The organism is Sphingorhabdus buctiana, from assembly GCF_042680825.1.
GTDB classification, from domain to species: Bacteria; Pseudomonadota; Alphaproteobacteria; order Sphingomonadales; family Sphingomonadaceae; genus Sphingorhabdus_B; species Sphingorhabdus_B buctiana.
In genome coordinates this window covers 1-223,636 of sequence record NZ_JBHUEL010000010.1, presented here as the reverse complement: position 1 = coordinate 223,636, position 223,636 = coordinate 1, and the positions used below count along the sequence as shown (strand labels likewise).

223 protein-coding genes, 3 tRNA genes and 4 pseudogenes (1 of these 230 cut by a window edge) are annotated in these 223,636 nt (G+C 59.4%); 112 read left to right on the top strand and 118 right to left on the bottom strand.

The annotated features are described in order from the left end of the window. The 8 genes from rplD to ACFSAG_RS11720 form a co-directional block, all read right to left on the bottom strand. A protein-coding gene (rplD, locus tag ACFSAG_RS11755; protein ID WP_374613373.1) for a 50S ribosomal protein L4 crosses the window boundary here: on the bottom strand, positions 1-623 show its 5' portion. 16 nt of this gene lie to the left of the window's left edge; 623 of the gene's 639 nt are visible here — the first part of the coding sequence; it begins with the start codon at positions 621-623; the stop codon falls past the left edge of the window. A 3-nt stretch (positions 624-626) separates the two neighbouring features. Next, the gene (gene rplC, locus ACFSAG_RS11750; RefSeq protein ID WP_381514976.1) at positions 627-1,448 is read right to left on the bottom strand and encodes a 50S ribosomal protein L3; all 822 of its coding nucleotides are present in this window, start codon (positions 1,446-1,448) and stop codon (positions 627-629) included. Positions 1,449-1,636: 188 nt separating this feature from the next. Continuing rightward, on the bottom strand, positions 1,637-1,948 hold the full coding sequence (gene rpsJ, locus ACFSAG_RS11745; RefSeq protein WP_374544043.1) for a 30S ribosomal protein S10: 312 nt from the start codon (positions 1,946-1,948) through the stop codon (positions 1,637-1,639). A gap of 145 nt (positions 1,949-2,093) precedes the next feature. After that, positions 2,094-3,284 (bottom strand): elongation factor Tu, encoded by a 1,191-nt coding sequence (gene tuf, locus ACFSAG_RS11740; protein WP_374613369.1) that lies wholly within the window; start codon positions 3,282-3,284, stop codon positions 2,094-2,096. Positions 3,285-3,372: 88 nt separating this feature from the next. Further along, positions 3,373-5,466 (bottom strand): elongation factor G, encoded by a 2,094-nt coding sequence (gene fusA, locus ACFSAG_RS11735; RefSeq protein ID WP_374613016.1) that lies wholly within the window; start codon positions 5,464-5,466, stop codon positions 3,373-3,375. A 110-nt stretch (positions 5,467-5,576) separates the two neighbouring features. Next, complete coding sequence (gene rpsG / locus ACFSAG_RS11730; RefSeq protein WP_374613018.1) at positions 5,577-6,047, bottom strand: 30S ribosomal protein S7; 471 nt, start codon at positions 6,045-6,047, stop codon at positions 5,577-5,579. A gap of 18 nt (positions 6,048-6,065) precedes the next feature. Then, a complete protein-coding gene (gene rpsL / locus ACFSAG_RS11725; RefSeq protein ID WP_115547700.1) occupies positions 6,066-6,437 on the bottom strand; it encodes a 30S ribosomal protein S12 in 372 nt (123 codons plus the stop codon). A gap of 216 nt (positions 6,438-6,653) precedes the next feature. Continuing rightward, positions 6,654-7,544 carry an alpha/beta hydrolase fold domain-containing protein gene (locus ACFSAG_RS11720; protein ID WP_381514969.1) on the bottom strand — a complete coding sequence of 297 codons (891 nt, stop codon included), beginning with the start codon at positions 7,542-7,544 and terminating at the stop codon, positions 6,654-6,656. Positions 7,545-7,664: 120 nt separating this feature from the next. Between ACFSAG_RS11720 and ACFSAG_RS11715 the strand changes: the two genes are divergently transcribed. Further along, a complete protein-coding gene (locus ACFSAG_RS11715) occupies positions 7,665-8,780 on the top strand; it encodes a DUF3667 domain-containing protein (RefSeq protein ID WP_381514966.1) in 1,116 nt (371 codons plus the stop codon). 4 nt (positions 8,781-8,784) lie between these two features. Further along, a complete protein-coding gene (locus ACFSAG_RS11710) occupies positions 8,785-10,422 on the top strand; it encodes an alkaline phosphatase D family protein (protein ID WP_381514964.1) in 1,638 nt (545 codons plus the stop codon). 6 nt (positions 10,423-10,428) lie between these two features. On the opposite strand, the gene ACFSAG_RS11705 is transcribed toward ACFSAG_RS11710, so the two are convergent. Next, on the bottom strand, positions 10,429-11,772 hold the full coding sequence (locus tag ACFSAG_RS11705; protein ID WP_381514961.1) for an alkaline phosphatase PhoX: 1,344 nt from the start codon (positions 11,770-11,772) through the stop codon (positions 10,429-10,431). An 84-nt stretch (positions 11,773-11,856) separates the two neighbouring features. Between ACFSAG_RS11705 and gltX the strand changes: the two genes are divergently transcribed. Together gltX and ung are read left to right on the top strand one after the other, a co-directional pair. After that, positions 11,857-13,368: a glutamate--tRNA ligase gene (gene gltX / locus ACFSAG_RS11700; protein ID WP_381514958.1), complete on the top strand. Its 1,512-nt coding sequence runs from the start codon at positions 11,857-11,859 to the stop codon at positions 13,366-13,368. Then, a complete protein-coding gene (gene ung, locus ACFSAG_RS11695) occupies positions 13,365-14,051 on the top strand; it encodes a uracil-DNA glycosylase (protein ID WP_381514955.1) in 687 nt (228 codons plus the stop codon). The genes gltX and ung overlap by 4 nt, the downstream gene beginning before the upstream one ends. Here ung and ACFSAG_RS11690 read toward each other — a convergent pair. The 3 genes from ACFSAG_RS11690 to ACFSAG_RS11680 form a co-directional block, all read right to left on the bottom strand. After that, on the bottom strand, positions 14,048-15,805 hold the full coding sequence (locus tag ACFSAG_RS11690) for an AMP-dependent synthetase/ligase (protein ID WP_381515327.1): 1,758 nt from the start codon (positions 15,803-15,805) through the stop codon (positions 14,048-14,050). The genes ung and ACFSAG_RS11690 overlap by 4 nt on opposite strands. A gap of 131 nt (positions 15,806-15,936) precedes the next feature. Further along, complete coding sequence (gene ggt / locus ACFSAG_RS11685; protein WP_381514952.1) at positions 15,937-17,685, bottom strand: gamma-glutamyltransferase; 1,749 nt, start codon at positions 17,683-17,685, stop codon at positions 15,937-15,939. Between the two features lie 40 nt (positions 17,686-17,725). Next, on the bottom strand, positions 17,726-18,763 hold the full coding sequence (locus tag ACFSAG_RS11680; protein ID WP_381515326.1) for a quinone-dependent dihydroorotate dehydrogenase: 1,038 nt from the start codon (positions 18,761-18,763) through the stop codon (positions 17,726-17,728). A gap of 268 nt (positions 18,764-19,031) precedes the next feature. Here ACFSAG_RS11680 and ACFSAG_RS11675 point away from each other — a divergent pair, with 268 nt between their 5' ends. Together ACFSAG_RS11675 and ACFSAG_RS11670 are read left to right on the top strand one after the other, a co-directional pair. Beyond that, complete coding sequence (locus ACFSAG_RS11675; protein WP_374613036.1) at positions 19,032-19,886, top strand: helix-turn-helix domain-containing protein; 855 nt, start codon at positions 19,032-19,034, stop codon at positions 19,884-19,886. 198 nt (positions 19,887-20,084) lie between these two features. Next, positions 20,085-20,159: transfer RNA gene (locus tag ACFSAG_RS11670), tRNA-Thr, on the top strand. A gap of 260 nt (positions 20,160-20,419) precedes the next feature. On the opposite strand, the gene ACFSAG_RS11665 is transcribed toward ACFSAG_RS11670, so the two are convergent. Next, positions 20,420-20,620: a hypothetical protein gene (locus ACFSAG_RS11665; protein WP_381514949.1), complete on the bottom strand. Its 201-nt coding sequence runs from the start codon at positions 20,618-20,620 to the stop codon at positions 20,420-20,422. 166 nt (positions 20,621-20,786) lie between these two features. On the opposite strand from ACFSAG_RS11665, the gene ACFSAG_RS11660 reads away from it, so the two are divergent. Beyond that, entirely contained in the window at positions 20,787-21,323 is a 537-nt protein-coding gene (locus tag ACFSAG_RS11660; RefSeq protein WP_381514946.1) for a hypothetical protein, read from the top strand. Between the two features lie 111 nt (positions 21,324-21,434). After that, a complete protein-coding gene (locus ACFSAG_RS11655; protein WP_381514943.1) occupies positions 21,435-22,601 on the top strand; it encodes an acyl-CoA dehydrogenase family protein in 1,167 nt (388 codons plus the stop codon). A gap of 21 nt (positions 22,602-22,622) precedes the next feature. Here the strand turns inward: ACFSAG_RS11655 and ACFSAG_RS11650 are convergent, their stop codons facing one another. Further along, on the bottom strand, positions 22,623-24,050 hold the full coding sequence (locus ACFSAG_RS11650) for an aldehyde dehydrogenase family protein (protein WP_381514940.1): 1,428 nt from the start codon (positions 24,048-24,050) through the stop codon (positions 22,623-22,625). Between the two features lie 394 nt (positions 24,051-24,444). Between ACFSAG_RS11650 and ACFSAG_RS11645 the strand changes: the two genes are divergently transcribed. The 3 genes from ACFSAG_RS11645 (at position 24,445) to ACFSAG_RS11635 (ending at position 27,950) form a co-directional block, all read left to right on the top strand. Further along, the gene (locus ACFSAG_RS11645; protein WP_381514937.1) at positions 24,445-26,256 is read left to right on the top strand and encodes a tetratricopeptide repeat protein; all 1,812 of its coding nucleotides are present in this window, start codon (positions 24,445-24,447) and stop codon (positions 26,254-26,256) included. 447 nt (positions 26,257-26,703) lie between these two features. Beyond that, positions 26,704-27,261 carry a hypothetical protein gene (locus ACFSAG_RS11640; protein ID WP_381514934.1) on the top strand — a complete coding sequence of 186 codons (558 nt, stop codon included), beginning with the start codon at positions 26,704-26,706 and terminating at the stop codon, positions 27,259-27,261. A gap of 5 nt (positions 27,262-27,266) precedes the next feature. Further along, positions 27,267-27,950, top strand: a complete 684-nt coding sequence (locus ACFSAG_RS11635; protein WP_381514931.1) for a PilZ domain-containing protein — start codon at positions 27,267-27,269, stop codon at positions 27,948-27,950. A gap of 12 nt (positions 27,951-27,962) precedes the next feature. On the opposite strand, the gene ACFSAG_RS11630 is transcribed toward ACFSAG_RS11635, so the two are convergent. Next, entirely contained in the window at positions 27,963-29,588 is a 1,626-nt protein-coding gene (locus ACFSAG_RS11630; RefSeq protein ID WP_381514929.1) for an AMP-binding protein, read from the bottom strand. Between the two features lie 141 nt (positions 29,589-29,729). On the opposite strand from ACFSAG_RS11630, the gene ACFSAG_RS11625 reads away from it, so the two are divergent. From ACFSAG_RS11625 to ACFSAG_RS11615, 3 genes are read left to right on the top strand one after another with little or no spacing between them, the layout of a single operon-like run. Continuing rightward, positions 29,730-30,731 carry a threonine aldolase family protein gene (locus ACFSAG_RS11625; RefSeq protein WP_381514926.1) on the top strand — a complete coding sequence of 334 codons (1,002 nt, stop codon included), beginning with the start codon at positions 29,730-29,732 and terminating at the stop codon, positions 30,729-30,731. Then, positions 30,728-31,651 (top strand): DMT family transporter, encoded by a 924-nt coding sequence (locus ACFSAG_RS11620; RefSeq protein ID WP_381514924.1) that lies wholly within the window; start codon positions 30,728-30,730, stop codon positions 31,649-31,651. The genes ACFSAG_RS11625 and ACFSAG_RS11620 overlap by 4 nt, the downstream gene beginning before the upstream one ends. Before the next feature lie 53 nt (positions 31,652-31,704). Further along, positions 31,705-33,294, top strand: coding sequence for a WS/DGAT/MGAT family O-acyltransferase (locus ACFSAG_RS11615; protein ID WP_381514921.1), 1,590 nt, complete (start codon positions 31,705-31,707; stop codon positions 33,292-33,294). Positions 33,295-33,341: 47 nt separating this feature from the next. Here ACFSAG_RS11615 and ACFSAG_RS11610 read toward each other — a convergent pair whose 3' ends face one another. Together ACFSAG_RS11610 and ACFSAG_RS11605 are read right to left on the bottom strand one after the other, a co-directional pair. Continuing rightward, positions 33,342-34,127 (bottom strand): esterase/lipase family protein, encoded by a 786-nt coding sequence (locus tag ACFSAG_RS11610; RefSeq protein ID WP_381514918.1) that lies wholly within the window; start codon positions 34,125-34,127, stop codon positions 33,342-33,344. A 76-nt stretch (positions 34,128-34,203) separates the two neighbouring features. Beyond that, entirely contained in the window at positions 34,204-35,028 is an 825-nt protein-coding gene (locus ACFSAG_RS11605) for an SDR family oxidoreductase (protein WP_381514916.1), read from the bottom strand. Positions 35,029-35,103: 75 nt separating this feature from the next. On the opposite strand from ACFSAG_RS11605, the gene pgeF reads away from it, so the two are divergent. The 3 genes from pgeF (at position 35,104) to ACFSAG_RS11590 (ending at position 38,651) form a co-directional block, all read left to right on the top strand. Next, positions 35,104-35,886 (top strand): peptidoglycan editing factor PgeF, encoded by a 783-nt coding sequence (gene pgeF, locus ACFSAG_RS11600; protein WP_381514914.1) that lies wholly within the window; start codon positions 35,104-35,106, stop codon positions 35,884-35,886. A gap of 1 nt (position 35,887) precedes the next feature. Continuing rightward, positions 35,888-37,291 carry an SLC13 family permease gene (locus ACFSAG_RS11595; protein ID WP_381514911.1) on the top strand — a complete coding sequence of 468 codons (1,404 nt, stop codon included), beginning with the start codon at positions 35,888-35,890 and terminating at the stop codon, positions 37,289-37,291. A 64-nt stretch (positions 37,292-37,355) separates the two neighbouring features. After that, a complete protein-coding gene (locus tag ACFSAG_RS11590) occupies positions 37,356-38,651 on the top strand; it encodes a cystathionine gamma-synthase family protein (protein WP_381514908.1) in 1,296 nt (431 codons plus the stop codon). A gap of 3 nt (positions 38,652-38,654) precedes the next feature. On the opposite strand, the gene ACFSAG_RS11585 is transcribed toward ACFSAG_RS11590, so the two are convergent. Continuing rightward, a complete protein-coding gene (locus tag ACFSAG_RS11585; RefSeq protein WP_374613084.1) occupies positions 38,655-39,359 on the bottom strand; it encodes an HAD family hydrolase in 705 nt (234 codons plus the stop codon). 80 nt (positions 39,360-39,439) lie between these two features. Here ACFSAG_RS11585 and ACFSAG_RS11580 point away from each other — a divergent pair, with 80 nt between their 5' ends. From ACFSAG_RS11580 to ACFSAG_RS11565, 4 genes are read left to right on the top strand one after another with little or no spacing between them, the layout of a single operon-like run. Beyond that, positions 39,440-40,549, top strand: coding sequence for an ABC transporter permease (locus ACFSAG_RS11580; RefSeq protein ID WP_381514906.1), 1,110 nt, complete (start codon positions 39,440-39,442; stop codon positions 40,547-40,549). Then, complete coding sequence (locus ACFSAG_RS11575) at positions 40,549-41,337, top strand: ABC transporter ATP-binding protein (protein ID WP_381514903.1); 789 nt, start codon at positions 40,549-40,551, stop codon at positions 41,335-41,337. The genes ACFSAG_RS11580 and ACFSAG_RS11575 overlap by 1 nt, the downstream gene beginning before the upstream one ends. Positions 41,338-41,388: 51 nt before the next feature. Beyond that, positions 41,389-42,363, top strand: coding sequence for an MlaD family protein (locus ACFSAG_RS11570; RefSeq protein ID WP_381514900.1), 975 nt, complete (start codon positions 41,389-41,391; stop codon positions 42,361-42,363). After that, the gene (locus ACFSAG_RS11565; protein WP_381514897.1) at positions 42,363-42,974 is read left to right on the top strand and encodes an ABC-type transport auxiliary lipoprotein family protein; all 612 of its coding nucleotides are present in this window, start codon (positions 42,363-42,365) and stop codon (positions 42,972-42,974) included. Before ACFSAG_RS11570 ends, ACFSAG_RS11565 begins: the two co-directional genes overlap by 1 nt. Here ACFSAG_RS11565 and ACFSAG_RS11560 read toward each other — a convergent pair whose 3' ends face one another. Both ACFSAG_RS11560 and lgt read right to left on the bottom strand, forming a co-directional pair. After that, positions 42,975-44,051, bottom strand: a complete 1,077-nt coding sequence (locus ACFSAG_RS11560; RefSeq protein ID WP_381514894.1) for a class I SAM-dependent methyltransferase — start codon at positions 44,049-44,051, stop codon at positions 42,975-42,977. Further along, positions 44,041-44,871, bottom strand: a complete 831-nt coding sequence (gene lgt, locus ACFSAG_RS11555; protein ID WP_381514891.1) for a prolipoprotein diacylglyceryl transferase — start codon at positions 44,869-44,871, stop codon at positions 44,041-44,043. The genes ACFSAG_RS11560 and lgt overlap by 11 nt, the downstream gene beginning before the upstream one ends. Before the next feature lie 115 nt (positions 44,872-44,986). Here lgt and ACFSAG_RS11550 point away from each other — a divergent pair, with 115 nt between their 5' ends. Further along, positions 44,987-46,693, top strand: coding sequence for a class I adenylate-forming enzyme family protein (locus ACFSAG_RS11550; RefSeq protein ID WP_374613097.1), 1,707 nt, complete (start codon positions 44,987-44,989; stop codon positions 46,691-46,693). 39 nt (positions 46,694-46,732) lie between these two features. Then, the gene (locus tag ACFSAG_RS11545; RefSeq protein ID WP_381514886.1) at positions 46,733-49,492 is read left to right on the top strand and encodes a [protein-PII] uridylyltransferase; all 2,760 of its coding nucleotides are present in this window, start codon (positions 46,733-46,735) and stop codon (positions 49,490-49,492) included. 99 nt (positions 49,493-49,591) lie between these two features. Here the strand turns inward: ACFSAG_RS11545 and ACFSAG_RS11540 are convergent, their stop codons facing one another. The 3 genes from ACFSAG_RS11540 to ACFSAG_RS11530 form a co-directional block, all read right to left on the bottom strand. Next, complete coding sequence (locus ACFSAG_RS11540; protein ID WP_381514883.1) at positions 49,592-50,719, bottom strand: OmpA family protein; 1,128 nt, start codon at positions 50,717-50,719, stop codon at positions 49,592-49,594. Between the two features lie 154 nt (positions 50,720-50,873). Then, a complete protein-coding gene (locus ACFSAG_RS11535) occupies positions 50,874-51,191 on the bottom strand; it encodes a GTA-gp10 family protein (protein WP_381514880.1) in 318 nt (105 codons plus the stop codon). Beyond that, positions 51,188-51,595: a phage tail tube protein gene (locus tag ACFSAG_RS11530; RefSeq protein WP_381514877.1), complete on the bottom strand. Its 408-nt coding sequence runs from the start codon at positions 51,593-51,595 to the stop codon at positions 51,188-51,190. Before ACFSAG_RS11530 ends, ACFSAG_RS11535 begins: the two co-directional genes overlap by 4 nt. A 49-nt stretch (positions 51,596-51,644) precedes the next feature. Between ACFSAG_RS11530 and ACFSAG_RS11525 the strand changes: the two genes are divergently transcribed. Continuing rightward, the gene (locus tag ACFSAG_RS11525; protein WP_374613116.1) at positions 51,645-51,911 is read left to right on the top strand and encodes a hypothetical protein; all 267 of its coding nucleotides are present in this window, start codon (positions 51,645-51,647) and stop codon (positions 51,909-51,911) included. Positions 51,912-51,913: 2 nt separating this feature from the next. Here the strand turns inward: ACFSAG_RS11525 and ACFSAG_RS11520 are convergent, their stop codons facing one another. Further along, entirely contained in the window at positions 51,914-52,207 is a 294-nt protein-coding gene (locus ACFSAG_RS11520; RefSeq protein ID WP_381515324.1) for a DUF3168 domain-containing protein, read from the bottom strand. 48 nt (positions 52,208-52,255) lie between these two features. Here ACFSAG_RS11520 and ACFSAG_RS11515 point away from each other — a divergent pair, with 48 nt between their 5' ends. Then, entirely contained in the window at positions 52,256-52,495 is a 240-nt protein-coding gene (locus ACFSAG_RS11515; RefSeq protein ID WP_381514872.1) for a hypothetical protein, read from the top strand. A gap of 7 nt (positions 52,496-52,502) precedes the next feature. Here the strand turns inward: ACFSAG_RS11515 and ACFSAG_RS11510 are convergent, their stop codons facing one another. The 5 genes from ACFSAG_RS11510 to ACFSAG_RS11490 all read right to left on the bottom strand — a co-directional run bounded on the left by ACFSAG_RS11510 (position 52,503) and on the right by ACFSAG_RS11490 (position 57,155). Further along, positions 52,503-52,640, bottom strand: a complete 138-nt coding sequence (locus ACFSAG_RS11510; RefSeq protein WP_381514870.1) for a hypothetical protein — start codon at positions 52,638-52,640, stop codon at positions 52,503-52,505. 143 nt (positions 52,641-52,783) lie between these two features. Beyond that, entirely contained in the window at positions 52,784-54,226 is a 1,443-nt protein-coding gene (gene mhpA / locus ACFSAG_RS11505) for a bifunctional 3-(3-hydroxy-phenyl)propionate/3-hydroxycinnamic acid hydroxylase MhpA (protein ID WP_381514867.1), read from the bottom strand. Between the two features lie 36 nt (positions 54,227-54,262). Continuing rightward, positions 54,263-55,294 (bottom strand): MBL fold metallo-hydrolase, encoded by a 1,032-nt coding sequence (locus ACFSAG_RS11500; RefSeq protein ID WP_381514864.1) that lies wholly within the window; start codon positions 55,292-55,294, stop codon positions 54,263-54,265. Between the two features lie 5 nt (positions 55,295-55,299). After that, positions 55,300-56,139: a fumarylacetoacetate hydrolase family protein gene (locus tag ACFSAG_RS11495; protein ID WP_381514862.1), complete on the bottom strand. Its 840-nt coding sequence runs from the start codon at positions 56,137-56,139 to the stop codon at positions 55,300-55,302. Further along, positions 56,136-57,155: a VOC family protein gene (locus ACFSAG_RS11490; RefSeq protein WP_381514860.1), complete on the bottom strand. Its 1,020-nt coding sequence runs from the start codon at positions 57,153-57,155 to the stop codon at positions 56,136-56,138. Before ACFSAG_RS11490 ends, ACFSAG_RS11495 begins: the two co-directional genes overlap by 4 nt. A gap of 79 nt (positions 57,156-57,234) precedes the next feature. On the opposite strand from ACFSAG_RS11490, the gene ACFSAG_RS11485 reads away from it, so the two are divergent. Further along, on the top strand, positions 57,235-57,867 hold the full coding sequence (locus ACFSAG_RS11485) for a TetR/AcrR family transcriptional regulator (protein WP_381514857.1): 633 nt from the start codon (positions 57,235-57,237) through the stop codon (positions 57,865-57,867). Here the strand turns inward: ACFSAG_RS11485 and ACFSAG_RS11480 are convergent. Continuing rightward, on the bottom strand, positions 57,864-58,502 hold the full coding sequence (locus ACFSAG_RS11480) for a glutathione S-transferase family protein (protein ID WP_381514854.1): 639 nt from the start codon (positions 58,500-58,502) through the stop codon (positions 57,864-57,866). The two genes, ACFSAG_RS11485 and ACFSAG_RS11480, sit on opposite strands and share 4 nt — an antisense overlap. Positions 58,503-58,641: 139 nt before the next feature. Between ACFSAG_RS11480 and ACFSAG_RS11475 the strand changes: the two genes are divergently transcribed. Together ACFSAG_RS11475 and ACFSAG_RS11470 are read left to right on the top strand one after the other, a co-directional pair. Next, a complete protein-coding gene (locus ACFSAG_RS11475) occupies positions 58,642-61,266 on the top strand; it encodes a DUF2339 domain-containing protein (RefSeq protein WP_381514852.1) in 2,625 nt (874 codons plus the stop codon). A gap of 39 nt (positions 61,267-61,305) precedes the next feature. Continuing rightward, positions 61,306-61,956 carry a YqaA family protein gene (locus ACFSAG_RS11470; RefSeq protein WP_381514849.1) on the top strand — a complete coding sequence of 217 codons (651 nt, stop codon included), beginning with the start codon at positions 61,306-61,308 and terminating at the stop codon, positions 61,954-61,956. On the opposite strand, the gene ACFSAG_RS11465 is transcribed toward ACFSAG_RS11470, so the two are convergent. Both ACFSAG_RS11465 and ACFSAG_RS11460 read right to left on the bottom strand, forming a co-directional pair. After that, positions 61,957-62,376 carry a VOC family protein gene (locus ACFSAG_RS11465; protein WP_374613156.1) on the bottom strand — a complete coding sequence of 140 codons (420 nt, stop codon included), beginning with the start codon at positions 62,374-62,376 and terminating at the stop codon, positions 61,957-61,959. It abuts the gene before it with no gap. Further along, positions 62,373-62,741, bottom strand: coding sequence for a hypothetical protein (locus ACFSAG_RS11460; protein ID WP_381514846.1), 369 nt, complete (start codon positions 62,739-62,741; stop codon positions 62,373-62,375). Before ACFSAG_RS11460 ends, ACFSAG_RS11465 begins: the two co-directional genes overlap by 4 nt. 88 nt (positions 62,742-62,829) lie before the next feature. On the opposite strand from ACFSAG_RS11460, the gene lnt reads away from it, so the two are divergent. Beyond that, entirely contained in the window at positions 62,830-64,449 is a 1,620-nt protein-coding gene (lnt, locus tag ACFSAG_RS11455; protein WP_381514844.1) for an apolipoprotein N-acyltransferase, read from the top strand. 63 nt (positions 64,450-64,512) lie between these two features. Continuing rightward, positions 64,513-65,730, top strand: coding sequence for a methionine adenosyltransferase (gene metK, locus ACFSAG_RS11450; protein ID WP_381514842.1), 1,218 nt, complete (start codon positions 64,513-64,515; stop codon positions 65,728-65,730). On the opposite strand, the gene ACFSAG_RS11445 is transcribed toward metK, so the two are convergent. Continuing rightward, positions 65,727-66,902 (bottom strand): GGDEF domain-containing protein, encoded by a 1,176-nt coding sequence (locus ACFSAG_RS11445; RefSeq protein WP_381514839.1) that lies wholly within the window; start codon positions 66,900-66,902, stop codon positions 65,727-65,729. The two genes, metK and ACFSAG_RS11445, sit on opposite strands and share 4 nt — an antisense overlap. A 121-nt stretch (positions 66,903-67,023) precedes the next feature. Here ACFSAG_RS11445 and trmB point away from each other — a divergent pair, with 121 nt between their 5' ends. After that, positions 67,024-67,737 (top strand): tRNA (guanine(46)-N(7))-methyltransferase TrmB, encoded by a 714-nt coding sequence (trmB, locus tag ACFSAG_RS11440; protein ID WP_381514836.1) that lies wholly within the window; start codon positions 67,024-67,026, stop codon positions 67,735-67,737. Between the two features lie 3 nt (positions 67,738-67,740). Here trmB and ACFSAG_RS11435 read toward each other — a convergent pair whose 3' ends face one another. Then, the gene (locus ACFSAG_RS11435) at positions 67,741-68,289 is read right to left on the bottom strand and encodes a hypothetical protein (protein ID WP_381514833.1); all 549 of its coding nucleotides are present in this window, start codon (positions 68,287-68,289) and stop codon (positions 67,741-67,743) included. Between the two features lie 174 nt (positions 68,290-68,463). Between ACFSAG_RS11435 and ACFSAG_RS11430 the strand changes: the two genes are divergently transcribed. Continuing rightward, a complete protein-coding gene (locus ACFSAG_RS11430; RefSeq protein ID WP_374613168.1) occupies positions 68,464-69,591 on the top strand; it encodes a sensor histidine kinase in 1,128 nt (375 codons plus the stop codon). After that, positions 69,588-70,340: a LytR/AlgR family response regulator transcription factor gene (locus ACFSAG_RS11425; protein ID WP_381514830.1), complete on the top strand. Its 753-nt coding sequence runs from the start codon at positions 69,588-69,590 to the stop codon at positions 70,338-70,340. The genes ACFSAG_RS11430 and ACFSAG_RS11425 overlap by 4 nt, the downstream gene beginning before the upstream one ends. 38 nt (positions 70,341-70,378) lie before the next feature. Here the strand turns inward: ACFSAG_RS11425 and ACFSAG_RS11420 are convergent, their stop codons facing one another. Continuing rightward, positions 70,379-70,699: a UrcA family protein gene (locus ACFSAG_RS11420; RefSeq protein ID WP_374613172.1), complete on the bottom strand. Its 321-nt coding sequence runs from the start codon at positions 70,697-70,699 to the stop codon at positions 70,379-70,381. Positions 70,700-70,973: 274 nt separating this feature from the next. Further along, a pseudogene (gene thiS / locus ACFSAG_RS11415) lies at positions 70,974-71,982 on the bottom strand (sulfur carrier protein ThiS). Between the two features lie 76 nt (positions 71,983-72,058). On the opposite strand from thiS, the gene aroQ reads away from it, so the two are divergent. The 10 genes from aroQ (at position 72,059) to ACFSAG_RS11365 (ending at position 81,844) form a co-directional block, all read left to right on the top strand. After that, the gene (gene aroQ / locus ACFSAG_RS11410; RefSeq protein WP_374613174.1) at positions 72,059-72,499 is read left to right on the top strand and encodes a type II 3-dehydroquinate dehydratase; all 441 of its coding nucleotides are present in this window, start codon (positions 72,059-72,061) and stop codon (positions 72,497-72,499) included. Between the two features lie 38 nt (positions 72,500-72,537). Then, positions 72,538-73,005, top strand: coding sequence for an acetyl-CoA carboxylase biotin carboxyl carrier protein (gene accB / locus ACFSAG_RS11405; protein WP_374613176.1), 468 nt, complete (start codon positions 72,538-72,540; stop codon positions 73,003-73,005). Between the two features lie 9 nt (positions 73,006-73,014). Next, positions 73,015-74,364, top strand: coding sequence for an acetyl-CoA carboxylase biotin carboxylase subunit (gene accC / locus ACFSAG_RS11400; protein WP_374613178.1), 1,350 nt, complete (start codon positions 73,015-73,017; stop codon positions 74,362-74,364). 138 nt (positions 74,365-74,502) lie between these two features. After that, positions 74,503-75,357, top strand: coding sequence for an RcnB family protein (locus tag ACFSAG_RS11395; RefSeq protein WP_381514826.1), 855 nt, complete (start codon positions 74,503-74,505; stop codon positions 75,355-75,357). Between the two features lie 112 nt (positions 75,358-75,469). Next, entirely contained in the window at positions 75,470-76,747 is a 1,278-nt protein-coding gene (locus tag ACFSAG_RS11390; protein ID WP_381514823.1) for a metal-dependent hydrolase family protein, read from the top strand. Between the two features lie 124 nt (positions 76,748-76,871). After that, a complete protein-coding gene (locus tag ACFSAG_RS11385) occupies positions 76,872-78,251 on the top strand; it encodes a TadE/TadG family type IV pilus assembly protein (protein ID WP_374613184.1) in 1,380 nt (459 codons plus the stop codon). Beyond that, positions 78,244-78,705 carry a TadE/TadG family type IV pilus assembly protein gene (locus ACFSAG_RS11380; protein ID WP_381514820.1) on the top strand — a complete coding sequence of 154 codons (462 nt, stop codon included), beginning with the start codon at positions 78,244-78,246 and terminating at the stop codon, positions 78,703-78,705. The genes ACFSAG_RS11385 and ACFSAG_RS11380 overlap by 8 nt, the downstream gene beginning before the upstream one ends. Positions 78,706-78,707: 2 nt before the next feature. Beyond that, entirely contained in the window at positions 78,708-79,145 is a 438-nt protein-coding gene (locus ACFSAG_RS11375; RefSeq protein WP_381514817.1) for a TadE/TadG family type IV pilus assembly protein, read from the top strand. A gap of 69 nt (positions 79,146-79,214) precedes the next feature. Next, on the top strand, positions 79,215-79,922 hold the full coding sequence (locus ACFSAG_RS11370) for a prolyl hydroxylase family protein (RefSeq protein WP_374613190.1): 708 nt from the start codon (positions 79,215-79,217) through the stop codon (positions 79,920-79,922). Between the two features lie 107 nt (positions 79,923-80,029). Continuing rightward, positions 80,030-81,844: a DUF885 domain-containing protein gene (locus ACFSAG_RS11365; protein ID WP_381514814.1), complete on the top strand. Its 1,815-nt coding sequence runs from the start codon at positions 80,030-80,032 to the stop codon at positions 81,842-81,844. Between the two features lie 27 nt (positions 81,845-81,871). Here the strand turns inward: ACFSAG_RS11365 and ACFSAG_RS11360 are convergent, their stop codons facing one another. Both ACFSAG_RS11360 and ACFSAG_RS11355 read right to left on the bottom strand, forming a co-directional pair. Then, positions 81,872-82,417 (bottom strand): winged helix DNA-binding protein, encoded by a 546-nt coding sequence (locus ACFSAG_RS11360; RefSeq protein ID WP_381514811.1) that lies wholly within the window; start codon positions 82,415-82,417, stop codon positions 81,872-81,874. Positions 82,418-82,650: 233 nt separating this feature from the next. After that, positions 82,651-84,252 carry a hypothetical protein gene (locus tag ACFSAG_RS11355; protein ID WP_381514809.1) on the bottom strand — a complete coding sequence of 534 codons (1,602 nt, stop codon included), beginning with the start codon at positions 84,250-84,252 and terminating at the stop codon, positions 82,651-82,653. 183 nt (positions 84,253-84,435) lie between these two features. Between ACFSAG_RS11355 and ACFSAG_RS11350 the strand changes: the two genes are divergently transcribed. Beyond that, entirely contained in the window at positions 84,436-85,494 is a 1,059-nt protein-coding gene (locus tag ACFSAG_RS11350) for a fatty acid desaturase family protein (protein WP_381514806.1), read from the top strand. Here ACFSAG_RS11350 and ACFSAG_RS11345 read toward each other — a convergent pair. Genes ACFSAG_RS11345 through ACFSAG_RS11330 form a run of 4 tightly spaced genes read right to left on the bottom strand, consistent with a single transcriptional unit; the run spans position 85,472 to position 89,063 of the window. After that, positions 85,472-86,452 carry a magnesium and cobalt transport protein CorA gene (locus ACFSAG_RS11345; protein ID WP_381514803.1) on the bottom strand — a complete coding sequence of 327 codons (981 nt, stop codon included), beginning with the start codon at positions 86,450-86,452 and terminating at the stop codon, positions 85,472-85,474. The genes ACFSAG_RS11350 and ACFSAG_RS11345 overlap by 23 nt on opposite strands. After that, on the bottom strand, positions 86,449-86,937 hold the full coding sequence (locus tag ACFSAG_RS11340) for a DUF3291 domain-containing protein (RefSeq protein WP_381514800.1): 489 nt from the start codon (positions 86,935-86,937) through the stop codon (positions 86,449-86,451). The genes ACFSAG_RS11345 and ACFSAG_RS11340 overlap by 4 nt, the downstream gene beginning before the upstream one ends. A 15-nt stretch (positions 86,938-86,952) precedes the next feature. Beyond that, positions 86,953-87,480, bottom strand: a complete 528-nt coding sequence (locus tag ACFSAG_RS11335) for a DUF1003 domain-containing protein (RefSeq protein ID WP_374613203.1) — start codon at positions 87,478-87,480, stop codon at positions 86,953-86,955. Further along, positions 87,477-89,063 (bottom strand): lysine--tRNA ligase, encoded by a 1,587-nt coding sequence (locus ACFSAG_RS11330; RefSeq protein ID WP_381514797.1) that lies wholly within the window; start codon positions 89,061-89,063, stop codon positions 87,477-87,479. Before ACFSAG_RS11330 ends, ACFSAG_RS11335 begins: the two co-directional genes overlap by 4 nt. A gap of 42 nt (positions 89,064-89,105) precedes the next feature. Between ACFSAG_RS11330 and ACFSAG_RS11325 the strand changes: the two genes are divergently transcribed. From ACFSAG_RS11325 to ACFSAG_RS11295, 7 genes are all read left to right on the top strand, one after another. Then, positions 89,106-91,841 (top strand): ATP-dependent DNA helicase, encoded by a 2,736-nt coding sequence (locus ACFSAG_RS11325; RefSeq protein WP_381514795.1) that lies wholly within the window; start codon positions 89,106-89,108, stop codon positions 91,839-91,841. Continuing rightward, positions 91,838-92,383, top strand: coding sequence for a SixA phosphatase family protein (locus ACFSAG_RS11320; RefSeq protein WP_381514792.1), 546 nt, complete (start codon positions 91,838-91,840; stop codon positions 92,381-92,383). Before ACFSAG_RS11325 ends, ACFSAG_RS11320 begins: the two co-directional genes overlap by 4 nt. Continuing rightward, complete coding sequence (locus ACFSAG_RS11315; RefSeq protein ID WP_381514790.1) at positions 92,380-92,904, top strand: GNAT family N-acetyltransferase; 525 nt, start codon at positions 92,380-92,382, stop codon at positions 92,902-92,904. The genes ACFSAG_RS11320 and ACFSAG_RS11315 overlap by 4 nt, the downstream gene beginning before the upstream one ends. Before the next feature lie 77 nt (positions 92,905-92,981). Then, positions 92,982-94,409 carry a circularly permuted type 2 ATP-grasp protein gene (locus ACFSAG_RS11310; protein WP_381514787.1) on the top strand — a complete coding sequence of 476 codons (1,428 nt, stop codon included), beginning with the start codon at positions 92,982-92,984 and terminating at the stop codon, positions 94,407-94,409. 5 nt (positions 94,410-94,414) lie between these two features. After that, the gene (locus ACFSAG_RS11305; protein WP_381514784.1) at positions 94,415-95,356 is read left to right on the top strand and encodes an alpha-E domain-containing protein; all 942 of its coding nucleotides are present in this window, start codon (positions 94,415-94,417) and stop codon (positions 95,354-95,356) included. Positions 95,357-95,360: 4 nt separating this feature from the next. Continuing rightward, positions 95,361-96,161: a transglutaminase family protein gene (locus ACFSAG_RS11300; protein WP_381514782.1), complete on the top strand. Its 801-nt coding sequence runs from the start codon at positions 95,361-95,363 to the stop codon at positions 96,159-96,161. 54 nt (positions 96,162-96,215) lie between these two features. After that, positions 96,216-96,932: a proteasome-type protease gene (locus ACFSAG_RS11295; RefSeq protein WP_381514779.1), complete on the top strand. Its 717-nt coding sequence runs from the start codon at positions 96,216-96,218 to the stop codon at positions 96,930-96,932. Position 96,933: 1 nt separating this feature from the next. Here the strand turns inward: ACFSAG_RS11295 and ACFSAG_RS11290 are convergent, their stop codons facing one another. The 5 genes from ACFSAG_RS11290 to rpmF all read right to left on the bottom strand — a co-directional run bounded on the left by ACFSAG_RS11290 (position 96,934) and on the right by rpmF (position 99,960). Then, on the bottom strand, positions 96,934-97,335 hold the full coding sequence (locus tag ACFSAG_RS11290; protein ID WP_381514776.1) for a MerR family transcriptional regulator: 402 nt from the start codon (positions 97,333-97,335) through the stop codon (positions 96,934-96,936). Positions 97,336-97,341: 6 nt separating this feature from the next. After that, positions 97,342-97,632: an integration host factor subunit alpha gene (locus ACFSAG_RS11285; protein ID WP_381514774.1), complete on the bottom strand. Its 291-nt coding sequence runs from the start codon at positions 97,630-97,632 to the stop codon at positions 97,342-97,344. Positions 97,633-97,738: 106 nt separating this feature from the next. Beyond that, positions 97,739-98,707 (bottom strand): beta-ketoacyl-ACP synthase III, encoded by a 969-nt coding sequence (locus tag ACFSAG_RS11280; RefSeq protein WP_381514771.1) that lies wholly within the window; start codon positions 98,705-98,707, stop codon positions 97,739-97,741. Next, positions 98,704-99,744 (bottom strand): phosphate acyltransferase PlsX, encoded by a 1,041-nt coding sequence (gene plsX, locus ACFSAG_RS11275; RefSeq protein WP_374613228.1) that lies wholly within the window; start codon positions 99,742-99,744, stop codon positions 98,704-98,706. The genes ACFSAG_RS11280 and plsX overlap by 4 nt, the downstream gene beginning before the upstream one ends. 39 nt (positions 99,745-99,783) lie before the next feature. Next, complete coding sequence (gene rpmF / locus ACFSAG_RS11270; RefSeq protein WP_374613230.1) at positions 99,784-99,960, bottom strand: 50S ribosomal protein L32; 177 nt, start codon at positions 99,958-99,960, stop codon at positions 99,784-99,786. A gap of 157 nt (positions 99,961-100,117) precedes the next feature. Between rpmF and ACFSAG_RS11265 the strand changes: the two genes are divergently transcribed. Continuing rightward, positions 100,118-100,558 (top strand): MAPEG family protein, encoded by a 441-nt coding sequence (locus ACFSAG_RS11265; protein ID WP_381514767.1) that lies wholly within the window; start codon positions 100,118-100,120, stop codon positions 100,556-100,558. Positions 100,559-100,596: 38 nt separating this feature from the next. Here ACFSAG_RS11265 and ACFSAG_RS11260 read toward each other — a convergent pair whose 3' ends face one another. From ACFSAG_RS11260 to ACFSAG_RS11245, 4 genes are read right to left on the bottom strand one after another with little or no spacing between them, the layout of a single operon-like run. Further along, positions 100,597-101,277, bottom strand: a complete 681-nt coding sequence (locus tag ACFSAG_RS11260) for an MBL fold metallo-hydrolase (protein WP_381514764.1) — start codon at positions 101,275-101,277, stop codon at positions 100,597-100,599. Between the two features lie 37 nt (positions 101,278-101,314). Next, the gene (locus ACFSAG_RS11255) at positions 101,315-101,698 is read right to left on the bottom strand and encodes a helix-turn-helix domain-containing protein (RefSeq protein WP_381514762.1); all 384 of its coding nucleotides are present in this window, start codon (positions 101,696-101,698) and stop codon (positions 101,315-101,317) included. Positions 101,699-101,706: 8 nt separating this feature from the next. Beyond that, positions 101,707-101,961, bottom strand: coding sequence for a type II toxin-antitoxin system RelE family toxin (locus ACFSAG_RS11250; protein WP_381514759.1), 255 nt, complete (start codon positions 101,959-101,961; stop codon positions 101,707-101,709). Between the two features lie 45 nt (positions 101,962-102,006). Next, a complete protein-coding gene (locus tag ACFSAG_RS11245) occupies positions 102,007-102,648 on the bottom strand; it encodes a S24 family peptidase (RefSeq protein WP_381514757.1) in 642 nt (213 codons plus the stop codon). 129 nt (positions 102,649-102,777) lie between these two features. Here ACFSAG_RS11245 and ACFSAG_RS11240 point away from each other — a divergent pair, with 129 nt between their 5' ends. Both ACFSAG_RS11240 and ACFSAG_RS11235 read left to right on the top strand, forming a co-directional pair. Continuing rightward, a complete protein-coding gene (locus tag ACFSAG_RS11240; protein WP_374613238.1) occupies positions 102,778-102,987 on the top strand; it encodes a hypothetical protein in 210 nt (69 codons plus the stop codon). Then, positions 102,984-103,283, top strand: a complete 300-nt coding sequence (locus tag ACFSAG_RS11235) for a hypothetical protein (protein WP_381514754.1) — start codon at positions 102,984-102,986, stop codon at positions 103,281-103,283. Before ACFSAG_RS11240 ends, ACFSAG_RS11235 begins: the two co-directional genes overlap by 4 nt. Before the next feature lie 2 nt (positions 103,284-103,285). On the opposite strand, the gene ACFSAG_RS11230 is transcribed toward ACFSAG_RS11235, so the two are convergent. Both ACFSAG_RS11230 and ACFSAG_RS11225 read right to left on the bottom strand, forming a co-directional pair. Beyond that, positions 103,286-104,272 (bottom strand): hypothetical protein, encoded by a 987-nt coding sequence (locus ACFSAG_RS11230; RefSeq protein ID WP_381514752.1) that lies wholly within the window; start codon positions 104,270-104,272, stop codon positions 103,286-103,288. Positions 104,273-104,329: 57 nt separating this feature from the next. Beyond that, positions 104,330-105,553 carry a TIGR04063 family PEP-CTERM/XrtA system glycosyltransferase gene (locus ACFSAG_RS11225; RefSeq protein WP_381515321.1) on the bottom strand — a complete coding sequence of 408 codons (1,224 nt, stop codon included), beginning with the start codon at positions 105,551-105,553 and terminating at the stop codon, positions 104,330-104,332. A 122-nt stretch (positions 105,554-105,675) separates the two neighbouring features. Between ACFSAG_RS11225 and ACFSAG_RS11220 the strand changes: the two genes are divergently transcribed. From ACFSAG_RS11220 to ACFSAG_RS11190, 7 genes are all read left to right on the top strand, one after another. Then, positions 105,676-105,849, top strand: a complete 174-nt coding sequence (locus tag ACFSAG_RS11220; RefSeq protein ID WP_381514749.1) for a hypothetical protein — start codon at positions 105,676-105,678, stop codon at positions 105,847-105,849. Next, positions 105,842-107,203, top strand: a complete 1,362-nt coding sequence (locus ACFSAG_RS11215) for a putative O-glycosylation ligase, exosortase A system-associated (RefSeq protein WP_381514747.1) — start codon at positions 105,842-105,844, stop codon at positions 107,201-107,203. Before ACFSAG_RS11220 ends, ACFSAG_RS11215 begins: the two co-directional genes overlap by 8 nt. 92 nt (positions 107,204-107,295) lie before the next feature. Next, a complete protein-coding gene (locus tag ACFSAG_RS11210) occupies positions 107,296-108,468 on the top strand; it encodes a mechanosensitive ion channel family protein (protein ID WP_381514744.1) in 1,173 nt (390 codons plus the stop codon). A 135-nt stretch (positions 108,469-108,603) separates the two neighbouring features. Beyond that, complete coding sequence (locus ACFSAG_RS11205; RefSeq protein WP_374613251.1) at positions 108,604-109,062, top strand: MaoC family dehydratase; 459 nt, start codon at positions 108,604-108,606, stop codon at positions 109,060-109,062. A 167-nt stretch (positions 109,063-109,229) separates the two neighbouring features. After that, a complete protein-coding gene (locus ACFSAG_RS11200) occupies positions 109,230-110,411 on the top strand; it encodes an acetyl-CoA C-acyltransferase (protein WP_374613253.1) in 1,182 nt (393 codons plus the stop codon). Then, positions 110,411-111,004, top strand: a complete 594-nt coding sequence (locus ACFSAG_RS11195) for a carboxymuconolactone decarboxylase family protein (protein ID WP_381514740.1) — start codon at positions 110,411-110,413, stop codon at positions 111,002-111,004. The genes ACFSAG_RS11200 and ACFSAG_RS11195 overlap by 1 nt, the downstream gene beginning before the upstream one ends. A 36-nt stretch (positions 111,005-111,040) precedes the next feature. Then, the gene (locus tag ACFSAG_RS11190; protein WP_374613257.1) at positions 111,041-111,334 is read left to right on the top strand and encodes a putative quinol monooxygenase; all 294 of its coding nucleotides are present in this window, start codon (positions 111,041-111,043) and stop codon (positions 111,332-111,334) included. Positions 111,335-111,356: 22 nt separating this feature from the next. On the opposite strand, the gene dgcA is transcribed toward ACFSAG_RS11190, so the two are convergent. Then, complete coding sequence (gene dgcA, locus ACFSAG_RS11185; protein WP_381514737.1) at positions 111,357-112,340, bottom strand: N-acetyl-D-Glu racemase DgcA; 984 nt, start codon at positions 112,338-112,340, stop codon at positions 111,357-111,359. A gap of 14 nt (positions 112,341-112,354) precedes the next feature. Between dgcA and ACFSAG_RS11180 the strand changes: the two genes are divergently transcribed. Then, complete coding sequence (locus tag ACFSAG_RS11180; RefSeq protein ID WP_381514734.1) at positions 112,355-112,732, top strand: YkvA family protein; 378 nt, start codon at positions 112,355-112,357, stop codon at positions 112,730-112,732. Between the two features lie 8 nt (positions 112,733-112,740). On the opposite strand, the gene ACFSAG_RS11175 is transcribed toward ACFSAG_RS11180, so the two are convergent. Continuing rightward, positions 112,741-113,976 (bottom strand): polyhydroxyalkanoate depolymerase, encoded by a 1,236-nt coding sequence (locus tag ACFSAG_RS11175; RefSeq protein WP_381514731.1) that lies wholly within the window; start codon positions 113,974-113,976, stop codon positions 112,741-112,743. A 151-nt stretch (positions 113,977-114,127) separates the two neighbouring features. Between ACFSAG_RS11175 and ACFSAG_RS11170 the strand changes: the two genes are divergently transcribed. Then, positions 114,128-115,927 (top strand): ABC transporter transmembrane domain-containing protein, encoded by a 1,800-nt coding sequence (locus ACFSAG_RS11170; RefSeq protein ID WP_381514728.1) that lies wholly within the window; start codon positions 114,128-114,130, stop codon positions 115,925-115,927. A 42-nt stretch (positions 115,928-115,969) separates the two neighbouring features. On the opposite strand, the gene ACFSAG_RS11165 is transcribed toward ACFSAG_RS11170, so the two are convergent. The 5 genes from ACFSAG_RS11165 to ACFSAG_RS11145 all read right to left on the bottom strand — a co-directional run bounded on the left by ACFSAG_RS11165 (position 115,970) and on the right by ACFSAG_RS11145 (position 119,347). Beyond that, entirely contained in the window at positions 115,970-116,575 is a 606-nt protein-coding gene (locus tag ACFSAG_RS11165) for a transposase (RefSeq protein ID WP_381514725.1), read from the bottom strand. A 145-nt stretch (positions 116,576-116,720) separates the two neighbouring features. Then, positions 116,721-117,176 carry an ExbD/TolR family protein gene (locus ACFSAG_RS11160; RefSeq protein WP_374613269.1) on the bottom strand — a complete coding sequence of 152 codons (456 nt, stop codon included), beginning with the start codon at positions 117,174-117,176 and terminating at the stop codon, positions 116,721-116,723. Between the two features lie 26 nt (positions 117,177-117,202). Then, positions 117,203-117,748, bottom strand: coding sequence for an ExbD/TolR family protein (locus ACFSAG_RS11155; RefSeq protein ID WP_374613271.1), 546 nt, complete (start codon positions 117,746-117,748; stop codon positions 117,203-117,205). A 96-nt stretch (positions 117,749-117,844) separates the two neighbouring features. Then, on the bottom strand, positions 117,845-118,609 hold the full coding sequence (locus tag ACFSAG_RS11150; protein ID WP_374613272.1) for a MotA/TolQ/ExbB proton channel family protein: 765 nt from the start codon (positions 118,607-118,609) through the stop codon (positions 117,845-117,847). 78 nt (positions 118,610-118,687) lie between these two features. Next, positions 118,688-119,347, bottom strand: coding sequence for an energy transducer TonB (locus ACFSAG_RS11145; RefSeq protein WP_374613274.1), 660 nt, complete (start codon positions 119,345-119,347; stop codon positions 118,688-118,690). Positions 119,348-119,674: 327 nt separating this feature from the next. Between ACFSAG_RS11145 and ACFSAG_RS11140 the strand changes: the two genes are divergently transcribed. Further along, the gene (locus ACFSAG_RS11140) at positions 119,675-120,478 is read left to right on the top strand and encodes a hypothetical protein (protein ID WP_381514721.1); all 804 of its coding nucleotides are present in this window, start codon (positions 119,675-119,677) and stop codon (positions 120,476-120,478) included. A gap of 3 nt (positions 120,479-120,481) precedes the next feature. Here ACFSAG_RS11140 and ACFSAG_RS11135 read toward each other — a convergent pair whose 3' ends face one another. Genes ACFSAG_RS11135 through gluQRS form a run of 3 tightly spaced genes read right to left on the bottom strand, consistent with a single transcriptional unit; the run spans position 120,482 to position 122,199 of the window. Beyond that, entirely contained in the window at positions 120,482-121,060 is a 579-nt protein-coding gene (locus ACFSAG_RS11135) for a cob(I)yrinic acid a,c-diamide adenosyltransferase (protein WP_381514718.1), read from the bottom strand. 9 nt (positions 121,061-121,069) lie between these two features. Then, the gene (locus ACFSAG_RS11130; protein ID WP_374613280.1) at positions 121,070-121,300 is read right to left on the bottom strand and encodes a hypothetical protein; all 231 of its coding nucleotides are present in this window, start codon (positions 121,298-121,300) and stop codon (positions 121,070-121,072) included. A 56-nt stretch (positions 121,301-121,356) separates the two neighbouring features. Next, positions 121,357-122,199 (bottom strand): tRNA glutamyl-Q(34) synthetase GluQRS, encoded by an 843-nt coding sequence (gene gluQRS, locus ACFSAG_RS11125; RefSeq protein WP_381514714.1) that lies wholly within the window; start codon positions 122,197-122,199, stop codon positions 121,357-121,359. Between the two features lie 175 nt (positions 122,200-122,374). Here gluQRS and ACFSAG_RS11120 point away from each other — a divergent pair, with 175 nt between their 5' ends. The 4 genes from ACFSAG_RS11120 (at position 122,375) to ACFSAG_RS11105 (ending at position 125,412) form a co-directional block, all read left to right on the top strand. After that, on the top strand, positions 122,375-122,959 hold the full coding sequence (locus tag ACFSAG_RS11120; protein WP_374613284.1) for an HNH endonuclease: 585 nt from the start codon (positions 122,375-122,377) through the stop codon (positions 122,957-122,959). A gap of 61 nt (positions 122,960-123,020) precedes the next feature. After that, entirely contained in the window at positions 123,021-123,746 is a 726-nt protein-coding gene (locus tag ACFSAG_RS11115; RefSeq protein ID WP_381514710.1) for an SDR family NAD(P)-dependent oxidoreductase, read from the top strand. Between the two features lies 1 nt (position 123,747). Further along, the gene (locus ACFSAG_RS11110; protein ID WP_381514708.1) at positions 123,748-125,253 is read left to right on the top strand and encodes an FAD-binding domain-containing protein; all 1,506 of its coding nucleotides are present in this window, start codon (positions 123,748-123,750) and stop codon (positions 125,251-125,253) included. A gap of 3 nt (positions 125,254-125,256) precedes the next feature. Further along, positions 125,257-125,412: a DUF2256 domain-containing protein gene (locus tag ACFSAG_RS11105; protein WP_381514705.1), complete on the top strand. Its 156-nt coding sequence runs from the start codon at positions 125,257-125,259 to the stop codon at positions 125,410-125,412. Here ACFSAG_RS11105 and ACFSAG_RS11100 read toward each other — a convergent pair. From ACFSAG_RS11100 to ACFSAG_RS11090, 3 genes are read right to left on the bottom strand one after another with little or no spacing between them, the layout of a single operon-like run. Next, positions 125,409-126,731 (bottom strand): ABC1 kinase family protein, encoded by a 1,323-nt coding sequence (locus ACFSAG_RS11100; protein WP_381514702.1) that lies wholly within the window; start codon positions 126,729-126,731, stop codon positions 125,409-125,411. The two genes, ACFSAG_RS11105 and ACFSAG_RS11100, sit on opposite strands and share 4 nt — an antisense overlap. Beyond that, positions 126,728-127,081: a thiol-disulfide oxidoreductase DCC family protein gene (locus tag ACFSAG_RS11095; RefSeq protein ID WP_381514700.1), complete on the bottom strand. Its 354-nt coding sequence runs from the start codon at positions 127,079-127,081 to the stop codon at positions 126,728-126,730. Before ACFSAG_RS11095 ends, ACFSAG_RS11100 begins: the two co-directional genes overlap by 4 nt. Continuing rightward, on the bottom strand, positions 127,081-128,610 hold the full coding sequence (locus ACFSAG_RS11090) for a cryptochrome/photolyase family protein (RefSeq protein WP_381514697.1): 1,530 nt from the start codon (positions 128,608-128,610) through the stop codon (positions 127,081-127,083). The genes ACFSAG_RS11095 and ACFSAG_RS11090 overlap by 1 nt, the downstream gene beginning before the upstream one ends. An 89-nt stretch (positions 128,611-128,699) precedes the next feature. Here ACFSAG_RS11090 and ACFSAG_RS11085 point away from each other — a divergent pair, with 89 nt between their 5' ends. Further along, positions 128,700-129,152, top strand: coding sequence for a DUF3429 domain-containing protein (locus tag ACFSAG_RS11085; protein WP_381514695.1), 453 nt, complete (start codon positions 128,700-128,702; stop codon positions 129,150-129,152). A gap of 2 nt (positions 129,153-129,154) precedes the next feature. Here ACFSAG_RS11085 and ACFSAG_RS11080 read toward each other — a convergent pair whose 3' ends face one another. Then, positions 129,155-129,697: a (2Fe-2S)-binding protein gene (locus tag ACFSAG_RS11080; RefSeq protein ID WP_374613300.1), complete on the bottom strand. Its 543-nt coding sequence runs from the start codon at positions 129,695-129,697 to the stop codon at positions 129,155-129,157. Between the two features lie 314 nt (positions 129,698-130,011). On the opposite strand from ACFSAG_RS11080, the gene ACFSAG_RS11075 reads away from it, so the two are divergent. The 6 genes from ACFSAG_RS11075 to ACFSAG_RS11050 all read left to right on the top strand — a co-directional run bounded on the left by ACFSAG_RS11075 (position 130,012) and on the right by ACFSAG_RS11050 (position 137,760). Next, on the top strand, positions 130,012-133,143 hold the full coding sequence (locus tag ACFSAG_RS11075) for a TonB-dependent receptor domain-containing protein (protein WP_381514692.1): 3,132 nt from the start codon (positions 130,012-130,014) through the stop codon (positions 133,141-133,143). Between the two features lie 84 nt (positions 133,144-133,227). Further along, entirely contained in the window at positions 133,228-134,013 is a 786-nt protein-coding gene (locus ACFSAG_RS11070) for a hypothetical protein (protein WP_381514690.1), read from the top strand. Between the two features lie 11 nt (positions 134,014-134,024). After that, entirely contained in the window at positions 134,025-135,626 is a 1,602-nt protein-coding gene (locus ACFSAG_RS11065) for a tetratricopeptide repeat-containing sulfotransferase family protein (RefSeq protein WP_381514688.1), read from the top strand. 209 nt (positions 135,627-135,835) lie between these two features. Beyond that, positions 135,836-136,042 (top strand): 30S ribosomal protein S21, encoded by a 207-nt coding sequence (gene rpsU, locus ACFSAG_RS11060; protein ID WP_374613308.1) that lies wholly within the window; start codon positions 135,836-135,838, stop codon positions 136,040-136,042. Positions 136,043-136,147: 105 nt separating this feature from the next. Beyond that, the gene (locus ACFSAG_RS11055; RefSeq protein WP_381514684.1) at positions 136,148-136,765 is read left to right on the top strand and encodes an FKBP-type peptidyl-prolyl cis-trans isomerase; all 618 of its coding nucleotides are present in this window, start codon (positions 136,148-136,150) and stop codon (positions 136,763-136,765) included. A 71-nt stretch (positions 136,766-136,836) separates the two neighbouring features. Next, the gene (locus ACFSAG_RS11050; protein WP_381514681.1) at positions 136,837-137,760 is read left to right on the top strand and encodes a hypothetical protein; all 924 of its coding nucleotides are present in this window, start codon (positions 136,837-136,839) and stop codon (positions 137,758-137,760) included. Here the strand turns inward: ACFSAG_RS11050 and ACFSAG_RS11045 are convergent. After that, entirely contained in the window at positions 137,757-138,650 is an 894-nt protein-coding gene (locus ACFSAG_RS11045) for an EamA family transporter (protein ID WP_381514678.1), read from the bottom strand. The two genes, ACFSAG_RS11050 and ACFSAG_RS11045, sit on opposite strands and share 4 nt — an antisense overlap. Positions 138,651-138,729: 79 nt before the next feature. Here ACFSAG_RS11045 and ACFSAG_RS11040 point away from each other — a divergent pair, with 79 nt between their 5' ends. Beyond that, positions 138,730-139,557 carry an SDR family NAD(P)-dependent oxidoreductase gene (locus ACFSAG_RS11040; protein WP_381514675.1) on the top strand — a complete coding sequence of 276 codons (828 nt, stop codon included), beginning with the start codon at positions 138,730-138,732 and terminating at the stop codon, positions 139,555-139,557. An 11-nt stretch (positions 139,558-139,568) separates the two neighbouring features. Here ACFSAG_RS11040 and ACFSAG_RS11035 read toward each other — a convergent pair whose 3' ends face one another. From ACFSAG_RS11035 to ACFSAG_RS11020, 4 genes are all read right to left on the bottom strand, one after another. After that, positions 139,569-141,089 (bottom strand): fumarate hydratase, encoded by a 1,521-nt coding sequence (locus ACFSAG_RS11035; RefSeq protein WP_381514672.1) that lies wholly within the window; start codon positions 141,087-141,089, stop codon positions 139,569-139,571. Positions 141,090-141,145: 56 nt separating this feature from the next. Further along, the gene (locus ACFSAG_RS11030; RefSeq protein WP_381514670.1) at positions 141,146-141,841 is read right to left on the bottom strand and encodes a DUF3142 domain-containing protein; all 696 of its coding nucleotides are present in this window, start codon (positions 141,839-141,841) and stop codon (positions 141,146-141,148) included. A 40-nt stretch (positions 141,842-141,881) separates the two neighbouring features. Beyond that, positions 141,882-144,029, bottom strand: a complete 2,148-nt coding sequence (locus ACFSAG_RS11025) for a PA5441 family protein (RefSeq protein WP_381514667.1) — start codon at positions 144,027-144,029, stop codon at positions 141,882-141,884. A 182-nt stretch (positions 144,030-144,211) separates the two neighbouring features. Further along, positions 144,212-145,108, bottom strand: coding sequence for an acyl-CoA thioesterase (locus tag ACFSAG_RS11020; RefSeq protein WP_381514664.1), 897 nt, complete (start codon positions 145,106-145,108; stop codon positions 144,212-144,214). Positions 145,109-145,729: 621 nt separating this feature from the next. On the opposite strand from ACFSAG_RS11020, the gene ACFSAG_RS11015 reads away from it, so the two are divergent. The 3 genes from ACFSAG_RS11015 to ACFSAG_RS11005 all read left to right on the top strand — a co-directional run bounded on the left by ACFSAG_RS11015 (position 145,730) and on the right by ACFSAG_RS11005 (position 149,980). Further along, the gene (locus tag ACFSAG_RS11015) at positions 145,730-147,697 is read left to right on the top strand and encodes a ribonucleoside-diphosphate reductase subunit alpha (RefSeq protein WP_381514662.1); all 1,968 of its coding nucleotides are present in this window, start codon (positions 145,730-145,732) and stop codon (positions 147,695-147,697) included. A 72-nt stretch (positions 147,698-147,769) separates the two neighbouring features. Beyond that, a complete protein-coding gene (locus ACFSAG_RS11010) occupies positions 147,770-148,825 on the top strand; it encodes a ribonucleotide-diphosphate reductase subunit beta (RefSeq protein ID WP_381514660.1) in 1,056 nt (351 codons plus the stop codon). A gap of 417 nt (positions 148,826-149,242) precedes the next feature. Continuing rightward, positions 149,243-149,980, top strand: a complete 738-nt coding sequence (locus ACFSAG_RS11005) for a hypothetical protein (RefSeq protein ID WP_381514657.1) — start codon at positions 149,243-149,245, stop codon at positions 149,978-149,980. Positions 149,981-150,181: 201 nt separating this feature from the next. Here ACFSAG_RS11005 and ACFSAG_RS11000 read toward each other — a convergent pair whose 3' ends face one another. Further along, positions 150,182-150,415 (bottom strand): HNH endonuclease, encoded by a 234-nt coding sequence (locus ACFSAG_RS11000; protein ID WP_381514654.1) that lies wholly within the window; start codon positions 150,413-150,415, stop codon positions 150,182-150,184. Positions 150,416-150,596: 181 nt separating this feature from the next. Here ACFSAG_RS11000 and ACFSAG_RS10995 point away from each other — a divergent pair, with 181 nt between their 5' ends. Both ACFSAG_RS10995 and ACFSAG_RS10990 read left to right on the top strand, forming a co-directional pair. Next, positions 150,597-150,761 (top strand): hypothetical protein, encoded by a 165-nt coding sequence (locus ACFSAG_RS10995; RefSeq protein WP_374613331.1) that lies wholly within the window; start codon positions 150,597-150,599, stop codon positions 150,759-150,761. Beyond that, positions 150,758-151,072 (top strand): DUF952 domain-containing protein, encoded by a 315-nt coding sequence (locus tag ACFSAG_RS10990; RefSeq protein WP_381514651.1) that lies wholly within the window; start codon positions 150,758-150,760, stop codon positions 151,070-151,072. Before ACFSAG_RS10995 ends, ACFSAG_RS10990 begins: the two co-directional genes overlap by 4 nt. A 28-nt stretch (positions 151,073-151,100) precedes the next feature. On the opposite strand, the gene ACFSAG_RS10985 is transcribed toward ACFSAG_RS10990, so the two are convergent. From ACFSAG_RS10985 to ACFSAG_RS10960, 6 genes are all read right to left on the bottom strand, one after another. Then, a complete protein-coding gene (locus tag ACFSAG_RS10985; protein WP_381514648.1) occupies positions 151,101-151,823 on the bottom strand; it encodes a hypothetical protein in 723 nt (240 codons plus the stop codon). A 231-nt stretch (positions 151,824-152,054) separates the two neighbouring features. Next, a complete protein-coding gene (locus ACFSAG_RS10980; protein WP_381515319.1) occupies positions 152,055-152,432 on the bottom strand; it encodes a thermonuclease family protein in 378 nt (125 codons plus the stop codon). Positions 152,433-152,813: 381 nt separating this feature from the next. Then, complete coding sequence (locus tag ACFSAG_RS10975; protein ID WP_381514645.1) at positions 152,814-153,536, bottom strand: NRDE family protein; 723 nt, start codon at positions 153,534-153,536, stop codon at positions 152,814-152,816. A 27-nt stretch (positions 153,537-153,563) separates the two neighbouring features. Continuing rightward, positions 153,564-154,169 carry an SOS response-associated peptidase family protein gene (locus ACFSAG_RS10970; RefSeq protein ID WP_381514642.1) on the bottom strand — a complete coding sequence of 202 codons (606 nt, stop codon included), beginning with the start codon at positions 154,167-154,169 and terminating at the stop codon, positions 153,564-153,566. A gap of 516 nt (positions 154,170-154,685) precedes the next feature. Beyond that, positions 154,686-155,006: a DUF1905 domain-containing protein gene (locus tag ACFSAG_RS10965; protein WP_381514639.1), complete on the bottom strand. Its 321-nt coding sequence runs from the start codon at positions 155,004-155,006 to the stop codon at positions 154,686-154,688. Next, on the bottom strand, positions 155,003-156,019 hold the full coding sequence (locus tag ACFSAG_RS10960) for a peptidylprolyl isomerase (protein ID WP_381514636.1): 1,017 nt from the start codon (positions 156,017-156,019) through the stop codon (positions 155,003-155,005). Before ACFSAG_RS10960 ends, ACFSAG_RS10965 begins: the two co-directional genes overlap by 4 nt. Positions 156,020-156,090: 71 nt before the next feature. On the opposite strand from ACFSAG_RS10960, the gene ACFSAG_RS10955 reads away from it, so the two are divergent. The 4 genes from ACFSAG_RS10955 (at position 156,091) to ACFSAG_RS10940 (ending at position 158,696) form a co-directional block, all read left to right on the top strand. Further along, positions 156,091-156,181: transfer RNA gene (locus tag ACFSAG_RS10955), tRNA-Ser, on the top strand. Positions 156,182-156,630: 449 nt separating this feature from the next. Then, positions 156,631-156,933: a DUF4258 domain-containing protein gene (locus ACFSAG_RS10950; RefSeq protein WP_204992704.1), complete on the top strand. Its 303-nt coding sequence runs from the start codon at positions 156,631-156,633 to the stop codon at positions 156,931-156,933. A 9-nt stretch (positions 156,934-156,942) separates the two neighbouring features. Continuing rightward, positions 156,943-157,380 carry a helix-turn-helix domain-containing protein gene (locus tag ACFSAG_RS10945; RefSeq protein ID WP_204992705.1) on the top strand — a complete coding sequence of 146 codons (438 nt, stop codon included), beginning with the start codon at positions 156,943-156,945 and terminating at the stop codon, positions 157,378-157,380. Positions 157,381-157,403: 23 nt separating this feature from the next. After that, positions 157,404-158,696, top strand: a complete 1,293-nt coding sequence (locus tag ACFSAG_RS10940) for a hypothetical protein (protein WP_204992706.1) — start codon at positions 157,404-157,406, stop codon at positions 158,694-158,696. Here the strand turns inward: ACFSAG_RS10940 and ACFSAG_RS10935 are convergent. From ACFSAG_RS10935 to ACFSAG_RS10895, 9 genes are all read right to left on the bottom strand, one after another. Beyond that, positions 158,693-158,887, bottom strand: a complete 195-nt coding sequence (locus tag ACFSAG_RS10935; protein ID WP_381514631.1) for an HGGxSTG domain-containing protein — start codon at positions 158,885-158,887, stop codon at positions 158,693-158,695. The two genes, ACFSAG_RS10940 and ACFSAG_RS10935, sit on opposite strands and share 4 nt — an antisense overlap. Continuing rightward, positions 158,796-159,674 carry a hypothetical protein gene (locus ACFSAG_RS10930; RefSeq protein WP_381514628.1) on the bottom strand — a complete coding sequence of 293 codons (879 nt, stop codon included), beginning with the start codon at positions 159,672-159,674 and terminating at the stop codon, positions 158,796-158,798. The genes ACFSAG_RS10935 and ACFSAG_RS10930 overlap by 92 nt, the downstream gene beginning before the upstream one ends. Positions 159,675-159,771: 97 nt before the next feature. Beyond that, positions 159,772-161,055, bottom strand: coding sequence for an AAA family ATPase (locus tag ACFSAG_RS10925; RefSeq protein ID WP_381514626.1), 1,284 nt, complete (start codon positions 161,053-161,055; stop codon positions 159,772-159,774). Between the two features lie 2 nt (positions 161,056-161,057). Further along, complete coding sequence (locus ACFSAG_RS10920; protein ID WP_204992709.1) at positions 161,058-161,978, bottom strand: toprim domain-containing protein; 921 nt, start codon at positions 161,976-161,978, stop codon at positions 161,058-161,060. Next, positions 161,975-162,286 carry a MarR family winged helix-turn-helix transcriptional regulator gene (locus tag ACFSAG_RS10915; RefSeq protein WP_204992710.1) on the bottom strand — a complete coding sequence of 104 codons (312 nt, stop codon included), beginning with the start codon at positions 162,284-162,286 and terminating at the stop codon, positions 161,975-161,977. The genes ACFSAG_RS10920 and ACFSAG_RS10915 overlap by 4 nt, the downstream gene beginning before the upstream one ends. Next, positions 162,279-162,479: a hypothetical protein gene (locus ACFSAG_RS10910; RefSeq protein WP_204992711.1), complete on the bottom strand. Its 201-nt coding sequence runs from the start codon at positions 162,477-162,479 to the stop codon at positions 162,279-162,281. The genes ACFSAG_RS10915 and ACFSAG_RS10910 overlap by 8 nt, the downstream gene beginning before the upstream one ends. Then, a complete protein-coding gene (locus tag ACFSAG_RS10905) occupies positions 162,472-162,660 on the bottom strand; it encodes a hypothetical protein (protein WP_381514622.1) in 189 nt (62 codons plus the stop codon). Before ACFSAG_RS10905 ends, ACFSAG_RS10910 begins: the two co-directional genes overlap by 8 nt. Positions 162,661-162,663: 3 nt before the next feature. Then, positions 162,664-162,852, bottom strand: coding sequence for a helix-turn-helix domain-containing protein (locus tag ACFSAG_RS10900; protein WP_204992712.1), 189 nt, complete (start codon positions 162,850-162,852; stop codon positions 162,664-162,666). A gap of 91 nt (positions 162,853-162,943) precedes the next feature. Further along, positions 162,944-164,593 carry a hypothetical protein gene (locus ACFSAG_RS10895; protein ID WP_205007787.1) on the bottom strand — a complete coding sequence of 550 codons (1,650 nt, stop codon included), beginning with the start codon at positions 164,591-164,593 and terminating at the stop codon, positions 162,944-162,946. Between the two features lie 904 nt (positions 164,594-165,497). On the opposite strand from ACFSAG_RS10895, the gene ACFSAG_RS10890 reads away from it, so the two are divergent. Further along, the gene (locus tag ACFSAG_RS10890; RefSeq protein WP_003168745.1) at positions 165,498-166,853 is read left to right on the top strand and encodes an IS1380-like element ISKpn23 family transposase; all 1,356 of its coding nucleotides are present in this window, start codon (positions 165,498-165,500) and stop codon (positions 166,851-166,853) included. A 388-nt stretch (positions 166,854-167,241) separates the two neighbouring features. Further along, positions 167,242-167,550: pseudogene (locus ACFSAG_RS10880) on the top strand (dihydropteroate synthase); the annotation flags it as partial. Positions 167,551-167,625: 75 nt separating this feature from the next. Here the strand turns inward: ACFSAG_RS10880 and ACFSAG_RS10875 are convergent. Next, positions 167,626-167,781, bottom strand: a pseudogene (locus ACFSAG_RS10875) (IS6 family transposase); the annotation flags it as partial. 346 nt (positions 167,782-168,127) lie between these two features. On the opposite strand from ACFSAG_RS10875, the gene ACFSAG_RS10870 reads away from it, so the two are divergent. Next, positions 168,128-168,955: a TauD/TfdA dioxygenase family protein gene (locus tag ACFSAG_RS10870; protein ID WP_204992714.1), complete on the top strand. Its 828-nt coding sequence runs from the start codon at positions 168,128-168,130 to the stop codon at positions 168,953-168,955. On the opposite strand, the gene ACFSAG_RS10865 is transcribed toward ACFSAG_RS10870, so the two are convergent. The 9 genes from ACFSAG_RS10865 to ACFSAG_RS10825 form a co-directional block, all read right to left on the bottom strand. Further along, a complete protein-coding gene (locus tag ACFSAG_RS10865; RefSeq protein ID WP_204992715.1) occupies positions 168,956-170,533 on the bottom strand; it encodes a S1C family serine protease in 1,578 nt (525 codons plus the stop codon). It abuts the gene before it with no gap. Continuing rightward, positions 170,500-171,204, bottom strand: a complete 705-nt coding sequence (locus tag ACFSAG_RS10860) for a lipoate--protein ligase family protein (protein WP_204992716.1) — start codon at positions 171,202-171,204, stop codon at positions 170,500-170,502. The genes ACFSAG_RS10865 and ACFSAG_RS10860 overlap by 34 nt, the downstream gene beginning before the upstream one ends. Continuing rightward, positions 171,170-171,394, bottom strand: coding sequence for a 2-oxo acid dehydrogenase subunit E2 (locus ACFSAG_RS10855; protein ID WP_381514616.1), 225 nt, complete (start codon positions 171,392-171,394; stop codon positions 171,170-171,172). The genes ACFSAG_RS10860 and ACFSAG_RS10855 overlap by 35 nt, the downstream gene beginning before the upstream one ends. An 83-nt stretch (positions 171,395-171,477) precedes the next feature. Beyond that, entirely contained in the window at positions 171,478-172,716 is a 1,239-nt protein-coding gene (locus ACFSAG_RS10850; protein WP_204992718.1) for a tyrosine-type recombinase/integrase, read from the bottom strand. Between the two features lie 621 nt (positions 172,717-173,337). Next, positions 173,338-175,329, bottom strand: a complete 1,992-nt coding sequence (locus ACFSAG_RS10845; RefSeq protein ID WP_381514612.1) for a hypothetical protein — start codon at positions 175,327-175,329, stop codon at positions 173,338-173,340. Positions 175,330-175,532: 203 nt separating this feature from the next. Continuing rightward, complete coding sequence (locus ACFSAG_RS10840) at positions 175,533-175,916, bottom strand: hypothetical protein (RefSeq protein WP_381514609.1); 384 nt, start codon at positions 175,914-175,916, stop codon at positions 175,533-175,535. Next, on the bottom strand, positions 175,913-177,208 hold the full coding sequence (locus ACFSAG_RS10835; RefSeq protein WP_381514606.1) for a recombinase family protein: 1,296 nt from the start codon (positions 177,206-177,208) through the stop codon (positions 175,913-175,915). The genes ACFSAG_RS10840 and ACFSAG_RS10835 overlap by 4 nt, the downstream gene beginning before the upstream one ends. After that, positions 177,205-177,657 carry a DUF2924 domain-containing protein gene (locus ACFSAG_RS10830; RefSeq protein ID WP_381514603.1) on the bottom strand — a complete coding sequence of 151 codons (453 nt, stop codon included), beginning with the start codon at positions 177,655-177,657 and terminating at the stop codon, positions 177,205-177,207. Before ACFSAG_RS10830 ends, ACFSAG_RS10835 begins: the two co-directional genes overlap by 4 nt. Then, positions 177,654-177,920, bottom strand: a complete 267-nt coding sequence (locus tag ACFSAG_RS10825; RefSeq protein WP_381514600.1) for a hypothetical protein — start codon at positions 177,918-177,920, stop codon at positions 177,654-177,656. Before ACFSAG_RS10825 ends, ACFSAG_RS10830 begins: the two co-directional genes overlap by 4 nt. A gap of 177 nt (positions 177,921-178,097) precedes the next feature. Here ACFSAG_RS10825 and ACFSAG_RS10820 point away from each other — a divergent pair, with 177 nt between their 5' ends. After that, positions 178,098-178,793, top strand: coding sequence for a hypothetical protein (locus ACFSAG_RS10820; protein ID WP_381514598.1), 696 nt, complete (start codon positions 178,098-178,100; stop codon positions 178,791-178,793). 195 nt (positions 178,794-178,988) lie between these two features. Here ACFSAG_RS10820 and ACFSAG_RS10815 read toward each other — a convergent pair whose 3' ends face one another. Then, positions 178,989-180,158, bottom strand: a complete 1,170-nt coding sequence (locus tag ACFSAG_RS10815; protein ID WP_381514595.1) for an ATP-binding protein — start codon at positions 180,156-180,158, stop codon at positions 178,989-178,991. A 288-nt stretch (positions 180,159-180,446) separates the two neighbouring features. Here ACFSAG_RS10815 and ACFSAG_RS10810 point away from each other — a divergent pair, with 288 nt between their 5' ends. Further along, positions 180,447-184,208: a bifunctional DNA primase/polymerase gene (locus tag ACFSAG_RS10810; RefSeq protein WP_381514593.1), complete on the top strand. Its 3,762-nt coding sequence runs from the start codon at positions 180,447-180,449 to the stop codon at positions 184,206-184,208. A 304-nt stretch (positions 184,209-184,512) separates the two neighbouring features. Here ACFSAG_RS10810 and ACFSAG_RS10805 read toward each other — a convergent pair whose 3' ends face one another. After that, positions 184,513-185,715 carry an IS256 family transposase gene (locus tag ACFSAG_RS10805; protein WP_381514591.1) on the bottom strand — a complete coding sequence of 401 codons (1,203 nt, stop codon included), beginning with the start codon at positions 185,713-185,715 and terminating at the stop codon, positions 184,513-184,515. 267 nt (positions 185,716-185,982) lie between these two features. On the opposite strand from ACFSAG_RS10805, the gene ACFSAG_RS10800 reads away from it, so the two are divergent. Further along, the gene (locus ACFSAG_RS10800; RefSeq protein ID WP_381515347.1) at positions 185,983-186,198 is read left to right on the top strand and encodes a hypothetical protein; all 216 of its coding nucleotides are present in this window, start codon (positions 185,983-185,985) and stop codon (positions 186,196-186,198) included. 32 nt (positions 186,199-186,230) lie between these two features. Here the strand turns inward: ACFSAG_RS10800 and ACFSAG_RS10795 are convergent. The 9 genes and pseudogenes from ACFSAG_RS10795 to ACFSAG_RS10755 form a co-directional block, all read right to left on the bottom strand. Next, positions 186,231-186,383, bottom strand: a pseudogene (locus tag ACFSAG_RS10795) (NAD(P)-binding protein); the annotation flags it as partial. Further along, positions 186,380-187,993, bottom strand: a complete 1,614-nt coding sequence (locus tag ACFSAG_RS10790) for an acyl-CoA synthetase (RefSeq protein ID WP_169495430.1) — start codon at positions 187,991-187,993, stop codon at positions 186,380-186,382. The pseudogene ACFSAG_RS10795 and the gene ACFSAG_RS10790, both read right to left, overlap by 4 nt. Before the next feature lie 21 nt (positions 187,994-188,014). After that, positions 188,015-189,109, bottom strand: coding sequence for an acyl-CoA dehydrogenase family protein (locus ACFSAG_RS10785; protein ID WP_169495429.1), 1,095 nt, complete (start codon positions 189,107-189,109; stop codon positions 188,015-188,017). Then, positions 189,109-190,332, bottom strand: a complete 1,224-nt coding sequence (locus ACFSAG_RS10780; RefSeq protein ID WP_169495428.1) for an acyl-CoA dehydrogenase family protein — start codon at positions 190,330-190,332, stop codon at positions 189,109-189,111. Before ACFSAG_RS10780 ends, ACFSAG_RS10785 begins: the two co-directional genes overlap by 1 nt. 14 nt (positions 190,333-190,346) lie before the next feature. Next, on the bottom strand, positions 190,347-190,796 hold the full coding sequence (locus ACFSAG_RS10775; RefSeq protein WP_206379278.1) for a Zn-ribbon domain-containing OB-fold protein: 450 nt from the start codon (positions 190,794-190,796) through the stop codon (positions 190,347-190,349). Further along, entirely contained in the window at positions 190,796-191,968 is a 1,173-nt protein-coding gene (locus ACFSAG_RS10770; RefSeq protein WP_169495427.1) for a thiolase C-terminal domain-containing protein, read from the bottom strand. Before ACFSAG_RS10770 ends, ACFSAG_RS10775 begins: the two co-directional genes overlap by 1 nt. Beyond that, complete coding sequence (locus ACFSAG_RS10765) at positions 191,965-192,762, bottom strand: ubiquinone biosynthesis protein COQ4 (RefSeq protein WP_240960231.1); 798 nt, start codon at positions 192,760-192,762, stop codon at positions 191,965-191,967. The genes ACFSAG_RS10770 and ACFSAG_RS10765 overlap by 4 nt, the downstream gene beginning before the upstream one ends. A 15-nt stretch (positions 192,763-192,777) precedes the next feature. Further along, positions 192,778-193,917: an NAD(P)H-dependent flavin oxidoreductase gene (locus tag ACFSAG_RS10760; RefSeq protein WP_169495426.1), complete on the bottom strand. Its 1,140-nt coding sequence runs from the start codon at positions 193,915-193,917 to the stop codon at positions 192,778-192,780. 22 nt (positions 193,918-193,939) lie between these two features. After that, the gene (locus ACFSAG_RS10755; RefSeq protein WP_206069778.1) at positions 193,940-194,707 is read right to left on the bottom strand and encodes a FadR/GntR family transcriptional regulator; all 768 of its coding nucleotides are present in this window, start codon (positions 194,705-194,707) and stop codon (positions 193,940-193,942) included. Positions 194,708-194,917: 210 nt separating this feature from the next. On the opposite strand from ACFSAG_RS10755, the gene ACFSAG_RS10750 reads away from it, so the two are divergent. From ACFSAG_RS10750 to ACFSAG_RS10735, 4 genes are read left to right on the top strand one after another with little or no spacing between them, the layout of a single operon-like run. Then, positions 194,918-196,183 (top strand): cytochrome P450, encoded by a 1,266-nt coding sequence (locus tag ACFSAG_RS10750; protein ID WP_169495424.1) that lies wholly within the window; start codon positions 194,918-194,920, stop codon positions 196,181-196,183. A 33-nt stretch (positions 196,184-196,216) separates the two neighbouring features. Continuing rightward, complete coding sequence (locus tag ACFSAG_RS10745) at positions 196,217-196,543, top strand: 2Fe-2S iron-sulfur cluster-binding protein (RefSeq protein WP_100868275.1); 327 nt, start codon at positions 196,217-196,219, stop codon at positions 196,541-196,543. Between the two features lie 10 nt (positions 196,544-196,553). Beyond that, on the top strand, positions 196,554-197,411 hold the full coding sequence (locus ACFSAG_RS10740; protein ID WP_169495423.1) for an alpha/beta fold hydrolase: 858 nt from the start codon (positions 196,554-196,556) through the stop codon (positions 197,409-197,411). Next, the gene (locus tag ACFSAG_RS10735; protein WP_169495422.1) at positions 197,408-197,800 is read left to right on the top strand and encodes a PaaI family thioesterase; all 393 of its coding nucleotides are present in this window, start codon (positions 197,408-197,410) and stop codon (positions 197,798-197,800) included. The genes ACFSAG_RS10740 and ACFSAG_RS10735 overlap by 4 nt, the downstream gene beginning before the upstream one ends. Positions 197,801-197,828: 28 nt before the next feature. Here ACFSAG_RS10735 and ACFSAG_RS10730 read toward each other — a convergent pair whose 3' ends face one another. The 3 genes from ACFSAG_RS10730 to ACFSAG_RS10720 all read right to left on the bottom strand — a co-directional run bounded on the left by ACFSAG_RS10730 (position 197,829) and on the right by ACFSAG_RS10720 (position 200,581). Further along, the gene (locus ACFSAG_RS10730; RefSeq protein WP_381514580.1) at positions 197,829-199,823 is read right to left on the bottom strand and encodes a copper resistance system multicopper oxidase; all 1,995 of its coding nucleotides are present in this window, start codon (positions 199,821-199,823) and stop codon (positions 197,829-197,831) included. 95 nt (positions 199,824-199,918) lie between these two features. Further along, positions 199,919-200,155 (bottom strand): hypothetical protein, encoded by a 237-nt coding sequence (locus tag ACFSAG_RS10725; protein ID WP_123155243.1) that lies wholly within the window; start codon positions 200,153-200,155, stop codon positions 199,919-199,921. A 30-nt stretch (positions 200,156-200,185) separates the two neighbouring features. Further along, positions 200,186-200,581 (bottom strand): hypothetical protein, encoded by a 396-nt coding sequence (locus ACFSAG_RS10720; protein ID WP_381514576.1) that lies wholly within the window; start codon positions 200,579-200,581, stop codon positions 200,186-200,188. Between the two features lie 122 nt (positions 200,582-200,703). Between ACFSAG_RS10720 and ACFSAG_RS10715 the strand changes: the two genes are divergently transcribed. Together ACFSAG_RS10715 and cueR are read left to right on the top strand one after the other, a co-directional pair. After that, positions 200,704-203,067 (top strand): heavy metal translocating P-type ATPase, encoded by a 2,364-nt coding sequence (locus tag ACFSAG_RS10715; RefSeq protein ID WP_381514573.1) that lies wholly within the window; start codon positions 200,704-200,706, stop codon positions 203,065-203,067. After that, on the top strand, positions 203,064-203,450 hold the full coding sequence (gene cueR, locus ACFSAG_RS10710) for a Cu(I)-responsive transcriptional regulator (protein ID WP_069310776.1): 387 nt from the start codon (positions 203,064-203,066) through the stop codon (positions 203,448-203,450). The genes ACFSAG_RS10715 and cueR overlap by 4 nt, the downstream gene beginning before the upstream one ends. Before the next feature lie 490 nt (positions 203,451-203,940). On the opposite strand, the gene ACFSAG_RS10705 is transcribed toward cueR, so the two are convergent. From ACFSAG_RS10705 to ACFSAG_RS10695, 3 genes are read right to left on the bottom strand one after another with little or no spacing between them, the layout of a single operon-like run. Then, positions 203,941-204,279, bottom strand: a complete 339-nt coding sequence (locus ACFSAG_RS10705; RefSeq protein WP_069310774.1) for a YnfA family protein — start codon at positions 204,277-204,279, stop codon at positions 203,941-203,943. Continuing rightward, positions 204,276-204,626, bottom strand: coding sequence for a DUF3147 family protein (locus tag ACFSAG_RS10700; protein WP_069310773.1), 351 nt, complete (start codon positions 204,624-204,626; stop codon positions 204,276-204,278). The genes ACFSAG_RS10705 and ACFSAG_RS10700 overlap by 4 nt, the downstream gene beginning before the upstream one ends. Continuing rightward, positions 204,623-205,036, bottom strand: a complete 414-nt coding sequence (locus tag ACFSAG_RS10695; RefSeq protein ID WP_069310772.1) for a MerR family transcriptional regulator — start codon at positions 205,034-205,036, stop codon at positions 204,623-204,625. Before ACFSAG_RS10695 ends, ACFSAG_RS10700 begins: the two co-directional genes overlap by 4 nt. Before the next feature lie 69 nt (positions 205,037-205,105). On the opposite strand from ACFSAG_RS10695, the gene ACFSAG_RS10690 reads away from it, so the two are divergent. The 6 genes from ACFSAG_RS10690 to ACFSAG_RS10665 all read left to right on the top strand — a co-directional run bounded on the left by ACFSAG_RS10690 (position 205,106) and on the right by ACFSAG_RS10665 (position 212,169). Continuing rightward, positions 205,106-205,738: a cation efflux transmembrane domain-containing protein gene (locus ACFSAG_RS10690; RefSeq protein WP_069310771.1), complete on the top strand. Its 633-nt coding sequence runs from the start codon at positions 205,106-205,108 to the stop codon at positions 205,736-205,738. Next, positions 205,735-206,085 carry a DUF3703 domain-containing protein gene (locus ACFSAG_RS10685; RefSeq protein WP_069310770.1) on the top strand — a complete coding sequence of 117 codons (351 nt, stop codon included), beginning with the start codon at positions 205,735-205,737 and terminating at the stop codon, positions 206,083-206,085. The genes ACFSAG_RS10690 and ACFSAG_RS10685 overlap by 4 nt, the downstream gene beginning before the upstream one ends. A gap of 40 nt (positions 206,086-206,125) precedes the next feature. Continuing rightward, the gene (locus ACFSAG_RS10680; RefSeq protein ID WP_241940745.1) at positions 206,126-206,467 is read left to right on the top strand and encodes a hypothetical protein; all 342 of its coding nucleotides are present in this window, start codon (positions 206,126-206,128) and stop codon (positions 206,465-206,467) included. 64 nt (positions 206,468-206,531) lie between these two features. Continuing rightward, entirely contained in the window at positions 206,532-207,767 is a 1,236-nt protein-coding gene (locus tag ACFSAG_RS10675) for a TolC family protein (protein WP_069310769.1), read from the top strand. Next, positions 207,764-209,002, top strand: coding sequence for an efflux RND transporter periplasmic adaptor subunit (locus tag ACFSAG_RS10670; protein ID WP_069310768.1), 1,239 nt, complete (start codon positions 207,764-207,766; stop codon positions 209,000-209,002). The genes ACFSAG_RS10675 and ACFSAG_RS10670 overlap by 4 nt, the downstream gene beginning before the upstream one ends. A 17-nt stretch (positions 209,003-209,019) precedes the next feature. After that, the gene (locus ACFSAG_RS10665) at positions 209,020-212,169 is read left to right on the top strand and encodes an efflux RND transporter permease subunit (RefSeq protein WP_069310767.1); all 3,150 of its coding nucleotides are present in this window, start codon (positions 209,020-209,022) and stop codon (positions 212,167-212,169) included. A gap of 336 nt (positions 212,170-212,505) precedes the next feature. On the opposite strand, the gene ACFSAG_RS10660 is transcribed toward ACFSAG_RS10665, so the two are convergent. Beyond that, positions 212,506-213,150: a TetR/AcrR family transcriptional regulator gene (locus tag ACFSAG_RS10660; protein ID WP_381514562.1), complete on the bottom strand. Its 645-nt coding sequence runs from the start codon at positions 213,148-213,150 to the stop codon at positions 212,506-212,508. Between the two features lie 80 nt (positions 213,151-213,230). Here ACFSAG_RS10660 and ACFSAG_RS10655 point away from each other — a divergent pair, with 80 nt between their 5' ends. The 9 genes from ACFSAG_RS10655 (at position 213,231) to ACFSAG_RS10615 (ending at position 222,658) form a co-directional block, all read left to right on the top strand. Then, on the top strand, positions 213,231-214,259 hold the full coding sequence (locus tag ACFSAG_RS10655) for a phosphotransferase family protein (RefSeq protein ID WP_381514559.1): 1,029 nt from the start codon (positions 213,231-213,233) through the stop codon (positions 214,257-214,259). Between the two features lie 11 nt (positions 214,260-214,270). Then, complete coding sequence (locus ACFSAG_RS10650) at positions 214,271-215,008, top strand: SDR family NAD(P)-dependent oxidoreductase (protein ID WP_381514556.1); 738 nt, start codon at positions 214,271-214,273, stop codon at positions 215,006-215,008. A gap of 13 nt (positions 215,009-215,021) precedes the next feature. Next, on the top strand, positions 215,022-216,248 hold the full coding sequence (locus ACFSAG_RS10645) for an acyl-CoA dehydrogenase family protein (protein ID WP_381514553.1): 1,227 nt from the start codon (positions 215,022-215,024) through the stop codon (positions 216,246-216,248). 10 nt (positions 216,249-216,258) lie between these two features. Then, complete coding sequence (locus ACFSAG_RS10640) at positions 216,259-217,038, top strand: SDR family NAD(P)-dependent oxidoreductase (RefSeq protein WP_381514549.1); 780 nt, start codon at positions 216,259-216,261, stop codon at positions 217,036-217,038. Between the two features lie 20 nt (positions 217,039-217,058). Further along, entirely contained in the window at positions 217,059-218,606 is a 1,548-nt protein-coding gene (locus ACFSAG_RS10635; RefSeq protein WP_381514546.1) for an acyl-CoA synthetase, read from the top strand. Then, complete coding sequence (locus ACFSAG_RS10630; RefSeq protein ID WP_381514543.1) at positions 218,603-219,646, top strand: amidohydrolase family protein; 1,044 nt, start codon at positions 218,603-218,605, stop codon at positions 219,644-219,646. Before ACFSAG_RS10635 ends, ACFSAG_RS10630 begins: the two co-directional genes overlap by 4 nt. Continuing rightward, a complete protein-coding gene (locus ACFSAG_RS10625; protein WP_381514540.1) occupies positions 219,643-220,680 on the top strand; it encodes an alcohol dehydrogenase family protein in 1,038 nt (345 codons plus the stop codon). The genes ACFSAG_RS10630 and ACFSAG_RS10625 overlap by 4 nt, the downstream gene beginning before the upstream one ends. A 47-nt stretch (positions 220,681-220,727) precedes the next feature. Beyond that, a complete protein-coding gene (gene recJ / locus ACFSAG_RS10620) occupies positions 220,728-222,491 on the top strand; it encodes a single-stranded-DNA-specific exonuclease RecJ (protein ID WP_381514537.1) in 1,764 nt (587 codons plus the stop codon). Positions 222,492-222,583: 92 nt separating this feature from the next. Next, positions 222,584-222,658: transfer RNA gene (locus ACFSAG_RS10615), tRNA-Glu, on the top strand. A 68-nt stretch (positions 222,659-222,726) separates the two neighbouring features. Here the strand turns inward: ACFSAG_RS10615 and ACFSAG_RS10610 are convergent. Next, positions 222,727-223,392, bottom strand: a complete 666-nt coding sequence (locus ACFSAG_RS10610; RefSeq protein ID WP_374613358.1) for a response regulator — start codon at positions 223,390-223,392, stop codon at positions 222,727-222,729. Then, a partial coding sequence (locus ACFSAG_RS10605; protein WP_381514534.1) for a hypothetical protein occupies positions 223,377-223,636 on the bottom strand: 260 nt, incomplete at its 5' end. The genes ACFSAG_RS10610 and ACFSAG_RS10605, both read right to left, overlap by 16 nt.

Genomic DNA, 223,636 nt, shown 5'->3' with positions numbered 1-223,636 from the left:
GCCTCCAGCTTTTCAACCGCGGCGCGGGTTAGGACCAGCGTTTCGTGCTTCAGAATGTCGTAGACGTTGGCGCCCACAGCGGGGAGCACATTGACGCCGACGAGATTTGCCGAAGCCTTGCGGAAATTGTCATTCACACCGCCAGCAACATCGGCACCGTCGATGACGAGGGCGGTCTTGCCAAAGCCGAGCTTGCTGAGCTGGCCAGCGAGCGCCTTGGTCTTGCCTTCCTTCATCTCGAGGTCTTCGAGGACGATGAGCGAGCCGGCCTTGGCCTTGCTCGACAACGCCATCTTCAGGCCGAGAGCGCGGATCTTCTTGTTGAGCGACGGGTTGAAGTCGCGCAGGCGGGCACCGTGAGCCTTACCACCACCGATGAAGATCGGCGCAGCGCGGTCGCCATGACGAGCCGTACCACCGCCCTTTTGGCGGCCGAACTTCTTGCCGGTGCGGGCAACGTCCGAACGCTCGCGGGTCGGACGAGCCGTGCCGCGTGCTTTTTCGCGCTGCCAGGTGACGACACGGTGCAGGATGTCTGCACGCGGTTCGAGACCGAAGACTTCGTCGTTCAGGTCGATATCGCCCTTTGCCTTGGCGTCGAGGGTTTGAACCTTGAGTTTCATGGCTTAGCCCTCCTTCTGCTCTTCGCCTGCTTCAGCGGCGGGAGCCTCTGCAACAGGGGTTTCGGCAGCAGCTTCAACAGCCGGGGTTTCAACCGCTTCAGTTGCTTCAACTGCGACGATTTCTTCTTCCACGACCGGAGCTTCATTGTCGTTGCGGATTGCACCCGGGAACGGAGCACCTTCCGGCGACGGAACCTTGACGGCGTCACGAACGAGCAACCAGCCATTCTTCGAACCAGGGACCGAGCCCTTGACGAAGATCAGGCCGCGCGTTGCATCGGTGCGGACGATTTCAAGATTTTGCTGCGTGCGCTGACGGTCACCCATGTGACCAGCCATCTTCTTGTTCTTAAAGACCTTGCCCGGATCCTGGCGGTTACCAGTCGAACCATGGGCACGGTGGGTGATCGATACACCGTGGGTGGCGCGCATACCGCCGAAGCCCCAACGCTTCATTGCGCCGGCAAAGCCCTTACCCTGGGTGTGACCGGTGATGTCCACCAGCTGGCCAGCCACGAAATGGTCTGCAGAGATTGCAGCGCCAACCGGAAGCAGGCCGTCTTCGTTATCAACGCGGAATTCAGCGACGCGAGCCTTGGGCTCGACCTGTGCCTTGGCGAATTCGCCACGTTGCGGTTTGTTTACATTTTTCGCCTTGCGGGCGCCGGCACCGAGGCGGACAGCAAAATAGCCATCCTTCTCTTCGCGGCGAGCACCGACCACCTGGCAGCCTTCGAGCGCCAGAACGGTAACGGGAATGTGGCGGCCATCTTCAGCGAAGAGGCGCATCATGCCCATCTTTTTAGCGATCACGCCAGTACGCATGACCTTAGTCTCCTACAGAGGCCGAACGGACCCATTCCGCCCGGCATGCCAGCCCAAATTTTTGATGCATCGCCCCGTCCGGGCTGAACCCTTCCCGAAGGAAGGAAGACGGGGGACGCAGCCACGCCAGATTGGCGTGCGGTATCCCGATGTCCTGCAACCCGCCCCTGAAGGCAGGTCGCCTAAGCTCAAGCGAGCTTGATCTGAACGTCTACACCAGCAGCAAGGTCTAGCTTCATCAGAGCGTCGACGGTCTGCGGAGTGGGCTGCACGATGTCGAGCAGCCGCTTGTAAGTGCGCACCTCAAACTGCTCGCGCGACTTCTTGTCGATGTGCGGGCCACGGTTGACGGTGAACTTTTCGATACGGGTAGGCAGGGGGATCGGGCCACGGATGAGCGCGCCGGTGCGGCGTGCGGTGTCTGCGATATCGCCAGTCGCCTGATCGAGGACGCGATGGTCAAAAGCTTTCAGACGGATGCGAATATTCTGCGTTTCCATGGGTTTTCCCAATTCCTGTATCTACCAATATCAAAGAGCGAAAACAGCCTGCCCAACCCCCAAATGGAAGCCGGGACGGCTGTTCGTGAATTTCAATAAACCGCCCCGCCCGAATCAGTGACTCGGGCGGGATGCGCGGCCTATATTACTTAGTGATCTTGCTGACAACCCCCGAACCGACGGTGCGGCCGCCTTCGCGAATTGCGAAGCGGAGACCTTCGTCCATGGCGATCGGTGCGATCAGCTTGACCGAGAGAGCGATGTTGTCGCCCGGCATCACCATTTCGGTGCCCTCGGGAAGAATGACTTCGCCGGTGACGTCGGTGGTGCGGAAGTAGAACTGCGGACGATAGTTCGCAAAGAACGGGGTGTGACGGCCACCTTCATCCTTCGACAGAACGTAAACTTCTGCCGAGAATTCGGTGTGCGGCGTAACCGAACCGGGCTTCGCGAGAACCTGGCCGCGCTCAACTTCATCACGGCCAACGCCGCGGATCAGCGCACCAACGTTGTCGCCAGCTTCACCCTGGTCGAGCAGCTTGCGGAACATTTCAACGCCGGTAACGGTGGTCTTCTTGGTGTCCTTGATGCCGACGATTTCGACTTCTTCACCAACCTTGATGATACCGGTTTCGATACGGCCGGTAACAACGGTACCACGACCCGAGATCGAGAACACGTCCTCAACCGGCATCAGGAACGGCTTGTCGGTCGGACGCGGCGGCTGCGGAATGGCGGTGTCAACTGCGTCCATCAGTGCGATGATCGAGTTCTTGCCGATTTCGTCGTCGCGGCCTTCGAGAGCGGCAAGAGCCGAACCCGGAACGACGGGGATGCTGTCGCCGTCGAAGCCATAGCTCGAGAGCAGTTCGCGGATTTCGAGTTCAACGAGCTCAAGGATTTCCGGATCGTCGACCTGGTCAACCTTGTTCATGTAAACGACGAGCGCGGGAACGCCGACCTGACGAGCAAGCAGGATGTGCTCGCGGGTCTGCGGCATCGGGCCGTCAGCAGCGTTCACAACGAGGATCGCGCCGTCCATCTGGGCAGCACCAGTGATCATGTTCTTCACATAGTCAGCGTGGCCCGGGCAATCGACGTGTGCATAGTGACGCGAAGCGGTTTCATACTCGACGTGAGCGGTCGAGATGGTGATGCCACGCTCGCGCTCTTCCGGAGCCTTGTCGATGTTTGCGAAGTCAACAGCTTCACCGCCGTTGATTTCAGCCATGATCTTGGTGATCGCTGCGGTCAGCGTGGTCTTGCCGTGGTCGACGTGACCGATGGTGCCGATATTGCAGTGCGGTTTCGTCCGCTCAAACTTAGCTTTTGCCATTTTTCAAACCTTCTGTTTCGATTTGGATATTGATCAGTTGGGACGACGCCTGCTGAATCAGGCGCCGCCCTTAGTCCCTAATTGCCGGTCAAGCAAGCTTCTCTTTGACTTCCGCTGCGACGTTCGCCGGAACTTCGTCATAATGCGAGAAGTGCATCGAGTAGTTGGCACGTCCCTGCGTGAACGAGCGGAGCTGGTTCACATAGCCGAACATGTTGGCCAGCGGCACCATGGCTTCGACGACCTGTGCGTTTCCGCGGGTGTCGGTGCCCTGGATCATGCCACGACGCGAGTTCATGTCGCCGATGACGTCGCCCAGATATTCTTCGGGGGTGACGACTTCGACCTTCATGATCGGTTCGAGGAGCTTGATACCTGCCTTTTGCGCGGCTTCGCGCATACCGGCACGACCTGCGATTTCGAACGCCAGCGCCGACGAGTCGACGTCGTGATACGCACCGTCATAGAGTTCGATTTCAAAGTCGATGATCGGGAAGCCGATGAGCGAGCCGCTTTCGGCGGTTTCGCGCATGCCCTTTTCAACGGCAGGGATATATTCCTTCGGAATGTTACCGCCCTTGATCGAGTCGATGAAGGTGATGCCTGAGCCGCGTTCACCCGGAGTGATCTTGAACTTGATACGACCAAACTGACCCGAACCACCCGACTGTTTCTTGTGGGTGTAGTCGATGTCGACCGGACGGGCGATATATTCGCGATAGGCAACCTGCGGCGCACCGACATTGGCCTCTACCTTGAATTCGCGGCGCATACGATCGACGATGATGTCGAGGTGAAGCTCGCCCATGCCCTTGATGATCGTCTGGCCCGATTCATGATCGGTCGAGACGCGGAACGAGGGATCCTCAGCCGACAGGCGATTGAGCGCGATGCCCATCTTTTCCTGGTCCGCCTTGGTCTTGGGTTCAACCGACAGCTCGATAACCGGCTCGGGGAATTCCATACGCTCGAGGATGATCGGCTGGCGTTCCGAGCACAGCGTGTCACCGGTGGTGGTTTCCTTGAGGCCGGCAAGCGCCACGATGTCGCCTGCATAGGCTTCATCAATGTCTTCACGGCTGTTGGCATGCATCAAAAGCATGCGGCCAACCTTTTCCTTCTTGCCCTTCACCGAGTTCAGGTAGCTGCCCTTGTTGAGCGTGCCCGAATAGATGCGTGCGAAGGTGAGCGAGCCCACGAACGGGTCGTTCATGATCTTGAATGCCAGCGCTGCGAACGGCGCATCGTCTGCAGTCTTGCGGCTGTCGGCTTCTTCGGTGTCGGGGTTGATACCCTGAACGTCAGGAATGTCGAGCGGCGAAGGCAGGTAATCGACAACGGCGTCGAGAAGCGGCTGCACGCCCTTGTTCTTGAACGCCGAACCGCACAGGACGGGAACGAACGACTGGTTCAGCGTGCCCTTGCGGATCAGCGCCTTCAGCGTCGCAACGTCAGGCTCATTGCCTTCCAGATAGGCTTCCATCGCGGCATCGTCCTGCTCGACGGCAAGCTCGATCAGCTTTTCGCGATATTCGGCAGCCTTGTCAGCCAGATCTGCGGGTATTTCGACATATTCGAATTCCGCGCCGAGGCTTTCATCCTTCCAGATGATGCCGCGGTTGTGGACGAGGTCGACCAGACCCTTAAAATCGGCTTCCGCGCCGATGGGGAGGTACAATACCGCCGGCTTTGCACCCAGGCGATCGATGATCGTCTGCACGCAATAATAGAAGTTCGCACCGGTACGGTCGAGCTTGTTGATGAAGCACATACGGGGAACGCCATATTTGTCAGCCTGGCGCCACACGGTTTCCGACTGCGGCTCAACGCCGGCAACGCCGTCAAATGCAGCAACCGCACCGTCAAGGACGCGCAGCGAACGTTCGACTTCAATGGTGAAGTCAACGTGGCCCGGCGTGTCGATGATGTTCAGGCGATGCTCGGGGCCCTTGCCCTCTTCAGCCTTCCACAAGCAGGTGGTTGCTGCCGAGGTGATGGTGATCCCACGCTCCTGCTCCTGCTCCATCCAGTCCATGGTCGCGGCGCCGTCATGGACTTCGCCGATCTTGTAGGACTTGCCGGTGTAGTAAAGGATACGCTCGGTAGTCGTGGTCTTACCGGCATCGATGTGCGCCATGATGCCGAAATTGCGATATTTATCCAACGGATGGCTGCGTGCCATGGTCTTCACTCCAGTGAGAGGGCCCGTATGACCCTATAGTTGCGGGGGCCGGTCAGGAACCGGCCCCCTATATTCGCTTTATGACGCTATCGTTGCTTGGCCGAAGCCGATTACCAGCGATAGTGTGCGAAGGCGCGGTTCGCTTCCGCCATGCGGTGCGTGTCTTCGCGCTTCTTAACGGCGTTGCCACGGTTGTTGGCAGCGTCGAGCAATTCGCCCGACAAACGAGCCGCCATGGTGGTTTCGCTGCGATTGCGCGCAGCCGAAATCAGCCAACGGATGGCAAGAGCCTGCGCACGCTCGGGGCGGACTTCGCAAGGAACCTGATAAGTCGCACCACCAACGCGGCGGCTGCGGACTTCGATGCCCGGCTTCACATTGTTCAGCGCGTCATGGAAGAGCTGGACAGGGTCCTTCTTCGCACGGCTCTCGACGGTTTCGAGTGCGCCATAAACGATACGCTCTGCGACGGACTTTTTGCCGTCAAGCATCAGGTTGTTCATGAATTTGGAAAGAACGATATCACCGAACTTGGGATCGGGAAGGATAACGCGCTTTTCGGGACGACGACGACGTGACATTTCTCTGTTCTCCCGATCTTACTTAGGACGCTTTGCGCCGTACTTCGAACGCGACTGCTTGCGATCCTTGACGCCCTGGGTGTCGAGAACGCCGCGCAGGACGTGGTAACGAACACCGGGAAGGTCGCGAACACGGCCACCGCGGATAAGCACAACGCTGTGCTCCTGCAGGTTGTGGCCTTCGCCCGGGATGTAGGAAATGACTTCGCGCTGGTTGGTCAGACGGATCTTGGCAACCTTACGAAGCGCCGAGTTCGGCTTTTTCGGAGTCGTGGTATAAACACGGGTGCAGACACCGCGCTTTTGCGGGTTCTGATCCATTGCAGGGACCTTTGACTTGGCCTTCTGCGGGGTGCGGCCCTTACGGACCAGCTGGTTAATAGTCGGCATATCTTCACCTTAAAAAGACAAGCGGTTACTCCATATACACAAGCCGTTTTTGCGACGGAGGCTCAGCCTTTGATCCGCCCGGCCTGATACATGATGTTCAGCCTATGTAGATTTTCCCTGAAGCGTTGCGGGAATCGCAGTCCACCCCAAGGAAGGCGCGCCCTTAGCGGCAATGCATTTTTAGGTCAAGCGTGAAGCAAACCGCAGCGGCGTTGCTCAATCGCCATAATGCGCTGCAATGAAATTCGCCATCCGGGCCTGAGCCGTCCGGCTTTCCCGCAAGAAGAAGATCGGCCAGTCGTGCATCATCACTGCCTCTTCGATATACTCGATCGCAGGCAGCTTTTCTTTCAAGCGGCGTGCATCGGGAAGCAAGATGTCGTCCCCGCCACCGAAAGAAAGGATCGGCGGCAAACCATCCCAGTTTCCAAACAACGGGCTGACCCTTGGATCATCGAGCGGCAAATCTCTCGCATAGAGCCGCCCTGCTGCACGCGCGCCGTTAATCGTCAGCACGCAATCGCGCGGTTCGATTGCAGGCTGGTCAGGATGCGAAACCGATATGTCGAGCCATGGACAGATCAGGATCAGCGCCTTGGGAAGGATGCGGCCTTCATCGCGGGCCTGCTGCACAACCGCAGCGCAAAGCCCACCGCCGGCCGAATCGCCCCCCATGATGAAAGGACCTGCGCGGTCGGGCGTGAACTCGCGGTAAAAGTTCATGGCCCATGCAACAGCGTCTTTCGCTGACGCCTCGGGCGCAAGTGGATAGAGTGGCGCTGTGGTGACGATACCATGTTTATCGGCCATATGCGCCAGAAACTGCCAGTGGATATCGACCGCTGGGTATACATAGCCACCGCCATGCCAGTAGAGCAGCTGGCCTGTGGCTTTCCCATTCTTGGGAGCAAATCGGATGATTTTTCGCCCCTGGAATTCGCTTTCCCGAATGTCGACCCGTTTGCGCAACTTTGCACCCGGATATTGCTGCTCCGTCCGGCTCTGTTCGATGTTGTTGAGGAAATCGGGTCCATCCGAATAGCGTTTGCGCAACGAACCCGTCATCCGGAACAGCGACGCAATCAAACGCGCGGTCAAACTTGGCATGGCAACTCCCCCTTCCCCGATGCAGTTTAAACTGCCCAAAAGCGTGCAAAAGGCAAGCCCGCAATATTTGTACTGACAGGCTGGCTTTGCAGTGGACAGTTGCAGTGATAGAACATTCATATGTCAGGGGAATTGGACGCAGCCGGAACGGCAATCGAGGGGGCCTTGCTTGGTGCGGCGGTGGAACCAGCGCATGGGAATGCGCAGCCAGTGGGCGCGACAAACTGCCTGAATTGCGGTTCGGTTTTGAACGGTCAGTTTTGCTCCGCCTGCGGTCAAAAAGCGCATGTACACCGGACCTTATCAGCGATCTGGCACGACATCCTCCACTCGGTGCTGCATTTCGATGGCAAGATGTGGCGCACGCTTCCGATGCTGCTCTTCAAACCAGGTGAGCTAACGCGCCGCTATGTCCATGGAGAGCGCGCAAAATTCGTTTCGCCGATGGCGCTGTTCCTGTTTTCGATCTTCCTGATGTTCGCCGTGTTCAGCTTTACGGGTGGCCCCTTTTCGAACGCTGAAGGCAGCGTTCCAGACGCCGTGCAGCGCGATTTCAATTCAGAAGCAGCGAAACTCGACAAAGAAATTCGTGAAACCGAAGCAAAGCTGGCCGACGTCAAGATTCCGCCAGCAGCCAAACTGGGGTTGCAGGCAAAATTGAACGATTTGAAGTCGGATCGAAACGGAATAGCCTTCGCCCAAACCGGCAAGCCACTTTATCCCGACAACAACATTCGCAACAGCACCCCATCCGGTGCGAAGGTTTCGGTAATCGAAGGATCGGTCACGGGGATAGACTGGTTGGACAATGCTGTTCGCAAGGGCGGTGAAAAGATGGTCGCAAACCCAAGCCTCGCTTTCTACAAGCTGCAATCCAATGGATATAAATTCGCCTGGCTGCTGATCCCGCTGTCATTGCCTTTTGTGTGGCTGGCGACGTTGGGCGTACGTGGTCATCCATTTTACGACCACGCGGTGTTCACCACTTATTCGATTTCGTTCATGTGCCTGCTGTTCCTGATTTTCGCGATTTTGGGCAAGCTTGGTGTGTCCGAGAACGCTTTGGGGCTTGCATTCGTCCTGATACCGCCGCTGCACCTCTATAAACAGTTGCGCCACGCCTATTCGTTGACACGACCGGGGGCGCTGATCCGTTTAATTATCCTGTCATTCTTCATCTGGATGGTGCTGATATTGTTCGCTTCGATTCTGCTCTTCCTTGGTATGTTGGGATAACCGAATGACTGCTCCGATCGACCGCCGCCTTTTGCTCAAAACTGGCGCCTTCGGGCTGGGCGCGCTCAGCTTGCCTGGCGGCGCCATGGCGGCAATGCAGGCGGCGCTCACCAAGGGTTTCAGCCATGGCGTAGCTAGCGGTGAGCCCTCGCAAAATTCGATCCTATTGTGGACGCGTTTTGTGTCCGACCTTGCCGAAACCAGATTGAAGGCAGAAATCAGCGAAACCGCCACTTTCCGGAAAATCGTCGCGGGGGCAGAAGCCGTCGCTACGCCGGATCGCGACTATACTGCCAAAACCATCCTGCGCGGCCTGAAGCCGGGGCGCGCATACTATTACCGCTTCGTCGCGCCCGATGGCAGCATATCCCCCATCGGGCGCACACGAACGTTGCCGACCAAAGGTATCAAGCGGTACCGGATGGCAGTCTTCTCTTGCTCGAACATGCCTTTTGGCTGGTTCAACGCCTATGCGCATGCAGCCCAAACCGGCGACTTCGACATCGCTCTGCATTTGGGCGACTATATCTACGAATATCAGCGCGGCGATTACCCATCCGTAAAGGATGCGATAGCCGGACGTTTGATCGAGCCGGCCAATGAAATTGTAAGCCTGGCCGATTATCGTCTGCGCTACGCCAGCTATCGCGCTGACCCGGATTTGCAGGCGATCCACGCGCGCGCGCCGATGCTATGCATGTGGGATGACCATGAATTTGCCAATGATGCCTATGCAAATGGCGCACAAAATCATCAGGCCGATGAAGGCGATTGGCAGACGCGCAAAGCCGCGGCTGAGAAAGCTTGGCGCGAATGGATGCCCGTGCGCGATATCGACGATGGCAAGCGGTGGAGCAACTATCGCATCGGCGACCTCGCTGAAATCTTCATGACCGAAAGCCGCATCGGCGCACGATCCAAACCTGCCGAGTTGCAGATCCTCAGGGGCGTCGACGAAGCGGGCACATTGGCCGCAATCAAGGCGTTCACCCAAGGTGATTGGCAGTCGGCAGACCGCACTATGCTGGGCACAAGCCAGGAAGATTGGTTGAGCCGAGGATTCCAAAGCAGCAAGGCCAAGTGGAATATCTGGGCACAACAAACAATCATGGGCACGATCCTGCAGCCCGACGAGACAGTCAACTGGCTGGCGCCCGATGCTCCAGATTTTGCCAAAGCGCGCGTGCGACGCGGGGCGATGGCGGCGAAGGCAGGAATCCCGGCCAATCTCGATGCGTGGGACGGTTATCCGGCGGCACGTGCACGCTCGCTATCGGCTGCGCAGAATTCCAACGCCGATCTGGTCGTATTGACAGGCGACAGCCACAATGCCTGGGCTTTCGATTTGCAGCACGATGGCAAGGCCGCAGGCGTGGAACTGGCGGGCCAAAGCGTCAGTTCACCCGGCTTCGAAGCCTATTTCACAGGCGCGCCGCCAACGACCGTCGCCAAGGGCGTAGTCGAGCGCAACAACGGTCTGAAGTGGATGGATAGCAGCCGCCGAGGTTACATGCTGGTCGAACTGACTGCCGAACGCGCCACGAGTGAATGGCGCTTTGTCGAAACGGTGAAGGATCGCAAACCAAACCTCGCCGGCTTGCACCGGATGACGGCCCAGCACGGGACGCGGAAACTGGCTTAAGCCAGCTTAGCTGGCCTTCACCCGCCTCCACGGCCCCGTAATCGCCAGCGTCATCGTCGGCCACATCAGGTTGACGAACAGCGTCGATCCGTCGGGCGCAAAACAGGCGCCGGCAAATTCGGTCTGCACCCGGCTCTTGGCAAAGGTGTAGGCCTTGCCGGCGGGGGTGATACCGCGCAGGTGGTTGTCGGTGATATCGGTATATTGGTCTTCGCAGACCATCAGATGCCCCGTCGGCATCACGCATAGATTGTCACCATAGTTGTAAGCACCGCCATCGGTCGACTCATAGAACAGGTCAAGCTTGTCTGCTGCGCCCGCAACACCCGGCCGCAAGCGGAAAATCTGGCCAAATTTGGCCGCACCTCCATCAGTGCAGGTGAAGTAAAGCTCGCCATTGCCCCACCAGATACCCTCACCGCGCGCAAACAATGTGGCCCCCCTCGCCGCGCCGCGCTTTCGCAGATCATCTTCAGGCGCCTCCGGGTTGTCGAGCGGGATCCAGCGTGCAGAATAGGACTTGTCCCGAACAACCGTTGCTTCGCTCCAGTTCCGGCTATCGCCGATGCCATCGAGCACCAACGCCTCGAGCTTGCCTCCCTTGGCAAGCTCTCCCTTGGCATTGGGCAGGAAACGATAGAGCAGGCTGTCGTCGCGGTCTTCGGTCAGATAGGCAATGCCGGTCCGCGGATCGATACATGCCGCTTCATGATTGAAACGGCCCATCGCTTTGAGCGGCACTGGATTGACCAAGCCCATATGGCCCGATGGCACTTCGAAAATATAGCCATGATCCTTGCCTACGGTATCGCCGGCGCGGGTCACATTTTCCTCACAGGTGAGCCAGCTGCCCCATGGCGTAATCCCGCCTGCACAGTTGCGAAGCGTTCCAGAGAGGCTGAGCCACTGTTTCTCCACGCGCTGCGATTTTAGGTCATAAATCAGCGTCGTGGTTCCGCCCGGAAGCGGCATCCCATCCTTGCCGCGATCATAGGCGGCAAAATCATCAGCCACCTTGCCCGGAAATGGCCCGAAGCGACCATCGCGGATATTGAGTTCATGGTTACGAACCAGCGCGACCTTGCCCTTGCCTGCCGCAAACGCACCCATGCCATCGCCCGCGCTGGGGACAAGGAAACCATCATCCATGATGTTCCCGAAACGAGAGATCACGCGGTAGGAGAAGCCTTTGGGTAGATCGATCAAATTATTCGGATCGCGCACAAGCGCGCCATATCCGGGAACTTCGCTGCGGGCCTGTGGCGGTATCTGGCTATAGGCACGCGCCGCTATCCCGGCAAAAGCAATGCTTCCCAAACCGAAGTTAAACTGGCGGCGGCTGATTTGCATTCTGAGTCCTCTTGTCCTTTGCAATGATGTGCCGATGAACCGCAAAGATGACAAGATGGTTGCAGCTTGGTAGAGGCCCGCCGCATGACTGAAATCACCAAGCCCGTCCGCACCCGCGTAGCCCCCTCGCCCACCGGCGACCCGCATGTTGGCACCGCTTATATCGCGCTGATCAACTATTGCTTTGCCAAGAAGCATGGTGGGCAGTTCCTGCTGCGTATCGAGGACACTGATCAGGTGCGTTCGACGCGCGAATCCGAAGAAAAGATTCTCGATTCGCTCCGCTGGCTGGGCCTCAGCTGGGATGAAGGCCCCGATGTCGGCGGTCCACACGGCCCCTATCGCCAGTCGGAGCGCAGTGCGATCTATACCGAGCATTGCAACCGGCTGCTCAACGATGGCCACGCCTTCAAATGCTATTGCACGCCCGAAGAGCTGGCGAGCATGCGCGCGCAGCAGATGGCGGCAAAGCAGCCGCCGAAATATGATGGGCGCTGCGCAAAACTGACCCAAGCCGAATGCGCCGAGCGCGACGCCAAAGGCATGAGCCATGTCGTGCGCATGATGGTGCCCAATGAGGGCGTTTGCGTTGTGCAGGATACGCTGCGCGGGCCGATCGAGTTCGAATATTCGGTCGTCGACATGCAGGTGCTGATGAAGTCGGACGGCTTGCCGACCTATCACCTCGCCAATGTTGTGGACGATCACCTGATGGGCATCACCCATGTGATGCGCGGCGAGGAGTGGATTTCGTCGGCGCCCAAGCATCTGTTGCTGTATCAATATTTCGGCTGGGAGCCGCCGGTGCTCACGCACCTGCCATTGTTGCGCAATGCCGACCGGTCCAAGTTGTCAAAGCGCAAGAACCCGACGAGCATCCTATATTATCAACGCGCCGGATATCTGCCTGCGGCGATGCAAAATTTCCTCGGCCTGTTTATCAAGAGCGCGAGTGAAGAGGATGAAAAGACCTCTCTGCCGGAACTGATCGACGGGTTTGACGTCGCCAATATCTCGCTGGGCGGGCCAGTGTTCGACACCTCGAAATTGGACTGGCTCAACGGACGCTACATGCGTGAAGAGCTGACCACCGAACAATTCCTCGGCGAAGTGCGCAAATGGGCGCTCAATGACTCCTATCTGACGCCGATCGCAGAAATGGCGCAAAGCCGCATCGTGAAGTTGGGCGATCTGGGTGCGCTTGTAGCGCCCTTCTTCATGAACCGCATCGAAAGCCTGACGGCCGAAAAACTCCGCGACGGGGTGAAGATCGAACCCGACCAGCAACGTGCGGCCTATACGCTTGCCCTGCAACAGTTTGACGCGATGATCGAGTGGAACAAGGATGGCGTCGATGCCGCGCTGCGCAAGACAGCCGCTGCGCTTGAGATCAAACTGAAGGACATGATCCGCGCCTTCTACCTTGCCGTATTGGGCGCTCCACAGGGCGTTCCTTTGTTCGACGCAATCACCCATCTTGGCCGCGACATATTGCGCGAACGCCTGCGCCACGCGATGGAATTATTGGGTCCTGCCAGCAAAAAGGAAACCGAAGCTTGGACTGCAGCATTGGCCAAGGCTGAAGCAGCCGAATGACGGACAATATCGCCCTCCACCAAAGCTGGAAGGCGCCATTGCTGCCCGAATTTGAAGCCGATTACATGGCGCAATTGCGCGCCTTCCTTATCGCGGAAAAGGCATCGGGAAAGCATATTTTTCCGAAGGGCGGAGAATGGTTCCGGGCCATGGACCTGACGCCGCTCGACAAGGTGCGCGTCGTGATCCTGGGGCAGGATCCTTATCATGGCCCGGGACAAGCGCATGGGCTGTGCTTTAGCGTCAAACCCGGCGTCCGTCCGCCGCCGAGCCTGGTCAACATCTACAAGGAACTGCAGTCGGACTTAGGCATCGAACGGCCGCGCCATGGCTTCCTTGAACATTGGGCCAATCAGGGTGTGCTGTTGCTCAACAGCGTGCTCACGGTTGAAATGGCGAAAGCCGCGTCACACCAGGGCAAGGGGTGGGAACGCTTTACCGATGCGGTCATCCGGCTGGTGAATGCAAAGGACGATCCGGTCGTCTTCCTGCTTTGGGGCGCTTATGCGCAAAAGAAGGCGGCGTTTGTCGACACGTCCAAGCATCTGGTGCTCAAGGCTGCGCACCCCTCGCCTTTGTCCGCGCATAATGGCTTCCTTGGTTGCCGGCACTTTTCAAAGTGCAACGCCTTCCTTGAAAGCAAGGGTTTGGCGCCCATCGACTGGGCGCTCCCTGCGCTTTAGGCTTTATACATCCCGTCGAGGCGATCCTTGTAGCGATCACGGATCATGTGGCGGCGGATCTTCATGCTAGGCGTCATTTCGCCATTTTCGATCGTGAAGGGTTCATCGGCAAATTCGAACTGGCGGACCTTTTCGATCACCGACAGATCCTTGTTCACCCGATCGACAGCGGCGCGAACCGCTGCGCGAAATTGCGGATTATCCTGCAACTCGGCAAAGTCATATTTCATGCCTTGCTCGCGTGCCCAATCGAGCGCCCATTCGGGATCGGGGACAACCAGACCGACAATGTAAGGCCGCTTGTCGCCAGAAACCATCGCCTGTAGAATTTCGGGCTGCAGCGTCAGCATTCCCTCCACCTTTTGCGGTGCGACATTGTCGCCCTTGTCGTTGACGATGATGTCCTTCTTCCGGTCGGTAATCTTGATCCGGCCCTTTTCATCGAGATGCCCGATATCACCGGTGTGCAGCCAGCCGTCCTTGATCACGCGATCGGTTTCAGCTTCATTGCGCCAATAACCGAGCATGACGAGTTCGCCGCGCACAAGGATTTCGCCATCTTCCGCAATCTTGACCTCAACACCTTTCAGCGGCGGGCCGACTGTGTCCATCTTGAGGCCGATTTGCGGGCGGTTACAACTGACCACCGGGCCGCTTTCGGTCTGCCCATAGCCTTGCAGCAAAGTGATTCCGAGCGACTGGAAGAAGATACCGATATCGGGATTGAGCGGCGCACCGCCTGATACCATCGCCTTCATACGGCCACCAAAGCGGGCACGGATTTTCGGCAGCAGGGTCCGCGAAAGCAGCAGCTTCATCGGTGCATCGCGGAACCGCCCCTTGCCGCCATAGTCGCGCTCACCAATGCTCAGCGCCTTGTCGAGCAGGTAGGTCGGGAACTTGCCCTGCTTTTCGACATTCTTGATCATGCGCTGGCGCAGCACCTCAAACAGACGAGGCACGACGACCATGATCGTAGGCTGGGTTTCCTCGATATTGCTCGCGAGCTTCTCCAGCCCCTCCGAATAGTAAATCTCGGCACCCACGCCGATAGGCAGGAACTGCCCACCCGAATGCTCATAAGCGTGGCTCAATGGTAGGAAGGAGAGGAAGCGCTCATTATCGAGGCCGAAATCCTCACGCAGCACTTCGGCAGCACCGTCGACATTGCAGATAATCGATCCATGATGCAGCATCACGCCGCGTGGTGCGCCGCCGGTTCCGCTGGTGTAAATGATGCAGGCCAGTTCGTTCCTGCCGACCTTCGCCATTTCTTCCTTCAGCGCTGCGACATCGGCATCGGTGCCTTGCACCAGGTCGGCCCAATCATGGTGCTTCTGCTGGCCGCGCTGGCTTACTTTCAGCGGCTCCATGCCGATGACAAATTCGCATTCGGATGAACGGACCACGGCAGGCATCAATTGCTGCGCCAGCTTTGCAGTCGACACGATCACTGCGCGCGACTGGCTGTTGTCGAGTATGTGCTGGTGGTCGCGTTCGGTATTGGTGACATAAGTGGGCACGGTGACGCAACCTGCCGCCATGATACCAAGATCGGCGATGCACCATTCGGGCCGGTTTTCGGAAACCAGCATCACCCGGTCGCCTTTCTTCAAGCCCATGGCTTTCAGCGCTTTGGCCAATCCGGCCACGCGGCGCGCGGTTTCGGCCCAGCTGATGGTGCGCCACTCGTCGCCATGCTTATACCCCAGAAATGGCCGGTCGCCGCGCAGTTCCGCACGCGACAGGAACATGCTCACCAGGTTCGGAATCGATTCAAAATCGTTGAAGTTATCGTCCACCAATACTCTCCCGGGGGCGGCCCGTTTTCGGACTCGCTCTATACCAAACGCTAGCTTTCCGGTGCGGGCTAGGCAAGTTTGCTTCAGCCCACGCTGGCAGCTGGCGCTCCATCCTTGATTTGATTGCCGTCAATTACCGTCTGCTTACCCTTTTTGTCGACAGCGACTACATTGCCCTCGCTGCGCGGATCGGCTGCACCCGTCCATTGCCCATCGATAAGCTGCAAGCCATTTACCTTAGACCCTAGATCCTCAGGCTTCACAGGTTGGCCGAAATTGGCCAGTTGCTGTGCCATGGTGGCGAGTGTGGTATTCTCCTCAACCAGCAAAGCACCGCCGCCAAAATAGATATTCGGAAGCGCAATCGCTTCCTTGAGCGGGAGGCCGAAATCAAGCACGCCAACAAGCGTCTTGGTCACGTGCATGATGATGCGCTTACCACCGGCCGATCCGAGCGCGAGCACAGGCTTTCCTTCGCGGTTGAACACAATGGTTGGCGCCATGGATGACAAGGGGCGTTTCCCGCCTTCAACGCGGTTGGCAACCGGCGCGCCGTCTTTTTCCGGTGCGAAAGTGAAATCAGTGAGTTCGTTGTTGAGGAAGAAGCCCCCGGCAATCAATTGGCTGCCGAACGGTCCCTCAATGGTCGAGGTCATATTGGCGATGCTTCCCTTGGCGTCGACCGCGGAAAAGTGGGTGGTTCCTGCAACTTCGCCCGAAATCGCAGCAGTTCGCGGCATCGCCCCCGGGGGATTACCCGCCGGATAGTCTGCCCGCGCCTTTGATGGATCAATCAGGGCAGAGCGTTCGGCCAGATAGGCTTTGTCGATCAGTCCGGTGACCGGAACCTGCACAAAGGATGCATCGCCGAGATATTTTTCGCGATCGGCATAAGCGAGTTGCATCGCCTGACCGATCAGGAACCAAGACTTAGGATCATCCTTGCCGAGCGCCTTCATGTCGAAACGCTCGAGCGTTCCGAGAATCTGGATCACGGTGGTCGCGCCCGAGGATGGCGGTGCCATGCCGCAGATGACATACACGCGATAGGGCGCGCAAACGGCATTTTGTTCGACCGCTTTATAGGCGGCCAGATCGGCCAGCGTCATGTCGCCGGGGGCAACAACGCTTTTATTGACGGTATCGACGATGCTGTTTGCAATCGCACCCGTGTAAAAGGCATCGGGCCCTTTCTTGGCGATCAACCGCAAGGTCTTGGCAAGTTCGGGATTGCGCAGGGTCATCCCGGCCTTTGCGGGCTTTCCATCCACCCAGTAGATCGAACGTGCGGTTTCAAACTGCGGCCACAGGCGCTGGATCATCGCCAGTCGCGACTCCAGCGTGCGGTTGACGACAAAACCCTTGTCGGCAAGGCGAATGGCGGGCTTGAAAATCTCCGCCCATTTGAGCTTGCCCCATTTACGATGCGCCTCTGCCATCAGGCGGATATTGCCGGGAACACCCACAGATTTCCCGCCCGGAAACGCCTGCAGGAACGGAATGGGCTTGCCATTTGCATCGGTGAAACGCTGGGGCGTCGCAGCCGCAGGCGCGGTTTCGCGGCCATTGATCGTGCTGATTTTCCCGCCTTCGGCATCATAATGGACGAGGAAGCCGCCACCGCCGATACCGCTGGACTGCGGTTCAACGACTGTGAGTGCCAGCATCATCGCCATTGTCGCATCGGCAGCCGAGCCACCTTTCGCCAAAATCTCGGCCCCCGCAGCGGTAGCGCGAGGATCGGCCGAACTGGCAATGGCTTGGCTCCGCGCAGTGGCGGGCGACGATGCAACGGCAAAAAGGGCGACAGCAAAGAGGATCAATTTTCTCATCGTTAATCTCCGTAATCCCCGCACGCTGCTTGGCAAGGCATCAATCGACATCAACCCCGACTGCTTCGGAAATGTTGGCGAATCCATCCCGGCGTAGCAACTCGATCAAACCCTTGTTGATCCGTCGCGCCAGATATGGGCCTTCGTAAACGAGTGCGCTGTATAGCTGTACCAGCGACGCCCCGGCACGGATGCGGGCATAGGCATCTTCGGCTGAAGCAATGCCCCCCACCCCGATCAAACCGATGCGTCCACCGGTGGCCTTGCGAAAATCGGTCAGGCGCTGCTGTGCCAGCGATTTCAAGGGCGCGCCGGAGAGCCCACCGGCTTCGGTGGCATGCGATGATTGCAGCGGGGGTCGGGTGATAGTCGTATTGCTGATGATTAGAGCATCGATGCCACGTTCGATGGCAACGGCGGCAATATCATCTATGTCTGCGGGCTCCAGATCCGGAGCAACTTTCAGAAACAGCGGCGGACCGTCAGGTGCCACTGCCCGAACCCGCAGCAGCAAATCATCAAGTGCCGACTTATCCTGAAGCGCGCGCAAACCTGGTGTGTTGGGGGAGCTGATATTGACGGTCACATAATCCGCCAATGGCGCCAGACGGGCCATCGCTTTTTCATAATCGGCGATACGATCTTCGCTGTCCTTGTTGGCTCCTATGTTGATTCCAAGCGGCCCGACGCGATGCTGGCGCGCTATGGCTCCGATCCGGCTCGCAGCAGCCTCCATCCCTTCATTGTTGAAGCCCATGCGATTGATGACGGCACGATCTTCCACCAGCCGGAACAGCCGGGGCCGGGGGTTGCCGGCTTGCGGTAATGGTGTGACGGTGCCGATTTCAACAAAGCCGAAGCCGATGCCATAGGCTTTGGCGAAAATCTCGGCATTCTTGTCATAACCTGGCGCCAGCCCGACTGGCGAAGGAAAATGCAAACCTGCGAAATTGACGCTTAATTCCGGCGGGGATCGGCGGGCGGAACTTATGGGCAAAAGGCGCAACGCAGCGAGCGACAAACCATGTGCCGACTCGGCGTCGAAGGCGAACAGCAGCGGACGGGCCAAATTGTACATCACCGAGTCACTATGGCAGCCGCCGATGTAAACTTGCAATCGTTATAACGTCTTGTTTTGGCGCAGTTGGTCCAAAGCTTGGCCGAAAATGTCAAAAGTAACGTCATGTTATGACGATTCCATGCAAGAAAATGTCACCAAATTGGTGCATACCTCCCCTGCGACCCGAAGGGCTCGACGTCGTGAGACAAGAGTTCTTTACCTTTTAAGGCCTGCCTTCGGCAGGCCTTTTTTTTGCCCGCCATTGGTATATCATCCGGTCAGGACCATGACTGCGCAAATGATAGACCTTGCTTATGAGGCACCAGACAAGGCTCTGCAGCCATTGGTGTCGTCATTCTATCGCTTCGATTATCGGGGGGAAGCGCTCAACGAAGTCGAGCGCGCCGACCGCGCACAATTTCGGGTCACATTGAGCGGCGATGGATGGTACCGTTTTGGCGATAACGAAATCCCCTCTTATCCTGTCACCATAATCGGACCGACCACCAAACCGTTCCAATCGCTCTCCAAGGGGCCGATATGCGTTTTCGGTTGGGGAATGCTGCCCGCAGGCTGGGCTGCGTTGATGGGAGCAGAGGCCGGAAACTGGATCGACAGGGCGTTCGATGCGAGGCAGATTTTCGGGGATTCGGTGATCGAGCTTAAAAACCAACTGATAGCTGCAGGCAGCGCTGAAGAGCAGTTTCGTATTGGCAACAGGGCGGCGACGGAAATCTATCGCAAGATGCAAGGCGCGCCGTTTGAATTCACCGCGATGGTGGATCGGTGGTTGGTCGAAAACAATGACCCCGATATTGATACTCTAATTGCCGAGTCAGGCCTTTCGGTGCGCCAGTTGGAGCGGATAACCAAGCGCTACTATGGCATGCCGCCCAAGAAACTTGCGCGCAAATATCGTGCGCTCCGCGCTGCCAGCCGGATCGCACATGGAGACAGCCTTGACGATACTGAACTGGGCCTTGCCTTTTACGACCAATCGCATCTGACCCGCGAGATCAAACAATTCACCGGGCTCACCCCTGGCGAACTTCGCACGGGCAAATCCAAACTGACACAGGCAACAATGGCTGGCCGCAGCACCCTCGACGGTAAAGTCAGTCCGTTGATTTCGGGGAGTTAGAATCAGCGGGTTTCGATACCCGGGCATCGCTGTTTTGCGCTTTTCGGCGGCGCAGATTCGCTCGCAAAGCTTCTGCCAAACGTTCCTCGCGCGACTTGTTTCCTGCCTTTTCCATAAAATGCCGATGCCAAAGGACTGTATTGGGTGCAAGCGGCTTGACAAGCGATGCTCCGCTAAGCATAGGGCCGCCTTCCCGGCGCTGCTGTAGCTCAGTGGTAGAGCACTCCCTTGGTAAGGGAGAGGTCGGTGGTTCAATCCCACTCAGCAGCACCACTAATTTCTCCTGACATCGTGAACTTCGGACCACCGCGCGGAACTACGGATTTTACCTCGTAATGTCCGTGACTTGAACGCGATCCGTTTTGACGTCTGGAACCCAGAGACCCCATCCACACCGACAATCTCCGGAATTCTCGGCTTTTGTCTCTGGGGGCCAAAAACGCGATCCCAAATCTGTTGCAGGCGGCCTGGTGGAAAAGGCTTCGGTTCAAACCGAGATATTGTACAAAAAAAGACCCCGGATTGCTCGGAGGTCATGTTTGATGCGTGGTTTCAGGTTGTTTTTCGACCGGCGCGTTTGCAGCCAATTGTGCGACAGTCACGTTCACGCCATCCAATCCATCGATTGCCAACTGGAACCCGATCAACGGTTTAGCGCAGGAAACCGGCTTCACGATCCGGGTAACGCCAGTCGCAGCCAGCACGCGTTCTGCTCGTCTGATATTCCTCGACACGGATACGAACACTCTGCCGCTAAAAATCCAAGATAGCGGCCCCCGATACGACATTATCAATACCGCAACCGGAGAAACATTGTCATTCCCCCGAAGCGCGCTGGTAACCTCCTCCACGGTACAAACGCTCCAATTCCCAAAAGCGCGCACACCTGCCAATCTTTCGTTGCGGTTACGACTGCAGGCTAACCAGAATCCGGTCGAGGATTATGAAGGCGGCAGGACCTATTCGGAAACGCTGCGCTATGCAGTCCAGTGCTTCAAGACAAATGGCGATACCAACGGCATAGACCAGGATGTCATTTCAACCCTTACCCTGACTTATACGACACCCCGTTTGGCGCAGTTCAATACGGCGGGGCCGGTCAATCTTGATTTTCGGAACTTCACCGCGACCAGCCAAACCGCCAGAATCAACATGCGCAGCACAAGCCGGATCGCCATGTCGGCTGTAACTTCCAATGGTGGGCGCATGGTCCGTCGAGGAAGCAATGCATCAGCATCCGAAAATGCTGTCATTCCCTATTCCATAATTTTCAACGGCCGACAGCTTGTTCCTGGCCAGCGACTCAATGGGCTGGAGCGCGCCGGGATCGCCGGTGCCAACCTGCCGCTTGTCCTGCAATTGGATGGCATCCCGAGCGGCAAGCTGGCCGGAAGCTATACCGACACCATTATCTTGACCATCGAACCCGAGCCTTGAGTTCTGCTGAAGGACTGTTGCAGTTATCAACAGTCCGATCGTTTTTCCAAACACGCCATTTGACAGAGACCGGAAAGCTGCTTCAAACGTGTGGTTGCTGGAGGAAATGCGATGTCGAACAATCTGGAACAGTTGGATGCGTTTCGTGACGAAGTGCGGCAGTTTTTCAGCACCAGCTATCCCAAATCCGTTTTGGACAAGATCGCCAGCGGACAGCGGCTGGAAAAGTCCGATCAAATCCTCTCGCAACAGGCGCTGAATGCAAAGGGCTGGCTGGGAGTTGGCTGGCCTAAGGAGGATGGCGGTACCGGATGGAGCCCGGCCCAGCGCTATATCTTTGATCAAGAACTAGACCTTGCCGGCGCCGCGCCAATCATTCCGATGTCGGTGATCTACATCGGCCCGATATTGTGTGCATTCGGTACCGAGCAGCAGAAAAAGCACTGGCTTTGGGGCATCCTCGAATCCCGCGATTTCTGGGCACAAGGATATTCTGAACCCGAATCCGGGTCCGACCTTGCCAGCCTGCGATTGTCGGCCGTGCGCGATGGCGATGACTATGTGATCAACGGCACCAAGATTTGGACGTCGGGTGCGCATTGGGCGAACTGGATTTTCTGCCTCACCCGAACGTCACGGGAGGCGCGGAAACAGGACGGCATTTCGATGATCTGCGTACCGATGGACGTCCCGGGCGTTACCGTCCACCCGATTCCGCTGATCGATGGTTCCGCCGAACTGAACCGGGTGGAATTCGACAATGTCCGTGTTCCCGCACATTACCGGATCGGCGATGAAGGGCGCGGTTGGTATTATGCCAATGTGCTGCTCAAGAATGAGCGGCTTTCCTATGCGCATATCGGCGCCAAGCGCCGCGATATAGCGCGGCTGAAAACACGGCTCTCAACCTGGCCCCAAAATGCCGAGAAAGCTGCGCTCACCCAGAGGCTGGCGACAATCGAAGCGCGGCTCGATGTTGTCGAAGCCGCTATCCTGCGCGTGCTTGGCAGCGATATGGAGATGGCGACTGCGGCATTCCTGAAAATTGCCTGCACCGAATGCGCGCAGGCGATCACCGCGCTGGCTGTCGATATTGCGGGGCCCGACCGGGCGGCCATGCTCGATCGCACACAAGCCGGCTGGGCAGATGCCGCACCGCTGGTTCCGCCAGCCAGTGTGATCGCGCCGCAATCCTATTTCTTTGAACGGGCGCAGACCATTTACGGCGGATCGACCGAGGTTCAGAAAAACATTATTTGGCGGGCGATCAGCGGTTGATCGCCCCAGCCACCAACTAAGTTATGCCGTAGCCCGCTTCTTGCGAACCAGCGTTTGGGCGTTGGTATATTCAAGCAAGCCCTCTTCACCACCTTCAACGCCGAGACCGGATTGCTTCAATCCGCCAAAGGCTGCAGTTGGAGACAGGTGCTGCACCTCATTCACCCAAACCGTGCCGCTCTGGATGCGCTTCGCAATTTCGAATGCCTTATCCTCATCATTGCCCCAAATTGAACCGCCCAGACCATATTCGGTCGCGTTGGCGCGGGCGATGACATCGTCATAATCATCGAATTTCAGCAATGGCAGCACCGGCCCGAACTGCTCTTCCTGGACGATGCGGCTGTCTTCGGGGGGATTATCCAGGATGGTGACCGGGATGAAATAACCCGGAACGTCGGATTTCTCCCCGCCCATCAGGAAAGTATAGCCCTTTTCCTTCGCGTCACGGATCAGGTCGAGCACACGCTCATATTGCGGGCGATTGTTGATCGGACCCAGCCGGGTGCCCTGTTCTGATCCGTCACCGATTTTGACGGTCTTGGCATATGCAACAATGGCATCGCGCAGCGGCTCATAAATATCCTTGTGAACATACATTCGCTTGGTCGCGATGCAGATTTGCCCGTTATTGCCAAAGGCCGCCCAGAACAGTTGTTCCGCAACCTTTTCGACATCGACATCGGGCATAACGATCGCCGGATCATTACCGCCCAGTTCAAGCGTAACACGCTTCAATGTCGAAGAGGCTGATTGCATCACCTTTTTACCAGTCGCGGTCGAACCGGTGAAGCTGACCTTGTCGATGCCCGGGTGCGATGTCATCCACGGACCGAGATTGTCCCCACCGGAAATGATGTTGAGAACGCCGGCGGGCAAAATGTCCTTGATGATTTCCCCCAGCTTCAGGGTGGTCAACGGCGTAAAGGGCGACGGCTTCAACACCATTGTATTGCCTGCCAACAAGCCGGGCCCGATTTTGAATGCCGCTAGGATCATCGGGAAATTCCAAGGTGCAATGGCACCCACCACACCTATCGGCACACGGCGCGTTTCGCTGTAACGCTCATCACTATCTTCATTCACAACGACCGGCAGGTCGAGTGAGGATGCCCCCATCAGCCAGAACGCCGCGCCGCCAACATCAGCTTCCGCATCGGCATGCGGCTTTCCCTGCTCCGAAGTCAAAAGCCTTTTGAGCGGGTCGATATTGGCAAGGATCGCCTGCGCCATCGCATTCAGATATTCGCGGCGCTTTTCGATCGGCAGCGCCGACCACGCCGGAAATGCTTCGCGTGCAGCGGCAACAGCACGGTCCAGATCTTCAGGTGTTGCGTCGGGTGCTTGTGCGATGACCTGTTCGTTTGCAGGATTAACCACGTCGAAGGACGCCGACCCCGTTTCGAGTTTGCCGCCGATCAGCATGCGAAAATCTGTATCGAACTTCATATTTCTCTCCCGTTCCTCGATTTCTCTTCAACTTGAACGTCTGGCCGAGCATGTCAAACCGGAATTATAGCGGCCTCGTACAAGGGCTCAGACTATATCGCAGCGCAGGCGCGGGAACGCCCAAGTCCGATTAAATCGATTGCGACCATAAAAAGATGGTTAGCGCGTGAAAATGCGGTGGGATGCAGTTGTGGAATTGTAAAAGGCTTGTAAAATTGAGTAGTGGTTCGGCGATCAATCCCGATTGCGAGTTATCCTATGTCGTATGCAGCCTAGACTGCACGCGACCATGTTCGCTTTCGATGGGGAAGGAAGCGGAGAGAGGATGATCGGTTTGCCACCAAACGGGGGCGAAACGGATTAACCTTCGAAGTATCTTTTCCGTGAGGCCAGATTGAACGACGACCAGCCAGAAAACAGCTCGCCCAATCCGGTCGAACGACCCGGGCTAGAATCAGCGATGCGGGGTGAGCTCTATCACATCCTGCGCGATCGCAGTTTCCTGAAATCTCCTACCTTGTCCAAGCTTCTGGCCTATCTGGTTTTTGAAACGATCAACGGCAATGGCGAAAAGCTGAAGAGCTATACCGTCGCCGTTGATTGCCTGGGCAAGAGCCCCGATTTTGATGCGAAATCGGACAGTTACCCTCGTGTCCAGACTATGCGGCTGCGAAAACTGCTCGAAGCCTTTTATTCAAAGAACCTGCCTTCGGATGGGCTGTGCCTATATATGGTCGCAGGGAGTTACAAGGTTCGCGTGGGCCCACCCGAAACGGCCTATCCCGAATTGTTCCGTCCGCTATCCACCAATCGCCCAACGCCATATCCAGTCATGGACGACGCGTCGGGGGAACCCGAACCAACACCGAAACCTGCTGAACCATTTGACGACGCTGAACCCAAAGTCGGGATAGAAATTGCCTCAATCCTCGCATTTTCTTTCGCAATTACGATGGTCGTCGCCGCCGCTTATTATTGGCTGAGCGGAATGTACCATTCGGACGTTGCCAGGGCCCAGCCGCCCAGGACAGCCGTTGCTCCCACCATTCTGGTCAACGCCATTCAATCATCGGATGACGCGGAAACCGTCGCTGCTGCCGATGACGTGTTCGCCGAACTGGTCGACGGCCTGAGACGTTCATGGGCCGTACGCATACACTTGCAGCAGGAAAAGGCGGATCAAGCCAGCCAGAAGGCCAAAGCGGATTATCAACTGCAGGCGAGGCTCGGCAAATTGCGGGAGGGCCGTCAACCGCTTTATCTGCGGTTGACCGAAACACGCTCATCTGAACTTGTTTGGTCATCAACCGCATGGCTGGAACCGGAAAAGGATGCACCGGCAAATTTAGGACCGAGCATCGCGCAACTGGCAAGCCCATTCGGGATCATTGCCAAGCGAGAAGCAGAGCGGACTGTGGACGACCATCAATATGGTTACGCCTGCCTGATGCGCTATGTCACTTATCTAAGGACCCAGGATCTCGCTATGAGGCCAGCACTTGATACGTGCCTGAAATCCTCGATTGACGATTCCCGATTGGATGCGGTGCGTCTGGCTATTCGAAGATTTTACTTGATTGAAACATCCACCCCGGAAAACAGGGCTGCCCGTTTCAGACAAGCCCAGGCCCTATCGTCGCGAGCGGTCGCGAATGAGCCCAAAGAAGCTTACACCCATTTTGCTGAAGCCCGCCTCCATTATGTAATGGGTCGATGCGAAGCCGGCAACGCGCACACGACCCACGCGGTTGAAGCCAATCCGTATGATCCGGTGCTGTTGGCGATCCTGGGTAATTTCGCATCGGAATGTGGAATGCCCGGTGCCGAATTACTGATCGATCAGGCTTTTGATCAGAGGACACCTGGCGAAACATTTTCACGGCTAACCCTTATCCTCGCAAGCATAAGGCGAAACGATCAGGAACGGCTGATTGCTCTATCCTCTTCCCCGGCAGACGGAATCAGTTTCAGCCCTGCTTACTATCATCTGTGCGAGGCTTTGATTGCTGCATCTCAAGGCAATACCGAGCGTGCAAAACCCCATTGGAACTCCCTCGCCAAAATCGTGGGAAGCCGTCCTGATGACCCCGAAGAAGTCTTGAATCATATCGTTGTTTCGCAGCAGATCCGCTCACGCATAATATCGTTCCTCGTGGCGCAAAAAGTGCTGGTTCAACCCAGTCAAACAGCTCAAAACCCCATGTAACACCCTTAACACCCGTTAACTTCTGTTACTGCGATATACTATATATAGTATTAAAACTGCCTGTAATGCATATATGTAGTATTTATATGCATGAGACGGTGTCAAACTGATAATCTGTCTAATTTCCTGCGAATGTAACGTCATGGAAGCGACCTGTCTCGTGGCTAAGCTTGTGCTGGTCCAGAGCTTGGCCCTGATGAGCAGTCCCGTTTCCTTATCTGCGCCGGCGCTACGCCCACACACATCAGCGCCGGCGCAGAGCACATTTTCCCAACCAGCAGCGGCGCAAGTCGAAATAGTTGATGCCACCTCAGACGTTGAACGCGAGGTGCAGGCAAAGCCGAATTCCCAAAACCCGCAAAGCCGGAACGCACCAAAATCCAAACGTCGGATCGTGTCAGACGGTGGAGCAAGCAAAAGTCAGGAATACTGGATCGTCGATTATCAATGAGCATTTTTACCAAAGCCACATTGCCGCAAGGGGCATATGTTGTCGCGCTGATCGGCGCGATGGGAGGCTTTGATAGCGTTGCCGCAGCTCAACTGCTCGCACCCAGCATCGATATATCCAGCCGAATCATTTCTGACGGCATCAGCGCATCCAACCCAAAGGCCATTCCGGACGCTGTCTTGGAATATGAAATGCGCGTTTCCAATATACCCAGCGACCTTGCCGAACAGCGCGGTCCGGTAATAGCAAACCCCGTTCCCGATGAATTGAGCCTCTTCGTCGGAGATATTGGCATGGGCAGCGGGCCCTTCGCCTATGAGCCTGCAAATGGCGGTAGCGGCTTCGACTGCAAATTTGAGTCGCTTTCCAACCCGGCAGATTGCGTCGAATTCTCAGATAATGGCGGAGCGAGTTTTGATTACAGTCCGACGCCTGATCGCGAAGGCTTTGATCCGAACATCACCCATGTTCGCTTTCGCCTAAAACCTGACATTCAGCCAGATCGACCCCAGACATCAAGCTTTATCCTGCGCTACCGGATGAGAATGGAGTAATGAAGATGCGCGAAATTCTGTCTCGCACTTTCGGTGGATTCCAGAAGAACAGCAGTCGCAAGCTTTCAAAGGCGACTGGCGAACAAACAAACTCGGAAACCACGATCGATGAAAAGAGTGCGGAAGATTATCGCACGTCGCCCCGCGATCGCACGATATTCAGAGCCGCAAGACTTTCCAGCCGCATCCACGATGTCGAAGGTCTTGCCATCGTTCGCAATATTTCGGAGGACGGAATGCAAGTCGAAACCAAATTGGGTTTCGAAAATGGCGAGCATGTCGCCGTATCGCTCGCCGATGGAGACCGGATCGAAGGCGAGGTCGTCTGGCAGGATGGCAACTCGTTCGGCATCAAATTTTTCGACTGGGTGTCAGTGGAGCAGGCGCTGAACCGCGGCTCGGAGACACCCCATGGCTTCAAGCCCCGCGCGCCCAGGATCGTCCTCGATCTGCCTGTCACCCTTCGGGTGGGCGGCTACCTCGCCGATGCACGGATCTGCGACCTTTCTCAGCGCGGAGCGAAGCTGAAGTTCGACCGCTTCCTTCCGATCGATACGCGCGTGCAAATAAGCTATGATGCACTGCGTCCGATTTCTGGCAGCGTCAAATGGCAAGCCAGCGACTCAATCGGCGTCGAGTTCCATCGCACTTTGAGCATCGAGGAACTGTCGAGCTGGACCGGTCGCTGACTTGAAATCCCGTCACGGCTGATTGATGGCGAAAGCCTCGGTCACCATGCGGCGTACTTCGGCATAATCCATCTTGCCGTTGGGTGCGCGCGGAACCTTTTCCACGCACAACAAATGGCGCGGGGCTTTATAGTGGGCCAGCTCACCGCGTACATGATCGACCAGTTCCATAGGATCAGCGGACATTCCTGGCTTTAGCGATGCCACCGCCGCTACGCGTTCGCCAAAACGCGGGTCGGGCATTCCGCACACCGCAGCATCGACGACCGCAGGGTGGCGCTTCAGCGCTTCCTCTACCTCTTCGGGGAAGACCTTTTCGCCACCAGTGTTGATGCATTGCGAACCGCGCCCGAGCAGCGTAAGCGAGCCGTCTGCATTCACCAGCGCCCAGTCGCCGGGCATCGACCACCGGCGACCTTCGATCTCGATGAATGTCGCCGCTGATTTCACCGGATCCTTGTAATAGCCGACCGGGATGAAGCCGCCGACCGCGACGCGACCCCTGATTTCGGATCCTGGTTCAACACGCCGGCCCTCTTCATCGAAAACGGCGCAATCTTCGCCCAAGGCAAATTGGGCCGTGTGAACCGTGTCGGCAGAGGTCATGACCGAAGATCCCAACCCCAACGCCTCGGACGAGCTGAAAGCATCCATCAATGCTGCCTGCGGCATATGACGCAGCAAGCCGCGCTTGTTTTCTTCATTCCACATCGCGCCCGATGAGGTGAAAAACAGCATAGATTGCAGGTTCCAGCGACCGGGCTCCGCATCCAGCGCATCGAGCAGCGGTTGGGCAAAAGGCTGGCCGACAATGATCATCCATGTTGCTTGCCACTTTTCAGCCAGGTCGAGTGTTTCAATCGCGTTGAAATGGTCAGGCCGGTTCAGCAGCACGGTTCCGCCGACGGAAAGCGCTGCAAAGGCAGAGAGCAATCCGGTGCCGTGCATCAACGGCGGCGCAATCAGCATGCGAACGGGAATGGGCATCGCCTTGGCCCTATCCCCGGCCTCTTCGGGACCTTTCATGGGTTCAAGACCGAGCAGCGGGTTTGCCCCATAGCCGCCTTTGCCGATCAGGTCTCCCTGCTGCCACATCACGGCCTTGGGCATCCCGGTCGTTCCGCCCGTGTAGATGAACATCAGGTCTTCGCTGCGGCGCGGACCATTACCCGTGGGTGCGTTTTCACAGGGGCGAATATCGGCATAGGAAACCGCCCAGCCGGGCAAGGGAAAACCGGGCCGCTCGATGGCTATCCAGCGTTTGACACCCGGCAAGCGGGAACGGATTGCATCGATCCGTTCCGCATAGACGGTTTCAAAGATGACCGCTTCGGCGTCGCCATTCTCGAATAGATAGAGCAATTCATCATTACCATAGCGGTAGTTCACGTTGAACGGCACCAGGCTGGCCTTGAACGCCGCATAGGTGCCGACAAGATATTCTGGGCAGTTGCGGGCATATAATGCAACTTTGGCCTGTCGGCCCAATCCAGACTGCACCAAATATTCCGCAAGGCCGTTGGCTGCTTCGTCGAATTCGCGCCATGACATGACATTGTCTTGCTGCACGATGGCAGGCTTGTCTGCGACCGCCTTGGCCACAGATTCCCACTGCGTTGCATATGTCCATTCGGTCATTTCGACACCGTCCTCCTCGTGATTCTCTCTCCGTGTAACAATGCCATCCTGTTCGAGAGTCGGACGGCTTGCAACAATTTGTCGAACCACGGCTTTTCGTGCGTCTTGACGTGCAGCCGGTTTTCGCCTTGTGCATCGTGCATGCGCTTCTTTTCCGACAACGCCGCTCCGGTTCACCCGAAAGTCTTGCAAGCCATTGCCGACGCCAATGTCGTCGATACCGCTTATGACGGCGATCAGTGGAGCCAGAAGCTCGACGCCGCTTTTTCGGAACTGTTCGAACGCGAGGTCGCCGTGCTTTGGGTGTCGACCGGTACTGCCGCCAATTGCCTGGGGCTGGCCTCAATGGTGCAACCGCATCAGGGCATCGTCTGCCACCGCGAAGCGCATATCGAGGTCGACGAGTGTGGCGCGCCGGGTTTCTACACCGGTGGTGCAAAGCTGATGCACCTTGAGGGCGAAGGCGCCAAAATCACGCCCGAAGCGGTAGAAGAATTGCTCGGCACGATCCGTCCGGATGTGCACCAGGTGCAAGCTGCAGCAGTTTCGATCACCAATGCAACCGAATATGGACTTGTTTACCGCCCAAACGAGGTAGCCGCCTTGGGCGAGCTTTGCAAAAGCAGGAAATTGGGTCTGCACATGGATGGTGCCCGTTTCGCCAATGCAATGGCCACCCTGGGATGCAAACCGGCGGATGTGACCTGGCGTGCTGGCGTTGACGTATTGAGTTTCGGCTTTGCCAAAAATGGCGGGATGAATGCCGAGGCGTTGGTCTATTTCGACCCCGAAATGGCCGATGCCGCCCGATACCGCCGGAAACGGGCCGGGCACCTGCTTTCGAAGGGGCGGTTCCTGGCGGCACAGCTGCTGGCGTTCCTCGAGGACGAGCTGTGGCTGGAAAATGGAAGGGCAGCAAATGCAGCGGCCAGCATAATCGCAGGGGCCGCTCAAGGCCGGCTTTTGCACCCGGTCGAAGCCAATGAGATATTCATCAGATTAACGGCGGCAGAAGCCGCCCAGTTGCGCGCCCAAGGATTTGACTTTTACGACTGGGGTGAAGGAGCTGCACGTCTGGTGACCAGTTGGCAGCATGAAGACGTCCATGTCCGCCCCCTCGCCGATGCCATAGCTGCACTGTGAATCGCGCCGATCCACCCACTCAGGCTTCGGATCAGAGCCTTTTGAACCCGCGCGTGGCGATCCCGTTCTTGGTGGTATCGCTTATCTGGGGTTCGACATGGCTGGTCATTCGCGACCAATTGGGAACTGTGCCTGCGAGTTGGTCAGTCTGTTACCGCTTTGCGGTCGCTGCCGTTGGCATGTTCCTGCTGTCTGCCATTACACGACAGTCGCTTCGGATTGACGCCAATGGCCTGAAATGGACGGTCCTGCTTGGGCTGATGCAATTCACGCTCAACTTCAACTTTGTCTATGCGGCCGAGCACCATATCACCTCCGGCCTTGTCGCGGTCATCTTCGCCTTGCTGATCGTACCCAACGCCTTGCTCGGCAAATGGTGGCTGGGGCGCGACTTCAGCCGCAATTTCATTATCGGTTCGCTGATTGCGAGCGCAGGTGTCGCACTGCTGATGGTGCAGGAATACAAGGCCGCTCCCGTGGGAGGACAAGAGGTAATCGTGGGAACCGCGCTCACCCTCATTGCCGTGCTCTGTGCATCGGTTTCGAATGTGATGCAGGTTGCACCCTCGGTAGGTCGCTTTCCAACGACGGCCATCCTTGCCTGGTCAATGCTTTGGGGCGCACTTTTCAATGCGGCATGGTCATTCATCAACCATGGCCCGCCAATCATCGAAATGCGCGCGGGCTATCTGGGCGGCGTCCTTTATCTCGGCATCATCGGTTCAGTCGTCACCTTCCCGCTCTATTTTGACCTGATACGCAAGATCGGCCCCGGCAAGGCGGCCTATACAAGCGTGCTGATACCCGTTGTTGCAATGCTGCTGTCAACGCTTTTCGAAGGCTATGCCTGGACCGCGCTGGCCGCTGGCGGGGCGATTCTCGCGTCAGTCGGCCTCGTTGTCGCGATGCGCACGCGTTAGACTCGCCAACCGCTCGCTTCCACGTTAATCTCCTCTACGGAGAGGAGAAATTCATGGAGCAGCTTAGTGGGCAGGATGCCAGTTTCGTCTATCTCGACACCCCAAATACGCCGATGCATATCGGCTCGGTCGGGATCTATGACCCGTCGACCGCACCCGGGGGGTTCGTAAGGTTCAAGGACATATTGGCGCACATAGAAAGCCGCTTGGACAAGGCACGCAGCTTTCGCCAGAAACTTGTCCGCGTTCCATTCGATCTCGACCATCCCTATTGGATCGACGATCCCAATTTCGACCTCGAATTTCACGTCCGCCACATTGCCCTGCCCCAGCCCGGCGACTGGCGGCAGTTGTGTATCCAGGTGGCGAGGCTGCACGCGCGCGGGCTCGATCTTTCAAAGCCGTTATGGGAGTTCAACATTGTCGAAGGCCTCGACAATATAGAAGGGCTACCCAAAGGTTGCTTCGCGCTGGTCGCCAAGGTGCACCATGCGGCGATTGACGGCATGTCAGGCGTCGAACTTTCCGCCGCGGTCCATGATATAGAGCCGGTGCCGGTCGACCGGACGAAGAAAGCAAAATGGAAGGGCGAAAACGAGCCCGCAGTTACCGAAATGCTGATGCGAACATGGCTGAATTCGGTAACCCAGCCCGTGAAGTTTGCCAAAACGCTGGCGCAGACTGTGCCAGGTGCAGCCCGGCTTATTCGCGAAGTCGCAGGGGGTGATGTATCGCTGAAAGGCGCGCGCATGGCGCCGCAAACTTTGCTCAACGGCAAGGTTGGGCCGCACCGCGTATGGGATGGCGTCGTATTCCAGCTTTCCGACATCCGGGCGATCAAGGATCGGATCGAAGGTGCGACCGTCAACGACGTGGTTTTGACGATCATCGGCGGCGGCCTGCGCAAATATCTGCTGTCGCGGAAGAATTTGCCGAAAGAGAGCCTGCAAGTCATGGCCCCCATTTCGGTGCGAGCCGAAGGCGAAAAGGAGGCGCTGGGCAACCTTGTTTCGGCGATGCTGGTCCAGATCGGTACCCAGATCGAAGACCCAATGGAACGGCTCGCCTGGGTGCGCAAAGAAGCCGTAAATTCCAAGGCGATGACCAACGCCGTAGGTGCACGCACCCTCACCGACTATAGCCAGTTCATCCCGTCGGGCCTCGCCGGGTTGGGCGCGCGGCTTTACACCAGGCTGGGCGTTTCAAACCTGCACTCGCCGGTGTTCAACTGCGTTGCCACCAATGTCCCCGGCCCGCGCGTGCCGCTCTATTTTGCCGGGGCAAAGATGGTGCGAATGATGGGTACCGGCCCTGTTTTTGATGGCATGGGCCTGATCAATACAATCTACAGCTATGGCCCCGAAATCGCGATTTCCTTTACCAGCGATCGAGACATGATTCCTGATCCCGCCAATTACGCGGCGGCGCTGCGCGAATCCTTTGACGAATTGCTGCGAGCGATGCCCAAGGCAGAGGTGAAGGCGAAAGAAGCTGCTCCAGTCAAGGCCAAGCCGGCAACAAAAGCGAAGGCAGTGAGCGCGAAACCCGCGGCTGCCAAGCCAGTCAAAAAAGCCGCTGGCCCGAAAGCAAAAGTGCCAAAAGCGAAGACACCAGCGAAGCCCAAGGGCAAAGCCAAAAAATGAGGGACCCCGGCAATGCCGGGACCCCCTTCAAATTCCACAATAGGTTATCAGTGGCCGCTGGACGGATAAAGCAGGCTGCGAATGCCGCCACGCTCAAACGGTTTCCATTGGCCCTCTTCCTGAGCCAAGCGATCCGCAATCGCCCAAAGCACGGTCGGGTTGACGCCCAAGCCGCAATGGCTGCCTTTCACTTCGATATTGTCGGTATGCGGCGCCTTTGGTTCACGGCTGTTCTGCCATGCAACAATACCATCTTGCTGCGAGTAGATTGCGGTCGAAGGTACGGGTGGAACATCATGGCTTTCGGCCAATTGCGCCTGCACATCGGGGTCATCAATCTTGTGACCCGTAAGCATCTGGTAAGCCCGCCACGCATTGGTCGATTTGGGGCTGCCAACAATGGGTGAACCCAATGAAATCACCTGCCGCACCATATCCGGGCGACGCCGCGATAATTGACGCGCAAGCGTTCCGCCAAGCGACCAGCCGACAAGGCTGACTTTGCGACCGGTTTCGGCATGGATCTGCTCCAGCCGCGCGATCAAATGCTCGCCATTATGTCCGATGGCCTTGGGGCCAAGATTGCGGCCAAGTTCCCAATGAAATGCGTTGTAGCCCAGTTTGTCGAGATAGGTTTGCAGCGGCTTCATCGAAAATTCGGTGGCCATGAAACCGGGGAGCAAGAGCACCGGATGGCCATCGCCTTTGGGCGCTTGCATCAGAAGCGGGCTGGCCCAGGTCATCGAACCGAACTCGGCCATGGCACGGGGAAACTCGGTCAGCGCGAGAAACAGCGAGGGACGCGACACGTCTTCAATAGCGGCAGTTGCCAAAAGCATTCTCCTGCGAACTTTATGCCGGTTCTGCGCCGGATTTATCGCAGGAGGCTGACCTAAGCGGGAGTCGCCGTCAATCCGCTTTTTCACCTAAGCTGTGTAACAATGCGGTAAGCCCTTGTTTATAATCAGGATAGTCGGGCTTCCATCCGAGCAGTCGCTGTGCCTTGAGGTTAGAAACCCGGCGGTTTTCCGCATAAAATGCCGCCGCCATGGGTGAAAGCTGCGCCTCTTCAAGCGTTTGCAGCAACGGGGGCTGCATCCCCAACAGGGTGCAAGCAAACTCTATAACGTTATTCTGGCTGCAGGGCAGATTGTCGGCCAAATTGTAGATGCCGCTTGGCCCGGCAAAGCTGGCAACTATGCCCGACACAATATCGTCGACATGGACGCGGCTGAAGACCTGGTCTGGAATATCGATACGATGCGCTTTTCCTTCGCGCACCCTGTCCAGCGCGGAACGCCCTGGGCCATAGATGCCAGGCAAGCGAAACACTGACACATCATCACGGAGCTTTTGCCATTCGAGATCCGCCGCGGCGCGTGCGCTACGCCGACCACCACCAATTGGCGCGGTTTCGTCGACCCAGGCACCGCCCGTATCGCCATAGACACCGGTGGAGGAGAGATAACCGATCCACTTGGCAGGCGCAGCTTGCAGCGCGCTGCCATAACGTTCCAGCACCGGATCGCCACCTTCGCGCGCGGGCGGGACCGAAGAGAGTATATGGGTGGCATTTGACATGGCGGCCATCACACGCTCATCATCGTCGAAGCGAAACGCGCCCATGACTGCGCTGCGGCTTGTGCCCACCACTTCCCAACCGAGCTTGCGCAAATGTTGCGCCAAGCGGCTGGCTGTATAACCCATTCCAAAGATCAGCATCTTTCCCGTCATGCCCCGTCTCTCCAATCTTGCAGTGCCAGCGTCAAGCATGTTGCCAAGCACAAGGGGCAATGCGAAGAGAGCGCCATGGAGAGCCCAAGCCAAGACCCGGTCGAAATCGTGCGCAGCCGCCTGCTGGCAGGGGTGCCGCACGGCTTTTTCGGTCGCAAGGGCGGCGTATCCGATGGTATCCATGCTGGCCTAAATGTGGGGCTAGGGTCTGACGATGACCGCGAAGCTGTTCTGGAGAACCGCCGACGAGCTGTGACGGCGGTTATGCCTGGGGCTGAGCTGGCAACCGTCCATCAGGTCCATTCCCCCGATGTTGTCACCGTGAACGAGGTTTTACCAATCGATGCGCGTCCGCACGCCGATGCGATGGTGACCGACCGGCCGGGCATCTTGCTCGGCATCCTGACCGCAGATTGCGTTCCGGTGCTGTTTGCCGATTTGCAAGCTGGAGTGGTTGGGGCCGCGCATGCCGGATGGAAAGGCGCGATCACCGGCGTCACCGACAATACGCTCAATGCGATGGAGGCTTTGGGGGCTGATCGCGCGCGTATCGTCTGCGCCGTTGGTCCATGCATCGCGCAGAAAAGCTATGAAGTCGACGACGGCTTTTACCGACGCTTCGTTCAGGAAGCGGACGAGAATGAGCGTTTCTTTGCCGACGGCAAACCCGGCCATTGGCAGTTTGATATCGAAGGCTATGTCGCCGCGCGGCTGGCCGAGGCCGGGGTGACCAAAGTCGAATGCTTCGGCGAAGACACCTATTCGCAGCCCGATCGCTTTTTCAGCTATCGGCGTAGCTGCCATCGCAGCGAACCCGGCTATGGGCGCGAAATTTCTCTGATCGGATTGCGGGGCTGATGTGAAAGCAAAAACCGGGGGACTTTGGGGCGGGATTGCTGTTTTCCTATTGATGCTGCTGGTCGGACCGCCCGCATCTATGGCGGCACCTGCATGGCATGTCGCCGCGTTGACGGTTCTGATGGCCATTTGGTGGATGACAGAGGCTTTCCCGCTAACCGTCACCGCATTATTGCCTTTCCTGGCCCTACCGCTGATGGGGATCCTGAGCGCGGGCGATGTCGCCAAGGAATATTATTCGCCGATCCTGTTCCTGATACTTGGCGGCGCATTCATCGCGCTGACAGTTGAACGCACTGGGATGCATCGGCGCATCGCGCTCTGGATACTGGGCTTTGCCGGCCAAAGCCGGTTCGGCCTCCTTCTCGCCTTCATGGCAGCAACCGCTTTCATCTCGATGTGGATTTCCAATACTTCGACGTCGCTAATCATGATGCCCATCGCTTTGGCTGTGTTGGGTGCCGGCGGCGTAAGGGAAGAAGACACTAACGGCATGGCGGGTGCATTGGTACTCGGTGTTGCCTTTGCAGCTTCGCTGGGCGGGCTAGGCACATTGGTGGGTTCGCCGACCAATCCGATTGCGGTTGGCCTGATCGAAAAGCAGGTCGGCATGGATATCAGCTTCGCCGATTGGTCTTCGTTCGGTATCCCGATCCTGCTCGTCGCGGTGCCGATGGCTGCGCTTATTCTCGCCAAGGTCCAGAAAATCGAAGCGACCGAATTCGATCCGAAAGCGGCGCGCGCAGCTATAGGCAAGCAGGGTGATTGGACCACAGCGGAAAAGCGGCTTTTGCCGGTGATCCTGTTGGCGATAGCGCTTTGGCTAGCACAGCCACAGCTCGAATCCATCCTACCGAAAGGTTCGGTCACGGACGGCTCGATTGCGATTGCCTGCTCGCTACTGCTGTTCCTCCTTCCCGATGGCAGCGGCCGTCCGTTGCTTGTCTGGAAAGAGGCAGACCGCGCGCCTTGGGGCGTGATCATGATGTTCGGGGGTGGCTTGGCGCTCGCCGCCGGGATCAGCGAATCCGGGCTGGCCGATTGGCTGGGCGAAGCGTTGAAACCGCTCGCGGGCGTGCATCCATTGATCATAGCAGCGGCGGTCACGGCGCTCGTTATCCTGATTACAGAATTTGCCAGCAACGTTGCTACTGCAAGCGGGGTGATGCCCGTGGTTGCAGGGCTGGTTGCGGCAACAGGGTCCGATCCCTGGCTGCTTGCAATGTGTGCATCGGTCGCGGCGAGCTGGGGCTTCATGATGCCTTCGGGAACCGGTCCGAATGCCATTGCATGGGCCACCGGCCATGTCGCGCTGCCAAGGATGTTGAGGGCTGGCTTGCTGATCGACCTTTTTGGCGTGCCGTTGATCGTGGGTGTGGTCTGGTTCGTCGCAACCTTCCATTGAAGGCGCGCAATTTAGTTTCAAATGAAACAAATATTGCTAAGGTCGGCATCAAGGAGATTGATGCATGACCGAACCACGCCGCAAGGGTAAATCACCGATCAAGAAAATCGGCGGTCGCACCCTCAAACCTTCGACATTGATGATGGGGCATGGCTTCGACCCAGTGCTATCCGAAGGCGCGCTCAAGCCACCTATCTTCCTGACATCAACCTTTGCATTTGAAAACGCGGCCGCGGGCAAGCGCTTCTTCGAACATATTACTGGCAAACGCAAAGGGCCCGCAGACGGCCTCGTCTACTCACGTTTCAACGGACCCAATCAGGAAATCCTGGAAGACCGCCTCGCGGTATGGGACGGCGCCGATGATGCGCTGGTGTTTTCCAGCGGCATGTCCGCGATTGCTACGTTGTTGCTTGCGCTGGTCAGCCAGAATGACGTGATCGTGCATTCGGGTCCGCTCTATGCGGCGACCGAGTCCTTGATCGCGCGTATCCTCTCGCGCTTTGGCGTTTCTTTTGTCGATTTTCCCGCTGGAGCCAATCGCAAACAACTCGATAAGATTCTTGTCGAGGCGCAAAAACTGGCCAAGAAAAAGGGTGGGAAGGTCGCGCTGGTCTATCTCGAAAGCCCTGCCAACCCGACCAACGCCCTAGTCGATGTAGAGGCGGTCCGCGCTGCACGCGATGCCGCTTTCCCGGGTGAGCAAAAGCCGGCTATTGCCATCGACAACACCTTCCTCGGCCCGCTCTGGCAGCAACCGATCAAGCAGGGCGCAGAACTGGTTGTTTACAGCCTCACCAAATATGCAGGCGGGCATTCGGACTTAGTGGCAGGCGGCGTCTGCGGTAGCCAAGCACTGATCGATACCATCCGTCCGATGCGCAACACCATCGGCACAATCTGCGATCCCAACACTGCATGGATGTTGCTCCGCAGCCTCGAAACACTCGAACTGCGGATGACGCGCGCGGGGGAAAATGCGGCAAAGGTCTGCGCTTTCCTGAAAACGCATCCAAAGGTTGTCGGCCTTGGCTATCTGGGAATGATCGACGATCCTGCGCAGCAGGATATCTACAACCGCCATTGTAGCGGCGCCGGCTCGACCTTCTCGGTCTTTATCAAGGGCGGCGAGAAGGAGAGCTTTCGCTTCCTTGACGCACTCAAGATCGCAAAGCTGGCGGTCAGCCTGGGCGGAACCGAGACCCTCGCCAGCCATCCGGCCGCGATGACCCACCTGTCAGTTCCTGAGGAACGCAAAAAGGCATTGGGCATCACCAACAACCTGGTGCGCATCTCGATCGGCATAGAGGACCCGGATGATCTGATTGCCGATTTCAAACAGGCACTCGACCAGGTTTGATAATCAGGTAGCGGGGTCGCCGTCGCGCCAATCGAGGATCTGCCATCCCTTATCCCGCGCCAGCCGTTCTAGCGGCGGGTGTGGGTTGGTGGCAAAGGCTTCGTCGGCAAATGAGAGCAAGGGAGCATCGGACACATGGTCTGAATAGGCGCGGATATGGCATTGATTCCGTTCCAGGCCTACTTCCGCCATCCATGCTTTCACTCGGTCGAGCTTGGCTTCATCATAGCAGTTATGGCCATCGATCCGCGCGAGGACATGGCCGCTATCATCGGTGGCGAGTTCGGTTGCGATGACATCGTCAAACCCCAGCTTGGCGGCAATCGCTTCGACATATAAGCGGTACGATGCAGTCGCGATCACGTGGCGATATCCGTCCGACTTTTCCGCATCGATCCGCCATTTCGCCTCTTGATAGACATTCTTGCCAAGCACCAGGTCGGCATGGCGTTCAAGATGGCGCGCAAATTGGATGCGGGGAACCTTGCGACCAATCAACAGGCTCTGCGAAAACTGCTTCAACTGGCTCCGGCTCCAGATTTTCAGCGCATAGAGCATCAATCCCAGTGGCAAGACAGGAAGCATCAGCAGCCGCCATGGTGACTTGTTCCAAGCCATATGCATCAGGAAGCCATTATATGTGGCCCTGCGTGTAACTGTCTTGTCCATGTCATAGATCGCGATGCGGATCTTGTTTTCCCTGTCCATGCCCCCAGCATAAGGCGCGTTCCAAATTTGCAAAGCCTTCACCCTTGTTATGCGTGCACGAATGCGCCTATCATCGGGTAATGGCGCAACCTGCTGACTTTACCGAAGAGCAATTGCCCGATGGGGGGACAGCGCTGCGCTTCTCCGGTGCGCTCGCTATAGCCAGACTGGGCGATTTGGACGAACGACTACGCGCGGTTTCGGCAAATGTGACACAGGTCGATATTTCACAAATCGATCATATCGACACCATCGGTGCATGGCTGGTCCACCGGACCGCGCGCGATCATGGGGCCGAAATCACGGGTGCGGATTCGGATGCGCAGAGATTGATCGCGGCAATCGAAGGTGCCGATGATGTTGCAACAGCGCCTGCGAAGGGTTCTCCCGCACTGTTCGTGCTCCATGAACTAGGTGCAGCGGTCATCAGCACTGCCCGGACCTTTGTGGAGTTTATCGCTTTCATCGGCCAATGCGTAAAAGGCGCACTCAACCTGATCCTGCATCCGGGGCGTTTGCGATTCCACGCGATTGTGCAGCATTTCGATACTGTCGGCGTGCGCGCATTGGGCATTATCGGCCTGATGAGTTTCCTGATCGGTATCGTGATTGCGCAGCAAGGCGCGGTGCAGCTCCGTCAGTTCGGCGCTGAAGTTTGGACGGTGAACCTTATCGGCCGCCTTACCATGCGCGAACTCGGCGTGTTGATGACCGCCATCATGGTCGCAGGCCGATCGGGCTCGGCCTTTGCCGCGCAGATCGGCACGATGAAGATAACCGAGGAAGTCGATGCGATGCGCACAATTGGTGTCGTGCCAGTTGAAGCGCTTGTCCTGCCGCGGATCATCGCGACAGTGATCATGATGCCGCTGCTCGGGCTTTATGCATCACTTGTGGCTATAATCGGTGGAGGGCTGTTCTGCTGGCTCACACTCGACATTCCGCCCGCCACTTTTGTACAGCGTATTCGCGAAGTGACGCCCTTGACCGACTTTTATGTCGGCATGGTCAAGGCCCCGGTCTTTGGCGCAATCATTGCGCTGGCGGGTTGTTTCCAAGGTATGCGCGTGCATGGCAACTCGGAAGAGGTTGGTCGCAAGACAACTGCTGCCGTTGTTCAGGCAATCTTTCTCGTCATTGTGCTCGATGCCTTCTTCGCGGTGTTCTTCACCGAAATCGGGTGGGACTGATGGCGGAACAAGAATCCGTTATCTCGGTTCGTGGCCTGCGCACCGCTTTTGGAGCACAGGTCATTCACGACAATCTCGATCTTGATGTTCGCAAGGGCGAGATTTTGGGTGTTGTCGGTGGATCGGGCACGGGCAAGTCTGTGCTGATGCGGGCAATCATCGGCTTGCAAGAGCCCGAGGCTGGCGAAGTCAGCGTTTTCGGCACGCCGATGCGCGGCAGGGAAGAGGATGAAGCGTTTGAAGTCCGACGCCGTTGGGGCGTGATGTTCCAGGGCGGTGCGCTGTTCTCGACGCTGACCGTTGCGGAAAATGTCCAGGTGCCGCTGCGCGAATTCTATCCGCAGATCGACAACCAGTTACTAGATGAAATCGCCCGGTTCAAAATACATCTGAGCGGACTTCCGCCAGAGGCTGCGTATAAATATCCGTCAGAATTGTCGGGAGGGATGAAGAAGCGCGCAGGCCTCGCCCGTGCACTCGCCATGGATCCGGAATTGCTGTTCCTTGACGAGCCGACTGCGGGGCTTGATCCGATCGGTGCGTCGATGTTCGATGAGCTTACCCGCAATCTGCAGGAAACATTGGGCTTGACCGTATTCCTGATCACCCACGATCTGGATACGCTTTATGCCATCTGCGATCGGGTCGCCGTGATTGCAGACAAAAAGGTTATCGCAGTAGGCAAGATCGACGAATTGCTGGCGACCGACCACCCATGGATACATGACTATTTCACTGGCCCGCGTGGTCGTGCCGCACGGTTGGGCCACGAAAGACAGAATGGGTAAAATGGGAATGGGCATGGACAACCAACGCCGGGAAGGGCCATAAGGCACGTAATGGAAACCAAATCGCATTATGTCCTGGTTGGTGCCGTCACGCTTGCACTGCTTGCCATTGTGGCGGGTTTCACCGTCTGGCTCGCGCGGATCGGCGATGGCGCGAAATCGGAATATGATATCTTTTTCCAGCAATCGGTGAACGGAATTGCCAAGGGCTCCGGCGTCACTTTCGCAGGTGTACCCGTAGGCCAAGTGCAGGATATCAAATTGTGGCGTCCCGATCCGGATTTCGTTCGTGTGCGTATCGCCATCGATTCCGACACAGCAATCTTGCAAGGCACTACGGCAACCATCAGCGGGGTCGGCTTTACGGGCGTTTCCGAGATCCAGCTTGATGGCGCCATCAAAGGCGCGCCTCCGATCAGCTGCCCCGAACAGAATCCTAAAAGCCTGTGCCCCGCAGGCCGCCCTGTAATCCCAACCAAGCCCGGCGCACTTGGCGAAATCCTGAACAATGCACCGTTGCTGGTCGAACGTCTTTCGACACTGACCGAACGGTTGAACATCGTCCTTTCCGACAAGAACCAGCAATCGATCGAGCAAATCCTCAACAATGTGGAAAGCCTGTCCGGTTCTCTGGCAACGCAAGCCCCCGATCTGCGCGCTGCCATCCAGGAATCGCGCGTCGCGCTGAACAAGGTTGGAAATGCTGCAGAACAATTGTCCGGCCTGACGGCAAGCGCGAACACATTGCTCGATGCCGAGGGCCGACCGATGATGGCCGAACTGCGCAAGACTTTGCGTTCTGCAAATGGCAGCCTTGCCGCGCTGGAGACATCGCTCAACAATGCCAATCCCGCGCTGGAAACGTTGAATTCGCAAACGTTGCCCGAGGTGAACCAACTTGCCCGGGATTTGCGGAGGCTTTCAGCATCGCTGCAGTCGGTAACCGAGCGTCTCGACCAGCAGGGCATTGGCGGAATTGTTACCGCACCAAAATTACCCGATTACGAACCGGGCAGGAGCAAATGATGTCGAAATTTGTTTCGATCCGCGCTGCGAAATCGATCGCACTAACTGTTGTTGCAGCGGCTGCGCTTTCGGGCTGCGTCAGCTTTGGCAGCAAGGCGCCCGCGTCGCTTCTGACCCTGTCTGCAGACGCAAGTGTCGCGACTGGTGCTAGCAAAAGCGGATTGGCGAAAGATGCGTTGGTAGTCCTGACCCCGGAAGTGCCGCGCAAGCTCGATACCAATCGCGTGCCAGTGCAAATCGATGCCGGGAATATCGCCTATCTCAAAGACAGTGTCTGGACCGACAAGCCAGCCATCCTCGTCCAGCAATTGCTGGCCGAGACAGTAGCGGCGAAGAACGGCACATTGATACTCAACGAAGTCGAAACTGCGGGCAAGGCAGAGCGCTATCTGTCCGGTCAGTTGGTTGAATTCGGCGTCGATGAAGCCAGCATGGAAGCGGTCGCCATTTTCGACGCCGTCCACATCCGCAAGGGTGGGTCAATCGAGAAGCGCCGCTTCGAAGCGCGCGAAGCTATGGGGGAAATAAAGCCCCGTCCGGCGGGTGAAGCGCTCAACAGCGCAGCGAATAAAGTGGCCAGCGACGTCGCGGCCTGGCTGGCTGCTCTCTAATCAGCCCAGGCTTTGGCTGGCTCCAAAGCCTTCGGGTTCCGGCCACTCTTCGCTCGAAATACCCAGAATCTTAAAAAGGCTGCCCATGCCAGCGGGCTCAACCAAGCGTTCGCGTGCCGCCAGGATCTGCTCGGCTTTTTCCGGTTGGTTCGTGCAGAGAGACTGAGCTCTCGCATCAATTCCGAGAGCCTTGAGCCATTCGCCCTGCTCCACCGGGCCGTTCACACGAAGGTGACGCATACGGGCGAGATTGGCGAGCTCCACGAAATTGACATGTGCGGTCAAATCATGGTGCCCCGGATTTTCAAACGGATCGGCAAACTGGTGCGCACGGACAGCCTGTAGTGTGCTGCCAATGCCGGGCATGGTATATCCATAATCCGCGATCAGCATTGCTCCACCTTGAGAAGAGATACGTCCAGCGAGTTCATACATGATGGCACTTGCCGCCGGGCAGGTTTCGTAAATGCTCGGACTTGGGGCATTGCGGAATTCTGGCGGGACCAGTTCGTCCATCGGATGCATTCCGGGCGTCGCCATGAACTTCATGCCTTGATTGCGCACGACCACACGTTCGCGCCAGCCGGCATGGGTCGAAACCATCTGCCTTACGGGCAAGGCATCGAAAAATTCGTTGGCAACGATCAGCAAGTGGACATCGTCAGGCAGATCATCGACCGTCGATGAAAATTGTGCGCCGGGGACAGCATTCGACTGTAACTGCCGCAAAGCTTCGCTGGTTTCGACGAAATGCGCATGTGGCGCGAAACCGAATTGGCGCATTGAACGCAGCGCATCAGCGGCCAGAGTGCCCCTGCCCGGCCCCAATTCCACATAAACGCAGTTGTCAGGTCGCCCGGCGCGGATCCACATATCGGTGAGCCAAAGTCCGATGAGTTCTCCGAACATCTGGCTGATTTCGGGCGCGGTTATGAAGTCTCCTCTGGTACCGAGCGGATCACCTTTGCCATAATAAGCCTCGTTCGCAGCGCGCATAAAGTCTGCGACGCTGATCGGTCCTGTTTGCTCGATCTGCTTGGCGAGCAAGGCCGCCAGATTGGTTGGATCAGGCGACACTGCCCGCACCGGCGACAGGTTCGACCCGCTGGCGACGACCCTTTGCCGTCAGTACCAGGAACAAACCAATCAACAGCATCGGAACAGTCAGCCATTGCCCCATGCTCAGTCCGGTCTGTTCGACAACATGCTGCAGATGCGCATCGGGCTCTCGGACAAATTCAATCATGAACCGCGCCGCTCCGTAGATCAGCGCTGCCATGCCGAAAAGGAAGCCGGGCTTGTACCGGGCATCCGTCTTGAAAAAGAGCGGCCACAAAATGGCTGCCATCAGCAAACCCTCAGCCCCGGCTTCGTACAATTGGCTGGGATGGCGGGGCAGATCGCCGCCATTGGGGAATATCATGCCCCATTTGACATCGGTGACACGCCCCCACAATTCGCTGTTCGCGAAATTGGCGAGGCGGACAAGGAACAGCCCAAAAGGAACGCAACAGGCAATGTAATCGCAAACGCGCAGGAACGAGAGATTATATCGACGCGCGAGCAACCAGATGGCGAAAATCGTACCAAGAGTGCCACCATGCAGCGACATTCCGCCTTCCCACAGCTTGAATATCTCAAGGGGGGTTGCGAGCATCCCTGGCTGGTAAAACAGGATATAACCGATGCGCCCACCCAAGATGATGCCAAGAGTTGCGTATAAAATCATGTCGTCAGCATGCTCGCGCGACATTGGCGAACCGGGCTTGCGGATCAACTTGGTGAGCCACCAGTAACCGAGCAATATCCCGAACAAGTATCCGAGCGAATACCATCTCAATTCGAATATTCCGAGATCGAGAGCCACAGGGCCAATGCCCAAATCGGTGAATTTCATATACTCACTGGCAGCGGCGGCCGCGGTTGCAATGTACAATTTGCATCCCCTTTTGGATTTGCGGCACTATATAGCCAAAAGGGAAACATAAAAAAGAACAAAGGAGAGATTCGCCATGCCGACGGTTTTGGACCAGGCAATTGAAAGCACCGTTGCACGTTTGATGGCCGATGATGGCCCATTGGCTGTCAACTATGTCGAAAAATATGGCGTCCAGATCCCTGCAATTGCGAAAGCACCCGGCAATCTGCGAGATTATTTCGCGTTTTTCTGCGCCATGAATGCTGAGAAGGAATTCCTGATCGATGGTGACCAACGGCTTACTTTTGCCGAATGCCACAGCGCCGCCCGCGCACTGGCGGGCGGTCTTGTAGAAGGCCATGGCCTCAAATCTGGAGAGCGTGTCGGCATCGCAGCCCGCAATTCGGCGAACTGGATCATCGCCTATATGGCCATATTGATGGCAGGCGGTGTTGCCACCCTGCTGAATGGCTGGTGGCAAGGCGGTGAGCTGGCAGACGGCATCCGAATGGTTGATTGCCGCTTCGTGCTCGCCGATGCGCAGCGCGCTGCTCGTTTGCAAGGCGAGGACATTGGCGGCGCGGAATTGATCCTATTCGATCATGATGTCGCCCCGTTGGAGGGGTTGAAGGCGCTGCTAGCCAAGGGCGGTGGCACCGAAACCGAACTGCCCGCGATTGACCCGCTCGATGCTGCAACCATACTTTACACCTCCGGCTCAACAGGCCAGTCAAAAGGCGCATGGTCGGACCATCGCGGGGTTGTCCAAGGCACAATGAGCTATGTCGGACAGACCCTGGTCTTCTTCGAAATTCTCGCCTCGACTGGCGAAGCTCCAACAATGCAACCGGCAACTCTGCTCAACGTTCCACTATTCCACGTCACCGCGGCGGTGCCTGTCCTTTTACAGAGCTTCGCTATTGGTCGAAAGCTGGTGCTCATGCCCAAATGGGATGCCGAGCATGCCATGCAGTTGATCGAGAAGGAGAAGATCACCTACTTCGTTGGCGTGCCGCTGATGAGCATCGAAATTGCAACCCACCCCAATCGCCTCAAATATGATCTGACATCGTGCACCGCATTTGCTGCGGGTGGCGCTCCCCGCCCGGTCGAACATGTCAAACGCATCAAGCAGGAAATGGAATGGGGTTTCCCGCTCCTCGGTTACGGATTAACCGAAACCAATGGTGTGGGCTGCGGCAATTTTACCGAGAATTATCTCGCCAAACCATCGAGCACCGGCCCGGCGACCAAGCCGCTAGTTGATCTCGCAATCCTTGATGATGACGGCAACAAAATGCCGCAAGGTGAACGCGGCGAAGTCTGCATCCGCTCGATCGCCAATTTCAATGGCTATTGGAACAATGATGAAGCCACCAAAGCCGCATTCACCGATGATGGCTATTTCCGTACAGGTGATATCGGCTATCTGGATGAAGACGGTTATCTTTTTATCGTCGATCGCAAAAAAGACATCATCATTCGCGGCGGCGAGAATATCAGCTGCCCCGAAGTCGAAGCTGCTGCCTATGAACATAATGCGATAGCCGAATTGTCGGTCTTCGGAATTGCCGATGATCGTTATGGTGAGGTGCCCGGCCTTGTATATTACACCAAGGAGGGAACGGAACTTTCACCCGATGAGCTCAAATCCTTCCTTCAGGCGAAGCTGGCTCCGTTCAAGGTTCCCGTCCACTTTTGGCGTGTCCCCGAACCATTGCCCCGCCTCGGCACCCAGAAAATCGACCGGGTAACGTTGCGGCGGGAATATAACGCAAAGGTGAAAGCGCTCGAAGAATAAGCCTTTCTCCCATGCGGAGCATATTCTAAGTGCTGTATCATGAACGGGACGTCTCCCAACAGAAGTCGGCAGCGCGACATCATCGACCGTGCAAAGTTGGCAGAGGAAATCTCTGCCCTTTGCGCGGATCTGGATGGGGCAAAATTGCGTGCCGAAGTCCTGTCGCTGCTCCAGGCGGCTTTGCGCGATGGCAAGGCAGAAATTTCCAGGCGCCTCTTGGATCAGCCGTCGCATGGTAGAAGTTGCGCCAAGGATCAGGCCTTCCTGATCGACCAGATCATCCGGCTGGCCTACGACTTCGTTACCAATTCGATGTTCTCCGTGGCCAACAGGTCGTCTGCCGAAAAGCTCGCGATTGTTGCAGTGGGCGGATATGGGCGAGGCGAGATGGCGCCGTATAGCGACGTCGATATCGCATTCATCACCCCCTACAAGCGGACCGGATGGACCGAGCAAGTGGTGGAGGCGATGCTCTACCTGCTTTGGGATCTCGGCTTGAAGGTCGGACAATCGAGCCGCTCGATCGACGAAACCATCCGGATGGCGCTCGAAGACCTGACTATCCGGACTGCCCTGTTAGAAGGCCGCTTCGTTTGGGGTGACCGGGAGGTTTATGAGGAAACCTCCGTACGTTTCTGGAGCGAAGTCGCGGCTAAAACGGGACCCGATTTCGTTGCCCAGAAAATGGCAGAGCGCGATGATCGCCACAAACGCATGGGCGACAGCCGTTATGTTGTGGAACCCAACATAAAAGATGGCAAAGGCGGTCTTCGCGATTTGCACACGCTCTATTGGATCGGCAAATATGTGCATCGCGTGCGCTCGCCGGCCGCGTTGGTCGATGTTGGGCTACTAACGCAAGAAGAATATCGCAACTTCGAAAAGGCTGAAAATTTCCTGTGGGCCGTGCGCTGCCACATGCACGACCTTGCCGGTCGCGCCGAAGATCGTTTGACTTTTGACCTACAACGCGATGTCGCTGAGCGCATGCGATTTGCCGCCCGCCCGGGTAAGTCGGCCGTCGAGCGGTTCATGCAGCTCTATTTCCTGAATGCCAAAACGGTTGGTGATCTGACCGGGCTATTCTTAGCTCATCTAGATGAAGCCCATGCAAAAAAGGGACGCCGTTTCCTCCCAAGCTTTTCAAGGAAACCGAGGAAACTGCACGGCTTTGTCTTGGATCGCGGAAGGTTGGCGCTGCCAAACGACGAATTTTTCCGCGAAGATCCGGTGCGGTTGATAGAGCTGTTCCAGCTAGCTGATCTTTATGCGCTTGAAATCCATCCGTTGGCGATGCGTGCGGCACGCCGCGATGCGCGGTTGATCGATAACAAAGTCAGGTTGGACCCGCGGGCGAACGAACTGTTTCTCGAAATGCTTTGTTCGGCCCGCAATCCCGAATCGGTGTTGCGGTGGATGAATGAAGCCACGGTCTTCGGCAGGTTCATCCCCGACTTTGGGCGCGTTGTCGCGCAAATGCAGTTCGACATGTACCACCACTACACAGTGGACGAGCATTCGATCCGCGCCATTGGCCTGCTTGCAGAAATCGAACGCGGCGACCATCGCGAAGACCACCCGCTATCATCGGCAATTGTGAAGCAGATTCTAAGCCGCAGGGTGCTTTACGTCGCCGTTCTGCTGCACGATATCGCAAAGGGACGCGGCGGTGATCATAGCGTTTTGGGGGCTGAGGTTGCCTTCAAACTGTGCCCCAGGCTTGGATTATCAGAGGCCGAAACAGAAACCGTTGCCTGGTTGGTGCGGCACCACCTACTGATGTCGGCTACTGCTTTCAAACGCGACTTGGCAGACTTCAAAACCATCCTCGATTTTGCGCAGGTCGTCACCTCCATCGAGCGATTGCGATTGCTGCTGGTGCTGACCGTGGTCGATATAAGGGCGGTCGGACCGGGCGTATGGAACAGTTGGAAGAGGCAGCTTCTATCCGATCTTTTTGAAGCGGCAGAAGAGGTTTTGCGGCTCGGCCATAAACAGAGGGGGCGCGAAGAACGCATCGCGAGCAAGAAAACTGCCGCTCAAAGCGAGCTTGCCCTGCCAGCCGAGAAATTCCAGCGATTGGCAAAGCGGATGCCCGAATCCTATTGGATTGCGGAACCCGATGACATCATCATTCGCAATCTGCGGTTGCTCATGGACAATGCGCAGGAAGCACTGGCAATTGACGCCTGTTATTATCCGGATCGCGGCGCCACTTTGATTACCGTGCTGGCTGCTGACCATCCGGGTCTCTTCTATCGCATCGCCGGCGCAATCCATTTGGCTGGCGGTAACATTATCGATGCGCGTATCCACACAAGCACCGATGGCTTGGCGGTAGACAATTTCCTGGTTCAGGATCCATGGGGACGGCCATTCCAGGAAGCGGACCAGATTCAGAGGCTCAAGCAGTCCATTGGTGACGCGCTCGCCAATCGCAGCAAACTCTCGCCCAGGCTCATGGCAAAGCCCGTTGCGCTTCGACGTGCGGATGCCTTCCGCATTGCTCCTTCGGTGTTGATCGACAACAAGGCTTCGAACAGATTCACGGTCGTCGAAGTCAGTGCGGCAGACCGTCCTGCGCTGCTGAACAATTTGGCGCTGGCCTTATTCCAATCCAAAGTGACGTTGCACAGTGCGCATATCGCCACTTACGGTGAGCGCGCAGTCGACACTTTCTACGTCACCGACTTGTTTGGTGGCAAAATCGAAAACAAGTCACGGCTGAAAGCGCTGGAAGCACGGATGCTCGAAGCAGCATCCGGTATGACACAGGAAAATGTTCAAGCCGTAGCTTGAGGATGCAGTCTCAACGGCCATAACAAACCCGAGAAAACGCAAAGAAAAAGGGCCGACTGTTAAGCCGGCCCCCATTCTGTTTCGCAATCGCGAAAGTGATTACATGCCCGAACCCGGACCGTAAGTCACTTCAACGCGACGGTTTTGCGCTTCGCGAACACCGTCGGCGGTCTGCACCAGCGGAGCAGTTTCACCGAATGCTTCGGTGCTGATCACGCCGCCCGGAACACCCTTCGACTCGAGATACGAGCGAACGGTTGCGTTACGACGCTGCGACAGGCCAACGTTGTAGCTTGCTGCACCCGACTTGTCGGCGTGGCCGGCAAGCATGACGCGAGCGTTGCCGCAATTTGCATACTGAGCAACCGCGTTATCGAGGGTCGAAGCAGCGTCAGGACGCAAGTTCGACTTATCCCAATCGAAGAACACGATGTACGGACCAGTGTTGCAAACCGGAGCCGGCGGCGGCGGCGGCGGTGGCGGCGGCGGCGGCGGCGGCGGTGCTACGACCGGCGGCGGCGGCGGCGGAGCGACGGGCTCGGGCTCAGGCTCACCACCGAAGTTGTATACCAGGCTACCCATCAGCGAGTGCGAACGGAAGCGGGTGCTTACGTCACGACCAAGGCGATCCACCAGATCAACGCCAGGAGCGTTGAAGAAGCGGTACTTCAGGCCAACATCCCAGCTGTCGCTGAGCGGAGCACGAATGCCAGCAATTGCCTGCCATGCGAAACCGGTGTCGGAATCGTCAAGCCAAGCGGGTGCAGCAAAGATGTTCTTAACGTCAACGCGAGCAACACCAACGCCGCCGCCGACAAAGCCCTGCAGACCATCATCTTCGCCGAAATCGAGAACACCGTTGAGCATGAAGCTGAGGGCATTCGCACCGCCAGCAGTGTCATAGCTGCCAGCCGACTGCAACGCAGTTCCTGCACCGCTCGGCATCAACGCTGCAGAGCTCGAGGTACCGGTGACGTCTGCATTACGATAGGAAGTTTCGGCTTCGAGACGGAAGCCGCCGAAATCGTAACCTACAACTGCACCGAAATCATAACCGGTGTCGGTATCCAGCGAAGCTTCAAGCGGAACAGGTCCGACATCAGCTTTCAAATCTTCAACAATCATGGCACCGCCGTCGACTCCGACATACCACTGGCCATCACGGGCCATCGACGGTGTTGCCAGAGCAGTGGAAGCGAGTGCCAAACCAATGGCCAACTTACGCATCAACTTTCCCCTTTTCTATCTTAGGAATGAAAAATTGGTGTAAAAGGTCTAACCCCTATCGTGCTGTGTTGCAAGCTTACTTTGCCCGCAAACTGTTGCCAAAATGTCGCCTTTCATCGTTATTGCGGAAAAAAAGGGCAAAGGTTTACAGCGATTAACCGCGAACTTGTCGAACCGGGTCGGATGTTATTGGCCGCCCAGCATTAACAGCTTCTGAAAATTGCCCGCGGTCATACGGTATCGCCCCCTCGACCCTGCAATGCCAGAACAGCGCAACCATTTCGGATAGGCGCAGCTGCCCCGCAGCCGCCCGTTCAACAAGCGCGAATAGCGGCCCAATCTCTTCTTCTGCTGCAACCAATGCTGCAAATTCTGCTGCAACCAATGCTGCAAAGGTCGGGCGCAGCAAAATATCGGTTTCGCCGACGCGCAAGCTTGCTTCGCCGCGCACGGAATTGGCAGGTCCGGTCATAAAGCCGCCACCCCACCTGAGCTTTCAAGCGCAAGTGTGTAGCTGCGCTCACCATTGAAATCGCCGGCATAGTCGAGCCGCGCGACGAGGAATTTCCCACGCAGCCGCTCACCGCTTTCAAAACTCAGTTCATAGTCGTCGAGCACGCCGGAAAGCGCATTATTCTTGATACGGGTCTCGGCGACTGAACCCGTGAACACCCCGGCACCCGAAACCGAAACCGATCGCACACCTGCACCCGACAGCAGTTCACGCCAGGCACCCGAACCTTTGTTGGTGATTACCACTGCATCACCATTGATGCTGAGCTGCGTCGTGCGCAAGCCGGCGACGGTCGCATAAACCGGCGGCAAACCGCCATCGCCTACCTTCAGCAAGAAGGCACTTCCCTTTTCTGCGGGCATCGATACTGTCTCCTCATAGGACGACTCAATCTGGGGAGAGGAAGTCGCCATGTTGGTAGGATTGCTGCTCGCAAGCAGCTTGATTGCTGCACCTGCTGGGGTGCAACAAAATGCAAAAGCTGCGGACGCTTGTCCGTCAGCGGAAATCATGATGGGTGCGCACAAAACGACACCTGCAGAGCCGCATCGCACCGCACCCGAAGCGCTGCTGCCCACGCCGCAACCGGAAAGTCGCGGTCCGGCAGTGCTCTTGCCTGATTGCAAACCCGAACCGCCCAAGAGGCGCAAACGCAAGAGCGACTATCCGATGGTTTGACCTCAAATGGTCGAGAGCAATCGGAACCTATAATCGATCACGCCTGCCCACGCTCCTGCAGGATTGCGCGCAACAAAAGTGCGAAGGAAAACGCAACTGGCAATGCGCCAGCCAGGCAGATCGCGGGGCAATGCCTCCACCGCATCTTCGATATGCCCCATCAACTGGTGCAGCCTGGTTGCCCGCTCTCCATCATCCCATAGCGTAAGCCCAATCCGGATTTCTCGACCTTGCGCAGTCTTGGTGCTCCAGTCGGTGACCGAACCATCGCCGATCGAAATATATGGAAATGCAATACGTGGTGGACGCGTTCATAGATTGATGCCACCGCAAGTACCAGCCAGTTGCGCACCGGCGAAGTGTATCTGATGACTGGCGAGGCGCGGTTGACCGTCGGTACAGCCATCATCGCCCACGAACCTGTCGCCAGGCAAAGCGAGACTGGACGCGACGATGCCTGGACATGGCATAAACTGCCTGCCGATGTCGCGAACAGCACGGTGACTCTTGCTGCCGCAACGGGGCTGTCTTTCAAAGCAGCAGCCAACATATCCTATCTGCTCCACCTTGATGGCTCGCTATAGGCTGCAGCTACGACGACAGGCGCGTCACTCGCAGTTGATATGTCAGACCAAGATCCGACGGATCCAATGCCGCAAACCAATTGCACAATGCAGCTTGGTCAAGCTGCGCGATCCGCTGCGCCTCTCTGCCCGGCGTCGCAGCCATCGCCAGCTCCCTTCGCGCAAACGAAGGGGCCGGAAGCAGCTTCCGCCGCCCCGGCCCCGAATCACATTTTCCCAATATCGCAATATGTGCCTTATTGGCGTTACGATGTCAAGTTTAATTATCCTATTTGGTTATTTTTGACTCTAGTATCTGGTTTGGTCATCCCAGGCGGATCGCAATTCAGCCACGTCACCCGTCCCAAAAACATGGCGGTCCGGGCGCACCAGCACAGCCTCGACACCGCTTTTGTCCATCCATCTTTCCAGCGGCTTCCTAAACGGTGCCAGTTTCGCCGAGGCAAGTTCGCTACGCGCTATCAACCATTGACCGATACCCATTTGCTCATCGAGCCGATTGCCTTCGTTATCGATTAATTGCGGGAAATAGCTTCCGGCCGCGGCGCTGCCTTCGAGGATCGCCCCCGTGGAAATCGGCGGATAGGCTGGCGGACCATCGGGCAGCTTGCCAAGCTTGCGTGCCAGCTTGAACTTCATGTCGCGCAGGAAGGCACCCCATTTGCTGGTTATGCAGACAGTCTTGCCCATCATGATCGCCATTTCAATCGTCGCGCGGACATTGGGTTCACGCTCCGGCTGGTAACTGTCGAGCAGTGCGTCGGGCGCTTCGCCTTTCACCACTGCGGCCAGTTTCCACGCTAGGTTGGCGGCGTCGCGTAGGCCCGAACACATGCCTTGCCCGGCGAAAGGCGGGGTCTGATGCGCGGCATCCCCGGCCAGTAATACGCGGCCTTTGCGCCATTGCGCGGCGATACGCGCGCGAAAGGTGTAAACCGCCTTTCGTTCCATCCGCACCGCACCTTTTACATTCCATGGCTCAAGCAGCCTTTCGATAAAGGCATCTTCGCTGACCTGTTCTGCCGTCTCGCCAGGTTTGATCATGAATTCCCAGCGATGTCGCCCCTCTCCCATCAATACACAAGTGGTCGGACGTTCCGGATTGCAGATTTGCAGATTCTCGCTCGGCAGCCGGGAATAATCATCGACGAGCACATCGACCACCAGCCAGGGCTCTTCGAAATTCAGGTCATCGAAAGCGATCGCTGAAGCCTCTCGTACGGGCGAACGCGCGCCATCGGCGCCGACCAAGTAGCGCGCACGAATGGTTTTGCTGCCATCTGGTGTTGCGACCTGTGCCAAAACGCCATCTGCATCGGCGGCAAAGGATTTCACTTCCCACCTGCTGTGGAGTTCAGCGGTGTTGAATGTCGCGAGCGAGCGCCGAAGCGCATCTTCGACCGAGGGTTGGTGGATCATGTTTGCCAGCGGCCAGCCGCCCGGGCCGACCTGCTCCGATCCCTCAAAACGCATCAGGATTTCGCCCTTGGCGTTGAGGAAATCATAGCGCGAAGCACGCCTGCTGCTCGCCATCACTTCGTCGGCAACGCCAGCCTCTTGCAGGATGCGCATGCATTCATGATCGATATGCGCGGCGCGCGGTAGTGGATAGATGTCCGCCTCTTTCTCGGCGACGATCACCTTCACCCCGCGCCGCGCAAGAAGCACCGCCAGCGTGACGCCGGTCGGGCCACCGCCCGCGATCAGCACATCGCAATCAAAATCCGTCATCCGAACCCTCCCCCGGATTAGCGAGCCAATTTGCGATCAAAGCACCAGGATCATCCCGTCCTGCGCAACTGTCAGCTTGCCCTTAAACTGTTGCCCCATCCCCTCAGTGTACATCTGCCGGACCACGAAACTGTCGGGATAGGGTATGAGGTGCGTGAGCAGCAGGTGCTTCACCCCGGCCTCCTGCGCCTGCTGGGCGAGCGCCATATTGTCGGCATGGTAGGGGATGGTGCGTTCGGCCACGGTTGCCTCAAAATCCATTCCCAATTTCCTCATCTGCGGGATCGCGCGGCGCACCATGTGCGCGGCATAGGATTCATGGATAGCCAGATTGGCATCGCGCATCGCATCCATGTTCACCGGACTGACTTCGGTATCGCCACTGATGAAGACCTTTTTGCCCTTATATTTGAGGACATAGCCCAAAGCGGGTTTCACCGGATCATGCGCAACGAGCGTTGCATCAATCGTCACGCCATCCTTGTCAAACACCCGCACCGCGCGCTGACCCTCGGCAAAGGCGATTTCGAGCGGCACGCCAAAGGCGACAGCGCGGTTCTTGGCCAGATGCGGCATATTGGCGCTGCGATAACCTTCATCGAGAGCATAGGCTTGGGCGAAGCCATCGAGCACTTGCTTCATTCCGACCGGACCCTGCACTTCCAGCGGTGTTTTTCGGCCCCAAATCCAGCCGGCATTGATCAGCGTGGCAAGGTCATTGAAATGATCCGAATGGAAATGGGTGATGAACACGCGTTCGAGCTGGTTCACCGGTATCTTGGAATGCGCGAGCGAGCGAACTGCGCCGTCACCAACGTCAAAGAGGAACATCTTGCCACCCGCGGACACCAGCGTGCAGGCCTGTGCCTTGGCCGAGCTGACTTCGGGCGAACCGGTACCGCAGATCAGCACGCGGACATGCTCTTTGTCTTCAAGGAAGCTGCGGTCAGGCTTTTGCTGCAACCTGCCTTGGATCGCCTGGTCAACCAGTGCATCACGATTGATCCACGCCAGCACCAACGCGCCGACTGTTAGCGCCAGGACAGCGTAAATGATTTTGCGGATCATCGGGCTTAGCTTTCCGCGACCATCTTGGCTTCGATGTGGCCAAGGCGATCAATTTCGCAGCGCACGACATCGCCTGCCTTCAGGAACTGGCGCGGGTCCATGGCCGCGCCCACGCCGCCCGGCGTGCCGGTGAACAGGCAATCGCCCGGCTCGAGCGTCATCCCGACCGAGAGATGCTCAACCTGCTGCCAGATATTGAACACGAGGTGCTTGCTGTTCGAATCCTGCCGCTTCTCGCCATTGACGAAACAGCGCAGCCCCAGATCGTGCGGATCACCAACCTCATCGGCGGTGACAATCCAGGGGCCCATCGGCGCATGGGTGTCGAAACTTTTGCCGAGCGACCATTGCGGTCCGGCATGCTGCCACATCCGCTCAGTCACATCATTGCCAACGCAATAGCCAAAGATTGCGGAAGGGGCGTCCTCCACACCCAGATGCTTGCCGCCCTTGCCGATCACCGCAACCAGTTCGACCTCATAATCATTGGTCATCGTGCCGGTGGCGATTTCGATATCGTCATAAGGCGCATTGACGCTGGTCTGGGCCTTGGTGAACCAAACCTGCCGCTGCGGTGTTTCCATCTTCGATTCCTCGATATGGTCGGCATAGTTGAGGCCAATCGCGAAAATCTTGCCGGGACGTTGCACCGGCGCCTCCAGTTTCACCGATGCCAGCGGTACGCCGCCGCCGGCAGCCGCCTTGGCTTCGAGCGTTGGCTTCAACTTGTCCCAATCGCGGATGAGGTCGATCATCGTGCCTTCGACGCCGCTGTCGATGATGGCATCGCCAACGACAATGCCGGTGCGGGTTTGGCCATTGGCCGTATAGGTTGCGAGTTTCATGCGGGATTTCCTTTGGGCTGGCGGCTGAACAGCCGCTTGATGCGAATGTTGAGGGCGGTGAAAAAGGTGACAAGCCCCGGCGGGGGTGGCATCTTGCCGGCAAACATCGGGTGCGGGCTGCCCCATTGCACGGCTAAAAGTGCGCTCATCGGCTGCTTCTGCGGCGGATCGTCTGCCGTAAACAGGTCGCCATCGGTCCAATGCTCAAGTTCGTTTCCGAACGGATCCTTCCAGTAATCGAACACCTGGCTGCCCATGATGTGGCGACCCACACCCCATGCGGCCTCGCGCTTTTTGGATTTGAGGTGCTGGTGGCCGAGCATCAGGTCATCGAGATTGGCGACCTCAAACGCGGCGTGGAGCAGCCCGAGCGGCCCGGGCAATTGGGCAAGGAAAAGGGTGTGATGATCGGCCGGCTTGTCACCGCGATCACAGCGCATAAACGCCCCCAGCGGCACATCCTTTGCTGCCTCGACTTCATCCGAGGTCAGGAAACCGAAACGATCCTTGTACCATTTTTCCGAAACGCGAAAATCGCGTACCTTCAGCACAGCATGGCCGATGCGGCGGACATGCGCAGGCGCTGCGTCGAGCCGCACGGTCGATCGGAAGCGCGGTTTGGACGCGACAGTGTTGCGCGGCGGATCGGCGATAGGCAGCGAGGCTTCGCTTTTCGACTGGCCCGCAACGACTTCGACGCCATAGCCATCGGGATCAGTCAGGCGGATAATCTTTCCACCACCCGGCTCCTTCAGATCCTCGACTGCCACACCTTCGGCCGCCGCCAGCTTTTCCAGATCGGCAACCGTTTCGGCACGAAAACCGACTGCAAGGAATTTGGCATCGCCTGGCTCGGTCACATGGACGAAGGGCCGACCATCGCTGCCCTTACCGTAAAGCCGCCCACCCTGTTCAAATGTGTGCATCCCGAAATCTTCAAGGAATGACTTCATCGCACCAAGGTCCGGCGCTGCAAAGCGCACATGCGCAATGTCTTCGATCTTGATGACCGGCATCGCCTCTCCTCCTCGATTCGTTATTGACTATTTGGTCAAATAGATTGTATTTGACTATCTAGTCAAGTATGAATCGGAAATGGCCAGCAAAGCATCTTCATCACCCGCCAATCCTTCGCCCCGCGCCGCGCGCACCCGTGCGGCCTTGATTGCGGCAGGGTTTGAATTGCTCGTCGAACGCCCGATCGATGCCATCCCCATCGACGATGTTGTCGCCAAGGCAGGCGTCGCGAAGGGCAGCTTTTTCAATCACTTCGCAGACAAGCAGGATTTCGCCAATGCGATCGCAACCGAGGTGCGGCTAGAGGTGGAGGCGCTAATCACAAAGGCTAACGATGGCGTTGCCAATCCAGTGGAACGCATCGCAGGCGGCATGCGCGTTGCCGCCGAATTTGCGATGGCGCAGCCGAAAAGGAGTGCGGTGCTGTTGCGCTCGCAAGGCTCATCAACCGCACGCGCCCATCCGCTGAACCGCGGTGTAGTCGGCGATTTCGAGGCCGCATGCCAACAAGGGCTGCTTCGTCCCGAAGCACAGCAGAGCGGCGTGCTCTATTGGCTGGGGCTGTGCCAGGCGATCATGACCAATATCGTGGAGCGCCGGCCATCGCGCGACGATGCCAACCGGCGGCTGGCCGAAATGCTTGTGCTGGGCCTGACCGGCCTCGGTATCGATGCAGCCGAGGCCACCAGGCTGGCGCGTCTCAAAGCTTAATCAAGGCCCAGCATCTTGCGTTCGCGCGCGATGCCCGGCGCAAAGCTTGGGCGACCGAGGATGCTTGAAAGATAACCGGTCAGCTTAGGATATTTCGTTGAATCGGGCGCAACACCGCAGTGCCCTGCGTTAACGAACGGGCTGACCACGGCGATATCGGCCAACGTCAACCGATCAGCGACGAGGAACCCTGAAGCAGGGATGATGCTTTCGAGATAGTCGTAAACCGGCACCATCTCCGTCTCGCCTTGCTTGGCCGCTTCCTCATCACCGAGTTTACCAAGGAATTTGGGGGAAACGACGCGGTTGAAGAAAATCTTGCCGCCGGCGGCGGTGACGATCGTATCAGCAAACTCATCAAACCATACGACGCGGGCACGGTCTACAGGGTCTGCCGGAATCAAGGCAGGCTCGGGATATTTGGCATCCAGATAGGTGACAATCGCGCTCGAATCCGAAATCTTGAAATCGCCATCGCTGAAACCCGGCATTTTGCGGAACGGGCTGCAAGCGAGGAAATCGGGGTTGGGATCACCAAGGCCGACGGCGACCTTTTCGAGTTCCAGCCCCTTTTCAGCGGCAAATGCCGCGACCTTGCGCACAAAGGGAGATAGCGGGGCGCCGTAGAGAATCATGTCAGACATCCTTTTGGTTGTTTTTGTAACCACCGATAACTGCCACACCAGTTGCAGATTGCAACCGATAAATAGACAGCTTTGAATAATGGATGGAAGCAGCTAAGCCTTTGATCGCGAACCACCACGGGGGGATGCAATGGAAGGCCTGTTACTGCTGATTGCCTTGGTCCTCGCGGTCTGGTTGCTCAATCTCAACGGCCGCATCAAGATCCTTGAGGAACGCATCAGCACCCTTGTAGACAGGATGAATGCAGGTGCAGCACCACCGGTGGCAGCGCAGCGAGACAGGGCGAAAACGCCGATCGAGACCTCCACCCCGCATACCGCAAAGGCCTATGCCAGCCGCAAAACGGCAAGGATAACGGCGGATGTACCTAACTCAGAGCCGAACCCCGTCATCGAGCCGCCAGCGCCAGCAGCGCAAGCCGGCGATGCGCCGGAAAAGCCCTCGCGGAGCTGGAGTTTCGAGGAACTGGTCGGCGGCAAACTTCCGATATGGGTTGGCGGAATATCGCTGGTCTTCGCTGGCTTCTTCCTCGTCCGCTATACAATAGAGGCAGGCTTGCTCGGGCCCGGCACGCGGTCAGTACTGGCCACGCTGTTCGCTTTGCTTCTCATCGCCGGAAGCCAATGGGGTGGCCGACTACCCAAGATCGGCGAATCCTTCAGTGCTGACCCGCGCATCGCCCAATCGCTGGCAGGTGCAGGCGTCGCCATCCTCTATGGCACGCTGTACATGGCGGCAGAGATTTACGGACTGATCGGACTTCCCGTCACCTTCACGCTATTGATCGCAACGACAATCCTCGCCTTCGCGCTGGCATTGCGCCACGGCCCGCCAACTGCGCTCATGGGTCTGGTCGGCGGTTTTGCAGCACCATGGGTCGCCGGGCTCGGGGCGAATAATGTACCTGCGCTGCTGCTCTATCTCGGCGTTTTCCTTGCCGGGCTGTATGGCCTTGCACTGTGGCGGCGCTGGCTGTGGCTGTTGCTGCTGGCCAGTGGCGGCGGGGCAATCTGGACAATCGGGCTGATCGCCACGGCAGAGAGTGCGCTGCCCCTGATAGGGTTGTTCGTAATCGTTGCAGGTTCCGCCGCAGTGCTGGTGGGTGACAGGTTTGCGAACAGCGATCCACGGCTGGAAGCCATGGCGCGCTATGCACCAATGGGGCTGGCGTTGGTGCAGCTTGCCATGTTGCTGCCCCGGCTGGAATTCAGCTGGATTGGCTGGGCCTTTTACGGTGCGCTGTCGGCTGGTGCCATTGCACTTGCCTTGCGCGACGAACGCCACCTGCCCAACCTGTTTGGCGCGCTGCTTGTCTGCCTGATGCCGCTCGCTGCCGGATGGGAGGGAAGCGCCCCGCACGGGATGATGGCAGGCGCCTCGATTGGTATTGGCCTGTTATTTGCGATCCCTGCTCATGCGCGTGCGTTTGAGGATCGTGCTGGCCGCGCCTATTGGGCGATGCTGGCGTTGATGGCGCAGGCCATTCCTTTTGTGGCTGCCTTTTCGGTCGCCAAGGCCGATTTCTCCGACCTCGGATGGGGCATCACGTCGGCACTGCTGGTGCTGCCGGCAGGCTTCATCGCATGGCGTTGGCGGCAGGCTGCATCGCGTATCGACCAGGTCACCCAGGTCGCTAGCGCCGCGCTTGCGGCAGCGTTTGCCTGGCTGGCGCTGACCCATATCCTGCCCAATGATTATTTTGCGAGCGTTACCCTCGCGGTCGCCGCTGCGTTGGCAGCTTGGGCGACCCGCACCAGCGGCGAAGGAATGCAAAAACTGGCGGCAGTCCCAGCCGGATTTGGAATTTTTGCGCTGCTGGTGGGTTCCTGGCAATTTCTCGACGCCTTGTTCGAGGCATTGGGGGGTGACCAGTTGATGCTCTCAGAACTGCCAGATCTTGGCGATGCCGCAAAACTCACTTTGCTGCCTGCAGGATTGGCGTTGGCAACCGGGCTGCTTCCGCACTTCGCGCTTGGCCGCATCATGCGCAAAGCCTTGGCCGTTGCAGGCGGGGCGGGGCTGCTGGCCTTCGTCTGGCTCATCGCAAAGCAAATCGCGCATATCGACAGCCCTTCGCAATTTATCACGCTTGGACTTGCAGAGCGTGTGGTGATGACACAGGCGCTATTCCTCACGGGATGGCTGGCATTGCGGCAGGCAGGCGACAGCGCGAGCCTTTATGCAAAGGCAGGCCTTGCTGCCACCGCGCTGGCGCTGCTGCGTCTTGTCTGGTTCGATCTGGGCGTGTTCAATCCGCTCTATGTTCCGCAGGCGCTTGGCCCTGCACCCATCGCCAATCTCGGCACCGTACACCTCGGACTTGCCGCATTCTGGCTGTGGCAACTGGCCCGCAATCCGATCGTCAAAAACGCTTATCCGCACTTGCCGAAAACAGCCGAAATCGGCAGCCTCATTTTGATGGCATTGGCGGCGCTCGTGACGGTGCGCCAGTTGGTGCAAGGCAATTTGATTTCAGGCGCGACCATCGATGTCGGAGAGAATTACCTCTATTCCGCGGCCTTGCTTGCACTGGCCATCATCTGGCTGGTCGTCGGGATCAGAGGCGGGCTGTCGATCCTCCGCCTTGCCGGATTGGCCCTGCTCACTTTGGTGACTTTGAAGGTCTTCCTCATCGACGCGTCAGCGCTGGAGGGTGTGCTCCGCATACTTTCCTTCATGGGGCTGGGGATCGCATTGATCGGCATCGGCTGGGCCTATGGCCGGGTGATGCGTGCTGGCGCTGCGCGCGAATAAGGCTTGCCCGGAAAAGGAAAGCGCCTAGAGCCAACCGCCATGTTGCAACGCCCTTACGAATGGATGATGGAAAAGGCGGCGCACGCGCATGCTGAGCGCTGGCTGTTCTTCTTTTCCTTTATCGAATCGAGCTTCTTTCCGATCCCGCCGCATCCATTGCTCGGCCTGATGTGCCTTGCACGGCCTGACAGGGCGATACGCTATGGCGCTGTTTGCACCATCGCCTCGGTGCTGGGCGGGCTGTTTGGTTACGCCATCGGCTATTTTGCTTATGAAACGATTGGCGTCTCGCTGCTTCAGGCCTTGGGCCTGTGGGACACCTTCCCCGCCGCAGCTTGCTATTTGCGCGAATTCGGCGCGGAGATCATCCTGATCAAGGGCGCAACACCGATCCCGTTCAAGCTGCTGACGCTGACGGCTGGTTTCATTCAGATGCCGCTGTTTGATTTCATCTGGTCCAGCGTGCTTAGCCGCGCCTTCCAGTTCATGTTGGTCGGCATGTTATTCTGGAAATTCGGTGCACCGATCAAGGCGTTCATCGACAAATATCTCGCCTGGGTAAGCGCAGGGTTCATCATCATTGTCGTTGGCGGTTTTGTCGCCTTTTCGATGCTCGCTGGCGGTGGGTCCAAAGCCAGCGACAAATGCTCGGGCGTTACCACGATGGAGCAGGTTTTCGAGCGGACTTGATCAGGTAGCAAATAGCTGGCTGTCGTCGGCGAACGCCTTGAACTCCAGAGCGTTGCCGCTTGGATCGGTGAAAAACATCGTCGCCTGCTCACCCACCTGCCCCTTGAAACGAACATAGGGTTCGATGCCGAATTTCACGCCAGCATCCTTCAGCCGTTGGGCAAGTTGCTCCCATTGCGGCATGGTAAGGACGATCCCGAAATGCGGCACGGGCACGTCATGGCCATCGACTGCGTTGTGGATCGGGCGCGGCGTCATCGCAGGATCAAGATGCGCGACGATCTGGTGGCCATAAAGATCGAAATCTATCCAGTGATCCGATGACCGCCCTTCGCGGCACCCCATGAACGCGCCATAAAATTCACGCGCTGCGGCCAGATCATGGACAGGAAATGCAAGGTGGAAAGGTCTTAAGCTCATTTGCTCGGTACCGGTTTGGGCAATGGAGTGGATGCCGCATCGGCAGCGGCAAGTTCGCCATACATGATCGCTTGGCATCGCGCGATACGGTCGTTTCTTACTTCGGCAGGTTCCTGCAACGCTGACTGGGCCTTGGCCGCTTCGGTCATCGCTAGTGCCACCACTTCCCGAGGTTGACCGGTCATATCCATCACGCGCTGGCCGACAATGCCCGACCGACGTTTTCCCGGTTGCGCCAGATCGGGCCGTTCGCCGACAGCGAGCGCGATCGTTGCAACACAACCAATATCGCGCATCTGCTCTTCGCTGATCGGGATCGGCGGATTGGGCGTGGCCATCAGCAACAGGGTTGGAAACATCAGCATGGCGACCTGCTAGCACCAGCAGGGTGAACAGCAAGCAACAACTTTGCGCGATTGCAATTCCCCGCTTGGAACGCCATGTCGGCACGCAATGGCAAAATTGATGGCGAAGATCGAGCAACATCGCGGGCTTATGCTGCTCGTGACAGGCAGCGTGTCTGCAACCGGCTTCGCGCCGCTCAACCTTTGGCCGCTGACGCTTATCAGCCTCGCGTTGCTGATGCACCTTGTCGCCAAAGCCGAAAGCGGCAAGCGCGCATTCCTGCTTGGCTGGATATTCGGCGTCGGCCATTTCTGCATCGGCAACAACTGGATTGCGACTGCATTCACCTTTCAAACCGCGATGCCCGCTTGGCTCGGCTGGATCGCGGTGTTCTTGCTGGCACTCTATCTTGCCGTCTATCCCGCGCTCGCCTGCTGGAGCGCATGGCGTCTGGCCAAAGCTGTTGGCTCCAAAGGTGTCACACTACCCTTCATCTTTGCTTTCGCTGGGTGCTGGATCGTTGCCGAATGGCTGCGCAGCTGGGTGTTTACCGGATTTGCCTGGAACCCGATTTCTGCGGCTTTCCCGGCGCAAATGCTTGAACCGCCGTTGATCCGTCTGGTTGGCACTTATGGTGCTTCGGGCATCATGGTCGCGGTTGCGGGTCTGGCGCTTTTGCTTCTGTCCAGCCTGATGAAATCCGGCACCGATTGGCGTACAACATTCGCTCCAAAACTGGCTTTGCTGGCACTGGCAGTCGTGTTGCTCACGTCCGGCTGGATCGGCTCGACGTCCTCCGTCCCGGCGAAGACCACGATGCTCACCATCGTCCAGCCAAACATCAGCCAGATCGACAAATATGCCCCCGGTTATGAGGCGGTGAACTTCTCCCGCCTTGCCCAGCACAGCCAGCCGGAAAATGCCGCACCGCGTTTGGTCCTATGGCCAGAAGCGGCGATCCCCTGGCGGCTGGAGGATGGCTATCCGGCGCGCGCCTATCAATTCCAACCGGGGGAAAGCGCCGAAGGAACGCGGCTTTTGCTCGCCAGGCTGATGAACCGGGGCGATGTGCTGTTGACCGGGGTGGACCGGCTGGAGTTCGATCAGAACCGTCAGCTCGTCGGGGCGCGCAACAGCGTGACGGCGATGGATGGTGCAGGAAAACTGCTCGCCCATTACGACAAGGCGCACCTTGTGCCCTATGGCGAATATCTCGCGCTGCGCTGGCTGCTCGAACCGCTGGGCGCGACGCGGCTGGTGCCGGGAACGATCGATTTCTGGCCTGGGCCGGGGCCGCGCACCCTTACCTTGCCCTTTGATGGGCGGCGCATCAAAGTCGGCATGCAGATTTGCTATGAGATGATTTTTTCAGGTCAGGTGACCGATCGCGCCAACCGCCCCGATTTCATCTTCAACCCCTCCAACGATGCCTGGTTTGGCAGCTGGGGCCCACCACAGCACCTTGCACAGGCAAGGCTTCGCGCGATTGAGGAGGGCTTGCCGGTCGTCCGTTCCACGCCGACGGGGATCAGCGCCGTCATCGATGCCGATGGCCGGATTGTAAAATATCTGCCGCTTGGAAAGGCTGGACGGATCGATGCGACATTGCCTGAAGCCCGTGAACCGACGCTTTTTGCGCGATTTAGCAATGCCCTGCCGCTCGGCCTTGCTGCCTTGTTCTTCGCTTTTGCATTGATGTCGCTTGCCCGACGCAGGACTTCCCGCTAAAGCCGCCAGCAGTATATAAAGATTTCTTTATACGCAGACACAGCAACACTAACTGGGAAAACCATGCGTAACTCATTCCTTTTCACATCCGAATCCGTTTCCGAAGGCCATCCGGACAAAGTCGCCGACCAAATCAGCGACACCATTGTCGACCTGTTCCTTTCCAAAGACCCCGAAGCGCGCATCGCGTGCGAAACGCTGACCACCACGCAGCTGGTGGTGCTCGCGGGCGAAATCCGCTGCAAAGGCGTCTATGAAAATGGCGCTTGGGTGAAGGGCGCGAAGGAAGAAATCGAAGCCGCCGTGCGCAACACGGTCAAGGAAATCGGCTATGAGCAGGATGGTTTCCACTGGCAGAGCTTCCGCTTTGAAAACAACCTGCACGGCCAGTCGGCCCACATCGCACAGGGCGTAGACGCCGGCGAAAATAAGGATGAAGGTGCGGGCGACCAGGGCATCATGTTTGGCTACGCGTCAGACGAAACCCCGGATTTGATGCCGGCAACGCTTGATTACAGCCACAAAATTCTCGAGCGCATGGCCGCCGACCGCAAATCGGGCAAGGCACCTTTCCTTGAGCCCGATGCCAAGAGCCAGGTCACGCTGCGCTACGCCAATGAGCGCCCGGTCGAAGCAACCGCGATCGTCGTTTCGACCCAGCATGCGCCGGGCTATTACTGGCACAATGGCGAAGGCGACGAGGCAAAATATGCCGAACTGCGCGATTATGTGAAGGGCGTGATTGCCGACGTGCTTCCTGCTGAACTGCTCACCGCCAATACCGTCTACCACATCAACCCGACCGGCCGTTTTGAAATCGGCGGCCCCGATGGCGATGCAGGCCTTACCGGCCGCAAGATCATCGTAGACACCTATGGCGGCGCAAGCCCGCATGGCGGCGGCGCATTCAGCGGCAAGGACCCGACCAAGGTCGACCGCTCGGCTGCCTATATCACCCGCTATCTCGCGAAGAATATCGTTGCCTCGGGCCTCGCGCGCCGCTGCACCATCCAGCTCAGCTATGCCATTGGCGTCGCCGAGCCGCTGTCGGTTTATGTCGACCTGCACGGCACGGGGACGGTCGAGGAAGGCAAGCTCGAAGCTTTGCTGCCGCAGCTTGTCCGCCTGACGCCCAAGGGCATCCGCACCCATCTGGGCCTCAACAAGCCGATCTACAAGAAAACCGCAGCTTATGGCCATTTTGGCCGCCAAGCTGATGGCGATGCATTCCCGTGGGAACGCACTGACCTGGTCGACAAGCTGAAGGCTGCGTTCGCCTAATTCAGCACGGACACGGCCAATTGGCCGTTGGTATAAGAGGAGCGGGCGCTGACAACTCTGTTGCGCCCGCTTTCTTTTGCCCTGTACAGGGCCATATCGGCGCGGCGGATCGCGTCATTTATCTCTTCGTCAGTTTCGATCATTGCCGCACCGATGCTCGCGGTGAATTGCAACGAGTCATAGGGCCTGTCCAGCCGGGTCGCGGCGATGGCTGATCGCAGCAGTTCTGCCATTTGCAGAACGGCTTTGGTATCGTTGGGCCGAAGCAGGACAACAAACTCCTCCCCGCCCAAACGGGCGACCTCGCCAAATCCCTTGCAGCAATTGAGCACCGTTTGCGACGTCGCAACCAGCACTCCATCGCCGACACCATGTCCATGCAGATCGTTGATCTGTTTGAAATGATCGAGGTCGATCATCAACACCGCGCCAAATCGACGATGGCTCGATTGCTTTTCAAGCAGCGCTTCAAATCCGCGGCGATTTGCAACTCCGGTCAGCGCATCCACCGTCGATGCCGTATAGTGCCGTGCGACAAGATCAGTGGTAATCGCCATCATGAGCAGGAAAGCCAGGCTCAAGGCAAAAATCGCCGAGGTGAAGTAGAAAATCATCATATATTGCGACCATTGGCTGGTCCGCGCATATTCCTGCGACTGGTCGAGCGTGAAATAAAAGGCAAAGCGAACGACATAGCAAAGCCAGCACATGGCAATGACAAAGGCCGTGATATTATCCAACCGGCTGGAGCGGTGGCGAAAGAAGCGCGGCACCGCCAATGAAAGAATCGCTATCGCAACGATCGAAGCATTGGGCACGCGGATCGCGACGTTGTCCACGATAAAAGTCGCGGCAAAATTGATGGTCAGGCCGACCGACAACAACCACGCAATGGGGCGCCGTGGAGTGCGATCGCCATGCCGCACCAAAAACGCATCCGCCGTGTAGACCAGCACCAACCAGTGCAGCGGAACCGCCAGCGTGAAGAACCAGCTGGGGAAATAGTCGCGTTGGGTATCGAGGATGATCGCCAGCATACCCATGCCAAAGGCCGCGGTTCCCAGCCGCGCCGAGGCAGATCCACCCTCTGATCTGGCAAGCGCCATAAATACGGCGGTAAAAACGCCGTACATTACAGGGAGGACCCAGAAAAAGATCTTGTCGGTGATCACTCCGCCGCATTTAGCCGGCAACCGCTAACTCCGACGTAACTGCAATGGTGTAAATTCGGTAAAATGCAAAATGCACGGCACGGGGTTGCACTCCCCCGAGTTTTCGCTAATCGCGCCCGCCATGACTGCGCACAAAGCCGGAGATCCAACAACACTTGGCCGCCTGTATGGGCGGTCAAAGGGGAAGAAGCTGCGTGCAGGCCAGCAGGATTTGCTCGACAATCTGCTGCCGCAAATCGCGGTGCCGACCGAAGGGCCAGTCACCGCCGAACTCCTGTTCGGTTATGATCGCCCGCTGCATTTCGAAATCGGTTTCGGCGGTGGCGAGCATATGGCCTACCGCGCAGACATGCTGCCCGATCACGGTTTCATAGGCTGCGAACCCTTTGAAAATGGCGTCGCGCAAGCGCTGACCCATGTCGACAATTATAACGGCATGGGGCCGCTCGCCAATGTCCGCATCCATATGGGCGACGCGCTCGAAGTACTGGCGCGGATCCCGGACGGATCGCTCAGCTTTGTCTATCTGTTGCACCCTGATCCATGGCCAAAGGCGCGCCATGCCAAACGCCGCATGATGAATGACGGGCCGGTCAACATGATCGCTGCGAAACTCAAACCCGGTGGCGAATTCCGCTTTGGCACCGACCATGCCATCTATTTGCGGCATGCCTTGATGGTGATGCAAAAACATCGCCACCAGTTTGATTGGCTATGCAACAGCCCAAAGGATTTCCTTGTCCGGCCCGGCGGGTGGCCCGAAACGCGCTATGAGGCCAAGGCCCGCAATGTGTACGGGCACGAAGTCTGGTATTTCCGTTATCGCCGCAAATAGTCGTTAGCGCGCAACGGTCGCGTCGACCTTTTCCACCCATTCGGGGAAGAAACGTGGGGCCCGTTTCGACCAACCCGGCGCGGTTGCAACCGCCTCGCTGATCGACTGCAACAGCAGTTTGCGTTTTTCAGGCTGCAGGTGCGGCATCGAAGCTGCTGCGCAGAAAGCTGCGGGGAACCAAGGGCGTGCCTCTGCCCCGACAAGGCGTTCATACAGGAAACGGTAAGCGCCAAAGCCATCAATGCGTCCCTGCCCCAGATCAAAGGCGGAAACGATCACCAAGGCAGCCATGAAAGGTTCGGCATCCTCGATTGAACTGCTGTCGGGGATCAATGCCCGGATTTCAGGCAGCCTCTCGTAAAAACGATATTGCGCCTGGATGCCAGCAGCCTCGACGACATCGCGCGACCACAGCTCAACCGCATCCTTGCGATCAAAGGCGACGTCGAGCGAGCGGCGGATATAGCGCTGCGTTGCTGCGGTGAAGCTGGCAAACTCCTTGATCTCTGCCAAGGTCAACATGCCCGGTGCCGAAGTGTTACCTGTAGTCATAATTCAGGCCCCCTTTTCGTCTTTCCCGCATTTTGTGCCATAAATATGGTTACTGGGGCGTTAACGCTTTCATCACATAGCCATCGCACAAGGCTTCGATCAATCCGGATGTAAATTCGACAAGCGGCAGGCTATGGGGAAGATATAGAACAGCAAAGGGAATATGTGGGGGACATGAACCTTTCGATCTCAAACAAGCGACCGCTGATGGGCCACCAGATGGTTTTCCTGACCATTGTCGGCTTTTGGGTGTTCCACGCCCTGATTGTGTCGCTGCGCGCGGCTGTGCTCGAATTCCCCTCGCAAGGCGAATTGGCCACACGTCGCATCCTGGTCACGATCATCGGAATCGCGCTGACCTGGATGCTTTACCTGATCCTGCGCTTGTTTGATCGTAAGCCGCTCGGCGTCCGTGTAGCAACCGCATTCATCGCCGCTGCCCCCTGCGCGTTCGTAATCGCATGGGCGAACTATTATGTGTTCAATGTCTATGATCCGGTCAGTGTCTTTTCCGACCAGGAATTGGGCCGAAAGTTCATGGATATCCAGGCAGAACTCGGGCTGACTGCGTGGCAGGAAGTCGCAGAGATTGCGGTCAGCCGCTATTTCTTCCTCATCGCCTGGGCATCGCTCTATCTCGCGCTGGGATATGCGCGCGATGTCAGCGAAGCTGAACGGACAGCATCGCGTTATGCGCAGGCGGCGCAAGATGCAGAGCTGCGTTCGCTCCGTTATCAGGTCAATCCGCACTTCCTGTTCAACACGCTCAATTCGCTCTCCAGCCTCGTCATCAAGGGGGACAAGGTGAAGGCAGAGGAGATGATCCAGAATCTCTCAACCTTTTACCGTACCAGCCTCTCAAGCGATCCATTGGAAGAAGTGACGCTGGACGAAGAGGTCGAGTTGCAGAAACAATATCTGGGTATCGAAATGGTTCGCTTCCCCGAACGCCTGCGCACCCAGTTCGATATCCCGCAGGCGCTGGCGGATGAGCGTGTGCCGGCCCTCATCCTGCAACCGCTTGTCGAAAACGCTATTAAATATGGCGTCTCCCGCACCACCCGGCCCGTCACCATCGCAATCAAGGCATCAGCAAATGATGGCTGGATGACGATATCGGTCGAGGACGATGGGGAGGATTCCTCGACAACCGAACATGGCAATGGCATCGGCCTTGCCAATGTCCGCGATCGGCTGGAGGCGCGCTATGGCGACCAGGCGAGCCTCGCCAATGGGCGCAAGCCTGAAGGCGGCTTCCGCGCGGCGATCACAATTCCCATAACCCCCAAGGATCCGGAATGACTGGATTGCGAACCATAATCGTCGATGATGAACCCCTTGCGGTTGAGCGCCTGCAGATATTGTGCGCCTCAGAACCTGATGTCGATCTGGTCGGGACCGCTGGTGACGGTGCTGCTGCCTTGCGGCTGGCGCAAACGCTAACGCCTGATCTTATGCTGCTCGACATCGGGATGCCCAAGATGGATGGCATCAGCGTCGCGCGCGCCATCGCCCTGATGGAACGCAAGCCGGCAATCATCTTCGTCACCGCTTATGACAATTTCGCTGTCGAGGCCTTTGACCTTGATGTCGTCGATTACATGCTCAAACCGGTATCGGCAGACCGGCTTGGCAGGGCGATCGCGCGCGCCAAGCAGCAAAAGGAAAGTCCGGCGGATGACGAACCGATCGACGGCGCGCAAGATGATGCGACAGGCGATTTTGCCAGCGAGTTCTGGGTTTCGCACCGTTCGGAACTGATACGGATCGCCGCGCTGGACATTGAACGCATCGAAGCCGAGCGCGATTATATGCGCTTACATACAGGCGGCCGCAGCTATCTGCTGCACCAGACAATCTCGACGCTCGAACAACGGCTCGATCCGACGCGTTTCCAGCGCATTCACCGCAGCCATATTGTTCGGCGAGATTTGATCACCGGGCTGCGTCATGAAGGCGGCGGAGTTTGGCATGCCTTGTTGGCGAATGGAGATTCGATGCGGATCGGCCGCAAATATCTGGCAGACGTCAAAAAACTGGCGGGGAAATAGCTTCCCCGCCCGGTTTGGTTTTCGATTTTTGCGGTCTTTCAGTCTAGCGCGACCTTGACCGTGCCGCCATGGCGGGCGATCGTTTTCTCTGCCTTGCTCATCGCCGCTGCTTTTGCGCGGGCTTCACATTGCACCTGATCAAGGCGTTCGAACGAAGTGCGGGCTTGCGGGAAGGCGCAAACATTGCGGACAGCGCGTATCACACGCGACTTGAATATCGACTGGCCGGCTTCGGTTGAAAGATCGAGGTCGTCATACTGGACCTTCTGGTGACGATCTGCAGCCGAAACGGGTGCGGCAGCGAGTGTGGCGGAGACAGCGGCAGCTGCCATCAACGAACGGAACATGCTTTTTGCCATATCTAGGCTCCTTGGGTCTGTTCGGGCCTCTATTCGTTCGGGCCCTTTGGGAGAGGGGGTGCAGGTCGGTTAAATCAGAACTGGGGAGCACTGGAACCGACCTGCCCCTTTGATATGGAACAGGAATCGAAAGCCTGCAGCACCGCTTCGACGGGTGGGCTTGATCGTTTTACAAGACGACAAATGACATGACGAACAGCAGGTTGGCCCCGACGAACGTCTATTCGACGTCGTTCAACGTCGATGAACGACTACAAATGTAGTTAGCGATAGCTTAGATCAGGCCGGCGAGCGGGCTCGAAGGGTCGGCATACATCCGGCGGCCCATGCGCCCGGCGAGATAGGAATGGCGACCCGATTCGACCGCCAGTTTCATCGCATGCGCCATCCGGACCGGATCCTTGGCCTCGGCGATTGCCGTGTTCATCAGCACGCCATCACAGCCCAGTTCCATTGCGACCGCAGCATCCGAAGCTGTGCCAACACCCGCGTCGACCAGCACCGGCACTTTTGCGCCCTCGACGATCAGGCGGATGGTGACGCGGTTCTGGATGCCCAGGCCCGAGCCGATCGGCGCGCCCAACGGCATCACCGCTACTGCGCCCGCATCCTCGAGCTGCTTGGCAGCGATTGGATCGTCAACGCAATAGACCATAGGAAGGAAACCTTCCTTGGCCAGTATCTCGGTCGCGCGCAGCGTTTCGCGCATATCGGGATAGAGCGTCTTCGCTTCGCCCAGCACCTCAAGCTTGACGAGATCCCAACCGCCCGCCTCGCGCGCCAGCCGCAAGGTGCGGATCGCATCCTCGGCGGTGAAGCAGCCGGCGGTGTTCGGCAGATAGGTGTATTTCCTTGGATCGATATAGTCGGTGAGCATCGGCGCATTGGGATCCGACACATTCACCCGGCGCACAGCAACGGTGATGATCTCCGCCCCCGATGCGACGAGCGCGGCGGCGTTCTGTTCGAAATCCTTATATTTGCCGGTGCCGACAATCAGACGTGAGGTGAAGGTTCGACCGGCGACGGTCCAGCTATCGGTGGTGCTCATGCGGCTGCCCTTAGCCGCCACCGACAAAGTGGACAATCTCCAACTGGTCCCCATCTGCCAGCATCACATCCGCCAGCGTCGAGCGAGGGACAATCTCCAGATTGCGTTCTACTGCCACCTTTTTGGGATCGAGGCCGATTTCGCGGACAAGGTCAGCCACTGACATACCGCCGCCAATCCGGCGCGGTTCCCCGTTGAGCATGATCGCTATCTGGTCAGTGGCAATGGTCATTTCGTCTCGCTTTTTGCTTGCAGCGCATATAGGGAGCAACGGCATTTCAAGGCAAGCATCTGAGCGGAAGAATATCTTGTCCGATACACCGGTAATCTACGTCCTCAACGGCCCCAACCTCAACCTGCTCGGCACGCGGGAGCCGGAGATCTACGGCACCGATACGCTCGATGACATTGCCGGACGGCTCGACGATCAAGCCCGCACGTTGGGTTTCGAGATCGATTTTCGCCAGTCAAACCATGAAGGCCATCTGATCGATTGGCTGCACGAGGCGCAGGCTGAAGGCGCGAAAGCGGTGTTGTTGAACGCTGGCGCCTACACCCACACCTCGATCGCGCTCCACGATGCGATAAAATCGATCAAAGTGCCGGTGATAGAGGTGCATCTTTCCGACCCGAAAAAGCGTGAGGAATTCCGTCATATCAGCTATGTTGGCATGGCTGCGCACAGCTGTATCGCCGGGCATGGAGCAAAATCATACGAACTGGCGCTGGACGTAGCGGCGCGTCTCTGACAATAGCGGCCAGTAACAGGGTCTAACGGAGTAAGAATATGAACGGCAAAACCGGCGGAATGCAGGTCGATACCAAACTGGTGCGCGAACTGGCCGAGTTGCTGAATGACACCGGCCTCAGCGAAATCGAGGTTGAAGATGGCGACCGCAAGATCAAGGTCTGCCGGAACATCCAAGCCGTGGCTGCGCCCGTTGCGGTTGCTGCACCCGCCGCGCCTGTCGCGCCCGCCGCGCCGGTTCCCTCTGCCGAGGCGGCACCGGCTGCTGCACCCGCCAATGCGGTGAAATCACCGATGGTCGGCACTGCCTATCTGACCCCCGAACCCGGCGCTGCCCCCTTTGTCAGCGTGGGTGACAAGGTCTCTGCCGGCGACACCCTGCTTATCGTTGAGGCGATGAAGGTGATGAACCCGATCACTGCACCCAATGGCGGCACCGTGAAGTCGATCTTTGTCGAAAGCGGCCAACCGGTCGAGTTTGACCAGCCGCTGATGGTCATCGAGTAAGCGCAGACCATGGGCATCGAGAAAATCCTGATCGCCAATCGCGGCGAAATCGCCTTGCGCATCCACCGCGCTGCGCATGAAATGGGCATCAAGACGGTCGCCGTCCACTCGACCGCAGACGCCGATGCCATGCATGTCCGCTTGGCTGACGAGGCGATCTGCATCGGTCCGCCCGCCGCAAAGGACAGCTATCTCAATATCCCCGCAATCATTTCGGCGGCAGAAATCAGCCACGCAGATGCGATCCACCCAGGCTATGGCTTTCTCTCGGAAAACGCGCAGTTCGCGGAAATCGTAGAGAGCCACGGCATCGCCTTCATTGGCCCCAAACCCGAGCATATCCGCACGATGGGCGACAAGGTGATGGCGAAAAAGACCGCCGGCGATCTTGGCCTGCCTTTGGTGCCCGGTTCGGATGGTGCGGTTTCGGAAATTACCGAAGCCAAGAAAATTGCAGAAGCCGTCGGCTATCCCGTGATCATCAAGGCTGCCTCTGGCGGCGGCGGTCGCGGGATGAAGGTGTGCAACAGCCCCGACGACCTTGAAACGCTGATGCAGCAGGCTGGCAGCGAGGCCAAAGCTGCCTTTGGCGATGCGACCGTTTATATCGAGAAATATCTCGGCAACCCGCGCCACATCGAATTCCAGATTTTCGGCGATGGCGAAGGCAATGCCATCCATCTGGGCGAACGTGACTGTTCGCTGCAGCGCCGCCACCAGAAGGTGCTCGAAGAAGCGCCCTCACCCGTCATCTCTGCCGACGAGCGTGCGCGCATGGGCGGCATCGTTGCCAAGGCGATGGCCGATATGGGCTATCGCGGTGCCGGCACGATCGAGTTCCTGTGGGAAAATGGTGAATTCTATTTCATCGAAATGAACACCCGCATCCAGGTCGAACATCCGGTGACCGAGATGATCACCGGCTTTGACCTTGTCCGCGAACAGATTCGTGTCGCAGAGGGTCGCGGGCTATCCGTGACACAAGACATGCTCGAATTCCGCGGCCATGCGATCGAATGCCGCATCAATGCGGAAGATCCGCGCAGCTTCATCCCCTCGCCCGGCGAAATCAAATATTACCACGCCGCCGGCGGGATGCATGTCCGCGTCGATAGCGGCATGTACACCGGCTATCGCGTGCCGCCTTATTATGACAGCATGATCGCCAAGCTGATTGTCTATGGCCGGACCCGCGAAAGCTGCATGATGCGGATGCGCCGCGCGCTTGAGGAAATGGTGATCGACGGTGTGAAGACCAACATCCCGCTGCACCAGGACCTGTTGCGTGATCCCGATGTGATCAATGGTGATTACACCATCAAATGGCTCGAAGATTGGCTCGCCAAACAGGAAGGCTGAGAAGCTGATGGCCGAGTTTGTTCATCTAACTCGAACCTTTCCTGAACATTACAGCCTCATTCAGCCTGCTGACAGCCCGAATCGAGCATAAAGGTCTCGTCGGAGCGGTATTGTGCCGTTCTGCATCGAGGACCGATGATGAAAAAGTTTCTCTTGGCCGGAATGGCATCCACCATCGCCTTCATCCCAGCAGCCCATGCTGCGCCTGCAGCGCCTGCAGCGCCTGACTTCTCGATCGAGTCTGCGGCCGATTACAAACGCGGCGAGGGCCGTCGGGGTGATCGCGTACGCGGCCAGGGCCAAGTCAGCCAAGACGATGGACAGGGCGAACGCGCATGGCGCGGCCAGCGCCAGGCTCAAGACGCTCCGCGCAATGAACGTCGCGCCGAGCGCCGGGGTGGTTGGAACCAGCAGCAAGGCCAAGCTCAAGGAACCGTCCAGGGCCAAACCCAAGGCCGAACCTGGAATCGCGGCGAGGAACGGCGCGATCGTGATGACGATTACCGCCGTCGCCGTGATGGTGACTGGAATCGTGGAGGCGATTGGAACCGCGACGGCAACCGCGATGATGATCGCCGTTGGAACGGTCGCAGCGATAATGACCGGCGTTATGATGGCCGCTGGGAAGGTCGTCGCGACGATGATCGCCGCTACAGCGACAATCGCCGTTATGACAGCCGCGAACGCTGGAACCGCGATTGGCGAAGCGACCGTCGCTACGACTGGCGCGGACACCGTGAGCGCTATCGCAGCTATTACCGTCCGGGACGCTATTATGCGCCCTATCGCGACTATCGCTATCGCCGGTTCAGCATCGGCATCCACATCGGCTCGCCCTTTTATTCGAACCGCTATTGGATCGCCGACCCCTGGTATTACCGCTTGCCGCCGGCATACGGCCCCTATCGCTGGGTACGCTATTATGACGACGTGCTGCTGGTCGATATCCGCAACGGCTATGTCGTCGACGTAATTCACAACTTCTTCTGGTAATCCTGATCCCCCAGAAGTTGATGAGCCCGGGGTTCCTTCCTCCCCGGGCTCTTTTTTCTTGATGTAAAGCCATGGGATGGCGCATGCTCCCGGCAACAAACGGGAGGAACAGATGATCCGCAAATACATGCTCGCCGGCATTGCCGGTATCGCCCTTGCCAGCGCCGCATCGGCCGAAACCTATGTCATCAAGGCCGGCAACCTGATCGCGGATCCGGCACAAGGATCCATCGGCCCGGCGACGATCACCGTCACCGATAGCAAGATCGTCTCGGTCGAAAAGGGCCACACCCAAGGCGATGTCCCGCAGGGCACTACCGTCATCGACCTGTCCGGCAAGACGGTGCTGCCCGGCCTCATAGACTTGCATGTGCACCTGACCAGCGATCCGGGCGGTGATTACCGCACCGAAGCGGTAGATACTGACGAATGGGCGACAATCGTCGGCGTCAAAAATGCCGCGCTGACCGTCAATGCCGGCTTCACCACTGTGCGCGAGGCGGGCTCCGCCCAGAACACTGGCTATGCCCTGCGCCGTGGTACGGCAGAGGGCACGATCTGGGGTCCACGCGTCGTGGCTGCCGGTCCGGCTCTATCCATTGTTGGCGGCCATGCAGACGTCACCGGTTTCCGCCCCGAGGTGCTCGTCGCGCTCGATGGCGGCTATACCTGTACAGGCACGGTCGAATGCGCCGAAAAGGTGCGCAAGGCATCAAAATTGGGTGCCGATGTCATCAAGATCACTGCAACCGGCGGCGTGCTGTCACAGCAGGGGCGCGGGCTGGAGGCGCATTTCAACAATGATGAGCTGAAATCCATCGCCGACACCGCGCATTCGCTTGGCCTCAAAGTCATGGCGCATGCCCATGGCGCGCGCGGGATCGAGGCAGCATCGGCTGCCGGTATCGACACCATCGATCATGCAACCTTCGCCGACGAGGCTGCGCTCAAGGTGATGAAGGCAAAGGGCACGGTGCTGGTGCCGACGCTGATGGCGCTTGAAGGAGTGCGGGCGCGAATCGGAAAAGGCATCTACACCCCGACGGTCGAGGTGAAGGCACGCCAAGCACTCGAAGCCGCGGGGCGGCAGGTGCAGCGTTCCAAGGCAATGGGTGTTACCGTAGCGTTCGGAACCGATGCCGGCGTTTTCGAACATGGGCGCAATGCGGGTGAGTTTGTTCTCATGGTTCAGAACGGCCTGACCCCCACCGAAGCGGTGGCGAGTGCCACCACTATTGCCGCCAAGACATTGGGTCTCGACAATGAAATCGGGCGGATCGCACCTGGCTATGCCGCTGATTTGATTGCAGTTAACGGCAACCCGCTGCAAGATGTACGCACGCTTGAACAGGTTGAGTGGGTGATGGCCCGCGGACGTTTACGAAAATAGTTATAGAACTAAAGTTCTTATCAAAATCAATCATTTGACGTTAATTTACATTTACCAGTTCTGTAGCATGCCGGGTTAACCCTGCTTGGTTAACTCTGCTCAGGCAACAGTTGGGTAAATAGCCATGAACAGGACTTTCAAACGACTTCGCGCGTTCGGATCGAAACTGCGCAAAGATGTAAGCGGTAACACGATGATCATGGTCGCGCTGGGCATGCCAATGCTCGTCGGCGGCACCGGTCTCGCAGTTGATACGGCTCAGTGGTATCTCTGGCAGCGCGAACTGCAATATGCGGTTGACCAAGCCGCGATGTCGGGGGCTTACTCGCTCAGCAAGGCTGATAACCCAGCCACCGGAGAGTGGGATGCCCGGGCTCGGGCAGAGCTTCAGAACAACAAGGACATTGTCGATTTTGAAACCGATGTCGATGTCCGCGTAGTCGATTATGCCGACCAAACGGATAACAGCGTCATTGTCGATGTCGTCGCCGAGCGCACCTTGCCCTTCACCAGCATGCTGACATCGCGTGGCGCGCGCATCCGGGTCAGCGCGCAAGCCAGCTTCACCGAAGCGGCAACCTACACCAGCTGCCTTGTCGCAACCGACGAGGATGAAGAAGGCGCCATCACCATCGGCGGCAGCGCCACCGTGCAAATGAACTGCGGCATTGCAGCGCTGTCGGACAGCGAAGAGGCAATCCAGATCCAAGGCAGCGGCGGGGCCGGCGGCGATGATGAAGCCAATATCTCGGTCGGTCTCGTGCTCGCAGCAGGTGGCATCGATGATTGGTTCCGTGAAAACACCGATGACACCGTGATTGAAAACCTTTCCGGCCTTTCAGATCCGTTCGCCGAAATCGAACCACCCGACAATCCGACCACGCGCGACTATCGCTGCACGACAAGCACGACCACGACGACCGTGACGCGCTTGAAGGGCAAGAAGCTGGTCCAGGAAACGGTCGAAGTGTCGACGACGCAGGCAAGCCTGCTGCCAGGCACCTATCGCGAAATCGATACGCAATGCGACACGACGCTCGCCCCGGGTATTTATGTGATCGACGGCGGCAAGTTGAAGATCAACGCCCAGCATGATTTCACCGGAAACGGCGTTATGTTTGTGCTCAAGAACGGCGCGTATATCGAAATCAACGGCGGGGCGAATGTGTCGCTGACCGCACCCACCGTGGCGCAACTGGAATCCGCTGGCGTCTTCGATCCGCGGCTGGCTGGCATGCTGGTGTTCGAAGATCGCACGTCTGAAGGTAGCACGCGGAACAAGTTGAACGGCAATGCTGAGACCATCCTCAACGGGAAGATCTATCTGAGCAAGAGCCATATGCAGATCAATGGTTCGGCGCGCGTGACCAGCCAGTGCCTGATGATTGTATCCAACACGATGGAAATCACTGGCAACGCCAATCTTGGCAATCTGTGCCCAAACAACCAGGAAATCACCGATGCCGTCGGAACACAGCGCCACCGGGTGTATCTGGTTGCCTGACATGCGGACGCCCTGGTTGAAACTGAAACGCGATGAACGCGGTGCTGTGTTGATCGAGACCGCGATCATCGCGCCCGTCCTGTTGGTCATGAGCATAGGCGCCTATGACGTCAGCCGCGGCGTTGCGCGTCAGACCGAGTTGCAGGAAGTGACGGCCGAGTTTGCAGCCATTGCCATGGCACGCGAAAGCGTGGGTCAGACCGAAATCGAGCAGATGAAGGAAATCGCCGTCGCTTCAGCACGGGTAGATGAAAACGCCATTGAAATCGTAGAGAATGTGAAATGCGGCATCGCCCCCGATGTCTATGATGCCAGCTATCTTTGCCCTGGCAGCGAGGAACAATCGCGCCTGCTAACCATCACGATCGAAGCAACCTATGTACCGACCTGGACCAACTTTGGCGTGGGCCGGCCGATTAACTTAAGCGTAACCCGTTCGGTGCAGATACAATGATCATGCGCAACCTGCTTCGCCAAATCCGCAAATCCGAAACCGGGGCCAGCGCTGTCGAGTTTGCGCTGGCTGCGCCGATCGCGCTAATCTTGATGGTCGGCGTAATCCAAGTCGGTATCGCAATGCAGGGTTACAACGCAATTCGTGGCATGGTCGGCGACCTCGCCCGGCACACGGTGGTTCGCTATTCGACGGGTGTCGACCTTGCGGACGACCAGATCGAGGCGGATGCGATGGCACGCGCAACTGCTGCGCCCTATCTGCTCAACGCCGACAATCTCGTCATCGATGTGCAGAGCGCGGAAAGCAGCGGCATCGGCGGCGTGAAGCAGATTGATGTCACGGTCAGCTATGCTGTCCGCTCGATCATCCCGGGGCTCGACGCCGACCAGTTCCCGATGACATTGGAAAAGTCGATCTACGTCGTCGACGAGACCTAATCCCGCTCTCGAAAATGCAGCCGTTTACATGGTAAGCCTATGGCGAATCATCGCCGATGGAGCCTACCCTTGTCCGCCGAAGCCGAAGCACCGACAAAGTTCGATCCCAACAATGATCCCGCCAAACTGGCAAAGATTGGCGCATTTGTGACGAAGCGCCTAGATTCCAACCCGCTGGTCCAGAAAATCGACGTGCCGGAATTGCAGGCCTATGTTTACCAAGGCTTTCTCGGAAAGCGCGATTGCGACATCCTGATCAAGAAAATCGATGCCGAAGCCGTGCCTTCGACACTGTACAAAGGGACGGAGCAGGCCGGTTTTCGCACCAGCTATAGCTGCCACCTCAACCGGTGGGATGCCGATGTCGCTCGGATCGAGGCGCGGATGAGCGATACGCTGGGCATCGACAATAACTTCGCCGAAACGATGCAAGGCCAGCGTTACCAGGTCGGTCAGGAATTCAAGTCGCACCATGATTTCTTCCACCCAAGCCAGAGCTATTGGGAACAGGAAGGACCCCGCGGCGGTCAACGCAGCTGGACCGCGATGATATTCCTCAACGAACCCGAAGAAGGCGGCGCAACGGAATTCCCGCATATCGGCATCGGAATTCGGCCGCAGGCCGGCACGATGCTGATTTGGAACAATATGAAGCCCGATGGCACGCTCAACTATAAATCGCTGCACACCGGAACCCCGGTGAAGCAAGGCGTCAAGCACATCATCACCAAATGGTACCGCCAGAACAACTGGCTCGAACTCAATACGGCAAGCTGAAGATCAACGCGTTTGCGGTTGTTGGTCAGCCGTCTGTCGAATACTGTTTGAAGATGCGGGGCACAGCCGCTTGGTGCACGCCATCATAATTTGGAGAGTAGATTCTCATGAAGAAACAGATTTTTAGCGCCCTTCTCGCCACCACCCTGCTGGCCACCCCCGCAATGGCGCTTGCAGAAACGCAGAGCGCGACCGTCAAGGTTGTCGAGCAAAGCGAGAACCAGAAACTATTCGCGCTCTTCGCGCAGGATGATGAGGAAAACCTCAAGCGCAATCCCCTGAACGCGCTTTTCCGCGGCGACATGCGCTATGCTGACCGGCTGGGCGATTATATCAGCGACGCCTATTTCGAAGGCGAACGCAAGGCGGCAGAAACCAATTTGGAAAGGCTCAAAACGATTGACCGGGCAAAGCTCGATGCGACCGGCCAGATTGCTTATGATGTTTTCAAGCAAGGCCAGTTTGATACGCTGAAAGGCCTTTCAAAGGAAATCATGGACCTGACCGTGGTTCGCCCGGTGAACCACTTTGCGGGCTTCCACACATTCTACCCGACCTTTGCGAGTGGCCAAGGTGCGGCACCGTTCAAGACCGTTGCCGATTATGAAAACAACCTGAAACGCCACAAGGAATTCATAACCCTGATGGATGCATCGATCGGTCGTTTTCGTGAAGGTATGGCGAGCGGTGTGTTCGAAACCAAGCTGACCATCACCAATGTCATTGACCAGCTCAACACCCAGCTTGCCCAAAAGACCGAAGAATCGCCTTATTACGGCCCGGTCACCAAATTCCCTTCAGATTTCAGCGATGCAGACAAGGCGCGCCTGACCGCGGCGTACAAGGATGTGGTCGAAAACGGTCTCTATCCCGCAAACCAGCGCCTGCGCGATTTCCTGCGTGATGAATATCTGCCGCTTGCGCGCGAAGGGGTTGGCCTGATGCACATGAAGGGCGGGGACACGCTCTACCAATATATGGTCGAGCAGACGACGACCCTGCCGCTAAAGGCCGCCGACATCCACCAGCTTGGCCTGTCCGAAGTTGACCGGATCAAGAAGGGGATGGAGGAAATCAAGAATGAGGTCGGCTTCAAAGGCAGCCTGCAGGATTTCTTTGAACATCTGCGCACCGACCCGAAGTTCAAAAAGGAAAGCCGCGAGGCGCTGACGCAGGGCTATTACGATATCGGCAAAAAGGTCGATGCGGTGATCTCGACCCAGTTCAAATATCTTCCCAAGGCGCCGCTCGAAATCAAGCCTTATGAGGAATTCCGCGAGAAGTATGAAGCTGGTGGCAGCTATCAGCAGGGAACGCCCGACGGATCACGCCCCGGCACCTTTTACTTCAACGCCTATGACCTCCCGAGCCGCACCACGCCCGGCATGACCACGCTCTACCTGCACGAAGGCGCGCCTGGGCACCATTTCCAGATCAGCATCGCGCAGGAAAATGAGAAGCTGCCTGCCTTCATGCGCTTTGGCGGCAACACTGCCTATGTCGAGGGCTGGGCGCTTTATGCCGAAACGCTGGGTTATGACATGGGCTTGTTCAAGGATCCCTATCAGCGCTTTGGTACCTTGTCGGATGAAATGCTGCGCGCAATGCGCCTCGTCGTCGACACCGGTTTGCACAGCAAGGGTTGGACCCGCGACCAGGCAATCGAATATATGCTCGCGAACAGCGATATGGGCCGCACTGATGCAACCGCAGAAGTTGAACGCTATATCGCGATCCCGAGCCAGGCCCTGGCGTACAAGATCGGTGCGATGACGATCCAGCGTCTCAAAGCCAAGGCACAAAAGGAACTGGGCGCGAAATTCGACGTGCGCGAATTCCACAACCAGGTGCTCAACACCGGCGCATTGCCATTGGCGGTGCTGGAAACCAAAATCGACAGCTGGATCGCCTCACAAAAGTGAGCGCGAAGTAGCGACGTGCCCTCATGTTCATTCTGAGGGCGCGTCGTCTCCGTCCAAGCTCTGGAAATAGCGCGCCATTGCGGCGAAGGCATCGTCGGTAAGCTCGACAAAGACCCTGCGGCCATCCGCGGGGTCTTCTTTTCGCTCGATCAGCTTCTTGTCGGCAAGGACCGACAGCCAGCGCAAAGCCGTCGTCATCGGCACGCCCGATGCAAGGCACAGCGACGTTATCGAAACGCGCTTTCGTTCGGCCTTGGCTGCCGCAAGATCGAGCAGCATGTCCCAAGCCGGATCGGCGAACAGATTGGCTGGAAAATGCTTGTGGCGATCCTGCCGCCTGCGGATCACGCGTCGCACCATTGCGGGATCGATCTGTTGCCGGCCAATAAAAGGTTGCGGCAAGCGAGGTACGGCCTGCACAGGTGCGACATCATCTGTGACGAATTTGCGCAACAGTGTTGCAAGCTGTTCAATCTGCTGTGATTGCCGGCTGAAATCGCGGCGCAGATAAATCATCTCGCGCGACAGCGACAGCAACGGGTCTTCCGTTGGAAGTGTGGATTCAAACGCCAATTTCTTTGCCTCTTTTCATGGCCGGGCTGCAATGCCGCGCCGGCTATGGAATCGAGCGACGGCTTTCGTCGCGGTACCCGGCTCTAAAATCAGTCCGATTTGGAGGATCAAAGCGTGCAACGGTGAAGTCGAGGTGAAATGGCTTTATTACAGTCATTTGCGGGGAATACGTCGACCGGTACGTAACGGTTACAAATCGCTTTGCCGCAAAATTTGCTCCAATCGGGAAAAGTTCACTCGCCGAAAATCCAACGCGTCAAACGCGCATCGAGCCGATTGTGACGGATGAAATCATTGTCCCGTTGGTCGCCTCCCGGGAAGCTCTTGGATGCGGAAGCCAGCATAAGATCTGCCCTGCGGTCGTCGCCATTAAGCCGGGCAGCGGCGGCCTTCACATAAAGCGACAGCACACCATCCCCGCTATAAAGTTCGGCAAATCGCTTGGCGCGGTCAGCATCGTCATTCCGGATCGCGTCGATCGCCAACCCGCCCCAATACCATGTCGGTGGATCGGGATTGAGCTGCAACGCTTCGTCAAAATAGGTTCGGGCGTCATCCGAATTTCCGGCAAGCGCATTTTGCCAGCCGGCATCGGCGAGAATCTCCGAACTGTTCGGGCTTAATCGTTGCGCCGTTGCCATCGATTGGCGCGCCTTTTGATCCTGCCCGAGATAGAATTGCGCGATCGCCAGATATTGATGCGCGGTTGCACTGAACGGGTTGGTGGCAACCCCCTTTTCGGCAGCCTTCAGTGCGCGCATTGCGCCGGAACCGCCGGCTTGGCGGTTGAAGCCATAACGATGTTCGTCGCCATAAATCCATGACAGCATCGACCAGGCACTCGAATAATTCGGGTTATCGCGCGTCGCCTTTTCAAGGCATTTGCGGATTTTCAGATGGTCCTTTTCGGCTTTCTGCCGCTTATAATCATAAGCGGCCAGTATGCAGGCATAGTTAGCAAACGAGACGCCTTTGCTTTCGGCAATCAAGGCCTTCGACGCCTGCTGGATAACGCCATCGGGCTGCCCCAATGTCGATCCGACCTTAAGGGCTATTTCGGATTGCGATTGCAGGACATCACCCGCATTCGAATAAGCGAAACTGTCCATATTCGACCAGAGCACGGTCCCCTTGCGGACCGAGACCAGTTCGCTCGACACCTTTATGGTTCCATCAGCAGTGGCCACACTGCCGCTAAGCAGATAGTCGGCGCCATGCCAGTTCGAAATCTTCTGCCCGCCGCCGCCTTCGCCGGCGACCGTTTCATATCCCAATATCTCGATATTGGGATATTGCGAGAGCAAGGCGATCAGATCGTGCTGCAATCCCTTGGCGATCAACCGGGTATCGCTGCTGCCATCGATTACATTGAACTGTGCAACGAAAAGACGCGGCTCCATCCGTTCGGGGCGCGGCAGCAGGCGATCGTAGAAAACGGCCCCGCCTATTCCGACTAGCACGAGCAGAAGCAATGCGACCAAGCCATAATGTTTTCGCCGTCCGACGCGCCAAAATCCAGCTACGGCGGCTAACGGGCCTGGGGCGGAATGCGCCGATTCCACCATGTTGATGACCGGAACATAGCTGCCTTTCGGAAATTCAAACCGCACCCGGTCGTTCCGGCCCTCATCGCTGGCATAATATTCCGCCAACAGGCGACGCAACCGCCCCATCTGGACGCGTACAATCGAATCCGTGCCTGCGTCAAAATCCTCTCCGCGGTCAAAAACATCGACCCCGATCGAATATCCTTTCAGCCGGTCTGATCGCCCTTCAAGATATTCACCCACCAGATGTTCGAGCAAGCGGCTGCTGGTCGGCGAAGCCTTGAACATCTCCGCCCCAAGCACTTTTGCAAGCTGGTATCGAATTTCGCCCGAATGTTGTTCCACTACGCCCTCTGGAATGGCGTTGGATTATCACAAAGCGGCGCGTTGTCCAAAGCTATCGGGTCTGCGGGCCAAGCGCCGCGACGTAGCGGATTTGGCAATGCCCGGCCTTGGGTATATACTGCCGCCATGCCTGCCGTGAAAGCCGCCAACCCGCGCACGATCTTTGCCCCAGAGGATTGGGCTGCGATTACCCATGTATCGCCCTGGCTCGGCATCTGGCAGATTGTCCACGCATGGCTGGTCGTCGCCTTTGCTGCCTTCGGTGCGGCATGGGCGTGGGAGCAAAGCTGGCTGGCCGGGATTGTGGCAACGCCGATCGCACTGGCGCTGCTTGGCGGGCGACAATTGGGGCTGGCGATCCTGATGCACGATGGCGCGCACGGTTTGTTGCACCCAAACCGCCAGCTCAACAACTGGCTGGGCCAGTGGCCGTCCGGTGCGGCAACAGGCAGTGACCTGCACGCCTATCGCGCCTATCACCTGACGCATCACAAATTTACCCAACAACCCGAAGACCCGGATCTTTCACTGTCCAAGCCCTTCCCCACCTCGCGCGCCAGCCTGTGGCGCAAGGCGGTGCGTGACCTTACGGGGCAAACATTCTTCAAGCAGCGCAGCCATCAATTTGCAGCGGCCTTGCGCGGATTGCAGGCGATGCTGCGCGGCGAGGCAGGCAGTGCAGAGGACAAACGCGATACCAGCGCGGGTCGTGCGCTGAACCTGCAAAGCCGTAGCGGTATCAACGCACCCGTCGCCAATGTCGAAGGCGCCAAGACCACTACACGCACCGTCGGGCGCTTCCTGTTCGTGCAAGCGATTCTGCTCACAATCTCGCTCGCCTTTTGGGGCTGGCTGCCATTCCTGCTCTGGCTAGTTGCGCTGGCAACAACCTTCCAGCTTTTCCTGCGCATCCGCAATATCGCCGAACATGCCTGCACCACGACGGGCAGCGAGGATCCGTTCAGCCATGCGCGCACAACCTATGCTGGCTTTATCGAGCGCGCGACGGTCGCGCCCTATTGGGTGAACTTCCATAGCGAGCACCACCTGTTCATGGGCGTGCCCTGCTATAGCCTGCCACGCGCCCACGCATTGCTCGGCAAGGGTGGCTATCATGCCAAGATGACGATCGAGCCGAATTACTGGTCGGTCTTGCGCCGGGTTACAACCAGCCCAGCCGTTTGAAGCGGATGAACAAAGCGGTGCAGATTGAAAGCATCGCGCCCACAACGATGAAATAGCCATAGCGGCTTTCCAGTTCGGGAATGAACCTGAAGTTCATCCCGTAAATCCCGGCAATCGCGGTCGGTACCGCAAGGATTGCCGCCCAGGCGGCGAGTTGGCGAGTAATCACCCCCTGCCGTTGCTGTTCAAGCAGGCCGCTGGTTTCGATCACCGAAGTGAGTGTATCGCGCAGCCCTGCGACGCGGTAGTTCACCCGGCGCACATGATCGGCGAGATCGCGGAAGTAGGGATCAATCTCGCTATCAAGCTGCGGCAGGTCGATATTGACGAAACGGTTGGCCAGATCCTCGGTCGGGCCAAGGATGCGCTGTAGCCGGAACAGGTCACGACGCAAGGTGAATAGCCGCGAAGTTTGCGCCCGGTCGAGGAAGGATTCGAGCGCCCTGTCCTCCATCGCCAGCACCTGTTCTTCGACAAGATCGATAACCTCGAAATAGCCATCGACGATGAAGTCGAGAATGGCGTGGAGGACATAATCGGGCCCCTGCTTTAACAGCCAAGGCGTTGCCTCCAACTGTTGCCTGATGGGTGCGTGCCCCCTGTTCGATCCATGGCGGACGGTGATGATGAATTGCCGCCCGACGAAAATCGCGGTGTTGCCATATTCGATCCGCGCCGACCCATCCTGTCCAACCAAGTGGATAGTCCGAGCGACGACGAACAGGTTTTCGCCATAGCTCTCCATCTTGGGCAGGTGACGCGGGTCGAGCGCATCCTCAACCGCAAGCTCATGCAGACCGAAATGCTGCTGGATTGCCTGGATCGTGGCGGCATCAGGTTCGTGCAACCCGATCCAGATGAAGTCGTTCTTCTGTTCAAGAGTCGGGATCGGCTTTGCCAGATCGACATCGGTCAGCAACCGCCCGTCGCGATAGATGCGGGCGGCAACGACGCTCATGCGCATTCATCCAGTATCGGGCTTGCGGGTGTGCCATCGGGCGCGGCGAAATTCTGGCGAAAGGTAAAGGCTTCGGCGGTCGGGCCCTTCAAACTGAGCAACTGCAACCGAGCCATGCCCTCGGCGACGGTCGGCACATGGCCCACCGGGACCCACCAAAGCGCCTGGTACAGATCCATCTGCTCCAGCCATTCGCGGCGGCGTCGCATGATCGCCAGATGATCAGGGTTGCGATAGACGAAGGCTGCCAACGCCTCGATGTCGGTCCAGACCGACATGTTCACGGCGAGGCGTGGGTCGTCGGGTATGGCATCGATGCTGATCGCATCATTGCCCTCACCCACCAGTCGCCAGATGAAACCCGGCGCGCCATCGGCCTGCGCATTCACATGGTCGAGCGCGTCCATGAAGCCTGCATTGTCGGGATGGTCTTTCGGCTTCACAAACCGGGCGATGTTGATCTGTGCGATGTGAAAACCAGTCATAGCTAATCCCATAGATCAGGCTTTGCCGCCGCCTTCCTGGCGCTTCAGCAACTTGTTCAAATCCTGCTGCAAGTCGTTCATCTTTTCGTGCAGGCGGATGATTTCAAGTTCGGCGCGCAGATTGACTTCATAATCATGCGCTGCTGCCTGACGATCCTTTTCCGCCTGCCGGTTCTGGCTCATCATGATGATCGGCGCCTGGATCGCCGCCAGCGTCGACAGCATCAGATTGAGGAAGATGAATGGATAGGGATCAAAGGTGATCCCCAACGATTCAAGGAAACGGCTGTTGAGCAGCATCCAGCCGAACAGCACGACCGCAAAACCGATGATGAAGCCCCAACTGCCGCCTACGGCAGCGACATGGTCGGCCAGCCGCTGGCCTAAGGTCGCTTCTTCGCCATGCGACACGCCCAGATCGCGGCTGGTGATTTCGCGGCGATGGATGCTTTCCAGCACCCGCCGTTCGGCTATCGACAGGCTGTCCGCCGTCTTGCCGAGAAGTTCGACCGCCAATTCGTCGATCGAACTGCCGTTAATCATGCTAGCGCCTCAGCGATCAGTTTGCGGGTGTTGGCGATGCCATAAAGCGCGATGAAGCTACCCATGCGCGGTCCGGCACTGGAGCCGAGCAGCGTTTCATAGAGCGCCTTGAACCAGTCACGCAGATTTTCGAACCCGCCGGTCTTCCCGATTTCATAGACGATATTCTGGATATCCTCGGCAGGCGCATCGGCCGGAAGCGGCGCGAGTTCTGCGTCGAGCCGCTTGAGCGCTTCAATCTCGATACCCTCTGCCTTGCGCCGTTGCAGCGTCGGCGCGACATGGTCGCGGTTATAGGCAAGCGCGAGGTTGATGAGGTTCGCCAGTTCCGGATGTGTCGCAGCGGTCGCATCGGGCACATAATTGCCAAGATAACCCCATACCTGCGGCGCGGTTGCGTGCGGCCCCATCACACCGGCAAGGTTGAGCAGCAGCCCGAAGGTTACCGGGGGCACATCCGCAGGCACGTTTGAGCCTCCGGGGCCATTGTGAATATGGTGCACCGGATTGCCGAGCTTCTTCTCGATTTCCTGCCCAGCATAAGACCCGCGGAACTGGAAATATTCGTCCACCGCGCGTGGGATCACGCCCAGATGCAGCTGCTTCGCGCTCTTGGGTTCGCGATAGGCGTAAAAGGCAAGGCTTTCCTCGGTGCCGTAAGACAGCCATTCCTCGAGGCTCAGGCCATTGCCCTTCGACTTCGAAATCTTCTCGCCCTTTTCGTCGAGGAACATTTCGTAGATCAGCCCCTCGGGCTTGCGCCCGCCAAGCACCTGCGCAATCTTGCCCGACTGGATGCCGCTGTCGGTCAAATCCTTGCCGTACATTTCATAGTCGACGCCGAGCGCGACCCAGCGCATTGCCCAATCGACCTTCCATTGCAGCTTTGCCTGCCCGCCAAGGATCGACTGGGTGATCGTCTCGCCCTCATCCTCGAACGAAACCAATCCAGCCTCTGCATCGACCACCGTAACCGGCACCTGCAACACGATGCCCGACTTGGGGCTGACCGGCAGTACCGGCGAATAGGTCGCCGCGCGTTCGGCGCGCAACGTTGGCAGCATGATATCCATGATGCCCTGATAGTTGCGCAGCACGCCCTTCAGCGCCTCGTCAAACTGGCCGCCTTCGTACATCGTCGTCGAGGAGACGAACTCATATTCGAAGCCGAAGCGATCGAGGAATTCGCGCAGCATTGCATTGTTGTGATGCGCAAAACTCTCATATTTCCCGAACGGGTCGGGAATGCGCGTCAGCGGCTTGCCCAAATGTTCGGCGAGCATCGCCTGGTTGGGCACATTGTCGGGCACCTTGCGCAGGCCATCCATGTCATCGGAGAAAGCAACCAGCCGGGTCGGCATGTCGGCCATTTCCTCAAGCGCGCGGCGGACCATGGTGGTGCGCAGCACTTCGTTGAAGGTGCCGATATGCGGCAGGCCCGATGGGCCATAGCCAGTTTCGAACAGGACGGGCGCACCGCCGGGCTTGCCCTGCGGAAAGCGTTTGAGCACGCGCCGCGCCTCTTCATAAGGCCATGCCTTGCTCGCCAAGGCTGCCGTGCGAAGGGCGGGATCGACGCTCATTCCTGTTTCCTTTACGTTCCAAACTTGCCATGTATGGCGGATATGGCCTCTCCCCTAGCCTTTCCTGCGCTGCATGCAAGCCATGCTGGCATCTGGATCGCTTCACCCGATGGCGAAACGCGCCGGATCGGCAAGGCCGAGGCGGTGGCGAAAGCGGCCGAAACGCCGATGATCCTGCTGAATGCGCCACTGGTCGCGCAGCGGCTGGGCTATGCCGAATTGTCAGGGCCGGACCTGCTCGAACTGTTCGCTTTTGTGCACCCCGCCCGCTTTGCGGTGCCTACGGCAAAGGGGCTGGCCAGCGTGCTCGGGCTGGAAGCGGCGGTCCATGATGAATCCATCCCCCGCTTCCTGCAGGCGGCGGCCGCGAAACTGATCGCCACCCTCACCGACCCAAATTGGCCCGAACGTGAAGGGGCGTGGGATGCGGCGCAGGCACTGACCCGGCTCCGCTGGCCATGGGCGCGGGTGGTCGCGGACCAGTTGCCCAAGCCGCAGGTCAAGGAACGCTGGCTGTTTTCAAAGCTGCCCGAATGGGAAGAGGCTCCGCCACGCACCCCGCCCCGCTCGGTCCAGCTCGATCGCGCCGCAGTCGATGCGCAACTCGCGAGGCTGACGGGTAGCGAGGCCGAAGTCCGCGAAGGCCAGCGCGCCTTTGCCGAAACCGCCGCGCATATTTTCGATCCCCGCCGCCGAAAAGGCGAACCCAATATGCTGCTGGCCGAGGCAGGCACGGGTATCGGCAAGACGCTGGGCTATCTCGCCCCCGCCTCGCTCTGGGCACAAGAGGCCGACGGCGCGGTTTGGATTTCAACCTATACCAAGGCGCTGCAACGCCAGTTGGTGGGCGAGGCACGGCGCGTTTTCCCCGATGATACGACGTTCCGGCAAAAGGTTGTCGTGCGCAAGGGGCGCGAAAATTACTTGTGCCTTTTGAACCTTGAAGATGCGCTGCAAGGCGGCTTTGCGGGGCGGGCGGCGATCCTCGCACATCTGGTCGCGCGTTGGGCGGCCTTCACTGCCGATGGCGACATGATTGGCGGCGACCTGCCGGGCTGGCTCACCACTTTGTTTCGCCGCAATGGCACCACCGCGCTGACCGACCGGCGCGGCGAATGCATCTATGCAGGTTGCCCGCATTACCGCAAATGCTTCATCGAGCGCGCCAGCCGCTCCTCGGCACAGGCCGACATCGTCATCGCCAACCATGCGCTGATGATGGTCAACGCGGCGCGCGGGCGCGAGGAAGCGAGCCGCCCAACGCGCATCATCTTTGACGAGGGCCACCATCTTTTCGACGCCGCCGATTCGACCTTCGCCGCCGCGCTGACCGGTGCGGAAATGATCGAGATACGCCGATGGGTCATCGGCCCCGAAGGCAAGGCGCGCGGGCGCAGGCGCGGGTTGTCGGCCCGCCTTGCGGACGTCGCCAGCTATGATGAGGAAGGCGGGCTCGCTATCGACGCCGCGCGCGAGGCAGCAGAGGCGCTGCCCGGTGACGGCTGGCTCGGCCGCGTCAATGAAGGCGTGCCATCGGGGCCCGCCGAACGAATGCTCGCTGCGGTGCGCGCCACCGTCTATGCCCGCGACGAAGGACAAGCTGAAAGCGGCTATGGCCTTGAAACCGAATATGCCAATCTCGACGCACCGCTGATTGAGGCGATTGCCGACCTGATGAAGGCGCTCGAGGCACTCGTCAAACCGCTGATGGTGCTGGGCCAGCGGTTGGAGGCATTGGTTGAGGAGGCGCCCGACTGGCTCGACAGCGCAGCTCGCGCCCGTATCGAAGGCGCGATGGCGAGCCTCAGTTGGCGGGTCGATACGCTGCGCGGCTGGATCGCCCTGCTGGGACGCGGCGGAGGCCCCGCCGATCCGGACTTTGTCGACTGGCTGGCGGTCGATCGCGGAGAGGGTCGCGAATATGATATGGGAATCCACCGCCATTGGCTCGATCCCACCCGCCCGGTTTCCAGCGTCGTCTTAAAACCCGCCCATGGCATTTTGACGACCTCGGCCACGCTGCGCAGCGGCGGCGATTGGGATACGGCGGCGGCGCGCACCGGCGCCGCGCATCTCGACCATGAAGTCGAGCATTTCTCGGCGCCCAGCCCGTTTGACTATGCACGACAGGCCGAGGTGCTGATCGTCACCGATATCCAGCGCGGTGACTTGCCCGCGCTCGCCGGGGCCTATGCCGCTTTAATCGGCGCTTCGCAGGGCGGTGCTCTAGGGCTGTTCACCGCGATCCGCCGCCTGCGCAGCGTCCATGCCCGGATTGCCGACCGTTTGGCGCGTGATGGCCTCCCGCTCTATGCCCAGCATGTCGATCCGATGGATACCGGCACGTTGGTCGATATCTTCCGCGATGATCCGCACGCCAGCCTGCTCGGCACCGATGCCTTGCGCGACGGGGTCGATGTGCCCGGCCATTCGCTGCGCCTTGTCATCATGGAACAAGTACCTTGGCCACGGCCCGACATATTGCACAAAGCGCGAAGGCTTGCCGTAGGCGGGATGGATTATGACGACCGCATCATCCGCTCGCGCCTCGCGCAGGCCTTTGGCCGCTTGATCCGCAAGGCCGATGATCATGGCCACTTCGTCTTGCTTTCTTCGGCGACGCCGTCGCGGTTGCTGACCGCTTTCCCGCCCGGAACGCCGATCCACCGCGTCACTCTCGATGAAGCGGTGCGGCGGATCAAATCCGGTCTTTCCCCTGCAACAAATTTCGGGCAGGGGTCCGCGCTAGAGATTGAGGACGAGGATATCCCCTTTTGACCAAGACGCTTTACCTGCTGCGCCACGCCAAATCGGGATGGGACGATCCGGTCGCACGCGATTTTGATAGGCCGCTTAACAAAAAGGGTGAAAAGGCCGCGCGCACTATCGGGCAATGGATGGCTTCGAACGGCGTTGCATTTGAACATGTTATCGCAAGCCCTGCGGTGCGGGTGATCGACACGCTCGACAGTCTTTGGTCAGGCTATGGTCGCAAGCTGGAGCCGACTTGGGATCGGCGCATCTACCTCGCCTCGTCGGCTACCCTGCTCGACGTGCTGCGCGAAGTCAGCGACGAGCATGATAGCGTGATGATGGTGGGCCACAATCCGGGGATGGAAGATGTCGTTTTCGACCTGGTCCCCGATGATGGCAGTTCGCCGCTGCGTGAGGAAGTCGAGGTCAAATATCCGACCGCCGCTCTCGCGCAGTTGGAAATCGACATCGACAGTTGGGGGGATATCGGAAAGCCGGTTGCGCATTTGAAGCGCTTCATCCGCCCACGCGACCTCGACCCCGAATTGGGCCCTGACGCCGAATGACTCCGATCCATTGGCGTGCCGCAAAGCCGGGGGATGAAGATGCGCTGTCGCTGCTGGGGCAGGCAACCTTCCTTGCCACTTTTGCGTTCGACCATCCCGGCCCCGCACTGATCCGGTTCCTGAAGGACCTGCACAGCCCGGAATTTTACGCGGCCAAACTAGCTGACCCGCAAATCGACATCGTCATCGGCGAAACCCCGCTGGGCGCACCCGTCGGCTATGCCCTGCTCTGCCCACCCGAACATCCGGATTTCCAGCGCGAAGGTGATTGGGAACTCAAACGAATCTACCTGCTTGGCCCCTGGCAGGGCGGTGGCAATGGCGCAGCGTTGATGCAGCAAGCACTGGACGTGGCGCACAAAAGACAAGCACGGCGTTTGTTGCTGGCGGTTTACGAGAACAATGATCGCGCCGTTGCCTTCTATAAAAAGCACGGTTTCTCTAAGATTGGCGACACCATATTCATGGTCGACGATATCGAATTCAGCGATATGCTTTTTGCTCGCGATATGAACAGCTAAGGCCCTATCTGCCCATAAATTGTGCAACCGCGAAAAGCGCTTGTGCACTGCCTAAAATTTTGACAGCCTGCGGACTCATGGACCAGCCCGCACCGGCTTTTGACGAAATGCTGCGCCCCGATGGCGGTGCGCGCAGGGCCTATTCAGACTATGCTGCATGGTTTGAAGGCCAGCAGCTTGCAGCCCTGCGCAAAAAGGCAGATGAGGCCGATGCGGTGTTTCGCCGCACCGGAATCACCTTCAACGTCTATGGCGCTAACGAGGCTGAAGAGCGGCTGATTCCCTTCGACATTGTGCCCCGCATCATCGGCGCAAAGGAATGGTCGCGGCTCTCGCGCGGTATCGAACAGCGGGTGCGCGCGATCAACGCCTTCCTCCACGACATCTATCATCGGCAGGAAATCATCCGCGCCGGCCGTGTGCCCGAGGCTTTGATTGCCAAAAACAGCGCTTTCCTGCCTGCAATGATCGGCTTCACTCCGCCGGGCCGGGTCTACACCCACATCGTCGGCATCGATCTTGTCCGCACCAGCGAGGACGAATTCTACGTGCTTGAGGACAATGCCCGCACACCATCGGGCGTGTCCTACATGCTCGAAAACCGCGAGACGATGATGAACATGTTCCCCGAACTGTTCAGCGCAATCCGCGTGCGCGAAGTCGGCAGCTATCCCAAGAATTTGCGCCGCTCGCTGGAGGCCTGCGCACCGCAGGGATGCGACGGGAGGCCGGTGGTCGCGGTGCTGACGCCGGGCATTTATAACAGCGCCTATTTCGAGCATGCCTTCCTTGCCGACCAGATGGGGGCAGAACTGGTCGAAGGGCATGACCTGAGGATCGTTGACGGCCGCGTCGCCATGCGGACCACGCAGGGCTACAAACCAATCGACGTCCTCTACCGGCGCGTCGACGATGATTTCCTCGATCCGATGAGTTTCCGCCCGGAATCGCAATTGGGCGTCCCCGGGATCATGGACCTTTACCGTGCAGGCAAGATCACCATCGCCAATGCACCGGGCACTGGCATCGCCGATGACAAGGCGATCTACAGCTACATGCCTGAAATCGTCGAATTCTACACCGGCGAGAAGCCGCTGCTCGCCAATGTGCCGACATGGCGCTGCGCCGAGCCCGAGGCGCTCAAATATGTGCTCGACAATCTGAAGGAGCTCGTCGTCAAGGAGGTGCACGGCTCGGGCGGCTATGGAATGCTGGTTGGCCCCGCCGCGAGCAAGGATGAGATTGAGGCATTTGCCAAGAAACTGAAGGCGCGGCCCGGCAATTATATCGCGCAGCCGACATTGGCGCTTTCAACCGTTCCGGTGCTGACCAAGGCAGGCCTTGCCCCGCGCCATGTCGACCTGCGGCCCTTCGTCCTTGTCTCGCCCAATGGCATCGAAATCACCCCCGGCGGGCTGACCCGCGTTGCGCTCAAAAAAGGCTCGCTGGTCGTGAACTCAAGCCAGGGCGGTGGCACCAAGGACAGCTGGGTGCTGGAGGACTGACGGCGATGTTGGGGCGCACCGCAGGGGGGATATTCTGGATGTTCCGCTATCTCGAGCGGTGCGAGAATATGGCGCGCCTGCTGGAGGCTGGCCATCGCATGGCGCTGACTCGTAGCACCGGTTCGGATGAGGAATGGCGATCGGTCATCACCACCGCTGGCCTGCAAGCCGACTATGAAAGCCGGTTTGAGGATTATGCTGCTGCGCAGGTCGTGAACTACCTGCTGCGCGACAAAGCCAATTCGTCCGCCATTTTGTCGATGCTGGAAACCGCCCGCCACAATGCCCGCATGACACGGACCGCACTGACCCGTGAAGTGTGGGAGGCAACCAACATCTTCTGGATGCGACTGAAAGAAGCGCTGGCAAGGCCGGTACGCGAAACCGACCTTCCCGGCATAATCTCCATGATCCGCCAGCAATCGGCGCAGGTGCGCGGGGCACTGCACGGGTCAATGCTGCGGATCGATGTCTATAATTTCGCCCGTCTGGGTACCTTCCTCGAACGGGCAGACAGCACAGCCCGTATCCTAGACGTCAAATATTATGTCCTGTTGCCCTCGCTCTCTTTCGTTGGCTCCTCGCTCGACAATGTGCAGTGGGAAACGATCCTGCGCTCGGTATCGGCCGAGCACGCCTTCCGCTGGCTAAACGCCGCAGACACGCGGCCAGTGGGGGTTGCCGAATTCCTGATCCTCGACGAACGCTTCCCGCGCTCGCTCGCCTTTTGTTACCAGAAACTGTTCGGCAATCTGTGCTATCTCGAACGAGACTATGGTGCGCGGATGCCCGCACACGACCTCGCACAGGAAATCCATGACGGGCTGCAAAACCGCTCAATCGATGCCATTTTCGAAAGCGGGCTGCACGAATTCCTCACCGACTTCATGACCTGCAACGCACGACTCGCTGCGCAGATCGAGCGTGATTACCGCTTTTACGGATAGGTCGATGCTGCTGAAAATCCACCATCGCACCCATTATCATTATGAGCATCCCGTACCTTACGGGCTGCAGCGGTTGCGCATGATCCCCAAGGAAAATGCTGCGCAAAAAATCCTGAACTGGAAGACCGATATAGAGGGCGGCAAGGTTCAGGCCGACTATATCGATTATCACAACAACCATATCCTGCTCGTCAGCATCAATGAGGGCGTGAGTGACATCACCGTCGAATGCAGCGGCGAGGTTGAAACTTTCGATACCGCAGGCGTGATCGGCAAGCATGGCGGGCATGTGCCGCTCTGGTACTTCCTGCGTCCCACCAAGCTGACCGAGCCCAGTCGGGAAATCCAGGCACTCGCGAAATCGGTGCAAGGCGAAAATCTGGACCAACTGGCGATATTGCATGGCCTGTCATCGAAGATTCTTGCAACCGTCCGCTACGATATCGGCCATACCGATGCCGCGACCACGGCCGATGCGGCGCTAGCCGCAGGCCATGGCGTGTGCCAGGATCATGCCCATATCTTCATCGCTGCCGCCCGCTCGCTCGGCATTCCGGCCCGCTATGTCAGCGGCTACCTCATGCTCACCGACAGGGTGGAGCAGGAAGCCAGCCACGCTTGGGCCGAAGCCCATGTCGAAGGGCTGGGCTGGGTCGGCTTTGACGTGTCAAACGGCATCAGCCCCGATTTACGCTATGTCCGCGTCGCAACTGGCGCCGATTATGCCGAAGCCGCGCCTGTATCGGGCATTTCCTATGGCGGCGGTGAGCAGAGCATGGTTGTCAGCCTTGCCGTCGAGCAGTAACGCGAGCGCAAACAATATATCGGGGGCAAGAATAGAGTGACCTATTGCGTGGGGATGAAGCTGGATACGGGGCTGGTGTTCATGTCGGACACGCGCACCAATTCGGGCGTCGACAATATCTCGACCTTTCGCAAAATGCACAGCTTCGAAAAGCCGGGTGAGCGCCACATCACCATATTGTCCGCCGGCAACCTCGCCACCACCCAATCGGTCATCAGCCTACTGGCGGAACGCACAAAGGCACCCGAAGACCGCAATCCATCGATCCTCGCGGCGGCATCGATGTTTCAGGTTGCACAGATTATCGGTGATCTGCTGCGCGAAACCATCCGCACGCGCGAGCAGACCGGCCTGAATGCAGAGACCACCTTCAACGCGACACTGATCGTCGGCGGCCAGATCAAGGGCATGGAACCGCGCCTGTTCATGATCTATCCCGAGGGGAACTTCATCGAGGCATCGGAAGACACGCCCTTTTTCCAGATCGGCGAAACCAAATATGGCCGCCCGATCCTGGTGCGCGGTTTCCAGTCAGACATGAGCTTTGAAAGCGCGGTGAAGCTGCTGATGGTGTCGTTCGATTCGACCATGGCCGCCAATCTTTCGGTCGCGCTGCCTTTGGACATGCTGCTGCTGCCCAAGGATCGATTCGAGCCTTTGCAAAAGCGGCGGATTACCGAGGATGATCCCTATTTCAGCACGATATCGAGCAAATGGTCCGATGCGCTGCGCACCGCATTCCATTCGCTTCCCGATTATGTGATCGACTAGATCAGGCTGTTTCGAGCGCGCTGGCAAGCTTGTCGCGGATCGCGCGTAATTCAGGCACCAGTTTTGATGGCGGCGGCGATGCAAACAGATCGCCAATGGGTGCAGGCGGTGCGACGGGTGCCGCCTCTACAACCGGTGCCGCTTCGGAAACTGGCTGCACCTTCCCGCCCTTGGCCAGGAAGCTGCGCGCCCCGCGAATAGTATAGCCCTGATTGGTCAGCAAATCCTGGATCTGGTCGAGCAACGCAACATCCGACGGGCGGTAAAGCCGCCGCCCGCCTGCCCGCTTCAGCGGCTTGAGCATCGGGAACTGCTCTTCCCAATAACGCAGGATATGCGTTTTCACGCCCAGCCGGTCGGCCATTTCACCAATGGTCAGAAATGCCTCAGGAGCCTTTTCCATGCCCGCTTACTTGACCTTCTGGCGCAGGCCCTGGCTGGCACGGAAGGTAAGCACGCGGCGCGGCGTAATCGGCACTTCGACGCCCGTTTTCGGGTTGCGGCCGATGCGTTGCGCCTTGTCGCGCAGCACGAAAGTGCCAAAACCGGAAATCTTCACATTCTCCCCAGCGACCAGCGCATCGAGGATATGATCGAGCAAGGATTCGATGATCGCAGACGCGTCAGCCCTCGAAAGCCCGACATGCCGGTTGATCGCTTCTGCGATATCCGCGCGTGTCAAAGTACCTGCATCTGCCATGGATTACCTCCTTAGTGCATACGACCCTTTTTTGATTCCCAAGGAACATATAGCAATTTCAGAAGGATGTAAAATAGCGGACGAATTTTTACCGTCCGAAAACGGATCACATCCGGACGATCGACGCGCCCCAGGTAAATCCACCACCCATCGCCTCGAGAACGACGATATCGCCCTTCTTGATCCGGCCGTCGCGCACCGCGCCATCCAGCGCCAACGGCACCGATGCGGCAGAGGTATTGGCATGCTCGGCAACGGTCAGCACCACGCGTTCGGCGGGCAGGCCGAGCTTCTTCACGGTGGCATCGATGATGCGGGCATTGGCCTGGTGCGGAACGACCCAATCGATGTCCGCAGCATCCAGATCGGCCTGCTCGAGTACTTCGTGCATCACGCTGGCAAGGTTGGTGACGGCATGACGGAAAACTTCACGCCCCTGCATCCGCAGCTTGCCGACCGTTCCGGTGGTCGAAGGCCCGCCATCGACATAGAGCAGCTCATTATGCTTGCCGTCGGCGTGGAGCTGCGTCGCGAGGACACCACTGTCGCCGGTTTCGCCTGAAAGCACGACCGCACCGGCGCCATCACCGAACAGCACGCAGGTGCCGCGATCTTCCCAATCGAGAAGGCGGGTCATCGTCTCGGCACCGATCACCAGCGCGTTCTTCGCCGAACCTGCGCGGATCATGCTTTCCGCGACCGAAAAGGCATAAAGGAAGCCCGAGCATACAGCCGCGACGTCAAACGCGACCCCGCCATGGTGGCCAAGGATATGCTGCACCTTGGTGGCAGCAGCTGGAAAGGTCTGGTCGGGCGTGCAAGTGGCAACGATGATGAGGTCGATGTCCTTCTCGGTCATCCCTGCCGAATCAAGCGCGTTGCGGGCAGCTTCTGCACCCAAAGTTGCAGTGGTCTCATCGGGCCCGGCAATATGGCGGAACTTGATGCCGGTGCGCTCGGTAATCCATTCATCGGATGTATCAACCTGCGCTGCCAGTTCATCATTGGAAACCCGGCGCTTAGGCAGGGCAGAACCCGTCCCCTTGATAACGGCACGAAGCGCGGTTCCGCTCATTCCTCAATGACTTCCTTGCCTGCGATCTGTTCCAGATCCTGCGCGATGCGCGTGGTAATATCGTCCTCGACCAGCCGGGCCGCGACTTTAACCGCGTTGGCGACGCCTTCGATGCTGGCGCTGCCATGGCTTTTGACAACAACGCCATTGAGACCAAGGAAGACCGCGCCATTATGATTGTTCGGATCGAGATGGTGCTTCAAAAGCTCGGTCGCGGGGCGCGAGACGAGGAAGCCGAACTTGGAGCGGATCGAGCTGGTAAAGGCGCGGCGCAACAGATCGGTCACGAACCGCGCAGCACCCTCGATCGATTTGAGCGCGATATTGCCCGAAAAGCCATCGCAAACGACAACATCGCATTCGCCACGGTTGATCTTGTCAGCCTCGATAAAGCCTTGGAAGGCCATGTGCAGCTCGGGGCTTTCGCGCAGATGCTGCGCGGCAAAACGCAGGCTGTCGGTGCCTTTGAGCTCTTCGGTGCCGATGTTGAGCAGGCGCACACGCGGCTTTTCGAAATTGTAGAGGATGCGCGAATAGGCCGCGCCCATGACCGCAAATTGCACAAGGTTGCGGGCATCGCATTCGGTGTTTGCGCCAAGATCGAGCATCACGACATCGGTATCGGTGAGCGTCGGCAGCAAGGCGGCAAGCGCCGGCCGATCTATCCCCGGCATGGTGCGCAACGCGAGCTTTGCCATTGCCATCAGCGCGCCGGTATTTCCGGCGCTGACAGCTGCGGCGGCTTCGCCCGCCTTTACTGCGTTGATTGCCAGCCCCATCGAGCTGCCACGCGACTTGCGCAACGCCTGGCTCGGCTTGTCATCGCCGGTGACAACTTCGGTGGTGTGGAGGATTTCGGACGCTGCGCGCAGATTCGGGTGGTTTTCGAGTGCAGCCTTGATCTGCACTTCATCACCAACCAACAGGAATTTGAATCTTTCGTGCCGGTGACGCGCCAAAGCGGCGCCCGCGATCATCACGCGAACGCCTTCATCACCGCCCATCGCATCTATGGCGATACGCGGTGAAGTGGTCACGATATCATCCCTCCAATGAGAAGAGCGATTGTCCGGAAATTAGGCGACAGCGAGGATTTCGCGGCCGTTATAGTGGCCGCAAGCAGTGCACACATGGTGCGGGCGCTTCAGTTCGCCGCAGTTCGAGCATTCCTGAAAGGCTTCAGCCTTCAGCGAATCATGGCTACGACGCATGCCGCGTTTGGACGGCGTGGTTTTTCTCTTGGGGACAGCCATCTCGGCACCTGTTCCATTTCAAAAAAATCTAATGTTTCTACGGCTTTAAAGCGAAAAGGCGACGCTGGCAAGCAAGGCCGGAAGCGGCGTCTAAACACCCAAAGCTGCGGATGAGGGGCGGCTAATACCGATTTTTCCGTGCTTTGCAAGTTCGCAGATGGCTGATAGCACCGCTTTCCAACAACGGGAGGACAATATCATGCTTTCATTACCGATTACCTTGACGATTGCAGCGGGTGCCGCGCTGGTGAACATCTGGCTGATGATCCGCTGCGGGCAAGCGCGCACCAAGGGCGGCGTCTCGATCGGCGATGGCGGCGACGAGTTCCTGATCCGCCGCATGCGCGCGCACGCCAATTTCGTCGAAAGTGCACCCTTCGTGCTGGTGCTGATTGCGGCGCTCGAAGCAACCCAGGGCTCGCCCACCTGGCTGTGGTATGTCGGCATCATCTACATCTTCGGCCGCCTCGCACATGGCCTCGGCATGGACGGCGGCACCTTCGCCAAAGGCCGGATGGTCGGCACGCTGATCACTCTGCTGACGCTGCTTGGGCTTGCAGGTTATGCGCTGTGGAGCGTCTATTCGAAACTGGGCTAAGCCCCAATCTCCCCTCCCGCCTGCGGGAGGGGGCATTTTCAGCTCAGCGCATAATCCGAGACATAGGCGTTGACCTTGCGTTCATAGCCGAACTGGCTGGTCGGGCCGTGGCCCGGAATGAAGGTCACATCGTCGCCGAGCGGCCATAATTTCTTGGTGATCGAATCGATCAGTTCCTGATGGTTGCCGCGCGGGAAATCGGTGCGGCCGATTGAGCCCTGGAACAACACATCACCGACAATCGCAAGGCGGCTGGGGCCGTGGTAGAAAATGACATGCCCCGGCGTATGACCCGGGCAGTGAATCACATCGAGCACAAGATTGCCGACGGTGACGGTATCGCCGTCTTTCAGCCAACGATCAGGCTCAAAAGTCTTGGCGTCCATCCCCCAGCGCTTGCCATCATCGTCAAGCTGCGCGATCCAGAAACGGTCCTCCTCGTGCGGGCCTTCGATAGTCAAGCCCAGTTCCTGCGCCAGCATGCCCGTCTGCCCGCAATGGTCGAGATGGCCGTGGGTAACGAGCAGCTTTTCGAGCTCAACCCCGGTTTTCGCCACAGCATCCTTCAGCTTGTGCAGATCACCCCCCGGATCGACCAGCGCCGCCTTGTTGGTTTCCGTGCACCAAAGCAGCGTGCAATTCTGCTGCAGCGGAGTGACGGGGATTATGACCGCCTTCAAAGGCGGTTGGGCGTTCATGTTCGAGGTGACGTTGCTCATGCGCGATATGTGGCTCCAACCACAGCGAAGCGCAAGTTCAGTCTTCGTCGTCCAACGTCCAGAGAGGAGCATCGAGCGCTTTCGCCAATGCCTTGCGTAACTTTGGCGTGCCATAACGCGCGCCAGACTCAATCTGGCTGAGGGCAGACTGGGTACAGCCAGCAGTCTTCGCTAGCGTTATCTGCGACATTCCGCGAAACTTCCGCCAGGCCGCGATCGGGGAATGACCGTCCAGGATTAGTTCCAAAACTTTCCCTGGCATTGTTCCTTCGCCTGCAGACAGCCTTGCAACCTGCACACGTGCGGCCAGCATATCTTGGCTCTCTTCGGCCAGAGTTTGAAGACGCTCGAAATCAGCAGCAGGTAGCACGACCATTTCGGTGCCGTCAGGAGCGACAAATTTTTGCGGTACGTATCCCATTTGCAACCTCAATCATAAACACTGCCGCGTGCTGCGATCCGAATGACGAGAAGGACAACAAAATCCTCTGTAAATATAACCCGCCAATCACCTACGCGCATCCGTTTGAAACCATCACCGCCCTTCATCGTGACGACGTTGTTCGCCAATGAAGCAGGATCTTGAGCATATTGTTCCACCTTATTGCAGATTCGACGTGAGGTGGAGTTATCCATCCGCCTCAGCGCCTTAACCGCATCACGGCTATACTCTACCCGCCTCATTCAAATAACCAATATAACATATTGTTATTTTTGTCCATTGAAATATCACAACCTGCGTCCCACCCAGACCACGCGGCCGACCACCTGCACTTCGGCTGGGTCGCGGTCGGGCCAGGATGGATAGGCGGGATTATCCGACAGCACTGACAACCGCCCGCCAGGCGCGGGCGCAAGCCGCTTCACCATCAACACTCCATCGATGCGGATGACATGGATGCCATCGCGTAGCGGCTTTAGCGCCGCGCCTTTGTCGACCATGATATCGTCGCCATCGTTCAGCGTCGGTTGCATCGAATCGCCTTCGACGCGGATCAGCGACACATTGCGTGGCTCAACACCCAACTTGCGCAGCCATTGTTCGTCAAAGCCGACCTTGCCGGCCAGCGCCTCTCCATCGGCGAGCGCACCCGCACCCGCCGATGCACCAACCGCCAGCTTGGGCACCAGTTTCAGGTTGTCACTTTTGCCCCCTACTTCTTCGGGCGCGCCAAGCAGCTGCGGATCAACGCCATAATAACGCGCGAGGATCGAACGCTCACGTTCGGGCAGGTTCTTGGGGGAACCGCGCTTGATAAATTGCTGGATATAGGCGGGGTTGCGCCCGACGAGCCGCGACAGCGCGGAATAATCGTCACCATGCGACTGGATCAGCCGTTCAAGTTCGGCGCGCGGATCGCTGCTCATCATTCACCTACATTAGCAATAGGATTTTTCCTAGACAAGTAGGATTTTTCCTATCACCAATGTTCTTACATTGTTCTCATTGATTCGTCGATGGAACAGTTCCCGAAGGGTGGTGCCAAGGAAAGGACAGCAATGCACATCAATCGAAAGATCGAACAGTTCCTGCGCTTGCACAATATGGCCCCAACCACTTTTGGACGGCGGGTAGCGCGCGATCCGCGACTCGTGCTCGATATGCGCAACGGCCGCTGCCTGCGACCGGCGATGGTGTTAAAGGCGGAAGCGTTCATGGCGGCTTATGAACGCGATCTCGAGCTGCTCAACTTGCGGGAAGCGGCATGAGCGGATCGCGCACCAGCCTGGAGGCCGCGTTGCTGGCGCTGCTGCCCGATGCCCGCCTAACCGGATGCAAGCGCAGCGCCTGGCACAGCGCGACATTTTCCGGCGAGCGGGTGGTCGCAAGGCTCGAACTACACGGGCCTGAGCGCGATTCGGCGGCTGAAGCGTTCACCAAGGCATTGCCTGAAACCGAGTTCCAACTCCGCAGGCAGTTCGTTGCCGACATATCGGTGAGTGCGCAGCGCGCCTTGCCGGGCGCGATTGCCCTGACGGTTGAGGCATTGCTACTCGACGAATGACCTTAGCGGGTGCGCGCGTTCATCCGGTGGAGCGTTTCCAACGCGGAACGCAACGCAGCATCCAGTTCTTCCGATTCGGGACGCGGCGGCACATCGGCAGGTGCTTCCTCCGCTTCCACAGCACGCAGCGGCGCGGGATCGATTGCCACCGGCTCGATTTCTGCCGCTGGCGAGATATCAGGGCGGATTGGCTGGACATTGGAGGGCAATTCACTTGCCAGCTTTTCGATAAAGGCCAATTGGGCATCGCGTTCGGCGAGCGCGGTTTCAAAACGGCGGACCATTTCGTCGAGTGAATTCGCATCGCCCTGGGGCGCTGCGACGGGTTCCTCCGCAGTCTCTTCCGCGGGCTGGACTAGCTCGACCGCTTCAACCTCTTCAGCCTCCACCCATTCTGCCTCGACTTCGATCGTTGCCTCTTCATCCCCCATTTCAACCGCCTCGACCTCGGTCGGCTCCGCGAAATTGGCTTCTGCCTCGGCAATGTCGCGTTGGGCGGAGAAAGGACGACGCGGCGGGGCATCAGGATGGGCATCGCCGGCGCGCAGCTTGGGCAGGTCAGCAAGGTCGTTGATGCCATCGCCATTGCGGCGGGCGGCAACAAAAGCGGCAAACCAGGCCTTCACACGCGCAAGCAGCGAAACGCGTGGAGCCTCTTCTTCGAAACTGTCCTCATTATCGCCGAAAACCTCGGGATTGGTCCAGAGCGGCTCGTCATGCGAAATTGCTGCTAGGTCGGAATGTCCCGTACGGCGCAGCAACAGCGCTGCGAGGATGAGAAGCGTCAAAGCGCCAAAACCATAGGAAATCAGCGCGCGTGCGGTATCGCCAAGCGGAGCGGCGGTTGCGGGAATCATTTCCGAAACCCCGGTCGAACCTGTCAGCGTTTCCCAGATGCCGGTGGGCACGAACATCGCGACAATGGCGGCGGCTGCGCCGCCCCCCGTCGCTATCGCAACGGCCCGTGTCTGGTCATCGAATTTCAGCATCGCTTGCATAGATACCCTGTTTTTTCAACGGGCTCGCATCGCGACCGGGCCGCGACCTTACCCTTTATTAGCACGGCCTATCAGGAAATGGTAAACAGGATCGTAACGCATTATGTTCTTCTGCCAGTTGCGTTCGCGCTCGACAAAGGCGCGCGCATGGGCCTTGCGATCGGGCCACATCGCCTTGGCGGCGAACAATTCATCAATGGCTTCAGCCGCACCTGCGGGATTATCGGCGGGGAATATGGCGCCGGTCACGCCATCTTCTATCAGTTCGCGATGGCCGCCGACATCTGAAGCTGCAACCAGCCGCCCCTGCGCCATCGCCTCCAACGGCTTGAGCGGAGTGACAAGCTCGGTCAGCCGCATGCGTTTGCGCGGATAGGCGAGCACATCGATCAGGCTGTAATAGCGTTCAACCACTTCATGCGGAATGCGCCCGATAAAGTGGATGCGTGCAGCAACCGGGGAAGCGTCGGCCTGTGCGCGCAAGGCCTTTTCCATCGGCCCACCGCCGACGAGCAGCAGGTGCGCATCCTTTGCCGCGTCGCGCAAATGCGCCATTGCTGCAATCAGGTCATCAATGCCCTCATAATCGTAAAAGCTGCCGATATAGCCAATCACATCCTTGCCGCTCAGCCCCAGCTCCTCGGCCAGCGCAGCGTCGCGCGGCGGCGGGTTGCCGAACAATTCCATGTCGACGCCATTGGGCGAGACGAAGATCTTGCCTGCATCAAAACCGCGCGCAACCAGATCGGATCGCAGGCCTTCGCAAATCACCGCGACTTTGTCTGCCCGGGCGACGACATGATTCTCAAGCGCACGGGTGAAGCGGTATTTGAGCGAACCTTCATGGCCAGTGCCATTGCCGACCGCCGCATCCTCCCAAAAGGCGCGGATTTCATAGACGAGCGGCAAACCCAGCCGTGCCGCAGCCCTTGCCGCAGCCAATCCGTTCAGCGCTGGTGAGTGCGCGTGGATGAGGTCGAACGGCCAATCGCGATGGATTTCGACAATGCGCTTCTCCAGCGCGCGAATCTCGCGCCATTCGCGCACGCCCGATGGGCCAGAAACCTGCAGGGGGGTGCGATAAAACAACAATCCTTCGGCCTCTTCTTCGAGCCCTGCTGGTTCCATTCCGTGCTGGTATTGCCGCACCCCGGTCAACCCGCGCACATCCCATCCGGCACCGAGTTGCGATTTCAGGATCGCGCGCGTGCGAAAGGTATAGCCGCTGTGCAACGGCAGGCTGTGGTCTAGAATATGCAGTATGCGGCCCATCACCCGCCCATAGGCGCAGAATATTTAACGCCGCGTCAACCCAAACAAGCTAATGCTTTTCCTGATTTTTCATTTTCACGCGATGCCTTGGCATCGACAGGGCTGGCAGGGACCAACGCCGGATGATCGACAATCTATCGATATTGCTGAGCCACGGCCTGCTGCTGCTCGCCTTCTGGTTGCTCACCCGGCGCGACGACCTCGATAGCGAACCCCCACCGCCACCCGATGCGGAACCACAGGGTTTCGCCGTCCGTCGTCCTCGCGCATCAAAGGAACAACCCGGCGATGCGTGACCTGTTCTTTGTCGGCTATCTGGGCCTGCTGATGCTGATGGCGTTCAAGCGCCCGTTCCTGTTCACGTTGGTCTATGCCTATATCGATATCGTCGCGCCGCAGCGGCTGAGCTATTTCCTGCTCAATTCGATACCGCTGTCGCTGATCCTGTTTGCGCTGGCAGTGCTTGGCTTCCTGATAAGCGATGACAAGCGCGACGTGCGGGTATCGCCGCGCTGGGCGCTGTTGATCGTGCTTCTGGCCTATTGCGGCTATTCGACCACGGTCGCACTCGAACCAGTGGCCGCGCAGGAAAAATGGAGCTGGGTGTGGAAGGCACTGGTCTTTGCCGCCTTCTTGCCGCTGCTGCTCAAGACGCGGCTGCGGATCGAGGCGCTGGCGCTGACCCTTGTCCTTTGTGCGTCGGCGCTGATCGTCACCGGCGGCATCAAAACCGCGTTGGGTGGCGGCGGCTATGGCTCGCTCGTCCTTCTTATCGACGATAATTCAGGGCTGTACGAGGGCAGCATCATCAGCTGCGTTGCCATCGCAATCATCCCGCTGATTGTCTGGCTGGCGCAGCATGGAACGATTTTCAAACCCGACTGGAAGGTAAAGACCTACGCCGCCGCACTGACCTTTGCCGCATTGCTGATCCCGGTCGGCACGCAGGCACGCACCGGCCTTGTGTGCATCGCTGTGCTGGCGCTGCTCGCCATACGCCAGACGAAGCGGCGCTTCCTCTACCTCACCGGTGCCGCCTTGGTCGGGCTGGCAGCCATCCCCTTCCTCCCCTCAGCCTTTTCCGACCGGATGGAAACGATCAAGGATTACAAGGCAGATGAATCCGCTGCCACGCGCGTTGCCGTTTGGAAATGGACGTGGGAATTTGTGCAGGAACATCCCTTTGGCGGCGGCTTTGATGCCTATCGCATCAACAAGATCCGCTATGACTTGCCGGTCGTCGATGAAAACGGGTTCGATACCGGCGCAGTAGACCGCAAGGAAATCGTCGACCAGGGCCGCGCTTATCACAGCAGCTATTTTGAAATGTTGGGCGAACAAGGCTTTCCCGGCCTGATCATCTGGCTCCTGATCCATGTAGGCGGGGTCTGGCGTATGGAAATGCTCGCCCGCATGTACAAGAAGCGCAACCGGCCCGATGAGGGCTGGGTCGCACCACTCGCCACCGCGCTTCAAAATGCGCAGATCATCTACCTTGTCGGCTCGCTGTTTGTCGGCATCGCATTCCAGCCCTTTGTCTATATGCTGATCGCGATGCAGCTTGGGCTCGACACCTATCTGGCCCGCAGGCGCAACGAGGCCGCGTGGACACCGATCAGGAAGCAACGGATGCGGACCCGGGAAGCCTGAGCGATATCGCTCCCCTCCCGCTTGCGGGAGGGGATGTTCTGGCCGGACCTGAATGGCTTGCTGCGATGGAGCGCGCAGACTAGAACAGCGGCATGACCGCACCTGTTCCGAAAATCCCGTCCGACCCGATTGCAGCCATCAACGAACGACTGACCTATTATTCGGATGTGGTGACCGAATGGGTGCGCGGCAATATTGCCGAACTGGCCGTGGCCGCTGCGGCTGCGGTGCTGGTTTACCTGCTGCTGAGCTGGCTCAAGCGGCGTGCCGCCAAGATTGCCCGCGAACGCGAAGATCATGCGGCGATGGCGTCGATCATTGCCCGGACCATAGCCCGGACAGGCAAATTCTTCCGCGTGATGGCCGCAATCGAACTGGTCAACGGCTATGCCAATGCACCCGCCCCCTTGGCCCGCACCATCGATGTGCTTTTCACCATTGCTGTCGTGCTGCAGGCGGCGGTCTGGCTGCGTGAAATCATCCTTGGCCTTATCGAACGGCGCGCGAGCGACAGCGGCGGCGAACATGAAACGCTGCAAAGCGCGATGGTGCTCATCCGCCTGCTGGTCAGCTTTGCGGTCTTTGCGATTGCCGCGATTGTCATCCTCGACAATCTGGGCGTTAATGTAACCGGCCTGATTGCCGGTTTGGGCGTCGGCGGCATTGCCATCGGTCTTGCCGCGCAGGGCATATTCTCTGACCTGTTCGCAGCGATATCGATCATCTTCGACCGCCCGTTCAAACGCGGCGACACCATCACCTATGATACCACAACTGCGCGGGTGGAGCGCATCGGGATGAAGAGCACGCGGCTGCGCGCGCTGACGGGCGAGGAGAAAATCATCTCCAATTCGAAGCTGCTCGAAAAGGAAATCACCAACAACACGCTATCGGTCTATCGCCGCGTGGTCTTCCTTATCAGCCTTGTTTACCACACGCCCACCGAAACCGCAGCGCGCGTGCCCGATATCCTGCGCGAGATCGTCGAAAGGGAAGGCGCGGAATTCATCCGTGGTGGCTTCCACAGCTTCGCGCCCAGTTCGCTCGATTTCCAGCTCGTCTTTGACGTGCAGAGCGAGGATGTGGACGAAATGTTCACCGCGCGCCATGCCATTGGCCTCGGCATTGCAAAGCGTTTTGCCGAAGAGGGAATCGAATTCGCTTACCCGACGCAGACGACCTACACCGCAGCGCCCGATGGCACGTTCGTCATGCCCTATGCAGAACCGCAAAAAGCGGCACCTGCACCCCGAAAAAAGGCGTGATTCGCGCCCATTGTCGGGCCTGAAGGCGAAGTGACGTAGGGTCAGCGCCGGGAAAAGGCTGCGCTCTTGTCAACCGCCCCGGAAAGGCGCAAAACCGCGCCCGATTTGATAACCACGCACAAAAAGGAGCAGGACATGAGCGGAGTTACACCTGCCGAACTCGCAGGCCGGGTCGGCGAAGTCATCGGCAGTTCGGATTGGATGCTGATCGACCAGGAAATGGTCAACAAGTTCGCCGATGCGACTGGTGACCACCAGTTCATCCACATCAACGAGGAAATGGCCAAGATGACGCCGTTCGGCGGCACCATCGCACATGGCTTCCTCTCGCTCTCGCTGCTCCCGGTGCTGATGGCGAAATCGACCTGCCCGCGCATCGAAGGCGTGAAGATGGGCGTCAACTATGGCGGCAACAAGACCCGTTTCCTCGCCCCCGTCCGCGTTGGCAAGCGCGTGCGCGGCCATTTCAAGCTGCTCGAGCTCGCTGAAAAGCGCCCGGGCCAGTGGCAGCAGACGATCGAATATACTCTCGAAATCGAAGGTGAGGACAAGCCTGCCCTGATGGCAGAATGGATCACCCAATTTTTCGTTTAAGCTGAACCGTACCTCTCCCGCTCGCGGGAGAGGAGCGAGACTTGTGAGCATAGCGAACTAGTCGCAGCGGTGAGGGACCTCACCAACTTCGCCTAGGGAGCAAGCTCCCAAGGCTACATATCCTCTCCCGCAAGCGGGAGAGGGATTTTATCGAAAGGAATTCTCCCATGCGTGACGCAGTAATCGTTTCAACCGCCCGCACCCCGCTGACCAAGGCAGCGCGCGGCGCATTCAACAACACCACCGGCGCGACGCTCGGTGCCTTTTCGATCAAGGCCGCTGTCGAGCGTGCCGGTCTCGAAGGCGGCGAAATCGATGACGTCGTGATGGGCACCGCAGCCCAGCAGGGTTCGACCGGCGGCAACGTCGCACGCCTTGCAGCCCTGCGTGCTGGCCTTCCGGTAACCGTACCCGCGATGACGATCGACCGTCAGTGCTCATCGGGCCTGATGACCATTGCGACCGCTGCCAAGCAGATCCTGGTCGACAATATGGACATCTGCGTCGCCGGCGGCGTCGAAAGCATTTCCAAGGTGGTCGGCAGCGGCAAGATGTTTGTCGAGCCCGACCGCGAACTGCTCGAAATGCACCCGCATATCTACATGCCGATGATCGGCACCGCTGAAGTTGTTGCCAAGCGCTACAATATCAGCCGCGAATATCAGGACGAATATTCGCTCCAGTCGCAGCAGCGCACCGCCGCTGCCCAGGCAGCCGGCAAGTTCAGCGACGAAATCATCTCGTGCACCGCAACAATGGCGATTGTCGACAAGGAGACCAAGGAAGTCTCTTACAAGGAAGTCACCGCTGATCGCGATGATTGCAACCGCCCCGACACCACGCTCGAAGGGCTTGCCAGCCTGAAGCCTGTCATGGGCGAAGGCCACACCATCACCGCCGGTAACGCCAGCCAGCTTTCGGATGGTTCGTCGGCATGCGTCCTGATGGAAGCCAAGGTTGCCGAAAAGCGCGGCCTGACCCCGCTCGGCCGCTATGTCGGCATGGCTGTCGCAGGTACCGAACCCGACGAAATGGGCATCGGCCCGGTCTTCGCAATCCCCAAGCTGCTCGAACGCTTCAACCTGAAGATGGACGATATCGGCCTGTGGGAACTGAACGAAGCCTTTGCCGTGCAGGTGCTTTACTGCCGTGACAAGCTGGGCATTCCTGACGAGCTGCTCAACGTCAATGGCGGCTCGATCTCGATTGGCCACCCCTTCGGCATGACCGGCGCACGCTGCACCGGCCACGCTTTGATCGAAGGCAAGCGCCGCGGTGCGAAATATGCCGTGGTCACCATGTGCATCGGCGGCGGCCAGGGCGCTGCCGGCCTGTTCGAAGTCTTCTGATGCGGCTGTCGGCGCCTCGCGTTCCGCCCGTTGATCTGGATCAGATCGACGACGAACAACGCGAGGCGCTGGCGGTTTTTACGGGCATCCAGCGGGATGTGACCAAGTCCGAAGGGGCAGTGCTCAACATCTTCCGCACTTTGGTGCACGCGCCCAAGGGGCTGACCGCCTTCCTTGCATGGGGCGGTTATATTCTGTCACGCCGCAACAGCCTTTCGGAACGCGACCGTGAATTGGTGATCCTGCGCGTCGGCTATAACTGCAAATCAGGCTATGAGTTCACCCAGCACACCCGCATCGGTCTCGACGCGGGGCTGACCGAAGCCGAAATCGAGGCAATCAAGGCCGGGCCCGATGATCCGTCATGGAGTGATGCCGACCGCGCCATGCTGCGCGCGACCGACGACCTCACCAGCGATTTCCATGTCAGCGATGCCAGTTGGTCCGCTTTGTCCTTCCTTAGCGACAAGCAGAAGATGGACCTTGTGATGACCGTTGGCCAATACACGCAGGTTTCGATGATGCTGAACAGTTTTGGCGTGCAGCTCGACGCGGGCCAAGAACTTGATCCGGCGCTCGACCGCCGGAACTGAAACCCGAATTTTCCAAAACAACAGAGAGGAATGATTATGGCAGGTATTGGAGTAGTCGCAACGCTGACCGTTGCCGAAGGCAAGAACGCTGAATTTGAAGCAATCTTCACCGAACTGGCTGCGCAGGTCCGCGCCAATGAGCCCGGCAACCTGTTCTACACGCTCACCCGCTCGCGCGCCAATGGCCAAGTCTATCGCGTGCTCGAAGCCTATGTCGACCAAGCCGCGCTCGATGCGCATGGCAAGACCGACTATTTCCGCGCTGCCGGCCCCAAGCTTGGCCCCTGCCTCGCAGGCGCGCCCGAAGTCGAATATCTCGACGCGGTCTGATCCGTAACATGATCCTGCCGGTTCAGCCCGGCAGGATCATACCCTTCTCAAATCGGAACCCTTCCTCGCGATCCTCGGCGAGCAATATAGGGCCATCGAGATCGACCCACTGTGCGCCCTGCGCAACCAAAAATGCGGGGGCGATGCCAAGGCTGGTTGATAGCATACAGCCGACCATCAACTTCAACCCGCGCGCTTCGGCTTCTTGCGCGAGCGCCAGTGCCTCGGTCAACCCGCCGGTCTTGTCGAGCTTGATGTTGATGCCATCGAAATAGCGCGCGCATATTTCCAGCTCTGCCCGTGACTGGCAGCTTTCATCGGCAAGGAAGGGCACGGGCGAATTGATGCCCGCCAGCATCGCCTCCTGCCCCGCCGGGACCGGCTGCTCGATCATCTCAACACCCAGCGCGGCCAGCACCCTTGCCTCGGCCTCGATATCCAGTTCACCCCAGCTTTCATTGGCATCGACGATAAGCCGCACTTCAGGCGCCCCTCGCCTCACGGCGGCGACCCGTTCGCGATCCCCCTCGCCCGTCAGTTTCAGTTTGAGCAGGCCAAAGCCGCGCGCTGCCGCCTTGGCCGCATCACTTTCCATCACGGAGGGTTCGCCCAGCGAAATGGTAAAGGCGGTTTGCAATGGCGCTGGCGCAGCCTTCAATCCGGCAACCCGCCAGAGCGGAAGGCCTGCCGCCTTCGCCTCCAAATCCCACAGCGCGCAGTCGAGCGCGTTGCGCGCGACGCCAGGAGGCAGCAGCGACTGGATGGCGTCGCGGGCGGTGCGTACATCCATTTCCGCCAATTGCTCCATCACCGCTTCGATCTGTGCGAGCCCGCTTTCAGCACTCTCGCCATGGTAATAGATCGCCGTACCCTCACCCAGCCCGACCTGGCTGCCATCGCTTGCCGCGGCGACCAGAACATCGACATGGGTTTTGGCCCCACGCGATATGATGAACTGCCCTGCGACCGGCCAGCGTTCGATGGTGGCGGAAATGCGTAACCCCATTTAAGGGACATGGCATGGAATTCCTTCGCGCAATAGCCCATAATATCCGGGTGCAGGGGCATGCCACCTGGCTGTGCGCGCGCGACCCCGAATTGGACTGGCCGCTGCGGATATTTGCCCTGGCGATTGCCGCTTATGCGCTCTCGCCGATCGATCTGATCCCCGATTTCATCCCTGTGCTGGGCATGCTCGACGATGCGATCCTGTTGCCGCTCGCGGTATGGCTTTTCCGCAAGGCAGTGCCCGATGCCATTTTCGAACGTAACCTGCGTGTGGCCGAAGCCGCAGCCACGCGCCCCGTCAGCCGGGGTGGTGCAGTCGCGATAGCGATTATCTGGCTGTTGCTCGCTCTATGGCTGGCAAAGCTGCTGGGCCTGATCGACCTCGGCTAACCCCACGCTCAATTGTGCGCGAGGATCCAGTCTTCGACGATCGGGGCAATTTTCTCACGCCATTTGCTGCCGTTGAAGATGCCATAATGGCCGACTTCGGGGGCCATATGGTATTTCTTCATCGCCTCGGGCAGGCCGGTTGAGATTTTGAGCGCCGCCTTGGTCTGGCCGATACCGCTGATATCGTCGCGCTCGCCCTCGATCGCCAGCAGCGCGATATCCTCTATCGCGCCCGGATCGACAAGGTGGCCGCGATAGTTGAATTCGCCCTTGGGCAGCAGGTGCCGCTGGAACACGGTGTCGACCGTCTGCAGGTAGAATTCTGCGGTCATGTCGCACACTGCGCGATATTCGTCGTAAAATTCCTTGTGCTTCTCTGCGCTTTCGCCGTCGCCTTCGACCAGGTTGGTGAACATCGACCAGTGGCTGATCATATGGTTGCCTAGGTTCATCGACATGAAGCCGGTGAGCTGCAACCAGCCCGGATAAACGCGGCGGCCCGCGCCTTTGTAATAAGGCGGCACGGTGGCGATCACATTATGGACGAACCAGTCATGCGGGCGGCGGGTGGCATGGTCGTTGACCGCGGTCGGTGCCTCGCGCGTGTCGATCGGCCCGCCCATCATGGTCAGCGTACGCGGGCGCAGCGGGTGCTTGTTCGCGCTCATGATTGCAGCAGCCGCATAGGCCGGAACCGAGGGCTGGCACACCGCAAGCATGTGCGCCCCGCGACCGCCCGCATCGGGGCCGATGAATTCAAGCCATTCGACCAGATAATCGATATAGCTTTCAAGGTCGAAACCGCCGCCAGTCAGCGGCACGTCGCGCGCGTCTTTCCAGTCAGTGATATAGACATCATGCGTCGGCAGCATCCGTTCGACGGTGCCGCGCAGCAGCGTGGCGAAGTGACCTGACATCGGCGCACAGATCAGCAGCCGGGGCTTTCCCTCGCTGCCTTCATAAGTGAAACGCTTGAGCTGGCCAAAGGGCTTGCGCGCGACATTATGCTCGTCGACCGGCAAATGCTTGCCATCGACCTCAACCACATCGATGCCGAATTTGGGTTTGCCGCGCGGCATCACGGAATGCGCGAAGACATCAAGCGCCGATGCGGTAATCGAGGTCAACCCGCCATAGTTGAACGGCGCTGCGGTGAAATTGTTCAGGAAATCAGCCTGCTTTTGCGCAAGCCATCCGGCACTCGCCAGAAAGCCGCGCTGAATATCATAACCGGTGTAAAGCATGTTCGCGTTCCCGAATGTCCTTATCGCCGGAATGGCCGGCCCCTGTTTCAACGGCAGACATAAGCATTTATTGTGCATTGCACCATAGAAAAAGCACGGGCGCAAATTCTCGGCGATTGTGGGGCCTCGCGGTGACTGCTAGGCGTTCGGCATGACTGACACGGCCATCGAGCAAACGGCATCGCCATCGGCTGCGACTCCCCCCGACAAACCGGGGAACAAACGCCTTTCCAATCTGGGCATCATCTGGCGGCACGCGGCGCGCTATCCGCGGCAGATACTCTATGCGGGGCTCGCACTGCTGGTCGCGGCGCTGTCGACGCTCGCCATCCCGATGGGTTCCAAATATGTGATCGACAACGGCTTTGCCCAAAATGGCGGCGACGTCGCGCCCTATTTCGAAGCACTGCTAGCCATTGTCGTCATCCTTGGCATTGCCACAGCTTTTCGTTTCTATTTCGTCAGCTGGCTGGGCGAACGGGTGGTCGCCGACATCCGCATCGCGGTGCAGGACAATCTGCTGCGGCTTGCTCCGCGCTTCTTCGAAGAGAACCGGCCAGCGGAAATCGCCAGCCGCATGACATCGGATACCGCGATCATCGAACAGGTGGTGGGCACCACCGTGTCGGTTGCCTTGCGCAACATCGTGATTGGTGTTGGCGGTATCGCCCTCCTATTCAGCATGGCGCCAAAGCTGACCGCCATCCTGCTGGTCGGCATCCCCCTCGTGGTCTTTCCCATCGTCTATATGGGCCGCCGCCTCGAAAAGGCGTCGCGCAGCAGCCAGGATCGGGTCGCTGACATCGGCACCATCACATCAGAATCTTTGGGCGCGCTCAAGATCGTGCAGGCCTTTGGGCAGGAAAATCGTGAGCAGCAACGCTTTGCCGATGCCGTTGAAAACACCTTCACCGCCGCAAAGAAGCGCATCCGCATCCGCGCATTGATGACCGCGATTGTTATCGCGCTGATCTTTGGCGCGATTACCATGCTGGTTTGGGAAGGCGCGGAGCAGGTCGCGGCAGGCAATATCACCAGCGGCACGATCATGGCGCTCGTCCTTTATGGCGGGTTGGTCGCAGGGGCGTTCGGCGCTCTATCTGAGGTCTATGGCGATCTGGTGCGCGCGGCGGGTGCCTCTGCGCGGCTGGCGGAGCTGATGCAGGAAGTGCCGGAAATCGCCGCCCCCGCCAATCCGGTCGCCATGCCTGCGCCGCGTGGCCAGATCGAATTCCAGAATGTCAAATTCCGCTATCCAACCCGCCCGGAAGTCGCTGCGCTCGATGATTTCAGCCTGAAAATCGTGCCCGGTGAAACCGTTGCCGTGGTCGGCCCCTCGGGCGCAGGCAAATCGACTTTGTTCCAGTTGGCGCAGCGGTTTTACGATCCCGAGGCTGGGACCGTCCGTATCGACGGCGTCGCCCTTACCAGCGCTGATCCGGCGGAGTTCCGGCAGCGCATGGCGCTTGTGCCGCAGGATACGGTGTTGTTCGCTGCCTCCGCGCGCGACAATCTGCGTTATGGCAATTGGCTGGCCGACGACGCAGCGATCTGGGCGGCAGCGGAGCAGGCCAATGCAGGCAATTTTCTGCGCGAACTTCCGCAAGGGCTCGACACCTATCTCGGCGAAGGTGGGGCGCGGCTCTCGGGTGGCCAGCGGCAACGTATCGCCATCGCCCGCGCCTTGCTGCGCGATGCCCCGATCCTTTTGCTCGACGAGGCGACCAGCGCACTCGACGCAGAAAGCGAGAAGCTGGTCCAGGATGCGCTTGAGCATTTGATGGAAGGCCGCACCACGATCGTCATCGCCCACCGCCTGGCAACCGTGCGCAAGGCTGACCGCATCATCGTGATGGATGAAGGCCGGATTGTCGAAGAGGGCACGCACGACGCCTTGAGCAAGGCTGGCGGCCTCTATGCACGGCTGGCAAGTTTGCAGTTTGATGCCTGAGATGAGTGCGCGTGAAAGGGACTGTCCCCTTGGGGACTGTCCCTAAAGCGGTACACTCTCGGGTTGTCCGGCGATTTGGCCTAATGGTCGCCCTGTCCGTATTGCCGATTCTATGACGGCACCAGCATCAAGCCCGTCTATTAACATCGCTTTCCAGTTATCAACATGCTGGCCGAGCGCGTGCCAATCCGTCAATCCATCATTCCGCTTTTCGAGATGGGCACGCGCGCTTGACCAAGGCCAATCTTCGGCCCTTTCCACAATCGCGGCGGCGACCGGATTGTTCTCGATGTAGCGCGCTGCAAACATCATGTGCCGGTCATCCATAGGATAGCTGGAAAATCGTCCCTGAAACAGGTGACCGGTTAGTTTCTCACGCTTGTTAATGCGCTGGGCGTAAGCCGTATGCGTTGCCGTCATCGGCGCACGCAGGCCGTCCGCATTTTGTGGCACCAACATCAGATGCACATGGTTGTCCATCAGACACCATGCAAGGCAGCGCGTTTGAACCCGGTGCAAGGCCGCTGCAAGAATGCGCAGATATGCGTTTCGATCTTCATCGCAGAAGAATAGTTTCTGCTGACGGTTTCCACGTTGCGTAACATGATGCGCACCCCCGGGAATCACGATGCGAGCAGCTCTTGGCATGCACAAATGATAGCGGAGCAGTAGCAAATCCGCAAGGTATGTCCCTCTAGGGACAGTCCCTAAGGGGACAGTCCCTTTTTAACATCGTTTCAGACAAAAAAGGGCGGCACCATGGCCGCCCTTTCGTGTCGATTGCCTGATCGGATCAGTTGCCGGGTACGGCAGACTTTCCGAAGACGCGATATTGTTCGTTGCCGACAAAACCGAACTTCGTGATGCCCGAACGCTTCACAACCGCGAGCGACTGGTCGACGATGTCATACCGAGCCGTTGGTGCGGGCTGGAACTGCAGTTCGGGTTCCGGGCTCATCGATTTGGTCTGAACGAGATACTGCTCGATCTGGTCCAGCGTAGACGGCGTACCGTTCCACTGGATTTCACCATTCGGCAGGATCACGATCTTGTTGACCACCGGATCGATCAATACTTCCGGCGGCGGCTGGTTCGGATCCTGCACGGGCAGGTCGATATTAACAGCGTGCGATACCGGCGGGATGGTGATCATCAGCATGATGAGGAGAACGAGCATGACGTCGATCAACGGCGTCGTGTTCATTTCCATCATCGGCTGGCCATCATCCTTGCCACCACTCATTGCCATGATTTTTGCTCCTTAACGGGTTCGGCTCAATTGGCCGAATCGAGCGGCGGGAAAGGCGACGAAATGAAGCCGACACGGGCAAAGCCCGCCATCTGCATCGAATAGATCGCGCCACCGATGCAACGGTAAGGCGTGTTCACGTCACCACGGATATGGGCTTCGGGAAGCATGTCCGGGGTAATCGCGCCAGCCGCAGCCGCCGCTTCGCCACCCAGGGCATCGAATTCGCGCTTCAGATGCTTCGCTGCGCGATCAACCAGTTCGGTTGAATCGACAGGGGTGACATTCCAGTAAATCCGGCATTCACCACCCGTAAACGCACCTTGATAGGCATCCGTGCCCGGTTCGTTGCCACTCGGATCGGTCGTGGTGACCGACAGCAGCACATTCTCACGCTTCGCCTTGGTAGGTTCGAACTGAACCACCGGAAGCTCCATCTTGACCGTCTGGATGGCCACAGGAATGGCGATCAGGAAGACGATCAGAAGCACCAGCATGACGTCCACAAGCGGCGTCGTGTTGATGTCTGACATTGGCGTGTCTTCGCCGCCGCCTCCAGTACTCATTGCCATTTGCTATTCCTCTCTGACTGCTAGCCACCTGCCCAAATGGGCGAGGGGCATATGAACAGATGAAGGGCCGCCGCAAAGGCGGCCCAAAACCCGTTCTTACTTTTTGGCAGCGGCCGGAGCAGCAGCAGGCTTGGCAGCCGGAGCAGCCTTGACTGCGGGCTTCACCTTGCCGTCCGAAGTGATGTAGCCAAGCACGTCATTCGAGAAAGCCGACATGCTGCGGGCGATCGACTTGTTGCGCGCCTGGAGCCAGTTGTAGGCAAGCACGGCGGGAACCGCGACGAACAGACCGATTGCGGTCATGATCAGTGCTTCACCAACCGGACCAGCGATCTTGCCGATGTCGGCCTGACCAGCGATACCGATCTTGATGAGCGCCGAGTAGATGCCGATAACGGTACCGAGCAGACCAACGAACGGAGCGGTAGCGCCCACGGTCGCGAGGAACGCCAGACCACCAGCGAGCTTGCTGTTGATCGACTCTTCCGAACGGGTCATCGCGCCGTGCAGCCAGTCATGTGCTTCAACCGGATCGGTCAGCAGGCCATGCTGCTTCTGAGCCGAGATGCCGTCGTCGACGAGCTGGCGGAACGCGCTGTTCTTTTCGAGCTTGGCAGCACCTTCTTCAAGGCTGTTTGCGCGCCAGAAATTAGCCTGAACTTCCTTGGCTTGCTTCAGAACCTTCTGCTGCTCGATCAGCTTCGTGAACATGATGTAGAACGAGAAAACCGACATGATCACCATGACGCTGAAGATTGCCCAGCTGATGGGGCCGCCTTCGTTGAGCGCGGGGATGAGGCCGAATTTTTGTGCGGCAGCGGCTTCATTGCCAGCAGCTGCAGTGAGAATTGCAATCGACATTGGTACTTCCTCTCAAATTCAAAAATCTAAGGTCATAAAATGCCCGGCGTCAGAACTCCCCCTGCGCCGGGCCAGAAATCATTTCGGTATCTGCCAGCGGACGCGGCTCGACCAGCTTCCCGAAGTCGGTTGGCCATTGGCATCAAGTGCCGGGTCGAAACGTGCGCGACGCTGGATGTTCTTGCAGGTTGCATCGTCAAGGTCGGCATGGCCGCTGGACGAGGTGATGGTGCAAGATTGGACACGACCATCAGGGCCAACCGTAACTCGGAAGCCGGTGGTGCCTTCGCGTTCCTGTTGCAGAGCACGCGACGGATAGTCGTTGGTATTAGCCCAGTTGCCGGGATTACCCTTTGGAATCGGGTTCGGGCGCTTTGCGACCGGCGGCGGCGGCGGCGCGGGTGGCGCAGGCGGCGCAGCAGTCGGGACAATCGGCGCTGCCGGAGGCGGCGTATCGACGGTCCGAACGGTCGGCGGAGGCGTTACCGTGGTTACGAGCGGCGGCGGTGAGACGACGGGCGGCTCGATCTGCTTTTCCGGCTCTGGCGGCGGTTCTTCCTCTTCAGGCGGTTCTTCTTCCTTCACGTCAACGACATTCAGCTTCGCCTTGACTTGTTGCACCGCCTCATAAGCAAGACCGGTTACAAGCGCATAGCCAAGGAAAGCGTGAAGGAGCGCGACGATGACGATCGAGACTAGGCGGCTCGAACTCATTCCATCTTGATCAGCATATGCCATGCGGAAACGACTCTCCTACTTTCCCCAAAAGGCGCGAACCGCTCGGCAAGCGTTACTCAAACTAAGTAGCCACCCAACTGGTCAGCGCTATTGAAATTTTTTTTAATCGGCTGATTCCGGCTCGTCTTAGCGATGCCCCTAAGGACAGGCAACACGGATTCTGCGATTCATTGGCAATTCATCACACTTGCCGCAATCAATCGCAGTGAATAGGGATGCCTTGACGTCGCTGACGTCAAGAAATTCGAGAGGAATCCTGCGTTGTCCATGCATTTTACCATCCGTCCCGTAGCGTTATGCGCTCTCACCCTGGTACAACCCCAATTGATGGCACAGGTTCCCCCAACGGCGGGCTTTGCCCTCCCCGCGCAAGGTTCGAGCTATGCCGACATTGCCGATCTGGTGGTGAACTCCCCCCTGATTCTTGACGCGCAGATACGTAAAGTTACGAAACTGCCCGAAACACAGGCGGTCGGTGTGCCCGCCAATATCCAGCGTGTGGTGATCGATGCGGATGTAAATTCGCTGATCCGTGGAAGTGATGGCTTTGCCGCCAAGGCCCGCTTTCTTCTCGATGTGCCAAAGGACGCAAAGGGCAAAATCCCCAAGCTGCAAAAGCGCCGCTATTTCCTGCTGGGCAGCAAGGTGGCGGGCAACCCGGGGATGTTGAAACTGTCGCGCCCCGACGCATTGGTGGAATGGAGCCCGGAAAATGACGCAACGTTGCGCGCGGTCACCAAGGAAGCCGTGCAGATTGATGCCGCGCAGGCGGTGAGCGGTATATCGGGTGCTTTCCACACGCAGGGCACGGTGATCGGCGAAGGCGAAACGCAAATCTTCCTGCGCACCGCTGGCGGCCAGCCCATCTCGATTTCGGTGCTCAGCCGCCCCGGGCAGGCGAAACGCTGGGCGGTATCAACCGGCGACGTAATCGACGAATCTGCAGTCGCTCCTGCGCGCAACACTTTGCTCTGGTATCGCCTCGCATGCAGCCTGCCGCGCGCGCTCGACCAGCGGCTGGTCGAAAGCGGCGAGCCGCGCGACATAGCCAATGCGCAGGCAGATTACCGTTTCGTGCTGGATTCGCTGGGGCCATGCGGGCGCAACCGCCCGGCACCCCGTATGCGTTAGCCGTCAGCGCGAGGCGCCCGGCACCCACAATATGTCGCCACCTGCATCCTTGTTCACCAGACGGCACAGGACAAACAGATAGTCCGACAGGCGGTTGAGATAGGTCGTCGCAAGCGGGTTGATTGCCTCATGCGCAGCGGCAGACACCAGGGCGCGTTCGGCACGGCGGCTGATGGCGCGGGCAAGATGCAGCGCCGCGCCTGCTTCGCTGCCGCCCGGCAGGATGAAGCTGGTGAGCGGGTCAAGCTGTTCGTTAGCGGCATCGATCGCGCCTTCGAGCCAGTCAACCTGCGACTGGACGATCCGCAGTGTCATTTCGCCGGGCTCGAAATCCTCACCCGGCGTGGCGATATCCGCGCCCAGATCAAACAGGTCATTCTGGATCCGGCGCAGCCCGGCAACATGCGCCGCACCGCCGCCGCGTTCGAGCGCGGCAATCGCGATACCCAATGCGCTGTTGGCTTCATCCACCTCGCCAATGGCATGCATCCGTGCGTCGGCCTTTGACCGGCGCGAACCATCGACCAGGCCTGTGGTGCCATTGTCACCCGTGCGGGTGTAGATCTTGTTCAGTTTGACCATCGACCGATGTTATTTCGCGAACGCACCACCGATGACGATGATCGCGACGATGGCGACAGCGATTGCCTGCCACTTCACACGAGCAAACATCATCTCATTCTGACGCGCCAGCGAACGCGGCACGCCATGTTCGTCAACATCGTTGGGATCCATATTGGCAAAGGCATGAAGGCCGCGAACGACAGCGAAGACCACCATTCCCATCACCAGCACCAAGGCAATAATCAGCAAGACGCCCATAGAAAATTCCTCATCATGATGGCGCAGCCCAATAGCCGCGCCGCTTTACCCGCCCTCTAGGACGTCGAAACGCCAATTCCAAGCGGAAGCTTGCCTTGCCGCAACTCTCCGACAAGTTCGATACCGGATATGCCCTTGGCCCGGATTTCCGAAAGGGGCTGGGACAACCGCGATTTGGCAAGTTTGTTCCCATCTTCGTCGAGCAGCAGCGGATGGTGCCAATAGGTTGGCTCAGGCAAATCCAGCAGTATCTGCAACAAGCGATGGATCGCGGTGTAGGCAAACAGGTCCATCCCGCGCACCACATGGCTGATGCCGTCAGCCGCATCATCCAACGTTGCCGCCAAATGATAGCTTGCCGGCGCGTCCTTGCGCCACAACACCACGTCGCCAAACAGCGCCGGGTCGGCGATTTGCGGGCCGGCGACGAGGTCGGTCCAACCGAACGGGCCGGTTAGGGACAATGCCCGCTCCATATCAAGCCGCCAGCAATAATCACCCTCGCCCTCTGTCTTGCCGCGGCAGGTGCCGGGATAGACAGGCCCGTCGGGACCATGGCGCACCGGCTTGTGCTTTAACGCTTCGGCGATGTCGCTGCGCGTGCACCAACAGCGATAGACCAGTCCCCTCGCCTGCAGCAGGTCCAAGGCTTCTTTATAGCGCGCGACGCGCTGCGACTGGAAAATGACCGGGCCATCATGCTTGAGCCCCAGCCACTCCATATCCTCGATGATCGCATCGATATGTTCCTTCCGGCTGCGCGTGCCGTCGATATCCTCGATGCGCAGCAGGAACTTGCCGCCAAAGGCACGCGCGAAATCATGCGCGCACATTGCCGAAAAGGCGTGGCCGATATGCAGCCGGCCATTGGGGCTGGGGGCAAAGCGCGTCGCCGCCACACACTGTGGCGGGAAATCTATTCCGGCTATTTTACCCACAGAATTACCATATCTGGTGGTCGATGCCCTCTTGACGTCAATTTATGCCGCCATAGTCTGGCAACTGTCAAAATGCTGTAACCTCCTTGGGAGAGGGAGGAAACAGTGTTAAATAGCGTGGGGAGACGTTGAAGGCATGCATCACGCCGGATCATTCCAAGCCGCCGGTCGGGCACGACATCCCGATAACTGTCCCGCGCTCGTGCTCAACGCCGACTATACCCCATTAAGCTATTATCCCTTGAGCCTCTGGCCCTGGCAGACCGCGATCAAGGCGGTGTTCCTCGAAAAAGTCGATATCGTCGCCAGCTATGAACAGCATGTGCATAGCCCCAGCCTCGACATGCAGATCCCTTCGGTCATCGCGCTGCGCCAATATGTGCGGCCAAGCGAATATCCCGCCTTCACCCGTTTCAACCTGTTCCTTCGCGACAAGTTTGAATGCCAATATTGCGGCTGCACCGACAATCTGACCTTTGACCATATCGTCCCGCGCCGGTTGGGTGGGCGGACGAGTTGGGAAAATGTCACCACCGCCTGCCTGCCGTGCAACCTCAAAAAAGGCGGGCGCACCCCGGCGCAGGCACATATGCAGTTGCGGATGGCGGCGATCCGCCCGACCAGCTGGCAGTTGCAGGATCGCGGCCGCGCCTTCCCGCCCAACTATCTTCACGATAGCTGGCGCGACTGGCTCTATTGGGACATTGAGCTCGAAAACTGAGCTTCTAACATGGGGTAAAGCCTGAATTGGCTGGCCTGTTAGGGCAGCTAAAACCATACGCATGGTCGCATCCTCCCCACCAGCAACCACCGCCTGCGTTTTTGGCGCAACGGGGGGCATAGGTTCCGCCTTTGTCGAAAGGCTCGCCGCTTCCCCCGACATTACGACCCTATATGCAGGCGCCCGCAAAGCCCCGCCTGCCGCAGGCAAGATCACGCCATTCGCCTTTGACTTTAGCGATGAAGCCAGCATTGCGGCAACGGCGCAGACTATCGGCGGGCCCGACCTTACCATCGTCGCCACTGGCATGTTGCACAACGACCAAATCCAGCCCGAAAAAAGCCTGCGCGCGCTGTCGGCAGATGCTTTTGAAAGGGCGTTCGCGATCAACACCATCGGCCCCGCGCTAATCGGCAAGCACCTGCTGCCCCGATTGCCCAAGGACCGGCGCAGCATTGTCGCCTTTCTCTCCGCTCGCGTTGGCTCGATTTCGGATAATCGACTGGGCGGCTGGCATGCCTATCGCGCGTCAAAGGCGGCGCTCAACATGCTGGTGCGCAACTTCGCGATCGAAATGGCACGCACCCATCCGCAGGCGATTATCGTCGCGCTGCACCCCGGTACCGTCGATACTGCGCTGTCGCAGCCATTCCAGCGCGGGGTAGCGGAAAACAAATTGTTCACCCCGGACCATGCTGCGGGGCAGATGCTCGACGTGCTGGCCGAACTCACTCCCGAGGACAGCGGCCAACTGATCGCATGGGATGGCGAGAGGATCTCCTTCTGAGATGCTGCAAGTCGTCTGGTTCAAGCGCGATCTTCGGCTGGAGGACCATGCGGCGCTGTGCGCAGCCGCGATCCGCGACCGTATCTTGCCGCTGGTGATCGTAGAGCCCGATTATTGGCGGCAACCCGATGTTTCTGCCCGGCAATGGAATTTCTGGCGCGGCTGCATTGCCGATCTGGGCGAGGCCATAGCCGCAAAGGGCGGGCAATTGTGCGTCCGTGTTGGCGATGCGGTTGAAACATTGGCGGCGATCAGGGCCGTGCATGGTCCTTTCGTTTTGCGCGCGCATGAAGAAACCGGCAACGCCTGGACCTTTGAGCGCGACAAGGCCGTGCGCCGCTGGTGCAAGGCGGAAGGTATCGCATTCGAGGAAAGTCGGCAGTTCGGCGTCTGGCGCCGGCGGCGCGTTAACCGCGACCGCTGGGCACAAGGCTGGGACCGGATGATGGCGATGCCCGCGCAACCCGCCCCGCCTTTGCTGATGTGGGAGAGGGGCGAAAGCAATCCCCTGCCCGATGCGGCTGCATTGGGGTTGGCGGATGACGGCTTGCAGGTCGCGCCTATTTGGGGCCGCGCCGAAGCCTTGGCCACGCTGCACAGTTTCCTCCACGAACGCGGCGAGCATTATACAAGCGAAATGTCTTCGCCGGTCAGCGGCGAGGCCGCCTGCTCCCGCCTTTCCTGGCACCTTGCCTATGGCTCGCTGTCGATCCGCGAAGCCTATCAAGCGGCACAAGCGCGCTATCGCGAACTGCCACTATCCGAAAAGGCGTGGCGCCAATCGCTTCGCAGCTTCATCGCGCGGCTGCACTGGCACTGCCATTTCATCCAGAAACTCGAAAGCGAGCCCGAGGCCGAATATCGCCCGATGGCGCGGCTTTATGAAGGGCTGCGTCCCCGCTCCGCTGATGCCGTAAAGCTGCAGGCGTGGGGCGAGGGCCGCACCGGCTATCCCTTCATCGACGCTGCGATGCGCTATCTCAACGCCACCGGCTGGATCAATTTCCGCATGCGCGCGATGCTGATGAGCTTTGCGAGTTATGATTTGTGGCTGCCCTGGCAGGAAAGCGGCCGTGCGCTGGCGCGCAAGTTCATCGACTACGAACCCGGCATCCATTGGCCGCAATGCCAGATGCAGGCGGGTGAGACCGGCATCAACACCATCCGCATCTACTCCCCTGTGAAGCAAGGTTATGACCAAGACCCGCAGGGGAATTTCATCCGCCGTTGGGTTCCCGAACTGGCGAGCGTGCCCGATGCCTATCTGCACGAACCCTGGAAACTCGACGCCGAAACGCGCGCGCAGCTATACCCCGATTATCCCGACCGCATTGTCGACCATGCTGCCGCGGCAAAGGCTGCGAAGGACGCAATCTATGCGCTGCGCCGCAAACCCGAGGCGCGCGCCGAGGCCAAGGCCGTCGTCCAGAAGCATGGCAGCCGCAAACGCACCGCCGATCGCAAGCGGGCAGGTGCAAAGGCCGACCAGTTGAAGCTGGCGTTCTGACCCATGCCCAAGATGCGCAAGAAATCGGACCTGCCAACCAAGAATTGCGCCGCGTGCGGGCTGCCCTTCACCTGGCGCAAGAAATGGGCGCGTGACTGGGAAAATGTTCGCTATTGCTCGGATCGCTGCCGCTCGGGCAAGGCGCGTGCACCTGCCTAGTCGCCCGCGCCAACCTTGGCGGCGACCATTTCGAGCAGCGGCAACCGCGCCTGCATCCTTATTGCCAGCAATGCGGTACCGCTGACCTTTCTTTGCACAAACAGCGTATCGGCAGGCGGCACATGCCATGCCGCCTTGTCGGCGATGATCGTTTCGGCATGACCGCGCACCCGATCGACGAAGCTGCGGTCGGCAAAATCGAACAATCCGGGCCTGCCCAGATGCGCCATCAATATGTCGATCATCCCGTCAAGCGCGGGCCGGTGGCGCTGTAGCGTGACGGGCGAGACGAAGCCGATTTCGATCAAGGCATCGCGCAGGGCATCATGATCCTGCGCCAACCCTGCAAGCATCAGCCGGCGATAGGAAGCCACCGTCTTTTCCGGCACCGCACGCGCCGCACCGAAATCGAGCAGCACGATACGCCCGCTTTCGGGCTGCCAGCGATAATTGGCGAAATTGGGGTCGGTCTGCATGAAGCCGAATTCGAACAATTCGCGCAGCACCAGATCGAGCAAGCCCCCCATGGTGCGATCGCGCACCGCTTGCGATTCCGACTGTAGCGTCTCGATCGACTGCCCGGGCACAAAATCCATCGCCAATATCCGTTTGCCCGAATATTCAGGGTAGGGCGCAGGAATCAGGAAAGCCTCTTCGCCTGACAGCAATTGGCGATAGCGCAGCATCTGCTCCGCCTCGCGCACATAGTCCGCCTCTTCGTGCAATTGCCGCTTCGCCTCTGCGAGCAGGGACGCGATGTCGAGCGTTGATGGCAACAGGTTGGAAATGCGCAGCAGGCTGGCGACATTGTCGACATCGGCATCAATGCTTTCGGCAACGCCCGGATATTGCACCTTGATGGCCAGCAATGTGCCGTCGGGTAGCGTCGCACGGTGCACCTGCCCGATCGAGGCCGCCGCAATCGGCCGCGCCTCAAAATGCTTGAACCGCCGCCGCCAATCCGGCCCCCATTCGGCGATCAGCACCTTGTTGAGCTGCGCGGGCGGCATATAATGCGCGGCATCGCGAAGCCGCGCCAAAATGTCGGTCAGTTCGGGCGGCAGGACATCGCCCGCATCCATCGAGATCATCTGCCCCAGCTTCATCGCCGCCCCGCGCAGCTTTGATAGCTGCTCGGTCACACGCGTCGCATTGGCGGGGGTCAACAACAGGTCGGAAAGGCGCGGACGCTCCCCGCTCGCCAGCTTGCGGGCGCCCTCTGCCAGCACGCCGCCCGCTATCCCGCCAGCGAGTTGCCCGAACGAGGCAAGCCGTGAAAGCCGGGCGGATGGAACCTTGCGGTATCGCTGATCGCTCATTCAAACCACCTTTGCAAACGGGGCCGGAAACGAAGGAAATGGCGATAGCCCCATTCGAGCAGTCGATCGACCAGGGGCAATTGGGCGATCATGCCAAAAGGCAGCAAAATAGGGATCGCCCGCCACATCGCGGCAAAAGCAGCCGCGCCCGAAAGCAGCCGCCCCTTTTCCATCGCATGGAAGCGCGCGAGCATCTCCGCCCGGTCGATCGGGCAGGCCGCATCCTTGTTTGCCAGATCGACAAATTCGATCCGCCGCCCTTGGTCAAGCCGCCTGTAAAGCGCAATTTCGCGACGGCACAGCGGGCAACCGCCGTCGAACCAGACGATCAGTCTTTCGCCTTGCTCCATCACGCTGATCCCACCAGCGATGCGAGGAAATCAGCGGCATCGGCTGCAATCTCCCGCTTCCTCTCATCGCTGAAGCGATCATAGTTGCGCACCATCTGCGCCATGCGCGGATTGCCCTTCAGCCGATCATGATGACGAGCGATGAAATCCCAATAAAGATAGTTGAACGGGCAAGCCTTTCGCCCTGCTTTCGCCTTCACATTATAGCTGCAACTGCCGCAATAATCCGACATGCGGTCGATATAGGCTCCGCTCGCCACATAGGGTTTGGAGGCGAGCAGCCCGCCATCGGCAAACTGGCTCATCCCCACCGTATTGGGTGCTTCAACCCATTCATAGGCGTCGGCATAAACGGCGAGATACCATTCGTGTAACTCAAATGGATCGACCCCCGCGAGCAGCGCAAAATTGCCGGTGACCATCAGCCGCTGGATATGGTGGGCATAGGCCTCTTCTCGCGTCTGTTCGACACAGGCCTTGATGCAAGCCATTTTGGTGTCCGCGCTCCAGTAGAAATCGGGGAGTGGACGGGTGGCATTCAAGGCATTGCGGTGGACATAATCGGGCCCCTCGCGCCAATAGATGCCGCGCACATATTCGCGCCAGCCGATGATCTGGCGGATGAACCCTTCCGCCGCGTTGAGGGGGACGCGGCCTTCACGATATTCGGCCTCGACCGCGCGGCACATTTCGAGTGGATCGAGGAGGCCGCAATTGAGATAGAGTGAAACAACGGCATGGTAGAGGAACTTCTCCCCCGCCAGCATCGCATCCTGGTAATCGCCGAAATACGGCAATGCGGTCTTCAGGAAATACGCGAATGCCGCCTTGGCATCGGCGCGGGTGGTGGCAAACCAGAAGGGTTCGAGCGTCCCGAAATGGTCGGCAAAACGTGCCTCGACCAGATCAATCACCTCGCGGGTGACCGCATCGGGGGCAAAGCGCAGCGGTTGCGGCATCAAAAGATCGCGCTCCGCGGCCTTGCGGTTGTCATGGTCGAAATTCCACTGGCCGCCTTCCGGTTGCTCGCCGTCCATCAGCAGCCCGGTCTTGCGGCGCATCTCGCGGTAGAAATACTCCATGCGCAGCGCCTTGCGCCCCTCGGCCCAGCTATTGAACTCGGCATGGCTGGCGATGAAACGGTCGTCGGGGAGGATCTCAATATCCAAGGCCGTATCAAGCGCCTGCAAGCCTTGCAGCACGCGCCACTCGCCGGGTTCGGTCACGCGGATATGGGCGGCACCATGCCGCTCGGCAGCGCGGAGCAGTTCGCCCGCAAGGCTGCCACAATTCCCGGCATCATTCAGCTGAACATAGTCGACCTGCCAGCCGGCCAAACGCAACTCTTCGGCGAAATGGCGCATTGCGGAAAAGAGAAAAGCAATCTTCTTTTTGTGATGGCGAACATAGCTTGCCTCGCCCACAACCTCGGCCATCAGCACGACGGTTTTATCCGGCGTCACACCCTGCAGTGACGGCAGTTCAGGGGTCAATTGGTCTCCCAAAATCAGGATGAGCGTATTCGCCATGCAGCGCCCCTAGCCCTTCGCACCAGCAGCGGCACTACAGGCATATGGACGTGTTTTTCGCTTCTCCAGGGGCGGCTATTGCGAATGGCATGACTGGAACCACACGCCCCCTTCCCGATGCTGCCAAGTGGCTGGGCTATGCCGGCCTGCTGCCGCAGGCGATTGCCGTGGCGATGCTGTTAGAAGACACGACGCTCAAATGGATCGCGATTGCCGGGGGCTATGGCTATGCTGCTTTCATCTTCAGCTTTCTCGGCGGGGCCTGGTGGGGGTTGGCCCTCAGCGCAGCGAACCCGCCGCGCTGGCTCTATCCGGTCGCCGTCCTCCCCAGCCTGATCGCGCTGGCGACTTATCTGCCGTGGATATGGGGGCTGCAATGGCCGGAACCATCGCTCTGGGTGCTGGCTTTCGGTCTGCTGCTATCGCCGCTCGTCGATCGCGCGCTGGGCAGGCATATCGCACTCCCGAAAGGCTGGCTGCGGCTGAGGGTGCATCTATCCGTTGGGCTCGGATTGACGACTGCGCTGCTGGCGCTGGCCTGAACTCAATCCTTTTTGTTGCGCAAGGCAGGTACCGCTGCTGCCGCATCTGCGGGGGTGATCCCGGGTGGCGGGGCGACCGAAAGCCGTGCCTCGCCGCGCATCACCCGCGCCGCACGCTGGATGGCATCACGAACCCGGGGATAAACGCCGCAGCGGCAGATATTGGTGATCGCCGCATCGATATCGGCATCGGTCGGGTTAGCATTCTTTTTCAGCAGCACCGCGGCGGCCATGATCATGCCCGGCGTGCAAAATCCGCACTGCACAGCCCCTGCCGCAACAAAAGCCTGTTGCAACGGATGGCTGCGATCGATCGAAAGCTTTTCGATCGTGGTGACAAACCGGCCCTCGGCTTCAGCCAGTGTCACAAGGCAGGAACGCAGCGCCTCCCCGTCAATGTCGACCACGCAAGCGCCGCAATCGCCCTGCCCACAGCCAAATTTCGTCCCCGTCAGGTTGGATGCATCGCGCAGCGCCCACAGCAAAGGGGTTTCAGGATCCATGCGATATTCGACCGGGCGGTCGTTGACGGTCAGCTTGGTCATGACATTGCCGCGTTAGCAGCCTCATCGCATTGCCGCCACCGCATTCACAAATCCGCGCGCCGCCAAATGCGCGCACGAATATTTCAAAAACGGAGAGAAATATGTAACAGGCTTTAACTCGACTGTGGCAATTGTGCACCAAAGCGCTGGAAATCGGCCATTTTGAAAGCTTTGCCGCCTCCGCAACGGTTGACAAGGCCGGGACATATTGAAACTACTCGAAACAGTATTTCTGATGGGCTTGCTAGCGCAAACTGGTCGGGGACTAACCATTAGGGGGGCTATCGAGCCTCACCGATGAACTGGGGACAATCATGAAGAAATTCGTTGCAAACGATACTGCGCGTCGCAAGCTTGGCTTGCTTGGCGTATCCGCACTTGCGATCATGCTCTCGACGCCTGCCTTTGCGCAGGATGCTGCCGAGGGTGAAGACGACGCTGCGGCTGAAGAAACAAGCGATGCCATCGTCGTAACCGGCACCCGCATCCAATCGGTTACACCTTTCAGCAGCCCTGATCCGGTAACCGTGATCGAGACAGAGATTGCCGCCAAGGAAGGCAAGTTCGATCTCGCCTCGACGCTGCAAAGCTCGCCCATCGCATCGGGATCGACGCAGATCACCGCCGCCATCTCGTCCAACTTCGTAACCGCGGGTGGCCCCGGCGCGCAGACGATCGACCTTCGCGGCCTTGGCCCGAACCGTACGCTCGTCCTGCTGAACGGCCGCCGTGCAGGCCCGGCTGGTACGCGCGGTGCGGTGTCCTCGTTCGACCTCAACGTGCTGCCGCAAGCGCTCGCTGAAAATGTGCAGATCCTGAAGACCGGTGCATCGTCGGTTTACGGTTCGGATGCGGTCGCAGGCGTGGTCAACATCCTGACCAAGAAGGACATGGATGGTTTCTACGTTTCGGGTAACGTCTCCATGCCGTTCGACAGCGGCGGCGAAGAATATCGCATCGGCGCCATCTACGGCAAGAAGTTCGACCGCGGCCACATCATGGTCGCTGCCGACTATAAGCACACCAACGAGCTGAGCCGTGGTGACCGCGCTTACCTCGCCTGCCCCGAAGCCTACACCTTCCGCCAGGATGGCTCGCGCGCTGACCTCGTCGATCCGCGCACCGGCCAGTTCAAGTGCGAAGACCTGCGCTGGGGCCATGTGTGGACCTACAACCTGATCGGCAACATGCGCCTTGATGGCCCGGGCGGTCCGAACACTGGCATCAACACCTCTTCGGGCCTTGCTTCGTCGGCTGGCCGTGCCACCGTTTTGATGCAATACCAGTATCCGGGTGAAACCCTGGGAATCCCGGCATTCGGTGCCCCTGCTTTTGCTGGTGACTTTGCGGCACCGGCTGGCTGGTTCCCGACCGGATACAGCACCGCATCGCTTGCTGTTCAGAACAGCTATCACCCCTTCGTCGAAGAACAGACGATCATTCCGGAAACCGATCTCTACACAGCCTATATCGACGGTGCTTACGAGATCACCGATTCGATCGAAATGTTCGGTGAGTTCCTGTTTAACCGCCGTCAGACCTACCAGAATGGCTGGCGCCAGTTCTGGAACTTCGGCTACACCGGCGACCTTTACGGCACCGGCGCTGGCAACTACTTCAACTATTGGGCCGATGGCTGGCAGGGTATCAACCTGCTGAGCCCGACCGGCATCACCAACCAGTCAGACAGCAGCCAGGAAGTCGATTACTATCGTGGCGTCGGCGGCCTTCGTGGCGATTTCGGCGGCACCGGCAACTGGAAGTGGGAAATCTACGGCCAGTACAGCAAGAGCAATGGCCGTTATCGTTCGCAGCAGATCCTGCAGGATGCGTATGACACTGGCTATTTCCAGTTCAGCTCGTGCGTTGGCACCGTTACCCCGATTTCGGGCAAGCAGTGCATCGACATCCCCTGGACCGACCCGAACTTCCTCGCGGGCAACCTGTCGCAGCAGCAGATCGACTTCCTGTTCGATTGGGAACAGGGCAAGACTGTCTACACCCAGCTGACGGGTGAAGCGACCGTCACCGGTTCGCTGTTTGACCTGCCTGCGGGTCCGGTCTCGATGGCAGCCGGTGTCACCGGACGCCGCGACAAGATCAATGACACGCCGGGCGAAATCACCCGCGCGGGCAATGCTTGGGGTACCTCGACGTCGGGTATCACCGCAGGCAAGAGCGACACGCTCGAAGCCTTCGGCGAACTTAACATTCCGGTTCTGGCTGACACTGCCTTCTTTAAGGAGCTGACCTTCTCGGCTGCCGGCCGCGTCACAAACGTCAAGGCAACCCGCGCATCGGATGGTTTCAGCGACAGCGATAAGGGCAACTTCACCTACAAGCTGGGCGCCAACTGGGCGGTGAACGATTGGCTGCGCTTCCGCGCCAGCTTCGGCACCTCCTATCGTGCACCTGCCCTGTTCGAGCAGTTCCTTGCCGATGAAACCAGCTCGGTTGCACAGGGTCGTATCGACCCCTGCATCAACTGGGGTACCAATCTGGCTCTGGGCAATATCTCGCAGCGTATCGCAGATAACTGCGCCGCTGACGGTATTCCCAACAACCATAGCGGTACTGGTGTTTCGGCGAACATTACTGCCTCGGGCGGTATCGGTGTACTCGAATCGGAAACCTCGGAAGCCTTGGTTGTCGGCACGATCCTGACCCCGCGCTTTGGCTTCCTGCCCGATACGCGGATCAACATCGCGGTCGACTATTTCGACATCAAGGTAGAGGGCGAAATCACCCAGCTTGGCGGCGCGAACATCCTGTTCGGCTGCTATGACTCGGAGAATTTCGCAACCGAACCGCTTTGCGACCTGTTCACTCGTGGCCAGACCGCAGCGCCGTTCAACGTCGCCAACATTCGTGACAAATTCGTCAACATCTCGACCCAGCGCAACACTGGCGTCGACGTGGCTGTCGATATCCGTCACGATTTTGGCAAGCTTGGTACATTCTCGGCGCGTGCCGACATGACCTGGCAGATCAAGGACAATGTTCGCCTGCTGCCGACTTCACCGCTGGTTTCGACCAATGGTGAGGCTGGTTCGCCGAAATGGGTTGGCGACTTCCGCTTCATCTGGGATGCTCCCAGCGGCGGCACCTCGCTGTTCTACGGCGTCAATGTCATCGGTGGTACTTCGGATGTCGGCGATTTCCTTCGCCGCAACGGCAACAACCCGTGCATCAACTCGCTGACGCGCGGCCTCTATTGCCCGAAGCTGACGACGCCGGCGACCTTCTATCACAACATCTCGCTGACGCAGGAAATCAACGACCGGTTCGACATCACCCTTGGTGTGAGCAACCTGTTCGACACCCGCCCGCCCCGGGTTTCGGTGCTGAACGGTGGTCAGATTTCGACGCTCGGCCCGGTTGTTGCAGCTTCGCAATATTCGTTCGTCGGGCGCCGCGCGTTCCTGAACGTTTCGGCGAAGTTCTGATAAACCCACTTGGGAAAGACCGGGCGGCATGGCAACATGCCGCCCGGTTTCTATTTATGCAGTGCAGATTGGATTGGTCGCTATATGCCAGAGGTCTGGGTTCAGCCTGACACGCTTGACGACGAAAACCGCAAATTTGCGCAATCGCCCTTGCGCAAGCCGGTATTTCTCAACAGCCTTCCCAAAAGCGGCAGCCACCTGCTTCGCAACATTTTGCGCATGTTCGTGCCGGTCGAGCAGCAGTATAAGGCAGACTTCATCCAGTGGCCCAACCTGCAGCAGCACAAACACGCCTTTAATCCGGCACGTCCGATGATGAGCTGGGGCCATCTCTTCATGGCCGACGCATCGGTCATCGAAACCGCGCCGACGCGACGCATCCTGCTTTATCGCGATCCCTATGACTGGGTAATCGCCCGCGCGCGCTTCTTCCTTTCCGAACAGTTCAGCGGCAATGTCGATCATCTGAAATCGGGTGAGTTCGATGTCGACGAACTGCTGACCATGATGATTTTCGGCCTGCCGGGCAAAGCGCCCTCGCTCAACGACATATACGAACTCAATGTCGCCGCATGGCTGGGTACCAAGACATTTATCGTGAAATATGAGGATCTTGTTCACAATCTTGGCATCATCGACAGCGATGCAGCCGAGGCCTATTTCGCCAATCTGTTCGAAGCGTGCGGCATTGAACGGCCAGGCGACTGGCGCGATCGCGTCGCTATCGGTTCCGACCGCAAGCAAAGCGGAACCGCGCGCGAACAATTGACCGGCGTATCAGTCGAGTTTCCCGAAACGCTCAGCGCCCGGCACAAAGCGCTGGTTGATTACCAGGCGCCGGGCTTGCGCACCTTGCTCGGCTACGCTTAGGGTCACCCGTAATGAACCAGACCACCATTTCCGCCTATCCCCTGCTCGCCCAAGCCGAAAAGCTGATGCAGGCTGGAAAACTGGAGGAAGCGGCGCAGCGGGCAATGGCGCATTTGCGGCAAAAACCCGATGAACCACGCGGTCTGTCGCTGCTTGGCACGGTTGCGATGCAGCTTGGTGCACTGGGTCAGGCCGAACTGTTCCTGCGCAAGGCGATAGCAAAGGGCGCACGCGACCTTGATACCCGCCGCAACCTTGCCTCGACGCTCAACCAGCAGGAAAAACTGGGCGAAGCGAGCGCGATGTTCACAATGCTGCGGCAAGAGAGCAGTGATCCTGTTTTTGGCGGGATGCTCGGCATCATCCTCGACAAGATGGGAAAGACCGAGGCGGCGAAGGATATCCGCAAGCAATTGGTCGAAAGCCATCCCGAACGGCCGCATTACTGGATCGCCTATGGCCATAGCCTGCGCGCCGAAGGCCAGGTGGAAGAGGCCGTCGCCGCTTATCGCAAGGCTGCGGAAATCGATTTTGAATGTGGCGAAGCCTGGTGGGGCCTTGCCAGCATCAAGAGCCGGGTGCTGACCGACGAGGATATCGTCGAAATGCAACGCGCGATCGATGTCGCGATCGACATTCGCAACAGCGCGCCCACCCATTTCGCACTCGCCCGCGCCTATCACGACCGCAAACTCTATGACAAAGCGTTCCACCATTATTCGATCGGCAACCAGCAGCGCGCCGAAAGCATCGGATACCAGGCGCAGGAACTGACCGACGAGGTCGACGAGACGATCCGGACGGTCGATGCCGCCTTCATCCAGCGGCTCGAACGTGAATCGGTAGAACAAGCAACGCCGGTATTCATCGTGAGCCTGCCCCGTTCGGGATCGACCTTGCTGGAGCAGATGCTGGGCAGCCATCCGTCGTTGGAGCCAGTGGGCGAATTGCCCTATATTCCGGCGATCCTGCGGTCGGTGATGGAAATGGCGACCCGCCGCGGCAAGGTGACCGTTCCCGCGCTGATCGCTGCAATCCCTGATGAACAGGCAAACGCGATGGGCCGTGATTATTTGCGCCGTGCCCAATTGCACCGCAAGACCGAACGCCCCTACTTCGTCGACAAGCTGCCACACAATTGGAGCAATACGCTGTTTATCAAGCGGATTTTGCCCAATGCCCGGATTATCGATATCCGCCGCCCACCGATGGATTGCTGCTTTTCGAACTTCTCCCAATCCTTTTCCACCGCGCACGCATCCTCCTTCGCGCTCGAGGATATCGGCCAATGCTATGCCGATTATGTGCGCTATATGGATCATCTCGGCCGCGTCGCGCCGGCGATGGTGCACCACATCGCTTATGAACGGCTGATCGAGGATGCAGAGACCGAATTGCGTGCGGCGCTTTCTTATCTGGGGCTTGAATGGGACCCGGCGGTGCTCGAATTCCACAAGCTCGATCGCGTCGTCCGCACGCCGAGCAGCGAACAGGTCCGCCGTCCCTTGAATCGCGACGGGATGGATACCTGGAAGCCCTATGCGCAGTGGCTCGAACCGCTGCGTGCGAAATTGGGCGTGCTTGCGGAACGCGAATGGAGCACGCTGGGTTAGTTAGATGACGGACTGCGTGGGCGGAAAATCGCTGGCTTTGGCGGAAAAAGCGCGATTCCGACTTGAACTTTCGGCCAATTCGCTATAGGGGCGCGTGCGTTAGGCCGCAGCTTGGTTGCGGCTGTTTTCATTTTTGCCGCAGAAATGGCTGGTTTTTTGCCATCTCGGCCGATTCGATGCGGCCAGAATGTTTGGAGTTTGGATTTTTTATGCAGATTATCGTTCGCGACAATAATGTGGACCAGGCGCTGCGGGCCCTGAAGAAGAAATTGCAGCGTGAAGGCGTCTACCGCGAAATGAAGATGCGCCGTCATTACGAAAAGCCGTCGGAAAAGCGCGCCCGCGAAAAGGCTGCCGCTATCCGTCGCGCCCGCAAGATGGAGCGCAAGGCAGCAGAGCGCGACGGCAACCGTTAATCGGCTTTGCCATAGGCAAAAAAGAGGGCGTCCTTTCGGGCGCTCTTTTTTTATCTGCACAACTGGTTATTAGGGCCGCAACAACGTCCCATTAAAGGTGCCACCATGTCCGTAACCACCGTTCCCATCCAGCCGATCAAAAAAGGTTCGATTTCCAAATTCTGGGCAGGGATCGCAGTCGTGGCGCTTGCCGGTGCAGGCCTCGCCTGGTGGGGCACGGGCAGCATTCGTGGCGAATATGCCAGCAACGAACAATATCTGTCGGACAATGCCGAACAGGATGGCGTCACCGTCACCAAATCCGGCTTGCAGATCCAGACAATCCGCAGCGGTGAAGGCACCCCGCCTACCGATAATGATGTTGCAATGATTTCGATCACCGGCACGCTGCGCGATGGCACGGTTTTCCAGGAACCGGCCTCGGGCCCCTTCCCGGTATCGGGCGGCATCCCGGGCTTCACCGAAGCGCTGAAGCTGATGCAAAAGGGTGGCAAGTACAAGATCTGGATCCCGGCCGAGCTTGGCTATGGCCCCAACGACATTCCCGATCCCAAGACCGGCGAAGTGGGCATCCCTGGTGGCAGCGTGCTGATTTTCGACGTCGAACTGCAGGATTTCCTGCCGCGCGAACAGTTTGAAGCGGCGATGCAGCAACAGCAGGAACAGATGCAAAAGGCCGCGGGTGAAGCTGCAGCGGCAGGTGGACCCCCGCCGCAAAACTAAGCGGTGGGGTAAGTAACCCGCAATTAACCGCTTTTGCCTATGTTCCCCTCGCAGTTGCGTAGGGGAATGACATGACTTTCCAGTTCGATCAGTTTGCCGCAGCCATCCGTGCAGGTGGCGAAATCACGGCGCGTGATACACTCGCGCTGCGCCAGGCAATCTGGAGCGACGGCGTTTTGACGCAGGCCGAAGCGCAGGCGCTGTTCGAATTGAACGCGATGGCGAAGTCGAAAGACCCTGAATGGATCGCCTTTTTCACCGAAGCGGTGTGCGATTATGTCATCGATGGCAGCGAGCCCAAAGGCTATGTCAGCGAAGAAAATGCGCTGTGGGTGGTCGAGGAAATCGACAGCGATGGCCGTGTCGATAGCGCGGGCGAACTTGAACTGCTGGTCAAGCTCGCCGAAAAAGCGATCGACCTGCCCAATGTCCTCAAATTCTATGCACTCGAGCAGATCGAACAGATCATCATTTCGGGCGAAGGGCCCACGCGCGAAGGCGACAAGACCCCGCATGTCGTTACCGCTGCAGAAGCTGCGTTGCTGCGCCGCCTGATTTTCGCTGCCGGCGGTTTTGGCCCCGCCATGGTCAGCCGCGAAGAGGCCGACATGCTGTTTCGCATCAAGGATGCCTGCCTTGGCAACGACAATGCCCCCGAATGGGAGAAGCTTTTTGTGCAGGGCGTCGCCAACCACCTGCAGGGCTTTTCGGCCTATGCCCCGCTGACACGCGAGCGGGCGCAGCAGCTTGAAGGTTTCATGCGCAACAGTTCCCCCAGCATTGCGCGCTTCTTTGCGCGGATGGGCCAGCTCGACTTGAAGGGCGGCCTTGCCGACCTGTTTCGTGCACCCGCTGCGTCGCGCGACCTCGATGCAGAAGTTGAAGCTGCAGAAGCGGTCACCGCGCCTGAAAAGGGCTGGCTCGATGCGCACATCGCCGAACGCGCGGGCATCGACAGCTATGAGCAGGCGCTACTCGATTTTCTCGCCGATTAAATCCCGCCGAGAAGCGCAAGGACGACCCCCGCGCCTACCAGCAATAGCCCCAGCGCCTCGCCGGGCTTGCGCGCCTCGCGCAGGTAGAAACGGCTGAAGCCCAAAGTCAGGATCACCTCGACCTGCCCGACCGCGCGCACCAGCGCCACAGGTGCGGTGGCAAATCCCGTAAACCAGCAGGCCGAACCAAGCGCTGCAAGCAACCCGACCTGCCCCGATGTGCGCCATGTCGATAAGACGCGCGGCAATTGTTCACGCTCGCGCACCGCGACATAGCTGCCCTGCATCAGTGTCTGCCAGCCTTGGACCACCACCAGCGCCACCAGCGCGGCCAGCAGCTTGTCCGACGTCGCCAGTTCGAGCGACGCTGACTTCACGAATATCGAGGTCATGGTAAAACCCAGCCCTGCCCCCAATCCACACAGTGCGGCAGGTTGCACAATATCTGGTAGCCGCAAACGTTGCCCGCCCGCAGCGACGATCATCACGCCCGCAACGCCGACCGCAATCCCGCTTATGGTCAGCCAGCTCAAAGTCTCGCCCAATAGCAGGAAGGCAAGCAACGCGCCCTGCATCGCTTCGGTCTTGGCAAAGGCGGTGCCGGCCACATAGTTGCGATAGCCAAAGGCCATCAGCAACAGGTTGGTACCGATGATCTGCGCAAAACCGGCTGCGGCGCAGAAAGCGATGAAGGGCAAATGTAGAGCCGGAAGGGCGCTCCCCGTCCATCCCAGATACAGTGCCAGTAACAGGATCCCGACCGGCAGGCCGTACAGATAGCGCACGAGCCCAGCCGCATTCACCGAAAGCTCGGCGCGCACCCGCTGCTGCACCGCGGTGCGCCATGCCTGGAAAAGGGCAGCGAGCAAGGTGGCGGGAAGCCAGATCATGCCGAGGCCCTAGACGCGATATTTGCATCCGTCATCAACGCTGTCATAGTTCGGCATTCATGACAGGAGGCGAGGGTTTATGCAGTTTGCCGGCAAGACAGCGGTCATCACCGGGGGCGCAACGGGCATCGGCTTTGCCCTTGCCAAGCAGATGGGGGCGGCCGGTGCGCGGATCATCCTGTTCGAACCGCGCGAGGATGTACTGGGTGAAGCCGTTGACGGGCTCAAAAATCTAGGCATCGATGCCAAATTTCTGGTCGGTGATGTCACCGATGCCGAGTCGGTCGAGGCGCTTGCCGACTTCGCCTGGGCGGAAAACGGGCGCGGTGACATCATCGTCAACAATGCCGGGGTCGGCGGCCCGCGCGGCGGCATATTCGATACCGATCTGGCTGCGGCACGCGCGCTTTACGAAATCAATTTCTGGGGCGTCTGGCACGGCATCCAGGCGTTCGGGAAACGCTATCGCGCCGACGGGCTGCCTGCCGCTATCTACACGACTGCGTCAGAAAATGCCCTGTTCAATGCGCTGCCCAGCGGCGGCGGCGCTTATGTTTCGGGAAAGCATGCGGTATTCGGCCTGATGGACGTGCTGCGCCGCGAAGTGCAGCGCAAGGCCGATCTCGCGCAAATCGAGCTTGGCGTCATCATCCCCGGCTGGGTGGCAACCGCTTTATCAAGCCATATGGGGATGGACGCCGATCGCTTCGCCGCCACCATTTTCGCGCAGATGCAGGCGGGCGAATATTATCTGGTCGGCCATGCCTATAATGTCGTGCGGATGCGCGCGCGGATCAACGAACTCGAAGCCGCCTTTGCCACCTACGCCCCGCGCTATGAAGGGGACGAGGAGTTTGACGTGCAGCTCTATTACCAGCGGATGGCAGCGGAGCGGGCTGGAAGCTGAGACGCCAGGCGTCAGGCGCTTTCGAGCAAGCCTTCCTCAGCGATCTTCTTCTTCCAGACAAGCGGCGCGCTGGTGTGGACATTCTCGCCAGTGGAATCGACTGCCACGGTGACGGGGAAGTCCTGCACCTCGAATTCGTAAATCGCCTCCATGCCAAGGTCTTCAAAGCCGACGACATTGCTGCCCTTGATCGCGCGGGCGACGAGATAGGCTGCGCCGCCGACCGCCATCAAATAGGCTGACTTGTGCTTGGCGATTGCCTGCGTTGCTGCTGGGCCACGCTCTGCCTTGCCGACGCATCCGAGCAGGCCCTGTTCGAGCATCATGTCCATGAACTTGTCCATACGCGTCGCGGTGGTGGGGCCGGCGGGGCCGACAATTTCCTCACCCACCGGGTCGACTGGGCCGACATAATAGATCATCCGCCCTTTGAAGCTGACGGGCAGCTCCTCGCCCTTGGCGAGCATGTCTGCGATGCGCTTGTGCGCGGCATCGCGGCCCGTGAGCATCTTGCCGTTGAGGAGCAAACGGTCGCCCGCCTTCCAGCCGGCAACCACTTCGGGGGTCAGTTCATCAAGGTTCACCCGCTTCGCCGCACTGTCAGGCACCCATTCAACCTTGGGCCATTCGTCGAGCTTGGGTGCCTCTAGGAACACCGGCCCCTCGCCCTTCAGCGTGAAATGCGCGTGGCGGGTGGCGGCGCAATTGGGTATCATCGCGACAGGCTTTGAAGCCGCATGCGTCGGATAATCCATAATCTTGACGTCGAGGATCGTCGCAAGCCCGCCCAGCCCCTGTGCGCCGATGCCGAGCGCGTTGACCTTGTCGAAAATCTCGATGCGCAGTCGCTCAATATCATTTTGCGGGCCACGTTCCTTGAGCTGCGCCATATCGATCGCGCCCATCAGGCTTTCCTTGGCGAGCACCATCGCCTTTTCCGCGGTGCCGCCAATACCGATGCCGAGCATCCCCGGCGGGCACCAACCAGCGCCCATTTGCGGCACCATTTCGAGCACCCAGTCGACGATGCTGTCGGACGGGTTCATCATCTTGAACTTGGTCTTGTTTTCACTGCCACCGCCCTTGGCCGCGACATCGAAAGTCACCTTGTCGCCCGGCACCATTTCGAGATGGACCACCGACGGCGTGTTGTCGCGCGTGTTGACGCGGGTGAAGGCAGGGTCAGCTAGGATCGAGGCGCGCAGCTTGTTTTCGGGGTGAAGGTAAGCGCGGCGCACGCCTTCATCGATCACTTCCTGCAAGCTTCGGTGGCTGTCGAGGACGCATTGCTGGCCCCATTTGACGATCACGGTGACGATGCCGGTATCCTGGCAGATCGGGCGATGCCCCTCTGCACACATGCGGCTGTTGGTCAGGATCTGCGCAATCGCATCCTTGGCGGCCGGGCCCTGCTCCTTCTCATACGCCTCACCTAGCGCGCGGATATAATCCATCGGGTGGAAGTAGCTGATATATTGCAGCGCGTCGGCAACGCTTTCGATGATGTCGTTTTCGCGGATCGTGACGGTCATGGATCAGGCCCTGTTGGTGGCAGTTAGCACCGCCTTTACCGCGCAGCCACGGATGTTCAAGACCTCTCGGGATTCAGCAGGAAAACCACATAGCCACGAAAGTTCGGATTGCGCGCAAAGCCGGGCGGGGCGTGCCATTCACCATGCTGCACAAGGCCGATTTTGAAGGGCAGTTTCACCCGCTCCACCTGGCGCAGATAGGCCTGATAGCCGGGGATCGTCTGCCGCCCCTGATAGGTTTGCAGCACCACCTCATCGACTGTCCCGGTCAACGCATTGAGCGCCGGGCTATCGCCCCCGCTGCTCCAATCAAGCAGGCCGGTTACCGAGAGGCGCGTTTCAGGGGGCAGGTCGGTGCGCAGCTGCCGCAGAAATCCTGCATAGCCGGGAAGCCCGCGCGTCGCCGCGTCAAAATCGATCTGGATACCTGCGATCCGGTTGCCTTTGGCCCGCCAGCTTTCAATGTCGCGCAATATGCGCGGGAGGACATTTTCATCCCAAGCGAGGCTTTCGACGCGATAGACGATCCAGACCTGCGCATGCTGCACCCTTGGCACCGCCGGACGCAGGGCGACATAGCCAGCTTGCGGCCCGCCCTTGATTTCGGCAGCAAGGATATAGATGGTCTTTGCATTATCGAGCGCCGGTTGCGCATCAACCCCGGCCCATAGCCAGAAAGCATAATAATCAGCGGCGTCGACCTGCCTGTTCGTCGGCTGCCCGCAGGCCGCGAGCAAGAAGAACGCAGTCAAGGTCAACAATCGTGGCAAGGCCAGCAGGCGCGGCAAGGCTTTACCAATAAAGGTTCAGGTTTTTCGACCAGGGCGAAGTCGGGAATTCCCGTTTCAACTGCTGGAACCAAGCCTTGCGAACCGATTCCGGCTGGTCAGTTTCATCACAGCCATTGATGCCGCTGGGGGCATAGCACCGGATCGCGCGGTGCAGCGCATAGGCCCTGTTTTCAGGCCCTGCTGCGGGATTGGCGATAATTGCCTTATAGGCATCGAGGCGCGAGAAGCGCGTGCCCGGGAATGGGTTGGAGGCACCGCCCAACTCATCCTTGTCGCGCGGCTCATCAAGATATTCGGTGACGCCGTAATAATCCGGATCCATGCCGTTCGTGCGAACAAATTCGCCGAGGCAAAGTTGCGCGCGCGGATCACGCGGATTGGCAGCCAGCGTAGAGGCAACCGCGCGCAGCGACGGGCAGGCAAATTGCTGCGAACCTGCCCAGTTGAAAACAGCAACTTCGCTGAAGCGCGGTGTTTCATAATCGTCCGGGGCAATCCGCTTGGCATTGGGCGGAATCAATGCGCTGTCTTTCAGGAAGTCGGCATAGCGACCGCGGAGCAATTGCTTGTAGAGCAATGCATAGAGCGCGACATTGCGTTCCGCCGCAGGTGCGCCACGATCGGCAGACCGCACCCGCAAGAGAGACGGCCCGGCGGCATAGCGGATCAATATCTCGCGAATGTCAGGATCGCGAACGGGCGAACCAGCCGCAAAAACAAGATCAAGGGCCTTGGTGCGTTCCAGGTGCAGCGCAAGTCCCAGCTCCGCCGTTCCCCTTTGGAAAGGCAGCTTTCCGGCATTGAGCGCTGCGATCAAAGCTGCACGCGCGCCTGCATCACCGGCAGCATCAAGCGCAACGGCACGCAGCAATTGGCGGCTATAGCCAACATAGCTGTTTCCGGTTTCGCCTGCCGGGATCAAGCGCAGCACCTCTGCCGGATTGTTGTCGACATAATAGGCATGCGCCGCGAGCAGGTAATCGAACAGATCTTCCCTGCCCTTGTAGAGGCCGCGTAATGCTTCGATCGACTGGCGACTGATCGGGCCATCATTGGGATCACCGAGCTCTGCCTCGTCATAATAGCGCATCTCGCGCAGCACGATTACCGCGAGCAATTCGGGATCGCTGCTGTCATCGGGCCCCAGTTCACCGAACAATTTGATGTCGAGTTCCTGCACCAGATCAACCAGCGAGATATTGCGCCGCCCGGCATCGCGTTCGGCAAATTGCGCGATATATTCGCCAAGCAGCTTCTGCCGTTCCTGCGATAGCCAATAAACCCGGCGCAACAGGCCGCGTGCAGATGCTGCATAAGCACCATCCGGCCAACGTTTCAGATAGCCACGAAAGGCATTTTCAGCCGCAGCGAGTAAAGACCTGTCGCCGCCTTCCTTTTTGAGGTCGCCATATTCGCCAAAGGCAGTTTCGGTTGCCTGGTTGAGGATTACCCGCGCGAGCATATAGGCGGATGCCTGCGCCAGCCAGTCATTGTCGGTCTTGCCAATGCCGATCAAAACCGCACGCGCAGCGGCAAAATCGCCATCATAAAATGCGGCGGCCGCAATCAGGTAATCGGCAAAGGCCTTGCCGGTTTTGGAGGTGACGTTGCGGATCGCGACTTCGGCCAAAGCCCGGTTGGTTTCTCCGCCCGAACATTGCGGCTTCATCGCGCTGCGTGCGGCGGCGAGCACAGCGCGTTCCTCTCCGCTCAACCCCTTGGCCAATCCAACAGCGGCGATAAAGGCCGCTGAGCCGGCATCGTTGGACAAGCAACGGGTGCCGGACTCAAACAGCGCGGAATCATCCTCTTCCTTGCGACCGGGTGCCAGCTTCGCCGCGAAATAGGGAAAGTTGAACGGCTGTGCATCGCCGCGGCGGCGTTCGTTATAATAGCTGTCATAATCGGGAATGTTCGATACCCCTACCGAACCATGCCGATCATGGAGCAGCATCAACAGGTTGACGCGGGTATCGTTGCCCGGGCTCAGCAAGGCCGTGCTGCTGCACCCGTTCATATCAGTCTGGCGGACTTTCCATTTCGGATAGCAGGTTGAATCCGCGCTGGCATAAGCAGGGCTGACTGCAAATGGCGCCGCAAGAGCAAGGGGGGCGAGAAGGGCAGCAAGGGCAAGCGAGCGAAGTTGCATGAGTCGGGGCTCCTCTCTTGCAACTATTCGGGCAGCCTTGTGCGCGCGTCAACTGCTGCGATGCACCAACGCCTTGATTTTAAATCGGCAAAGCCCTGAAATGCCACTGACTGCGAGGCACGGTTGCTGCACCGGAAGTGGTCCTTACTGATTGGTTGGCGAGCGTTTCCGTCGCCCGCCACTCACTCCGCAGCGGGCGGGCGCAAGCGGATCAGGCCTTCCTGCGCGCAGGTCGCCACCAGCCGCCCGTCGCGGGTGTAGATCGAACCACGATTGAAACCGCGCCCGCGCCCCGTCCAGGGGCTGTCGCAGCTGTAGAGCAGCCAATCATCGACGCGGAAATCGCCGTGCAGCCAGACGGCATGGTCCAGGCTGGCGCTCATCATGCCAGGCGTCATCCAGGTCACGCCATGCGCCAATGTGCAGGTGCCGAGCAGCCAGCTGTCGCTTTGATAGGCGAGCATCGCGCGGTGAACCGCGGGATCATCTACCGTGCGGTCGCGCAGGCGGAACCAGATATCCTGCCGCGCGGGGCGGCGCTTGTCCCCGCCCAGCCAGTCACGCGCATCGACAGGGCGGCTTTCAAAGGCGCGTTCGCGCACGAAATTGTCGCGGAATTTTTCGGGCACCTGGTCGGCAAACATGGCGCGCAGCTGCGCCTCGTCCTTCAGTTCCTCGGGCGGGGGAACGTCGGGCATTTCTTCCTGATGGTGCAGCCCTTCTTCAAGTTTCTGGAACGATGCCGCCATGTTGAGGATCGGGCGATCCTTTTGCAGCGCGATGATGCGGCGGGTGGAAAAGGTGCCGCCGTCAAAGTCGCGCTCGACACGGAAGGTGATTTCATAATCTTCATCGCCCGCACGCATGAAATAGGCGTGCAGCGAATGCGCGATCCGCTCGCTGCCGACGGTATCCTGCGCCGCAGCGAGAGCCTGTGCAATCACCTGCCCGCCAAAGACCCGGCCCTTGCCGCCCGGCTTTCGCATACCGAGATACCAGCCATCGCCCATGCGGTGGACGGTAAGAAGCTGTTCAAGCTCGGTGACGAGCGGGTGCTTTTGCGTTTCGTTTCCAGACATGACGGGCGCGTTAGCAGCGTGGGGCGGCTTTAGGCAATGTCTGCGGGCGCGAATCTTTCTTGTCGCAAATATGGATCCGCTTGGGGTGGATATAGCGGTGTGCCGGGGTGCGCTGAGAATGCGAATCCACGCACCTGCGTCAGTCAAGTGCATCGCCGATTTATCCCCACCGATTTTTTATCGTGGATAAAAAAAATGCGATCCTCGCTGGAAAAACTCTTGCACGCTAATCAAGTCCTAGAAAGTCCGTGCGTCGCTGCGCTGCACCTCAATCAAGCTGCGACGAATGGAATCAGGCAAGCGACGAATCGAGTCCTTAATTAACCATTTACCCTCTTGCGTCTGAAAATGGTTGAGGCACTATAGATAGCGGTTGGCCACAGGGGGCATACCTACAATTTGTGTCTCATCCCGCAGGAGCAATTCTGCGGTGGGGATATTTTGCCCGAAAAAACCGGCGCAAAACACAAATAAAAGGCCCTGTAGCGACACAAAAATGCTAAGGGGGGCGCTTGCTTCCCGAGTCGAACAAGAGGCGAACAAGTTTCTTGGGTCTTGGTAGTCGGAGCTGGCAATCGAACGGGGTGAGGGCCAGCCCATATAAGGGGAGCAAAGAGTCACATGGATTTCAGAGATACTGGCCGGGAGGCCGGAGAAGGCAATATGGCGGACATGCTCGAAGCAGAAAAGACACAGACCGAAACCCCGCAGGTAAAGAAGGCAAAGCCCGAAAAGGAAGTCACCGAGGCGAAGGCCAAGGCTGGCACCGATTCGAAGGCCGTGGCCGCGCGCCGGTTCGATGTCGTCACCGATAGCTCGCGTGATGACCTGCTGACCGAATTCGGCAAGGAAACGCTGAAGGATCGCTACCTCCTCCCCGGTGAAAGCTATCAGGATCTGTTCGCGCGCGTCGCAGACGCCTTTGCCGACGATCAGGACCATGCCCAGCGGCTCTATGACTATATCTCAAAGCTGTGGTTCATGCCCGCCACGCCCGTGCTGTCGAATGGCGGCACCGGACGTGGCCTGCCGATCAGCTGCTATCTGAACTCGGTCGACGACAGCCTGGAAGGCATCGTCAATACCTGGAACGAGAATGTCTGGCTCGCTTCGCGCGGCGGCGGCATCGGTACCTATTGGGGCAGCGTGCGCGGCATCGGCGAGCCTGTCGGCCTCAACGGCAAGACCAGCGGCATCATCCCCTTCGTCCGCGTGATGGACAGCCTCACCCTCGCCATCAGCCAGGGTTCGCTGCGCCGCGGATCGGCCGCCTGCTATCTCGACATCTCGCACCCGGAGATTGAGGAGTTCCTCGAAATCCGCAAACCCTCGGGCGATTTCAACCGCAAGGCGCTGAACCTGCACCATGGCGTGCTGCTTTCGGACGAGTTCATGGAAGCGGTGCGCGACGGCACCGAGTTCAACCTTGTCAGCCCCAAGGATGGCAGCGTGCGTGGCAGCGTCGATGCGCGCTCGCTCTTCCAGAAGCTGGTCGAGACCCGCCTCGCCACTGGTGAGCCCTACATCATCTTCAGCGACACGGTGAACCGGTCGATGCCCAAGCATCACCGCGAGCTGGGTCTCAAGGTTTCGACGTCAAACCTGTGCGCCGAAATCACCCTGCCCACCGGCCGTGACCATCTGGGTGGTGATCGTACCGCGGTCTGCTGCCTGTCGTCGCTCAACCTTGAGACATGGGATGAGTGGAACGGCGACAAGATGTTCATCGAGGATGTGATGCGCATGCTCGACAATGTCCTGCAGGATTTCATCGATCGTGCGCCGGACGAGATGGCCCGCGCCCGTTATAGCGCCAGCCGCGAACGTTCAGTGGGCCTTGGCGTGATGGGCTTCCACAGCTTCCTGCAGTCACGCGGACTCGGATTTGAGTCGGCGATGGCGAAGTCGTGGAACATGAAGATCTTCAAGCATATCCGCGCGCAGGCCGACCAGGCTTCGATGGTGCTCGCCACCGAACGCGGCGCCTGCCCCGATGCCGAGGAACGCGGCGTGATGGAACGCTTCAGCTGCAAGATGGCGATCGCACCCACCGCGTCGATTTCGATCATCTGCGGCGGCACCAGCGCGTGCATCGAGCCGATCCCGGCGAACATCTATACCCACAAGACGCTCTCGGGCAGCTTCATCGTCAAGAACCCCTATCTTGAGAAACTGCTGCAGGAAAAGGCGAAGGATTCGACCGCGATCTGGAACTCGATCCTCGAAAAGGGCGGTTCGGTGCAGCATCTCGATTTCCTCAGCCCGGAGGAGAAGGACGCGTTCAAGACGTCGTTCGAGATCGACCAGCGCTGGCTGCTCGAACTGGCCGGTGACCGCGCGCCCTTTATCGACCAGGCGCAGTCGCTGAACCTGTTCATCCCGGCGGACGTCGAGAAGTGGGATCTGCTGATGCTCCACTTCCGCGCATGGGAACTGGGCATCAAGTCGCTCTATTACCTGCGTTCGAAATCGATCCAGCGTGCTGGCTTTGCCGGCGGGGTGGAGGCGGACAACACCGCCGACGCACCCAAGATCGAACTCAGCGCCGGCGAGCAGACCGATTATGAGGAATGCCTGGCCTGCCAATAAGGCAGCACTGACCGATTTCCCCCTCCCCACCGCGGGAGGGGCGACACAAGATTGAACCGAGGAAGAAGCGCAATGTCCCTGTTAGAAGCCCGCAAGTCGTACAAGCCGTTCGAATATCCCTGGGCCTATGATTTCTGGAAGCGCCAGCAGCAGATCCACTGGCTGCCCGAGGAAGTTCCCTTGGGGGAGGATTGCCGCGACTGGGCGCAGAAGATCAGCGAGCATGAGCGCAACCTGCTGACGCAGATCTTCCGCTTCTTCACCCAGGCCGATGTCGAGGTGCAGGATTGCTATCACGACAAATATGGCCGCGTGTTCAAGCCCACCGAAATCAAGATGATGCTGACCGCGTTTTCGAACATGGAAACGGTGCACATCGCGGCGTACAGCCACTTGCTCGACACCATCGGCATGCCCGAAAGCGAATATTCGGCGTTCCTCGAATATGAGGAAATGGCCGAAAAGTGCAATTACATGCACCAGTTCGGCGTCGATAATGACGAGGATATCGCCCGCACGCTCGCCATGTTCGGCGGCTTCACCGAAGGCGTGCAGCTGTTCGCCAGCTTCGCGATGCTGATGAACTTCCCGCGCTTCAACAAGATGAAGGGCATGGGGCAGATCGTCAGCTGGTCGGTGCGCGATGAAAGCCTGCACTGCGAAGGCATCACCAAGCTGTTCCACGCCTTTACCAAGGAACGCGACTGCCTGACCAAGGCGGTGAAGGAAGACATTATCGATTGCTGCCAAAAGGTCGTGCGGCTGGAAGACAGCTTCATCGACCTCGCCTTTGAAATGGGCCCCGTGCCCGGCATGACGGCAAAGGAAATCAAGCGCTATATCCGCTACATCGCCGATTGGCGCCTGGGCCAGCTGGGCCTGCAGCCGATCTACATGGTCGAAGACCACCCGCTCCCCTGGCTCGCCCCGCTGCTGAACGGCGTGGAGCATGCCAACTTCTTCGAAACCCGCGCGACCGAATACAGCAAGGCGTCAACACGCGGCAATTGGGGCGAAGTTTGGGACAGCTTTGACAAGCGCAAGAAAAAGGTCGCCAATGATGGCGCAGCCGAGGCTGCGAGCGATGAGGCCGATATGTTTGCGCAGGCGGGGGTTGCTGCGGAGTAGAAGTTTGTTCCTCGATTGGCTAACTCTACTTGTTCAAGCAAATGGCGTAGTTACGTCAGCTATAATGTTGGCTTTGCTATCGTTCGCCATAAAATTCGGCTTCTATCGTAAATTCGACCAAATTGATGTTATGGTCGCTATTTCTGAAGTGCCCACTGTCCTATCGGCTGCATGTGGATCACTTCTAGTTGCCGCGCTTTACCTTCCGAGTAGAGATGCTCGGCTTGTAGCTATGTATTTGATGATTAGCTTTTTCGTTCTTTTGTATAATCTCTTTTGCTACCGATTGATCGAAACAAGGAAGTTAAATCTCAATGAGAACAAGGTCGCGAACGTACTAGCTATAATGCTTTCATATTTTTTGATGGTTGTGTTTAGCCTAGCGGCAGCTACTCGTGCGTATGGAGAACTGGCGCTATGATCCAAAATCTCCTTGAGAGCTGGCCTTTCGCTCTTGTCGTTGCGTCAACTATCGCGGCGCTCTCGGGAGCAATCCTGACATTTACGCAATTTCGGCGGACTGTATACGAAACGAGAATCAACCAAGTACAGTTGGACCACAGCCGAAAAGTTTTGGAGCGGGAAATTGAGAGGCTGCATGAGCAGATATACAGAGACGGGTCGCGGCTGACTGAACTCAATCACCTGTTACTAGATTCGATTAGAAACAAATCACCGTCATTATCTGGAGAACATTTAGGAATAGATCCATCTGGGAGTTCATTTTTAAAATCAATGGGAATAGACGCCACAAAAATATCTATCGATCCAAACTTTGTTTTCGTTCTGACACCACTAAATTCGGCGCAAACAGCGGTTTATAACATCGTTCAAAATGAATGCCAAAAGATTGGTTTAAGAGTTCGCAGGGGAGATGAAACTCGTATAGATGGACCAATTTTGCCGCATATTCTGAAGGAGATTTTGTCGAGTAGATTGATAGTTGCGAATATCAATGGCCGTAACCCCAACGTATTTTATGAGCTGGGTATCGCGCAAACCCTCGGCAAACCGGTGTTACTGGTGGTTCGTTCCTATGACGATGTTCCATTCGATTTGAAACAACAGCAGTTAGTTATATATAATGATATCAAAGAGTTGCCTTCCTTATTTGGAACGGCGCTATCTAGGTTTGCGTTTAGCGTCAAAAGTTAATCAAACTCCAAGTCGAATTGCTGTGGGAGTTCTGTGGAGGAACTCCGAAAAATTCCGAGGACACAAACTAATTAATGCCCGCCAATGGCGGACAAGACGCAAAGGCCTTTGCTCGCTCTTCCACCACAGCCCGGAACTGCCCCCTTCGCGCGTTGACCTCTGGTCGCCTGACGGCCCGCTTGTAGCAGGCAAGCGGCAAAACTATTTCGGCCGACACCTGCTTGCGCGCATCATTTCCTTATGCGCCCGGTCGAAATCTCTCATATGCCGGTTACAGCCCAGATGGCAGAGCGCGAGATTTTCCATCGCCCAAGTCCCGCCCTTCGATAGCGGCTGCAAATGTTCGACCGTTGCGACCTTTCCGATATTGGGAATACCGCCAAAGCGCATCTTGTTTCCGCACAGCCAGCAATTGTCGCCATCGCGTTGACGCAATGCTTCAACCTTACTGGCCTTCTTCTTTCGAAAAAAATACCAATGCTGGCCAGGAAAGTATTTCCATGCGGCTTTACTTGTCATTCGATCAATAAATCAAAGTCCTGTTAGCAAATGGTAAATCCCCTCTAAAGTCTGCTTCCCCCTATCCCCCACCGCCATAACCCGCTAGGCGCAGCCTATGGCTGATCTCTATCTCAAAGCACTCGAATCCGAACGCCGCAGCCTGTGGGCGACGGCGCGGCTCAAAGGGCTTCCCAAGGATTCGCCCGAACGGGTGCGGATCGCGCAGATCGATGCCGATATCGCCGCGCACAAGGCGAAGGGCAAAACGCCCAAGCCATGACCGGCCACCCCGCCACCGCCTATAAAATCCTCACCGCCGACCAATGGACGCAGTTTCGTGCTGATGGGCTGTTCCACAGCGCGCCGGTCGATCTGGCCGATGGCTATATCCACTTGTCCACCCGCGACCAGTTGCAGGGCACGCTCGACAAGCATTTCGCCGGGCAAAGCGGGCTGGTGATTGCCGAGGTGGACCTGGCGCAACTGGGTGAGACGGTGAAGTGGGAGGTTTCACGGGGCAACGCCCTGTTCCCCCACATATACGGCCCGCTGCCGATGGCGGCGGTGCTGGGGGTGCGGCAGCAGGGCTGATCGCCGGCGCGCAGCGCCCATAAAAATTTCACGCGAAGGCACGAAGGCGCGAAGATATCCGTATAAACGTCACCCTTGGTGTGGCGTGTTCGCTTTGCGCCTTTGCGTCTTTGCGTGAAACGAAAATGGCGCTGCTGCGCGCGTCATTCTGTGCTGTCCTACACGCACTCCTGCGGCTTATGCCCTGTGCTTTTTCGAACGAAAGGCCAGCGTCATGAAACAAGCCCAAGACCCCGATATCCGCCTGCCTGCCGCCGCCTATCTGCGTTATGAAAGCCGCGCCGATGGGTGGAGCGCGGGGAGGCAGGCGGCGTTCCTTGCGCATCTGGCCGACAATGGCCTTGTCGAGGATGCGGCGCGATCTGTGGGGATGGGTGTCGGTGGCGGCTATTCGCTGCGCCGCACCGCGCGCGGCTATGCCTTCAGCCTGGGGTGGGAGGCGGCGCTGATCATCGCGCGGCGGGTGATATCCGACCGGCTGATGACCGCCGCGATCAAGGGGGAGGAAGCACGCTGGGTGCGTGAGGATGGCGTCACCACCTATACGCGGCAGAATACAAAGCTCTCCCTCGCACTGCTCGACCGCGTCAATCCGGCGCTTTCCCAGCCAGAGGTAATCGCGGTGGCGGTGCGCTTTGACTGCTTTCTGCAGATGATCGACGAAGGGCTGAACGGCGCAGAGCTGTGGGAGATGTTCTTTGACAAGGCCCTGCCCCCCGGCGACCGCGAAAGCCGCGAAAGGGTGCGCCATTCGCTTCTACTTTCTGAAGATTCTGCGGGTTTTGAGGAAAAGGACGAGCCGCCAATCGAGTATAAATCGATGGATGGTGTGGTGACGGAGGAAGTCCCGTCGCGCGAAGCGCCTTTTCCCGTTTCACGCAAAGACGCGAAGGCGCGAAGCGGGCAATATGTTGCACGCGATCTTCTTTGCGACTTAGCGTCTTTGCGTGAAAATAATAGTGCGCTGCGCGCCGGTATTGGCTCAGCACCAGGGGCGGCGGCCGCCTTGGTACCAGCGGGCGAGGCCTTCATCGACAAGGATGCCGCCAAGGCTTTGCCCGCCGCGAGTCAGGATGCGCAATTTGCGGCCGAATCGGTCTTCATCGCGATCGATGCTTTCAAGGCTGAACGGGCCCGAATTGACGAGCGCGTGCATCCGCTGCGTCGCCTGCTTGCCGAGCGCCGCCTCTTGCGGACAGCGCGGCTCATGCGTTTCGGGGGTGTCGATATCGGCGATGCGGATCTTGGTGCCGCGATAATAGATGGTGTCGCCATCGACCACGCAATTGGTGCCACCGCCGGCATGGCAAAAGGTGAAGGAGGCGCGCTCGCTATCGCCGCTGCCTGCGGCGCGCGGCATGGCGGGCGCGGCGGCCTCTGCCGGGGAGGCAGCGAATTCGCGATATTGCCAGATGCCCAATTGGGCAAACACCATCGAGCCGGCAAATGCCAGCAAAGCGAGCCGCCATGGCCGACGGCGTGCAGGCGCGCGCCGCGCCCGCGAAAAGCGCGTGATCTTGTTCATGTTCCACCACCCTTGCGACCCGAAGGCCGCAATAGCGCCGGCTGGATAACCGGCGGTACGGCTTAGCTATGCCGAGTTTACATTTGCGTCAACGGCGAGCCAAAGCAGGGCTGCTCCATTTCGGGTTCGGGCGGAGGGAACAAGCGCGGTTATGGAGCAAGATGCTGCTTGCCCAATTGCTCTGTCTTCGAAAACCGCCCGGTTATGCCGCAGAGCTTACCAGCGAAAGGCGAAGGCGCTTTCGCCTGCGTCGCTGCCATCGGGGTGGAAACGGCGCTCGATGATCCGGCCCTCGCCTTCATGGTCAACCAGTACCACGGTGCTGCAACGGGTGCCGTAAACCGGGGCCTTGATGAAGATCGGGATGCCGCCATCGTCCAAGATGCGTTCATCGCGGAGGAGCGCGAACAGCTTTTCCGGCGTTTCGTCAGCGGCAATCCATTCCGCCAGCGCCGCCTCCATGGAGGATTTGCGCGGCCAGGGCTCGCCCGGATGGCCGTTGGAAAGCCCATGAATTCCGGGCAAAAGTGGCTCGCGCTGCGGCTCTGGCAGGTTCGACAGCAGGATCGTCTGCCCGCCATCGTGGAGCAGCAGGTTGAACGGGTTGTAATCAGGCAGTGCCGCGAGGTCGGGCATTTGGCCGTGCGCCAGCCAATCGCCGACGAGCGCGCCGCGCGACAATTTCGCCGGGTCCGCCCCCGCCGGATTGCGGATGTTGGTCACCACCGCCAGCCTGCCTGCATCCGAAACGCCCAGCCAGCCGCCGCCCGCCTGCAAGTCACGCCCGGCGATCACCGCTGGCGCGTCGCTCCACCTGCCGAGCGGCAGCGCCGCCCGGTCGTGGAACTCATCGCGGTTGCCGGCAAGCACCAGCTTCCAGCGCGGATGGCAATCAAGGGCGATGGCAACGACGCACATTGCGCCCCTATTGCCCAGCACGAACTGAAAAGCGAGCGCGCTCTTGGATCAGCACAGCGTCTCGACGCGCAGGTCGCTGCCGGAATAGGGCTTTACCAGGCGGGCAGCCTCTTTCCATTCGGCCCGCAACCACTGCTCCTGCGCCGCCTTGTCGAGCAATGCGGGCATGCCTTGCGGCATCGCCCCGCCCTCGACCGGGCGCAAGGCTTCCGAGGCATCGACCGTCAGCATCGCGAACACCGGCATGTCGGTCAGGTCGCGCCATATCCCCGCCGCTGCCATCACCCCGCCTTGTTCAAGGCTGCACCGCACCCGCGCACTCCGCCCGCCCGCAGGCAGGGAAAAGGATGTGAGGGGAATCAGGCAGCGCAGCTCGACATGGCGCAGGTTGCCGATCCAGAAGGGGCTTTGCAGGTTGCGCACATGACCCACCCAGCGCATCGAACCAAGGGCCGCCATCTCCGTCGCCTGCCCCGGCGCGGGATACCCCCAATGCATGGGTCGGATCAGTTTCCGCGCAGTTCGCCCCGCCTTCACGATCACCGGCGCAAACTGCCCTATCGCGATCGCACCCCCGCCCCACGGATCAGGTCCGGGATCGGCATCGAAGGCTGCAGCAATATCGGCAGACGCCATGTCGAGACGACAATCCATCGCAGCCTTTGCTCTGTGGGGTTCAGCCCTGCTGGGCCGCGTTCAATCGACGTCGTCGCGCGTTTCGGAACGCCGGTCAAGGCCAGACCTGCGGTCCACGCCGGAACGCCGTTCTATCCCCGATCTTCGTTCTGGCCCACTATAGGCCGGATCGTTAACCCTGCGCCGGTCTTTACCGGAGCGCCTCTCAATCCCCCTGCGGTCGGATTTTCTCTGGTCGCCCTCAATCATCATCGCCTCCCACACGGCAATTCAGTCTCATAACTGCTTGTGCGACTTATATTTTGTGCAATATGTACTAAAACAAACGTTATAGCAAAGGCGTTTTACCATTTGATTAATGTCAAGGAACCGCCGGCAAAAGCGGGGCAAGTACACTCCATCATCCAAGGGAGTTTACTATGTCTGACCTTTCAATCCTTCCCGTCACCATCTTTGCCGGCATGATGGTTTCGTTCATGCTCGTGATGCTATTCGTCGTGCTGACCGATCGCGATACGCGCCAATCATAAGGTTTTAATAGCGCAGGTGGACAGTCACTTCGTCGCCTGCCGCTAGGCTCTCTGCCTTGCGAACGGTTGCCTTTACCGGCAGCAGGTAACCGCCATTTTCCCGGCTGGGGAAGACCGAGGTCTGCCAGTTGGTGTCGCCAATGGTCGCCGATACCCGGATCGAACCCCAACCCCGACGCTGGCCGCCCTCCAGCCGCCGCATCAGAGCGGTTGCCCGGATGGCATCGGCAGCTTCACCTTCAATGGTCACGAAGTGCCAGCTCGCAGGGGCTTCCGGGCTGGTCCAGATCCAGAGCGTAGCAGTTACATCGACGCTTTCGCTCACTTCGCCTTCCGTCTCACAGGTACCGGAATGTTGCAGATATCTGCACCCCCTGCCGGCGTTATGAAGAACGGATCACGCCGGTTCGCGCGCGCGTCGGCATAGGCAGCGAAGCTGGCGCTATCGGTTGAGAGATACTCAAAAGCGGGCAGGTCAGCGATTTCATCGCCAAGTCGCGCCGAGTTGATCTGAACCCGCTCTTCTTCCTTTTCATAAAAGCCGAGCGGTCCCGTACCACGCGGCAAAGAGGAAAGATGTTCGAGCCCCTCGATCACCCGCCCGACGAGCGCGATGTTGCGATCGAGGTGGCGAGGTGCGTGGCCGATTACGGCATAAAGCTCCGCACCGGTTCCAGTATCGGGCGAAAGGTTCCGGCCAACGCCCACCATGCCGTAGCAGTGGGTCGGCCACCAGATTTGCTCCCAAGAATATCCAGCGGTGGCGATTGGCCAACCCCTGTAGAAATCCACCCAGGAAGCAAAGGGATCGCGACTATGCCATGCGGGATATGGCTCAAGTTCGACTTTCTTCACAATGGGTGGTGTCGACACTTCTGACGCTTGTTTGTCTTGACGCTCTTTATCGCGCTTTGCGTTTTCGTTCTGCCATTCGAACAGGCTCGATGCATAGGCAGCCTCGCTGACCGTCACCAGCCCCTCCGGCAGCACCTTCTTCTCGGTCGCATCGCCCCATTGCACGACATAATTGTCCTGCACGCGGTTGATGCTAGTGCCATCCCACCATTTCGCGGCCGCCAGCTTACGGATATTGCCGACCCAGCCCTGGCTGAACGGCGGAGGGATCAACTGGATGACCACACGGCGCGCTTTGCCCTTTGCGTCAGGCGCGAGGTCCATAACCAACAGGTCCGACGGCGCAATTGCGGTCCACTCCTCTGCTTTCGCCTTGGCCACGATTTCTGGCGGCGAGGGAAATACAGGCTTTGCATCCTGTGCCGCCAGCGGGAACGTGGCCAATGCAGCGGCGCAGGTGATTAAGGTCAGCTTTTTGATCATAGGACCTTATTGCAAAGCATCGGCGCTTGCGAAAGCGGCATTCTCACGATAGGGCGCGCCATCCAGGATGCGGAGACGTGGCCGAGTGGTCGAAGGCGCTCGCCTGGAAAGTGAGTATACGGCAAAACCGTATCGAGGGTTCGAATCCCTCCGTCTCCGCCACCATGCATTGATTTAATTGATATTTTTTCAAGATCGTGCGCTGGTTCCCATAACCGTTCCCCGATAGGCCCGACGCTTGAGGCGAACACGAGCGGCTGGATTCGTTCAATCGGCACGCTCCTCGACAATTTTCAATAAGGGCGGGGCAATCGTCCGCAAAGTCATTCGGGCAGCCATGCCGGTGACAGCCGTGGAAGCTGGAAACGACTACACACCGTACGCGACAAATCGCGGCTGGAAATGGCAGAATTGTGCGGGTTTCGGGAGGTGGCAGCTTCTCACTCAAAAATGATTGGCCATTCGGATTTGATTAAATGGGCCGGTTCCTGCGGTTTTCCGGCCAATCATTTCCGGGGCATTCGTGTTCGTGGGCCGTCCCAACTCTGGCAACGCTCCAATGCCTTGCAACGCCGCTTGCCAAAGCAACGGACCCATAATATTTATGGGTTATGATCGATCCGGTTCCCATGCGGATGAACGACGCAACAGCACTCAAAGTCCTTCGCGAGATTGCTCAGGACAGTGCTCAGGTGATCTTCACGCATCATGCCCGGAAGCGAATGCGGCAACGCAAGGTTTCCCCGGTGCAGGTTTTGACCTGTCTGCAACGCGGGATCGTAAGCGAGCCGGTGGCGCTGGACATGCATGGGAATTGGAAACTGACCGTGACGCACCGCGTCGCGGGCAAGGATTTGGACGTGGCAGTGGCGATTGACATTCCCAAGCGGGCAATCGTCATCACCGTTTTCTAGGAGGCGAGCATGTATCATTATCGGGAGTGCGGCCTTCGCAACGTCTGGTTGGCGAACGGCTATGATGAGCACGACACCCCCTATGGACCGGGCATTGCAATCCATGACGTGGAGGGCCTGCATCGCGCCATTGCGCATGGAATCGTCAACAAGGGCGGGAAGCTGACCGGGACCGAATTGCGCTTCCTGCGGCAAGAGATGGGCCTGAGCCAAGCAAAGCTAGCATCCATGCTGGGCAATGAGGCTCAAACGGTCGCGCTATGGGAAAAGCGGAGCAGCCAGCCCAAGATCGCTGATCGCTTCATTCGTGCGATCTACCGGGAATTGAACGAGGGCAACGCCCATATTCGTGACATGATCGAGCGACTGGTGGATTCTGACCTTGAGGAAACCGACGCGCGCATTACGCTTGAGCAAGATAGCGGCGGCTGGAAGGTTGCTGCCTAGACGTATTGCGGGGGGAGTCGGGAATGGGCCAAGTTGAACAGCGAACGCGCTTGGCCCGGCTCTTAATTGCCCCACCTCCCGTTGTTTACGAGGAACTCAAATCTTACAGCGCAGACGTTCAAACGTCGCCCTACACCGCCGCCAGCGAAGAGCTTGAAGCCAGCCTGGCCGCAAGGAACGATCCGCTCATTGACTTAGCCATTGCCAGCTTTGGGGCATCGCACGAAACCATTGGGGAATTGTACCGTAAGGGCAAATCTCCCGCCGTTGATGGAACTGATGCACAATACAGGCAGGGCCTTCGCTTAGCCGTCCTCGCAAACGAGACAATCGACAGCAAAGGGTTTTTGAGCCGGTTTCCCGAAAACACAATTGGGGAAGCGGAACTGGCCTTTGTAATGACCAGCAGCGATTGGATCGAAGCGGAAACCTTGATCCTGAATCCGACTATCGCTGATGACGTTCTGCTGGCCCTCTACCGTGGAGACAAATTTTGCGAAGGGATGGATGAGGATCGGCGGCGACAGCTCGTTTCAATGGGCGGTCGTAATGAGCGACTCCATACGCGAAACGACGATGAGCATGGCCCGGACATGGGTCATTACTATCTTCACAAGGCCATTTTCGCGATGCTGGGCACCGTTCCCACTTCGGATAAATGGTTATGGAGCCTCAGCTATCTTCTGAAGCAACTCGCTCCCGATCAAGTCAGCAACGAAGAAAGCATTGATGCGGTTCTTGAACGGTGGATTCTCGACGAGAACGGGGAGGAGGAGAAGTCAAGCGATCGGGACAAGTACACTGACACCGGCCTATCTGAGCGGGCGGAATTTCGGTGCCTGATCGCGGCGCTTTACGGGAAGAGTTACGGCAAGAAAGAAGTCATTATCCACGGAACGGCTGACGCAGACGATATTGCGCGGCGCTGCGCATACTACGGGAATGCGAAGCTTGATGCGAAGGCGATTACAGAGGGCCATGAAAAGGACGGAGAGGCATTCGTGTTCGCCGCGATGACCAATGACGATGTGTTGATGAACAAGCAGACGCGGAAAATCTTCGAGGAAGATTGCCTGAACGGCGGTCACTTGTACCGCTATCAGCGGCGTTGCGAACAGCTTCACAAACGTTGGAAATGGTTTGATCCGCGCCCGACAGCCGAATGGATGGTGGACGAAGATACCGAGACGCACGAAAGCAAAATTGAGCAGCAATTCAGGAACCTTTCCGACCGGATGAAAGCGGTTGAAAAGGCTGTGGCGCTGTTGCCGTGGCTTATCGGGGCGCTGGCTGTCGCTATGCTGTGGCGGGGCTAATCAAACTCCCGCACCAGCCGCGCAATCGCCTTCACATATCGCACCGCCTCCAGCGTCTTTGCCGAATAGCCGCCATGCTTGCGGGCATTCTGATTGCCCCTAGGCGCGCCGGGGTTCGTCCCGCCGTGCATACGGCACCGCTTCCGCCCTTTCACGGCTGGGGATTGGCACGCCGTGCCCTTGCGCGTCATGGCCAAGCATCGCGGGGCCGCTGCCAGTAATTCCGGCTCCATGGCATTGATCCTCATTTTTCGCTGTTCCGCCCCCCTGATTGACGTTTTCGGCAATGACGGCCTGCCCGCCCCGGTTATCGACGTGGATGTGCTTCACAACCTGTTCCCCGCCCCGGCGCATCCGGGCGAGCGTCTCCATTTGCCGCTGAGAGGTGCCCAGCAGCTTCGTGGCAAGGTTTCCGAGCGTCTGCGCGGTCGGTATCCATTCCGCCGATCCAAGCTGGCTCAGCGCCCGGATTGCCGCGTCATGGGTGCAATACATCTGGACCAGCAACAGTGCCTCGGCCTGATCCTGGGGCTTCATGCTTTCGATGAATGACAGCGCCGCATTGTAGCGCCCTTCATTGTCCGCCCCAACTGAGCCGAGATATTTGAGCAGTTCGTTTGCCCGCGCGTTCACCGGGTCAATCGAATTGGCCGAAAAGGTTTCGTGCAGCTTGAGCAGCGCCAGCATTTCGCTCTTGCCGGTCGGTTCGATGCTCCACCCGCCATCGGGTTTGCGGGTCATCTTCACCTTGGCAGGTGCGCCGCGCTTGCGATGATCGCGGATCAGCCGCAACAGTTCGGCCCGCTCGTCCTTGTCGAGCTTTTCCCAGCCGGGAACGTCTCTCGCCAGAATGCGATTGGCCTCGTCCTCGCTGTCCGTGTCGGGAAACGGGATCGTCACAGTCCGCTCTTGCGGCTGGGCACCAGCCTTGACCTTGCGCGCCGGTTGCTTGCGCTTCGCCTTGCTCTTTTCAGTCATAATTCCCGCACCTTCAAAATTGATCCTCGCCAGCATTCACCCGCACCACACCACCACCTCACCCCCTATAAAGGGGGTGGTGGTGTGGGCAGGTTCGTTACGGGTCCGCGCCCGCACCTTCCGCACTTTCCGCACCACACGTTGCAAGGTGCGGACGGGAGCCTATTTCACTGGCGTCAACCGGCTTGCCGACGATCACGAAAGGCACGTCCCGGCCATTGATCGCGCGATGCTCCACCGCTAGCGCGCCGTTGCGCTTCCACGTCCGAATGATGGCCTTGATGCGGCCCTTGTCGGTTTCGGCGGATAGGCCCGCCACGTTGGCGACAAGATGGCCAACCCAATCCTTGGCCTGCACGCTCTCCCGCCAGTCACCAGCCGCAAGCCGTTGCTGGACGGTGTAGAGGTGCCACGTTGTCAGGCCATGGAACACGTCCGGCTTTTCCCAGAGCGTGGCCACGCCGACAAAATCGGACGGCTCCAGCCCGTCGCCATTGTCGAGACTCTGGCTTTCCAGTTTGATCCACGTTGCCGCGTCGGGTGGCGCGCGATTGGCCTTGCCGGTGTCGATACGCACCAGCGAGCGGCGCAATGCCGGGTCCGCAATCCCCAGTTCTTCGGCTTCCTTGTCGCCCATCGGATTGAGCGGGAGCACGACGCGGGCAGCATCGCGCAAGGCCACCGCGCCGCGCCCGTCCTCTGCCGTCACCTCGCGCCCGCCCAGCTTGCGGGTATGATGCACGAGCACGACCGCACAGCCGGTTTCCTGGGCCAGCCGCTTCCACCGCTTGGCGATGGCGTCGATTGCCTCGTTAGAGCTTTCACGCACGGCATGGCTGGAAACGAAAGGATCGACGATCACCGTTGCGATGCTCCGTTCGCGGATCGTCGCGGCAAGCTGGGCAAAGACTTCCTCTGCCAGCGTGAAGCCGTCCCGGTCCTCGCTTGCCGTGCAGAGCGGCTGGACTAGCCCACTATCGAGGTGCAGCCGATTCCCGCAATCATCGGGGCCAATGCCATGATAGGCACAGGCGGCGGACAATTGCCGCTCCAGTTCGTCGGTCCCGTCCTCAAGATTGAAGATCCACACCGCTTGCGGCCCGCGATGCAGGGGCTTGCCCAAAAGCGGCTGTCCGCTGGCGAGACAAAGCGCAATCGTGTTGCCGATCGTGCTCTTGCCGGTGCCGCCCGGCGCAATGATCGCGGTCACTTCCCCGCGCAGCAGCCAATGGCCCATGAGCCATTGCCGCCGTGGCAGCGAAGCGGGATCGGGCCAGCGGTAAGGCGTGGCGCGCAAGGCGGTATGCCCATTGATGCGCGCCGCCGCTTCGTCCGGCTGGAGCGCGGCATAGTCCATCGGCTGGGGTGCGGTTGCTGCCATTGTCATTCCCCCAGCCGCGCAGCTTCGATGCGTCCGGCAACATCGCCGCGCGGAATGTCCGCAAAATCGACGCTGGAGTCCGCTGAGCACGTTTCCGGCCTTGGGGTGGCCACAACCCCGCCAACGGCCTGAGCGGCCTTTCTGGCGACTCCCAGCCCGATATTCTCCGTTAGGTGACGGTCGTCGTCCGCCGCGATCACAAGTTCGCGCGTCGGGAACAGTTTGCGCATGGCCCGCGCCACGGTTTCGAGGTTGCGCGCGGACATGGCAGCGGCAACGCCAAAGCCGGTTGCCGAATGGACAGCCGCCATTGTGGCAAAGCCTTCCCCGATCACCAGCGGGCCAGCCGATGGCCTCCCGTCCTGAATGTGCACGCCATGGGGCCAGAACAGGCCAGCCGTGCGAGCGTCCTTGCCGAACAGCTTGAAACCATCAGGCCGGATGCGCTGGACGTTCCACAGGCGAAAGCCGGGATCGACCATCGGCACCAGCAAATCGCGCCCCTCCTGCCGGATACCGAACGGCTCCAGCACCTTGGCGACAAGGTAAGGGTGCGCGGGATCGGCGCGGCTGGCATTGGCCCATAGGTCCGCCGCGCACCGTGCCGCCGCTTCCTCAGCCTCCAGCCGCTCGCGCTTGCGGGCAAGTTCGGCCTGCCGGATCGAGCGCCGTTCCGTCGCTGTCAGTTCGCGCCCGCTATCCGCCGCTAGAAAGCCGTCTGCGCGCAGCATTTCCTTGACTGCCAGAGCATCGGCCTGAGTGCCATTGTAGCAGGCGACAAGACAGCCATCGGGAGCGTGTGCGCTGGCCTTGATTGCCGTTCCCCGATCACGGGCAGAATGGCCAGGCGTCGGGATCAGCGCATTGCCCTTGCAGACCTTGCCGCCGTAGTGGCGCGCTATCGCTTCAATATTCACAGTCACAGTGCGGCCCTCCCTTTGTCGGTGAGCCTGAGCACGGATGCGCTCTTGCCGCTGGGATTGCGCCGCCGCGCTCCGGTCGGTTCGATCAGGCCCATGGTGCGCAATTCCGAAAAGCGCGGCTGGAGCGATTCCCGCGTGACGCCGGATATTGCCACGGCCTCCAACGGGGTCGCCTCCCCCAGCTGTTCCAGCGAGCGCATGGCAAGGCGGCGAAGATGCGAGACGGTCGGGGCGATAGCTTCGGCAGCGTCCTGGCTCGTGCCGTCCGGTCCCTTTGCGCCGGGAATGTCGGGATAGCGATCAGCCATGCGCGCCTCCCTCGGCAAGTGCGGGCAGACCATGGCGATCAAGCAGGATGCGAAGCCAGTTCGCCTGTTTGTCGCTGAGCGGGGCAGCGCGATAGGCCAGCCCACCACAGAATTGCCCTTCCTTTTCGGACAGGCTTTCCACCGCCAGCAAGGCGCGGGCAGCATCGGAAAAACGGTTGAATGGCTTAGCCATGCGCGCCTCCGCCGAATGCGAGCGCGGCGATCATCGCGGCCATTTCCGGCCGGACGTGATGCGCTGCGATCAGGAATTGCGATTGCAGGGTGCAGGGGCTAAGAGGATCACGGAACCAGCCGCCACAGCTATTCCGCGATGCCCGCGCCTCAACCGCGCGGGTTTCGCTTTTCTGGGGCATGGCTCATGCCTCCCCCGCGATAAGCGCGTGCAGGCTCTCTGCCGGAATGACAGTGCGCCCGCCGATGCGCCGTGCGAGCAAGCGACCCGCCGCAATGTGCGAATAAATGGTGGTGCGCCCCAAGCTGGACGCCTTGCAGGCTTCCTTGATGGAATAGGCGATCTTGGGGGGATCGTGCTTTTCGGTTTGCATTGAAAGACCTCGTTCGTGGTTGAACAAGGCGAGCAAACACGGTTGAAAAATGCGCAGCAAAACCCGCATGTGCGGGGGATATGCGGCCTTATTAAGCGCCTCTCTGCTTAGGCCGCCCTGACGGCCTCCACCGCCCCTTAATCAGTTCACGAACCTCGGTGGTTGCGACATTCTCGAAACCCGGTTCATGCCTCATTTGACCGGCAATTGTTCGACCATCCAACCCGCGAGCCTTCATTTCGTCGGCCTTGGCCAGTATTTCTTCGTCGCTTGGTGGGCGTCCCGCCTTGACGGCAGGCGCTCTTCCTTTTTTGTCACTCCATGCCACCGACGCAGACTGGCTTCCGTTTCGCCATTCATCGAATGCCAGCCGATACAACAGAATAGGGCATCCCCGCCCGTCATCTGTGTCGGACATTCCACGATAGACATGATCGAGATGCGCGGGATCGACTTGGTTCCAATAATGCCGTGGAACCGCCAATACTCGGCTAGGCGACTGCTCAACATATGCTGTCAGATTGCCGTCTTGGAGAGGACTCCAAAGGACACGGTTTGCTTCCCGGTAACGCAAATGGTGTTCCGGCAGTTCAGAGTCCTCACCTACATTGAACGTCTCGCCGGTGCTAAATCTGAATTGCATCCATCCAAGCGCATTTTGCCATAGCTGAACGTCATCGGAGGGTTTCCCATGTGCCAGCCATGAAAGCGCTTCCTCCATTCCTAGCACTGGCCCAACCCCCGGCAATGCGGCAGGGAGCGGCGAAAGCAATGCTTTGGTATCGTCAAATCTGGCCGGAAACGCATTCAGCAGTTCCGCACGGTTAACAGTGACGTTCCGGTAAGCGTCATCTCGCCCATCGAATACGCTATCGAGACTGGCCTGATCATCGATCCATGCGAGACCGTCGCCAAACGCTAGGCCATCGTGAAGTACATCGAATCGAGCAAAATCTGCCAACCGAACCGGATCAATTGGCTCAGTTTGCAAAGGCCGGTCATCGGTCAAGTATGTGGCGACATACTTGCCACGCATCGCAATACTGCCACCAGTGCCGCGATCAGCAAGCTTCGCCATCGCAAGGCTTACATTTCGCCGGGATTCGGTCGGGTCAATTCCTTTGCCCTCCAAGGCAAGGCTCAACCTGCCTTGGTCCATGGAAATTCCGAACGCGACCCATGAAACGGCCTCGGAGATTGTGACGAACGCGGAATCGCGAGGCAGCCGCGCGGTGATTTGTAAAGGTTTCTTCGCGACGTCATGCGGTTCAGGAAAAACCGGTGGCTTGCCAACCGATGCAAGGTCAGCTTGAGCAAGCCAGTCGTTCAGCGCGCGGCGGTCCAATGATATTTCATGGCCTGACCATCGATACCAATCATCGGGTAGGAAGGGATCAATCGGTATGCAACTGTCAAACCAATAGCTATCGTGCAATCGTATCTCTCGCCAAGCCCAACCTGGCACGTCGCAGTTTTCGGCTCCGTCGCTGAATTGCGCCACGAGATCACCCGAAAGAAGAGCGATTTTCAATTTCGCTTTAGCTAGCTGTTCCAGTTTCTTGCGGTGGACAAATCCGGCTGCATCGCCTTCCGCCCAAGTCTCACCTTCATAGGTCGGAACATCATACCATGGGGCAGGATCAGCCTCTGAAACGGTCTCGCGCAACCGCAAAATCACTTCGCGAACGGCCTTGCGCAAAATCAGCGCAGCGTCGTCGTCATCCTGTAGCTCGCTAGCCAATCGCCCGCTTCCCTTCGCGGCTCCCATGGTGAAGGCGGGGAAGCGCGTGGGATGCGCGCTTGTCGGCTGGCCTGCCTATCCCCGCCCGCAATCTATGGCTTCATGTGGCCGCTTGCCAGCCGCACTCAGAAACCATCCTCACATTCTCCGGGATCGCGTAAAGCACTCATTCCGTTATGAGCCAATATCTGGCATGAGAAAGCTAATTTGCTACCGAATTGCATCGACGCTCAATCCGTATCGGAAGTCAGGCTATGTTAAAGAGATTTGTAGGGGAATCTCGTCCACATCGATGGCGGGACTTGTTCACATTTCTGGCAGTATTGTATGTCGCTGGAATGCTCGTGGTCGCTCAGATTGAGAGAAGCCTCGATGCTATATTGATAGTTCCGGTGATTGTCTGGGTTCTGCCAGCATTTCTGGCATTGGGGCTTAGCAACAAGGCGACTCTGATAGGCAGGATCGGGGCGCCCACTATAGCCTTCGCTGTTATCGCAGCACTCATGCTAAATGGGGCATCCCAAACGCTAGTTCAGCGCCCAGAATACATGGCGGACGCAATTACAGCGTCGGAGTCGAAAGCGATCAGGAATCCATTGCTAGATGTTCCTCAGCCGCGTGACTTGCTTTCGAGTGAAAGGAATGTAGCTGAAGCCCCGTGGGAACGAGAGCAAGAGACTGTTCCAACGGTTCGCGACATTGAAGTCACTTTATCGAGCGGCGCGCGGCGCACCTACCGAGATGTGCCGAACGATGTCACTATAGCGGAGGTCAAGGAACGTGTCTGGAGAGACTACCAAGAGATTGTTTCCCACATTCCCCAAGTAAATCGCTGATTTTGCTGTCAGGATCTCAATATTTCCGATATAAATCATGGTGTTGATGGCCGTGAGGGGCGCGTTTGATGGATCACCCAGAGGGTGCGGGTTCGAAGCGGGCAGATCGGGTCGAGTTCGACCGCCGGGTGCATGTGGAGTTCCGAGGTGCGCAGCTCAGTTCCGACGGCGGCCTGCTGGTGATGCGCGAGCTGGATGACGCGCTCGGGCTGTCCGATCTGGCGGCAAAAGCATTGCGCGACACCCGGCGCGGCAAGAACACGGTCCACCGGCTTGACGGGTTGTTCCGGCAATCGGTGTTCGGGCGACTGGCCGGATACGAGGATGTGAACGACGCCGACCGCCTGGCCCTCGATCCGGTGATGCGCCAGGTCGTGGGTGGAAGGGCTGTCGATGCGCAAGCGGCCTCGGCCTCGCAGATGGGACGGTTCGAGACCGAGACACTGGCACAGCCCGAGAACCGTGCCGCGCTGGCCGACCTGAATGGCCAATGGATCGACCGGTTCCATGACCGTAACGGGCTGAAGTACATCGTTCTGGACATGGACAGTTCGGTCAGCCCCACCCATGGCGATCAGGAGGGCGCGGCCTGGAACGGGCATTTCGACTGCACCTGCTATCACCCGAACTTTTTGTTCAACCAGTTCGGCATGCTGGAGCGCTGCGCCTTGCGCCATGGCAACGTCCACAGCGCCGATGGCTGGCGGGACGTTCTCGACCCCGTCATCGCCCGCTACGCGGAGCGCGACCTTTGCGGCCGGTTCTTCCGGGCTGACGCCGCCTACGCGATCCCCGCGATCTATGAGCGGCTGGAAGAAGCCCGATTCTTCTACGCCATCCGGCTGCCTGCGAACAACGTCCTGCGCGAGAAGATCGCGCATCGGCTGACGCGCCCTGTCGGGCGACCTTCGCTGACCAAGGTCAAGCGCTTCTACGAAGACTTCGAGTATCAGGCGGCATCCTGGGACAAGGAACGCCGGGTGATCGCCAAGATCGAATGGCATCCGGGCGAACTGTTCCCGCGTGTCGGCTTCATCGTCACCAACCTGCCGATGGAGCCCGACTGGGTGGTGCGGTTCTATAACCAGCGCGGCACCGCCGAGCAGCACATCAAGGAAGGTAAATATGCCTTCCACTGGACGCGGCTGTCATGCCGGAAGTTCCGCGACAATGAGGTGCGACTGCAACTGCATGCGCTGGCCTACAACCTGGCCATCTTCTTGCGCTGCATCGAGTTGCCCGAGACGATGGCCGACTGGTCGTTGACCAGCCTGCAACTGAAGCTGATCAAGATCGGGGCACGTGTCGTCCGCCATGCCCGCGCCATCACCTTCCAGCTGGCCGAGGTGGCCGTCACCGGTCCGATGGTCCGCGCCATCCTCGCCGCCATCCGCCGATTGCGAGCGCCTCCGCTATGCGCATGACCGCCATCCACGCCCAAACTGAACGAAAACGGCAGGATGGGTCTGTCCGCTGCGCTGAAAAACACCGCCACCAGGGCACAACACGGCGGCTTCGCGGGCCGATCTGCCCTGTCTCAGCGCCTTGCGCGCCCGACGACGCCGCTCGGGACGGAAAATGATTGTCCTGCGGTCGGATTCAGGCGAAACTCACGTCAGACGGCATGCCACTTGGGGAATGTATGCTAAGTGGAGCACCACTAGGGAGCGTAGCGTAAATGGCCGTTCGCCTGGGCCCGCCGAGTCAGCTCGGTGAAACTTCCACGTGGAAGTCGCCAATGTGCCACGGCGTCATTGCTGCCTTTTTGCTCGCCCGATCCCCATCGTGGAAGTCGCTGCGGAGGCCGACGCCATGGTGACGGTGTTCGGCATTCTGAATCTCACCGAGGACTCCTTCTTCGATGAGAGCCGGCGGCTAGACCCCGCCGGCGCTGTCACCGCGGCGATCGAAATGCTGCGAGTCGGATCAGACGTCGTGGATGTCGGACCGGCCGCCAGCCATCCGGACGCGAGGCCTGTATCGCCGGCCGATGAGATCAGACGTATTGCGCCGCTCTTAGACGCCCTGTCCGATCAGATGCACCGTGTTTCAATCGACAGCTTCCAACCGGAAACCCAGCGCTATGCGCTCAAGCGCGGCGTGGGCTACCTGAACGATATCCATGCATAACTGCCAACTTAGCTCCAAATATCTCAAGTTTGGAGAACAGTTAGCGTTTGCCTGACAGCACCTGGCCCAGCACCGAACCGTCTCGTAACACAGATCGATACCGCGTTCCGCAAGCAGGTCCTCAACGTCTCGCAAGCTCAGCGTGAAGCGAAAATAGAGCCACACGGCTTGGCGGATTATGTCTGGATGAAAGCGATGACGCTTGAAACAAATGGGCTTCATGTGAGTCTCATTATGCGGCAGAGCGCCGCAGGTGGAGACCGTTTAGCGTTAGACTGACAGCACCCAGACATCTTACCGATAGACAGACTTACAAGGCCAACCGCTCAGCTGCCCTGGCTGAGTGGCAGAACCTTATGGCCTGAAGCACTAAGCGGGCAAGGATAGTTGCGTCGGTCGGAGACGAGTTCGCGTTAGACTGACAACACCGACGAATGAATCTGTCAATAATTGATCGATTCTATCATATCGCTTCCAAAGCACGACAGGATAAGTTCACGAATAGGGATAGAAGGGCAACTATAGGCGGCCCGCCGAAAGGGCCGCGGACAAGGCTGGGAGAGAGCCCATGGATAAAGTCGCACTGGCACCGAAATGCGGGGTCGAAATCTCGGGCGTCCAGCTCGCGCAATGCGGCGACGCGGAGATCGAGGCGATCAGGCAGGCGATCTACGAACATGGCGTTGCCGTGTTTCGCGACCAGAACTTCTCGCCAGAGGATCACATCGACTTCGCCCAGCGCTGGGGCGGGATCGACATCAACAATTACTTTCCGCTCCACGGCGACAGGCCCGAGATCGCCATTGTAAGAAAGAGCGCCGAGCAGGAAACCAATATCGGCGGCGGCTGGCACACCGACCATTCCTATGACCAGATACCGGCGATGGGATCGATCCTGGTCGCGCGCACCTTACCGCCGTCGGGCGGCGATACGCTGTTCGCGCATATGGGTGCGGCCTATGATTCCCTGTCTGACGAGATGAAAGGGAAGATTGCCACACTGCGCGCCTATCACAGCGCCGACCATATTTATTCGCCCGACGGGGTCTATGCGCAGACCGATCAGGGCAGCGAGCTGCGCGGGCAGGACCTCAAGACGGGTGCGACCCATCCTGTGGTGATCCGTCACCCGCGCACCGGGCGCAAGCTGCTCTATGTCAATCCGGCCTTCACCGTGCATCTGGAAGGCATGACCCGTGCAGAGAGCCTGCCTTTGCTGCAGGAACTCTATGCTGCCGCCATGAGCGAGGACATCCGCGCGCGCGTCGAATGGCGTGAAGGCACGGTGACCATCTGGGACAACCGGACGACCTGGCACTACGCGCTCAACGACTATCACGGCCATGTGCGCGAGATGCATCGCATCACGCTGAGCGGCGAGGCGCTGGCGGCCTGATTATCCGGCCGGGGAAGCCAGCGGCTTGATCGCCTGCGAATCTGCAGGCTTTGCCTCGCACTGGTAGACCAGCCGTTCATTGGGGCGTGGCGGCAGCAGCGAGGTAACCCCAGTCTGCATGTCGCCAAGACTGGCCGCAGCATTGTCCGCCCCGCATTGTGGCGGGCTGTATTTGTCGCGCGCCTCGCGGGCGGCAGACATGGCCGAACGTGAGAGCAGGTAGCGGTCGGTACTGAAAGTGCGCGTCGCCGGATCGTAGCGATTGATCGAGACCGCCTCTTCGTCGTCGGGCACCAGCACCCGGGACCATTCGCCGGCGACGACGCCATATTGCGTGCGTTCGTTGACGCAACCGCTGTCCTGCCAGGCGAACTCGACGTCGTCGGTGCGGGCGCCGGTTACACGGCTGCGCGATTCGACGAAGCTGCAGAGCATCGTCCCGCCGTCGGCTGCATCGGGATCGGTCGAACCGGAACTGCCGTCGCCGCCCTGAGTCGCCGCTGCAACGCGTCGGTCGATCTCCTCTACGCCGGGGCGCAGGAACCACAGCAGCAGCGATGATAGCAGGGCGAGGCCGGCCAGGGTGCCGCCGATCATCATGCGGCGCTCTTCCTCGTTCTGCCGGGCATGCCAGGCCACCGCACCGGCACCGCCTGCAAGCAGGAACAGGAGAAAGGCGAGCGCCATGGAATTCTCGCGCTCACCCAGCACTGCGAATTCGGCCTCGAGCCGGGCACGATCGCGCGCCTGTCGCTGCTCGTCGGCACGGGCTGCCATGGCCTGCCGCGCTTCGGACTGTTCGCGCAGCATGCGCTCGCGCTCGGAGGCATCGAGCTCGGCAAGGCTGCGGCAGGGCGAGGCGTTGACCGTCGCATCGACATTGTTCTTGCGCAGGAAAGGCAGCAGCTCGCGGGTGGAGACGGCGAAGTAGAACTCCGCATCGCCAGCCTCGGAATCGGCGCCGAAGCTGTTCACCCCGATCACGCGCCCGCAACCGTCGAGCAGCGGCCCGCCCGAATTGCCGCGTGCGATCGGCGCCGTGTGGAGAATCGAATCGAACTGTCGCGAAGGCCGGGCGCCCGAAATGAAGCCGCGGCTCTTTACCGGCGGCTGCGGCCTGAAGATGTCGCCGATGTCCAGCCCCTGCGCCCGGTCGACATTCATGGGATAACCGACGGCTGAAACCTCCCCGCTGTCGGGGTCCGCGCTTCCGGCGATGGTCAGCGCGGGCAGGCGCATTTCGCCCGTGATCCGGAGCAGTGCGAGATCGCTGCGCGGATCGACGCTGATCGGGCGGACATATTCCGCCTTGTCGCCATCGGACGGGACGACCGCGATGGTCAGCGTGTCGTCGAGCAGGGCTTCGCGCACGACATGGGCATTGGTCACGATCATGTCGGGCGCGACCGCAAAGCCGGTCCCGTGGCTGACGGGATAGACTTCCCGGCCATCGGTTCCGATGATCACGACGCGCACGACCCCGCGCGCTGCCGCATCGATATCGGCGGGATCGGCTTTTGCGATCTGCGGCAAAAGCGCGAGAATCAGCACACAGAGAGAAAGGAGTTTCGACCGCATCGGGCGACTTTTAGGCGATAAGAGGGGACCAGGCCGGACAGGCGCTCAAACTGTGTGATGAGGTCCAGATCGCGTCGCCAGTCTCCCGAAACCACGAGGCTGGCATGGAAGACACCGCCGTGCATTGCGCCGCGACGCCGCGAAACACCGGCGGTGCCAGCCAGTTTGCGTCCTCGCCATCCGATGTCGTGTGAGCCGGAACAATAGGAGCTTGCCAGTCTTCCCGTTTCGAGTTGGATGCCGACGGTTCGGGCTGCCTGTTCGATAATCGCGCATAATGCGTCGAAGCCAGCGGTCAGCTTGAAGGGCCTGTCCGATATGCGGAAATAGCTGACATTGAGCACGCCCGGGCGATGCACCACGGTGGTCCCGCCTGATGCGCGAACTGCGACCGGATAGCCCTGGTTATTCGCCCAGGCGGCAGCCCGATCCGCATCTGCAAGCCTGGCCAGCCGTTTGGATATCACAAGGTGCGGCGCATTGTCCCAAAGCCTGAGATGCTCGAGCCCAGTTCCATCGGCAATCAGACGGTCGAGCAATTCCGCGTCATGGGCAATTTTTCCAGCCCTGCTGCCGAAGTCGCGGGCTGCGCCGGGAAATTCGGCCGACAGCGACCCGACCAGCCGGTCCCAGAGGCTATCCGCCGTTGCCGATGATCGCGAGCTGGTCACAGATACTCCCAAGAATCCGGGCGGCGGGATCGCCATCAATGAAACGGTGGTCCACTGTCAGTGAAAGGCCGATTTCGCTTCGCTGTTCGATCGAGCTGTCTGATGCCAGTGCCAAGCGCTGCTCGACCCTGCCGATCCCCAGAATGACGAGCTGCCCCTTGTTGAGGATAGGGGTGTTTCCGAATGGCACGAAAGTGAAAGCAGGTTGCCGGGCCAATTGAACGACGGGCCACCTTAGTCCCACTTTCCACGTTCATTCCGGACCCTAGGCAACTATGCTTTCCTGATCGGCGTCACCTTGGCACCAGCCGCGCCGTCGCTGGCGCAATAAGTAGCCCAATCGTCCATGAGCCGCCGCCGCTTGTCGAACAGGTCGCCGCGCCGATAGGCCCGCTCAACCTTGTTTTCGATTGTGTGGGCCAGCGCCATTTCGGCAACCTCATGGGCATAACCGGTGCATTCGGCTGCCCAATCGCGGAAACCGGAACGGAAACCGTGAACGGTTGCATCCACCTTCATCCGGCGCATGAGCATTCCCATGGCCATGCCGGACAGCTTGCCGCCCTTTGCGCCGGGGAAGAGGTAGTCGCTGCCAAGCGGCTGGAGGCTTTCGAGTATCGCAACCGCGCGCAGGGACAGCGGCACGCGATGCTCTTTCGCAGCCTTCATGCGCTCGGCTGGGATCGTCCAGATTGCCTTGTCCAAATCGACCTCTGTCCAAGTCGCGCCGAGCACTTCGCCAGAGCGGGCAGCGGTCAGGATCGTAAATTCCAGCGCCGTCGCCGCCACTGCCTCCCGCTTGTGCAGCGCGCGGACGAATGCCGGGATTTGCTCATAGGCAATGGCCTTGTGATGGCCGCGCGATAGCCGGGTGCGAGCGGGCAGGATTTGCGCAAGGTGCCCGCGCCAGCGCGCCGGGTTTTCACCCTGCCGATAGCCGCGAGCCTTGGCGCTATCGAGCACGGTTTCAATCCGCCCGCGAATGCGGCTGGCAGTTTCGGCTTTCCCTTTCCAGATCGGCTCAAGGATTTTCAGCACATGCGCTGTATCAATCTCGGCAACCGGCAAATCTCCGATCACCGGGTAAACGTAGGTGTCGAGCGTATTGCGCCATTGCTGGCGATGCTTGGGGTTGCGCCAACTTTCCTCGTTCGCGGCGATATAGGCCGATGCCACGTCCTTGAACGTGGTTCCGGCCACCTTGGCAGCCTGAGCCGCCGCAAGCGCCTGAGCGGCTTCCCTGTCCCTTTCCTCCAGCGGATCAATGCCCGCTTTGACCTTGAGGCGAAGCACCGCCGCTTCGTCGCGTGCATCGGCAAGCGACAATCCGCCTTGCCCAGCCGCGCCAAGGCCAACATCGCGGGACTTGCCGCCCAGCATGAAGCGATAGACCCAAGAGCGCGCGCCGGTCGGCTTCACCAGCAAATGCAGCCCGCCACCATCGGCATGGCGTCCCGGCTTGGCATTCTTCACCGCGAGAGGGGTTAGCGCGTTGTGCAGCTTCCTTGGCATTTCGGCTCCCTGTCAGGGAATCGAACCTGCCAGCGCCCTGCCACATTGGCGGAAATAGCAGCCGTTCCCATAACCGTTCCCCGATAATAGCGCGGTTTTATGGGAACGCAACGGAACACATGCGGACGCCCCGAGTACCACATGGACCGAAAATCATAGGTTATACGGGGATAATGAGAATGAGTCTGGACGCATCCGGCAACTAGTTAGGCGGACTCCGTCTCCGCCACATAACCCTATGAAAGTATTCTCTTTCTGGGATGGCACCCAAAAATCCTGTTGTATTCAAGGGTTATGGCGGTGGGCTATTCACCTCGCCTCTAGGGCTAGGGTCAAAAAGTGTTCTCCTAAGTCGCATTTTCTCCAAAGCTGTTACCTAAACGGGGTTTGGTGCAGAGCAGAGAATTGCCTGCATTTTCGTCATTTTTTGGGGTAGGCAGCTCCGGGTTGGAACACAGTCCGATTATGATCTGGAGAATCTGTCATCCAATCTTTGTGCGCCCCATTAGAGCAGGAACCTGTCGTTTGGGTCTGATTTTACGTCCTATATCGGCATGGTTAGGAATGGGCCGGTCACCCCACGTCGTTTAATCCAGGTGCTGGGTATGAAGCAGTCACGCTTTAACGTGGTGAAGGTGGATTGGGTTCTGGGGCCCGCCACGCCCTGACATTTGCGTTGCGGAAACAACGTGTCCCAGCATGGCAGGCAAAATCGACACCACCCGGCGGCAGCTCGACACCAATCTCCGGAAACCAGACCGGCCAGTTCCAATCCTTTTCCCAAACGGCGACATCGACGAATGCATGGGCCTCGATGCCAGGCGTGACCTTGAAGGTCAGGTTGTAGACCGGATTTCCAATCGCAATTTTGCTCATGCCGGCATCATCCACTGAGACGACGCGGGCGTGGCCAGAATGGCTAATGGTAAAGTCCCGGTCAGCACTGCGATCAACCAGTGTCACGTCGAGCTTGCTAGAGGTTAGATCAACGCGAATAGCTGGATAGACTGTCACACCCGCAAAGCCATAGTTACCTTGCCCGCCAAGCAGGTCGAACTCGGTGAAGGTACGTTTGAAGGCCTCGATCCCTGCCGTGCCAGGCGTTGGCGGTCTGAACTGACCGTTTGCAAACGGCGCAGGCAAACCGTCGGTGAAGTCCTTGGCAATGCCAATGCTAAAATCGCCCTGCTTGAACGGCACTTTGTAACGGAAACCGGCGGTTGCCTCGAATTCCGCCACAAGCTCCTTGCCTTCAAACAGCTTGTCCTGGTCCAGCCCGCTGTCCAGATATTGCTCGCGAGAACCGTTGATCGGTCGGTAGGTTAGCGAAACCCGAGCTTTGTCCGTTTGCCCTGGGTAAGCAGGGTAGTTGTAGTGACCGGTGACCTCGACCGGGAAGCGCAAGCCGAAGCCGTATCCGAGCTTGGCATAAGGTTCGATGTAGTAGGTCTTCTTACAGGGATCGACGAATGGGATGTAGCGGCACGGATCTACCTTGTACTGCACCCGTGTCTGCCATTCGTAGTGCTTGCCAAGCGTGAAGCCAGTCAGGAAGACGTATGGCCCCAGATCCTTTGTCATCGGCTGAGAGCGGGCGTTCTGGGCTTCCAGAGCCTGCTGAACGGCAGGATTGGCCAACGCATTCATGATTGCCTGCGTTCGTCCAACCCCGACCCGCTGCATGAAAGCCGGATCAAACGCCATTGGCGCAATTGCCGTTAGCCGAGGGAAACTTGCCGTGCTGTCAACCTTGGGCACGAATAGCACCTGCTCAACTTCGACCTCGCCGGCGTTGACCATCTCTTCAACAAGCTGGTCTTCGGTAAGGTTGGCTATCCGCTGGGCTTCTGATGCCCCCAGCTTCGTGACCAGCGCGGCTCGCTTGGCGGGGTCACTAATGCTTGCCCTTGCCTCCGCAGCGCGGGCCTGCAACTCCACTTGATCCGATGCAATCGCCGCCCGGTAATTGGCTATCATCGTTGCCCGAGCCAAAGGGTCTGCGATGAAGCTTGCACTTTGCGGATTTGAGAGTGCGTTCAGCCGCTGCAAGCCATTCGACTGACGGAAACACGAGTTGCCCGCCGCTTCCAATTGTGAACGACTTGCTGAATCCGAACAGGCACCGGGTTGCACTGAATATTTGAGCGCTGAACGGACAAGCAAACCTTCATCGATCTCCACAACGTCGGCTTCGTCACGTTCAACTTTGGCCAACTGAGGCAGATTGCGCAGGCGGTTGGCGACGTTGAAGAGAGCAGCCGGGTTTTGCAGAACGGGCGTGAAGTTCACGGTCGCAGCGCCCAAACTAACCTGCGGAACGGCGCGGAGTGCAGCAATCGGCAGTTGGCGCCGGATCGGCAAGGCTCGTGTCAGAACTGTCAGATCGCGAATGGGGATTATGACTGGGCGCTGCGGCAAGGGAGGCGCCTGGGTCCCGACCGATGACGGCGGCGAATTATTGGGCTGCCTTTCCGCCGCGTTCTCTGTTGCTGGTGCCACCGGCGGTATAATCAGTGGTTTGAATACTCCTGATGCCGTTTGAGCATAGGCTGATGTTGCTACCAGCAGTCCACAAATTGCAGCGGAACTAGCCAACGAAATCCGAATGCTCATGCAGTTTGCCCCCGAGGCCTTCCCACCCGGAGAATGAAGCACGAATTTTTGCGTTCAGGAATAGTCAAAAGCCCGACAGTGGCGAGGTACTGCAGCTTCGGGGATTGGCCGTATGCGACAACCAGCCAATGCCACGACAATCTACCGTAGCAGCCATGCATTCGGCGAACCGCCGCTGTTGACTGCAGGCTCCAACGCCGCCCTTAGGTCTCCATGCAAAAATGCCGGCGTTGCTCGTCCCAATCGATCGGAAACGGGTCCATCAACGTAGCCAGCGTGGTGTCCGGACCTAGCTGCCCATCCAGGATCGCATCGATGATGTCGGGTGCCAGCAGGGTCAGCCGCAGAACACGCGTGAGGTAGGACGGCGAGATCTTCTCCTGCGCGGCCAGGTCGCCAAGGGTAGGACAGGCGCCGGTATCGAGCATCCGTTTCCATCGGAAAGCCCGGGCGAGCCCCTTGATCAGCGTATTGTCGACATGCCGGTGCTTGGTGAGCGCCGCATCGGGCAGGATCATCTCCTTGCGCCCGCCGCGTTTGCGAATGTGGAAGGGCACATGGACGGTTACGATCTCGGTGGTGGTCATGCTGCCTCCCTCATCTCTTGTGCAAATGTGGCCATGCCATCGAGCCGCAGCTGGACGTCAAAACCCTCGGTGCCGATCTCGACCCGCTCGACCAGCATTTGCACGATGCGGGTCTGCTCGGCCGGGAACAGTTCATCCCACATGGGATCGAGCGTGGTCAGCGCCATTCGGGCTTCCTCCTCGGTAATGACTGGCAGATGGCCACGGGCTGCCTTGGTGGAACCGGCCAGGATTTCCGGCTGCCGGAATATGGCCCGTAACTGCTCGATGACCGCGCTCTCGATCTCAGCGGCTGGGACTCGGCCAATGGGGCAGACACCGGCGCCATGACGCAGCACCGACTGGCTGACATAGTAGCGGTAGAGCTTCCCGCCCTTCCGGGTGTGTGTGGGCGAGAACGCCGCGCCATCCGGGCCCCACAGCAGGCCTTTGAGCAATGCAGGGGTATTGCAGCGTGTGTGCGCCGCCCGCTTGCGGGGGCTCTCGGTGAGGATCGCGTGGACCTTGTCCCAGGCATCCTGCGTGATGATTGCCTTGTGCTCACCGGGGTAACTGGTGCCCTTGTGAACGGCTTCGCCCAGATAAACCCGGTTGTTCATGAGGCGGTGCAGGAACCCCTTGGTAATGATCCCGCCCTGCTTGGTGGTGATCCCGCGGTTCCTGAGATCGCGCAGCATGACCGTTGCTGAACCGCACTGGGCAAACTGGTCGAAGATGTAGCGGACATGGCTGGCCTCGACGTCATTGATCACCAGCTTGCGGGCGACAACGTCATAACCCAGCGGCGGGCAGCCGCCCATCCACATACCCTTGGCACGGGATGCGGCGATCTTGTCGCGGATGCGTTCCCCGGTCACTTCGCGCTCGAACTGCGCAAATGACAGCAGAACGTTAAGGGTCAGCCGCCCCATCGAGGTTGTCGTGTTGAATGACTGGGTGACCGACACAAAGGTCACCTCATTGCGGTCGAACACCTCCACCAGCTTGGCGAAGTCCATCAGCGAGCGCGACAGGCGGTCGATCTTGTAGACCACGACTACGTCGACCAGCCCGTCTTCGATATCGGACAGCAGCCGCTTCAGCCCCGGCCGTTCCAGCGTGCCGCCGGACACCCCACCATCGTCATACTGGTCGCGCACCAGCACCCAACCTTCGTTGCGCTGACTGGCGATAAAGGCCTCGCAAGCCTCCCGCTGGGCGTGCAGACTGTTGAACTCCTGCTCGAGCCCTTCTTCCGATGATTTGCGCGTATAGACCGCGCAGCGCAGCTTGCGCGTGATTGGCGTGTTCATGCCGCCCTCCTGTGATGCTTGAGACCGAAGAAGACCCAGCCATTCCAGCGCGTGCCGGTGATGGTCCGGGCAATGGCAGACAGCGATTTGTAGGGCCGGCCCTGCCATTCGAACCCGTCGCGCGTGACGGTGACGCAGTGTTCGGTGCCTTGCCATTCGCGGATCAACCGGGTGCCGATGATGGGCTTAAGATCCGTGCGGATCCGGCGGGTGGCAATGTTCCCGCCGTCGAGCTGCTCGCCCAGGTCCTGCAGGCGCCGGACGGTCTCCGGCTTCAGTCCGCCATGTGTCAGCTCCTGAATGCGGTAACCTAGCCTGGTCTCAATATAGCGCCGGTTGAACAGGGGCGGCTCGGTATCGAACAAGGCGCGCCATTGTTTCTTCAGTTCCGCGCCAGACATGGTCTTCAGCGCTGCTAGGCGCGCTGGGATCGGATTGGTATCGGTCATGCAGCTCTCCTTCGAGTTGGAGCCGCACTACCGCTCTGTTCGGACGCGAAGTGTAGCGGAAAGTCTCCGCTTTCAGGGGACAGCTGCCCGCGATTGCGCAGGTGCAGGCGAACGATGCCCAGACCCAGAATTGCGCATAGTTCAGTGCGCCGTTCAGCAGGCGTCATCAGGCTTGGATGGAGCGCATTGGGACGCTTCATGACCCCAAATCTGGGCATGTCGTCGTTGGCGCTGGCGATGGAAGTTGTGTCGGCTTTGGTCATGGCCGGAGCATCGCCGAATCAGGCCATTCCCCGCTACGTTCGAAGGGGTTCTCCTGTAGTTCACAGCCTTACCCCCAGAAGGGTTGAACGGTTCAACCCTTTGCGCTGTGGTTGCCTTGCGGGGCGCTATTGTTCTATTTATGTTCCAGTCTCGTCTGCCCATGATTCGGAACACAAATGCCCATCGACACACTCGACCGCACCCTCTGGTCCCTGGATCAAACCTACCGGTACATCTGCCGGATTTGCCGAGCGCGGCATGAGGCGGCGACCGGTGAAAAGGTCGTGCTCGATGTCGGCAAGATATTGTCATCGACGGCGACCGGATCATCTCGCTGGCAGAACATCAACCTCGATGCCTCACGCCAGCTTTGGCAGGCTTTGCGGCAGGGCAACGTGCATGCGCAGGGACGTTACTCCGACAGCCGCAATCCGGTCTTCCCGGACCGCGATGCTCGGGAATGGATCTTCCACTCCAGCCAGCTGGTCTGGATCCCGCCCGAGCACTGGATCAGCGGGGTGTTGCATGTGGACGATGGCAGCTTGCCCGAGCGGCTGGAATTGCAGGATGGCGAATATATCGACATCCAGATCCCGCGGTTCATGGTCGAGGCAATCTGGACGCTTCCGCCGCCCAAGCCGATTAAACCAACCGATTACACCACGCCCTACCTCGACCTGATCGATCGCGCGATTGCCGAGAACGGCATTGACGAATTGGACCAGTCCAAGAAGGAGGTGCTGGTCGACTGGTTCATGGACCAGGATATCGAGGGCGAACCGGTGTCTGGGAACCTTGCCAAAGCGATGGCAACCATCATCCGCCTGCCGTCATCCCAGCGCGGAGGTAGCAAGCGTAGCTGGGGTCGGTGATCGATATCCGGCCATTTATCGATCATGAAATGGCGTAACCGTGATCGATAAGTGGAAAGTTGTCTGTCCTCGGTCTGGGCCATCATCCTTGCAAATCCGGAGCACAACTCCAGAAATGCAAGGTTGGCCAAGAGCAGTGTAACAAGGGTTCAACCGTTCAACCCTCTGATCGCGGCGCAGGAAACCTCTCCGCCATTACGTCGACCATAGAACAGAAACCGGGACACCAGAGATCCGTTCGCTGACCGGTCTCAGGCCGTCGTAGTCGTGAAGCACCAAACCGCGCGCGAACTTGTCACCAGCGGCAGCTTCAAGTTTGCGCAATCCAGAAAAGTCGCCTCGGCGCAGTGTCGCTGACGCCTTCACTTCGATCCCGACAACCCGGCCCTGCTGGTCTTCCAGGACAAAATCGACCTCGTCACCTTCCTTGGTGCGGAAGTGCGAAAGGGTAACTCTATGATCACTCCAGCCGATCAGCTTGCGTAATTCCGCTCCGACAAAACTCTCCAGCAATGGGCCAAAGCGATCCGGGTCCGCTTGTGGCGGCGCTGGACTGAACTGACGCAGGGCAGAGAGCAATCCGCTGTCTAGAAAGTGGTGCTTGGGCGTCTTGATCAACCTGGAGATACGGTTGCTGAACCACGGCGGCAGGGTGTCGATCAGGAACAGACGCTCCAGGGTCTCGAGATAGCGCCCAACTGTTGCCCTGGAGATTTGCAGGGCCGATGCAATGTTCGTGTGATTGGAGAGCTGCCCGGATTGCTCGGCCAAGAGCCGAACCAATTGCGGCAGCTTTTCCAGTTGATCGATCGTAGAAATATCGCGGACATCCCTGTCCAGGATCAGGGCGACATAGTCGTTGAACCACTTCGCTCGCCGCCGATCATCCTTACGTGCCACGGCTTCAGGATATCCTCCGCGCGCGACCAGTTCGGCGAGTTCATGACCGACGACTGCATCGGTAATCTTTAGGGGCTCATTATTGAAAAACCGATCGATCGCATCGCCCTTGCGACCCAGCAGTTCGGCTTGAGCAAAGGGAAACAATTCGATGATCTCGATCCGGCCGGCAAGCGAGTCCCCAATTGTTGGAAGCGCCATGACATTGGCAGAGCCTGTCAGCAGAAACCTGCCCGGTGCGGTATTCGCGTCGACGGATTGCTTGATGACCAGCATCAATTCAGGCACACGCTGGATTTCGTCAATGACTGCGCCATCCAGGTTTCGGATGAATCCGACCGGATCACTCTTGGCATTGGCTAGCGTTACCGGGTCGTCGAGCGACAGAAATGGCCGCTGATCGTTAGCAAATTTGCGGACCAGCGTAGTTTTTCCGGCCTGACGCGGCCCCACAACCAGCACCACGCGCGTATCGGTAAGCGCGGTTGCAACGGCTTGTTCGGCGCGGCGTGCGATGAGGTTGGGGGACGAGTTTAAAACCATGGCCAATTGCTACATCAAATGCCGACCAATCGTCAATATAATCCCGTCCAATTGTCAATCGCGGCTCGTCTAAATGCCAGAAGGGTTCAACCGTTCAACCCTGTGAGACTCCGAAACCGGTTCTGACCGGCGACCGCTTGGAACGTTTCGGCGGCCCCAAAATGATGACTTTTGTCGCGTCCCCTTTCCTTCAAGAGGACGCGACACGGCATGAATGCCGCCGAACAAGCACTACCAGGCACAGCGGCTGCGGACTTCCAAAACTGGTTGGCCCTGCACGATCTGGGATTCAGCCTGATCCCGCTCAAACCTGCCGATAAGCGCGCTGCAATTGGCTGGAAGGCCTATCAAACAAAGCGTGCATCGTGCAGCGACCTTGAAGCTTGGTATAAGGCCTCGCCGAACGCCAATATCGGGATTGTCACTGGCGCGGTCAGCGGGCTGGTCGTCCTTGACCTTGATAACGAGGAGGCCGTTGCCGAGGCGCAGCGGCGGGGTCTTCCAGACACGTTGATAGTCCGGACCGGCAAGGGCCAGCATGTCTACTTCCGACATCCCGGAAACAAGATCACCAACCGCGCAGGCTTTCTGCCCGGCATGGATATACGCGGTGACGGCGGTTATGTTGTTGGCCCTGGCAGCCTCCATCCCAGCGGCGCCGTATACACCTGGCAGAGCCCTCCTGGAGAGGCTCAGCTTGCCGATATGCCGCAATGGCTTGCCGAAGTCTTGCGTGCTCCCGCGCTACCTGCACAGACCACCCAGCTAGCGTCTCCGGTGCGGTTGCAGACCCGCAATGCAGACCACCAGCTGGTTAAGCCGGGCAGGGATGAGCCAGCGATCTTCTCCGACATGGAGAAAGGGCTACCGCGGCTTCTTATCGAGCTGCTGGGCCAACCATCAGCCAAGACAGACCGGGAATGGCGCTACCGGGGCAGAGGCAGTCTCTCGGTTCGGGTGGACGGTGCCAAGCCAGGCCAGTGGTACGACCACGAAGCCGGGCGAGGCGGCGGGCTTGTCGCGCTCGTCACATCTGTATTGGGTTGCAGCTATGCCCAAGCGTGCGACTGGATTGCCGACCGCACGGGCGTCAGGCCTTCGGCAAGAGGTACCAGCAGCGCTTCCGACCCGTCTCGCGAAGAGTTGACGGCAAAAGCCCGATACGAGGCGCAGCGGATCCTTGCTGATGCCAAGCCAGCGCCTGCCAATCATCCCTATCTCATCGCCAAAGGGATCAAGCCCCTTGGCATCCTGATCGATACTGCCGGGCGACTGGTCATTGGCCTGCGCGACATCGATGGGGTCATCCACACAGTCCAGCGCATCGATGCGCATGGCAACAAGCGGTTCCTGGCCGGCGGTGCCAAGGCCGACCATTTTGCGGTCATTGGCGAATGGACCGAGGACACACCCCATCTTCTGGTCTGCGAAGGCTGGGCAACCGGGGCCAGCATCCATGAGGCGACGGGCGAGCCGGTCGTGGTCGCCTTTGATGCCGGAAACCTGATCCGCGTCACCCGGGTGCTGCGCCGGCGCTATCCGAACATTGAACTGACCATTGTCGCAGACAATGACGCCAAGCCCGACCGGACCGATAACCCTGGTGTCGCAGCGGCAACCGAAGCGGCGCGCGACAATGATGCGCGGCTCGCCCTTTCCGACTTCGCGGGCGATGCGAATGATCTCGTGCGTGCCAGAGGGTTCGAGGCCTTACGAGCAGTCATTGCGGCAGCCCGTTGGGTAGGTGCGAAGGATCCGACCTATACGGAGCCCGAGCACGATGTTGCCGGTGCCCGCGCCGAACTTGCCAGCCGCATTGCCACTTTCATGGACGAGGTTGCTGCCTTCCACGAAGCGGCAGCGCAGAACCTCGGCGAGAGCGACGTAGCAAATGCACCTAAGCCGCCGTTGCTCGGATTACCCGTCGACGTTGGCCTCGGCAAAACCAGTCAGGTCCGCGACCAGATCATTGCGGCCTTGGCTGCCAAGAAGCTTGGTGGCGGCAAGGTGGTATTCGCAGTGCCGCGCCACGACCTCGGTGAAGAACAGGTCGATGCTTTTGCCCGGGCCGGCGTCGCAGCAGTTCTCTGGAAAGGCCGCACCGCGCCCGATCCCGTGCCGGAAAACCCGGACCAGCGCATGTGCCTTGATCCCGACGCACAGGCCGATGCGCTGGCAGCTGAACTTTCGGTTGAGCAAGCCGTGTGCAAGGTCAAGCGTGACAGCAAGACCTTCTACTGCCCGCATTACGAGGTCTGCGGATACCAGCGGCAGAAGCTCATCGCCAAGTCTGCGCAAGTCGTCATCTGCGCGCATGACAGCCTGTTCCATGCGATGCCCCAAGTCATCGGGCGGCCGGCACTTTTGGTGATCGACGAGGGGTTCTGGCAGTCGGGTCTGCGCGGCACGGACAGTCCGGTCCAGATCACCATCGATAGCCTCGATCCCTATGACGCGGACCTGCGCTGCTACGACCACAAGAATGCCTATGACTATCCCGAGACCCAGTTCCTGATCGAGCACCGGTTGAAGCTCTGGAAGGTGCTCGAGCTGCACCGGGAAGGCCCCCTTCGCCTTGCTGACTTACGGGCCGCCAGACTGACCCCGACCATCTGCCGGGACGCAGCAAAGCTCGAACGAGGCAGGCTTCGGGATCCGGGCATTTTGCCGGGCATGTCGGCTGAGGAACGCGCCAAACGGCTCGGTGCAGTAATGCCGCGGCGCAGGAACGCCTGGGCTCCGCCGGGTCGTGCCGCGGCCATGTGGTCGATCCTCGCCGAGGCGCTAGACGCAGGGCACGATGCCTGGGGTGTGCAGGTTGGCCGAATGCATACTCCGAATGGGACGGTCAGGTCGCTGGACCTCCTGTGGCGGTCATCGATCCGGACTGGGTGGATCGAGAATATACCGGTCCTGCATATTGACGCGACCATGCGGCAGGAACTGGTGACGCCCTTTCTGCCCGGCATTTCTGTGGCCCCGGCCGTAAGCGCCAAGACACCGCATGTGCGGATCCGGCAAGTGCTGGGGGCGCCGGTAAGCGGCAAGGCGCTGGTGCCGGGGCCACATGCGAAGGACAGGGAGCACACCACAGCAGCGAACAACCTGCGTGCCCTGCGGACCTATCTATTTGCCCGGACGCTGCAGATTGGTGGAGGAACAGCACCCGTGCTCGCCATCGCTCAGATGCGGGCGTTAGCGGCCCTTAGCAAGTCTAACCTGCCGGCCAATCTGGAGACCGCGCATTTCAATGCGCTTAGTGGGATGGACCGTTGGGGCAATGTTGCCGGGATGGTCATCATGGGCCGCACGCTGCCAGCACCTTCTGTAATCGCCAAGCTGCAGATCGCGCTGACAGGGCGTCCGCCTCAAGAGGACAATGAGAGCTGGTGGTATCCGCTGATCGAGCGGGTGATCCGCCGGCCCAATGGACGATCCCGCATGGCCATGGGCGAACATCATCCCGATCCAATCGCGGAAGCAATTCGCTGGAATATCTGCGAGGGCGAGTTGATTCAGGCAATGGGACGCGGCCGGGGCGTCAATCGTACGGCCGACAATCCCCTGCAGATTGATCTACTCACCGATATCGTGCTGCCTATCACCGCTGACGAGGTGATCGATTGGCCCAACCTCGTTCCCAGCCGCACCGACATGATGGCCTCGCGCGGTGTGGTGCTCGATAACGCCGCGGACCGGGCCAAATGCTTCCCCGACCTGTGGTCAAACTACGAGGCCGCACGGAAAGATGGGCAGAGGACCGGGACAAAATGCTATTATAGAATCTTCTATAATAGCGAAATGTCCCGCTCCTCGGCTGCGGTGACCTACCGGCCGGAGGGATCAGGTCAGAAGGTGAGGTCGGCCATGTTTAACCTGGAGCTGATCCCAGACCCTGCCGTGTGGCTCACCGAGCGGCTTGGGCCATTGGCCGACTGCGAAGTTGTCACGGGCGCGGATCTGGCCGCCTGATCAGCGCGAAAAAATGTGCGGGGGTGGGGGGGGATTGCATAGTCTACAGGTCTCGGATGGGACACCGCGTTCGATCCAAAATACACGCGCCCGCGAATTAACGACCGGGGGTCAGATTTGTATAAGAAATTAATATCATTAATTTATGAGATATGCGCTCTTTGATTTTGCGCAAAGTTAGGGTCAGGACCTATTAACCGCACCATCGAGATGTAAGCCATTACGCCGCTGATCTGCGATCGTGTCCCACGGGGTGGTGTAGCTGGGGGAGGCCCCCGCTCATTTCGGCGTCAGTTTGAGCCGATCATGCGCCAGGTACAGCCGACAGCATGACGATGGGATTGTCGCTGAGGGGCGCCATCGTTTCAAGTGTCATGTAGCGGGCGCGCTGGACAGCCCATTCGTCGGACTGTTCCATGAGGATAGCACCGACGAGGCGGGTGATGGCGGCCTCGTTCGGGAAGATACCGACGACCTCAGTCCTGCGTTTGATCTCGCCGTTGAGCCGCTCGATGGGATTCGTGCTGTGCAGCTTGGCACGGTGTTCCTTGGGGAACGTCATGTATGCCAGCACATCGGGTTCGGCGTCGTCCATCAGGGTCGCCAGCTTGGGCAGTTTGGGTCGCACCTGATCCGCCACGGAACGCCATTGTTGGCTCGCGGCTTCGGGTGTTTCCTGGGCGAACGCGGTGGCGATGAACGCGGAGACGACGCGCCTGCCGCTCTTGCCGGCATGAGCCAGGGCATTGCGCATGAAGTGGACGCGGCAGCGTTGCCAACTCGCGCACAGCAATTTGGATACGGCCGCCTTGATGCCTTCGTGAGCGTCCGAGATGACCAGCTTCACGCCGCGCAGGCCCCTGCGCGTCAGCTTGCGCAGGAAGGCCATCCAGAAGGGCTCTGCCTCCGAGGGGCCGATGTCCATGCCCAGCACTTCGCGGCGGCCGTCGCTGTTGACGCCGACGGCGACGATCACCGCGACCGAGACGATCCGCCCGTTCTGGCGCACCTTCACGTAGGTGGCGTCGATCCACAGGTATGGCCAGTCGCCTTCGATCGGGCGATCAAGGAAGGTGTGGACGCGCTCGTCCAACTCCTCGCACAGTCGGCTGACCTGGCTCTTCGAGATGCCATCCATGCCCAGCGCCTTGACCAGATCGTCGACCGAGCGGGTCGAGATACCCTGGATGTAGGCTTCCTGGATCACCGCCGTCAGCGCCCGCTCGGCCATCCGGCGTGGTTCGAGAAAGCCGGGGAAGTAGCTGCCCTTGCGCAGCTTGGGGATGCGCAGTTCGACCGTGCCGGCCCGCGTCTGCCAGTCACGCTCGCGGTGACCATTGCGCTGGACAAGCCGCGCTGACGACTTCTCCCCATAGCCCGCGCCGGTCAGGTTGCCGACTTCCATCTCCATCAGCCGCTCGGCAGCAAACGAGATCATGTCGCGTAAAATATCCGCGTCCGGGGCCTTCTCCACCAGCGAACGCAAGTGCATCATCGGATCGGTCATCGTGGTTCCTTCCGTCAGGTTCGAGTGTCGCAACCCAAACCTATCCGAAAATCACGGTGACCACCTCAGCACCCAGCTACACCACCCCGTGGGACACGATCCGAACACCCGGGCAAACCAGGCGCAGTGAACGGCCGAAAATTTCTTTTGCACCCGGGTGGTGCCCATTCTTCCGCACCAGCCGTGCCATGATTACAAATCGGCTGTGCGATATGTCAGCAGATCCTTACTTGACCCCGATGTAGGCGGCACTCAAAGTTATTACCCATGCTTGATCCCGTTCCATTTTCCGTGATGCTACTGGCCGCTGCCGCGCTTTATGCGGCGGTGGGCCATGGCGGCGCTTCCGCCTATTTGGCGCTGATGGCGCTGACCGGGTTTGCGCCGGAACAGATGCGCCCGCTGGCGCTGGTGCTGAACCTGTTCGTTTCGGCCATTGCCTTCATCCAGTCCCGCCACAACTCGGGCAGCGAGAATTCGTAGATCGGGACGTGCGAATCGACCCGGGCACCGGGATAACAGTTCCAGTACCAGATCCCGCCGGGTTCGGCGGCGGCGTCGATCAACCTTGTGCGAAACCCGGCCTGACGCAGCCGGTGGAGCAGATAGATTCCGCTGAATCCCGCCCCGATGATCAGTGCGTCGCAGTCTGGATCGGGTGCGCTCATTGGGCGGCGCTCAGCTTGGCGGCAAGGTCTGCCGCGCCCTTGTAGTCGGCCTTGCCGTTGGGCGCACGCAACGCCATCGCGGTAGCGAACACGGCCTTGGGGGTCTTGTAGCCCGCCAGTTTGCTGCGGACATGCTCCTTGACGGCCGGTTCATCGAGCGTCTCGCCCGCGGTAAGGTGAACCACTGCGGTCACCGCCTGGCCCCACTTCTCATCGGCGACCCCCACGACCAGCGCATCCTCGATAGCCGGATGAGTCTTGAGTACTTCCTCGACCTCTTCGGGATAGACCTTTTCGCCAGCGGTGTTGATGCATACGCTGCCCCGGCCGAGCAGGGTCAGGCTGCCATCGGCCTCGACCGTGCACCAGTCCCCGGGGATCGAGTAGCGGACTCCGTTGATGGTCTTGAAAGTCCGTGCCGATTTTTCGGGATCCTTGTAATAGGCCAGTGGGATCGGCCCCTTGAGGGCGATAAAACCCGGTGTGCCGGTGCCTGGGCGGACCAGTTGGTCGTTCTCGTCGAACACGTCACAGAAACCGCCGATGGTGAACTTCGCCGTCTCGGTGGTCCCGGCGGCAGTCGTAATCGAGCGCCCGAAACCAAGCCCTTCCGAAGCGCCGAAGCTGTCCATCAGGGCCACTTGCGGAATATGCCCAATCAAGCCCTGCTTGACCTCCTTGCTCCACATCACCCCCGACGAGACGATGGTGATCAGGCTTGAGGTATCGAAACCGCCAGGGTTATCATCGAGGGCTTTGAGCATCGGTTTGGCGAAGGCATCGCCGACGATCGCGATCGACTGCACCTTGTTGCGTTCGACCGCTTCCCACAACTCGACCGCGTCGAGCGAGGGATTGTCCAGCGTGACAAGGCAACCACCCGAGGCGAGCGTCCCGATCGCCGTGATGAAGCCCGTCCCGTGCATCATCGGGCAGGCTGGCAGAGTCATCCGACCCGGGCCTTCGGCGCGGATCATGGCGACGGCTTCGTCGAGGCTGTCCGGCACAGGCGCGAGCATGCGCTGCGCATCGAGCTGGGCTTCGCGCATATCGGTGTGGCGCCAGACCACACCCTTGGGCATGCCGGTCGTCCCGCCGGTGTAGATGAACAGTTCATCGTGCGGCGACCGCTCGATCCCCAGCGGCGAACCGTCGCCCGATGCCGCGAGATCTTCATAGGCAAGCGCAAGCGGGGCCTTTGCCGCCGCATCGCCGATTTCGACGAAAAGCTTGGCCTTGGTCAGCCGGTCCTTCAGTTCGACTATGCAATCGCGGAATTCGGCGCTGTAGAAAATGGCCTCGCTGTCGGAATCGTCGAAGATGTAGAACACCTCCTCGGGGCGGTAGCGATAGTTGATGTTCACATGGGTGAACCGGCCTTTGAAGCAAGCCGCCATCAGTTCGCCGTATTCAGGGCGGTTGCGCATGTAGAACGCGACCTTGGTTCCGGGCAAAATGCCGTTCGCCGTAAGGAAGCGCGCGATATTGTTCGACCGCGCGCCCATTTCCGCCCAGGTGACGACACGCGTGCCGTGGATCAGGGCCGGTGTATCTGCGGGAAGGGCAGGCTCGATCGCGTCCAGTATGTCGCCAAGATTCCACTTTGCCATTGGAACTGTCCTCTCGCTTAGTCAGACCCCTCTTGCGGTCCAGCCTTGCAGTATCGCCGCCTCTTCCCGGACCGTTTCGGGTCCGCCCAGTACCTGCCGGTCGAAACCGATCCGCTTGAACCAGTAATGCAGCCCTAACAGGTCGGTGAAGCCCATGCCGCCGTGCACCTCGGTTGCGGTCCGGGCGACAAACCGGCCTACTTCGCCGGTGTGCGACTTGGCATGGCAAGCGACCAGTTCCGCTTCGGCTGGGACCGCGTCAAACGCATGGGCCGCATACCACACCAGCGACCGGCACGGCTCGTTCTTCGCGGCCATTTCAGCGCACATGTGCTTGACCGCCTGGAAGCTGCCGATCACCCGCCCGAACTGCTCGCGCTGCCCGGCATAGGCAACCGCCTGGGCGATCATCGCATCCGCCGCACCTAGGCTGTCCGCCGCGAGCAGGATGCGGCCTGCGGCAATCAGTCGCCGCGCCGCCGCACCGCCGTCGTCGGCCAGGGCTTCCGCCGGGGTCGACGCAAGCCGCAGTTCGCCGACCGAGCGCGTCGCGTCGATCGTCTTGAGGGCAATCAGCTCCAACCCGTCTGCCTGCGCCGATACGATGTGCAGCCGACCGGCTTCGTCGGCGATCATGAAGTGATCGGCCTCCTCGCAATCGAGCACGAACAGCGCCGTGCCAGTCAGCGCGCCACCGGTGCAACGCACGCCCGAACCATCGCGGCGGGAGACCTGCTCATTCACCCCGACGCCGAAACGCACCTCGCCAGCTGCAATGCGCGGCAACCATTGGGCCTGCTGCGCCTCGGATCCGGCCGCGATCAGCGCGAGCGGCGCCATCACGTTGCGAGCGGCGAACGGCACCGGCGCCACCGCTTCCCCCAGCGCCGTAGCAACGACCGTTGCATCGAGCAGTCCCATGCCAAGGCCGCCATGGGCCTCCGGCACCACCAGCCCGGGTAGCCCCAATTCGGCCAGCGCGGCCTGGCTTTGCGCGCTAACCGCGCTGCCGGCTTCGGCCACTTGCCTGACATGATCGAGCGGAGAGAGTTCGCGCAGCAGCCGCGTAACGCTTTCTGCCAGCATCTGCTGTTCCTGCGAAAGTCCGAAATCCATCACTGCCCTCCTTGCGCGGACGGGCCTTTGGGCAGGTCCAGGCGCGGCTCGCGCGGCATGTTGAGGCCGCGCTCCGAAATGATGTTCTTCTGGATCTGGGCGGTTCCGCCGCCGATGATCAGGCCAAGCTGGAACATGTAGTTCCATTGCCAGCTGCCGTTTGCGCGCTCGTGGGCGCTGCCGTTGTAGAGGATTCCCAATTCGCCCAGCGCGTCGATCGCCAAAGCGGAAATCTGGTGGGCCAGCTCGCAGGCCTGGAGCTTGACGATCAGCTTGGCCATGCCGCCCGGCTCGCCCTTGATCTGGTTCGATAGGATCCGCATCCCGTTGTACTTCATCGCCGCGACTTCGGCCTGGAGCGCCACCAGCCGGTCGCGAAGGGCCGGAAGGTCGATCACCCGTGCACCGCCGACCTGTTCCACCTTCATCAGTTCGATCAGCGCGAGCAGCCGGTTTTCGAGTGCGTCGGGATCGCCCAGCATCCCGCGTTCGTGCCCGAGCGTGGCGTTGGCGACGAACCAGCCTTGCCCGCGCTGGCCGACGATCTGATCGACCGGCACGCGCACATCGGTGAAGAAGGTTTCGTTGAATTCGGCATGGCCGGTCATGGTCCTGAGCGGGCGGACTTCGATCCCCGGCGTGGTCATCGGGAAGATCAGATAGCTGATCCCCTGGTGCTTGGCTGCGTCCCCTTCGGTCCGCACCAGGCAGAAGATCATGTCCGCTTCCTTGGCGGTGCTGGTCCAGATCTTCTGGCCGTTGACGACGAAGTCGCCGCCTTCAACCCGGGCGCTGGTCTTGAGACTGGCGAGGTCCGATCCCGATCCGGGTTCGGAATAGCCCTGGCACCACACCACATCGCCGGCCAAAGTCGGTTCGATCCAGCGCCTCTTCTGCTCTTCGGTGCCAAGTTCGAGCAAGGTCGGCACCAGCATCGAAATGCCCTGGTTGGCGAGTCCGCCGGGCACACCGGCGCGCGCAAACTCCTCGGCGATGATCCGGGACTTGAGAATGTCGGGCTCGGCCCCGAACCCGCCGTATTCGCGCGGAATGGTGCGCGCGGTGTAGCCATGCTCGATCAGCAGCTTCTGCCAGGCCACGCCTTCATTCGACGGGCGGGCCGCACGACCGGCATTCTTTGGTGCGAGATGGCGATTGACGGCGATGAAGTCGCGCACCTCTTCGCGGAACGTCTCATACTCGGGGCCATAACTCAGGTCCATTGCACAGCGTCCTTTCAGGCCGGCCGGAAGACGGGCAAGCGAAAGTCTTCCCCGATGGTTTCGAACGCGAGTGCCACCGGCAGGTCGAGCCGGACAGCGTCGATCGGGCAATCGATCAGCCGCGTGGCCATGCGGACCCCCTCGTCGAGCTCGACCACTGCGGCGACATAGGGAATGTCCGCCGCGAAGGCGGGGTGCAGCGCCTGATGCACCACGGTCCACGAAAACACCGTGCCCTTGCCCGAGCTTTGTTCCCACGCAAAGTCAGGCGAGCCGCAACGCGCGCACATGTAGCGCGGCAAGTGCCGCCACGAACCGCAACCCCCGCATTTCTGGAAGTAGAGGTGCCCATCCTGGCACCGCTTCCAGAATTCCTGCTCGACCGGGTCTTGCGGGCGAGGCCGCGGCTTGGCCGGCGCAGCGGCGGCCGCGGCGCGCGCCTTGGGAGAAAGATCTTCGTCCATCAGCCAAACCTCCGCAAGATGGCAACACTGCCGTCACCCAGATCGCCCCAGCCGGTGACCAGCCCGGTCTGCGCCCCTTCGACCTGCCGCTCGCCGCAGTCGTGCCGCAGCTGGCGCACCGCTTCGACCACGTGGTTGAGCCCCCAGACGTGGGCTTCGCTGAGCAGGCCGCCGTGCGTGTTGAGCGGAAAGTTCCCGCCAAGCTCGATCTGGCCATCCTTGACGAAATCGAGCGCGCCGCCCGGCTCGCAATAGCCCATCGCCTCAAGCTGGAGCAGCACCACGTAGGTAAAGCAATCGTAGACCTGGAGGAAATCCATGTTGCTACGCGACACCCCGGCCATCTCGAAAGCCTTGGGCGCGGCATAGGACAGGCCGATCTTGAACGGATCGGGCCGGGACGGAATATCATCGGCGGGATAAGGATGGCCTTCGGCAGCGCCCGCGATCGTCACCGGAACGTGCCGCAGGTCGCGCGCGCGATCGAGCCGTGAGACCACCACCGCACAGGCCCCGTCGGTTTCGAGACAGCAATCGTAAAGCCGGAACGGTTCCGAAATCCACCGCGCCGCATGATAGGTCTCACGGTCCAGCGGCTTCCCGTAGGTGAACGCCTTGGGATTGAGCTGGGCGTGCTTGCGGCAAGCCAGGGCGATGGCGGCGGTTGCTTCCGGCCCCACCCCATAAAGCTGCGAATGCCGCATCGCCAGCCAGGCGTACATCTGCACCGGCAGGAATACGCCGTAAGGAATGTAGTACCCCTGGATGGTGTTTGTCAGGGTGTTCATGTTCATCGACCGGGTCGGCGGCGCGCCCGGTTTGGGCCGCAGCGCCGAAAAGCCGTTCCAACCCAGCGTGACCAGCACGTGATCGCACAGCCCGGCGGATATCGCCATCGCGGCGTTCTGCAGCGCGGTGGTCGGGCTGGCGCCGCCCATGTGCACCGTCGCCGCATAGCGCAGCACGTCGATCCCGAGATTGGCGGCCAGCTCCTCGCTGGTGGTATAGATCGGCGGCGGCACCATGCCGTCGATGTCCGAAGGCTTGAGCCCGGCATCGGCAATCGCCTTGCGCGCAGCCTCCAGCATCATGTCGACGGCGGTGCGTTCAGTGCCCTTGACGAAATCAGTCTCGCCAACCCCGGTGATAGCTGTCTTGTCGGAAAAGGTCATGCCGGTTCCAGGTCTCTTTGTCGTTGCATGGCGAGTTCGCGGCGGACCTGGAATTCGACCTCGATCCGTTTGGACTCGGGTTCGGCCCTTCTGTATCGCGGCGCGGGAGCCAAACTGAGCGACGCGCGAACCTCTTCGAGCGGACGATCCAGCAGTTCTTCCCACTGTATTTCGGGAAAGTTCTTGGCCGCACGCCCGCGCCGCCAAGCCTCGATCATCGGGCCCAGTACCGGTAATCCGGGATGCTCACGTCTTGATTTGAGCAGTCCGAGCAGCAGCAGAAAGCCGATGCCGTGGTTGTGGAACTGGGCGTTGCCAAAGGTCAGCACGCAAATTTCGCCCAGCCCATCTCGCCCGTAACCGGTGACAACGTGATAGAGATCGTGCGAATCCCTCATCCGGTTGCGGAACAGGGCGACATCGGGATCGACAAAGGTCCGGACACCACCCTCCTCGCTCGCCTCAACCAGCCCTTCAGCGCTCAGGCCTTCGCCATAGACAAAGGCCAGATATTGCTGTCCCAGGCTCCCCTTCGGGCAGCGCGCCAACCGTTCGCGGTCGCGCAGGCGATCGAGCAGATTGCTCCGGCTGGCCAGGATGCGCCTCCCGCCTTCGGATCCCGCAAACCGCCTGAAATGGCGATAATAGCTGTTTCCAGCCAAGGCCTCGACAATCCTGAATACCTGTGCGGTATCTTCCTTGTCGCGGAGTAGAACCTTTACCGCCGAGAGCGCTTCTCCTGGGCGGATGCGGCGCTTCAGTTCCTGTCCCTTCATCTTCGCCTCGCTTGCCATTTCGATGCGGCTTCCTCACCCAAATCGCTTGGCTCCGGCCAAGGCCTTTTCGGCGTCGGCCACCAGATCGCGCATCACCGCGGCGGCGGGGCGAACCGACTTGATCAAACCGATGCCCTGTCCCGCAAACCCGGGAAGCACATCCATCCGCTTGTCGCGGATCGCCGCCGCCATGACCGGGCCAGCAATCATCGACTGGTAAGGCATGGGCAGCGGCTCCTTGCCCGCTTCGATCCATGCACTGGCCCATTTGTTGGCGATCATCCGGGCTGGCTTGCCGGTGATCGAGCGACTGACCACCGTGTCGCCGTCACCGCCCTCGGCAATGGCTTGCTTCTGGAAATCCTCGATTCCGGCTTCTTCGGTCGCGAGGAAGGCCGTTCCCACCCAGGCACCCTCGGCACCGAGCATGAAGACCGCTGCCACTCCGCGCCCGTCGCTGATGCCGCCGGCACCCAGCACCGGGACCCGGTCCCCCACGGCGTCGACCACCTGGGGAATCAGCGAAATCGTCCCGATCGGCGAATTGTGGCCGCCGCCATCGTGACCCTGGGCGACGATCATATCGATCCCGGACTCTACCACCTGCAAGGCGTGTTTGACCTTGCCCACCACCGCCATCACGATCGTGCCGTTGGCGTGCAGGCGATCCATCCACGGTCCGGGATTGCCCAGTCCGGCCGCATAGACGGGCACCTTTTCCTCGATCACCACCTCCATCTGCGCTTCGAAGAACTCCTTCGAGAACAGCGGCGGACCACCTTCGCTTTCCGCCCCGGCGGCGGCGCGCATCGCCGCAGCGGAATCGACTTCGCCCAGTCCTTCACGTGCCATGAAATCGCGGGCGAATTGTTGATACTCGCCGAACACCGCCATCGGATCCGTAGGAGCCGCCCCGGTTTCAGGTGCCTTGCCCCGGCGGACAGAAGCGGGCAGTAAGGTATCGACCCCGAACGGCTTGTCGGTTAGCGCGCGGGTCTCGCGAATCCAGCTGCGCAAGCGTTCGGGCGAGCATGCCGCCGCGCCCAGCACACCTAGCCCACCGGCGTTGGAAACCGCAGCGGCCAGCCGGGGCACGCTCGCGCCGCCCATACCGGCCAGCAGGATCGGATGCTCGATCTTGAGCATCCCGCAAATTCGGCTGTTCAGTGCCATCGTCCTCTCCAGAAGTGCCGGCCTAGCCTGGGTCTCCCCATCTGACCTTTTGCGTAACGAGCTCGGGGCTGCGAGCCGCGAGATATTCGGACGATCCCTTGACCAGCCGCTCCATGTGTCGGCGTGCACCATCGGCATCGCGCAGGCGCACCGCGTTCAGTACCCGCGCGAGGCAGCGCAATTGGCCGGCCCGTTCCTGCGCGGAATAACCCAATTCCATGGCAAGATCGCGGGTCAGCAAATGCAGTGCCGATGTAAGCAATCCGAAGGTCGGGTTGCCGCTGGCCCAGCCCAGCAAATCGTGAAAGCGCCGGTTGGTTTCCTCGAACCCAGCGGTTTCGCGGTCGCGTTCGAGTTGGGCGTAGCAATCGCTCAATGCGGCGAGATCTGCGTTGGTCGCCCGCGCCGCAGCCTTGGCCGCCATATCGGGCGCGATCGCTTCGCGCAGTTCGAGCAGGGCCCGCAGATCGGTATCCATGAATTGCAGGATGAGCGACAGAGAGCTGGCAAAATCGCGCGTCTGCGGCCGCGACACAACCGGTCCGCCGCCGCGGCCCAGTTGCAACTGGATCACCCCCTGCAGCTCAAGAAACCTGAGCGCCTCGCGCAAGGTTGCGCGCGCGACTTCGTAACGCGCCAGCATATCCTCCTCTTGCGGGAGGCGGTCTCCGGCCTCACGGGCGTTGAGCTGGATATCGGACACGATGGCCTGCGCGACCTGCAAGGCGCGCTTTGCCTTGCCTGCGGGCACCGCGTTGTCGTCCGGAGATCGATGTGGAACAGAAGCCATAAAAACGTATAAGCATTAATCGATCACCGTGTCTAGCATCTCCTGCGGAAAAACGTTGGCGCCCTGAAACCTGTCGAAAACTCGGCATTTCGGTAATCGTAAGCGATCCCGACCTGGCACCTCCCCGAGTTGGCGGATTAAAGCTGATAATCTTTATTGACAGAATGGCCCTTTCGGCCCTAGGTGACGCCATTGAGAAAGGTCTGTTCCATGGCAACTTCGGCAACTCAGGAAAAAGTCCTCTACGCTTCCGTCGATTCGATCCCGCTGCACGAGATCAATGTCGCCAATCCCTACCTCTTCCAGAATGACACCGTGGGGGAATATTTCACCCGGCTTCGGCGCGAGGATCCGGTCCACTACTGTGCAGAAAGCCGGTTCGGGCCCTATTGGTCGGTGACCAAGTTCAACGACATCATAGCGGTCGACACCAACCACAAGGTCTTCTCGTCGGAAGCCAAGCTCGGTGGGATTTCGGTCCAGGACATGCACAGCGTCGAGGGCGCGCTCGAGCTCGAAATGTTCATCGCGATGGATCAGCCCAAGCACGACCAGCAGCGCAAGGCGGTAAGCCCGGTGGTTGCACCATCGAACCTGCTTCTGCTTGAGCCGATCATCCGCGAACGGGCGGGCGCGATCCTCGATTCGCTGCCGGTCGGCGAGGAGATCGACTGGGTAAAGCTGGTGTCGGTCGAACTTACCACCATGACGCTTGCGACGATCTTCGATTTCCCCTGGGACGAGCGCGCCAAGCTGACCCGCTGGTCGGACGTCACCACCGCGTCACCGGAAACCGGCATCGTCGAATCGTTCGAACAGCGCCGCGAGGAACTCATCCAGTGTGCGATGTATTTCAAGGGCCTGTGGGACGAACGGATCGACAAGCCCGGCGGCAATGACCTGATCTCGATGATGGCGCATTCGCCCGCAACCCGCGACATGCCGTTCCTCGAATTTCTCGGCAACCTGCTGCTGCTGATTGTCGGCGGCAACGACACCACCCGCAATTCGATCAGTGGCGGGGTCCTGGCGCTCAACCAGAACCCGGGCGAATATCAGAAATTGCGGGACAATCCGGCGCTCGTTTCCAGCATGATTCCCGAGATCATCCGCTGGCAGACCCCGCTGACGCACATGCGCCGTACCGCGCTGGAAGACGCCGAAATTGGCGGAAAGCAGATCAGGAAAGGCGACAAGGTGGTGATGTGGTATCTCTCGGGCAACCGCGACGAAACCGTGATCGACCGGGCCGACCAATTCATCATCGATCGCGAAAATCCGCGCCACCACCTCTCCTTCGGGTTCGGCATCCACCGCTGCATGGGCAACCGTCTGGCCGAATTGCAACTGCGGATCATCTGGGAAGAGATCCTCAAGCGCTTTCGCTTCGTCGAAGTTGTTGGCGAGCCGGAGCGGCTGCTGTCCAATCTGGTGCGCGGGATTACCCGGCTGCCGGTGAAACTTCACGCGCACTGAAGGCTTGGCTCGTTACAAATACGGAACTTCCATATGATCAACGTAACTTTTGTTTCCGCCGACGGCACACGTCGGTCGGTTGAAATAGACGAGGGCCTCAGCGCCCGTGAAGCCGCCCTGTTCAACAGTGTACCGGGGATCGATGGCGATTGCGGCGGGGTCTGTGCCTGCGCCACGTGCCATGTCCATGTCGATCAGGCCTGGATGGATCGGGTCGGGCCGCCGGAAGAAGGCGGCATGGAGAGCGATCTGATCCAGTTTGCCGAGGGAACGACAGAAACCAGCCGCCTCGCGTGCCAGATTCCGATGGTCCCCGAACTCGATGGGCTGGTGCTGCATCTGCCCGAGCTTCAGCACTGAGCAAGACGCCATGCACATGACGTTTGACGGAAGCGGCGGCATCTCCATCGCGGCAAGCCTTGTCGGCGATGGTCATGGTCGGCCGTCCGTATTACTGGCGCATGGCGGAGGGCAAACCCGGCGCACCTGGCGCAAGACGATGCAGCAATTGGCGGAGCACGGCTATCGCTCGGTGGCGATCGACATGCGCGGTCATGGCGAGAGTGGCTGGGCCACCCCCGGTAGATACCGCTTTGCCGATTTCGGCAAGGATATCCTCGCGGTCTGCGACAAGCTGAACCAGCGGCCGCATGTCATCGGCGCATCGCTTGGCGGATTGGCGGCGCTGGTGGCGGAAGGGGCGGTGCGACCGGGTAGCTTTGCGTCGCTGACGCTGGTCGATGTCACTCCGGATATGGACCCGGAGGGTGTTTCACGAATTGTCGGCTTCATGAACGCCCATGTGGAGCGCGGCTTCGCGTCATACGACGAAGCCGCAGAGGCGATCGCGGACTATATGCCGAACCGCGAGAAGCGCGGCGCCAGCGAGGGCCTGAAGAGCTATCTCCGTCTCGACCCGGACCAGCGTTATCGTTGGCATTGGGATCCCGGCTTTCTGAGCGGGATGACCGGGCGGCGCGAACAGGACTATGCCCAAGCCCAGGCGGCGGCAAGCGTCCTCTCGCTACCGGTCCACCTGGTGCGGGGCGGATCGAGCGACCTGATTTCCATGGAGGCTGCGAAGCGGTTCTGCGCGATGGTGCCTGGCGCGCGCTTCACCGACGTCTCGGGCGCTGGACATATGGTTGTCGGCGACGACAACGACGTGTTCAGCAGGGCCATCATCGAATTCCTCGAAAGCCAGTCCGAACCGGAGACGATTGCATGACGCTGGAAGAGCTCAACCGCGCCCTGCTGGTCGCGCCGTTTCACCGCTGGCTGAACTTGCGGATGGTCGAAGCTGACGCAGAGCACATCCTGATCGAAATGCCATGGCGGGACGAGATGATCTCCAACCCCACGCTCCCGTCGATGCACGGTGGAATTCTCGCCTCGTTGATCGATCTGACGGGATTCTATGCAGTCCTGGCCTCAGGAAACATGTGCAAATCCACAGCCGACCTGAGGGTCGATTACCATCGGGCAGCGAGCCGCCAGACGCTTCATGCCGAAGGGCGGCTGATCAAGGCCGGGAAATCGCTAAGCGTTGCCGACGTGCGCATTCACGACGAGGCCGGGACGCTGGTCGCCAGCGGTCGCGGGGCCTACAATATGTAACGGGCATTGTTGCCAGCCCAAACCGACTTCAGTCCGGGTCTAGACCACTGATATTGGCTACCATCCTGGAGAGCGTGGAGCGCATTTGGTCGATGTCCTCAAGGGGGACGTTGCGGAGCAATTCCAGATATAGTCGATCGGCGGCCTTACGCACCGAGGGGAGGATTTCGATTGCTTTCGGCAAGGGGTGCAAGGTCCAAACCCGCCGGTCTCCCCCGGCCGCGCGACGTTCAGCAAGGCCTGCCGCTTCTCCCTCGAGCGGACGGACGGTGACGACACGGAACATCCCCGCGTGCATGTGGAGCAGCAGATGGCAGTGAAACGCCCAGTCACCGGGCGCATCCGCCGTCAGGTCGAAGCTGACCTTGCCGCCTGGCAGGACATTGACAGTGTGTTTGCGCGGATAACTGCCGGTATGGCCGTTCACCACCTCGAAGAAATGGCCGTGCAAATGGATGGGGTGAGTCATCATCGTATCGTTGATGAGCACCACACGCGCGCGTTCGTTGCGTTCGAAACGGATCGGCTCGACGCCTTCGCTGAACTTTTCGCCGTCGAACGACCACATGAAGCGCTCCATGTTGCCGGTAAGGTGAACCTCGATCGTGCGCTGCGGCGGGCGCGTGTCTGGATTGGGCGTGAGCGACATCAGGTCTCGGTAGGTCAGCACCTTGTGGCCGACGTCTTCCAGCCCGACGCCCGGGTCACCGGTGCGGTCGACCGGAGACATGGCGATGGCGTCCACGCCGACGCCGACCTTGACGCTGTCGGGCACCTTCGATTTGTCGCGCATGTTCATGCCGCCCATCGAATGGGAACTGCCGTGATCTGCTGCTGCCGCGCTGGCCCCGGCGGCCATGGCGCCATGGTCCATTCCCGCCATTGAACCATGGTCCATGCCGCCCATGCCCATATCCTTCATGGTGAGCGTGGGGCGCGGGCGAAGCGGTGGAACGGGTGCTTCCATGCCCAAGCGCGGCGCGAACGTGGCGCGCGCCATGCCGGAACGGTCGATCGATTCCGCAACGAGCGTGAACGCTTTGTCCTCGGCTGGCTGGATAATGACGTCATAGGTCTCGGCATTGCCGATCTGGAACTCGTCCACCGTCACGGGCCGGACATTCAGTCCGTCGGCGCTGACCACTGTCATCGGCAGGCCGGGAATGCGGATGTTGAAGATCGTCATGGTCGCCGCGTTAATGAAGCGCAGCCGCACCCGCTCGCCGGGCCGGAACAGACCGGTCCAGTTCTCCCGCGGTCCGTGGCCGTTGACGAGATAGGTGTAGGTGGCAGCCGTCACATCGGCGATGTCGGTCGGGTCCATTCGCATCCGGCCCCACATGGCCCTGTCGGAGGCCGACATTTTCTCCTCCGGCCCGCCCTCGATCATGCCCAGCAGGGTCTGCTTCTGGCGATTGAAGTAGCCGCCCTCCGCCTTGAGCTTGGTGACGAGGTGGTGCGGATGGAGGAATGTCCAGTCACTGAGCACGATGACATGCTCTCGGTCATAGGCAACCGGATCGGGCTCAGCCGGATCGATAACGATCGGCCCATAATGCCCCTGCTGCTCCTGCAGCCCTGAGTGGCTGTGGTACCAGTAGGTGCCACTCTGGACGATCGGAAATTCATAGGTGAACGTGGTGCGCGGCTTGATGCCGGGGAAGCTCACACCAGGAACTCCGTCCATCTGAAACGGGACGATCAGCCCGTGCCAGTGGATCGAGCTGTCCTCATCCAGCGTGTTTTCAACGTGGAGGCGGACATTTTGCCCTTCGCGCAGCCGGATAAGCGGTGCGGGCAGGACGCCGTTCATGGTGACGGCATGACCGGTGCGCCCGCCAACCGTGAAGGTGCTGTTGGCGATCCTGAGGTGAATATCGTCGCCGGCGAGCGTGGGGGAGCTGGGTGCGAGGCCCGCCGAACCGGTTTGCGCCCAGGCGGGAAAAAGCCCGCTCATGCCGAAGCCGACAAGGCCCGCAGCGCCGGCGCGCAGGAACGAGCGGCGTTCTATAAGTGCTGTCATATCCATATGTCCCGGGGTTTTCCTGTCTGGAAGAAACCCAAAAAAATAAACTGGAATCCGGGCGGACAGCGAGATGCCATCCGCCCGGTTGGTTCCTAATGGTTGTGCTGCGAATGCTCTGCCGGAGCCGCATCGTGCTGCTTGTTCTCGCAGCACTCCATCTTTTTCCCGTTGGCCTGCGTATCGCCGCCCGTCTTGTCCTTGCAGCAACAGCATCCCTTGCCCCTCTGCTCGGTCTGAGGAGCATTGTGGCCGGCATGGTCAGGCGTTGTGGGCTGCGCTGCCACAGGTGCTGCAGCCGCCATTGCGACTGCGCTCAAAAGTGTGATCATCGTTCATTCTCCAGAAGATTTGAAAAGCTTTCAAATTTCCGGAAACAGACGTGGAGGCGGGCTAGTGGCCTCTGGCGCTATCCCGTTCAAACGAGGGGATGGCTGAGGCGACAGGGCAGATCGAACCGGATTTGTCGCCACTGCCAGCTGAGGCGCCACTGGCTCAACCACCGCGCAGGCCATCGCGCAGTCTTGCGTGCCGCTGTGATGCTTGTCGGGTGCCGTCTCGTGATGGCCGGTGCAATCATCCATGGCCATCGGTGTGGCAGTGGCCGCATGGGCAGCCGTCGTCCGGTCCGCCATCGAGACGGGCATGACGGACAAGGCCAGGATAACGAGCAGAGCAAGGATCAATCGCACCGCCCGCCCGCTCTCCTCGTGGAGGGCAGATTTGTTTAGCCGGACGTTGATTGGTCTCAGGTTCACTCTGGTTCGTATCCTTCGAGTCGTCGCTACTATCGCACTTGACACTATGTCAGGGTCAAGTGCTTATTGACTCTGACATAGTGTCAAGGTGCACCATGGATCTCCAATGGAAGGAGACCGTGATGGCCGAGTCGAAACATAGCACGCGTGCGGGAAGCCATGGTTGTTGCGGCGATCACGGCGACCATTTCGTCGGACAGGTTATCGACCCGGTTTGCGGCATGTCTGTAGATCCACAAAAGACCGCGCATCACGCATCGCACGCGGGCAGCGACTACCATTTCTGCAGCGCCGGGTGCCGCGAGAAATTCGTCGCCGACCCGCAGCGTTATCTGAACAAGGCTGCCGCCCCGATCGCACAAGATCAGCCGGGCACGATCTGGACTTGCCCGATGCATCCGGAAGTCCGGCAGGATCACCCGGGGGCGTGCCCGATCTGTGGCATGGCGCTCGAACCGGCGATGGTTACGGCCGATGAAGGGCCAAGCGCCGAACTGATCGACATGACCCGGCGCTTCTGGATCGGTCTTGCGCTCTCCCTGCCTGTGCTCGTTCTGGAAATGGGCGGGCATCTGTTCCCGGCGTTGCATCATCTGATACCGATGAAGGCGTCGATATGGATCCAGTTTGCGCTGGCCACACCAGTTGTCTTGTGGGCGGGATGGCCCTTTTTCCAGCGTGGCTGGGCCTCGCTCAAAACGCGCAATCTCAACATGTTCACGCTGATCGCCATGGGAACCGGCGTGGCCTGGCTCTACAGTGTGGTCGCGGCAGTGGCGCCGGGTATCTTTCCTGATGCCTTCCGCGCCGCCGACGGGACGGTGGCGGTCTATTTCGAGGCAGCAGCGGTCATCACCGTGCTGGTACTGTTGGGCCAGGTGCTGGAATTGCGCGCCCGCGAGCGCACTTCGGGTGCGATCAAGGCGTTGCTCAATCTGGCACCGAAAACTGCGCGGCGCATCGCTGTTGACGGCAGCGAGGCGGAAGTTCCGCTGGAAGATGTCGCGGTGGGTGATCGGCTGCGGGTGCGGCCAGGCGAAAAGGTTCCGGTTGACGGCGTAGTCGAAGACGGCCGTTCGGCGCTCGACGAATCCATGGTCACGGGCGAATCCATGCCGGTTACGAAGTCGGTTGACGACACGGTGATCGGCGGCACCATGAACCAGAGCGGTGCCCTGATAATCCGCGCAGACAAGGTCGGACGGGACACCATGCTGTCCCGCATCGTGCAGATGGTTGCTGAAGCGCAACGTTCACGCGCGCCGATCCAGCGCATGGCGGATCAGGTTTCCGGCTGGTTCGTGCCGCTGGTTATCGGCATTGCCATTCTTGCCTTCGCACTCTGGGGCATCTGGGGGCCAGAGCCGCGCTTTGCCCACGGGCTGATTGCGGCGGTATCCGTGCTGATCATCGCCTGCCCCTGCGCGCTGGGCCTTGCCACGCCGATGTCGATCATGGTGGGCGTTGGGCGCGGCGCGGGACTTGGCGTGCTGATCAAGAATGCCGAGGCGCTGGAGCATATGGAAAAGGTCGACACGCTGGTGGTCGACAAGACCGGCACGCTGACCGAAGGCAAGCCCGCCGTCACCCGGATCATCGCAGCGGCAGGGCTTGAGGAAGCGGAATTGCTGCGGCTGGCGGCCGGCGTGGAGCGGGCGTCGGAACACCCGCTGGCGTTGGCGATCGTCGATGCGGCGATCAGCCGGTCCATCGAAATCCCTCCCGTCAGCGGTTTCGATTCCCCGACCGGCAAGGGCGCCGTTGGTGTGGTTGAGAACAAGCGCATCACGTTAGGCAACGCGCGCTTCCTGACGGAATCGGGGATCGATACCGCGCCTCTTGCTGCCGAAGCCGATGCACTTCGCGAGGATGGTGCAACGGCCATCTTTATGGGGCTGGACCAGCAGGTGGCAGGCGTATTCGCCATTGCCGATCCGATCAAGCCAACAACGCCGGAAGCACTGGCTGCCTTGCGCGCAGATGGCATTCGCGTGGTGATGTTGACCGGTGACAACCGCACGACAGCCACCGCCGTCGCGCGCCGGCTCGGGATCGATGCCGTTGAAGCCGACGTCCTGCCCGATCAGAAAGCCGATGTCGTCGCGCGGCTGAAGCAGGAAGGCCGCGTCGTCGCCATGGCCGGCGATGGAGTGAACGATGCGCCCGCGCTTGCGGCGGCGGACGTCGGCATAGCAATGGGGCACGGCACCGATGTCGCCATGGAAAGCGCGGGGATGACGCTGCTGAAGGGCGATCTTGTCGGCATCGTTCGCGCCCGCCAGCTCAGCGAGGCGACGATGTCCAACATCCGCCAGAATCTGTTTTTCGCTTTCATTTATAATGCGGCCGGCGTTCCGGTCGCGGCAGGGCTGCTCTATCCGTTCTTCGGCATCCTGCTTTCGCCTATGATCGCTGCGGCGGCGATGGCCTTGTCCTCGGTCAGCGTTGTCGCCAACGCACTGCGTCTCAATCGGGTGAAGCTGTGAACATTGGTGCAGCCTCGCAGGCAAGCGGCGTCTCGCAGCGGATGATCCGGCACTATGAAAAGATCGGCCTGATCCCCGCGCCACCGCGCCGCGGGAGTGGGTATCGCGATTATTCCGATGCCGATGTTCATCGCCTGCGCTTCATTGCCAATGCCCGCGATCTCGGGTTCGGCACGGAGGAGATCACGACTTTGCTTGCCCTATGGTCTGATCGTGAGCGGGCCAGCAGCGAGGTCAAGGCCTTGGCACTCGCCCAGGCGGACGAATTGGGGCGCAAGGCAAAGGCGCTCGAAAGCATGCGGCGCACCCTCCTGGATCTCGCCCGCCAGTGCCACGGTGACAACCGTCCAGATTGTCCGATCATCGATGGTTTGGCAACGTGAAGGACGTTCAAGCAGTCAAGGGAGGCGGGTTCATTTGCTTCTTTCTCCCTTTGAAAAATATCCGATTCGAACAGAGTTGGCGTTTCCCTGGCGGCATCCTCTGTTGCTGTTCCGAGAGGCTGACCCAGGCCGACGTCCTGACCGTCGTACTGGCACTGACTGGTATCGGCAGCGTGGTGCTCCGGAAGACGGCCAGGGCGCGGATGGGTTGGAATTCCGCTGCAGGAATGGGTTAGAGGTTTCTGTATTCAGCCTTCTCCCATTCCGTAGAGATTCGGCCATCCGGCAGCAGCCATAAAACTCGGCCATTTGCTGCTGACCCCGTCTCGGCGCTGTTGCGGCTGAAACCAATGAAAATATGTAGTGCGAGGTAAACAGGTGACCGTCATTCTGTTCCGCCAGAATGCCCTTTCCAGCATGGAAGGTGGTAGGCCTGCCGATCGAAGCAGTGCAACAGAGCGTTAAGCACTGATCGGTTGCGGCGCTCATGTCATCCGCGACCTGGTCCCCACAGGATCAATCCCGCCCCGGCAAGGCAGATCAGCCCGCCCAGAATATCCCAGCGGTCGGGTGCAATACCCTCGACAACCTTGAGCCAGACCAGCGACGCGACGATGTAGACGCCGCCATAGGCGGCAAATGCTCGCCCGGCGGCTTCCGCTTCTACCCTGGTCAGGGCGTAGGCAAAGACGATCAGCGACAGGACGCCGCCGGCCAGCCAGATTGGCGATCGCTCGAGCCGAAGGACTGCCCAGAAGGCAAAGCAACCCGCGATCTCGGCGATTGCCGCGAGAACGTACCAAGCAATTGTTGAGAGAGGCGCTGTCACAGCCGGATATCCCAGCGGGCGAGTAGTGCCGCCATGCCGATATACAGGACGATGGTGAGGACACAGCCGGCCGCGAGTGCGGGCCAGAACGCGAAGCCTCGCTTGAGCAGAACCGGGATCAGCAGGAACATCGGCAGGCTCGGAAGAACGTACCAGAATGTGGCTTGCGAATAGCTGGCCATGCGCGCGGTGTCGCCGGTGTCTCGCCAGAGCCAGATCATGCTGAGCAACGCGACGAGGGGGAGCGATGCCAGCAAGGCGCCAAGTCCGGCGCTCCGGCGCGCCACTTCGGAAACCACGACAATGATGATCGCCGAGATTGCGGTTTTGACGACCAGATAAATCATTCGTGGTCTCCGTTGCACATGGTGTGATCCCCCAGCGCCTCGATCACGCGGCAATCGGCGGCCAGTCCGCCCCGGCAGCGACCGATAATGCGCGATAGTTCGTCGCGCAGGGTAACGAGCTGGCCGATCTTTTCTTCGACCTGCGCCAGATGGCGGGTGGCGATCCGGTCGGCTTCGGAACACTCGCGCTCGGGATGGTCGGCGAGATCGAGCAGCGAGCGCACTTCCTCGATGGTGAAGCCAAGCTCACGTGAATGACGGACGAAGGCGAGCCGCGTGCGATGTGCTTCGCCATAGGAGCGGTAATTTCCCGCGGTCCGCGCCGGTTCGGGCAGCAGACCGATCCGCTCGTAATAGCGGATCGTCTCGATGTTGGTGCCGGTCGCCCTGGACAGTTCGCCGATTTTCATCGCTTGACCCTGTAGTTGCTACAGGGTGCATATAGAGGGCCGACTCGAACGAACCAAGGAGTTTCAGCCATGGCGGACAGTTGCTGCGACAGTTCCTGCAGTGACGACACCGCGCGCAATGATCCTTCGTGGCGAAGGGCGTTGTGGATCGCGCTCGTCGTCAACGGCGTGATGTTTTTCGTCGAGATCATCGCGGGTGCCGCATCGGGATCTCGCTCGCTACAGGCTGACGCGCTCGATTTTTTGGGCGATTCCGCAAACTACGCGATCAGCCTTGGCGTCGCCGGCATGGCGCTTGTCTGGCGGGCGCGGACCGCGCTGGTCAAAGGGCTGACCATTCTGACTTTTGCGCTCGGGGTGATGGTTTCGGCGATCTGGGGCCTTGTTGTCGGCACCCAGCCCGATCCCTGGGCGATGACAGGCATCGGCGCACTCGCGCTGGTAACGAACGTCTCGGTGGCTCTCCTGCTCTATAGATTCCGATCGGGTGACGCCAACATGCGATCGGTCTGGGTCTGCTCGCGCAACGATGCGATCAACAACCTGCTGGTGATTGGCGCAGGCTTCGTGGTGCTGAGGACCGATAGCGGCCTCGCCGACCTCGTGGTCGCGCTCATCATGGCGCTTCTCGGGCTTCAAGGTGGATGGCAGGTGGTTCGGCAGGCCCGATATGAACTCGCGGCTAGCGGGGCTCAGGCATGAAGCAGCTCGAAGCAGCATATTGGGCGGAGATAGATGCCTTCCGGCAAGCGAAGGCCGGCCAGGATGCGGCCGATGCCTGGCACTATCTGGAACGCGCGCACATCCTTTCTCAGCAGGTCCTGCGGCTTCATCTCCATGCCCATGCGCTCATGCTAACCTTTGCCATATCCCGGCGCGAATGGCGGGAGGCGCGCGGACAGGTGCTGCGTCTGATGCTTGCGCCCGTCGGCGCTCTGCTCGGGCGGATCCCACTGGGAAACACCGGGCGAGCAGCGGTCAGTGCCTTCGTGACCATGCCCATACCGGAGGAGCTTCGTCATGTTCTGGGCCAGGAACAGTGCAAGTGATGCGCTTGCTGCTGCTGTATTGCTCTGCTAGGTGGGCACGATGAGGGGCGTTGTTCTCCAGTTCCTGATTCTTTTCTCGGTGCTTTGCGCCGGTTTTCATGCGCCTACCGCGGCGCATGTGGACCATGACGGCCATGGTCAGGCCAGTGTTCTTGTGGCTGATGCGCTCCATGCTGATGCCCACGAACATTTCTCCGACAATTCATCCTCTGATCCGTCGCAGGAGATCTTCCATCATCACCATTGCCCCGCAGCGATGGTGGCCGAATGCGGACAGAATATAAACAGACCCCATGCGAGCCGCGACATGCTCTGTCCCGGCGAGGTCACAGCTCTCCTGTCGCGAGCCTCCGCGCCACCGATTGAGCCCCCGCTAGCCTGAAACCTGCCATTTCTGCGGGCGTCTTTCTTCGCCCGCAATTTGCAAGCGTTTCAGGAGTTATCCCATGACTTTGACATTGCGCGCCGGCCTGTTGGCCGGATTGGCGCTGGCCTTGCCGATAACGGCAAGCGCGGAACCCGTAACTCTGGACGAGGCCGTCCGCCGCGCAATTGCGGCGTCGCCCGCGATCCAGGCCCAGGAGGCTGGCATCCGGTCGGCAAGGGCGGGGCGCAGCCAAGCCGATATTCGCCCCAATCCGGTCCTGTTGGTCGAGGCCGAAAACATTGCGGGCACCGGCGCCTATGATGTCTATCGGCAGGCCGAGACGACCGTTACCTATGCCCAGACTATCGAACGCGGCGGCAAGCGCGATGCGCGTATTGCCTATGCCGAGCGCGACGTCGGTGTCGCCGAGGCATCGGCGCGCCTTGTCCGGCTCGACCTTGCCGAGGCGGTGCAACGCACATTTATCGACCTGCAGATCGCCGAGGAAGTTGTCTGGCTTGCCGAACGACGCCTCGAAACCGAGCGCGCCATGCAGACCGAAGCCCTGCGCCGGGTCCGCGGGTACAAGGATCCGCTATTCGTCGAAACCCGCGCCGAGGCCCGCGTGGCTCGGGCACGGCTTGCGCTCGACGAGGCCCGGTCCCGCCGCAATGCTGCCCGCGCGAGGCTGGCCTCGTTCTGGGGCGGCAAGCCGGAAGACGTGGAGGTGCCGCGCGGGATCGAGAAGCCAGATGATCACCTGAATCAACTGGCCGCGGCTGACAGCGCGCTCGCATCTGCCACGGTGGAACGGGCGCAGGCGGCGGTCGTGGTCGAACAGACCCGCGGCGTGCAGGACTACACGGTGAGCGGCGGCGTGCGGCATCTGCGCGAGACGGGAGATGTCGCACTAGTGGCCGGGATATCGATTCCCCTCGGCCGCTTCGACCGCAATCGGGGCAACATCGAGCGCGCACAGGCCGAACGTCAGCGGATCGAACTGCTGGCCGAAGCGGCCCGCCTTGACCGTCTGCGCCAATTGGCCTCGCTCAGGGCCGAGGCGGATGCCGCCCGGATGCGCGCCGACGGGATCATGCAGGATGTCTATCCCAAGGCCGTCCGCACGCTTCAGCAGGTCCGCGAAGGTTACAATCGCGGCGGTTTCCGTTTCAGCGATGTGCAGGACGGTGCCGACGCCATCATCGAGGTTCAGTCGCAGTGGGTCGAAGCAATGACCCGCTACCGCGACATCCTGTCCCAGATCGACCGGCTGACCGGACGCTTCGACGTCGTCGCCGGGGAGGAAGTACAATGAGGAATATCCGTTTTACCGCTGCTATCGCGGCGCTAGCACTCGCCATCCCGCTTGCCGCCTGTGGTTCCGATCCGGCGCCCGCGGAACATGGCGAGGAAGGCGCCGAAGCCGAGAAAGGCCCCAATGGCGGGCGCCTCCTGAAGGATGGCGATTTTGCCGTTGAGGTCACAGTGTTCGAAACCGGGCAGGAGCCGCAGTTCAGGGTCTATGCCACCCGAGGCGGTGAACCGGTCGATCCGGGGGCGGTGCAACTGACCATGATATTGAGGCGACTGGGGGGCGAGGTGAACACCTTCGCCTTCAAGCCCGAGGGTAAGTTCCTTGCCGGACAAGGCGTGGTCGAGGAGCCCCACAGCTTCGACGTCGAGGTGGTCGCGGTTGAAAACGGCCAGCGCCATGTCTGGAAATACGCCAGTCCAGAAGGCCGCACCCGTATCACGGCAGAGGCGGCCAAGGCGGGCGGCATCGAGATCATGACCGCAGGTCCGGCAACGATCGGCGAGACGCGCGAACTGTTCGGCACCGTCGCACTCGACCCATCGGCGCGTTCGGAAATCCGTGGTCAGTTTCCGGGCCGCGTTGTCAGCGTGACCAAGGCCGTGGGCGACTATGTCCAGCGGGGGCAATTGCTGGCGCGCATCGAGTCGAGCGAGAGCCTGCAAGTCTATCCGGTCTATGCGACCGTCAGCGGCGTGGTCGCCGAGCGTAACGGCAACCCCGGCGATGTGACCGGTGATCGCGCGCTCTATGTCATCACCGACCCCGCCCAGACCTCGGTCGTCTTCAACATCTTCCCCAAGGATCTGGCGGTGATCCAGCCCGGCATGCGGGTGGAAATCGAAGCCATGGACGGCACGCCCGTCGCGGCCAGCCAGCTCGGGGGCTACCTGCCCGAAGGCAATGCCGAGGCCGGAACGGCGCTGGTCCGAACCTCTGTCCCCAATCGGGCGGGGCGACTCCGGGCAGGCATGGCCCTGCGCGGCAAGGTGGTGGTGAATGCCGTCACCGTGCCACTGGCCGTGCGGACCGAAGCCATCCAGCCGTTCCGCGACTTCAAGGTTGTCTTTGCCAATTTCGGTCAGGACTACGAAGTTCGCATGCTCGAGCTGGGGCGCTCATCGCCCGAGTGGACCGAAGTGCTGAGCGGCATCAAGCCGGGCACGCCTTATGCCGCCAAGGGCTCCTTCCTCATCCGCGCCGACATCGAGAAGTCGGGCGCGAGCCATGATCATTGAGCGGGAGAGATAACGCCATGCTTGCCCGCATCATCGGCTTTTCCATTCGTCAGCGCTGGTTCGTCCTGGCGGTTGTCGCCCTTTTATCTGCCATCGGCGTGTGGAGCGCGACCAAGCTGCCCATCGACGCCGTACCCGACATCACTAACGTCCAGGTCCAGATCAACACGGAGGCCGAAGGCTACTCCCCGCTCGAATCCGAGCAGCGCATCACATATCCCATCGAGACGGCCATCGCCGGCGTTCCGGGCCTTTCCTACACGCGCTCGATCTCGCGCTATGGGCTGAGCCAGGTCACGGTGGTGTTCGAGGACGGCACCGACACCTATTTTGCCCGCCAGCAGGTCAACGAGCGCCTGCAAGCGGTCAGGTCGCAACTGCCGGCCGGAATCGAGCCGGAAATGGGACCGATCGCCACCGGGCTCGGTGAAATCTTCATGTTCGCGATCGAGCCCAAACCCGGCGCCACCAAACCCGATGGCAGTCCCTGGACGGCAACCGATCTCAGAACCCTGTCCGATTGGGTGGTGCGGCCGCAGATGCGGACAATTCCCGGCGTGGCCGAGGTGAACACCATCGGCGGCTACGAACGGCAATACCATGTCACGCCCAACCCGGCGCAGCTGGCCGCGCTCAATCTGTCTCTGAACGATCTTGTCGAGGCGCTGGAACGCAACAACGCCAATCGCGGCGCGGGCTATGTTGAGCGCGGCGGCGAGCAGATCCTGATCCGCGTTCCCGGGCAGGCGGCCAACGAAGCGGACCTCTCGCAGATCCTCGTTGCGACGCGCGGCGGCGTGCCGATCCGCGTCGGCGACGTGGCCGAAATCGTGATCGGTTCCGAACTGCGCACCGGTGCCGCAACCGAAAATGCGAAGGAGATCGTACTCGGAACGATCTTCATGCGAACTGGCGAAAACCCGCGGATCGTTGCCCAGGCTGCTGCGGAGAAGCTCAAGCAGGCGACAGCATCGCTACCTGCGGGCGTGGTGGCGCACCCGCTCTATGACCGCACCGAACTGGTCGACCGCACGATCGCCACTGTCGAGAAGAACCTCGCCGAGGGTGCATTGCTCGTGATTGTGGTCCTGTTCCTGCTGCTCGGCAATTTCCGGGCGGCGCTGATCACGGCTGCGGTGATCCCGATCGCCATGCTCATGACGCTGACCGGCATGCTGGCGACCCGAACCTCCGCGAACCTGATGAGCCTGGGAGCGCTGGATTTCGGCCTGATCGTCGACGGAGCGGTCATCATCGTCGAGAACTGCCTGCGACGATTGGGCGAAGCCCAGCATCGAATGGGCCGCTTGCTCGATCGCGACGAGCGGTTTGGTCTCGTGGCCAAGGCGAGCGCCGAAGTCATCCGCCCCTCGATCTTCGGCATCGTCATCATTACCGCGGTGTATCTGCCGATATTCGCGCTTGAAGGCATCGAGGGCAAAACCTTCCATCCCATGGCGATCACCGTCGTGCTGGCCCTGACGGCGGCGCTGATCCTCTCGCTGACGCTTGTGCCCGCTGCCGTTGCCCTCTTCGTCACCGGCAAGGTGGAGGAAAAGGAAAACCGCGTCATGCGCTGGATGAGCGAACGGTACGCGCCGCTCCTCGACAAGGCCTTGGCCCGCCCGAAGCTCGCTGTTGCCTCCGCCGTCCTGCTTGTCACCCTCAGCGCTGCGGGAGCAACACGGCTAGGGTCGGAGTTTATTCCAAACCTCGATGAAGGCGACATCGCGATGCACGCGCTGCGTATTCCGGGCACCAGTCTTGGCCAGGCAGTCCAGATGCAGGAGTCACTGGAGAAACGCATCCGGCAGTTCCCCGAGGTGGAGCGCGTCTTTGCCAAGATCGGTACGGCCGATGTCGCGACCGACCCGATGCCGCCATCAGTCGCGGACAATTTCATCATGCTCAAGGACAGGAGCGAATGGCCCGACCCGCGCAAGCCGCGTGACCAGCTTGTGGCCGAACTGAACAAGGCGGTGTCGGAGATTCCCGGCAACAACTACGAGTTCACGCAGCCGGTGCAGATGCGCATGAACGAGTTGATCGCGGGCGTGCGCGCCGATGTGGCTATCAAGCTGTTCGGCGACGACCTTGAGCAGCTGCTCAAGAGCGGTGACGCCATCAACGATGTGGCGGCGTCTATCCCCGGGGCTGAGGATGTGAAGCTAGAGCAGGTCACGGGTCTGCCGATGCTCTCGGTCACACCGCGCCGTGACATACTCGCACGCTATGGCATCAGCATGGCCGAGGTTCAGGATGCCGTGGCCACGGCAACTGGCGGCCGCAAGGCCGGCGAGGTGTTCGAAGGCGACCGGCGCTTTGCCGTCGTCGTGCGCCTGCCCGAAGCGCTACGGACGGACTTACCGGCACTCGGCAATCTGCCCGTTCGCCTTGCAGCCGGCGGGACGGTGCCGCTGTCACAACTGGCTGACATCTCACTCTCGGCCGGACCCAATCAGATCAGCCGTGAGAACGGCAAGCGCCGCGCCGTGATCACCGCCAACGTGCGCGGCCGGGATCTGGGATCTTTCATCACGGAGCTGCGTGAGAAGGTCGGCGCTGAAGTCGAACTGCCGACCGGCTATTACGTTGAATATGGCGGCACGTTCGAACAGCTCCAGTCGGCCAAGACACGGCTGCAGGTGGTCGTGCCGCTTGTCCTGCTGCTGATCTTCGGGCTCCTTTTCACCCTGTTTGGATCGACGAAGGATGCGGCCATCGTCTTCTCGGGCGTGCCGCTCGCATTGACCGGCGGGGTGGCAGGCCTGGCATTGCGCGGCATCCCGATGTCAATCTCTGCCGGGATCGGGTTCATCGCCTTGTCGGGTGTTGCGGTGCTCAACGGTGTCGTCATGCTGTCATTCATCCGCGACCTGCGCGAACGCGGTCTGGGACCATTGGCGGCGGTGCGCGAGGGGGCGCTGACACGCCTGCGCCCGGTGATGATGACGGCTCTCGTGGCATCGCTCGGCTTCGTACCGATGGCGCTGAACGTCGGTGCCGGTTCCGAAGTGCAGCGACCCCTCGCGACTGTCGTGATCGGTGGGATCATTTCCTCGACGATCCTCACATTGCTGGTGCTGCCGGCACTCTATCGGCTAATACATGGGCGCGAGGATGAAACGGAGATCAAAGTCGTCGAAGGCGTCACTCGAGGGGCATGAAAGTACTCGCTGATCATTCCGCCAATGATATGAGGGGGGCATCGTGATCCCGGAGCAGCTGATCATAATGCGGTGTCCAGCCACCCTGCAGTGCTCGCGAAAGTGGCGAGCAGAGTGACGCAAAAGCGCCCCCCGGCAGCCCCATGCAGAAGCCTTCAGGTTCGGCGCGCTACGTAATATTCAGCCTGCCCGAGACGTCGCAAGAATTTGGCTCGACCGCTGGGGTATCGGACGCGCCTTGGTGAGATTGTAATCCATAAATTATGTTGCAGAGAAGGTTGGATGCGAGTCGCCTTCCCACCGCCACTTAACTGAAATATGCCGCCAACATTCGCTTTAGCGAAATGGCGCCTCAATCATTGCGGCGATAACCTTGGCCGCATGTTTCAGTGTCGCGCCCGATTGCCACATGTGGTGCGGACGCGATTTATCCGACAGTTCGCTTTCGCGCGAGGCCAGAACGGCACCCAAAGTCGATCCGAGGAAAACGAAACGCTCATTCTTTTTCGCCGCGGGCATTTCGGGCATCAGCCGGCGCAAATGATCCAGGCAACGCTGGTATCCGGTATTCCAGCGCCCTTCCAATGCTTCCATGAAAAAGGCGCGGTGCGACAGACCAAGCAGTGTGAAGAAGCGGTTGAAGCTCTCGTCTCCTGGGCTTGCGTCGGGATCGAGCGAGGTTTCGATCATCCCTTCGATCACCTCGGCAACGGTGTGTGGCCCGCCTTTGGCTTCGCATGAATCGAGCCAGGCATTGCGGCGTATGTCGATCGCGCGGGCACCATCGACGATGAGTTCGCGCACCAAGGCCTCTTTCGAGCCGAAATAATAACCCACAACAGCGTGATTTTTCTGGCCCGCCGCCTCGGCAATCTGGCGCACGGTTACGCCATCAATCCCGCGCTCGGCAAACAGGCGCAAGGCCACTGCTTTTAGATGCTCCGCGGCATCAGATCGCACTTTCGGGGCGGGATTTGCCATCGTCAGAACCTAGGCTTGACTCATATTTACGTCAACTGCATTATCCAATTGGATAATAATGGAGAGGATTCGCTGGAACTATGATCGACGGGGTCGATCTTGCAGCGCTTGAACAGTGGATGGACCGGCAGGGGCTTGGAGAGGGGCCCATTGCTGATGCCATCACATTGGCGGGCGGCACACAGAACATTTTGTTGCGGTTCAGCCGGTCTGGCTGCAGCTATGTCTTGCGCCGCCCGCCACCCGTTTTGCGGGCAAATTCGAACGAGACGATGCGCCGCGAAGCGCGCGCGCTTGCCGCACTCAAGGGTAGCGCGGTTCCGCATCCCGAACTGATTGCCGCTTGCCCTGAAGAAGATGTTATCGGGGCGTCCTTTTATTTGATGGAGCCGATTGAAGGGTTCAACGCGACCCAGGGCTTGCCCGCTTTGCATGCCGGCAACGCATCCATCCGGCATCGCATGGGCCTTGCCATGGTCGAGGCGATCGCTGCGCTAAGCAAGGTCGATTACCGCGCGGTCGGACTCGAGAGTTTCGGCAAGCTCGACAACTGGATCGAACGCCAGGTCGGGCGTTGGGCGTCGCAGTTGGCAAGCTATTCCGAAATGCCGGGCTGGACCGGGCCCGACGCGATCCCGGGCGTTGAAAAGGTCGGCAAATGGCTCGATGCACATCGCCCTGCCAATTTTCAGCCTGGCATCATCCATGGTGATTTCCACTTCGCCAATGTGCTGTTCCGCAACGACAGCGGCGAACTGGCGGCGGTGGTCGATTGGGAATTGTGCACTTTGGGTGATCCTCTGCTCGACCTTGGCTGGCTGGTCGCGACATGGCCCGAAAATGACAATCCGCACGCAACCGATGTAGCGATCAGGCCTTGGGAGGGTTTTGCATCGCCCGACGAACTGGTCACCCATTATGCCGAACTGACTGGTCGCGATTTGGCGGACTTTGATTGGTATGCGGTGCTCGCTTGCTACAAGCTGGGCATCATCCTCGAAGGTACGCACGCACGCGCCTGTGCAGGCAAGGCCCCGCGCGAGACCGGCGACCGGCTGCACGCCCACACCATCCACTTGTTTGAACGTGCGCTGCGGCGCATCAGCTGAAAGGAAATTCCATGACCAATGACACCGATTTTACCGGCAAGCATGTGCTGGTCGTCGGCGGTTCGAGCGGAATTGGCAATGGCATTGCACACGGTTTTCGCGAACGCGGTGCGACAGTCCATGTCTGGGGAACGCGCGCGAACCCTGCCGACTATGACCCTGCCGATGGTTCGGACCTGAGCGGGCTTGGCTATACATGTGTCGATGTCGGCGATCCCGATGCAATCGAAGCGGCGCCACTGCCCTTCGATACGCTCGACGTGCTGGTGCTTTGCCAAGGCACCGTTGTTTACAAACGCGGCGAGTTTGAGCGACCCGGCTGGGATCGTGTTATGTCGGTCAATCTCGACAGCCTGATGCATATCTCACGCAAGTTCAAACCGCAGCTTCTGGAAAGCCAGGGCAGCGTCATCATCGTCAGCTCGATTTCCGGGCTGAAGGCCAATATCGGCAACCCCGCTTACGCAGCTTCCAAGGCGGGCGCGATCAGCCTCACCAAGACTTTAGGGCAGGCTTGGGGGCCGGAAGGTATTCGCGTCAACGGTCTCGCACCCGGCCTTGTCGATACAAAGCTGACCAAGGTGACCACGCAAAGCCCCGAACGGCTTGCTGGCGCGCTCGCCAATATCCCGCAACGCCGCATGGGCCTGCCCGCCGACATGGCGGGTGCTGCCATCTTCCTCGCATCCCCGCTCGCATCCTACGTCACCGGTCATACGCTGATCGTCGATGGCGGGCTTTCCCTCTGAAAGGATTTTTCCGATGAATTTCGAACATAGCGACAAGGTCAAGGCGTTGCTCGCCCAGATCCAGGCTTTCATGGATGAACATATCTATCCGAATGAGGAAGACTATCACCGCTTCGTCACCGATCCGGCCAATTTGTGGAAGGAATGGCCGAAGATGGAGGAACTGAAGGCCAAGGCGAAAGCACTGGACCTCTGGAACTTGTTCTTGCCCCATGAATATGGTGCATTCTCGCCCGGCCTTACCAACCTTGAATATGCGCCAATTGCCGAGTTGCTCGGACGCGTGCCTTGGTCGAGCCAGGTGTTCAACTGCTCGGCACCCGATACAGGCAATATGGAAGTGCTCGCCAAATATGGTTCGCCTGAACAGCAGGAAAAATGGCTCAAACCTCTGCTCAACGGCGAAATCCGTTCGGCCTATGTGATGACCGAGCCGCAAGTGGCTTCGTCGGATGCGACTAACCTTGAGCTGTCGATCACGCCGGATGGCGACGAATATGTCATCAACGGCCGCAAATGGTGGATTTCGAACGCGATGCACCCGCGCTGCGACATCTGGATCGTGATGGGCAAGACCGATTTCAACGCCCCACGCCACGCGCAGCATTCGCAGATTCTGGTCGAACCGAACACGCCGGGCATCACCATCGTGCGCCACCAGACCGTATTTGGTTCACACAATTCGCCGGGCGGCGAATCCGAACTGCGCTTCGAAAATGTCCGCGTGCCAAAGGAAAACCTGATCCTTGGCGAGGGCCGCGGGTTTGAGATCGCGCAAGGCCGCCTAGGGCCGGGCCGCATCCACCACTGCATGCGCTCGATCGGGCAGGCGCAGCGCGCGCTCGAAATCATGGCGCGCCGCGTCGACAGCCGCGTTGCCTTTGGCAAAAAACTCGCAGACCAATCGTCGATCCGGCAGGATGTGGCGAAAAGTTTCTGCGAGATCGAAATGTCACGCCTGCTGACGCTGAAGGCGGCCGATGCAATGGACCGTTATGGCAACAAGGTCGCAAAAGACTTGATCGCCGCCATCAAGGTTGTGGCCCCGCAAATGGCGCAGACCGTGTGCGACCGCGCCATACAGGCGCATGGCGGCATGGGCGTTTCGGACGATACGCCGATCGCCCGCTTCTTCACGCTAAACCGCTTTGTGCGCATCGCCGATGGCCCGGATGAAGTGCATATGAGCCAGCTCGGCAAGCAGAAGATCAAGGAATATGTTGCGATGAACGAGCGTTGAGGAAGCGGGAATGGCATCGCTTTTTGACCTGACCGGAAAGGTCGCGCTCGTCACCGGCGGCAATAATGGCATCGGGCTTGGCATGGCCGATGGCCTTGCCGCGCATGGCGCGACCGTCGTCATCTGGGGCACAAATGCCGCACGCAATGAGGAAGCTGCGGAAAAGCTGCGTGCGCATGGCGGAGAGGTGCGCGCGGCGCAAATCGACGTTTCGGACGAGGCCGCTGTGGCGAAAGGTGTCGATAATATTGTCGCCGAATTCGGCCGGCTCGACCAAGCGATTGCCAATGCCGGCATCTCGATTTCGCGCAAGAGCCTGTTCGACATCAGCGTCGAGGATTTCCGCAAGATCGAGGAAGTGAACATCCATGGCGTGCTCTTCACCTTGCGTGAAGCGGCACGGCACATGATCGATCGGCACAAAGCGGGCGATAGCGGCGGATCGCTCGTCGCCATCTCGTCGACTTCCGCAATCCACGGTGCCGCCCGCAATGAGCATTATGGTGCAACCAAGGGCGCAGTTGTCGCCATGGCGCGCGCCATGGCAGTCGAGCTTGCCCGTTATGGCATAAGCGTAAACAGCGTGCTGCCGGGTTGGACGCGTTCGGGCATGACCGCTGGTCTGCAGGAGTGGGACAAGTTCAACGAGGCAGTGATCAGCCGTGTACCCACTGGCGACTGGCTCGATGGTTCCGATTTTGCGGCGATTGCCGTCTATCTCGCCAGCCGTGGTTCGCGCAATCACACGGGCGACACCATCGTCATCGACGGGGGCTACACCATCTACTGAATATCGCGAGGGAGAGAGCGATGGGCTGGATCAAGAGCGGCGAGCGCACATTAACAACGGCGGAGTTTGACGAACGTGCGCGGCGTGCCGCAACGGTCATCCAGGGGTTGGGGGTGGAGAGCGGCGACGGCATCGCGCTCTACCTGCGCAATGATATCGCCTATTTCGAAGCCGCCTTTGGCGCAGGAATGCTGGGCATTTATCCGGTGCCGGTCAACTGGCACTATACGCCCGATGAAGCCAATTACCTGCTGACCGACAGCGGTGTCAAATTGCTCCTCATCCACGCCGATCTTTATGAGCCAATCAAGCAGGCGATCCCTGCTGGGCTCCAGGTGATCATCGTCGAAACACCCCCTGAAATTCAAGAAGCTTACGGCATTTCAAAGACCCCTCAGCCTGAAGGGCTGCCGCGTTGGCACGATTTGCTAGATGCGGCAGTCCCATTTTCAGGTGAAGCGGAGATGGCCCCGAGCACGATCATTTATACATCGGGTACCACCGGTCGTCCCAAAGGCGTCCGCCGCGCAGCCTTCACGCAAGAGCAGGCGGAAGCGGTCAACACCATGCTTGGCTGGTCTTACGGCTATACCGATGTACTGGCGGGCAAGCGTGATCCGGCGAGCATAACGACAGCGGTGATTGGCCCGGTCTATCACAGCGCGCCCAACGCCCATTCGTCCTTTTCAATCCGCATCGGGGCTAACGTTGTAATCTGCCCGCGCTTCGACGCCGAGGCGCTGCTTGCACTCATCGAAAAGGAACGCATCACGCACCTCAACATGGTGCCGATCATGTTCAACCGGCTGTTGCGCCTACCCGAAGAGGTGAAGCGCAAATATGACCTGTCGAGCCTCGAATATGTCACCCATGCCGCCGCACCCTGCCCGCCGCCCGTCAAGCGCGCGATGATCGAATGGTGGGGGCCGGTGATCTGGGAATATTATGGTTCAACCGAGATGGGCAATGTCACCTGCCTGTCGTCGGAGGAATGGCTGGCGCATCCCGGATCGGTCGGGCGCGTGCAGCCCGGCGTGACGCTGCGCGTAGTTGACCCGGAGGGGAATGACGTTCCTCCCGGCACGATTGGCGAGGTCATCGGCAAAGGCCGGCATGGCACCAATTTCACCTATCAAAACTCGCCCGAAAAGCGTGCCTCGATGGAGAAATATGGACTGATCACGCCGGGTGACATGGGCTATTTCGACAATGACGACTTTCTCTATCTGTGCGACCGTATCAACGACATGATCATTTCGGGCGGCGCGAACATCTACCCTGCCGAAATCGAGGCCGAACTGCACAAGCTGCCCGGTGTTGCCGACTGCGCGGTGTTCGGCATCCCAGATGAGGAATTTGGCGAAAGCGTGATGGCGGTGGTGCAACCGATGCCCGGCGCATCTCTAACTGCAGAAGGACTGCAAGCCGAGCTGAAAAAAGTGCTCACCGGATATAAGGTGCCGCGCCGGATCGATTTTGCCGACAGCCTGCCACGCGAGGATTCGGGCAAGATTTTCAAGCGCAAGTTGCGTGAGCCCTTTTGGGAAGGACGGGAGCGGAGAATATGAGCGAAGCGATACTCGAACCGGATCTGCCAATCATCGATCCGCACCACCATTTGTGGGATTGGCGATCGCGCCTGCCCTTCCTGCCCGCCGAAATGTCGCACCCGTTCGAGGCGATCCTGCGGCAGTCGCCACGCTACCTGCTCGACGAATTGCTGGCGGATACGGGGAGCGGCCACAATGTCATCGGCACAGTTTATGTCCAGTGCGGCGCCTTTTACCGCGCCGACGGCCCCGAAGCGATGCAGCCGGTGGGCGAGACCGAGTTTGTCAACGGTGTCGCTGCCATGGCCGCGAGCGGTGTCTATGGACCGACACGCGCCTGTGCAGGCATAGTTGGCCATGCCGACCTGGGGCTGGGCGATGCGGTGGCCGAAGTGCTTGATGCGCATATCGCCGCCGGAGGCGGGCGTTTCCGCGGCATCCGCCACATGATGGCCCATGACGACGATACCGCCGTGCTGGGGCCATTGGCCCATGCAGCCCCGAACCTCTGTTCGTCGCCGCAAGTGCACGCAGCGCTAAAGCATTTTGCCAAGCGCCAGCTCTCGCTCGATATCTGGGTGGTCGAACCGCAATTGCCCGAAGTCGTGGGGCTTGCCCGCGCCTTCCCCGATGTGTCGATGGTGATCGACCATGTTGGCACTCCGGTCGGGCTGGGTCGCTACGCCGGCAAGCGCGACGATCGTTTTGCAGGCTGGAAAGCAAGCATGGCCAGCCTCGCCGAACTGCCCAACGTCCATATGAAACTTGGTGGACTTGGTATGCCCTTCCCCGGCTTCGAAGGCATGGGGCCGGACGTGCGGCCATCATCCGAAACGCTAGCGGCTGCTTGGAAGCCCTATATCGAGACCTGCATCGAAGTGTTTGGCGCAGATCGCTGCATGTTCGAAAGCAACTTCCCGGTGGATCGCTGGGGTGCCGATTATCCGACGCTGTGGAATGCCTTCAAGCGCATCGCATCCGGTGCATCGACAAACGAGAAGGCGGACCTGTTCGCCGGCACCGCCGCCCGTTTCTATCGTCTGGAAGGACTGGCATGAAGGCGCTGCGCTATTTCGGTGAACGCGATATCCGCCATGACAACATGGAGGATCCGAAGCTCGAGTCCGACCGCGATGCAATTGTGCAGATGACCGCCTGCTCGATCTGCGGCAGCGACCTTCACATCTATCACGGCCACGGTTTTTCCGAGGACACAGGCTTTTGCGTTGGTCACGAAGCCGTTGGCGAAGTGATAGAAGTTGGCCGCGCTGTCACACGGGTGAAAGTGGGTGACAAGGTGATGATGCCTGCGGCCGTCGGCTGCGGGGCCTGCCGATCATGCCTGTCGGGCGTTGTGAACAATTGCGAGAACGGAGCGAGCGGCTGCTACGGTCTTTCGGCGAAGTTGCAGGGGGTACAGGCGGAGGCCTTCCGCGTACCGGCCGCCGACATGAACGCAGTCAAAATCCCCGAAGGCATCAGCGAAGACCAGGCGCTGATGATGACCGACGCGATGGCCACCGCTTGGTTCGGTGCGCGCAACGCAGATATCCGTCCCGGCAGCAGCGTGGGTGTCATCGGGCTCGGCCCTATCGGATTGATGACCGTAGAGGCAGCCTTTGTAATGGGTGCGCATGTCGTCTACGCCATCGATCCCATATCCGAGCGGCGCGCATTGGCCGAAGCTGTGGGTGCAATCGCGCTCCATCCGGATGAAGCAATGGAGCGCATAAAGGAAGACACCAAGGGTCGCAGGTTGGACTGTGTGGTCGAGGTCGTGGGTAGCGATGCGACCGTCGATTTCGCGCTGCGCTGTGTGCGGGTGCGCGGGACGGTTTCGGTGATCGGTGTGCAGCAATCACGCCGATTCCCCTTCCCGCTCGAACGTGCCTTTGCCGGCGGCCTGACCTTCCGCGTCGGGACCTGTTCCGTGCCCGAAGAGCTGCCAGCGTTGTTCCCGTTGGTCCAGTCCGGTCGGCTCAAACCCGAGCGCTATATCAGCCACCGCCTGCCGTTGAGCCAAGGCGCCGATGCCTATGACCTGTTCGACCGCCGCGAAGCCGGGGCATTGAAGATGGTGTTGGTGCCTTAGCGCCTTTCCCCTTGTCGCTTGATGATCGGTCAGGCTAACAGCCAGGAATGAACAGTCTCCAATTCGTCCAGCGCTCGATCCTTGGCCAGACATGGCAGTGGCGCGGCAACCGGGCGGATGCGGGCGATCCCGATTTCACGCCAGACGACCTCGTCACGCAGTTGCTTCTGGCGCGCGGCGTGGCACGCGACGATCTGGATCGGCACCGGACGCCGACACTGCGCGGATTCATGCCAGACCCCTCCATCTTTCGCGACATGGATGTCGCGGCTGAACGCCTGGCCGATGCAGTGCAAAGCGGCGAAAAACTGACCGTATATGGCGACTATGACGTGGATGGCGCAACCAGCGCCGCCCTCCTCATCCGCCTGTTTCGTGATCTGGGGCTGGAGGCTGGCTATTACATTCCGGACCGGCTGCTCGAAGGCTATGGCCCCTCGGGCGAAGCATTGGTGCGCTTGGGCGACGCTGGCAACAAGCTGGTTGTTACAGTCGATTGCGGCGCGATGGCGTTCGACGCCCTATCGCAGGCAAAAGCGGCGGGCATGGAGGTAATCGTCGTTGACCATCACAAATGTGCTGCCGAATTGCCCTCCGCCTTCGCCCTCGTAAACCCGAACCGCCTCGACGAGGCCGACGAAGCCGCCGCACATGGCCATCTGGCTGCGGTCGGCGTAGCCTTCCTCCTCGCCGCTGCGATCGTGCGGCTACTGCGCAATCGCGGTTTTTTCGCGGACCGCGCGGAACCCCGGTTGGTCGAACTGCTCGATATCGTCGCGCTGGGCACGGTTGCCGATGTGGCCCAGTTGAAAGGGCTTAACCGTGCTTTTGTCGCGCAGGGCCTGAAAGTCATGGCCGCACGCCGCAATATCGGGCTGAATGCCCTGGCTGCAGCGGCGCGGCTGAACCGCGCGCCAAGCTGCTCAGACCTTGGCTTTGCGCTCGGCCCGCGCATCAATGCCGGGGGGCGTGTAGGCAAATCCGATCTTGGCGTACGCCTGCTAACCACCACCGATCCGGAAGAGGCGCGCCTGATCGCGCAAGAGCTCGACCGGCTGAACGAAGAACGCCGCGCGATCGAAGCGCAAGTACAGGAAGCTGCCGAAGCAGCGATGGCGAGCCAGCATAACCGCACTGTAGCGCTTGTTTCTGGCGAGGGCTGGCATCCCGGTGTGATCGGTATCGTCGCCGGACGCATCAAGGAAAAGTTCGGCAAACCTGCGATTGTCGTTGCAGTCGACGCAGACGGCACCGGCAAGGGATCGGGACGGTCGATTACCGGCGTTGATCTGGGCGCCGCCATCATTTCCGCCCGTGAGGCCGGTTTGCTGGTTGCAGGCGGCGGGCATGCCATGGCCGCAGGGCTGACGGTCGAGGCCGGAAAAATCGATGCGCTGTCCGATTGGCTCGATGAGCGCCTTGCAGGTGACGTTTCGCGCGCCAGTTCCGAAAAGGTGCTTTCGGTCGACGCCATGGTCAATCCGCGTGGATTGAGTCCGATGCTGATCGAAACGCTTGAGGCTGCCGGCCCATATGGCACGGGCTGGCCGGGTCCGCGGGTCGTGACGGGGCCGGTGCGCGTGGTGAAATGCGATATCGTCGGCAAGGACCATGTCCGTGCGATCGTTTCGGGAGACGACGGCGCCTCATTTAAGGCGATGGCATTTCGCCAAGGCGAGAGCATCTTGGGCCAGCAATTGTTGCACGGCGATCGCGGCCAGAAATACTGGCTCGCGGGGCGGGCAAAGCTGGATGATTGGGGTTCAACCCCCAAAGCCGAATTGCACATTGATGACGTCGCACTTGCCTGAATTTCGCTCGCTGACGAAATCTTTGAAATCAGGCAAACTCGGTTCTTGACGAGTGCAAAGCGAATCCGTAAAGGCGCGCTTCCATCTTCGATGGCCCCTTCGTCTAGCGGTCAGGACGCGGCCCTTTCACGGCTGAAACACGGGTTCGATTCCCGTAGGGGTCACCATCACTTCTTACTGATGGTGGAAGCTTTTGGATCGCTCCGATCCACCCAAAGATGGAATTCAGCAAAACCTAATGTTCAGTGTCGGCAACGACGGCTTGGGTCTGTGCCGCTTTCATCCCGCCTTGCTGGACGATCAGTTCGGAACGCGAAGTGACGCCCAACTTGCGGAATATGCTGTTCAGGTGAATTTTCACGGTGCCTTCGGCAAGGTCGCATCGCGAGGCAATATCCCGATTTCGCAGGCCTTGGCAGACAAGCTCGACAATCTCCGCCTCTCTTTTGGTCAGCAGGTCGTTTGACCGCAAGGTGCGGCTTGGTTTGTCGATCGAAAAGCGCAAGGCAGGTTCGGTCACATTGGTATCGAACCATTTGCCACCAGACAGCACGGTTTCCATTGCACCGATGATGATTTCCGGATCGGCATCTTTAAGAGCGATACCCGAAATGCCCAGCCGCATCGCCTCGATCGTCTGCTCCGGGTCGACATGCACCGTCAGGAACATCGACGGCACGGTGGGATAAAATCGGCGGATGTGGCGCAATATTCGCAGCCCACCGCCGCCGTTCATGGTGACGTCGAGCATCGCCAGATCCGGTCGATTATCGTCAATTTTCTGGATTGCTTCCTCGACCGAAAGCGCTGTGGTGATGGCGAAATTGCCACTGCCCTGAACATATTGGCTGAAGCCGTGCAGGAAGAATGGATGGTCGTCGACTATCAGGACATTATGCATGCTCGGTCCTCTGCATGGGGATGGTGATCGCCAAAATTGCGCTCTTTTCCAAGCCTTCCGCATAGGCGGAACCATTGACGAGTCGCAGCCTCTGCAACAGCGATGCTGATTTCAAAGGCATTGATTTCCCCCCTTTTTTCCCCACACCCGATGTCGCAAATTCGGCCCTGTCGATTGTTCCCCGTCAGCACCAATGGCACAGATTTGATGTTGTGATTTAAGGAGTGTTTTGGTCTCATCGTAG

Coding starts and splice junctions, on each gene's coding strand:
- ACFSAG_RS10985 (WP_381514648.1), bottom strand. CDS start 151,823: ATGGCGCACCCTTTCGCGGCTTTCGCGGTCGCCGGGGGGCAGGGCCTT.
- ACFSAG_RS11245 (WP_381514757.1), bottom strand. CDS start 102,648: ATGATGAGCAGCGATCCGCGCGCCGAACTTGAACGGCTGATCCAGTCG.
- ACFSAG_RS10635 (WP_381514546.1), top strand. CDS start 217,059: ATGGGCTGGATCAAGAGCGGCGAGCGCACATTAACAACGGCGGAGTTT.
- ACFSAG_RS11265 (WP_381514767.1), top strand. CDS start 100,118: ATGGCTGATAGCACCGCTTTCCAACAACGGGAGGACAATATCATGCTT.
- ACFSAG_RS11485 (WP_381514857.1), top strand. CDS start 57,235: ATGGCCAGCAAAGCATCTTCATCACCCGCCAATCCTTCGCCCCGCGCC.
- ACFSAG_RS10825 (WP_381514600.1), bottom strand. CDS start 177,920: ATGACCAAAGCCGACACAACTTCCATCGCCAGCGCCAACGACGACATG.
- ACFSAG_RS11175 (WP_381514731.1), bottom strand. CDS start 113,976: ATGCTTTACACCGGTTATGATATTCAGCGCGGCTTTCTGGCGAGTGCC.
- ACFSAG_RS11005 (WP_381514657.1), top strand. CDS start 149,243: ATGATCCAAAATCTCCTTGAGAGCTGGCCTTTCGCTCTTGTCGTTGCG.
- ACFSAG_RS11230 (WP_381514752.1), bottom strand. CDS start 104,272: ATGCTGAAATTCGATGACCAGACACGGGCCGTTGCGATAGCGACGGGG.
- ACFSAG_RS11225 (WP_381515321.1), bottom strand. CDS start 105,553: ATGGGCCGCATACTGCATATTCTAGACCACAGCCTGCCGTTGCACAGC.
- ACFSAG_RS11105 (WP_381514705.1), top strand. CDS start 125,257: ATGCCCAAGATGCGCAAGAAATCGGACCTGCCAACCAAGAATTGCGCC.
- rplC (WP_381514976.1), bottom strand. CDS start 1,448: ATGCGTACTGGCGTGATCGCTAAAAAGATGGGCATGATGCGCCTCTTC.
- ACFSAG_RS10950 (WP_204992704.1), top strand. CDS start 156,631: ATGATCGATCCGGTTCCCATGCGGATGAACGACGCAACAGCACTCAAA.
- ACFSAG_RS11050 (WP_381514681.1), top strand. CDS start 136,837: ATGACTTTCCAGTTCGATCAGTTTGCCGCAGCCATCCGTGCAGGTGGC.
- ACFSAG_RS11085 (WP_381514695.1), top strand. CDS start 128,700: ATGACTGGAACCACACGCCCCCTTCCCGATGCTGCCAAGTGGCTGGGC.
- ACFSAG_RS11580 (WP_381514906.1), top strand. CDS start 39,440: ATGGCGCAACCTGCTGACTTTACCGAAGAGCAATTGCCCGATGGGGGG.
- ACFSAG_RS11475 (WP_381514852.1), top strand. CDS start 58,642: ATGGAAGGCCTGTTACTGCTGATTGCCTTGGTCCTCGCGGTCTGGTTG.
- ACFSAG_RS11290 (WP_381514776.1), bottom strand. CDS start 97,335: ATGGAAAAGGCTCCTGAGGCATTTCTGACCATTGGTGAAATGGCCGAC.
- ACFSAG_RS11135 (WP_381514718.1), bottom strand. CDS start 121,060: ATGGTCAAACTGAACAAGATCTACACCCGCACGGGTGACAATGGCACC.
- ACFSAG_RS11070 (WP_381514690.1), top strand. CDS start 133,228: ATGCCAGAGGTCTGGGTTCAGCCTGACACGCTTGACGACGAAAACCGC.
- ACFSAG_RS10625 (WP_381514540.1), top strand. CDS start 219,643: ATGAAGGCGCTGCGCTATTTCGGTGAACGCGATATCCGCCATGACAAC.
- lgt (WP_381514891.1), bottom strand. CDS start 44,871: ATGAAATTCACCGATTTGGGCATTGGCCCTGTGGCTCTCGATCTCGGA.
- ggt (WP_381514952.1), bottom strand. CDS start 17,685: ATGAGAAAATTGATCCTCTTTGCTGTCGCCCTTTTTGCCGTTGCATCG.
- ACFSAG_RS11170 (WP_381514728.1), top strand. CDS start 114,128: ATGACTGACACGGCCATCGAGCAAACGGCATCGCCATCGGCTGCGACT.
- ACFSAG_RS11490 (WP_381514860.1), bottom strand. CDS start 57,155: ATGCCGGTCATCAAGATCGAAGACATTGCGCATGTGCGCTTTGCAGCG.
- ACFSAG_RS10695 (WP_069310772.1), bottom strand. CDS start 205,036: ATGAAAATCGGCGAACTGTCCAGGGCGACCGGCACCAACATCGAGACG.
- ACFSAG_RS10690 (WP_069310771.1), top strand. CDS start 205,106: ATGGCGGACAGTTGCTGCGACAGTTCCTGCAGTGACGACACCGCGCGC.
- ACFSAG_RS11065 (WP_381514688.1), top strand. CDS start 134,025: ATGAACCAGACCACCATTTCCGCCTATCCCCTGCTCGCCCAAGCCGAA.
- ACFSAG_RS11250 (WP_381514759.1), bottom strand. CDS start 101,961: ATGAGGCGGGTAGAGTATAGCCGTGATGCGGTTAAGGCGCTGAGGCGG.
- ACFSAG_RS10680 (WP_241940745.1), top strand. CDS start 206,126: ATGAGGGGCGTTGTTCTCCAGTTCCTGATTCTTTTCTCGGTGCTTTGC.
- ACFSAG_RS10865 (WP_204992715.1), bottom strand. CDS start 170,533: ATGCGGTCGAAACTCCTTTCTCTCTGTGTGCTGATTCTCGCGCTTTTG.
- ACFSAG_RS11625 (WP_381514926.1), top strand. CDS start 29,730: ATGCGCTTCTTTTCCGACAACGCCGCTCCGGTTCACCCGAAAGTCTTG.
- ACFSAG_RS11130 (WP_374613280.1), bottom strand. CDS start 121,300: ATGGGCGTCTTGCTGATTATTGCCTTGGTGCTGGTGATGGGAATGGTG.
- ACFSAG_RS10835 (WP_381514606.1), bottom strand. CDS start 177,208: ATGAACACGCCAATCACGCGCAAGCTGCGCTGCGCGGTCTATACGCGC.
- ACFSAG_RS10725 (WP_123155243.1), bottom strand. CDS start 200,155: ATGATCACACTTTTGAGCGCAGTCGCAATGGCGGCTGCAGCACCTGTG.
- ACFSAG_RS10870 (WP_204992714.1), top strand. CDS start 168,128: ATGGATAAAGTCGCACTGGCACCGAAATGCGGGGTCGAAATCTCGGGC.
- ACFSAG_RS10970 (WP_381514642.1), bottom strand. CDS start 154,169: ATGGATTGTCGTCTCGACATGGCGTCTGCCGATATTGCTGCAGCCTTC.
- ACFSAG_RS11040 (WP_381514675.1), top strand. CDS start 138,730: ATGCAGTTTGCCGGCAAGACAGCGGTCATCACCGGGGGCGCAACGGGC.
- ACFSAG_RS11435 (WP_381514833.1), bottom strand. CDS start 68,289: ATGACTACAGGTAACACTTCGGCACCGGGCATGTTGACCTTGGCAGAG.
- trmB (WP_381514836.1), top strand. CDS start 67,024: ATGACTGCGCACAAAGCCGGAGATCCAACAACACTTGGCCGCCTGTAT.
- ACFSAG_RS10670 (WP_069310768.1), top strand. CDS start 207,764: ATGAGGAATATCCGTTTTACCGCTGCTATCGCGGCGCTAGCACTCGCC.
- ACFSAG_RS11465 (WP_374613156.1), bottom strand. CDS start 62,376: ATGAGCTTAAGACCTTTCCACCTTGCATTTCCTGTCCATGATCTGGCC.
- rpsL (WP_115547700.1), bottom strand. CDS start 6,437: ATGCCGACTATTAACCAGCTGGTCCGTAAGGGCCGCACCCCGCAGAAG.
- ACFSAG_RS10925 (WP_381514626.1), bottom strand. CDS start 161,055: ATGGCAGCAACCGCACCCCAGCCGATGGACTATGCCGCGCTCCAGCCG.
- ACFSAG_RS10930 (WP_381514628.1), bottom strand. CDS start 159,674: ATGACTGAAAAGAGCAAGGCGAAGCGCAAGCAACCGGCGCGCAAGGTC.
- ACFSAG_RS11385 (WP_374613184.1), top strand. CDS start 76,872: ATGAACAGGACTTTCAAACGACTTCGCGCGTTCGGATCGAAACTGCGC.
- ACFSAG_RS11470 (WP_381514849.1), top strand. CDS start 61,306: ATGTTGCAACGCCCTTACGAATGGATGATGGAAAAGGCGGCGCACGCG.
- ACFSAG_RS11165 (WP_381514725.1), bottom strand. CDS start 116,575: ATGCCAAGAGCTGCTCGCATCGTGATTCCCGGGGGTGCGCATCATGTT.
- ACFSAG_RS11585 (WP_374613084.1), bottom strand. CDS start 39,359: ATGGACAGGGAAAACAAGATCCGCATCGCGATCTATGACATGGACAAG.
- ACFSAG_RS10740 (WP_169495423.1), top strand. CDS start 196,554: ATGCACATGACGTTTGACGGAAGCGGCGGCATCTCCATCGCGGCAAGC.
- ACFSAG_RS10675 (WP_069310769.1), top strand. CDS start 206,532: ATGACTTTGACATTGCGCGCCGGCCTGTTGGCCGGATTGGCGCTGGCC.
- ACFSAG_RS10820 (WP_381514598.1), top strand. CDS start 178,098: ATGCCCATCGACACACTCGACCGCACCCTCTGGTCCCTGGATCAAACC.
- ACFSAG_RS11055 (WP_381514684.1), top strand. CDS start 136,148: ATGTCCGTAACCACCGTTCCCATCCAGCCGATCAAAAAAGGTTCGATT.
- ACFSAG_RS11210 (WP_381514744.1), top strand. CDS start 107,296: ATGACCGCACCTGTTCCGAAAATCCCGTCCGACCCGATTGCAGCCATC.
- pgeF (WP_381514914.1), top strand. CDS start 35,104: ATGGAGAGCCCAAGCCAAGACCCGGTCGAAATCGTGCGCAGCCGCCTG.
- ACFSAG_RS10630 (WP_381514543.1), top strand. CDS start 218,603: ATGAGCGAAGCGATACTCGAACCGGATCTGCCAATCATCGATCCGCAC.
- ACFSAG_RS11260 (WP_381514764.1), bottom strand. CDS start 101,277: ATGAGCAACGTCACCTCGAACATGAACGCCCAACCGCCTTTGAAGGCG.
- ACFSAG_RS11195 (WP_381514740.1), top strand. CDS start 110,411: ATGCGGCTGTCGGCGCCTCGCGTTCCGCCCGTTGATCTGGATCAGATC.
- ACFSAG_RS11180 (WP_381514734.1), top strand. CDS start 112,355: ATGGAATTCCTTCGCGCAATAGCCCATAATATCCGGGTGCAGGGGCAT.
- ACFSAG_RS11430 (WP_374613168.1), top strand. CDS start 68,464: ATGAACCTTTCGATCTCAAACAAGCGACCGCTGATGGGCCACCAGATG.
- ACFSAG_RS11200 (WP_374613253.1), top strand. CDS start 109,230: ATGCGTGACGCAGTAATCGTTTCAACCGCCCGCACCCCGCTGACCAAG.
- ACFSAG_RS10890 (WP_003168745.1), top strand. CDS start 165,498: ATGGATCACCCAGAGGGTGCGGGTTCGAAGCGGGCAGATCGGGTCGAG.
- dgcA (WP_381514737.1), bottom strand. CDS start 112,340: ATGGGGTTACGCATTTCCGCCACCATCGAACGCTGGCCGGTCGCAGGG.
- ACFSAG_RS10995 (WP_374613331.1), top strand. CDS start 150,597: ATGGCTGATCTCTATCTCAAAGCACTCGAATCCGAACGCCGCAGCCTG.
- ACFSAG_RS11545 (WP_381514886.1), top strand. CDS start 46,733: ATGAACGGGACGTCTCCCAACAGAAGTCGGCAGCGCGACATCATCGAC.
- gltX (WP_381514958.1), top strand. CDS start 11,857: ATGACTGAAATCACCAAGCCCGTCCGCACCCGCGTAGCCCCCTCGCCC.
- ACFSAG_RS11330 (WP_381514797.1), bottom strand. CDS start 89,063: ATGAGCGTCGATCCCGCCCTTCGCACGGCAGCCTTGGCGAGCAAGGCA.
- ACFSAG_RS10735 (WP_169495422.1), top strand. CDS start 197,408: ATGACGCTGGAAGAGCTCAACCGCGCCCTGCTGGTCGCGCCGTTTCAC.
- ACFSAG_RS10935 (WP_381514631.1), bottom strand. CDS start 158,887: ATGACGCGCAAGGGCACGGCGTGCCAATCCCCAGCCGTGAAAGGGCGG.
- ACFSAG_RS10810 (WP_381514593.1), top strand. CDS start 180,447: ATGAATGCCGCCGAACAAGCACTACCAGGCACAGCGGCTGCGGACTTC.
- ACFSAG_RS11310 (WP_381514787.1), top strand. CDS start 92,982: ATGGACCAGCCCGCACCGGCTTTTGACGAAATGCTGCGCCCCGATGGC.
- accC (WP_374613178.1), top strand. CDS start 73,015: ATGGGCATCGAGAAAATCCTGATCGCCAATCGCGGCGAAATCGCCTTG.
- ACFSAG_RS11010 (WP_381514660.1), top strand. CDS start 147,770: ATGTCCCTGTTAGAAGCCCGCAAGTCGTACAAGCCGTTCGAATATCCC.
- ACFSAG_RS10790 (WP_169495430.1), bottom strand. CDS start 187,993: ATGGCAAAGTGGAATCTTGGCGACATACTGGACGCGATCGAGCCTGCC.
- ACFSAG_RS11630 (WP_381514929.1), bottom strand. CDS start 29,588: ATGACCGAATGGACATATGCAACGCAGTGGGAATCTGTGGCCAAGGCG.
- ACFSAG_RS11705 (WP_381514961.1), bottom strand. CDS start 11,772: ATGCAAATCAGCCGCCGCCAGTTTAACTTCGGTTTGGGAAGCATTGCT.
- ACFSAG_RS10905 (WP_381514622.1), bottom strand. CDS start 162,660: ATGCCCCAGAAAAGCGAAACCCGCGCGGTTGAGGCGCGGGCATCGCGG.
- ACFSAG_RS10660 (WP_381514562.1), bottom strand. CDS start 213,150: ATGGCAAATCCCGCCCCGAAAGTGCGATCTGATGCCGCGGAGCATCTA.
- ACFSAG_RS10655 (WP_381514559.1), top strand. CDS start 213,231: ATGATCGACGGGGTCGATCTTGCAGCGCTTGAACAGTGGATGGACCGG.
- ACFSAG_RS11015 (WP_381514662.1), top strand. CDS start 145,730: ATGGATTTCAGAGATACTGGCCGGGAGGCCGGAGAAGGCAATATGGCG.
- ACFSAG_RS11075 (WP_381514692.1), top strand. CDS start 130,012: ATGAAGAAATTCGTTGCAAACGATACTGCGCGTCGCAAGCTTGGCTTG.
- ACFSAG_RS11100 (WP_381514702.1), bottom strand. CDS start 126,731: ATGAGCGATCAGCGATACCGCAAGGTTCCATCCGCCCGGCTTTCACGG.
- ACFSAG_RS11090 (WP_381514697.1), bottom strand. CDS start 128,610: ATGGCGAATACGCTCATCCTGATTTTGGGAGACCAATTGACCCCTGAA.
- ACFSAG_RS11345 (WP_381514803.1), bottom strand. CDS start 86,452: ATGAGCGTCGTTGCCGCCCGCATCTATCGCGACGGGCGGTTGCTGACC.
- ACFSAG_RS10805 (WP_381514591.1), bottom strand. CDS start 185,715: ATGACCGATCCGATGATGCACTTGCGTTCGCTGGTGGAGAAGGCCCCG.
- ACFSAG_RS10685 (WP_069310770.1), top strand. CDS start 205,735: ATGAAGCAGCTCGAAGCAGCATATTGGGCGGAGATAGATGCCTTCCGG.
- tuf (WP_374613369.1), bottom strand. CDS start 3,284: ATGGCAAAAGCTAAGTTTGAGCGGACGAAACCGCACTGCAATATCGGC.
- ACFSAG_RS11160 (WP_374613269.1), bottom strand. CDS start 117,176: ATGGCAATGAGTGGTGGCAAGGATGATGGCCAGCCGATGATGGAAATG.
- ACFSAG_RS11605 (WP_381514916.1), bottom strand. CDS start 35,028: ATGACGGGAAAGATGCTGATCTTTGGAATGGGTTATACAGCCAGCCGC.
- ACFSAG_RS11690 (WP_381515327.1), bottom strand. CDS start 15,805: ATGTTCCTGTCGCGTGCGGAACTGCGCGGCGACCGGCCATTTCTGGGG.
- ACFSAG_RS11300 (WP_381514782.1), top strand. CDS start 95,361: ATGCTGCTGAAAATCCACCATCGCACCCATTATCATTATGAGCATCCC.
- ACFSAG_RS11120 (WP_374613284.1), top strand. CDS start 122,375: ATGCATCACGCCGGATCATTCCAAGCCGCCGGTCGGGCACGACATCCC.
- ACFSAG_RS11255 (WP_381514762.1), bottom strand. CDS start 101,698: ATGGGATACGTACCGCAAAAATTTGTCGCTCCTGACGGCACCGAAATG.
- ACFSAG_RS11590 (WP_381514908.1), top strand. CDS start 37,356: ATGACCGAACCACGCCGCAAGGGTAAATCACCGATCAAGAAAATCGGC.
- ACFSAG_RS11650 (WP_381514940.1), bottom strand. CDS start 24,050: ATGAAGTTCGATACAGATTTTCGCATGCTGATCGGCGGCAAACTCGAA.
- ACFSAG_RS10770 (WP_169495427.1), bottom strand. CDS start 191,968: ATGACCTTTTCCGACAAGACAGCTATCACCGGGGTTGGCGAGACTGAT.
- ACFSAG_RS11540 (WP_381514883.1), bottom strand. CDS start 50,719: ATGCGTAAGTTGGCCATTGGTTTGGCACTCGCTTCCACTGCTCTGGCA.
- ACFSAG_RS11335 (WP_374613203.1), bottom strand. CDS start 87,480: ATGATTAACGGCAGTTCGATCGACGAATTGGCGGTCGAACTTCTCGGC.
- ACFSAG_RS11565 (WP_381514897.1), top strand. CDS start 42,363: ATGTCGAAATTTGTTTCGATCCGCGCTGCGAAATCGATCGCACTAACT.
- ACFSAG_RS11115 (WP_381514710.1), top strand. CDS start 123,021: ATGGTCGCATCCTCCCCACCAGCAACCACCGCCTGCGTTTTTGGCGCA.
- ACFSAG_RS11110 (WP_381514708.1), top strand. CDS start 123,748: ATGCTGCAAGTCGTCTGGTTCAAGCGCGATCTTCGGCTGGAGGACCAT.
- ACFSAG_RS11305 (WP_381514784.1), top strand. CDS start 94,415: ATGTTGGGGCGCACCGCAGGGGGGATATTCTGGATGTTCCGCTATCTC.
- ACFSAG_RS10760 (WP_169495426.1), bottom strand. CDS start 193,917: ATGGCACTGAACAGCCGAATTTGCGGGATGCTCAAGATCGAGCATCCG.
- rpsG (WP_374613018.1), bottom strand. CDS start 6,047: ATGTCACGTCGTCGTCGTCCCGAAAAGCGCGTTATCCTTCCCGATCCC.
- ung (WP_381514955.1), top strand. CDS start 13,365: ATGACGGACAATATCGCCCTCCACCAAAGCTGGAAGGCGCCATTGCTG.
- ACFSAG_RS11140 (WP_381514721.1), top strand. CDS start 119,675: ATGGCACAGGTTCCCCCAACGGCGGGCTTTGCCCTCCCCGCGCAAGGT.
- recJ (WP_381514537.1), top strand. CDS start 220,728: ATGAACAGTCTCCAATTCGTCCAGCGCTCGATCCTTGGCCAGACATGG.
- lnt (WP_381514844.1), top strand. CDS start 62,830: ATGGCAAAATTGATGGCGAAGATCGAGCAACATCGCGGGCTTATGCTG.
- ACFSAG_RS11095 (WP_381514700.1), bottom strand. CDS start 127,081: ATGGAGCAAGGCGAAAGACTGATCGTCTGGTTCGACGGCGGTTGCCCG.
- ACFSAG_RS11340 (WP_381514800.1), bottom strand. CDS start 86,937: ATGACTGGTTTTCACATCGCACAGATCAACATCGCCCGGTTTGTGAAG.
- ACFSAG_RS11155 (WP_374613271.1), bottom strand. CDS start 117,748: ATGGCAATGAGTACTGGAGGCGGCGGCGAAGACACGCCAATGTCAGAC.
- ACFSAG_RS11550 (WP_374613097.1), top strand. CDS start 44,987: ATGCCGACGGTTTTGGACCAGGCAATTGAAAGCACCGTTGCACGTTTG.
- ACFSAG_RS10775 (WP_206379278.1), bottom strand. CDS start 190,796: ATGGACGAAGATCTTTCTCCCAAGGCGCGCGCCGCGGCCGCCGCTGCG.
- ACFSAG_RS10850 (WP_204992718.1), bottom strand. CDS start 172,716: ATGCCAAGGAAGCTGCACAACGCGCTAACCCCTCTCGCGGTGAAGAAT.
- ACFSAG_RS11025 (WP_381514667.1), bottom strand. CDS start 144,029: ATGCAACTTCGCTCGCTTGCCCTTGCTGCCCTTCTCGCCCCCCTTGCT.
- ACFSAG_RS11035 (WP_381514672.1), bottom strand. CDS start 141,089: ATGACCGTCACGATCCGCGAAAACGACATCATCGAAAGCGTTGCCGAC.
- ACFSAG_RS10715 (WP_381514573.1), top strand. CDS start 200,704: ATGGCCGAGTCGAAACATAGCACGCGTGCGGGAAGCCATGGTTGTTGC.
- accB (WP_374613176.1), top strand. CDS start 72,538: ATGAACGGCAAAACCGGCGGAATGCAGGTCGATACCAAACTGGTGCGC.
- ACFSAG_RS11480 (WP_381514854.1), bottom strand. CDS start 58,502: ATGATTCTCTACGGCGCCCCGCTATCTCCCTTTGTGCGCAAGGTCGCG.
- ACFSAG_RS10990 (WP_381514651.1), top strand. CDS start 150,758: ATGACCGGCCACCCCGCCACCGCCTATAAAATCCTCACCGCCGACCAA.
- ACFSAG_RS10665 (WP_069310767.1), top strand. CDS start 209,020: ATGCTTGCCCGCATCATCGGCTTTTCCATTCGTCAGCGCTGGTTCGTC.
- ACFSAG_RS11240 (WP_374613238.1), top strand. CDS start 102,778: ATGCACATCAATCGAAAGATCGAACAGTTCCTGCGCTTGCACAATATG.
- ACFSAG_RS11365 (WP_381514814.1), top strand. CDS start 80,030: ATGAAGAAACAGATTTTTAGCGCCCTTCTCGCCACCACCCTGCTGGCC.
- ACFSAG_RS10730 (WP_381514580.1), bottom strand. CDS start 199,823: ATGACAGCACTTATAGAACGCCGCTCGTTCCTGCGCGCCGGCGCTGCG.
- ACFSAG_RS11145 (WP_374613274.1), bottom strand. CDS start 119,347: ATGGCATATGCTGATCAAGATGGAATGAGTTCGAGCCGCCTAGTCTCG.
- ACFSAG_RS11460 (WP_381514846.1), bottom strand. CDS start 62,741: ATGCTGATGTTTCCAACCCTGTTGCTGATGGCCACGCCCAATCCGCCG.
- ACFSAG_RS11375 (WP_381514817.1), top strand. CDS start 78,708: ATGCGCAACCTGCTTCGCCAAATCCGCAAATCCGAAACCGGGGCCAGC.
- mhpA (WP_381514867.1), bottom strand. CDS start 54,226: ATGACGGATTTTGATTGCGATGTGCTGATCGCGGGCGGTGGCCCGACC.
- ACFSAG_RS11500 (WP_381514864.1), bottom strand. CDS start 55,294: ATGATCCGCAAAATCATTTACGCTGTCCTGGCGCTAACAGTCGGCGCG.
- ACFSAG_RS11205 (WP_374613251.1), top strand. CDS start 108,604: ATGAGCGGAGTTACACCTGCCGAACTCGCAGGCCGGGTCGGCGAAGTC.
- fusA (WP_374613016.1), bottom strand. CDS start 5,466: ATGGCACGCAGCCATCCGTTGGATAAATATCGCAATTTCGGCATCATG.
- ACFSAG_RS11190 (WP_374613257.1), top strand. CDS start 111,041: ATGGCAGGTATTGGAGTAGTCGCAACGCTGACCGTTGCCGAAGGCAAG.
- ACFSAG_RS11220 (WP_381514749.1), top strand. CDS start 105,676: ATGATCGACAATCTATCGATATTGCTGAGCCACGGCCTGCTGCTGCTC.
- ACFSAG_RS10900 (WP_204992712.1), bottom strand. CDS start 162,852: ATGCAAACCGAAAAGCACGATCCCCCCAAGATCGCCTATTCCATCAAG.
- ACFSAG_RS10780 (WP_169495428.1), bottom strand. CDS start 190,332: ATGGACCTGAGTTATGGCCCCGAGTATGAGACGTTCCGCGAAGAGGTG.
- ACFSAG_RS10940 (WP_204992706.1), top strand. CDS start 157,404: ATGGGCCAAGTTGAACAGCGAACGCGCTTGGCCCGGCTCTTAATTGCC.
- ACFSAG_RS11535 (WP_381514880.1), bottom strand. CDS start 51,191: ATGACCGGACCTGCCAATTCCGTGCGCGGCGAAGCAAGCTTGCGCGTC.
- ACFSAG_RS10845 (WP_381514612.1), bottom strand. CDS start 175,329: ATGAGCATTCGGATTTCGTTGGCTAGTTCCGCTGCAATTTGTGGACTG.
- ACFSAG_RS10785 (WP_169495429.1), bottom strand. CDS start 189,109: ATGGATTTCGGACTTTCGCAGGAACAGCAGATGCTGGCAGAAAGCGTT.
- ACFSAG_RS11285 (WP_381514774.1), bottom strand. CDS start 97,632: ATGGCAGATGCAGGTACTTTGACACGCGCGGATATCGCAGAAGCGATC.
- ACFSAG_RS10980 (WP_381515319.1), bottom strand. CDS start 152,432: ATGCCGCGCGCCGCAGGCAGCGGCGATAGCGAGCGCGCCTCCTTCACC.
- ACFSAG_RS10700 (WP_069310773.1), bottom strand. CDS start 204,626: ATGATTTATCTGGTCGTCAAAACCGCAATCTCGGCGATCATCATTGTC.
- ACFSAG_RS10830 (WP_381514603.1), bottom strand. CDS start 177,657: ATGACCGATACCAATCCGATCCCAGCGCGCCTAGCAGCGCTGAAGACC.
- ACFSAG_RS10945 (WP_204992705.1), top strand. CDS start 156,943: ATGTATCATTATCGGGAGTGCGGCCTTCGCAACGTCTGGTTGGCGAAC.
- ACFSAG_RS11390 (WP_381514823.1), top strand. CDS start 75,470: ATGATCCGCAAATACATGCTCGCCGGCATTGCCGGTATCGCCCTTGCC.
- ACFSAG_RS11355 (WP_381514809.1), bottom strand. CDS start 84,252: ATGTTCAAGGCTTCGCCGACCAGCAGCCGCTTGCTCGAACATCTGGTG.
- ACFSAG_RS10765 (WP_240960231.1), bottom strand. CDS start 192,762: ATGGCAAGCGAGGCGAAGATGAAGGGACAGGAACTGAAGCGCCGCATC.
- ACFSAG_RS11615 (WP_381514921.1), top strand. CDS start 31,705: ATGGAGCAGCTTAGTGGGCAGGATGCCAGTTTCGTCTATCTCGACACC.
- ACFSAG_RS11235 (WP_381514754.1), top strand. CDS start 102,984: ATGAGCGGATCGCGCACCAGCCTGGAGGCCGCGTTGCTGGCGCTGCTG.
- ACFSAG_RS10745 (WP_100868275.1), top strand. CDS start 196,217: ATGATCAACGTAACTTTTGTTTCCGCCGACGGCACACGTCGGTCGGTT.
- ACFSAG_RS11720 (WP_381514969.1), bottom strand. CDS start 7,544: ATGCCAAGTTTGACCGCGCGTTTGATTGCGTCGCTGTTCCGGATGACG.
- ACFSAG_RS11350 (WP_381514806.1), top strand. CDS start 84,436: ATGCCTGCCGTGAAAGCCGCCAACCCGCGCACGATCTTTGCCCCAGAG.
- ACFSAG_RS11570 (WP_381514900.1), top strand. CDS start 41,389: ATGGAAACCAAATCGCATTATGTCCTGGTTGGTGCCGTCACGCTTGCA.
- ACFSAG_RS11575 (WP_381514903.1), top strand. CDS start 40,549: ATGGCGGAACAAGAATCCGTTATCTCGGTTCGTGGCCTGCGCACCGCT.
- ACFSAG_RS11640 (WP_381514934.1), top strand. CDS start 26,704: ATGAGCATTTTTACCAAAGCCACATTGCCGCAAGGGGCATATGTTGTC.
- ACFSAG_RS10650 (WP_381514556.1), top strand. CDS start 214,271: ATGACCAATGACACCGATTTTACCGGCAAGCATGTGCTGGTCGTCGGC.
- ACFSAG_RS11525 (WP_374613116.1), top strand. CDS start 51,645: ATGTTGGTAGGATTGCTGCTCGCAAGCAGCTTGATTGCTGCACCTGCT.
- ACFSAG_RS11655 (WP_381514943.1), top strand. CDS start 21,435: ATGTCGAACAATCTGGAACAGTTGGATGCGTTTCGTGACGAAGTGCGG.
- ACFSAG_RS10610 (WP_374613358.1), bottom strand. CDS start 223,392: ATGCATAATGTCCTGATAGTCGACGACCATCCATTCTTCCTGCACGGC.
- ACFSAG_RS11680 (WP_381515326.1), bottom strand. CDS start 18,763: ATGTACAATTTGGCCCGTCCGCTGCTGTTCGCCTTCGACGCCGAGTCG.
- rpsU (WP_374613308.1), top strand. CDS start 135,836: ATGCAGATTATCGTTCGCGACAATAATGTGGACCAGGCGCTGCGGGCC.
- ACFSAG_RS10800 (WP_381515347.1), top strand. CDS start 185,983: ATGCTTGATCCCGTTCCATTTTCCGTGATGCTACTGGCCGCTGCCGCG.
- rpmF (WP_374613230.1), bottom strand. CDS start 99,960: ATGGCTGTCCCCAAGAGAAAAACCACGCCGTCCAAACGCGGCATGCGT.
- ACFSAG_RS11420 (WP_374613172.1), bottom strand. CDS start 70,699: ATGGCAAAAAGCATGTTCCGTTCGTTGATGGCAGCTGCCGCTGTCTCC.
- ACFSAG_RS11675 (WP_374613036.1), top strand. CDS start 19,032: ATGACTGCGCAAATGATAGACCTTGCTTATGAGGCACCAGACAAGGCT.
- rpsJ (WP_374544043.1), bottom strand. CDS start 1,948: ATGGAAACGCAGAATATTCGCATCCGTCTGAAAGCTTTTGACCATCGC.
- ACFSAG_RS11215 (WP_381514747.1), top strand. CDS start 105,842: ATGCGTGACCTGTTCTTTGTCGGCTATCTGGGCCTGCTGATGCTGATG.
- ACFSAG_RS10840 (WP_381514609.1), bottom strand. CDS start 175,916: ATGACCACCACCGAGATCGTAACCGTCCATGTGCCCTTCCACATTCGC.
- ACFSAG_RS10640 (WP_381514549.1), top strand. CDS start 216,259: ATGGCATCGCTTTTTGACCTGACCGGAAAGGTCGCGCTCGTCACCGGC.
- ACFSAG_RS10910 (WP_204992711.1), bottom strand. CDS start 162,479: ATGGCTAAGCCATTCAACCGTTTTTCCGATGCTGCCCGCGCCTTGCTG.
- ACFSAG_RS11150 (WP_374613272.1), bottom strand. CDS start 118,609: ATGTCGATTGCAATTCTCACTGCAGCTGCTGGCAATGAAGCCGCTGCC.
- ACFSAG_RS10645 (WP_381514553.1), top strand. CDS start 215,022: ATGAATTTCGAACATAGCGACAAGGTCAAGGCGTTGCTCGCCCAGATC.
- ACFSAG_RS11425 (WP_381514830.1), top strand. CDS start 69,588: ATGACTGGATTGCGAACCATAATCGTCGATGATGAACCCCTTGCGGTT.
- ACFSAG_RS10750 (WP_169495424.1), top strand. CDS start 194,918: ATGGCAACTTCGGCAACTCAGGAAAAAGTCCTCTACGCTTCCGTCGAT.
- ACFSAG_RS11280 (WP_381514771.1), bottom strand. CDS start 98,707: ATGAGCGGAACCGCGCTTCGTGCCGTTATCAAGGGGACGGGTTCTGCC.
- ACFSAG_RS11020 (WP_381514664.1), bottom strand. CDS start 145,108: ATGTCTGGAAACGAAACGCAAAAGCACCCGCTCGTCACCGAGCTTGAA.
- ACFSAG_RS10960 (WP_381514636.1), bottom strand. CDS start 156,019: ATGATCAAAAAGCTGACCTTAATCACCTGCGCCGCTGCATTGGCCACG.
- ACFSAG_RS11530 (WP_381514877.1), bottom strand. CDS start 51,595: ATGCCCGCAGAAAAGGGAAGTGCCTTCTTGCTGAAGGTAGGCGATGGC.
- ACFSAG_RS11710 (WP_381514964.1), top strand. CDS start 8,785: ATGACTGCTCCGATCGACCGCCGCCTTTTGCTCAAAACTGGCGCCTTC.
- ACFSAG_RS11315 (WP_381514790.1), top strand. CDS start 92,380: ATGACTCCGATCCATTGGCGTGCCGCAAAGCCGGGGGATGAAGATGCG.
- ACFSAG_RS11045 (WP_381514678.1), bottom strand. CDS start 138,650: ATGATCTGGCTTCCCGCCACCTTGCTCGCTGCCCTTTTCCAGGCATGG.
- ACFSAG_RS11635 (WP_381514931.1), top strand. CDS start 27,267: ATGCGCGAAATTCTGTCTCGCACTTTCGGTGGATTCCAGAAGAACAGC.
- ACFSAG_RS11495 (WP_381514862.1), bottom strand. CDS start 56,139: ATGAAACTCGCAACCTATACGGCCAATGGCCAAACCCGCACCGGCATT.
- ACFSAG_RS11715 (WP_381514966.1), top strand. CDS start 7,665: ATGTCAGGGGAATTGGACGCAGCCGGAACGGCAATCGAGGGGGCCTTG.
- ACFSAG_RS11395 (WP_381514826.1), top strand. CDS start 74,503: ATGAAAAAGTTTCTCTTGGCCGGAATGGCATCCACCATCGCCTTCATC.
- ACFSAG_RS11295 (WP_381514779.1), top strand. CDS start 96,216: ATGAAGCTGGATACGGGGCTGGTGTTCATGTCGGACACGCGCACCAAT.
- metK (WP_381514842.1), top strand. CDS start 64,513: ATGCGTAACTCATTCCTTTTCACATCCGAATCCGTTTCCGAAGGCCAT.
- ACFSAG_RS10755 (WP_206069778.1), bottom strand. CDS start 194,707: ATGGCTTCTGTTCCACATCGATCTCCGGACGACAACGCGGTGCCCGCA.
- ACFSAG_RS10915 (WP_204992710.1), bottom strand. CDS start 162,286: ATGGCTGATCGCTATCCCGACATTCCCGGCGCAAAGGGACCGGACGGC.
- ACFSAG_RS11325 (WP_381514795.1), top strand. CDS start 89,106: ATGGCCTCTCCCCTAGCCTTTCCTGCGCTGCATGCAAGCCATGCTGGC.
- ACFSAG_RS11080 (WP_374613300.1), bottom strand. CDS start 129,697: ATGACCAAGCTGACCGTCAACGACCGCCCGGTCGAATATCGCATGGAT.
- ACFSAG_RS11510 (WP_381514870.1), bottom strand. CDS start 52,640: ATGGCTGCGACGCCGGGCAGAGAGGCGCAGCGGATCGCGCAGCTTGAC.